General features: G+C 70.2%; 211 protein-coding genes, 15 pseudogenes and 1 riboswitch (1 of these 227 cut by a window edge). Of the genes and pseudogenes, 112 read left to right on the top strand and 114 right to left on the bottom strand.

Features of this window, described 5'->3' with window-relative positions:
- A pseudogene (locus tag G412_RS0114995) lies at window positions 1-295 on the top strand (IS5/IS1182 family transposase); the annotation flags it as partial.
- A gap of 116 nt (window positions 296-411) precedes the next feature.
- Here the strand turns inward: G412_RS0114995 and G412_RS0114990 are convergent.
- Together G412_RS0114990 and G412_RS38070 are read right to left on the bottom strand one after the other, a co-directional pair.
- On the bottom strand, window positions 412-594 hold the full coding sequence (locus G412_RS0114990) for a hypothetical protein (protein ID WP_028812800.1): 183 nt from the start codon (window positions 592-594) through the stop codon (window positions 412-414).
- A 100-nt stretch (window positions 595-694) separates the two neighbouring features.
- A pseudogene (locus G412_RS38070) lies at window positions 695-1,339 on the bottom strand (RHS repeat-associated core domain-containing protein); the annotation flags it as partial.
- 49 nt (window positions 1,340-1,388) lie between these two features.
- Between G412_RS38070 and G412_RS38065 the strand changes: the two are divergent.
- The 8 genes and pseudogenes from G412_RS38065 to G412_RS38055 all read left to right on the top strand — a co-directional run.
- Window positions 1,389-1,586 (top strand): annotated as a pseudogene (locus tag G412_RS38065) (DJ-1/PfpI family protein); the annotation flags it as partial.
- 43 nt (window positions 1,587-1,629) lie between these two features.
- Window positions 1,630-2,022 (top strand): type 1 glutamine amidotransferase family protein, encoded by a 393-nt coding sequence (locus tag G412_RS40895; RefSeq protein ID WP_244282977.1) that lies wholly within the window; start codon window positions 1,630-1,632, stop codon window positions 2,020-2,022.
- Between the two features lie 6 nt (window positions 2,023-2,028).
- Entirely contained in the window at window positions 2,029-2,487 is a 459-nt protein-coding gene (locus G412_RS40890) for a DJ-1/PfpI family protein (RefSeq protein ID WP_341860587.1), read from the top strand.
- Window positions 2,488-2,511: 24 nt separating this feature from the next.
- Window positions 2,512-3,048: a GNAT family N-acetyltransferase gene (locus G412_RS0114975; protein ID WP_028812798.1), complete on the top strand. Its 537-nt coding sequence runs from the start codon at window positions 2,512-2,514 to the stop codon at window positions 3,046-3,048.
- Window positions 3,049-3,121: 73 nt separating this feature from the next.
- Window positions 3,122-4,479, top strand: a pseudogene (locus tag G412_RS34530) (ABC transporter substrate-binding protein).
- A gap of 4 nt (window positions 4,480-4,483) precedes the next feature.
- Window positions 4,484-6,142, top strand: a pseudogene (locus G412_RS38060) (ABC transporter permease subunit); the annotation flags it as partial.
- Between the two features lie 70 nt (window positions 6,143-6,212).
- Window positions 6,213-7,511 carry an MFS transporter gene (locus G412_RS0114960; protein WP_028812796.1) on the top strand — a complete coding sequence of 433 codons (1,299 nt, stop codon included), beginning with the start codon at window positions 6,213-6,215 and terminating at the stop codon, window positions 7,509-7,511.
- Between the two features lie 111 nt (window positions 7,512-7,622).
- A riboswitch (cobalamin riboswitch) is annotated at window positions 7,623-7,847 on the top strand.
- 165 nt (window positions 7,848-8,012) lie between these two features.
- A pseudogene (locus tag G412_RS38055) lies at window positions 8,013-8,413 on the top strand (5-methyltetrahydropteroyltriglutamate--homocysteine S-methyltransferase); the annotation flags it as partial.
- A 50-nt stretch (window positions 8,414-8,463) separates the two neighbouring features.
- Here the strand turns inward: G412_RS38055 and G412_RS0114945 are convergent.
- Window positions 8,464-8,811: a hypothetical protein gene (locus tag G412_RS0114945; RefSeq protein ID WP_157839098.1), complete on the bottom strand. Its 348-nt coding sequence runs from the start codon at window positions 8,809-8,811 to the stop codon at window positions 8,464-8,466.
- A 575-nt stretch (window positions 8,812-9,386) separates the two neighbouring features.
- Between G412_RS0114945 and G412_RS41770 the strand changes: the two are divergent.
- Window positions 9,387-9,708: pseudogene (locus G412_RS41770) on the top strand (IS481 family transposase); the annotation flags it as partial.
- A 135-nt stretch (window positions 9,709-9,843) separates the two neighbouring features.
- Here the strand turns inward: G412_RS41770 and G412_RS0114940 are convergent.
- Entirely contained in the window at window positions 9,844-10,341 is a 498-nt protein-coding gene (locus G412_RS0114940; RefSeq protein ID WP_028812794.1) for a MarR family winged helix-turn-helix transcriptional regulator, read from the bottom strand.
- 104 nt (window positions 10,342-10,445) lie between these two features.
- Between G412_RS0114940 and G412_RS0114935 the strand changes: the two genes are divergently transcribed.
- Window positions 10,446-11,180, top strand: a complete 735-nt coding sequence (locus G412_RS0114935) for a dienelactone hydrolase family protein (RefSeq protein WP_028812793.1) — start codon at window positions 10,446-10,448, stop codon at window positions 11,178-11,180.
- Window positions 11,181-11,376: 196 nt separating this feature from the next.
- Here G412_RS0114935 and G412_RS41765 read toward each other — a convergent pair.
- A pseudogene (locus G412_RS41765) lies at window positions 11,377-11,478 on the bottom strand (transposase); the annotation flags it as partial.
- A 256-nt stretch (window positions 11,479-11,734) separates the two neighbouring features.
- Here G412_RS41765 and G412_RS41760 point away from each other — a divergent pair.
- Window positions 11,735-12,031, top strand: a complete 297-nt coding sequence (locus tag G412_RS41760) for a hypothetical protein (RefSeq protein WP_028812792.1) — start codon at window positions 11,735-11,737, stop codon at window positions 12,029-12,031.
- A gap of 76 nt (window positions 12,032-12,107) precedes the next feature.
- Here the strand turns inward: G412_RS41760 and G412_RS0114920 are convergent, their stop codons facing one another.
- A complete protein-coding gene (locus tag G412_RS0114920; RefSeq protein ID WP_051338353.1) occupies window positions 12,108-13,145 on the bottom strand; it encodes a M28 family peptidase in 1,038 nt (345 codons plus the stop codon).
- Between the two features lie 413 nt (window positions 13,146-13,558).
- Here G412_RS0114920 and G412_RS34525 point away from each other — a divergent pair, with 413 nt between their 5' ends.
- Entirely contained in the window at window positions 13,559-14,332 is a 774-nt protein-coding gene (locus G412_RS34525; RefSeq protein ID WP_078606975.1) for an SGNH/GDSL hydrolase family protein, read from the top strand.
- 85 nt (window positions 14,333-14,417) lie between these two features.
- Here G412_RS34525 and G412_RS37175 read toward each other — a convergent pair whose 3' ends face one another.
- Entirely contained in the window at window positions 14,418-15,014 is a 597-nt protein-coding gene (locus G412_RS37175) for a hypothetical protein (protein WP_157839097.1), read from the bottom strand.
- 266 nt (window positions 15,015-15,280) lie between these two features.
- Here G412_RS37175 and G412_RS34515 point away from each other — a divergent pair, with 266 nt between their 5' ends.
- The 4 genes from G412_RS34515 (at window position 15,281) to G412_RS41420 (ending at window position 19,732) form a co-directional block, all read left to right on the top strand.
- Window positions 15,281-16,183, top strand: a complete 903-nt coding sequence (locus G412_RS34515; RefSeq protein ID WP_051338352.1) for a YihY/virulence factor BrkB family protein — start codon at window positions 15,281-15,283, stop codon at window positions 16,181-16,183.
- Window positions 16,184-16,273: 90 nt separating this feature from the next.
- Window positions 16,274-18,226: a bifunctional phosphatase PAP2/diacylglycerol kinase family protein gene (locus G412_RS34510; RefSeq protein WP_244282975.1), complete on the top strand. Its 1,953-nt coding sequence runs from the start codon at window positions 16,274-16,276 to the stop codon at window positions 18,224-18,226.
- A 124-nt stretch (window positions 18,227-18,350) separates the two neighbouring features.
- Window positions 18,351-19,079 carry a phosphatase PAP2 family protein gene (locus G412_RS0114890; protein ID WP_051338367.1) on the top strand — a complete coding sequence of 243 codons (729 nt, stop codon included), beginning with the start codon at window positions 18,351-18,353 and terminating at the stop codon, window positions 19,077-19,079.
- A 521-nt stretch (window positions 19,080-19,600) separates the two neighbouring features.
- Entirely contained in the window at window positions 19,601-19,732 is a 132-nt protein-coding gene (locus G412_RS41420) for a hypothetical protein (protein WP_279626776.1), read from the top strand.
- Between the two features lie 346 nt (window positions 19,733-20,078).
- Here the strand turns inward: G412_RS41420 and G412_RS0114880 are convergent, their stop codons facing one another.
- From G412_RS0114880 to G412_RS0114865, 5 genes are all read right to left on the bottom strand, one after another.
- Window positions 20,079-20,819 (bottom strand): lasso peptide biosynthesis B2 protein, encoded by a 741-nt coding sequence (locus G412_RS0114880; RefSeq protein ID WP_028812787.1) that lies wholly within the window; start codon window positions 20,817-20,819, stop codon window positions 20,079-20,081.
- Window positions 20,816-22,666, bottom strand: a complete 1,851-nt coding sequence (locus tag G412_RS0114875; RefSeq protein ID WP_028812786.1) for an albusnodin/ikarugamycin family macrolactam cyclase — start codon at window positions 22,664-22,666, stop codon at window positions 20,816-20,818. Before G412_RS0114875 ends, G412_RS0114880 begins: the two co-directional genes overlap by 4 nt.
- A gap of 5 nt (window positions 22,667-22,671) precedes the next feature.
- Entirely contained in the window at window positions 22,672-22,893 is a 222-nt protein-coding gene (locus G412_RS41755; RefSeq protein ID WP_106964091.1) for a lasso RiPP family leader peptide-containing protein, read from the bottom strand.
- Window positions 22,894-23,212: 319 nt separating this feature from the next.
- Window positions 23,213-24,403, bottom strand: a complete 1,191-nt coding sequence (locus tag G412_RS0114870; RefSeq protein WP_028812785.1) for an ROK family transcriptional regulator — start codon at window positions 24,401-24,403, stop codon at window positions 23,213-23,215.
- Between the two features lie 89 nt (window positions 24,404-24,492).
- The gene (locus G412_RS0114865) at window positions 24,493-26,388 is read right to left on the bottom strand and encodes an ABC transporter ATP-binding protein (RefSeq protein ID WP_028812784.1); all 1,896 of its coding nucleotides are present in this window, start codon (window positions 26,386-26,388) and stop codon (window positions 24,493-24,495) included.
- Window positions 26,389-26,588: 200 nt separating this feature from the next.
- On the opposite strand from G412_RS0114865, the gene G412_RS0114860 reads away from it, so the two are divergent.
- A complete protein-coding gene (locus G412_RS0114860; protein ID WP_028812783.1) occupies window positions 26,589-27,890 on the top strand; it encodes a S1 family peptidase in 1,302 nt (433 codons plus the stop codon).
- Between the two features lie 245 nt (window positions 27,891-28,135).
- Here G412_RS0114860 and G412_RS0114855 read toward each other — a convergent pair whose 3' ends face one another.
- The 9 genes and pseudogenes from G412_RS0114855 to G412_RS40495 form a co-directional block, all read right to left on the bottom strand.
- Window positions 28,136-29,890 carry a S8 family peptidase gene (locus G412_RS0114855; protein ID WP_028812782.1) on the bottom strand — a complete coding sequence of 585 codons (1,755 nt, stop codon included), beginning with the start codon at window positions 29,888-29,890 and terminating at the stop codon, window positions 28,136-28,138.
- Window positions 29,891-30,053: 163 nt separating this feature from the next.
- Window positions 30,054-30,418 (bottom strand): annotated as a pseudogene (locus G412_RS40880) (hypothetical protein); the annotation flags it as partial.
- A gap of 831 nt (window positions 30,419-31,249) precedes the next feature.
- The gene (locus G412_RS0114845; RefSeq protein WP_028812781.1) at window positions 31,250-31,528 is read right to left on the bottom strand and encodes a hypothetical protein; all 279 of its coding nucleotides are present in this window, start codon (window positions 31,526-31,528) and stop codon (window positions 31,250-31,252) included.
- A gap of 353 nt (window positions 31,529-31,881) precedes the next feature.
- A pseudogene (locus G412_RS40875) lies at window positions 31,882-32,024 on the bottom strand (IS21-like element helper ATPase IstB); the annotation flags it as partial.
- 89 nt (window positions 32,025-32,113) lie between these two features.
- Window positions 32,114-32,986 (bottom strand): IS3 family transposase, encoded by an 873-nt coding sequence (locus G412_RS39105; RefSeq protein ID WP_028812780.1) that lies wholly within the window; start codon window positions 32,984-32,986, stop codon window positions 32,114-32,116.
- Window positions 32,983-33,276, bottom strand: coding sequence for a transposase (locus G412_RS0114835; RefSeq protein WP_106964090.1), 294 nt, complete (start codon window positions 33,274-33,276; stop codon window positions 32,983-32,985). Before G412_RS0114835 ends, G412_RS39105 begins: the two co-directional genes overlap by 4 nt.
- Window positions 33,277-33,997: 721 nt before the next feature.
- The gene (locus tag G412_RS0114830; RefSeq protein ID WP_037648788.1) at window positions 33,998-34,417 is read right to left on the bottom strand and encodes a nuclear transport factor 2 family protein; all 420 of its coding nucleotides are present in this window, start codon (window positions 34,415-34,417) and stop codon (window positions 33,998-34,000) included.
- 370 nt (window positions 34,418-34,787) lie between these two features.
- Window positions 34,788-34,922, bottom strand: a complete 135-nt coding sequence (locus G412_RS41415; RefSeq protein ID WP_279626775.1) for a hypothetical protein — start codon at window positions 34,920-34,922, stop codon at window positions 34,788-34,790.
- Between the two features lie 13 nt (window positions 34,923-34,935).
- Window positions 34,936-35,334: a helix-turn-helix domain-containing protein gene (locus G412_RS40495; RefSeq protein WP_208857874.1), complete on the bottom strand. Its 399-nt coding sequence runs from the start codon at window positions 35,332-35,334 to the stop codon at window positions 34,936-34,938.
- A gap of 299 nt (window positions 35,335-35,633) precedes the next feature.
- Between G412_RS40495 and G412_RS0114820 the strand changes: the two genes are divergently transcribed.
- Together G412_RS0114820 and G412_RS0114810 are read left to right on the top strand one after the other, a co-directional pair.
- A complete protein-coding gene (locus G412_RS0114820; protein WP_028812777.1) occupies window positions 35,634-36,149 on the top strand; it encodes a DinB family protein in 516 nt (171 codons plus the stop codon).
- 895 nt (window positions 36,150-37,044) lie between these two features.
- Window positions 37,045-37,668 (top strand): LysE family translocator, encoded by a 624-nt coding sequence (locus G412_RS0114810; RefSeq protein WP_244282970.1) that lies wholly within the window; start codon window positions 37,045-37,047, stop codon window positions 37,666-37,668.
- Between the two features lie 824 nt (window positions 37,669-38,492).
- On the opposite strand, the pseudogene G412_RS34485 reads toward G412_RS0114810, so the two are convergent.
- A pseudogene (locus G412_RS34485) lies at window positions 38,493-39,078 on the bottom strand (DUF2867 domain-containing protein).
- The gene (locus G412_RS34480; protein WP_244282969.1) at window positions 39,078-39,743 is read right to left on the bottom strand and encodes a TetR/AcrR family transcriptional regulator; all 666 of its coding nucleotides are present in this window, start codon (window positions 39,741-39,743) and stop codon (window positions 39,078-39,080) included. The pseudogene G412_RS34485 and the gene G412_RS34480 overlap by 1 nt, the downstream one beginning before the upstream one ends.
- 299 nt (window positions 39,744-40,042) lie before the next feature.
- Between G412_RS34480 and G412_RS0114790 the strand changes: the two genes are divergently transcribed.
- Window positions 40,043-40,423 carry an antibiotic biosynthesis monooxygenase family protein gene (locus tag G412_RS0114790; RefSeq protein WP_028812774.1) on the top strand — a complete coding sequence of 127 codons (381 nt, stop codon included), beginning with the start codon at window positions 40,043-40,045 and terminating at the stop codon, window positions 40,421-40,423.
- 645 nt (window positions 40,424-41,068) lie between these two features.
- The gene (locus G412_RS0114785) at window positions 41,069-41,704 is read left to right on the top strand and encodes a tryptophan 2,3-dioxygenase family protein (protein ID WP_028812773.1); all 636 of its coding nucleotides are present in this window, start codon (window positions 41,069-41,071) and stop codon (window positions 41,702-41,704) included.
- A 57-nt stretch (window positions 41,705-41,761) separates the two neighbouring features.
- Here G412_RS0114785 and G412_RS41410 read toward each other — a convergent pair whose 3' ends face one another.
- The 5 genes from G412_RS41410 to G412_RS34465 form a co-directional block, all read right to left on the bottom strand.
- The gene (locus tag G412_RS41410) at window positions 41,762-42,439 is read right to left on the bottom strand and encodes an ABC transporter substrate-binding protein (RefSeq protein ID WP_279626774.1); all 678 of its coding nucleotides are present in this window, start codon (window positions 42,437-42,439) and stop codon (window positions 41,762-41,764) included.
- A 13-nt stretch (window positions 42,440-42,452) separates the two neighbouring features.
- Window positions 42,453-42,962, bottom strand: coding sequence for an ABC transporter substrate-binding protein (locus G412_RS41405; protein WP_279626773.1), 510 nt, complete (start codon window positions 42,960-42,962; stop codon window positions 42,453-42,455).
- 173 nt (window positions 42,963-43,135) lie between these two features.
- On the bottom strand, window positions 43,136-44,353 hold the full coding sequence (locus tag G412_RS34470; RefSeq protein ID WP_051338350.1) for a cytochrome P450: 1,218 nt from the start codon (window positions 44,351-44,353) through the stop codon (window positions 43,136-43,138).
- Between the two features lie 32 nt (window positions 44,354-44,385).
- Window positions 44,386-47,694: a ferritin-like domain-containing protein gene (locus G412_RS0114770; protein WP_028812772.1), complete on the bottom strand. Its 3,309-nt coding sequence runs from the start codon at window positions 47,692-47,694 to the stop codon at window positions 44,386-44,388.
- Complete coding sequence (locus G412_RS34465) at window positions 47,694-49,223, bottom strand: flavin monoamine oxidase family protein (RefSeq protein WP_106964089.1); 1,530 nt, start codon at window positions 49,221-49,223, stop codon at window positions 47,694-47,696. The genes G412_RS0114770 and G412_RS34465 overlap by 1 nt, the downstream gene beginning before the upstream one ends.
- Before the next feature lie 299 nt (window positions 49,224-49,522).
- Here G412_RS34465 and G412_RS0114760 point away from each other — a divergent pair, with 299 nt between their 5' ends.
- Window positions 49,523-50,410 carry an NAD(P)-dependent oxidoreductase gene (locus G412_RS0114760; RefSeq protein ID WP_028812771.1) on the top strand — a complete coding sequence of 296 codons (888 nt, stop codon included), beginning with the start codon at window positions 49,523-49,525 and terminating at the stop codon, window positions 50,408-50,410.
- A 5-nt stretch (window positions 50,411-50,415) separates the two neighbouring features.
- On the opposite strand, the gene G412_RS0114755 is transcribed toward G412_RS0114760, so the two are convergent.
- The 3 genes from G412_RS0114755 to G412_RS0114745 all read right to left on the bottom strand — a co-directional run bounded on the left by G412_RS0114755 (window position 50,416) and on the right by G412_RS0114745 (window position 52,503).
- Entirely contained in the window at window positions 50,416-51,450 is a 1,035-nt protein-coding gene (locus G412_RS0114755) for a methyltransferase (RefSeq protein WP_028812770.1), read from the bottom strand.
- A gap of 98 nt (window positions 51,451-51,548) precedes the next feature.
- A complete protein-coding gene (locus G412_RS0114750) occupies window positions 51,549-51,872 on the bottom strand; it encodes a DMT family transporter (RefSeq protein ID WP_028812769.1) in 324 nt (107 codons plus the stop codon).
- Window positions 51,873-52,032: 160 nt separating this feature from the next.
- Entirely contained in the window at window positions 52,033-52,503 is a 471-nt protein-coding gene (locus G412_RS0114745) for a flavodoxin family protein (protein WP_028812768.1), read from the bottom strand.
- A 258-nt stretch (window positions 52,504-52,761) separates the two neighbouring features.
- On the opposite strand from G412_RS0114745, the gene G412_RS0114740 reads away from it, so the two are divergent.
- Entirely contained in the window at window positions 52,762-54,345 is a 1,584-nt protein-coding gene (locus G412_RS0114740) for a carbohydrate-binding protein (protein ID WP_028812767.1), read from the top strand.
- A 154-nt stretch (window positions 54,346-54,499) separates the two neighbouring features.
- Here G412_RS0114740 and G412_RS0114735 read toward each other — a convergent pair whose 3' ends face one another.
- Complete coding sequence (locus G412_RS0114735) at window positions 54,500-55,843, bottom strand: YncE family protein (RefSeq protein ID WP_244282968.1); 1,344 nt, start codon at window positions 55,841-55,843, stop codon at window positions 54,500-54,502.
- 159 nt (window positions 55,844-56,002) lie between these two features.
- On the opposite strand from G412_RS0114735, the gene G412_RS0114730 reads away from it, so the two are divergent.
- Entirely contained in the window at window positions 56,003-56,647 is a 645-nt protein-coding gene (locus tag G412_RS0114730; RefSeq protein WP_028812765.1) for a TetR/AcrR family transcriptional regulator, read from the top strand.
- Here the strand turns inward: G412_RS0114730 and G412_RS34460 are convergent.
- From G412_RS34460 to G412_RS0114700, 6 genes are all read right to left on the bottom strand, one after another.
- Entirely contained in the window at window positions 56,644-57,849 is a 1,206-nt protein-coding gene (locus tag G412_RS34460; RefSeq protein ID WP_051338349.1) for an MFS transporter, read from the bottom strand. The genes G412_RS0114730 and G412_RS34460 overlap by 4 nt on opposite strands.
- A complete protein-coding gene (locus G412_RS34455; RefSeq protein WP_051338348.1) occupies window positions 57,846-58,718 on the bottom strand; it encodes an inositol monophosphatase family protein in 873 nt (290 codons plus the stop codon). The genes G412_RS34460 and G412_RS34455 overlap by 4 nt, the downstream gene beginning before the upstream one ends.
- A complete protein-coding gene (locus G412_RS0114715) occupies window positions 58,715-59,149 on the bottom strand; it encodes an NUDIX hydrolase (protein WP_037648786.1) in 435 nt (144 codons plus the stop codon). The genes G412_RS34455 and G412_RS0114715 overlap by 4 nt, the downstream gene beginning before the upstream one ends.
- A 4-nt stretch (window positions 59,150-59,153) precedes the next feature.
- Window positions 59,154-61,370, bottom strand: coding sequence for a bifunctional SDR family oxidoreductase/aminotransferase class I/II-fold pyridoxal phosphate-dependent enzyme (locus tag G412_RS38020; RefSeq protein ID WP_167546463.1), 2,217 nt, complete (start codon window positions 61,368-61,370; stop codon window positions 59,154-59,156).
- Window positions 61,371-61,440: 70 nt separating this feature from the next.
- The gene (locus G412_RS0114705) at window positions 61,441-62,433 is read right to left on the bottom strand and encodes a Gfo/Idh/MocA family protein (RefSeq protein ID WP_028812762.1); all 993 of its coding nucleotides are present in this window, start codon (window positions 62,431-62,433) and stop codon (window positions 61,441-61,443) included.
- 68 nt (window positions 62,434-62,501) lie between these two features.
- Window positions 62,502-63,608: a glycosyltransferase family 4 protein gene (locus tag G412_RS0114700; RefSeq protein WP_028812761.1), complete on the bottom strand. Its 1,107-nt coding sequence runs from the start codon at window positions 63,606-63,608 to the stop codon at window positions 62,502-62,504.
- A gap of 502 nt (window positions 63,609-64,110) precedes the next feature.
- On the opposite strand from G412_RS0114700, the gene G412_RS0114695 reads away from it, so the two are divergent.
- Complete coding sequence (locus G412_RS0114695) at window positions 64,111-65,352, top strand: PP2C family protein-serine/threonine phosphatase (protein WP_028812760.1); 1,242 nt, start codon at window positions 64,111-64,113, stop codon at window positions 65,350-65,352.
- A 37-nt stretch (window positions 65,353-65,389) separates the two neighbouring features.
- Here the strand turns inward: G412_RS0114695 and G412_RS0114690 are convergent, their stop codons facing one another.
- Window positions 65,390-65,821, bottom strand: coding sequence for a VOC family protein (locus tag G412_RS0114690; protein ID WP_028812759.1), 432 nt, complete (start codon window positions 65,819-65,821; stop codon window positions 65,390-65,392).
- Window positions 65,822-66,028: 207 nt separating this feature from the next.
- Here G412_RS0114690 and G412_RS0114685 point away from each other — a divergent pair, with 207 nt between their 5' ends.
- The 3 genes from G412_RS0114685 to G412_RS0114675 all read left to right on the top strand — a co-directional run bounded on the left by G412_RS0114685 (window position 66,029) and on the right by G412_RS0114675 (window position 68,725).
- Complete coding sequence (locus G412_RS0114685; RefSeq protein ID WP_028812758.1) at window positions 66,029-66,430, top strand: ATP-binding protein; 402 nt, start codon at window positions 66,029-66,031, stop codon at window positions 66,428-66,430.
- Between the two features lie 215 nt (window positions 66,431-66,645).
- Complete coding sequence (locus tag G412_RS0114680) at window positions 66,646-67,605, top strand: EamA family transporter (protein ID WP_078606965.1); 960 nt, start codon at window positions 66,646-66,648, stop codon at window positions 67,603-67,605.
- Window positions 67,606-67,783: 178 nt separating this feature from the next.
- Window positions 67,784-68,725, top strand: a complete 942-nt coding sequence (locus G412_RS0114675) for a hypothetical protein (RefSeq protein WP_028812756.1) — start codon at window positions 67,784-67,786, stop codon at window positions 68,723-68,725.
- Here the strand turns inward: G412_RS0114675 and G412_RS40860 are convergent.
- The 7 genes from G412_RS40860 to G412_RS34450 form a co-directional block, all read right to left on the bottom strand.
- Entirely contained in the window at window positions 68,720-68,815 is a 96-nt protein-coding gene (locus G412_RS40860) for a helix-turn-helix domain-containing protein (protein WP_244282997.1), read from the bottom strand. The two genes, G412_RS0114675 and G412_RS40860, sit on opposite strands and share 6 nt — an antisense overlap.
- A gap of 161 nt (window positions 68,816-68,976) precedes the next feature.
- Window positions 68,977-69,138 carry a hypothetical protein gene (locus G412_RS40855; RefSeq protein ID WP_244282967.1) on the bottom strand — a complete coding sequence of 54 codons (162 nt, stop codon included), beginning with the start codon at window positions 69,136-69,138 and terminating at the stop codon, window positions 68,977-68,979.
- Window positions 69,139-69,286: 148 nt separating this feature from the next.
- The gene (locus tag G412_RS0114665; RefSeq protein WP_028812755.1) at window positions 69,287-70,903 is read right to left on the bottom strand and encodes a phospholipase D family protein; all 1,617 of its coding nucleotides are present in this window, start codon (window positions 70,901-70,903) and stop codon (window positions 69,287-69,289) included.
- Window positions 70,904-71,192: 289 nt separating this feature from the next.
- A complete protein-coding gene (locus tag G412_RS0114660) occupies window positions 71,193-71,639 on the bottom strand; it encodes a hypothetical protein (RefSeq protein ID WP_028812754.1) in 447 nt (148 codons plus the stop codon).
- Window positions 71,640-72,049: 410 nt separating this feature from the next.
- On the bottom strand, window positions 72,050-72,265 hold the full coding sequence (locus G412_RS0114655) for a hypothetical protein (RefSeq protein ID WP_028812753.1): 216 nt from the start codon (window positions 72,263-72,265) through the stop codon (window positions 72,050-72,052).
- A gap of 375 nt (window positions 72,266-72,640) precedes the next feature.
- Window positions 72,641-73,246, bottom strand: coding sequence for a flavodoxin family protein (locus G412_RS0114650; protein WP_028812752.1), 606 nt, complete (start codon window positions 73,244-73,246; stop codon window positions 72,641-72,643).
- Window positions 73,247-73,476: 230 nt separating this feature from the next.
- Complete coding sequence (locus tag G412_RS34450; protein ID WP_051338347.1) at window positions 73,477-74,289, bottom strand: hypothetical protein; 813 nt, start codon at window positions 74,287-74,289, stop codon at window positions 73,477-73,479.
- A gap of 243 nt (window positions 74,290-74,532) precedes the next feature.
- Between G412_RS34450 and guaD the strand changes: the two genes are divergently transcribed.
- The 4 genes from guaD to G412_RS0114625 all read left to right on the top strand — a co-directional run bounded on the left by guaD (window position 74,533) and on the right by G412_RS0114625 (window position 78,712).
- Entirely contained in the window at window positions 74,533-75,984 is a 1,452-nt protein-coding gene (gene guaD, locus G412_RS0114640; protein WP_341860586.1) for a guanine deaminase, read from the top strand.
- A gap of 125 nt (window positions 75,985-76,109) precedes the next feature.
- Window positions 76,110-77,213, top strand: a complete 1,104-nt coding sequence (locus tag G412_RS0114635) for a DNA glycosylase AlkZ-like family protein (RefSeq protein WP_208857873.1) — start codon at window positions 76,110-76,112, stop codon at window positions 77,211-77,213.
- A gap of 95 nt (window positions 77,214-77,308) precedes the next feature.
- Window positions 77,309-77,965, top strand: coding sequence for a lipoprotein (locus G412_RS0114630; protein WP_028812749.1), 657 nt, complete (start codon window positions 77,309-77,311; stop codon window positions 77,963-77,965).
- Between the two features lie 126 nt (window positions 77,966-78,091).
- The gene (locus G412_RS0114625) at window positions 78,092-78,712 is read left to right on the top strand and encodes an L-threonylcarbamoyladenylate synthase (protein ID WP_028812748.1); all 621 of its coding nucleotides are present in this window, start codon (window positions 78,092-78,094) and stop codon (window positions 78,710-78,712) included.
- Window positions 78,713-78,808: 96 nt separating this feature from the next.
- Here the strand turns inward: G412_RS0114625 and G412_RS0114620 are convergent, their stop codons facing one another.
- Window positions 78,809-79,012, bottom strand: coding sequence for a cold-shock protein (locus G412_RS0114620; RefSeq protein WP_028812747.1), 204 nt, complete (start codon window positions 79,010-79,012; stop codon window positions 78,809-78,811).
- A 305-nt stretch (window positions 79,013-79,317) separates the two neighbouring features.
- Window positions 79,318-79,629, bottom strand: coding sequence for a hypothetical protein (locus tag G412_RS0114615; RefSeq protein WP_028812746.1), 312 nt, complete (start codon window positions 79,627-79,629; stop codon window positions 79,318-79,320).
- A 167-nt stretch (window positions 79,630-79,796) separates the two neighbouring features.
- Here G412_RS0114615 and G412_RS0114610 point away from each other — a divergent pair, with 167 nt between their 5' ends.
- Window positions 79,797-80,663 carry a GNAT family N-acetyltransferase gene (locus tag G412_RS0114610; RefSeq protein WP_028812745.1) on the top strand — a complete coding sequence of 289 codons (867 nt, stop codon included), beginning with the start codon at window positions 79,797-79,799 and terminating at the stop codon, window positions 80,661-80,663.
- Window positions 80,664-80,742: 79 nt separating this feature from the next.
- Here the strand turns inward: G412_RS0114610 and G412_RS34445 are convergent, their stop codons facing one another.
- The gene (locus tag G412_RS34445; RefSeq protein ID WP_051338346.1) at window positions 80,743-81,588 is read right to left on the bottom strand and encodes a class I SAM-dependent methyltransferase; all 846 of its coding nucleotides are present in this window, start codon (window positions 81,586-81,588) and stop codon (window positions 80,743-80,745) included.
- 228 nt (window positions 81,589-81,816) lie between these two features.
- Here G412_RS34445 and G412_RS34440 point away from each other — a divergent pair, with 228 nt between their 5' ends.
- From G412_RS34440 to G412_RS37170, 3 genes and pseudogenes are all read left to right on the top strand, one after another.
- A complete protein-coding gene (locus G412_RS34440; protein ID WP_244282964.1) occupies window positions 81,817-83,451 on the top strand; it encodes a hypothetical protein in 1,635 nt (544 codons plus the stop codon).
- Window positions 83,452-83,523: 72 nt separating this feature from the next.
- Window positions 83,524-84,391: pseudogene (locus G412_RS34435) on the top strand (D-alanyl-D-alanine carboxypeptidase family protein).
- Window positions 84,392-84,514: 123 nt separating this feature from the next.
- Window positions 84,515-84,868: a hypothetical protein gene (locus tag G412_RS37170; RefSeq protein ID WP_157839096.1), complete on the top strand. Its 354-nt coding sequence runs from the start codon at window positions 84,515-84,517 to the stop codon at window positions 84,866-84,868.
- 13 nt (window positions 84,869-84,881) lie between these two features.
- On the opposite strand, the gene G412_RS0114580 is transcribed toward G412_RS37170, so the two are convergent.
- Window positions 84,882-85,388, bottom strand: a complete 507-nt coding sequence (locus G412_RS0114580; RefSeq protein ID WP_028812744.1) for a DinB family protein — start codon at window positions 85,386-85,388, stop codon at window positions 84,882-84,884.
- Window positions 85,389-85,438: 50 nt separating this feature from the next.
- A complete protein-coding gene (locus tag G412_RS0114575; RefSeq protein WP_028812743.1) occupies window positions 85,439-86,326 on the bottom strand; it encodes a LysR family transcriptional regulator in 888 nt (295 codons plus the stop codon).
- Window positions 86,327-86,467: 141 nt separating this feature from the next.
- Between G412_RS0114575 and G412_RS0114570 the strand changes: the two genes are divergently transcribed.
- Window positions 86,468-87,460: an aldo/keto reductase gene (locus tag G412_RS0114570; protein WP_028812742.1), complete on the top strand. Its 993-nt coding sequence runs from the start codon at window positions 86,468-86,470 to the stop codon at window positions 87,458-87,460.
- On the opposite strand, the gene G412_RS0114565 is transcribed toward G412_RS0114570, so the two are convergent.
- Window positions 87,457-88,269: an SDR family NAD(P)-dependent oxidoreductase gene (locus G412_RS0114565; RefSeq protein ID WP_028812741.1), complete on the bottom strand. Its 813-nt coding sequence runs from the start codon at window positions 88,267-88,269 to the stop codon at window positions 87,457-87,459. The two genes, G412_RS0114570 and G412_RS0114565, sit on opposite strands and share 4 nt — an antisense overlap.
- Before the next feature lie 128 nt (window positions 88,270-88,397).
- On the opposite strand from G412_RS0114565, the gene G412_RS39655 reads away from it, so the two are divergent.
- Complete coding sequence (locus tag G412_RS39655; RefSeq protein WP_157839095.1) at window positions 88,398-88,697, top strand: hypothetical protein; 300 nt, start codon at window positions 88,398-88,400, stop codon at window positions 88,695-88,697.
- On the opposite strand, the gene G412_RS34420 is transcribed toward G412_RS39655, so the two are convergent.
- Window positions 88,676-89,854, bottom strand: coding sequence for an MFS transporter (locus G412_RS34420; protein WP_037648784.1), 1,179 nt, complete (start codon window positions 89,852-89,854; stop codon window positions 88,676-88,678). The genes G412_RS39655 and G412_RS34420 overlap by 22 nt on opposite strands.
- Before the next feature lie 58 nt (window positions 89,855-89,912).
- Here G412_RS34420 and G412_RS0114550 point away from each other — a divergent pair, with 58 nt between their 5' ends.
- Both G412_RS0114550 and G412_RS0114545 read left to right on the top strand, forming a co-directional pair.
- Window positions 89,913-90,881, top strand: coding sequence for a winged helix-turn-helix domain-containing protein (locus tag G412_RS0114550; protein WP_028812740.1), 969 nt, complete (start codon window positions 89,913-89,915; stop codon window positions 90,879-90,881).
- Between the two features lie 120 nt (window positions 90,882-91,001).
- Window positions 91,002-91,742, top strand: a complete 741-nt coding sequence (locus G412_RS0114545; protein ID WP_051338343.1) for a carbonic anhydrase — start codon at window positions 91,002-91,004, stop codon at window positions 91,740-91,742.
- Between the two features lie 51 nt (window positions 91,743-91,793).
- Here G412_RS0114545 and G412_RS0114540 read toward each other — a convergent pair whose 3' ends face one another.
- Window positions 91,794-92,264, bottom strand: coding sequence for a GNAT family N-acetyltransferase (locus G412_RS0114540; RefSeq protein WP_028812738.1), 471 nt, complete (start codon window positions 92,262-92,264; stop codon window positions 91,794-91,796).
- 297 nt (window positions 92,265-92,561) lie between these two features.
- Here G412_RS0114540 and G412_RS0114535 point away from each other — a divergent pair, with 297 nt between their 5' ends.
- Entirely contained in the window at window positions 92,562-94,292 is a 1,731-nt protein-coding gene (locus tag G412_RS0114535; protein ID WP_028812737.1) for a lysyl oxidase family protein, read from the top strand.
- Between the two features lie 83 nt (window positions 94,293-94,375).
- Here the strand turns inward: G412_RS0114535 and G412_RS0114530 are convergent, their stop codons facing one another.
- Window positions 94,376-96,580, bottom strand: coding sequence for a SpoIIE family protein phosphatase (locus G412_RS0114530; protein WP_028812736.1), 2,205 nt, complete (start codon window positions 96,578-96,580; stop codon window positions 94,376-94,378).
- A gap of 151 nt (window positions 96,581-96,731) precedes the next feature.
- A complete protein-coding gene (locus G412_RS0114525; protein ID WP_028812735.1) occupies window positions 96,732-97,355 on the bottom strand; it encodes a LysE/ArgO family amino acid transporter in 624 nt (207 codons plus the stop codon).
- Between the two features lie 69 nt (window positions 97,356-97,424).
- Between G412_RS0114525 and G412_RS0114520 the strand changes: the two genes are divergently transcribed.
- Together G412_RS0114520 and G412_RS0114515 are read left to right on the top strand one after the other, a co-directional pair.
- Window positions 97,425-98,327, top strand: coding sequence for a LysR family transcriptional regulator ArgP (locus G412_RS0114520; protein ID WP_028812734.1), 903 nt, complete (start codon window positions 97,425-97,427; stop codon window positions 98,325-98,327).
- Window positions 98,328-98,512: 185 nt separating this feature from the next.
- Entirely contained in the window at window positions 98,513-99,361 is an 849-nt protein-coding gene (locus G412_RS0114515; protein ID WP_028812733.1) for an isocitrate lyase/PEP mutase family protein, read from the top strand.
- Between the two features lie 18 nt (window positions 99,362-99,379).
- Here the strand turns inward: G412_RS0114515 and G412_RS0114510 are convergent, their stop codons facing one another.
- Both G412_RS0114510 and G412_RS40160 read right to left on the bottom strand, forming a co-directional pair.
- The gene (locus tag G412_RS0114510; RefSeq protein WP_028812732.1) at window positions 99,380-100,246 is read right to left on the bottom strand and encodes a YhjD/YihY/BrkB family envelope integrity protein; all 867 of its coding nucleotides are present in this window, start codon (window positions 100,244-100,246) and stop codon (window positions 99,380-99,382) included.
- A 194-nt stretch (window positions 100,247-100,440) separates the two neighbouring features.
- The gene (locus tag G412_RS40160; RefSeq protein WP_167546462.1) at window positions 100,441-100,596 is read right to left on the bottom strand and encodes a DUF6131 family protein; all 156 of its coding nucleotides are present in this window, start codon (window positions 100,594-100,596) and stop codon (window positions 100,441-100,443) included.
- A gap of 198 nt (window positions 100,597-100,794) precedes the next feature.
- Here G412_RS40160 and G412_RS0114500 point away from each other — a divergent pair, with 198 nt between their 5' ends.
- Together G412_RS0114500 and G412_RS0114495 are read left to right on the top strand one after the other, a co-directional pair.
- Window positions 100,795-101,130 (top strand): ArsR/SmtB family transcription factor, encoded by a 336-nt coding sequence (locus G412_RS0114500; protein WP_028812731.1) that lies wholly within the window; start codon window positions 100,795-100,797, stop codon window positions 101,128-101,130.
- Entirely contained in the window at window positions 101,130-101,858 is a 729-nt protein-coding gene (locus tag G412_RS0114495) for a cation efflux transmembrane domain-containing protein (RefSeq protein ID WP_028812730.1), read from the top strand. The genes G412_RS0114500 and G412_RS0114495 overlap by 1 nt, the downstream gene beginning before the upstream one ends.
- Here G412_RS0114495 and G412_RS0114490 read toward each other — a convergent pair.
- A complete protein-coding gene (locus G412_RS0114490; RefSeq protein WP_028812729.1) occupies window positions 101,803-103,032 on the bottom strand; it encodes an MFS transporter in 1,230 nt (409 codons plus the stop codon). The two genes, G412_RS0114495 and G412_RS0114490, sit on opposite strands and share 56 nt — an antisense overlap.
- A 73-nt stretch (window positions 103,033-103,105) precedes the next feature.
- Between G412_RS0114490 and G412_RS0114485 the strand changes: the two genes are divergently transcribed.
- Together G412_RS0114485 and G412_RS0114480 are read left to right on the top strand one after the other, a co-directional pair.
- On the top strand, window positions 103,106-103,864 hold the full coding sequence (locus tag G412_RS0114485; RefSeq protein ID WP_028812728.1) for a DeoR/GlpR family DNA-binding transcription regulator: 759 nt from the start codon (window positions 103,106-103,108) through the stop codon (window positions 103,862-103,864).
- A gap of 101 nt (window positions 103,865-103,965) precedes the next feature.
- The gene (locus G412_RS0114480) at window positions 103,966-104,403 is read left to right on the top strand and encodes an Asp23/Gls24 family envelope stress response protein (RefSeq protein WP_028812727.1); all 438 of its coding nucleotides are present in this window, start codon (window positions 103,966-103,968) and stop codon (window positions 104,401-104,403) included.
- A 75-nt stretch (window positions 104,404-104,478) separates the two neighbouring features.
- Here the strand turns inward: G412_RS0114480 and G412_RS0114475 are convergent, their stop codons facing one another.
- Window positions 104,479-105,225 (bottom strand): class E sortase, encoded by a 747-nt coding sequence (locus tag G412_RS0114475; RefSeq protein WP_028812726.1) that lies wholly within the window; start codon window positions 105,223-105,225, stop codon window positions 104,479-104,481.
- A 152-nt stretch (window positions 105,226-105,377) separates the two neighbouring features.
- On the opposite strand from G412_RS0114475, the gene G412_RS34415 reads away from it, so the two are divergent.
- Window positions 105,378-105,668 (top strand): hypothetical protein, encoded by a 291-nt coding sequence (locus tag G412_RS34415; RefSeq protein WP_028812725.1) that lies wholly within the window; start codon window positions 105,378-105,380, stop codon window positions 105,666-105,668.
- A gap of 102 nt (window positions 105,669-105,770) precedes the next feature.
- Here the strand turns inward: G412_RS34415 and G412_RS0114460 are convergent, their stop codons facing one another.
- The 3 genes from G412_RS0114460 to G412_RS0114450 all read right to left on the bottom strand — a co-directional run bounded on the left by G412_RS0114460 (window position 105,771) and on the right by G412_RS0114450 (window position 107,773).
- Window positions 105,771-106,628 (bottom strand): GNAT family N-acetyltransferase, encoded by an 858-nt coding sequence (locus G412_RS0114460; protein ID WP_028812724.1) that lies wholly within the window; start codon window positions 106,626-106,628, stop codon window positions 105,771-105,773.
- A gap of 165 nt (window positions 106,629-106,793) precedes the next feature.
- Complete coding sequence (locus G412_RS0114455) at window positions 106,794-107,036, bottom strand: DUF6296 family protein (RefSeq protein WP_028812723.1); 243 nt, start codon at window positions 107,034-107,036, stop codon at window positions 106,794-106,796.
- Window positions 107,037-107,149: 113 nt separating this feature from the next.
- The gene (locus G412_RS0114450) at window positions 107,150-107,773 is read right to left on the bottom strand and encodes a histidine phosphatase family protein (RefSeq protein WP_028812722.1); all 624 of its coding nucleotides are present in this window, start codon (window positions 107,771-107,773) and stop codon (window positions 107,150-107,152) included.
- 161 nt (window positions 107,774-107,934) lie between these two features.
- Here G412_RS0114450 and G412_RS0114445 point away from each other — a divergent pair, with 161 nt between their 5' ends.
- Window positions 107,935-108,678: an SIR2 family NAD-dependent protein deacylase gene (locus tag G412_RS0114445; RefSeq protein ID WP_028812721.1), complete on the top strand. Its 744-nt coding sequence runs from the start codon at window positions 107,935-107,937 to the stop codon at window positions 108,676-108,678.
- A gap of 59 nt (window positions 108,679-108,737) precedes the next feature.
- Here the strand turns inward: G412_RS0114445 and G412_RS40155 are convergent, their stop codons facing one another.
- The gene (locus tag G412_RS40155; RefSeq protein ID WP_167546461.1) at window positions 108,738-108,899 is read right to left on the bottom strand and encodes a hypothetical protein; all 162 of its coding nucleotides are present in this window, start codon (window positions 108,897-108,899) and stop codon (window positions 108,738-108,740) included.
- 195 nt (window positions 108,900-109,094) lie between these two features.
- Window positions 109,095-109,751 (bottom strand): flavin reductase family protein, encoded by a 657-nt coding sequence (locus tag G412_RS0114440; protein WP_028812720.1) that lies wholly within the window; start codon window positions 109,749-109,751, stop codon window positions 109,095-109,097.
- A 66-nt stretch (window positions 109,752-109,817) separates the two neighbouring features.
- Here G412_RS0114440 and G412_RS0114435 point away from each other — a divergent pair, with 66 nt between their 5' ends.
- Together G412_RS0114435 and G412_RS34410 are read left to right on the top strand one after the other, a co-directional pair.
- Window positions 109,818-110,558, top strand: a complete 741-nt coding sequence (locus tag G412_RS0114435; RefSeq protein WP_028812719.1) for an ArsR/SmtB family transcription factor — start codon at window positions 109,818-109,820, stop codon at window positions 110,556-110,558.
- A 108-nt stretch (window positions 110,559-110,666) separates the two neighbouring features.
- Window positions 110,667-111,422 (top strand): aquaporin, encoded by a 756-nt coding sequence (locus tag G412_RS34410; protein WP_051338342.1) that lies wholly within the window; start codon window positions 110,667-110,669, stop codon window positions 111,420-111,422.
- A 26-nt stretch (window positions 111,423-111,448) separates the two neighbouring features.
- On the opposite strand, the gene G412_RS0114425 is transcribed toward G412_RS34410, so the two are convergent.
- Both G412_RS0114425 and G412_RS0114420 read right to left on the bottom strand, forming a co-directional pair.
- Window positions 111,449-112,336: an arginase family protein gene (locus tag G412_RS0114425; RefSeq protein ID WP_028812718.1), complete on the bottom strand. Its 888-nt coding sequence runs from the start codon at window positions 112,334-112,336 to the stop codon at window positions 111,449-111,451.
- A 67-nt stretch (window positions 112,337-112,403) separates the two neighbouring features.
- A complete protein-coding gene (locus tag G412_RS0114420) occupies window positions 112,404-113,789 on the bottom strand; it encodes an FAD-binding oxidoreductase (RefSeq protein ID WP_028812717.1) in 1,386 nt (461 codons plus the stop codon).
- Window positions 113,790-114,125: 336 nt separating this feature from the next.
- Between G412_RS0114420 and G412_RS0114415 the strand changes: the two genes are divergently transcribed.
- Complete coding sequence (locus tag G412_RS0114415) at window positions 114,126-114,890, top strand: 2OG-Fe dioxygenase family protein (protein ID WP_078606963.1); 765 nt, start codon at window positions 114,126-114,128, stop codon at window positions 114,888-114,890.
- Window positions 114,891-114,903: 13 nt separating this feature from the next.
- Here G412_RS0114415 and G412_RS0114410 read toward each other — a convergent pair whose 3' ends face one another.
- Complete coding sequence (locus G412_RS0114410) at window positions 114,904-116,061, bottom strand: carboxylate-amine ligase (RefSeq protein WP_051338341.1); 1,158 nt, start codon at window positions 116,059-116,061, stop codon at window positions 114,904-114,906.
- A 235-nt stretch (window positions 116,062-116,296) separates the two neighbouring features.
- The gene (locus G412_RS0114405; RefSeq protein WP_028812714.1) at window positions 116,297-116,488 is read right to left on the bottom strand and encodes a DUF6381 family protein; all 192 of its coding nucleotides are present in this window, start codon (window positions 116,486-116,488) and stop codon (window positions 116,297-116,299) included.
- Between the two features lie 141 nt (window positions 116,489-116,629).
- Between G412_RS0114405 and G412_RS0114400 the strand changes: the two genes are divergently transcribed.
- Together G412_RS0114400 and G412_RS34405 are read left to right on the top strand one after the other, a co-directional pair.
- A complete protein-coding gene (locus G412_RS0114400; protein ID WP_028812713.1) occupies window positions 116,630-117,133 on the top strand; it encodes a metallophosphoesterase family protein in 504 nt (167 codons plus the stop codon).
- Window positions 117,134-117,268: 135 nt separating this feature from the next.
- Entirely contained in the window at window positions 117,269-118,474 is a 1,206-nt protein-coding gene (locus G412_RS34405) for a sialidase family protein (protein WP_037648778.1), read from the top strand.
- A 14-nt stretch (window positions 118,475-118,488) separates the two neighbouring features.
- Here the strand turns inward: G412_RS34405 and G412_RS0114390 are convergent, their stop codons facing one another.
- Window positions 118,489-119,244 carry a ZIP family metal transporter gene (locus G412_RS0114390; protein ID WP_028812712.1) on the bottom strand — a complete coding sequence of 252 codons (756 nt, stop codon included), beginning with the start codon at window positions 119,242-119,244 and terminating at the stop codon, window positions 118,489-118,491.
- Window positions 119,245-119,322: 78 nt separating this feature from the next.
- Window positions 119,323-120,366, bottom strand: coding sequence for an alpha/beta fold hydrolase (locus G412_RS0114385; RefSeq protein ID WP_028812711.1), 1,044 nt, complete (start codon window positions 120,364-120,366; stop codon window positions 119,323-119,325).
- Between the two features lie 225 nt (window positions 120,367-120,591).
- Here G412_RS0114385 and G412_RS0114380 point away from each other — a divergent pair, with 225 nt between their 5' ends.
- The 3 genes from G412_RS0114380 (at window position 120,592) to G412_RS0114370 (ending at window position 124,258) form a co-directional block, all read left to right on the top strand.
- Window positions 120,592-121,068: an NUDIX hydrolase gene (locus G412_RS0114380; protein WP_028812710.1), complete on the top strand. Its 477-nt coding sequence runs from the start codon at window positions 120,592-120,594 to the stop codon at window positions 121,066-121,068.
- A 122-nt stretch (window positions 121,069-121,190) separates the two neighbouring features.
- Window positions 121,191-122,603 (top strand): S41 family peptidase, encoded by a 1,413-nt coding sequence (locus G412_RS0114375; RefSeq protein ID WP_037648846.1) that lies wholly within the window; start codon window positions 121,191-121,193, stop codon window positions 122,601-122,603.
- Between the two features lie 581 nt (window positions 122,604-123,184).
- The gene (locus G412_RS0114370; protein WP_028812708.1) at window positions 123,185-124,258 is read left to right on the top strand and encodes a fatty acid desaturase family protein; all 1,074 of its coding nucleotides are present in this window, start codon (window positions 123,185-123,187) and stop codon (window positions 124,256-124,258) included.
- 22 nt (window positions 124,259-124,280) lie between these two features.
- Here G412_RS0114370 and G412_RS0114365 read toward each other — a convergent pair whose 3' ends face one another.
- Both G412_RS0114365 and G412_RS0114360 read right to left on the bottom strand, forming a co-directional pair.
- Window positions 124,281-125,735, bottom strand: coding sequence for an FGGY-family carbohydrate kinase (locus G412_RS0114365; protein ID WP_028812707.1), 1,455 nt, complete (start codon window positions 125,733-125,735; stop codon window positions 124,281-124,283).
- Window positions 125,732-126,775, bottom strand: coding sequence for a 2-hydroxyacid dehydrogenase (locus G412_RS0114360; RefSeq protein ID WP_028812706.1), 1,044 nt, complete (start codon window positions 126,773-126,775; stop codon window positions 125,732-125,734). The genes G412_RS0114365 and G412_RS0114360 overlap by 4 nt, the downstream gene beginning before the upstream one ends.
- 162 nt (window positions 126,776-126,937) lie before the next feature.
- Here G412_RS0114360 and G412_RS0114355 point away from each other — a divergent pair, with 162 nt between their 5' ends.
- From G412_RS0114355 to G412_RS0114335, 5 genes are all read left to right on the top strand, one after another.
- Window positions 126,938-127,582, top strand: a complete 645-nt coding sequence (locus G412_RS0114355; RefSeq protein ID WP_028812705.1) for a histidine phosphatase family protein — start codon at window positions 126,938-126,940, stop codon at window positions 127,580-127,582.
- A complete protein-coding gene (locus tag G412_RS0114350) occupies window positions 127,579-128,352 on the top strand; it encodes a DeoR/GlpR family DNA-binding transcription regulator (protein ID WP_028812704.1) in 774 nt (257 codons plus the stop codon). Before G412_RS0114355 ends, G412_RS0114350 begins: the two co-directional genes overlap by 4 nt.
- A gap of 112 nt (window positions 128,353-128,464) precedes the next feature.
- Entirely contained in the window at window positions 128,465-129,796 is a 1,332-nt protein-coding gene (locus G412_RS0114345) for an MFS transporter (protein ID WP_028812703.1), read from the top strand.
- A gap of 48 nt (window positions 129,797-129,844) precedes the next feature.
- The gene (locus tag G412_RS0114340) at window positions 129,845-131,314 is read left to right on the top strand and encodes an FGGY-family carbohydrate kinase (protein ID WP_028812702.1); all 1,470 of its coding nucleotides are present in this window, start codon (window positions 129,845-129,847) and stop codon (window positions 131,312-131,314) included.
- Window positions 131,315-131,455: 141 nt separating this feature from the next.
- A complete protein-coding gene (locus G412_RS0114335) occupies window positions 131,456-131,656 on the top strand; it encodes an antitoxin (protein WP_028812701.1) in 201 nt (66 codons plus the stop codon).
- Between the two features lie 44 nt (window positions 131,657-131,700).
- On the opposite strand, the gene G412_RS0114330 is transcribed toward G412_RS0114335, so the two are convergent.
- A complete protein-coding gene (locus tag G412_RS0114330) occupies window positions 131,701-132,225 on the bottom strand; it encodes a DUF2165 domain-containing protein (RefSeq protein WP_028812700.1) in 525 nt (174 codons plus the stop codon).
- A gap of 170 nt (window positions 132,226-132,395) precedes the next feature.
- On the opposite strand from G412_RS0114330, the gene G412_RS0114325 reads away from it, so the two are divergent.
- From G412_RS0114325 to G412_RS0114285, 9 genes are all read left to right on the top strand, one after another.
- Window positions 132,396-133,298, top strand: a complete 903-nt coding sequence (locus G412_RS0114325; protein ID WP_028812699.1) for a phosphatidylinositol-specific phospholipase C — start codon at window positions 132,396-132,398, stop codon at window positions 133,296-133,298.
- A gap of 220 nt (window positions 133,299-133,518) precedes the next feature.
- Entirely contained in the window at window positions 133,519-134,241 is a 723-nt protein-coding gene (locus G412_RS0114320; RefSeq protein ID WP_078606962.1) for a DUF998 domain-containing protein, read from the top strand.
- Between the two features lie 28 nt (window positions 134,242-134,269).
- The gene (locus G412_RS0114315) at window positions 134,270-135,139 is read left to right on the top strand and encodes a DMT family transporter (RefSeq protein ID WP_028812697.1); all 870 of its coding nucleotides are present in this window, start codon (window positions 134,270-134,272) and stop codon (window positions 135,137-135,139) included.
- 187 nt (window positions 135,140-135,326) lie between these two features.
- Entirely contained in the window at window positions 135,327-136,472 is a 1,146-nt protein-coding gene (locus tag G412_RS0114310) for a hypothetical protein (protein ID WP_244282961.1), read from the top strand.
- A gap of 143 nt (window positions 136,473-136,615) precedes the next feature.
- The gene (locus tag G412_RS0114305) at window positions 136,616-138,241 is read left to right on the top strand and encodes an alkaline phosphatase D family protein (protein ID WP_425274476.1); all 1,626 of its coding nucleotides are present in this window, start codon (window positions 136,616-136,618) and stop codon (window positions 138,239-138,241) included.
- Window positions 138,242-138,345: 104 nt separating this feature from the next.
- Window positions 138,346-138,615: a hypothetical protein gene (locus G412_RS34400; protein ID WP_051338340.1), complete on the top strand. Its 270-nt coding sequence runs from the start codon at window positions 138,346-138,348 to the stop codon at window positions 138,613-138,615.
- Between the two features lie 20 nt (window positions 138,616-138,635).
- Window positions 138,636-138,884, top strand: a complete 249-nt coding sequence (locus tag G412_RS0114295) for a hypothetical protein (RefSeq protein WP_028812694.1) — start codon at window positions 138,636-138,638, stop codon at window positions 138,882-138,884.
- 157 nt (window positions 138,885-139,041) lie between these two features.
- Window positions 139,042-140,025: a glycosyltransferase family 2 protein gene (locus G412_RS34395; RefSeq protein WP_051338362.1), complete on the top strand. Its 984-nt coding sequence runs from the start codon at window positions 139,042-139,044 to the stop codon at window positions 140,023-140,025.
- A complete protein-coding gene (locus G412_RS0114285) occupies window positions 140,022-140,471 on the top strand; it encodes a GtrA family protein (protein ID WP_028812693.1) in 450 nt (149 codons plus the stop codon). The genes G412_RS34395 and G412_RS0114285 overlap by 4 nt, the downstream gene beginning before the upstream one ends.
- On the opposite strand, the gene G412_RS0114280 is transcribed toward G412_RS0114285, so the two are convergent.
- Window positions 140,446-141,957: a DUF6056 family protein gene (locus G412_RS0114280; RefSeq protein ID WP_028812692.1), complete on the bottom strand. Its 1,512-nt coding sequence runs from the start codon at window positions 141,955-141,957 to the stop codon at window positions 140,446-140,448. The two genes, G412_RS0114285 and G412_RS0114280, sit on opposite strands and share 26 nt — an antisense overlap.
- Before the next feature lie 311 nt (window positions 141,958-142,268).
- Here G412_RS0114280 and G412_RS0114275 point away from each other — a divergent pair, with 311 nt between their 5' ends.
- On the top strand, window positions 142,269-143,336 hold the full coding sequence (locus tag G412_RS0114275; protein WP_028812691.1) for a LacI family DNA-binding transcriptional regulator: 1,068 nt from the start codon (window positions 142,269-142,271) through the stop codon (window positions 143,334-143,336).
- Here G412_RS0114275 and G412_RS0114270 read toward each other — a convergent pair.
- Genes G412_RS0114270 through G412_RS34390 form a run of 3 tightly spaced genes read right to left on the bottom strand, consistent with a single transcriptional unit; the run spans window position 143,320 to window position 146,934 of the window.
- Window positions 143,320-144,030, bottom strand: a complete 711-nt coding sequence (locus G412_RS0114270) for a sulfite exporter TauE/SafE family protein (protein WP_028812690.1) — start codon at window positions 144,028-144,030, stop codon at window positions 143,320-143,322. The two genes, G412_RS0114275 and G412_RS0114270, sit on opposite strands and share 17 nt — an antisense overlap.
- The gene (locus G412_RS0114265; RefSeq protein WP_051338339.1) at window positions 144,027-145,445 is read right to left on the bottom strand and encodes an amidohydrolase family protein; all 1,419 of its coding nucleotides are present in this window, start codon (window positions 145,443-145,445) and stop codon (window positions 144,027-144,029) included. Before G412_RS0114265 ends, G412_RS0114270 begins: the two co-directional genes overlap by 4 nt.
- Before the next feature lie 25 nt (window positions 145,446-145,470).
- Complete coding sequence (locus G412_RS34390; protein WP_244282960.1) at window positions 145,471-146,934, bottom strand: uracil-xanthine permease family protein; 1,464 nt, start codon at window positions 146,932-146,934, stop codon at window positions 145,471-145,473.
- Between the two features lie 279 nt (window positions 146,935-147,213).
- Here G412_RS34390 and G412_RS0114255 point away from each other — a divergent pair, with 279 nt between their 5' ends.
- From G412_RS0114255 to G412_RS40150, 3 genes are all read left to right on the top strand, one after another.
- Window positions 147,214-147,630: an SRPBCC family protein gene (locus G412_RS0114255; protein ID WP_028812688.1), complete on the top strand. Its 417-nt coding sequence runs from the start codon at window positions 147,214-147,216 to the stop codon at window positions 147,628-147,630.
- A gap of 505 nt (window positions 147,631-148,135) precedes the next feature.
- The gene (locus tag G412_RS0114250; RefSeq protein WP_028812687.1) at window positions 148,136-148,462 is read left to right on the top strand and encodes a MerR family transcriptional regulator; all 327 of its coding nucleotides are present in this window, start codon (window positions 148,136-148,138) and stop codon (window positions 148,460-148,462) included.
- A gap of 150 nt (window positions 148,463-148,612) precedes the next feature.
- Window positions 148,613-148,756, top strand: coding sequence for a hypothetical protein (locus G412_RS40150; protein WP_167546460.1), 144 nt, complete (start codon window positions 148,613-148,615; stop codon window positions 148,754-148,756).
- Window positions 148,757-148,816: 60 nt separating this feature from the next.
- Here G412_RS40150 and G412_RS0114240 read toward each other — a convergent pair whose 3' ends face one another.
- Window positions 148,817-149,221, bottom strand: a complete 405-nt coding sequence (locus G412_RS0114240) for a YidB family protein (RefSeq protein WP_028812686.1) — start codon at window positions 149,219-149,221, stop codon at window positions 148,817-148,819.
- Window positions 149,222-149,426: 205 nt separating this feature from the next.
- Between G412_RS0114240 and G412_RS0114235 the strand changes: the two genes are divergently transcribed.
- On the top strand, window positions 149,427-150,314 hold the full coding sequence (locus G412_RS0114235) for a hypothetical protein (RefSeq protein WP_028812685.1): 888 nt from the start codon (window positions 149,427-149,429) through the stop codon (window positions 150,312-150,314).
- A 78-nt stretch (window positions 150,315-150,392) separates the two neighbouring features.
- Here the strand turns inward: G412_RS0114235 and G412_RS0114230 are convergent, their stop codons facing one another.
- The 8 genes from G412_RS0114230 to G412_RS0114190 all read right to left on the bottom strand — a co-directional run bounded on the left by G412_RS0114230 (window position 150,393) and on the right by G412_RS0114190 (window position 155,268).
- A complete protein-coding gene (locus tag G412_RS0114230; protein ID WP_028812684.1) occupies window positions 150,393-150,788 on the bottom strand; it encodes a hypothetical protein in 396 nt (131 codons plus the stop codon).
- Entirely contained in the window at window positions 150,785-151,057 is a 273-nt protein-coding gene (locus G412_RS0114225) for a ribbon-helix-helix protein, CopG family (protein WP_028812683.1), read from the bottom strand. Before G412_RS0114225 ends, G412_RS0114230 begins: the two co-directional genes overlap by 4 nt.
- Window positions 151,058-151,129: 72 nt before the next feature.
- Entirely contained in the window at window positions 151,130-151,531 is a 402-nt protein-coding gene (locus G412_RS0114220) for a DUF2267 domain-containing protein (protein WP_028812682.1), read from the bottom strand.
- Window positions 151,532-151,761: 230 nt separating this feature from the next.
- Window positions 151,762-152,157 (bottom strand): DUF2267 domain-containing protein, encoded by a 396-nt coding sequence (locus G412_RS0114215; protein WP_028812681.1) that lies wholly within the window; start codon window positions 152,155-152,157, stop codon window positions 151,762-151,764.
- Window positions 152,158-152,270: 113 nt separating this feature from the next.
- Complete coding sequence (locus G412_RS0114210) at window positions 152,271-152,696, bottom strand: Hsp20/alpha crystallin family protein (RefSeq protein ID WP_028812680.1); 426 nt, start codon at window positions 152,694-152,696, stop codon at window positions 152,271-152,273.
- A gap of 195 nt (window positions 152,697-152,891) precedes the next feature.
- A complete protein-coding gene (locus G412_RS0114200) occupies window positions 152,892-153,350 on the bottom strand; it encodes an SRPBCC family protein (RefSeq protein WP_028812679.1) in 459 nt (152 codons plus the stop codon).
- An 85-nt stretch (window positions 153,351-153,435) separates the two neighbouring features.
- A complete protein-coding gene (locus G412_RS34385) occupies window positions 153,436-154,668 on the bottom strand; it encodes an FUSC family protein (protein WP_037648769.1) in 1,233 nt (410 codons plus the stop codon).
- Window positions 154,669-154,764: 96 nt separating this feature from the next.
- Window positions 154,765-155,268 carry an allene oxide cyclase barrel-like domain-containing protein gene (locus G412_RS0114190; protein WP_028812678.1) on the bottom strand — a complete coding sequence of 168 codons (504 nt, stop codon included), beginning with the start codon at window positions 155,266-155,268 and terminating at the stop codon, window positions 154,765-154,767.
- Window positions 155,269-155,476: 208 nt separating this feature from the next.
- Between G412_RS0114190 and G412_RS40490 the strand changes: the two genes are divergently transcribed.
- From G412_RS40490 to G412_RS0114175, 5 genes are all read left to right on the top strand, one after another.
- Window positions 155,477-155,593 carry a LacI family DNA-binding transcriptional regulator gene (locus tag G412_RS40490; protein WP_208857870.1) on the top strand — a complete coding sequence of 39 codons (117 nt, stop codon included), beginning with the start codon at window positions 155,477-155,479 and terminating at the stop codon, window positions 155,591-155,593.
- Between the two features lie 24 nt (window positions 155,594-155,617).
- The gene (locus G412_RS40485; protein WP_208857869.1) at window positions 155,618-156,214 is read left to right on the top strand and encodes a substrate-binding domain-containing protein; all 597 of its coding nucleotides are present in this window, start codon (window positions 155,618-155,620) and stop codon (window positions 156,212-156,214) included.
- Window positions 156,109-156,525, top strand: coding sequence for a substrate-binding domain-containing protein (locus tag G412_RS40480; RefSeq protein WP_483027166.1), 417 nt, complete (start codon window positions 156,109-156,111; stop codon window positions 156,523-156,525). The genes G412_RS40485 and G412_RS40480 overlap by 106 nt, the downstream gene beginning before the upstream one ends.
- Before the next feature lie 97 nt (window positions 156,526-156,622).
- Window positions 156,623-157,417, top strand: a complete 795-nt coding sequence (locus G412_RS0114180; RefSeq protein WP_028812677.1) for a VOC family protein — start codon at window positions 156,623-156,625, stop codon at window positions 157,415-157,417.
- Between the two features lie 126 nt (window positions 157,418-157,543).
- Window positions 157,544-157,987 carry a protein-tyrosine phosphatase family protein gene (locus G412_RS0114175; protein ID WP_028812676.1) on the top strand — a complete coding sequence of 148 codons (444 nt, stop codon included), beginning with the start codon at window positions 157,544-157,546 and terminating at the stop codon, window positions 157,985-157,987.
- Window positions 157,988-158,030: 43 nt separating this feature from the next.
- Here the strand turns inward: G412_RS0114175 and G412_RS0114170 are convergent, their stop codons facing one another.
- A complete protein-coding gene (locus G412_RS0114170) occupies window positions 158,031-159,815 on the bottom strand; it encodes a PP2C family protein-serine/threonine phosphatase (RefSeq protein ID WP_028812675.1) in 1,785 nt (594 codons plus the stop codon).
- A gap of 311 nt (window positions 159,816-160,126) precedes the next feature.
- Between G412_RS0114170 and G412_RS0114165 the strand changes: the two genes are divergently transcribed.
- The 4 genes from G412_RS0114165 to G412_RS37165 all read left to right on the top strand — a co-directional run bounded on the left by G412_RS0114165 (window position 160,127) and on the right by G412_RS37165 (window position 163,406).
- Entirely contained in the window at window positions 160,127-160,546 is a 420-nt protein-coding gene (locus tag G412_RS0114165) for a hypothetical protein (protein WP_028812674.1), read from the top strand.
- Between the two features lie 38 nt (window positions 160,547-160,584).
- Window positions 160,585-160,950 carry an ANTAR domain-containing protein gene (locus G412_RS34375; RefSeq protein WP_244282959.1) on the top strand — a complete coding sequence of 122 codons (366 nt, stop codon included), beginning with the start codon at window positions 160,585-160,587 and terminating at the stop codon, window positions 160,948-160,950.
- A 333-nt stretch (window positions 160,951-161,283) separates the two neighbouring features.
- A complete protein-coding gene (locus G412_RS0114155) occupies window positions 161,284-162,348 on the top strand; it encodes a tetratricopeptide repeat protein (protein WP_028812673.1) in 1,065 nt (354 codons plus the stop codon).
- Window positions 162,345-163,406 (top strand): polyprenyl synthetase family protein, encoded by a 1,062-nt coding sequence (locus G412_RS37165; RefSeq protein WP_051338338.1) that lies wholly within the window; start codon window positions 162,345-162,347, stop codon window positions 163,404-163,406. Before G412_RS0114155 ends, G412_RS37165 begins: the two co-directional genes overlap by 4 nt.
- A 42-nt stretch (window positions 163,407-163,448) precedes the next feature.
- Here the strand turns inward: G412_RS37165 and G412_RS0114145 are convergent, their stop codons facing one another.
- The gene (locus G412_RS0114145; protein ID WP_028812672.1) at window positions 163,449-164,036 is read right to left on the bottom strand and encodes a TetR/AcrR family transcriptional regulator; all 588 of its coding nucleotides are present in this window, start codon (window positions 164,034-164,036) and stop codon (window positions 163,449-163,451) included.
- 90 nt (window positions 164,037-164,126) lie between these two features.
- Between G412_RS0114145 and G412_RS0114140 the strand changes: the two genes are divergently transcribed.
- The gene (locus tag G412_RS0114140) at window positions 164,127-164,546 is read left to right on the top strand and encodes a nuclear transport factor 2 family protein (protein ID WP_028812671.1); all 420 of its coding nucleotides are present in this window, start codon (window positions 164,127-164,129) and stop codon (window positions 164,544-164,546) included.
- Window positions 164,547-164,650: 104 nt separating this feature from the next.
- On the opposite strand, the gene G412_RS0114135 is transcribed toward G412_RS0114140, so the two are convergent.
- The 12 genes and pseudogenes from G412_RS0114135 to G412_RS0114080 all read right to left on the bottom strand — a co-directional run bounded on the left by G412_RS0114135 (window position 164,651) and on the right by G412_RS0114080 (window position 173,448).
- The gene (locus G412_RS0114135; RefSeq protein WP_028812670.1) at window positions 164,651-164,917 is read right to left on the bottom strand and encodes a DUF4235 domain-containing protein; all 267 of its coding nucleotides are present in this window, start codon (window positions 164,915-164,917) and stop codon (window positions 164,651-164,653) included.
- Window positions 164,917-165,357: a DUF3618 domain-containing protein gene (locus G412_RS0114130; protein WP_028812669.1), complete on the bottom strand. Its 441-nt coding sequence runs from the start codon at window positions 165,355-165,357 to the stop codon at window positions 164,917-164,919. Before G412_RS0114130 ends, G412_RS0114135 begins: the two co-directional genes overlap by 1 nt.
- Window positions 165,354-165,773, bottom strand: a complete 420-nt coding sequence (locus tag G412_RS0114125) for a phage holin family protein (protein WP_028812668.1) — start codon at window positions 165,771-165,773, stop codon at window positions 165,354-165,356. The genes G412_RS0114130 and G412_RS0114125 overlap by 4 nt, the downstream gene beginning before the upstream one ends.
- Before the next feature lie 199 nt (window positions 165,774-165,972).
- Complete coding sequence (locus G412_RS0114120) at window positions 165,973-166,590, bottom strand: phosphatase PAP2 family protein (RefSeq protein ID WP_244282958.1); 618 nt, start codon at window positions 166,588-166,590, stop codon at window positions 165,973-165,975.
- Window positions 166,587-167,672: a YihY/virulence factor BrkB family protein gene (locus G412_RS0114115; protein WP_028812666.1), complete on the bottom strand. Its 1,086-nt coding sequence runs from the start codon at window positions 167,670-167,672 to the stop codon at window positions 166,587-166,589. The genes G412_RS0114120 and G412_RS0114115 overlap by 4 nt, the downstream gene beginning before the upstream one ends.
- 212 nt (window positions 167,673-167,884) lie before the next feature.
- A pseudogene (locus G412_RS34370) lies at window positions 167,885-168,121 on the bottom strand (GNAT family N-acetyltransferase); the annotation flags it as partial.
- A gap of 93 nt (window positions 168,122-168,214) precedes the next feature.
- A complete protein-coding gene (locus tag G412_RS0114105) occupies window positions 168,215-168,700 on the bottom strand; it encodes a hypothetical protein (protein WP_051338337.1) in 486 nt (161 codons plus the stop codon).
- 93 nt (window positions 168,701-168,793) lie between these two features.
- Window positions 168,794-169,354 (bottom strand): telomere-protecting terminal protein Tpg, encoded by a 561-nt coding sequence (gene tpg, locus G412_RS0114100; protein ID WP_028812664.1) that lies wholly within the window; start codon window positions 169,352-169,354, stop codon window positions 168,794-168,796.
- 9 nt (window positions 169,355-169,363) lie between these two features.
- Window positions 169,364-171,511, bottom strand: a complete 2,148-nt coding sequence (tap, locus tag G412_RS0114095) for a telomere-associated protein Tap (protein WP_028812663.1) — start codon at window positions 171,509-171,511, stop codon at window positions 169,364-169,366.
- A 31-nt stretch (window positions 171,512-171,542) separates the two neighbouring features.
- Window positions 171,543-171,884: a hypothetical protein gene (locus G412_RS0114090; protein ID WP_244282957.1), complete on the bottom strand. Its 342-nt coding sequence runs from the start codon at window positions 171,882-171,884 to the stop codon at window positions 171,543-171,545.
- Between the two features lie 151 nt (window positions 171,885-172,035).
- The gene (locus G412_RS34365; protein ID WP_051338336.1) at window positions 172,036-172,926 is read right to left on the bottom strand and encodes a DUF6397 family protein; all 891 of its coding nucleotides are present in this window, start codon (window positions 172,924-172,926) and stop codon (window positions 172,036-172,038) included.
- Window positions 172,927-173,034: 108 nt separating this feature from the next.
- The gene (locus G412_RS0114080; RefSeq protein ID WP_028812661.1) at window positions 173,035-173,448 is read right to left on the bottom strand and encodes a roadblock/LC7 domain-containing protein; all 414 of its coding nucleotides are present in this window, start codon (window positions 173,446-173,448) and stop codon (window positions 173,035-173,037) included.
- 240 nt (window positions 173,449-173,688) lie between these two features.
- Here G412_RS0114080 and G412_RS0114075 point away from each other — a divergent pair, with 240 nt between their 5' ends.
- On the top strand, window positions 173,689-174,303 hold the full coding sequence (locus tag G412_RS0114075) for a class I SAM-dependent methyltransferase (protein ID WP_028812660.1): 615 nt from the start codon (window positions 173,689-173,691) through the stop codon (window positions 174,301-174,303).
- A 51-nt stretch (window positions 174,304-174,354) separates the two neighbouring features.
- On the opposite strand, the gene G412_RS0114070 is transcribed toward G412_RS0114075, so the two are convergent.
- Complete coding sequence (locus tag G412_RS0114070) at window positions 174,355-175,254, bottom strand: oxygenase MpaB family protein (RefSeq protein ID WP_028812659.1); 900 nt, start codon at window positions 175,252-175,254, stop codon at window positions 174,355-174,357.
- 158 nt (window positions 175,255-175,412) lie between these two features.
- Here G412_RS0114070 and G412_RS0114065 point away from each other — a divergent pair, with 158 nt between their 5' ends.
- From G412_RS0114065 to G412_RS0114055, 3 genes are all read left to right on the top strand, one after another.
- A complete protein-coding gene (locus tag G412_RS0114065) occupies window positions 175,413-175,664 on the top strand; it encodes a hypothetical protein (protein ID WP_244282991.1) in 252 nt (83 codons plus the stop codon).
- 84 nt (window positions 175,665-175,748) lie between these two features.
- Window positions 175,749-176,594: a hypothetical protein gene (locus G412_RS0114060; protein ID WP_028812657.1), complete on the top strand. Its 846-nt coding sequence runs from the start codon at window positions 175,749-175,751 to the stop codon at window positions 176,592-176,594.
- Window positions 176,595-176,796: 202 nt separating this feature from the next.
- Window positions 176,797-178,170: a tannase/feruloyl esterase family alpha/beta hydrolase gene (locus tag G412_RS0114055; protein ID WP_028812656.1), complete on the top strand. Its 1,374-nt coding sequence runs from the start codon at window positions 176,797-176,799 to the stop codon at window positions 178,168-178,170.
- 6 nt (window positions 178,171-178,176) lie between these two features.
- Here the strand turns inward: G412_RS0114055 and G412_RS0114050 are convergent, their stop codons facing one another.
- The gene (locus tag G412_RS0114050; protein WP_028812655.1) at window positions 178,177-178,719 is read right to left on the bottom strand and encodes an MOSC domain-containing protein; all 543 of its coding nucleotides are present in this window, start codon (window positions 178,717-178,719) and stop codon (window positions 178,177-178,179) included.
- Window positions 178,720-178,792: 73 nt separating this feature from the next.
- A complete protein-coding gene (locus tag G412_RS0114045; protein ID WP_028812654.1) occupies window positions 178,793-178,975 on the bottom strand; it encodes a hypothetical protein in 183 nt (60 codons plus the stop codon).
- 219 nt (window positions 178,976-179,194) lie between these two features.
- On the opposite strand from G412_RS0114045, the gene G412_RS0114040 reads away from it, so the two are divergent.
- From G412_RS0114040 to G412_RS0114030, 3 genes are read left to right on the top strand one after another with little or no spacing between them, the layout of a single operon-like run.
- Complete coding sequence (locus tag G412_RS0114040) at window positions 179,195-180,664, top strand: aldehyde dehydrogenase family protein (RefSeq protein WP_028812653.1); 1,470 nt, start codon at window positions 179,195-179,197, stop codon at window positions 180,662-180,664.
- On the top strand, window positions 180,652-182,256 hold the full coding sequence (locus G412_RS34360; protein WP_037648766.1) for an APC family permease: 1,605 nt from the start codon (window positions 180,652-180,654) through the stop codon (window positions 182,254-182,256). The genes G412_RS0114040 and G412_RS34360 overlap by 13 nt, the downstream gene beginning before the upstream one ends.
- 52 nt (window positions 182,257-182,308) lie before the next feature.
- Window positions 182,309-183,937 carry a GMC family oxidoreductase gene (locus tag G412_RS0114030; RefSeq protein ID WP_028812652.1) on the top strand — a complete coding sequence of 543 codons (1,629 nt, stop codon included), beginning with the start codon at window positions 182,309-182,311 and terminating at the stop codon, window positions 183,935-183,937.
- Between the two features lie 12 nt (window positions 183,938-183,949).
- On the opposite strand, the gene G412_RS0114025 is transcribed toward G412_RS0114030, so the two are convergent.
- Both G412_RS0114025 and G412_RS0114020 read right to left on the bottom strand, forming a co-directional pair.
- On the bottom strand, window positions 183,950-184,660 hold the full coding sequence (locus tag G412_RS0114025) for a hypothetical protein (protein ID WP_028812651.1): 711 nt from the start codon (window positions 184,658-184,660) through the stop codon (window positions 183,950-183,952).
- Complete coding sequence (locus tag G412_RS0114020) at window positions 184,660-185,190, bottom strand: SigE family RNA polymerase sigma factor (protein WP_028812650.1); 531 nt, start codon at window positions 185,188-185,190, stop codon at window positions 184,660-184,662. The genes G412_RS0114025 and G412_RS0114020 overlap by 1 nt, the downstream gene beginning before the upstream one ends.
- Window positions 185,191-185,377: 187 nt before the next feature.
- Between G412_RS0114020 and yicI the strand changes: the two genes are divergently transcribed.
- The 6 genes and pseudogenes from yicI to G412_RS0113995 form a co-directional block, all read left to right on the top strand.
- On the top strand, window positions 185,378-187,645 hold the full coding sequence (yicI, locus tag G412_RS0114015) for an alpha-xylosidase (RefSeq protein WP_028812649.1): 2,268 nt from the start codon (window positions 185,378-185,380) through the stop codon (window positions 187,643-187,645).
- A gap of 30 nt (window positions 187,646-187,675) precedes the next feature.
- Window positions 187,676-188,023, top strand: a complete 348-nt coding sequence (locus G412_RS38010; protein ID WP_078606959.1) for a hypothetical protein — start codon at window positions 187,676-187,678, stop codon at window positions 188,021-188,023.
- A 436-nt stretch (window positions 188,024-188,459) separates the two neighbouring features.
- Window positions 188,460-190,124 carry an extracellular solute-binding protein gene (locus G412_RS0114010; RefSeq protein WP_028812648.1) on the top strand — a complete coding sequence of 555 codons (1,665 nt, stop codon included), beginning with the start codon at window positions 188,460-188,462 and terminating at the stop codon, window positions 190,122-190,124.
- On the top strand, window positions 190,121-191,059 hold the full coding sequence (locus G412_RS34355) for an ABC transporter permease (protein ID WP_244282956.1): 939 nt from the start codon (window positions 190,121-190,123) through the stop codon (window positions 191,057-191,059). The genes G412_RS0114010 and G412_RS34355 overlap by 4 nt, the downstream gene beginning before the upstream one ends.
- The gene (locus G412_RS0114000; protein ID WP_028812647.1) at window positions 191,056-192,009 is read left to right on the top strand and encodes a carbohydrate ABC transporter permease; all 954 of its coding nucleotides are present in this window, start codon (window positions 191,056-191,058) and stop codon (window positions 192,007-192,009) included. Before G412_RS34355 ends, G412_RS0114000 begins: the two co-directional genes overlap by 4 nt.
- A 144-nt stretch (window positions 192,010-192,153) precedes the next feature.
- Window positions 192,154-192,369: pseudogene (locus G412_RS0113995) on the top strand (hypothetical protein); the annotation flags it as partial.
- A gap of 27 nt (window positions 192,370-192,396) precedes the next feature.
- Here the strand turns inward: G412_RS0113995 and G412_RS0113990 are convergent.
- Window positions 192,397-193,401, bottom strand: a complete 1,005-nt coding sequence (locus tag G412_RS0113990; RefSeq protein WP_028812645.1) for a LacI family DNA-binding transcriptional regulator — start codon at window positions 193,399-193,401, stop codon at window positions 192,397-192,399.
- A gap of 203 nt (window positions 193,402-193,604) precedes the next feature.
- Between G412_RS0113990 and G412_RS0113985 the strand changes: the two genes are divergently transcribed.
- A complete protein-coding gene (locus tag G412_RS0113985; protein WP_028812644.1) occupies window positions 193,605-195,503 on the top strand; it encodes a rhamnogalacturonan lyase in 1,899 nt (632 codons plus the stop codon).
- A gap of 36 nt (window positions 195,504-195,539) precedes the next feature.
- Complete coding sequence (locus G412_RS0113980) at window positions 195,540-196,328, top strand: pectate lyase (protein ID WP_028812643.1); 789 nt, start codon at window positions 195,540-195,542, stop codon at window positions 196,326-196,328.
- A gap of 64 nt (window positions 196,329-196,392) precedes the next feature.
- On the opposite strand, the gene G412_RS0113975 is transcribed toward G412_RS0113980, so the two are convergent.
- The 7 genes from G412_RS0113975 to G412_RS0113945 form a co-directional block, all read right to left on the bottom strand.
- Window positions 196,393-199,137, bottom strand: coding sequence for an exo-rhamnogalacturonan lyase family protein (locus tag G412_RS0113975; RefSeq protein WP_028812642.1), 2,745 nt, complete (start codon window positions 199,135-199,137; stop codon window positions 196,393-196,395).
- 56 nt (window positions 199,138-199,193) lie between these two features.
- The gene (locus tag G412_RS0113970) at window positions 199,194-199,760 is read right to left on the bottom strand and encodes a hypothetical protein (RefSeq protein ID WP_028812641.1); all 567 of its coding nucleotides are present in this window, start codon (window positions 199,758-199,760) and stop codon (window positions 199,194-199,196) included.
- Window positions 199,761-199,763: 3 nt separating this feature from the next.
- Window positions 199,764-200,645: a carbohydrate ABC transporter permease gene (locus tag G412_RS0113965; protein WP_037648763.1), complete on the bottom strand. Its 882-nt coding sequence runs from the start codon at window positions 200,643-200,645 to the stop codon at window positions 199,764-199,766.
- Window positions 200,642-201,652 carry a carbohydrate ABC transporter permease gene (locus G412_RS0113960; RefSeq protein WP_028812639.1) on the bottom strand — a complete coding sequence of 337 codons (1,011 nt, stop codon included), beginning with the start codon at window positions 201,650-201,652 and terminating at the stop codon, window positions 200,642-200,644. The genes G412_RS0113965 and G412_RS0113960 overlap by 4 nt, the downstream gene beginning before the upstream one ends.
- The gene (locus G412_RS0113955) at window positions 201,652-202,944 is read right to left on the bottom strand and encodes an ABC transporter substrate-binding protein (RefSeq protein WP_028812638.1); all 1,293 of its coding nucleotides are present in this window, start codon (window positions 202,942-202,944) and stop codon (window positions 201,652-201,654) included. The genes G412_RS0113960 and G412_RS0113955 overlap by 1 nt, the downstream gene beginning before the upstream one ends.
- Window positions 202,945-203,059: 115 nt before the next feature.
- Window positions 203,060-204,094, bottom strand: coding sequence for a rhamnogalacturonan acetylesterase (locus tag G412_RS0113950; protein ID WP_028812637.1), 1,035 nt, complete (start codon window positions 204,092-204,094; stop codon window positions 203,060-203,062).
- Window positions 204,094-205,134 carry a glycoside hydrolase family 43 protein gene (locus G412_RS0113945; RefSeq protein ID WP_051338359.1) on the bottom strand — a complete coding sequence of 347 codons (1,041 nt, stop codon included), beginning with the start codon at window positions 205,132-205,134 and terminating at the stop codon, window positions 204,094-204,096. The genes G412_RS0113950 and G412_RS0113945 overlap by 1 nt, the downstream gene beginning before the upstream one ends.
- Window positions 205,135-205,707: 573 nt before the next feature.
- On the opposite strand from G412_RS0113945, the pseudogene G412_RS34350 reads away from it, so the two are divergent.
- From G412_RS34350 to G412_RS0113895, 10 genes and pseudogenes are all read left to right on the top strand, one after another.
- Window positions 205,708-206,937: pseudogene (locus tag G412_RS34350) on the top strand (immunoglobulin-like domain-containing protein); the annotation flags it as partial.
- 136 nt (window positions 206,938-207,073) lie between these two features.
- A complete protein-coding gene (locus tag G412_RS0113935; RefSeq protein ID WP_028812635.1) occupies window positions 207,074-207,718 on the top strand; it encodes a GntR family transcriptional regulator in 645 nt (214 codons plus the stop codon).
- Window positions 207,715-208,626, top strand: a complete 912-nt coding sequence (locus G412_RS0113930; protein WP_028812634.1) for a dihydrodipicolinate synthase family protein — start codon at window positions 207,715-207,717, stop codon at window positions 208,624-208,626. Before G412_RS0113935 ends, G412_RS0113930 begins: the two co-directional genes overlap by 4 nt.
- Window positions 208,623-210,365, top strand: coding sequence for an L-arabinonate dehydratase (gene araD, locus G412_RS0113925; RefSeq protein ID WP_028812633.1), 1,743 nt, complete (start codon window positions 208,623-208,625; stop codon window positions 210,363-210,365). The genes G412_RS0113930 and araD overlap by 4 nt, the downstream gene beginning before the upstream one ends.
- 86 nt (window positions 210,366-210,451) lie before the next feature.
- Window positions 210,452-211,378 carry a carbohydrate ABC transporter permease gene (locus G412_RS0113920; RefSeq protein WP_037648761.1) on the top strand — a complete coding sequence of 309 codons (927 nt, stop codon included), beginning with the start codon at window positions 210,452-210,454 and terminating at the stop codon, window positions 211,376-211,378.
- Window positions 211,375-212,301 (top strand): carbohydrate ABC transporter permease, encoded by a 927-nt coding sequence (locus G412_RS0113915; protein WP_028812631.1) that lies wholly within the window; start codon window positions 211,375-211,377, stop codon window positions 212,299-212,301. The genes G412_RS0113920 and G412_RS0113915 overlap by 4 nt, the downstream gene beginning before the upstream one ends.
- Window positions 212,298-213,449 (top strand): Gfo/Idh/MocA family protein, encoded by a 1,152-nt coding sequence (locus G412_RS0113910; protein ID WP_028812630.1) that lies wholly within the window; start codon window positions 212,298-212,300, stop codon window positions 213,447-213,449. The genes G412_RS0113915 and G412_RS0113910 overlap by 4 nt, the downstream gene beginning before the upstream one ends.
- Window positions 213,446-214,294 (top strand): DUF6807 domain-containing protein, encoded by an 849-nt coding sequence (locus G412_RS0113905; protein WP_028812629.1) that lies wholly within the window; start codon window positions 213,446-213,448, stop codon window positions 214,292-214,294. Before G412_RS0113910 ends, G412_RS0113905 begins: the two co-directional genes overlap by 4 nt.
- Window positions 214,291-215,832 carry a glycoside hydrolase family 43 protein gene (locus G412_RS0113900; RefSeq protein WP_028812628.1) on the top strand — a complete coding sequence of 514 codons (1,542 nt, stop codon included), beginning with the start codon at window positions 214,291-214,293 and terminating at the stop codon, window positions 215,830-215,832. Before G412_RS0113905 ends, G412_RS0113900 begins: the two co-directional genes overlap by 4 nt.
- 82 nt (window positions 215,833-215,914) lie before the next feature.
- Window positions 215,915-216,539, top strand: the start of a protein-coding gene (locus G412_RS0113895; RefSeq protein ID WP_028812627.1) for an ABC transporter substrate-binding protein. 710 nt of this gene lie beyond the right edge of the window; the window shows 625 of its 1,335 coding nt (coding positions 1-625); it begins with the start codon at window positions 215,915-215,917; its stop codon lies beyond the right edge, outside the window.

Genomic DNA, 216,539 nt, shown 5'->3' with positions numbered 1-216,539 from the left:
CCGCCAGCACCTCGTCGAACATGCCGCCGCCCTCGGCATCGACATGGAAATCACCGCCCGCACCCCCGGGACCAGGGGTTTCACCCCCATCCCGAAGCGGTGGGCGGTCGAGCGGACCTACGGCTGGCTCATGCTCCACCGCCGCCTGGCCCGCGACTACGAACCCCCCCCACACCGCTCCGAAGCCATGATCCACCTCGCCATGACCGACCTCATGGCCCGCCGCCTCACCGGCGAGAACACCATCTCCTGGCGCGACCCGACACCAGCACATCAAAGCCGCATCCCAGGATGAAACAACAGGATGAAACGACCTCTTAGGGGTGTTCCAGTGCTCGTACAGGTCGACCGTGGCGTTTTTGGTAGCGTCGGGCGGGCTCGACCCTGCGGGAAGCAATCGGCCACCGGACTTCACCTGCTCTTCGTGCTGTGCAACGCCATGGCCCACATGGCGAGGGACACCGCCCCCAGGCCTCCGAGGATGAGAGGCAGCGTTTTGCCCGACCCCTCCGCCATGATGCCCTGAGCCAAAGCCAGAACGGTAACCACGGCAACGACAGACATGAAAAGATTCATCTTTGACTTGTTGCTCACCGGCCCATCCTTTCTCTATCTGCCCTGTCGGTATCGGTCGCTGCTGTGGTGACGCATCTAATCAGGCGCACCACAGCAGTGCCCATCTCATTGATGCGCGTCAGCCGTCAGCCATAACTGATGATGTCGGCATTGTTGTATCCGAGGAATCCCCCCACACGCAGCTGCCCACGACCGCTGCACCTGTGCCCCACGAGCCGAAAGTGCTGGCTGTTGCGATGATTCCGGTTTCCGCGGCGGCACCAATTCCGCCAACACATCGCACTGCTGCTCCCCAAATGTCATTGGTGTCGTCCAGGAAGTCCGCCACATCGCCGAAGCTGAGGAGTCCGGTGGGTCGATGCGGTTGACGGGGTCGCCTTCGGCGTCGAGGTAGGGGTTTTCCTTCTGGCCGGAGGGGTTCCGGGGAGTTGAAGCGGCCGATGTTGGCGTCGTAGTAACGGGCGCCGTAGTGGTAGAGGCCGGTGGGGTCCTGGTAGCCGCCGGCGAACCGGTAGGACTGGGCGACCGTTTCGGTGGACCGGGCCAGGATGCGGACTCCGCGGGGGCTGTAGGTGTAGGTGTTGACCTTGGTGCCGGTCTCGTCGGCGAGGCCGATCACGCTGCCGATGCCGTCGGTGAGGTAGTAGTAGGACTTGCCCCCGGTCGTCATGGAGTTCAGGGTGCCCCTGGGCTCCCGGTTGAATCCCATGTCCACACCGGCCGTGGTCTTGGCCGCCAGGCCGAGCGGCCCGTTGTGGAAAAAGCCGCGAGTCCGTGATCGCGCCGGCCTTTTCCTCCTTGGCATAGGCAGTGACGTCACCGTCGTGTCCGACGCCCCGTACGTCGTGGACGACCTACTGCTGACAAGTCAGGGCGTGTCCGCCGGCATCGACAGCGCTCTCTGGCTCGTAGGGCGCCTGCACGGCCGCGAGCACGCCCGCGCGGTGCGGCGTGAGGTCCAGTACGACCCGGCACCGCCCTACCTCGCGGACGAACCGCTCGCCCGCTGACCACTCCGACCGCCCCCCTCGACGACGAACACAGGAGCTCCGCGTGAACCGACGTACCCTGCTGCGCACCGCGACTGCCCTCGGCGCCGTGGGCCTAGCGACCGGCGTCTCCGCCGCCCCGGCCGCCGCCTCCACGGCAGCCGGAACCGCCTCGCCGTCCGGATCCGGCCGCCGCGCCCCCTTGCGCGCCCAGGTCGTGCTCTTCCAAGGCGTCGAGGAGCTCGACCTGGCCGCTCCCTATGAAGTGCTGTCCGCTTCCGGCTACTTCAGCGACCGCGACGTCGAGGTGCGCTACGTCGCCCTCGACGGTCCCCATACCGCCACCGCCGCCTTCGTCACCCGGCTGCGTGCCGACCGCCGCTGGGCTCCCGAGGAGGCGGACCTGCCCATCGTGCCCGGCGGCGGGTATGCCCGCCGAGAGGGCCCAGGGGTCTGAGCCGAGATCCGCCGGGGCGCCCTGCCCCGAGCCCTGGCCGCCGCCCGCCGATCGGGGCTGACCGTCGCCAGCCTGTGCACCGGCCTGCTGCTCCTCTCCGCCGCCGACCTCACCCGTGGGCGGCCCTGCACCACCCACCACAGGGTGCGGTCCGATTTCGTCGAGCAGGGCGGTGTGTTGAAGAAGGCCCGGGTCGTCAACGACGGCGACCTGGTCACCGCCGGCGGCGTAACCTCCGGCCTGGACCTCGCCCTGTGGCTGGTCCGCCGCGAACTGGGCGTCGACGCCGCGCTCGGCCTGGAGTCCATGCTGGAGTACGAGGTCGCGGCACCGTCTGGACCTCATAGCGGTTTCCCATACAGCGCGTGGCCGGTTCGACGCCCGGAAACGATCCGGCCTGCGTTCGCCGCGAGCCGCGGCCGGTGGGTGACGGAAGGTGCGCAGGAGCGCGACTTACCCCCCTAGGCCCCAGTTGCATATCCTGTGCACGTGCACAACTACCGCATCAGGACCGCAACCCCGGATGACCTCGACGAGGCGCGAGCGGTGATGCTCGACGCCGTCTACCGCGACTTCGGCACCGGCTACGTCCCCCGATGGCACGCCGACATCATCCATCCGGAACGCTTCTACCTCGCCCCTCCCCGGCATACGCTCCTGGTGGCCGTCGACGAACGGGACGGAACGGTCGCCGCCACGGCGGCACTGGACGCGCGCGGACCCGAGCACCCCCCGAACCCGCGCTGGATCGCGGAGCGTTTCCCCTCGGGTGAGACCGCCCAGCTTCGGCGGGTGTACGTACGGCCCGAGCACCGGCGGCGTGGCCTGGCCCGGCGGCTGGTGTCCGAGCTGGCGGCATTCGCGAGGGCGGACGGCGGCTACCAGTCGCTCTACCTGCACACCTACCCGTCGTCACCGGGGGCGGAGGCGCTGTGGCGGGCCCTGGGGAAGCTGGTGCTCGACGAGCGAACCGAGGAACCCGGTGGAGGCAAGGAGGCCCTTCACTTCGAGATCCCGATGGTTTAAATGGAAACGATTTCGCTTACTCTATCGGTTGACGCCTCTTGATCGGCACGACCGGAAGACGAGAACGCGAACCATGAGAAGACCCCGTCCTCGGTTCATAGTCGGCCTGCTGCTCACTCCGCTGCTCGCCGGCTGCTTCGCCTCCGGCGACGGCGGCTCTTCGTCCTCCGGCTCGTGCGGTCCCAGGGATGGTGCGCGGCTGCGCGTGGTGATGGCCTTCCTGCCCGCGGAGAAATTCTCCCCGTACGGGGAAGACGCCTGCCACCTGTCCCGGCTCGGTGTCTCCGAGGGTCTGACCCAGCTCAATGCCAACGGCACCGCGGCCCCGGCGCTCGCCCAGTCCTGGAACAGCGAGAATGGCGGCCGCAGTTGGCTGTTCACGCTGCGGGACGCGAAGTTCCAGGACGGCAGCGAGGTCACCCCGGATACTGTCGTCACCGCCCTCACCCGTGCCACGCAGGCCAAGCCGGAGCCGGTTGCCCTGTCGGGGGTGAAGCTGTCCGCCGAGGCGGTGGGCGACAACCAGGTGCGCGTCCGTACCGCGGCCCCCGGCCCCGTGCCGCCACTGCGGCTGTCCAATCCACGCCTGGCGGTGTACTCCCCGAAGGAGTACGCGAAACAGGGCACCGTGAACCCGGCCGGCACCGCTACCGGGCCGTTCGAGCTGAAGAAGATCACCGGACAGACGGCGGCCTCCCTTGACAAGGAAACGGTCCGCGAGAAACCGACCGCGCGCAACGTCGTACTGGACCTGAACACCAAGCCCGGCCCGTTCGCCGAGCCGAGGCTGCGGGCCGCCGCCCGCGAGGCCATCGACCCCTCCCTGCTCGCCAAGGACGTGTACGAGGGCTACGCCGCGCCCGGCCAGGACATCTACAGCCCCGCGCTGAACTGGGCCGCGGGCAAGCGCGTCGAGCCGAAGGGGCGGGCGAAGGCCACAGAGCCGAACGGCACGTCCGTCACGATTGCCACCTACAGCAGCCGACCCGGGCTGCCCGAAGTCGCCCAGGTGCTGCAGCAGCAGCTCGACAAGGCCGGGTTCAAGGTGAAGCTGGAGGTCCGTGACCTGGCACGCTTCGAAAGCGACGCGCCGGCAGTAAAATTCGACGCCACCGTCTATGCCCGCAACGTCCTGGCGGGCACCGGGGCCCCGTCTCCGTCCTCGCCAGCGACTACACCTGCGAGGGCGGCAACAACCAGTCCCAGCTGTGCGACAAGAAGGTCGACCAGGCCGTCGCCAAGCCTGCGTCCGTCGCCGACACCGGCCAGCGCCAGGACGCCGTCATGGCGGCCGAGGCCGCCGTCCCCGCCACGGACGTGGTGGTTCCGCTGGTGCACATGAAGACCGTCATGGGGATCGGCACGTCGGTCGAGGGCACGCTGATGGACCCGTACGAGCGTCTCGTCGTCGGCACGGGAACGCGGCGCTGACACGATGACCGGCCCTGTGAAAGGCGGTACCGCCGCCCTGCGCGCCGTCGTGCGGGGCGGCGGGCTCGCGCTGGTGTGGCGGGGCGCGCTCACCGCCGCCCTGGTGTGCGGAATCGGCCTGTTGCCATGGCTGTCGCGCACGGACCCCGCACTGACCGTGCTCAAAGCACGGTCGGCGGAGAGCGACCCCACCCCGGAGGCACTACGCACCGTACGAGACCAACTGGGTCTGGAAGACGGCCCGTTGCCGTTGCAAGGGCGATGGCTCGGCGGTTTGCTGCACGGGGACGCGGGCCGTTCGTGGGTCTCCGGCGGCGAGGTGCTTCCGTCCGTCGTCCAGGCCCTCGGCGCCTCCCTGTTGCTGATGGCCGGCGCCCTGGCGGTCGCCGTCGGCACGGCCGGCGCCGTGTGCGCCCGCACACTGTGGCTGGGCCCGCGACACCGGTTCGGCGAGCGGGGCCCGGGCGGCACCGGGTCGGCGGTGCCGGCCGCGGTGCCCGAGTTCTTCGTCGCCTCCGTACTCGCCTCGGTCATCGGAGTGCAGCTCGGCTGGCTGCCCGCCCTGGGGTGGTACGGGCCGCAGTGGACGGTGCTGCCTTCGCTGGCACTCGGCCTGCCCGCCGGAGCGGTCCTCGGGCGGATGCTGGACGATCTGCTGCCCGGCGCCTTCGCCGAGCCGTGGACGCTGGCCTCCGCCGCGCGCGGCATCCCGCCCAGGCCCGTGGCCCAGCGGGCGCTGCGGCGCTGCGTGCCCGGAGTGCTGACCAACCTAAGCCTGTTCGTGGTCGGCCTGACCGGCGGCGCCGTCGCCGTGGAACAGATCTACGACATCCCCGGCCTCGGCCGACTCACCCTGCGCGCCGCCCTCGCCCAGGACCTGCCCATCCTCCAGACTGGCACCCTCGCCCTGGTCCTGCTCGCCGCGATCGCCAGCGCTCTGGCCCGGCTCGCGGCCCGGCTGGTGATCGGACCCGCACTGCGTGACGGCGCCCTGCACTCCCTGCACCGGCCCACCCCACCCACTCCGCGCACGCTGCCCCTGCTGTACCGGGCGATGCTCGCCGCCGTCATCGGCCTCGGACTGCCGCGCGACCCGCTCGCCCTGGAGACCGGCTCCCGTCTCCAAGTCCCTTCCTTCACGCACCTGTTCGGCACCGACGCGCTCGGCCGCGACATCCTGGCCCGCATCGTGCACGGCGCGCTGAACACCCTCGGCATCGCCCTGGCGGTGAGCGCCGCCGTCGCGTGGTCACCGCCGGCCGCCCACATCTCCGCGCTGCTGCGGCAGGAGCGCGCCACCACTTATCTAACCGCCACCCGCGCGCTCGGCGCGGGAGAGTGGTACCTGCTCACCCGTGGACTGCTCCCGGCCGTCCTGCCGCCCGTGGCCCGCCACGCCCCGCTCCGGCTGCCCGGCATCGCGCTCGCCCTGGCCGCTCTCGGGTTCCTCGGCCTGGGCTCCCAGCGGCCGTTCCCCGAGTGGGGTCTGCTCCTCGCCGAGAACCAGCCGTACGCCGAACGCGCGCCGTGGGCGGTCCTCGCCCCGGCCACCGTCCTCGCCCTGCTCAGGGCGCTGGCGGTGACCGCAACAGGCGGGGTGCGCGTGCCCCGCCCGCGGTGGCCGCCGGGAGCACGCCCGCCAGCGCTTCAAGAACGTCCCGCCGAGACGGAGCAGGCGGTCCCCGCGCCGCCGCGCACGCCGTGCTCACTCACCCCCCGACTGACGGAACCCGATGACCGCTCTCTTCTCCCACGTCCTGCCCCGGCGGCCCGCCGGGACCCCGAAGTCTCCGCGCGAGCGGACCTGGAAGGTCCTGTCACCGCTCCTGAAGCTGCTGATCCTTACCCCACTCGCCTTCAACATCGGCTTCTACGCCGTTCTGCCGTTCCTCGCCGGGCACCTCGGCACCGCGATCGGCATGGCGGGCTGGATGGTCGGCTTCGTCCTCGGCCTGCGAACCTTCAGCCAACAGGGCCTGTTCGTGATCGGCGGCTGGCTCGTCGACCGCTACGGCGTACGCCCCATCGTTCTGTCCGGCTGCGCGCTGCGCGTCGCCGGCTTTGCCTGGCTCGGGTACGCGGAGCAGACCTGGGCGGTGATCGGCGCGGTCCTGCTGATCGGCTTCGCCGCGGCCCTGTTCTCCCCGGCCGTGGAGTCGGAGGCCGCCCGGCAGGCCGTGGCGTGGGAGGAAGAGGGCCACGGCCCGCGCACCCGGGTACTGGCGCTGTTCTTGGCGGCGGGCCAGGCCGGCGCCTTCGTCGGCCCCCTGCTCGGCGCCCTGCTGCTCGCCGTGGACTTCCGCACCGCCTGCCTCGCCGGAGCCGCCGTCTTCGTCCTCGTCCTCGCCGGCCACGCCCGGCTGATGCCGCAGCACACCCCCGGCCGGGTCCGCACCCGCGGCCGGGGCGGGCTCCGCGTGCTACTCCGCAACCGCCGCTTCCTCGCCCTGTGCTGCGCCTACGGCACCTACCTGCTCGCCTACAACCAGCTCTACCTCGCCCTGCCCGAGGAGGTGCAGCGCGCGACCGGCTCCCAGTCGGCGCTGTCCTGGCTGTTCGCCCTGGCCTCTCTCCTGGCCGTGTTCGCCCAACTCCCCGTCACCCGCTGGGCGGGTGACCGGCTCGACCTGCGCCGCTCCATGGCCATCGGACTGTTGCTCGTCGCCGCCGGATTCGCGGTCGTGGCCGCCGCCCGGCCCGCCGCCTGGACAGGCATCGCCGGGCTGCTGCCCGCCACCGGATACGTCGTCCTGCTCACGCTGGGCCAGATGCTGATCGTCCCGGCCGCACGCGCCTGGGTGCCCGACCTCGCCGAAGACGGCCGCCTCGGCCTCTACACCGGTGCCCTGTCCTCCGTCTCCGGCCTCATCGTCCTCCTCGGCAGCTCGGCCACCGGCTCCCTGCTCGACCTGGGCCTGCCGGCGCCCGTGGCGTGGCTCGTCCTCGCAGCACTGCCCTCCCTGGCCGTGGCCCTGCTCCCTCATCGCCCGGAAGGCGCCGGAGGCGGGGCAGACGTTGTACCGGCGCGCTGACAGCTCCTGCCCGGCGCCTGAAGTTCCGTGCGTCCCTTCTGCCGCAATCGGTGTCACCGTGCGGGCGGACGGCTGCCGGTCGTGGGTGACACTTTGCGGGGGGGGTGACGCGTACTCTGTCGGGCAGCTGGTTCGCCCCTGTCCGCCAGGCAGTCGGCGTCGTAAGGGGGAACCCGGTGGGAATCCGGGACTGCCCCGCAGCGGTGAGCGCGAACGACCGCCGTCATACGCACTGGGTCCGACGGCATGGGCCTGGGAGGCGACGGTCAGTAGGAGTTCTCATATGGTGAAGACGTGCCCGCGAGTCCGAAGACCTGCCAACTGCCCGCGCGTGAACCACTCGCGCGTGGACATCCCGGTGACCTCGTGGGCGGGTCGGCGTACATACCAGGCGGATGACCGCGCCTTGCCACGCGCCCTCGTACCGTCCGGTCCGTCACTCCTTCGCGCTCTCGTCCCGTCGCCGGGATCTCAGGGATTCATCTCGCGAAGGAGATCTCCGTGATAGCGAAGTCCGCAGCCGCGGCAGCACGGGCCACCGTGTGCGGCTACCCACGCCAGGGACAGAACCGGGAACTGAAGAAGGCGATCGAAGGCTACTGGAAGGGTCTCGTCACCGCCGAAGCCCTCCGCGCCACCGCCACCGACCTGCGCCGGACGAACTGACGGCAGCTCGCCGACGCCGGCATCGACGAGGTGCCAACCGGCGACTTCTCGTACTACGACCACTTCCTCGACAACACCGTCATGGTCGGCGCGATCCCCGAGCGCCACCGCGCGGCCGTCGAAGCCGACGCCTCGACGGCTACTTCGCCATGGCGCGCGGCACAGAGGACGTGGCGCCGCTGGAAATGACCAAGTGGTTCGGCACCAACTACCACTACCTGGTGCCTGAGCTGGGGGGGGTCGCCACCGACCGCTAGAAGGGGCGAGCTTTGGCCGGGGTAGATCGCTATCGGCCATTACAGGAAGGGGCTGTAAGCAGGGGGGTGCCGTCCAGGTACCAGCGGCCGTCTTCCTCGGTGACCAGCCAGGGAACGCAGACGGCCCCGTCGGTGCTCTTGCCCTTGAGGACCAGGAACTGCTTCTGGTTCTCTTCGTGGAGCGTCAGGTCCGTGTCGCTGCTTTCTGCCTCCTTGAGACGGCTCAGGACGCTCTTGGCGTAGTCGTCGGCCACGGTCTCCTTGTGGAACAGGTTCTGCAGCCGGTCGGCGTCCTGGCCCTGTACTGCCTGGACGACATCGCTGCGCAGGCCGTTTGCAGAAGCTGAGCCCTCGGGCGGCTCGTTGGCGATGGACACGCACACCACGGTCATCACGCGATGAACCCGGCGATGAGGGCAGCGGGCAGCAAGCGAGACTTCCAGGGCTTCCCCGTCATAGTGAGCATGTCATATCTCCTTATGGACGGAAGTAGCTATCACCGTAGGTGGAGACGCTCCGGTGGCGGCGTCCGGGCCGGTGCCTGCACTTCCCGCACGGTGTTACCACCTCAGTGCCTTGTTCCACAGCTTTGCAGGGCCCGTGGCGCAGACGACACCGGCCTGAGCCCTCTGTCTCCAAGGAAGCCGACTCGCACATGTGACGCAAAACAGCGGGCATGCAATTCTCCGCACGTGGCACGCCCGTGCGGCTCGTGGACCACGCCGCACAAGCGAGCGTCGTCGGGTGTACGAAGCACCCTGATGCCCCACGTGAAGCGGTAGTAAGGACCAGCATGATGCGAGCCGGCAGCAGCTCGGGGATGTCGGCCGGCTGGGCCGGAGGCGGGGGTGTCGTCGAACGTGATGAAGCGCTCGGGGATATCGGTGGTACGCCGACAGGTAGGGCAGCGATCCGGGCGGTGGCGGCTTCCCAGACAGGCTGACATCCGCCGGGGAAGCGGCCTGGGAGCAGAGGTGGGCGGCTCGGCCGCCAGGACGGCCGCGCCACCCGCAGCGGCATGGGATTCGACTACGTCTGTCCACTCCGCCGTGGACGACCACACCCGCCCGGCCTACAGGGAGATCCACGACGACGGGAAGGCCTCCACCTGCGCAGGGTTCCTGACGCGGGCCGCCGCGTTCTTCGCCCGCCACGGCATCAACCGGAAGCAGCGCGTCCTGACGCACAACGCCTGGGCCTACCGCAAAGGCCTGGCCTGGCAGCAGGCCCTGCATGGACTCGGCACGGTCTCACCTCGTAGGTGTCGTCGCCCTGTAGGTTTCCATGACCTGATTCACGATCAGCTCTCATGACCTGCGGCTTCATGCGCCATTCCAGCGCCGTGTCGGTGCGGTAATCGCGTGACGCGTGTCCTTTTCCTCGGCGAGCGGGTCTCCCACTACGCGGGGTCAGGAGGTCCGGGTGTGGTGGTCCAGCAGGCGAGTGAGCAACTGCAGGAACTCGTCGCGTTCGGCCGGACTCAGCGGCGCGAGCAGTTCGTCGTGGAGGTCGTCCAGGACCTTGTCAAGGACGCGTAGGTGGCGGCGGCCTTGGGTGGAGATCGTGATGACGTTGCGGCGCCGGTCATCGGGATCCGGCGCCCGCTCGACGAGGTCACGCTCGGCCAGTTCGTTGAGCACGCCGACCATGTCGCTGCGGTAGATGCCAGAGCGCCTACTCAGCTCTGCCTGGCTGCCCGGCCCGTACTCCTGCAGTGAGGCGAGCACGGCGTAGTGCCACTTGCGGGCGTCGGCCCGGGCCAATCCCTCGGTGATCAGCCGGTCCGACCGCATGGTCAGCTGTGACAACAGTCGGCTCGCCCGTCGACGCAGCCTGTCGGGCGTCTTGCACGCGCCGTCGTCGCGCATGTCCGCGGCTTCGGCTCTGGCCCTGGTCATGGTGCCCATCTTACTCATTGTGTTAGTCCCACTAACGATGTACGGTCACTCACGCCGAAATCGTTAGTGGCATAAACGTTACGTCGGTGAACTCCAAGGAAGGAAGATCCGCTATTCCCACCAAGATGTTGCAGATTCCCACCACGGACGGCCAGGCCGACGCCTTCGCCGCCTTCCCCGACCACGGCGAGCGGCTCCCAGGGGTGCTGATGTACGCGGATGCCTTCGGCATCCGGCCCGCGCTGCGGGAGTTGGCCCGGGAGCTGGCCGGGCACGGGTATTACGTGCTGGTCCCCAACTTCTTCTACCGGCACGGCCCGGCACCGCTGATCGAACTTCCCGAGCACATCGGAGAAGAGGTCCGGCCCGCGGTCCTCGCCCAACTGATGCCCTTGATCGAGGCGCACACGGCCGAACGTGTCCTGAGCGACGCCGACGCCTACCTCAGGTTCCTCACCACCCAGCCCGAGGTCGGCGCCGGACCGGTCGCGGTGACCGGCTATTGCATAGGCGGCCTCCTGGCGATGCGTACCGCTGCGGCCCACCCCGGCCAGGTGGCCGCCATCGCCGGATTCCACGGCCCCGTGGGCGCCGACGGACCCGACAGCCTGCACCGTCTCACCGCCGAAGTCCACCTCGGACACGCCGAAACGGACATGACGCCCGAGGCCCTCAGCGAGCTCAACCAGGCCTTGGATGTCGCAGGTGTCGACTACACCTCCGAGATCTACCCCGGCACCATCCACGGCTTCACCATGTCCGACACCGACGCCTTCAACCCCGCCGCGCTACAGCGCCACTGGGACCGCCTGCTGCCCCTCCTCAGCCGAACCCTCACCAACGGCTGAGGCTCCGGCCCGGAAACCAAACGGAGGTCACGGCTCCGCGGCCCGTAGCTCACACGCCGACCGCAACGCGGACGCGCGGCCGGGACCTGGTGGTCGTTGTCATGCGAAGCGGCTGACCAAGCCGGCGGCGCCCGACCTGATCAACGCCCTGGTGGCCGCCTCGTCCCTCCTGTCCTCGTCTAGGGCGTGTCAACGAGTCCAGGCTCGTCAGCGCCAGGTAGACGCACTTGAGCGCGGCGGCCTCATTGGGAAAGTGCCAGCGGGCGCGGACGGCCTTGCGTATCCGGGCGTTACCTGAAGTTCGACTACAACATCACGGTCTCCCCCGGCGGGCCCCTGCTCGGCCACACCCGGTGCCGGCTCGACTGGCTGTCGGCCACGCTCGACCGGTACCCGGGCCTGGTGATCGAGAACTGCGCGACGGGCGGTATGCGCATGGACGGCGCCTCGCTCGCCGTCACCCAGCTCCAGTCCACCAGCGACCAGCAGGACCCGCTGCGCTATCCCCCGATCGCGGCAGCCGCGCCCACGGCGGTACCGCCCGAGCAGGCGCCGTGTGGGCGTACTCGCAGCCTGGTTTCACCGACGAGGAGATCGCCTTCACCCTGGATGCGCAGGCGACGTACAAGTCACTGCGCCACGATCTTCCGCCAGCCGTGCCCTGCTCGCCGCTAGGCCTGCCGGGGTGGGCGGACGACTGGCTCGGGCTGGGGCTGCGGGCCGGGGGGACGACGTACGTCTCGGTGTGGCGCAGGGGCGGGGACCCCCAGCAGCGCCTTCCGGTGCCGCACCTGCGGGCAAGGACGTACGCGCCGAGATTGCGCACCTTTCGGCACCGGCGGGCACGGTGACCCGGCGGCCCGATTCCGCCGAGCTCAGCGGCGAACTGCCGGTGAGCCCGGCGTGCGTGCTGGTCCGCCTCACGGTTCAGGACAGAGCGCGCCATGACGCGGCGGACGCGGCCGTGGCGGCGGTCGCGACGGCGACCGCTGCCAGACGTCCGTAATCGAGGGTGTCCGGGGTGTCCGTCGGCCGGTGGTAGTGGGGGTTCCGGAAATTCGCCGTACTGGTGAGCATCAGGGCCGGAATCCCTGCGTTCCAGAAGGAGGCGTGGTCGCTGCGGTCGAGGTGGATCAGCGGGGGCGCCGCGAGGCCGGCGAGCGCGCCCAGCGGACCGTGCGGGCGCGGGTCGCGCAGGGTGATGGCGGGCAGCCGGGGCTCCGCGGCCTCCGCTGCCCGCCGCCACACAGCGGCGGCCGCCTCGGTGGAGCGCCGGTGGACCACGAGGGTGAAGTCACCCCGCTGGCCACCGGAGCGGACCCGGGCGGCCACACGGGGGAAGGCCGTTGCGAATCCGGCAGGCATGAGCTGGGTTCCCGGTCCGGTCGCGAAGTAACCGACGGACTCCAGGCAGATCATGCCCGCGACCTGCCCGGTTCGGCGCAGCTGCCGGGCGGCGAACCGGGAACCGATCATCCCCAGCTCCTCCATGTCGAAGAACAGGAGGGTGACGGCGGGCGGCCGCGGCAGCCCGCCGAGGAGCCGCGCGATCTCCAGCAGCGCGGCGACTCCGGAGGCGTTGTCGTCGGCGCCGGGGCTGCCGTCGACGGTGTCCAGATGGGCTCCGACGACCACGGTGGGACGGTCGGGGCCGTCGTCGGCTCCCGGCAGATGGGCCACGAGGTTCGCGCCGGTCAGCCGTGTGTGCAGGCGGAGTTGGAGCGCGATGGGCCGATCGTCCTGGCGGTCGGTGCCGCCCAGTCGCCACCGTACGTCGAACGGCTGCCGCTGGGTCCACCATCCCGCGGCGGCCAGTTCACGCGTCACATGGGCCTCGGCGCGCAGCATGGCTTCAGGGGCGCGGGTGCGGCTGCGCGGGCGGTCGGCGAGGAATTCGACGTCATGCCTCAGGCGTCGCGGGTCGGCCCGCCGGTTCAGTTCACGTACGAGCGCGAGCACCACCATTTCACCGCCTTCCCCCTCGTCGGTGCGGAGCAGCCTCCTGTCATCGATGATGGTGCATGTCCCGGACGTTCGCTCCTCGGGACCGGATCGACCCGGCACCGACTCGCTCGCAGCGGTCGAGGCTGCCGTTCCCACGCCTGTCGGTCATCCGTGGCCGTGGGCCGCTGCCATTGAAGTTTCCTGTGTGAGGTCGCTTCACCACGCCGCCGTCAGACGGCTCTGCTAAAGCACCGTGCTGATCCCCTGCAACCTATTCAGGAGCGGCGGCGACAAGAGGACGAAGCTTCACAACCCCACGGTGAGGATGGTCAGATGGCCTCAGCAACGACAATCCGACCAATCCGCCTGCGACTTCGAGCACTGCCACGAGCCGCAGGCGCTTTCTCGTCGCGGCCGCCGCGCTCAGCGGCGGCATCGGCCTGAATCTCCATCTTCCCTCCGCCGCTGCCGCGGTTTCCCGGCGTACCACCACCGACACAGCGGCGACCACCACCGTCTACATCGCCGGCGACTCCACCGCGCAGACGTACCGCTCGGGTTACCACCCCCAGGCGGGCTGGGGGCAGACGCTCCCCGGCTTCTTCACCCGGAACATCACGATCGCCAACCACGCCATCGGGGGGCGCAGTTCGCGGAGCTTCATCGAGCAGGGGCGGCTGGCCGCCATCCACCGGGCGATCCGGCCGGGCGACTACCTGTTCGTACAGTTCGGGCACAACGACGCCACCGTCAGCAACCCGGACCGCTACACCTCACCGGCGGACTACAAGGAGTACCTGCGCAACGACTACATCAGGGCCACCCGCGCACGCGGCGCGACACCCATCGTCGTCACACCCGTCTCGCGCCGCTCCTACAACGCGTCGACCGGCGAATTCAACGTCTCCTTCCCCGCGTACGTGAATGCCGCGCGCGCCGTCGCAGCCGAGGAGAGAGCCCCGTTGGTCGACCTGTCCGAGCTCAGCCGGGTGTTCCTGACGAGGCTCGGCGTGGAGGCGTCCAAGGGCGTCTTCCTGTGGCTGTCTCCGGGGCTGTACCCCAACTTCCCGGACGGGATCCAGGACAACACCCACTTCCAGCTGAAGGGCGCTACCGAGATGTCCCGCCTGGTCGCGCGGGCGGTGGCCGGGCTGGGTTTGCCGCTCTCCGGCGAGGTGACGTCGGCCCGTCACCGTTCATCCCGGTGACCGGGCAGGGGCGGGGCGGGCCGGGCCGGACCCTGGCTGCTCATTCCGCCGTGAGTGCCTGCTGGGCGACCAGCAGGGACCGCGCTCAGCTGTACGGGCCGGCGAATTCCCTCAACGTCGTCTCGTACCGGCCGCCGAAGTCCACCCGCGTGATGTCCCGGAAGCGGAATGTGGTGTCGTCGGCGTGCCATCGTGCGCCAGTGTCGACTTCGCGCAGTCGTACTGACCTGGGCCGCAGCCGCGTCACCGCGCCGATCCAGCAGGCGTCGGGCACCTGCCGTTCCGTGTGCACCGCGATGAGACCGAACTCGCCGCCCACGGTCTTCAGCAGCGCGGTCGACTCGTCCAGGGGAATCGCGGCGGGTACGCGTACCGGCCACTGCCCCCGCCGGCGCGGGGCTCTGATGGTCAGGCAGGTCTCGTCTCCCTGTCGGCGCACCTTGGTGATGTCGGCGGTACGGAGCGCCGACCAGCCGTCGAGCTGGATGTCCGAGCACCGCGCCATCAAGGTCCACTCGGCACTCGCGCCGATGACGAATCCCTCGATCCCCTCCACGCGGGGAATCGACCGGTGGACGCGCACCAGCCTTCCGGTGGTGACGGCCTTGTCGAGCCGGCGCAGGATGCCGTTGGCGACTGCGGTCTCCCGCTCTGTCTTCTTCACTTCGCGCGCCTTCGCCATCCTCGGATGATGCCTGGGCACGATCGGTCCGGTCACCTTGTTTTCCGCCCGGTCCGGGGCAGCGACGGCCGGCTGCCTGTCCTGGGCCGACACCGCCTCCAGGACCCGGGCCAGTCGGTGGCCGCGGCCGCCGATCCCGGATTCATCGCCGCGTCACGGCGTGCGGGCACCGTTGCCGGGCAGCAGGGAGGAGAGCCTGTCGGCAGCCGTACGGCGAGGAGGCGGCCGATGCGGGTGGCAGGAAGCGGGAACGGAGTGGTGGTCTCATGGCGGTCGGTGTCCCCGCAAGCGGTTCGGCGCGCGGTGGCGAACGCGGTGCGTACGCCAGAGCCCTGGTCCGTACGCCGGTCGCCCTGTGGGAGGACGACCTCACCGACTGGGCGGCCGCGTTGACGTACTACGCGGTCCTTGCGGTCTTCCCGGCCCTGCTGGTGATCGTCTTCGCCATCGCGCTGCTCGGCACGGGCTCGCCCGAGGATGTCATCGCGCAGTTCGGCGCCTTCGTACCGCACACGGCCCGCCCGGTGCTCGAACAGGCTCTGGGCAGCCGGCCGCAGGGGGCTTCGGGTCCCTGGCTGCTCGTCGTGCTCACCGGCGGCGCGGCGCTCTGGTCGTCCTGCAGCTATCTGGCCGTGTTCCGGCGCGCGCTGCACGCGATGTACGGCGTGGCGGACTGCCGTCCTGCGTGGCGGACGCTGCCCGCCATCCTGCTCAGGGCGGTGACCGTCCTGGCGCTGCTGGTGAGCGGGGTGCTGACGCTGACCGCCACCGGACGCGTCGCCCGGGCCATCGGCCGGGGGACGGGGACGGACCATCAGGCGGCGCTCATATGGGCGGGCTTGAAGTGGCCGCTGCTGTTCCTGGTGGTCGTCGCCCTGGTTCTGCTGCTCTTCCGGTCCGGGCCGCACGAGGCCCGTGGGCTGCGGCAGACGGTGGCCGGCGGGGCGCTGGCGGTGGTGCTGTGGCTGGTGGCCTCGGCGGGCTTCGCGTTCTACGCCTCGCACATCGCGACGTACAACCGTCTCTACGGTTCCCTGGCGGGCGTGGTCGCTTTTCTCGTCTGGCTGTGGGTGTCCCACGTCGTACTGCTGGGCGGAGCGCGGTTCAACGCCGAACTCTCCCGGAACGGACGGCCGAAGAGGCCCGATCCCTGCTCTCCCCCGGTGTGACGCGCGGTGATGCGGCGTGATGCGGCGTGATGCGGTGTAATGCGCCCCGTCCTCACGGTTCACCCGGCCGCGACTGGCAACACGTGGGGCATGACGACGGGTAGCGGCGCGGCCGCCGGACGGATCAGACCCCTGCTGCTGTTGGCACCCCTGTGGGCACTGATGGTGGGAGCGGGTCTGCTGATCACCGGCCCGGTCGGCACCCGGTGGCCCCTGTCGGAGGAGGGCGAAGTCAACGCCTGGTTCTCCGGGCATCGCACCGGACCGGCCACGGCGGTCTCCGAGTGGCTGACGCTCATCGCCTCCACCGAAAGCGTCATCGGCGTCACCCTTGTCTGCGTCGTCGCGCTGGTCGTACTGCCGCGTGTGCCGCGGTGGCGGGAGGCGGTGTTCCTCGGGGCGTCGGTCGCGGCGCAGTCGGCGCTCTTCCTGGTCATCACCCTGTGCGTGGAGCGGCCGCGCCCCGTCGTTCCCCCTCTCGATCCGGCCCCGCCGACCTCCAGCTTCCCCTCCGGCCATGTGGGAGCGTCGGTCGCGCTCTACGGCGGTCTGGCCACGCTCGCGGTCACCCGGCTGCGCGGCCCCTGGCGGTACGTCGCTGCGGCGGTGCTGCTGGTCGTTCCGCCGGCCGTGGCCGTCTCCCGCCTGTACCGGGGGATGCACCATCCGAGCGACGTGGCGGGCGGCCTGGTCAACGGCGCGTGCATCCTGATCGTCATCGGGTACGCGCTGCTGGCGCCGCGCGAGCGTCCCGCTCCGCCGCCCGCCGGCCGCGCGGGTGGTCCGCTGCCCCTCCCCCGGTCCGCCGGGGGCGCGGGCGGCGGCGTCCGGGGTGCCGGCCGCGTCGTCGTGGTGCGCCATCCTCTGGCGTGCGCGCAGAATTTGGCACAACAGGTACGCGACGTCCTGGTCCGGCACGGCTGCACCGATGTGCGGTGGACATCGACGACGGCCGAACGCCCCTGCGGCGACCTCGCCGCGTACACGGCGGCCGGGCGGGTCGACCTGGTCGTGGTGTGCGGAGGGGACGGCACCGTACGCGCCTGCGCGGACGAGTTGGCCGGCAGCGGCACTGCCTTGGCGGTCGTTCCGTGCGGTACGGGCAATCTGCTCGCGCGCAACCTCGGGTTGCCCGTGAAGCCCGCCGCGGCCCTGGACCGGGCGCTGAGCGGCGACCGCGTGCGTATCGATGTCGGGCGGGTGAGCGGCGACGGTCTCGCACCGACCCGCTTCACCGTCATGGCCGGTGCCGGATTCGACGCGGTGATGGTGCGGGACGCCTCACCACGGCTCAAGGCGTCCTTGGGCTGGCTCGCCTACGTCGTCTCAGCCGTACGTCATCTCGGCGATCCCCCCATGCGGCTGTCGATCGGTCTCGACACGGGCGACGCTGTGCCCCGCCGTGCGCGCATGGTCGTCATCGGCAACGTCGGCGCCCTCCAGGGAGGCGTGCCGCTCCTGCCGGACGCCCGGCCCGACAGCGGACGGCTTGAAGTGGTCCTGCTCAACCCCAGCGGCGCCGTGGGGTGGCTCGCGGCGGCGGCGCACCTGCTGCGCGGCATGATGCCCGGCCGTTCCCGGCGTCCGGCCGGGACAGGGACGAGGGGGATGAGGGGGATGAGGGGGATGACCGGAACGCCGGGGGCGATCGCGGCCGCCGGGCCTGCGCGACGGCTCATGGCACGCGGCGCCCTGGAGTACTTCAGCGCGGTCCGCGTCGACATCCGCTTTGCCGGGCCCCAGGCACGGGAGGTCGACGGCGACTGCGCCGTCGAGGGGACGCGACTGGTCGCGGAGGTGGAACCGGGCGCCCTGCTGGTCCAGTTGCCCCGGAGCCGGCGCCCCACCGCCGCCAACCCGTACCGGAGGACAGCCCCCGCACCCACCGCGACCCCGGAGCCCACAGCACCGGGCCTCCGCCGCGCCCAGTCACCCGCACCCGCTGACAGCGGGCAGGGCGACCGGCACGCCGGCCCTGCGGCGCCCGTACGTCCGGGGCGAGGCACACCGGTCTCGCCCGCGTCGCCCGGCCAAAAGCCCTGACGTCGTCTGAGAGGAGGCGCACCGCGCCATGGCACAACGATCCGGGCGCCGGCGCCTCGCCGGCCCGCGACGGCTCGTCGGCGCGCTGATCTCCCGTCACTGGGGGCCGGACGTCAAGCTCGGCATGCGGCTGACCGGCACCGCCGTCGGCACCGTGGTGGCGGCCGTGCCCGCGGCCCTGGCGCTGGTGTTCGTCGAGGCCCAGTGGGCGCCGTTGCGACGGTTCGACCACGGCGCGGCGGCATCACTGCACCAACAGGCTCTTGAGCACCCGGGCCTGGTACGCGCCCTCCGGTTTCTCACGGATGTCGTGTGGGGGCCGGTGACCATGCGCCTGCTGGTGGCCGTGCTCGTTGTGTGGCTCCTGAGCCGCCGCGCCTGGCGGCTGGCGGCCTGGGCCGCGGTCACGGCGCTGGCAGGTGCCGCGGCCGGTCTGCTGGCCAAGAACACCGTGGAACGTGCCCGCCCGCACCTTCCGGATCCGGTGGCGCACAGCCCCGGCTTCTCGTTCCCCTCCGGGCACGCGATGACGGCGACGACCTCCTGCGCCACTCTGCTGCTGGTCCTGCTTCCGCTGGTGCCCCGACGCCTACGCCCGGTGGCCTGGGCACTGGCGGTCGTCACCGTTGTGGGCGTCAGTGGTACGCGTGTGGCGCTGGGGGTTCACTGGGTCAGTGACGTGATCGGCGGCTGGTTCCTCGGTCTCGCCGTGGTCGCCTCGACAGCCCTCGCCTTCGAGACCTGGCGTTCGGACATCGGGCGTCCGCTCACGACGCCCGCACAGGGCCTGGAACCGGAGATCGCCGACGCGGACCGTCCCGCTTCACACGGTGGGCCAAGCCGGTCGCTGTGACCACGGCAGGGCGGGTCGTGATGTGACCACTTCATGAAGTCCGCCGGGCGGCGCGAGCAGCCCTCGCCTTCAGGTGTGAAACCCGGGCCAAGATTTTTTCCGGAGCCGGCCGCGCACCGCCGACCACCAATTCGCCCGTCAGGAACGAGTGTTACCGGAGGGCAGGAGCCGATCCGATGCCGTCGGAGCCGGACCGCGGTGCCCGGTGTGCGGATTGACGCCCGCGCCATGCGGGGGCGGACCCGGCGACGAGACGGAAGGCACGTGCGGGCCAAAGTGCGTTCCGGCGTGCGTGTCTCATTCGATTTCCGCTTCCGGCTTCGACGCCTGGAGCGCATTACCGACGAATTGAAGAACACTCGCCTCTCAAGTGCAATTCCCCTCTGCCCAATGGCCCGCAGGGCGACACGAAGCCGCATGCCGAGGGCTTGTCAGCCTGCGAAATGCGGCAGAAAATGTTGTCGCGGTGTTGCTTTTCGATCTACACTGCGCCGGCCCTCACTCCCGAAGGGAATTCCTCCGTGAACGTGAAAGCACGAATGACGATCCAGGGCAGCACGCACCTGAGCTGGGCACGCGTGATCCAGGTCATCGTCATCACCATCCTGGTCGTTCTCGCCCTGGTGAACGAAGGGGTCACGCCTCTGATCTGATCACTCACCGACCAGGTAGTTTCATGCTCTTGAGGGGTTGCCCGTTGCCGCGGGCGGCCCCTCACGTCTTTTTGTGCGCGTGTTGAGCATAGCGCTCCACGCACTCCAGGGAAACCCTCGCCCACGCATTAGCGTGAAACCGATCGGTAAGCAGGCCCGGAGCCTCCGGCGTCGGATAATTCGAAGCAAGCTTTCATATACCTCTTTCCGCCGGCCGCTCGTGGGAGCGCGCACACGATCGGCTTCCGCATAATATCCGCGGGCGCTGACACCGAATTTGAACAAAGAGCGGAACCAGGACGCCGGTGGCCCTTCATTCTGAAGAGCCGGGCGCGCCGCGGAGTTCTCAGAGCACCAGCACCCGTCGGAACGAGACGCGGTCGTCGGCCTCGTGACGCGTGACGGTCTCGCCGTCGATCTCCACCCAGGCGTGGAACCGGTACGGGTCGTCGGCACTGCCCAGACACCAGTCGGCCGTGAGCCCGGCGAGCGCGAGCCCGAGCACCGTGCCGAGCGAGTGCTCCAGGCAGGCGGCTCGCCCCGGATACCCGTCCGCGGCCCGGCGGACAACCGCGAGCATCGACTCGGCCTGGCGCATCGTGGCCGGACGCAGGCGCGACCGCGGCCTCTTCAGTACGTCCACGGCGTGCGCGGGAACGCGGAAGGGAAGCCGCAGCAGCAACAGCGCGAGGCACAGGCCGAGCCACCCGGACGCCCTGAGCCACCGGATGCCGTCACCCCGCGGCGCGCGGGCCGCCTGCCTCAACAACCTCTCCTCCCCCACGTCGGGTGTCGCTTCCGCGGCAGGGGTCCGGTCCTTACCGGCGGCCACGAGGCCGCGTTCGACCAGGTCGCCGGCCAGCTTTTCGGCGTCAAGCCGCACATGGTCGTACCGCACGCCGGGAAAGCGGTCGGCGACCGCCTGTACGCCTGTGTCGAAATCACCGGTACGGCGCCACTCCTCCCAGAGTTCGCGTGCGGTGCCGTTCATCGCGTACCACTGCCCGGACCGGGAGTTGAAGAGCACGGTGCCGCCGTGCGGTGCCTCGCCGGCGTGGACGTACTGGGGGATCCGGAACTCGGTCACGAGCTGCCTCCATACTGCGAGTCGCCTGGCCATGACGTGTTCCTCAGCCACAACTCCACGCCGAGGAAGCGGTTCAGGGCGGGGAAGGGGGCACGCAGCCCCATCAGGGCGCGGTCCAGTGAAGCCGCGACCGCGCGCGGGTCGATGACACCGAGGGAGGCCAGGCGGGACGTACCGATGATGTCCCGCAGCGTTCCGGCGGCGAGCCGGGCGCCCTGGTAGTCCTCGTCGGAGTAGTCGCCCTTCGTCCGCCGGGCCAGCACGGGCGCGGGGACGGCGCCCGCCAGTGCCGAGCCGAGCAGCGGTTTGAAGGCCGGTGGACCGCTGCGGCGGTGGGCGGGCAGCAGCAGGCAGGCCCGGACCACGTCGTTGTCGAGGAAGGGGGCCTGTGGCCAGAACCCGTAGGGGGCCGCCGCGCAGGCCAGTTGGCGCTGCGCCGAGGCCGACGTACGCAACTCGTGGAGGGTCGTGCGCAGGTCCGGCGGACCGTCGTCCGTGCGCCGTCCTCGCGCGCGTCGCTCGCAGACTCCCGTACGGGCCAGTTCGGCGAGCTCGCGGCGTGCGGAGGCGGTGAGCCAAGCCGCCTCGGGGCCCGGAAGGACCCACCAGCTCAGCGTGTCCAGCCAGTGCGGGTCGCGCTCCCCCGGTGATTCCAGCCGTTCGGCCGTCCGCCGCAGGGCGGTTGCCAGTGGAGTGCGCGCCAGTTGAGCGGCCCTGCCCGCGACGCGCAGGGGCGAGGTGTGGCGCGCTCGCGCCAGCGCGTGCCCGTCCCGGAGCAGTCTGCGCAGTCCGCCCGGACGCGCGAGAGACGCCAGGTAGGAGGGCGGCGGGCTGAGGAGTGCGTCGCCGCCCTCGCCGCCGAGGTGGAGGTCCGCACCGTGCTGGGCGATGCGTTCGAGGCGGAGCCGGGTACGGGCCGCGCCCACCGCCGCGGGGTTGGGCTCCCCGTCGCATTCCGCGTCGTACAGGCCCTGGTAGGGCAGCGTGTCGGCTGTCGTCCCCGTCACCACTTCCAGGCGGAGCCGTTCGTCGAGACGCGCGTAGCCGCGCGCGTACTCCAGGTCGTCGCAGGCCGTATCCGCCCGGTGATAGGTGAAGACCGGTAACGGGCCCGCCCGGTGGCGCAGCGACAGAAACGCCACAGAAGTGGAATCGAGTCCGCCACTGAAGTCCGCAGTGAGTGTCCGGGCCCGCGCGGCGCGCAGCCCCACCGACTCGTCGAGTGCCGCCCCGAGCGCTTCGGCCGCCGTCGCCGCTGATGCCTCGTTCTGGGCCTGGAGAGTCTCGTACTCCCACTGGACGGCCGCGCCGTCAGCGGTGATCCGCAGGGCATGCCCACCGCCCAGCCGCTCGACACCGGCCACCACGGACCGGCTCTCGGGCAGCAGGGGTACGCCGGGGCAGAAGATGCGCGCGGCCAGGACCTGCGGGTCCGGGCGGCAGCCGCCGCCGGCCGCCGCTGCTACGTCCGTAGCCCGCGAACCGATCCAGGTGCGGCCGGGGCGACGCCGGTAGTACAACGGGTACTGCCCGGCCAGGTCGGAGAAGGCCGTGAGGTCGCCGGGGCGTACGACGATGCAGAGGTAGCTGCCCGCCCACCGGGTCAGGGAGGCGAGCCGGTCCGTGGCGAGGGCCCGCTCGGCGTCCGCCGTGAACTGCCGCTCCCCGGCGAGACACTGCCCGACGGTGATGACAGTGCCGCCCGCGCACCGGAAACTGCGCAGTTCCCCTTCCCGCCAGTGACCGGTCACGTCCGTGAGGGGACCTGATGAGCCGGTGAGGAGCGGAAAGCAGCCCGTGAAGTCCGGGTGGAGCCGCCTGCCGGTGCTGTGATCGGGTGCGGTCACGTCCCTCACCAGTAGTAATGGGAGTTGGCGTCGGCGGTGCCACTGCTGGAGCTTCCGAGAGTCACCTCCCGTACATGACCGAGATCGACCACGACCGGAGGGGCGTAAGAGTCGTCGCGGTCGAGATCCGCCGCGGCGAGTGGTTGCGGTTGCTGAGCACCAGTATCGGAAACAGAGGGCCGGAGCCGGGCCGCCGACCGTTGGGCGTATTTTCTCAGCAAGGTCATATATCCACCTGATGTTGACGCAAAAGGCGCATGCAATTGCATGAACGAACACGTTCGGCCAGAGTCTGCTATTCGACTTTAGCCGCAAACCGGGTTTCCGAACCCCTGGCGTGCGGCCACCATGGCAGGCGTGAGCGGCCGTTGTCCACGTGCGACGACAGGTGCCCGTCCGGCGGAGGACCGCATCGCGGTGACTCGTGTTCTTTCCCGGCAACGCACCTGGTTGCCAATTCGCAGAGCCGGAAGCCGACTGTGCGGGCGCGGAGTTCAGCTCGTCAATGTGCGCCGCACGAGACGGGCGCCGAGCTTCGATCGCGGCTCACTCCTTGTCGACGTCCGTCCTCCGCAAGGACGTCAGACCGAGCACCAGTGCCCCTTGCGCCTCGGACAGTGGATTCATCGAACTCAGTTTGAGGGCGAATTCGCTGTGGGGACCCACCGCACCCCGCAGCCCGAAGCGCACCAGGGACTCCCGGCAGGGCTCCAGGACCAGATTCTGCGCGGCGGCGAGCTGCCCGCCGAGGACGATCAGGTCCGGGTTCAAGAGGTTGCAGACCAGCGCGAGAGCCTGCCCGAGCACGCGTCCGGCGTCCCGCACCACCCGCTCGCACACCGCGTCACCCGACTGTGCCCGTTCGATCAGGGAGGCGAGGGAGTACGGCACGTCGGCCACGCTCCCGGCCAGCGCCTCGCGGGCCTGACGGACGAGCGCGTCGGCACCGATGATCGTCTCCAGGCAGCCACGCCCGCCGCAGCGGCAGACCATGCCGTCCGGATCGAGCACGAGATGGCCGATCTCACCGGCCATTCCGTGCCCGCGAATGGGGTTGCTGCTGATGACGAGGCCGGCGCCGATGCCGGTGGAGCCCTTGACGTAGACGACGATCTCGCAGTGGCCGTCCGTGCCGTACGTCTGCTCCGCCAGCGCACCGAGGTTGGCGTCGTTGTCGAGCGCACCGTGGACGCGCAGCCACTTCCCCAGGTCGTCCGACGGAGCGTCTCCTTCGCTCCACGGGGGCAGCACGGGCGTACGGAACGTGCCGGTCCGGGGGTCGACCATCCTCGGGACCGCGACACCGAGGGACACGACGTCCTCCAGTTCGCGGCCGGTCTTGGCGACCGCCTCCCGAACGGCCTGCTTCAGGGAGGGCATGATCTCGCCCAGCCCCCGGTTCGCACCGCTGCCCACGTGCTCCCAGTGCGTCTCGGTGACGGGACGGTCGACCCGCCGGGCCACGACGGTCGCCTGGTTGAAGCCGAGGTGGACGCCGACCGCGACATTGCGCGTCGGGGCGAGGCAGACTCTCGTCCCGCGCCCGGGCTCCGAGACGAAGACCCTGGCCGCCTGTAACTCCCGGACGATGTTCGAAACGGTGGACTGAGCGAGTCCGGTGCGCCGGGCCAGATCAGCCTGACTGTCGCTCTTGATCATGACGGAGAGGAGGACGTGCTTCGAGTTGATCGCTTTGGTGCCCCGGGCCGCGCTCAGGCGATCACGTAACTGAAGCATCGGACCCCCCGCAATTCACCGATTCAGTCTTCCGACATTAGCATGGTGATCTTCAAATTGAACGAGGGGTGTTTACAAATGAATAGGAGTCAATAATTCCGTCTCGGCTGTGCTTCTTCCTTGTCCGGGCGTTCGAACTGGGTGCGGTGCAACTCCTCGTAGCGGCCACCCGCCGCCAGCAGCTCGGTGTGCGTCCCGCGTTCGACGACCCGGCCTTCCTCGACGACCAGGATCAGGTCGGCGGCCCGTACGGTCGACAGGCGGTGGGCGATCACCACGGCGGTACGTCCCTCGAGCGCCTCGGCCAGTGCCTCCTGCACGGCTGCCTCCGACGTGGAGTCGAGGTGCGCGGTCGCCTCGTCGAGGATGACGACGCGCTGGCGCGCCAGCAGCAGGCGGGCGATGGTCAGGCGCTGCCGCTCGCCGCCGGAGAGCCGGTAGCCGCGTTCCCCCACGACGGTGTCCAGGCCGTCGGGCAGTGAGGCCACGAGACCCTCCAGGCGGGAGCGGCGCAGGGCGTCCCAGATATCGTCGTCGGTGGCGTCGGGCCTGGCGAGGAGCAGGTTGGCGCGTACGGACTCGTGGAAGAGGTGCCCGTCCTGGGTGACCATGCCGAGGGTCTCGCGGATCGAGTCGGCGGCCAGGTCCCGTACGTCGACGCCGTTGAGCCGTACGGACCCTGAGTCGGCGTCGTACAGTCGCGGCAGGAGCTGCGCGATCGTGGACTTGCCGGCGCCGGAGGAACCGACGAGGGCGACCATGTGGCCGGGTTCGGCGCGGAACGAGACGTCGTGCAGGACCTGGGTGCCGCCACGCGAGTCGAGGGCCGCCACATCCTCCAGGGAGGCGAGGGAGACCTTGTCCGCGGACGGGTAGCCGAAGGAAACCCGGTCGAACTCCACGGACACCGGCCCGTCCGGTACCCGCCGGGCGTCCGGCTTCTCGGCGATCAGCGGGCGCAGGTCGAGGATTTCGAAGACGCGCTCGAAGCTCACGAGGGCGCTCATCACCTCGACCCGTGCGCCGGCGAGTGCGGTGAGCGGGGCGTAGAGCCGGGTGAGGAGCAGGGCGAGAGCGACGACGGCTCCGGGGTCGAGGCTGCCGCGCAGGGCGTAGAAGCCGCCGAGTCCGTAGACCAGGGCCAGCGCCAGTGCGGACACCAGGGTGAGCGCGGTGATGAAGGTGGACTGCGCCATGGCGGTACGGATGCCGATGTCGCGCACTCTGCGTGCGCGGGCGGCGAATTCGGCGGACTCGTCGGCCGGGCGGCCGAAGAGCTTGACGAGGGTCGCGCCGGGGGCGGAGAAGCGTTCGGTCATCTGGGTGCCCATGGCGGCGTTGTGGTGGGCGGCCTCGCGCTGGAGCGTCGCCATGCGCGTGCCCATCCGGCGGGCGGGCACGACGAACACCGGCAGCAGGACGAGGGCGAGCAGGGTGATCTGCCACGAGATGCTGAGCATGACGGCGAGCGTCAGCAGCAGGGTGACGAGGTTGGACACGACGCCGGAGAGCGTGTTGCTGAAGGCGCGCTGGGCACCGATGACGTCGTTGTTGAGGCGGCTGACGAGCGCACCGGTCCGGGTGCGGGTGAAGAAGGCGACCGGCATCCGCTGGACGTGATCGAAGACCGCCGTGCGGAGGTCGAGGATCAGCCCCTCCCCGAGGGTGGCCGACAGTCGGCGGGTCAGCAGCCCCAGCCCCGCTTCGGCGACGGCGATGACCGCGATGAGCAGGGCGAGCCAGGTGACCGTTCCCTCTTCGCGTCCCCGGACGATCGCGTCGACGACACGTCCGGCGAGCACCGGCGTGGCCACCGCGAGGAGGGCGGTCACCACACTGAGCAGCAGGAAGCGGTACAGCTGCCGGTGGTGCGGCCGGGCGAACCGGGCGATGCGGAGCAGGGTGGTCCGGGAGACGGGCCTGCGGTCCTGACTGGCGTTGATGGCGTTGTGCATCGATGTCCAAGCGGTGACTTCCATGTCCATGGGCGTGACGCTAAGACCTCAATCCGACTTGAGGTCAACCTGCCCTGACTGACGGCTCTAGTACTTGGGCCGTGGCGGGTCGTCAGCTCGAATGTGCGCACGCGGTGAGAACAACACCCACCTCATGCGTATCAAGAGGCGGACGCGTCCCCCGGCTGCCCATCGGCAACCGGCTCCGTACCCCTACAGGAGGCGGCGAGTTGAGTCACAGGCGAATAACCAAGCGAAGGGCCGTTCTGGCGGGAGCGGGGGCGGTCGGCATTGCCGCGGCCGCCGTCCTGCTTCCGCAGGCCTACGCCGGGCAGGACGGGGCCAGGTCCGACGCGCCGGCCCCCCGGCAGATGAGCGCGGCCTCCGCGGCGGAGCTGCTCCAGCAGCTCGGCAAGCAGCTCGGTGAGTCCTACGGCGGCGCGTACTACGACGCCGGCAAGCAGCAGCTCGTCGTGAATGTCGTAGGCGACAACAACGAGATCGACGTACGGGTCAAGAAGGCCGGCGCGGTACCGAGGAGCGTCGACAACAGCGCGAGCGAGCTGAGCGCGGCCAAGAGCACACTGTCCCGCAAGGCCACCGTTGCGGGCACGTCGTGGGCCATCGACCCGAGAAACAACCAGGTCCTCGTCACGGCCGACCGCACCGTCACCGGTGAACGGTGGGACAGGCTCGAAGCGGCGGTGAAGGACCTCGGCCCCGGTATGGCCCGGATCCAGAAGTCCGGGGGCGAGTTCAAGACGTTCCTCGAAGGCGGCGACGCCATCTTCGGCGGCGGCGCGCGCTGCTCACTCGGCTTCAACGTGACCACGCAGGACGGCAGTCCGGGCTTCCTGACCGCCGGACACTGCGGTGTGGCGGCCGAGCAGTGGTCGGAGGCAGCCGGCGGCGGGCCGATCGGCACCGTTCAGGAAGCGGTGTTCCCCGGCGCGGGCGACTTCGCGCTCGTGACGTACGACGACCCCGCCACCGAGGCTCCGAGCGAGGTCGACACCGGCGACGGGCGGACGGTGGCGATCGCCCGGGCCGCCGGCGCCGCGGTGGGCCAGGACGTCATCCGGATGGGCAGTACGACGGGGCTCAGCGACGGCCAGGTCACCGGCCTCGACGCCACGGTGAACTACCCGGAGGGCACGGTGACGGGCCTGATCCAGACCAACGTGTGCGCCGAGCCCGGCGACAGCGGCGGCGCGCTCTTCACAGCCGACGGCAGCGCGATCGGGCTCACGTCGGGCGGCAGCGGGGACTGTACGGCGGGAGGCGAGACGTTCTTCCAGCCGGTCACCACGGCGCTCGAGGCGGTCGGCGCCCGGATCGGTGACGGCGCGGGCGGCGCGGGCGGCGGTGCCGGCAGTGCCGGTGCCGAGGACGGCGGCGCGGAGGCGAACGCCGGGGTGGAGGGTGGCGCGAACGGCGCCGACGGACCCGACGAGGTCGGGGGCGACGAGTTCGGGGGCGACGACGCACAGGGCGATGCGGTCGGGGGCGACGACGGCGCCCTGCACAACTGAGGCGATCCGCCCTTCGCCAGGACCTCGACCGCGTACGCCCGTGTGCGGCGAGAGAAGAGTAAGCCGCGGTCGAGCACGGGCAGGCGCGACGGCCGGGGGACGCCGCGGCGGACAGCCCGGCGCCCCCCGGCTGGGGCGTCATTCGACAGGCAGCGTCATCTCGCTGATGTTCATCGTGGAAGCGCGGGCCGTTGCGCGCCCCGGGCATGCGGGGCGCGCAACGGTGCGGTGTATGGGTGGTGGACTCAGAAGGTCAGGTTCCAGGCGTCGATCCTGCCCGTGTCCTGGGACGCGATGTCGCGGACACGGAGCTTCCACGTGCCGTTGGCGGCTTCCGAGGAGGCGTTGACCGTGTACGTCTTGGCCACGTTGTCCGTGCCATCGCTGTTGGCGAAGTCCTCCAGGAGGTACACCGTCCCGTCCGGCGCGACGAGGGAGACGACGAGATCACCGCGGTAGGAGTGCTTGATGTCCACGCCCACCTTGAGGGTGGCCGGCGCGTTGCCGGTCACGCCCGATACGGTGAGGGGGCTGTCGACGGTCGCGTTGTCCGCGATCGTGAGGTCCGCGGTGTTCTCGAAGTACGAGCCCGGCGTGGGGGGCGTGCTGCCGACGGCCTGGAGCGCGTCGGTCTGTCCCTCGCCGAAGAAGCCGTTCTTGGTGGCCGTACCCGTGCACCGGCTGTCCGACGGGCAGGCGGTGTCGGTCGCCTGGACACCCAGCTTGGAGCGAAGGTCGGCCGGGGTGGCGGTCGGGTTGACGCTCGCCAGGAGCGCGGCGACACCCGCGACGTGCGGGGAGGCCATCGACGTACCGTTCATGTTGCCGTACTTGCCGCCCGGCAGGGTGGAGTAGACGCCTGACGTACCGTCACCGCCCGGAGCGGCGATGTCGATGACGCCGTTGCCGAAGTTGGAGTACGACGCCTTCACGTTGCCCTTGCCCATCGCGGCGACGGTCACGACGCCCGGCAGCTCGGTCGGGATGTCGAGGCAGGCGTTGGTGATCGTCCGAGTGACGGGTGTGGAGTCGTTCGGGCTCTCGGTGTCGACCGTCTTGTTCGCCAGGTCGAGGTTGGAGTTGCCCGCCGCGGCGACCTGGAGCGAACCCTTGCGCTCCGCGTACTCCTGGGCGCGCTTGACGCCCTCGATGATGGCCGCCTGATCGGCGTTGTCCGGGCAGTTGAACTGCCAGGGGTCGGTGTAGTAGCTGTTGTTGGTGACCTTGAAGCCGTGGTCACCGGCCCACATGAAGCCGCAGATCGTGTTCTCGGCGAAGAACAGGCTGCTGCCCGGCTCGGCGATGCGGACCGAGGAGACCTTGACCCCCGGCGCCACCCCGACGACGCCCTTGCTGTTCTTGGCGGCCGCGATGGTGCCGGCGACGTGCGTGCCGTGCGTACCGACATCACGCCAGGCTCCGGCGCGGGTGTCCGCCTTGCCGTAGGCGCACGAGACGGAGTCGGCGGCGTTGAAGTTCGGGGCGATGTCCTGGTGCTGGTCGTCCACGCCCGTGTCGAGCACACCGACCTTGACCGACGCCGAGCCGGTCGTCACGGCCCAGGCCTGGTCCGCCTTGATCTGGGTCATGTCCCAGCGGGTCAGGCTCTCCGTGAGCGTGGTGGACGACTGGGACGGGTTCGCCGGCAGCGCGGGGTTGTACGCGTCGGCCGGAACGTCCGAGGTCCGCGTCGCGCCGACCTGCTGCACTCCGGCGACGCCCCGCATGGCCGAGGCGAACCCGGACGAGGCCGAGTGCGCGACGACCACACCGATCGCGTCGTACGAGGCGAAGACCGAGCCGCCGTTGGAGGCGATTGCCGTCCGTACGGCGGTGGTGTCTCCGGGGGTGGTGATCACCAGATGGGCGCGGGTACCGGCGGCCCAGGCGGCGGCGGAGGCCTGCGGCTCGGCGGCGACGGCCGCGGCGGGAGCCGCGAGGGCCAGAGCGGCTCCGAGGGCGACGGCGGCGACCGCGGGGGCCTGGAGCCGGCTGAATATGTGACGTCTCAATGCGTCCTCCGAGTCCCGGCACGCCGATGGGGCCGCCGGGGACGAAACGTGTAGGGGGTTGACGCAAGATGTCAGACAGCCCGGCCGCGGAGTAAGAGGGGAATCCCTTGCAGTGCGCGGGACGCGAGGCGAGGGTACCGGCGGGTGGGCCTCAAGTGGCCACAGCCCGCGGCCAGTCGGTTCCTCGGAGAAGCCGCTTCGCGCCGTGAACGTATCGGCGCGGAAGAGAGAGTTCCCGGTTCATCTCGGCTCGGCGAGGAAGCGACCGACCACCCTTAGCTCGTCGGAGGTGAAACGGCCGCGTCGCGCGGCGTCGGTGCCGCGGTCGAGGGGTGAGAAGTAGTCGCGGGCCACCCCCTCCTGGCCGCCTCGGCGTAGTGCAGGTGCACCACCCGGCGGCCGTCGGCCGCACTGACACGTCGGGCTGAGCTGCTTGTGCGATCTGCCCAGCGTCATGGGCCCGTCGTCGTCGCGACCTCCGTCGAGCACCGCGATCAGCGCCTGCACGTCGGTGAGACACCCGCGGCCAAGGCCATTGTGGAGGGGCGCTGGACGCCACGTTCTGGCCGGGCTGGGCTGGGCGTGGGGTGAGGACGTACGGGCTGTTGCGCAGCGCGCTGACGATGCGGACGGCATCGTGGTCGGCGTGCGGCTTCCGGCCGTATCTGGCCAGCGGCGCGAGAATCCGCTCAGCTCATCCCACCGCTACGATCGCGGTTGGCCCCCTTTTCGACCGGTAACCGAGGGCCGGCTTGGCTCACCGTCGGCCGCGCGTATCGTCCACACAGCGCCGCTTCAACTCGGCCCCGCCTGCCGTAGTGGGGGCGCCCCCCTCAGCCACTCGCCGTCGGGACGGTGCGGGCGACGGCCTGGTAGCCGCGGGGGCCGAACAGGTGGTCCCGAAAATGAGGTGGAGCTCGCTGGCGAGCACACAGGGCCATTCATAGCCGGAGTGGTTACCAGTCTCTGTTCGCGGTGCGCGAGCACCTGCTTGAAGCCCTGCAGAGAACCGGCGCCGACCGTACGACGTACGAGAAGGAGACGGCATGCACGTCATGCCCGACCGCCCGCCTGCCTGCCTGCCCCACTCTGCTGACCGACCCCGATTGCTCCATCCGGGCAGCCTCGCGTACCTCGGCAACGGGCTCTTCTCGCTTCGGCTGACAGAACCGGCCGTCGGTGTCCGCGATTCCAGGGTAGTGATCGGAGATGGCCCTGCCCCAGGCGGAGGAGTCGGGAGTCCCCTTGGGCACGCCGCGGACAGGGACGCGCCACCCCTCCTGACCTCCCACGGAGGGCCGGCGCCTGCTCGACGCCGGCCCTCATGCTGACGTTGAGCTGGGCCGCTTACCCGACGTTCCGGTGGAGGTCCCGCACGTCAGCACCGCTGGCAGTCAGGGTGCCGTCCTGCTGCTCATAGTGGGAGAGAGCGAGCCCCAGCCCGAAAAAAGTGGGCGCCCACTCACCGACGAAGAGGCCCCAACGGTCGGCTCGGGCCAGGCCGGTACCAGGCTCCATCTTGAGCGACCCGGCCCACACAGCGACGGTGAGGCCGATGGAGGCCAGTGCGGCGGTGTAGGCGTGCTCGCTTCGCATGCCCATGTCGTGCAGCTTCTTGATGACCATGGCGTGCTCCGTTCAGTGGCGTGGTTCGACAGACCCCCCCGAACGTTCCGATCTACCGTTACACGAGAAATGCTGGGCCGCCGCTTGGCGCGTAAGCCGGCCAAAAAGCCGACGGCGGCCGCATCCGCTACCCTGTGCGGAGCAGCGAGACTGGTCGTACGTCCGCCGCGGTCAGGCAAACACCAGTTCGTCTCCCCAGAGGGCCGGAACCGCGCCGATCTGTGCTCCCGCGAACCGCGGTTGGTCACCGTGTCTCCTTGGTCGAGGGAATGCCACAACCTACGCGGCGGCACCGACATCGGCGGTATCTCAGCGCTTCACCGGGGGCTGCCGAGAGGCGTACGCGGTAACGGTCAGGCGGCCGTGGCGGGCTGCTCAGCTCGTGCGCTGGCGAGACGGTAGGAGTCGTGTCTGTCTGGTGGATGAGACGGTCGACGATTGCCGCGCAAAGCCAAGGATCCGTACCCGTCTTGCTCCAGCCGCCGAAGGACTCGCTCATCGGATGCGATGGCGCGCCTCGAAGTACCCGTGCCACCGTGTGCAAGTGAGCTTGTTCCGCTTTGACGGACACCCTTGTTGTGGTGGTCAGGCTGCGAGTGCGGTCTCGTATTCGGCGGGACTGCGGTAGCCGAGGCTGCTGTGCAGACGGTGCAAGTTGTACCAGCTCTCGATGAAGTCGAAAATCGCAGTGCGGGCGGCGGCCCGGCTGGGCCAGGCGGCTGTGCTCAGCAGCTCGCGCTTGATCGTGGCGAAGAACGACTCGGCGAGCGCGTTGTCCCAGCACTGCCCGGTGCGACCGACCGACAGCCGAATGCCGAACTCGTCGGCCAAGGACGCGAATTGCTGGCTGGGGTACTGGCAACCGCGATCCGAATGGAAGATCACCGGACGGTTGGGTCGACGCTGCCGACAGGCAGCCGTCAGCGCATCGGCGACCAACTCGGTCCGCAGATGATCGGCCGTCGCCCAGCCGACTACGCGCCGCGAGGCGATGTCGATGACGGTAGCGAGATAGAGCCAGCCCTCCTCGGTCGGAATATAGGTGATGTCACCGCACCAGCGGGCATCGAGCCCGGCCGGGTCGGGATGGAAGTCCCGGACGATGAGGTCGGGCCGCAAGGAGACCCGCGGATCGGAGATCGTGGTCAAGTGCCGCCGTCGGCGATGCCGGCCCTGCAGCCCGGCCGCCCGCATCAGCCGCGCGACACGACGGCGGCCGCACCCGGCGCCTTCCCGCTTGAGCACGGCATGGACGCGAGGGGCTCCGTAGGTGCCGCGCGATCTCGAATGGACCTCGGCGATCTGCTCGGTCAGCTCGGCGTCACGGACCGCGCGAGGATTAGGGGTGCCGGTGCGGCGGGCGTAGAAGGCGGTGCGGGAGACCTTCAGCAGCTCACACGCCCGTTTGACGTTGTGCCCGCCCTGCTTCTCCGCCTCGATGAACGGGTGCACCGTCACCGGGTCTCCTTCGCGAAGAAAGCCGTGGCCCGCTTGAGGATGTCGACGTCTTCCGGCAGACGGCGGTTCTCCCGCCGTAGCGCGGCCAGCTCCTCGCGCTCGCCGCTGGTCAGGCCGTCGCGTTCGCCCGCGTCGACCTCAGCCTGCTTCACCCAGTCCCGCACCGCGGTCTCCGTCAGGTCGAAGTCCTTAGCGATCTGACCGACCGACCGGTCACCGCGCCGACACAGCTCCACGATCTCGGCCTTGAACTCCGGCGTGAACGAACGGCGAGGGCGAGGCTTCTTCATCCCCATGCTCTCCATGATGGACATCCTCCCGGGGCAGAACCCCTGATCTCGAATGTCCGTCAAAGCGGATCAAGCCCACAAGCTCGGCACCGAGATCTCCCGGCCATTACGCGCCCGGCGCCTCCCGGCGGCGCCGAGCACGCACTGGCCGAGCGCCAGCGATCCACAGCGCTCCTCCCGAGCTGGTCTTGATTGCGACCAAACGCGACCCGACCACCACAACGGAGTTTTCGATGTCCAATCCCCCCGGCTGGGAGTTCGACGCCAAGAGCCCCTGCCTGGTGCGGTAGGCGTCAGGGCCAGTGGCCACGGAGTCTGCGATTGCTGTACGTCCTGTCCGCATCCCGCGCTGTCCGCGTGCCGGCAGGACGGCCACGAGGCCCTGGGCCGCCCTCTGCGCGCGGGGGCACATATTTCCTCCGCGACCAGCGAGCGACGTAGATGCGATCCGTCGGCTGTACCGGCGTGTTGACCGGCGAAGACGGGCGGCACTTCAGCTTGCCGCTGACATGCCTACTGCGCCGGTTGAACTCGCCGGCTTCCGCTGCCGCAGCCACTTCGCGTGGGTGGGGGCGCAGATCCATGCGGTGGATTCAACGGAAGCACCCCCGGCATCACGTGGAAGCAACCTCGCCGGTGAAGTTCGGCGCAGACCTTTGACGGCCGTTGCAGGCGGTGCCTGACCGGCGTATGTCAGCATCAGCGGTAACCAGCCACGTTGTCAGGGAGTGCACGCCGCCGCGATGGACACACTGTTCTCGTACAGGTGGTGCCGGGTGATCCGGCCGCCCTCAACGGTCAGGCGCAGCGCGAAGGGGCCGGCAAAGGACTTGCCCGTCGCGCGGACGGTCCCCGAGATGTGACCCATCAGGACGGCGTCCGCGCCGTCGACGAGGAATGTGTCGACGGACGCGCGGGCGTCCTCGGGCACGGTGTGCTCGCTCAACTCCATGAGCTGGGCGGCGCATTCGACGGCGGTGGACCGGGATCGTATCCAGGGGACTACGGGGTTCTCGGCGAGCAGCCAGTCGACGTCGTCGGCGAAGAGCGCGGTGAGCCCCTCGGTGTCGCCGGCGAGGCGGAGGTCGAGGAACTTCTGGACGGTGGCGCGGGTGGCGTCCGCGGTCGTGGTAGGCGTCATGGGCACCAGCCTCCCGGAGCACTGAGGGAGCGTCGATTACGTCAGAGGTAATGGGCTCTCCCGCGATTGGTCGTGAGGCGTGTTGGCCTGGAGGCTCGGCTGGTGGGCGGTTCAACAGGTCATCGGGCGGACGGCGCGATTTCGGTGCTTGTCCGGCGCTGGGTGGTGCGCCTAGCGGCGCGGTCGGAAACCACGCCGACGATCGCTGCGTGGGTTTGGCCGTAGGTGTCACGTCGCCCGGTGTATCGCTGGAGCGGACGCCACTCGCGGTACTCGGCGTGGGGCGTGCTCGACGCAGATCCGGCGGGAGGGCTGGCGGCGTTTGTACTTGCGCGCAGCCGTACTTCTCGGCAGTGATGCGGTGTCGGCGTCAAGACTCCTTGGTTGCGGGGCGGGCCGAGACCTGGCTGGGGAACTCGTTCGCGAGGCCCCGGTAGCCGTCGTCGACGTCGGCCCTGACGTGCGGGTGCATGCGGAACTGCTCGGCGATGCTCTCTGTGCGCACCCCGCAGGTCTGGTCAGGCATCCAAGCCCGGACGCACCGCTCCGGACCACATGGGCCGGCCCTGCCCATCGCTGATAGTGATCGTCTTGACCGAATTCTGCTTGCGCTTGCCCGACACGAACGCACGTCGGCCGGGCCGGTGTGCTTTTGAGCGCATTACCTGGGTCTCCATCCCGTCGATCCGAAGGGTCACCCCCTCGGCCTCGGCATAGGCGAACCCGCCCTCCAATGTGCGCAGCCGCAGCCCGGCCCCCTGCGGCACCGCGAACCCGCGGGCTGCGAGTAGCGGCCTCACCTCTGCCACCGCCCGGCCGATTGTCGACTTGCCCACCTGGTAGATGACGCCCAGTGCCTCATAGGTGAGCCCGGTCCGCAGGTGCACCAGCGTGGCCAGCAGCCGGTCGGTGAACACCAGCTCGTACTTCGGCCCGGCCCCCGCCTCACGTGGGCACGAGCTCTGACGCCGCTCATGACGTTCGGACTCGCAGCGGACCTCCCAGTGCGCAGCGAGCTCCGTAACCAGCTCGCCCAGGAGCCACTCCGGACACCGCAGAACGCGCAATGTGCCACCACCGCACGGACCTGATGTGTCATCACAACCCGGATAACTCGCACGCCCCGGTGTCCCCGACCGCGACGGAGATCATCAATCGCGGACGAGCCCGTAAAACCAGGTGTCCCCCCAACCGGCCCCCGGTAGCGTGCGCCGACATGACATCGGAACTGGAACGGCCCCCGCTGCAAGCGGACGAACGCACCGCGCTCATCGGCTGGCTGGACCTGCAGCGAAAGATCCTGCGCTGGAAATGTGAGGGACTGAGCAACGAGGATGCGCACCGCTCGGTCATCCCGACCTCACCGGCCATGACGATGGCCGGTCTCATCACCCATATGCGCTGGACCGAGCACACGTGGCTGGAGGTGCTGTTCCTCGGCGGCGACGAGAAGCAGAACCCGTCGTTCGACGAGTCGAGCGAGGACGCCGACTGGCACACCGGCGGCCGCCCCCTCGCCGAGCTCCTCGCGGAGTACGAGGCTCAGTGCGCCCGCAGCAACGAGATCGTCGCCGCGGCCTCCCTGGACGACGTCGGCCGGCACCCCGACTTCCGTTCCGGCAGCGCCAACCTCCGCTGGATGTTGATCCACCTCGTCGAGGAGACGGGGCGGCACGCGGGACACGCGGACATCGTCCGGGAGTTGCTCGACGGCGCGAAGGGCTATTACTAGCGCGGCTCCGCGTAGCGGGCCCCTTGTCTCAGGGGCCACGCCAACACGCCTCACTACCCATCGCGGGAGAGCCCGTAAGGGCGGGACTTCCGGGGACGGAACGTCCCTCTGTGCGGTGGTGGGCGTGAATCACCGCACAGCCTCCGGCGTGCTCGCTCTCTCCTCACCGGCTGCTACATCGGCACCAAGGTCACGGAAGGCGGCGGTGCCGACGAGCCCGATGTAAAGGCCAGGTCCGCGTCGGCCGCTGTCGACGCGCTGACCGTCAAGGGGCGGGCACCGAAGACCGGTTACGAGTGCGGCGGGGTTCGGCAGCCCCTGGGCCGAGGGGGACTCCAGCGGCTACCCACGTGCGATGACATCCTCTAGCGGGACCTGAATGACGTGACGCGCAATAACGGCGGTGGCGACGGTGATTGCAAGTTCACCTCGGAGACGCTCGCCCCGGATCCGCACCCGGGAAACGTCACCTCCCCGCGCGGCCGCAGCCAGGTCCACATCGACCGCGTCGTGGCCCTCGGGACGGTCTTGCAGGCCCCGGCCGGGTGCTGGTGAGCCCGGCACGTCGTGGGGTCGACGCCAGCATGCTCCGATCAAGCCGACCCGCCCAGCGGGGTGATGCCCCGCAGTCGATCCCGGCCCTGAAACGTATCCGCGTTCGACGTCCGGCCGGTGGGCATCCCGACGCGTCCTGACCACCTGTGTGGTGAAAGGCGTACAGCTCACACCAAAATCGCCAATACCTGCGGCGACGGCAGATCTGGGACCAGCAGGCCAACCGTGAGCCACACTGCAATTCCTGCCCGATTTCGGGCAGGAAAGTAGATGTTCTGCGACTTCAGCCCTATGGTGATGCTTCATGATCGCTATAGATGCATTGTGGACTTTCACTCTGATGGTGGGACTTCTCACCCTCACTCCTGGGCTGGACACCACGCTCGTCCTGCGCACTGCCGCGCTCGGGCACCGCCGTCGCGCCTGGGGAGTGATCCTCGGCATCCAGAGCGGCACACTGGTCTGGGGCGTACTCACTTCGCTCGGTGTGACCGCACTGCTGACCGCGTCTCACCTCGCGTACGAGACACTCCGCTGGGCCGGGGCCGCGTACCTGGTGTGGATGGGTGGCAGGCTGCTGTGGACCACGCGGCGCCGTTCGGTGGCCGAGTGCTCGAAGGCGGCCGAGTCCGGGGCCGAAGCCAAGACCGACACAGATGCCGGCGACACCCTGCTCGGCGGCTGGCGTCAAGGGATCGCGACCAATCTACTCAACCCGAAGATGGGCGCCTTCTATGTCGCGGTGCTCCCACAGTTCATCCCCGCCGATGCCTCACACCTCGTTGCGGGTGTGCTCCTGGCCGGTATACACATCCTCCTGGCCGTCATCTGGGCCTGCGCACTGGTCACCATCGCCCACGCGCTCCGAGACCGCCTGCAACGGCCCTCGGTACGCCGCTACCTCGACCGCATCACTGGTACGGTCATCGCCGCCTTCGGCCTCAGGCTCGCGCTCGGGGAGTGAGGCATCGGCCGGCGAGTACCGTGGAGTGGCTTGGTAAGTGAGGGTGGGAATCGTGTCGGGGTACAGGTGAACGTGCCCAGTTCCTGAGGCGTTGAGGACTGAGAGACTCCCTGCCTGCGGGTCCGTCCGCTTGTCCTTTCGGACGTGTGCCGTGCGCACGATCTCGTCGTACTTCGCGGACGGGATCAGCGGCGTTGCCTCGGTTGCTGAGCTCTGTGCGCGTCGCGCAGCAGATCGGGCGCCACTCGGCGGTGCACCGCGGACAGCGGCGACCAGACGCGTGCCGCTATCGGCCGGTCGTAGCGGAGGATCGTGGCCAACGACACCTGCTCGTCTTCGACTTGGACGACGAGGTGGCCGGTCAGCATCCAGGAGTGCGCTTCGAGCCCTGATTCCTCTGTCGCAGCGGTCAGCGATCCTCCAGTCGGCCACGTGGTCCGGTGATGCCCGGTGCTTCAGACGCAGGCCAAGAAGTACCCACCAGATGAACTGGCCTTGGAGGCCCGCGACGTCTTCGAGCGCCGCGCGGGCCCACTGCTCCGGTGAGCTGTGTGAGGCGTCATTCGCAGTGAGCGTGAAGACGTCGATGTAGTCGTGATCGGCCGGGCTGAGAGCGCGGATCGCCTGTGGAATGGTGTGCCGTTGGCGGACCGTCAGCACATGGTCGTTGCTGTTCGCGCTCTCTCGGTGGACGGGACGGTTGGTTCCTGGTTCCACCTTCATCTCCTTGAATTGGCTCGGGAACTTGCCTCGTGCGCGTCCGAGTAGCGGCTTCTTCATCGGCTGGCAGGGGACGGTCCAGGTCTTGCTGTAGTGCCCGCACGTCAGGTCGGCGTGCCGGCCCGCCACCCCCGTCCGATCATGCGCATCAGCGCCGGGTACACGATCAGGTACCGGAACGGCACGATCGCGGCCATGTAGATCCCTGCCGAGCAGGCCGTTCGGTTTCACGAGCACAGCCATCTGGCCGTGGTAGCGTCCGGCTTCATCCGGGACCCAGCCGATGTGCATCACGGTGTGCACGGTCTTGTTGGCGCTCTCGGCAGTCCACTCGGTGCCCGTCAGGTAGACCGAAGTGAACGGCAGCGATTGGAGATCCGGTCCGCACGGACCCTCGCGCAGATCTTCCGGCAACCGGGTACGCAGCGTCGGCACCCGGGAGCCGACGCCGGAGCCGGCCTTGTCCCAGCCGAACAGCTTCCCGAGGTGCCAGCGGACCGCGAAGAGGACACGGGCGACACCGGAGAACAGGTTCGGGCCGTCGTCCTTCGCGAACCACTCCACCAGCAGCGGAAGGTCGTCGGGGCCGCCCGGAGTCGGCAGGATCCAGACGTCCTCGACGCGGAAGTCCGGGGCGATCTCGTGGATGCGCCACTGACGGGACGTGTGCGCGGTCTTCGGGATTCTCATCAGTGGTCCTCCTTCCGGCCGGGGGCAGCGGGGTCGAGTCCGAGTACGCCGGCAACGGCGCGTTCGGCGAGCAGCTCGTCATGCGGGGCCTGACCGGCCAGGGCGACGACGGTTCCTTCGAGGGCGCCGACGAAGGCGAGCGCGAGAGTACGGGTCGGAGGGCCGGACGGGATCGTTCCCGCCGCGCGGCCGGCGTCGATGAGCTGGACGCAGTGGGCGACGAGCTCGTCGTAACTCCGCTCCACCTCGCGCCCGACCGGATGGGCTTGCCCGGTGAACTCCAGCCGCAGCGCGATCGCCATGCGGGCGAAGTCACGTCGGCAGAAGACGGCGTGTCCGCGCGCCATGGCCAGCAGCGCCGCGACGGGCTCCGACTCCTGGCTGACGAGGCGGCCCACCTCCTGCTGCCAGGTGTCGAGGATCCACTGGAGGGCGGCCAGGGTCAGGTCCTGCTTGCCCTTGAACTGGTGGTAGAGGGCGCCACGGGGTGTACCCGGCGTCGCCGGCCACCTGCTCCAGCACGAGGTTGCCGTAGCCGTACCGGGACAGGCCCCGGGCGGCGGACTCCAGCAGGGCGCTGCGGGTCTGCGCGCTGCGTTCGGCTTGGCTGGAACGGGGCCGACTGGCCGAGTCCCGCCCGGCTGACCGGTCCTGCTTTCGTACATGCATGTATGTATGTTGCGGATGCCGGGGGCGACCGAACGCCGGATCCGGGCCTCGGCCTTCCCGAGGGACAAGTCGCTGCGGGCCTTTGGCTTCGACGCGAACCCCAGCATCGGCCCCGCCCGCTCGCCCCGCCCGAGTCCAGCCGAACAGGCCAGCCGACCTGGGGCCCGAGGCCAAGACAGGTGTCTGGCGGCCGAGAACGCCAGCTCAGACAGCTTTGGTCAAGAGCCGGATCCCTTATGTATCCCGTTCAGCAAAGTCACCGGATCGTTGGGCGCACCCTGCCTACAGTGGCGCCATGAGCAATCACTCCGAAGCGCCTGTCACGCCCGTCGAGGCCCATGAACCCCCGTACTACGTAGCTGTCTTCACTGCGGTGCGAACCCAGGAGCAGAGCGGCTACAGCGAGACCGCCGCACGCATGGAAGACCTGGTGAAGGACGTGCCTGGATTCCTGGGGATGGACCAAGCGCATACTCCTGGTGGGCTGTCCATCACCGTCGGGTACTTCCGCGACGCCGACGCCCTCACGGAGTGGCGGGGCAGCGCTGAGCACCGTGCGGCGCAAAAGCGCGGGCAAGTCGAGTGGTACGAGAGCTACACGCTGCATGTGGCGAAAGTGGAGCGGAGCCACGGGTTCATGCGAGCGGAGGTCCCGCAGAGCCCGACAGCAAGCTGACCAATCGAAACCACCTCAGCGACCGTCCCGTCACAAGCTCGTGTCGAACGGGTCGGCGCGTGCCCCTCGCGAGCGCAATCCAGCGGGAGACCAGGGGGAATGATGGGCAATCACGGGCACCACGAGCAGGAAGTGCCTCGGACTGGAGCCGCCCGCCCCTCGGAGGAGCGGGCCTGTTCGCCACCTGCGGGGTGTTCCCGTCCGACAACGGCGACGTCGCGGTGGCGCTGCCGACAGGGAATCCCCCTCACACACCCTGCGAGCCGCCGCCCCTGGGTCGCCCGCCACGACCTGACGGGCCGTGAGCTTACGACGTACTACCGCCAGTGGTGTCGACCCCCTGAGGCCGTGGTGCGATGCCCAGGCGGCAGCCGACCGAGCCAGTCGGGAAACGGCTCAGGGTTCGCATCCCGAGTTACTCCCGAACGCACGTCGAAACGACCTCCACAGACACTGATGCAACCTGTCCGCGGCCATCGGTCCGGTCGTTTACGCCGGATGGTGCACGAAGCCTGCGGCTACGGCCGTGTCAGCAGGCGTGGTCGCTTGCCGTCTTCATGATCGACCGGTGACAGCCTGGCAGCGCTGCGGTCTTCGGCGTTGCCGGCAAGGTTCGCAGCGACTGGCCACACAGGGAAGGCGCCGATGGAGAGTCCCTATGACTGCTACCTGCGGCTGCCGGACGTTCTGGCCCTGCAGCGCCCACGAACCGCCGAGAAATACTCTGCACAGTGGGCCGACGAACACTTCTTCATCATCGTGCACCAGTCGGCCGAGGTACTGGCCAGTCAGGCTTTGGTGGATCTGCGAGCACTGCGGCAGGTGGCGCCGGATGATGCGCACCGCACTCTCGCGTATGTTCGCCGCGTGGCCGCCGTCATCGGGTTGCTCGAGCAGCACCTCGCGCTCCTTGAGCATCTGCCACCTGAAAGCTTCGCCGGCTTCCGGCCACTTCTCGACGATGCAAGTGCTGGACAGTCCAGCCAGTTTGCCGAGCTGTTTGCCGCGATCACCGAGTGCACGCGGGCAGCTGCCCCTGCCGGCATCGAGGACACAGGTTCACTTACGAACGTTACGGGTGGGGGCGAGCTGGCTCAGGCATGGTGGCGGCTTCGTTCCGCGGTTTCTCTGTGGCGTACCCGGCACCTGCTACTCGTCGAGTGGATGATCGGTGACCAGCCTGGTACCGGCGGGACGTCCGGACTGGCGTACCTCCGATCGCGCATCGACCTCCCGCCCCATCACACGGCGGAATCCACCGACGATCACGGCCGGGGCTAGCCTCGGGCCTCAGCGTTCGCTCCTCAGTGGGATCGACCCTTGGGGGCGTTGGCCCTATCAATACGCCGGCACCAGATCAGCAGTGACCGGAACATGCGGGGTGCGGGAGTTGGCGACCACGGCGAGGCGTGGCCCGTGGGCGGTGGGGTGCCATTGGCCTCCGGCGAGGGGCATCAGGGCGATGTTCGGTGTGGGGCCGGTGGTGAAGTCCACGGTTCCGACGATGGTTTCGATGCGGGTCTGCTGGAGGGTGTGTGCGATGGCGGCCCGGTCGGTGGGGTCGGATGTGGTTGTCAGCGTGTGGTGGGCGACCTCCACCAGGGCGTGGGCCAGGCCCAGCGGTTGCAGCCACGGCTTGCCGGTGGTCTGTTCGTAGGCGTCAGCGAGTTGTGCGCAGCTAGTGCCGTCGAGGCTGGAGCGGTGAGGGTGTGCGGGTGTCCAGTACACGAGCGTGGCCACCCGCGTGTCGGCCAGTTCGTCGTGGACCTGCCGCGACTGTGCGACTTCCGTGTGGGGGTAGGTCAGCCAGCGCGAGCAGGTGATCAGGCGGGGACGCAGACCCGATTCGCGGGCTTGGCGGTGGAAGAGTGCCAGGTCGGTGGCGGTGGCGGCGCTGGTGACGACGTCGACGCCGTCTTCGCGCATGCGGTTCAGGTGAGGGGTGAAGTCGGTGGCCGGTTCCGCGTAGGCGCCCGGGTCGATCACATGGTGCCCGCGCTGGGAGGCGGCCGCCACGAAGCCGATGTGTTCATCGCGCAGCAGCTTGCCCTGCAGGCCGTCGTTCCACAGGCTTCCGACGGTGGGTTGTGCGGGCAGTTGTTCCCACAGGGGCGAAGGCGTTTGCGATGTCGTCCAGGCCCCAGGCGAAATGGTAGGTCCAGCGGAAGGAGCCCAAGGCGTCCCCGCAGCGCGCATAGCCGTACGCCTGCCAGGGACAGGTCGTCGACACACACGGCACACCCAGTTGTTCACAGGTGTCGGTGACGGCGGGCAGTACCTGGGTGCCGGCCATGGTGAGCACGATGGCCGCCTGCTCGTCCTGTGCCAGTTCCCTCACGGCCTGCCGGGCGCCCTGTGCCTCCGAGCGGCTGTCACGCACAGCTACTCGCACGCGGAAAGGGCGGCCGCCGTTACGGAAGCCCGTCGGGTGGGGTGCCAGTTTCCGCAGTACGAACGACAGGGGCTCCCCCAGGGGGGCGAGCCGTCCCGTCAATGGCGCCACTACACCGATGCACACCGTTGCCGCCGCGTCGTCCATGCCAGCCAACCCACCTTCTCTCATGACCCGGCGATCCCCGATGGCGCTTTCTTTTCCACACCGGTCCGCCGACTACAGGACGTATCGCCTGCGACGGGTTCTGGTAACCCATAGTGAGGCAACCGAGGTACGGTACGGCCCGTCGCGGGCTCGCCGATGTCCGTCACCGCGGATCACGTCCCAGTCCCCGTCCCCGTCCCCGTCCGCACCATCATCCGATCCGGTCCGTGGAACACCAGGTCATCCCCGTAGCGCACCGGCTCGTTGGACAAGGCAAGTCGGGGCAGCCGGTGCAGGAGTTCCGTGAGAGCGGTCTCTGCCTCCACACGGGCCAGTGGAGCGCCCACGCAGTAATGGCTGCCGAAGCCGAAGCCGCTGTGACGTAGTGCGTCTCGGGTGAGGTCCAGGCGGTCGGGGTCCGGGAAACGCTCGGGGTCGCGGTTGGCCGAGCCCAGTACGAGGACGACGCGGCTGCCGCCGGGGATCGTGCGTCCTCCCACCCGTGTGTCCTCTGCGGCCCACCGGGTGATCATCTGCACCGGTGAGTCGTAACGGACCAGCTCCTCCAAGGCGTTCACCATCAGTGCCGGCCGAGCGCGCAGCGTCGCGAACTGGCCGGGGTGGGCGAACAGGGCAAGCAGGCCCTTGCTCAGCAGATGCGTGGTGGTCTCGTGCCCCGCGGTCAGGAGGTGGATGCAGGTGCCGACCAGTGTGTCGTCGTCGGCCGACGTCGCCTCGCTGTGTTCCAGCATGGCCCCGATGAGATCTGTACGGGCCGGCCGTGCCCTGCGCCGTGCCAGCTCCGCGCGGAAGTAGGCGTCGAGCTCGCGGGCCGCCACCTCCGCCACAGCGAAACCGTCGGCCCTGCGGGCGACGCGTGAGCCGGTAGCCTGCTGGAGGTCCAGCGCGCGTGCGCGGAACCACGTACGCTCCTCCTGCCGCACGCCCAGCAGTTCGCTGATGACAAGCAGCGGGAACGGCGCGGCCAGACGGTCGACCAGATCGGCCTCACCCTCCTCGCCGAGCGCGGTGACGAGTGACGCCGCCAGCCGCCGGATGCGCGGACGCAGCCCCTCCACGATGCGCGGGGTGAGACTTCTGGCCACCAGCGTGCGTACTCGGGTGTGTCGCGGTGGATCCATGAAGACCATCCAGTTGGCCGTGGTACGCCTCAGATGCGGGCAGTCGGGAGGGATTCGGACCGGCTGCGGTCCGCGTACGTAGCGTCGGTCGGCAAGGATGCGCACCACGTCGCTGTGCCGGAAGACGTACCAGGAGCCGTTCGCGCCGAGGTGTACCGGGTCGCTCTCACGGTAACGGCGGTAGTAGGAGTACGGGTCCATGAGGGGGACATCCGCCGTACGGAACGGCCCCGGTGTCCGTGTGGTCATGGTGCTGCACCTCGCATCCGCGCATCCGCGCATCACGTACTGTCCGCGCGCTGGAAGAAGTCGGCGTAGAACGCCATGAGGTCGCCGACCTGCCGGGGCACGGAAGCGCACCTGCGTGCCGCCGTCGCGAGATGCGCGAAACGCAGTGCGAGGGAGCGGCGCGCCACATCGGGGCGCGGGCAGGCGGCGGGCACCACGTCCAGCTCGAACGTCGGCCCCGCTGTTCTGCCGCGCCGCCCCGAGTCCATGGTGACGAGCAGCTCCGCGAGCGGGCGCATCATGCCGGTCATCACGTCGATGGAGGCGTTCATGAGCTTCGAGCGCCGCAGGCTGGCGTCCGGGCTCTCGCCGAAATGCTGTGCCATCAGCTGGAGCATCAGGTGGTACGAGCGGTTGAACAGGGCTGCTACGGTCCGGGCCTCGGGGTCGGTGATGGCGGTCCTCGCCCCGTCGCCCGCCTTCAGCGTCGGGTTACGCAGCACCGGGTAAGCGGGGCTCCATGGCACGTGCCGCCCGTACGGGCCGGGCACGCGCTCGGTGGCCAGTAGCTCGCCGATCCGCAGGAACGTCTCGAAGTGCGACATCTCCGAGGAGGCGTCGGCGGCCGGCCCTCCAGCCGTGGCCGGCCCTCCAGCCCTGGCCGACCCTCCAGCCCTGGCCGGTCCGCCTTCGCCCTGCTCGGTGATGAGGTCGACGGCGAACAGGGCGCTCGACAGGTCGTCGACCTCCAGCTGATAGTCCGGATGGTTCCGGTTGACCGACTCCCGCAGGAAAAGATGGTGTTCACCGCCGCCGCGCCCCTTCTCCACCAGAAACAGGTCCGGGACGCGCTGCAGCCCTTCGCGCACCCCCGCGTACAGTTCGCTGACCGATCCCCAGGTGAAGCCCGCTGCCCGCTCCCGGGTGGGACGGGAGCCCCGCCGGATCTCCGGGGTGAGTGCCGCCGGCTGCTCCAGGGCGACGTAACGCTGCACGCTGCCGGCACTCAGCGGCTCCAGCGCGAAGTCCAGCGGGACCGGCAGCTTCTGGTTGAGCGTGGCGAAGTCGATCGCCGGGATGTGGAACGGCTCCCCCATCGCCATGATGATGTTGTTGACCAGCAGGAAGTGGATCATCTCCTCGCGGGCCACGGTCAGCAGGCTGCCACGCATCCCGTCATGCAGCGTCGCCCCGCCCCCGCCGCAGGCCAGTTCGAGCTGCGCCGACGTCCACTGGCCCCGGCGCACGTACGTGAGCCCTGCCCCATGCGTCGGTACGGAGAAGGCCGCGTACAGGTACTGGAGCGCCACCGACAGCTCCAGCGCGGCCGCCTGCTTCAGCGCGGCCCACAGCTCGCCGCGCGTGGTGATCGCAGGCCGCGCCGCCGGCGGGCCCGGTGCGGTCACCGGTGGCCGGACGCGTGCCTGGATGTTGCGCAGATACGCCAGCAGCAGCCGGGCCTTGGGGTCGGACAGATCGCGGGTCGGCGGCATGTAGTACGTCTTCGGCTTGTTCGCCGGATCGCACATCTGCCAGATCAGCTCGGCGTAGGTCTCCACCTTGCAGCGGTCAGCGAGGCTGAAGACCTCCGAGCGCATGAAGGAGGAGATGTGCTCGTAATAGGCGAAGACCTCCCGGTGCACGAGTTCGAAGTCGACCTCGCCGCGTGGCACATCGTCCAGATACCAGTCATCGGGCAGGACCCGCACGGCGAGAGAGGCGGCCCCCGCCCAGTAGCCGAGCGCGTCCTCGTCGTCGTACGCCTTCCAGGCCGAGCCCGGCGCGCGCGGATCGGCGGGAGGCACGTCGGCCGGGTCGGCGCAGAGCAGGACGCGGCAGGTGCCCGCGCGCTCACCGCGCAGGGTGAGGAGCCCGTGCCCGTGCTCGTCGGTCTCCACCACGCATTCGGGGGCCCATGTCTCCCCGCGCATACCGAGGATCACCGCGTCACCGCAGCGCGCCGCGGGCCCGCCCGCCGTGCTGTCGCCGGGCAGGGCACGGGGGTTGAAGTACTGCCGTACGTACACCTTCCCGGCGCTCGCAGGCCGGCCGCGCACGTAGACACGCAGCGGCACCTCCACGGCGTGGTCACGTCCGTGCGTCCGGTCGCGGTGATGCAGAACCAGCAGCGCCTCATCCGTCTGGATGTTGGTCTCCCGCTCGGTCAGCAGCGTCTCCCGGCTGCCCGAGGCGCCGACGCCGGTCAGATACAGCGCGTGCTCCCCGGCCTCCTGCCAGCCGGGTTCGGCGGGCACGGTGACCATCCCGCACGTCGCGTCGGCGGGGTAGGCGTTCGACGGCACCCTGGCGACCAGACGGTCACGACCGACCGTACGCAGCTCCAGCTCGCCGGCGTCCAGCGGTGGCCCGAGCCGGTGCAGCGGGCCGGGCCCCGGTTGCGGTGCCCGGGAGGCGTAAGCCACGGCGGAGACCATGTTGAACACGGCACGTCCGCGCGCCACTTCCACCGTGAGGTGGTGCAGCGGGGCGCCGGGGAGTGGGACGAGCAGCCGTCCGGCCGGGTAGGTGCGCAGCTCGTGGGCGTGCCAGGGGGCGACCGTCCCCCGGACCCGCCACTGGCTGGGCGCGTCGGGAACCCGTGGCGAGGCCATGCCGTCCAGAGCGAGCTGCACCAGGATGCCGTCCGCTCCGGACTGCAACGCGGCGTGCAGGGCGCTCACGGCGGGCGATCGGTCCGCCTCCGGCAGCCAGTCCAGGGAGCCTCGCTCCACCACGAACTGGTGGACCGCGCAGTAGCGCAGCTGCGGGGCCAGAACATGGTCTCCGACATCCCGGATGTGGTGGAAGTCGACCCAGCGTGGCGGATGGAGGCCGCTGACAGCGCCGGTGAACAGATAACCGCCGTCGTGCGAGCGGCCGCGCCGGCCAAGGCCGAACCGCCCGACCATCAGCGCCGCCGTCCAGCGGGAGGCCGGGTCGAGGTCGAGGACCCGCGCGCGGTTGACGGTGGTGCGCAGGTACGGGTTGTAGTGACCCCAGACGTCGACACTGCTGCCGATCACCGGATCGGTGGGGGCGCCGCCGTGACCGGCCTGACCGTCCGACAGCTCGGCGCGGATGATCCGGGTGTCCAGCCGGAAGTGCCCGTTGCCGTTGAAGTTCCAGCCTGTTGCGGTGCTGAACTCCCCTTCTGCCTCGGGCTGTCCGTCGCGGCCGAAGCGCGGTCCGCGCGGGTGCAGGAAGTCGTGGTACTCGGCAGCGGGCCGGTCACTGGGCAAGGGGCCGTCGTCGGTCAGCGCCCGGTTGGCGGCGAGGTCGATCAGCCCGCAGCGCGGACCGGTCGGCAGCCCGGTCGTCGCGGTTCCGGCGAAGTGCAGCCGCGGCAGGTCGAAAACGCTCATCACGGGGCTCCCGCAGTGTCGTGGCGGCCGGATGCGGGCTGCGCCAGGCGGTGCGGCCCGAAGCGGGTGAGATCGTCCGCGGCCTGCAGGGCCGATGCGATCGCACCCTCGATCCACGCGGGGGCCGCTGAGCAGTGCTCGCCCGCGAAGAACAGACGGTTTCTCACCGGCCGGGCCGCACGCTTGCGTTCGCTCTCGCACTCGTCGGGGCTTTTGCCCCAGCGCGTGGCGCACCCGACGCTCCACGGCGAGCCGTTCCCCCAGGCCATGCTCACGGCCCCCAGCACCATGCCGGGCCGCAGCAGTTCGGGGTGGACCGCACTGAGTTCAGCCAGGACGACGTGGTGCCGGCGGCGCCTCGGCAGCCGGCCGAGCCGGGTGGCCTCCGCGCCGATCGTATAGCTGGCCAGCAGCGTGGCCCCGCGCTCCGGGGCACCGTCGACGGGCGGATAGTAGGTCTGATGTATACGCCCGCCGGTGGACGAGGCCCCGCCCTGGATGCCGTACGCCTGCCAGAACGGCTCACGGCAGTGGAAGGCCACCTTGGTGGCCGGGCAGTATTCCACGTCGTCCAGCACCGCCAGCTTGTCGGCGTCCAGGCCGCTCAGGCGTATCCGCGACAGCGAAGGAAAGGGCAGGGCGCAGACGGCGAAGTCGGCGTGTCGCACTGTCGTCCGGTTCTTCGCGCGCACCCAGACTCGAACGTCGTGCTGCCGCACCTGGATGCCCACGATCAAGTGACCGCGGTGCACCGGGCCCGCGAGCCGTTCCGCCAGCCTGTGCGGGAGCCGGTCCATGCCGCCGTGAAGCCGCAGCAGCGCCGGGCTGGTCTCGGCGAGGATGTCGTCCAGGAAGCTGTTGAGCCGTGGGCTGAGCCCCACGCGCAGGCCCGGGTGGGCGGAGAAAAGCGAATGCAGACTGACCCGGTCCCCGGCCGCGCCGCGCAGGTGCGGCATCAGATCGACGCACGCGACGAGGTCGAGGAGCTGGCCGCGCAGATCCTCGCGAAGCGCCGCGCGCAGGTCGGGCGGGGCAATGGCGTCGATGATGGCCGTCAGCCACGCGGCGAAGACCATGACCTCGTGGGTGGGGCACAGTCCGGGCCGGTGGATTTCCAGTTCGCGCCGGAAGTCCTCGCACAGCGGCCGGGCGGCGTCGCGGATCCGCACGAGCCCGGCGGCGGTCCGCAAGTACGCGTTCTCCTCCGACAGCAGCGTCGCGAAGGGGCGGAGATCCCCCTCAAGCCCCAGTAACCGGACGTACTCCAGCGTGAGTTGATGGTCGGCGGGGATGCGCATGGCGCCCAGTTCCGCACTCGGCCCATCCGGTCCGGTGCCGAAACGGTGCGTGTACACACGGCCGCCGATGCGTGTGCTGCCCTCGAGTACCTCTACCCGGTGGCCACTGCGCTCCAGCTCGTGCGCCGCGACGAGACCTGCCATTCCGGCTCCGAGCACGAGGACGCGAGCACCGCCGGGCCGTGTTTCATCGAGTCGAAGGGTGTGCCTTGCGTGTGGAATCTCGGCCATCGCATCTCCGCCTCCGGTGATTCACGCACCGTCGTACGAGATCGCGGCCGGCTCTCCAAGTCCCCCTCCTGCCATGGCCCGTTCCGCGATCTCGATCAGCCTTGATGCTGCCCGTCATGGACGGCCTGAAGTCTTAAATCCACCCTTCGGGTGATAACTTCGGCGATAGGGCATCCAATGACACATTGCCCCCCTTACGCTTGAGAGTTCAGACGCCTGACCAGCAAAGCCTGACCAGCAGAAAACGGCCGGCGGATCACAGTCGGCAGATCACAGACACTCGTGAGGCAGGGGGAATTATGGGTGCCAAGGTGACGGTCCTGGGTCTTGGGCCGATGGGCGCCGCGCTGGCAGGCGCGTTCCTGGCGGCCGGCCACCGGACGACCGTCTGGAACCGCACGTCCGGGAAGGGCGGCGCCCTGGCCGGAGAGGGTGCCACAGAGGTGGCGTCGGCCGCCGAGGCCGTCGCCGCGAGCCCGCTGGTCGTGGTCTGTCTGGCGACGTACGAAGCCGTCCACGAGGTCCTTGACCCTCTGGCCGGCGAACTTGCCGACCGTACGGTCGTCAACCTCACCTCGGGGTCGCCGGTGCACGCACGGGAGACGGCCGACTGGGCGCAGCGGCACGGCGCCGAGTACCTCGACGGCGTGATCATGACTACTCCCTCCGGCATCGGCAAACCGGACTACCTGCAGCTCTACAGCGGCTCGCGAGCCGCCTTCGACGGCAGCCGCGGGACACTCCGCGCCCTGGGCGACCCCATGATCCTGGGCACCGACGCCGCGATGGCCTCCGTGTACGACACCGCGCTGCTGGGGCTGATGTGGGGCACGCTGACCGGCTGGCTGCACGGAGTGGCACTCATGGGCGCCGACGGGCCCGGCGGCAACGTAACGGCGACGGCATTCACGGATGTGGCCAACCGGTGGATGAAGACGGTCGGCGCCTTCATGAGTACCTACGCCCCACACGTCGACCGCGGGGACTATCCGGGTGGCGAGTTCACTCTTCACCTGCACCACAGGACGATGAACATCCTTGCCCACGCGAGCGAACTGCGTGGGGTGGTGTCCGGCCTCCCCGAACTCTTCACGGAACTGACCGGACGGGCCATCACGGCCGGACACGGCAACGACAGCTACGCACGCCTGGTCGAGTTCATCCGCAAGGACGGCAACCCCACATGAGGCCGTCACTTCGTGGCGATCACCATTGACTCCGGCCCCGCCAGGTACTGCACCCGGCTCTCGCGGAACCCGGCGTCCGCCAGCCACTCGCGGCAGTCCGCGCCGGTGTACTCGAAGCCGCCGGGCGTCTCCAGGAGCATGGTGAGGCTCATGAGCAGGCCGGGCACGTTTTCCCGGCGCTCATCATCGATGAGCGTCTCGTAGATGACCACGATGCCGCCCTCCGGCAGTGCTTCGTGCGCCTTGCGCAGCAGTGTCTTCGCCCTGGGCAGGGCCCAGTTGCTGAGGATGTGCCCGAAAACCAGCACATCGGCCTGCGGTAGCGGCTCGGCGAAGAAGTCACCGGCGCGGAACGCGAGCCGGTCGCCGAGCCCGGACTCCTCGTGTCGGCGCTGGAAGCTGGGACGGACGGCGGCCAGGTCGAAGCCAGTGCCGCGCAGATGGGGATGGCGCTCGAGCAGGTGTGTCAGCACGGTGCCCTCGGCGCAGCCGATATCGGCGACGGTGCGGTAGGGAGACCAGTCGATCGCCTCGGCCAGGGCATGTGCGGAGCGCATGGAAAGGCCGGTCATGGCCTGCTGGAACGCGTCGAGGCGGTCGGGGTCGTCGTAGAGGGTCGCGTAAATGCCCTCTTCGCCGGTCCTGATCTCGTTCTGCGGGTCTCCGGTGCGCAGGCCCTCGTCGAGCCTCCCCCAGAGCTCGTACATCCTGGCGTCGCTCATCTCCAGGAGACCGCCCAGGTAGGCGGACTTGCCGCGGACGAGGTACTGGGCGGTGGCGGGAGTGTTCGCGTACGCGCCGTTGGTGCGCTCCAGGACGCCCAGAGCGACGAGGGTGTCGAAGAAGTCACGGGCGGAGCGGGGGTGCAGCCTCAGCCGGGCGCGCAGTTCCTCGCCGCGCAACGGGCCTGCGGCGAGTTCGGTGAAGAGGCCGAGGCTTGCGGCAACGAGGAGGACCTTCGACGCCATGAAACCAGTGGCGATCTGCAGCAGACGGTCGATTGCCGGTACGTGTTGCGGGCCGGGAGACGTGTCACTCATGGATTCCTCGCAGGACGCTCGCGTGCCAGTTCCGGACAGTGCTGAACCATTTACCTTTGAGCTGCTCAGGCGCGTTCACCCCGGCCCTTCGGGCGCGGTTAATGGGCACCGCCCATCTCCAGCGCCATCACGCCCCCCGCCACCAGTACCAGGCCCCCGATCTGCACTCCCGTCAGCCCGTCCCCGAAGAGCACCGCGCCGGCCAGTGCCACCAGCGCCACACCCACGGCCGCCCAGATTCCGTAGGCGATCCCGATCGGCATGCCTTGCTTGAGCACCAGTGACAGCAGCACGAACGCCGTCACGTACCCCACCACCACCACGACGGTCGGCACGACTTTGGAGAAGCCCTCCGACAGGCGCAGCGACACCGTCCCCGTCACCTCCGCCAGGATCGCTCCGGCCAGCAGTACCCACTTCATGGTCCGCGCCTCCTTCATCGGACGAGAACCCGAACGTTCCCTCCCGACAGTGTGGGTGCGCCCGTGGCCACAACGCCCGCCCCAGCGCGGCCGATCACCCAAAGAGATGAGTGGGCGGCGGAAGAGCGAGGGCCCGGGCAAGTAGACGTTGGACAACCGATCAGGACACCGGCCCTCTCTCGTCCCGCAGTCGCTCGGCGAACGCCCGCGCGGCGGCCAGATCCTCCATGTTCGGCCGCTGCTTGTTGATACCGCCGACGAGCTTGAAGGGTGCCCAGGTGTCGAACGCCCGGCACGAGAAGCTCCCGGCCACCTCGAAGCCCTTGCCTTCGAGGAGCTGCACCAGCGGGCGGGTAAAAGGCGCCAGCGGGATCTCGGGGAGCCCACTGGTGGCGAACACGAACGCCCGGCCCCGCCCGGTGGGAAGTGCCTTGACGAAGTCGGTCAGGCGGGGGGCGAGCCTGCTGTAGAAAACGCCCGAGCCGAAGCCCACGAGGTCGGCGCCGGCCAGCTCCTCCGGGTCGGCCTCCTCTGGTACGACGACCTTCGCGCCCAGTAGCGGGGCCATGGTGTCGGCGACACGACGCGTATTGCCGTGCGACACGGAGGCGCACACGATGACGGCCTTCATTGTCACGATCCCTTCTCTCGCTTCCGTAATAAGGACGGCGCCGGCGACGCCGGATGTGACACCACGCCAGTGTGACGGCAGCCACACCCGCCCCGCGGAAAGCGCTGAAGGGTAAGCGCCTTCTGGATTACTTCCGTACGCACGTCTATTGACGTGCGCATGCCCCACTTCTAGCGTAGCAAGCGCTTTCTATCTCGTGTGGAGAGCCGCACTGCCATGCCTGCGCGCAGGCGACCACGGAGAAGAACGGAACCCCCCATGAAACCGAGATCCCCACTGTCCTTACTGGCATGCGCCGCCCTGGCGGCCGGCGCGGTCGTGGCTGTGCCCGGTGGCACGGCCGCCGCTGCCCCGGCCCGCTACGAGGCCGAGAGTTCCCCAGCAGTCTGTACCGGCACCGTCGACTCCGACTGGGCGGGATACTCCGGCAGCGGATTCTGCAACGGCAACAACGCGGTCGGCGCGTACGCGCAGTTCACCGTGAACGCTCCCGCCTCGGGCACGGCGACGCTGAAGGTCCGCTTCGCCACCGGAACCACCACCGCGCGGCCCGCGGATGTCACGGTGAACGGCTCGGCGGCCCCGTCGGCGTCGTTCGAGAGCACCGGCGCGTGGGCGACGTGGGCGACGAAGACGCTCACGGTGCCGGTGAGGCCGGGCAGCAACACCATCCGGCTCAGCCCCACGACCTCCGCCGGCCTGCCCAACATCGACTACCTCGATGTCGAGGTGGGCGCCACCACGCCGCCCCCGTCGGGCACCGCGCTGTACGTGGCGCCGAACGGCAGCGACAGCGCGGCCGGTACGCAGTCGGCCCCGACGACATTCACCTCGGCGATCAGCCGTATCACTCCCGGCGGGACGATCTACCTGCGCGGCGGGACGTACCGCTACGCGCAGACGGTCACGATCCCGCAGGGCAACAACGGCACATCGAGTGCCCGCACGAAGCTGTACTCCTACCCGGGTGAGACTCCCGTACTGAACTTCTCCAGCATGACCGAGGCCCCGGCGAACCGCGGGCTTGCCGTGAACGGCTCGCTCTGGCACGTCAGGGGCATCGTCGTCGAGCGCGCCGGTGACAACGGCATCTTCGTCGGCGGCAGCAACAACATCTTCGAGCGCACGGTCACGCGCTTCAACCGCGATACGGGGCTTCAGCTCTCGCGGATGGCCTCCAGCACCCCCCGCGACCAGTGGCCCGCCAACAACCTCGTCCTGAGCGCGGAGTCGCACGACAACGCCGACTCCGACGGCGAGGACGCAGACGGCTTCGCCGCCAAGCTCACCGTCGGCTCCGGCAACGTCTTCCGCTACGCCGTGGCCCACAACAACATCGACGACGGCTGGGACCTCTACACCAAGACGGACACGGGACCCATCGGCCCGGTGACCATCGAGGACTCCCTCGCCTACGACAACGGCACCCTCTCCGACGGCACCGTGAACTCCAACGGTGACCGCAACGGCTACAAGCTCGGCGGCGAGGACATCGCGGTCAACCACGTCATCCGGCGCAGCATCGCCTACGACAACGGCAAGCACGGATTCACGTACAACAGGAACCCCGGCACGATGTCGATGTCGGACAACATCAGCATCGACAACGCCCAGCGCAACTACTCGTTCGACGCCGGGACCTCGGTGTTCCGGAACAACACCTCGTGCCGCAGCGGCAGCGGGACGAATGACAAGGTCGTCGGGAACGCCGACAGCTCGAACCAGTTCTGGTCCGGCTCGAACGGCTCCCGGTGCTCCTCCTACACCGGCGCCCTGAACTGGTCCTTCGCTGCGGACGGCCGCCTCGCCGTAACCTTCGGCGGCAAGCCCGTAACGCCGTAACCAGCCCTGTCGCCCGGCGTGTCACCGCGGCTTTGCCGCCCGGCCCGCCGGGACGCCGGCCCGTCCGGTTCGTCCGTATGGGCCGGATGGGCCGGCCGGCGGTCACAGCGGCGACCAGCCGGCGAGTACGTCGCCCTGCTCGCCCCCGCGTTGTTCAGGACGCGGGGAGCGGGCTGGTCCAGCCGACCGGTACGTGGGCCAGGCGGACGCGCTGTGGGTGGTCGCCGACGGGCACCGAGACGGTTTTCCGGCCCGTGGCGAAGTCGATGGCGGTGACCCGGTCGGCGCCGCTTTCGGAGATCACACACGACTTGCCGTCGCCGCTGACGGTGGCCCAGTAGGGCTTGGACGCGGTGACCAGAGGGCCTTCCCGCAGGGTGGTGCGGTCGACGACGGTGGCGTAGTCGTCCATGGTTCCGGCGACGCAGAGTTTGTCGCCTTTCGGACTCATCGACATGCCGTGGTGGCGGGAGTCGTTGACCCAGGTGGTGCGGTCCTCGCTGGTGTCCGGGTTCTTGGGCAGTTCCTTGAGCCGGGTGATCTTGTCCCTGGCGACGTCGTATTCGAGGAAGCCGTTGAAGAAGGAGACCTGGAAGTAGAGCCTGGATTCGTCGGGGGTGAAGGCGACGGGCCGTACCGCGTCAGAGAGGTCCTTGCGGCCGAAAGCGTCGAGGCGTTTCCTCATGTCGATGATTCTGACCTGTTTGAAGGTGGCCGCGTCGACGATGGTGATCTTTCGGTCTCCCTTGGTCCAGTCCATGGCGGGGTCGTCGGTGTCCGTGGTGACGTCACCGATGGACATGTTCCACAGGTACTTCCCGCCGTCGGTGTAGACGTTCTCGTGCGGCTTGTCGCCGGTCTTGAACGAGCCCGCTTCCTTGCCCGTGTTGATGTCGAGGACATGCACGGTGTTCGTAAGGGAAGCGGAGACGGCCACCCGTTTCCCGTCGGGGGACACGGCCATGTGGTCGGAACGGAAGCCCGAGACGGGGAACCGCCAGTTCATTTTGCCGGTGGTCACGTCGATGGAGACGACATCGGAGAAGCTGGGACGGGAGGCGACCAGAGCGGTCCCGTCGGGGGTGGAGTACATGTCGTCGACGAGCTGGTCGTGCCCCTCCCCCGGACCGTTCCTGATCGCGAGGAAGGCGATCAGCTTGACCGGGTTGAGGTAGATCTCGCGCAGCCGCTCCTGCTTGTCCGGCACCACGTTGATCCGGCCGAGCTTCGCGAACGTACCACTGCTCTTGATCACGTCAGCGGTGCCGTCCCAGTTGTTGCCGGCGAACATCACCTCCTGCAGCTCCGTCCGCCCGCCGCCGGCGTCGCGCGGCGGTGAGGCGACGGCTGAGGCGCCCGTGACTCCGGCGCCGGCGAGCACGCCCACAGCGATCGTCAACGGCAGCCAGCGCCCGCGGCGTCGGCGCCGCGCCGCGGTGGGTGCGTCAGTGGGTGCGTCAACGGCGGGTAATGTCGGGTTCTTTCTGCGTACGGCCATGGATTCCTCCGCTTTGCGGCTCTGCGACGAAGGCGTCCCGGCCGCGCGATGTGAAAACGCTGCGCTTCAGATCTGGCTACTTGAAAGTAACGAGGGGCGCACCGTTCTTCAACCCCGTGGACGGGAGAAGATGTCCGGCACACGAGCGGAGGGGAAATCGTGGAGGAGCGGCTCAGGCAGTCAACCGGTCGTTACGCGGGCAAGTCGGCCGCCGAACGGCACGCCGAGCGGCGCGAGAGGTTTCTTGAGGCCGCGCTGGACCTTTTCGGCGGCGGGCCGGGCTACCGGTCGACGACCGTTGCCGCGCTGTGCGAAGCGGCCGGGCTTTCCACGCGGCAGTTCTACGAAGAGTTCCGCACTCTTGAGGACGTGCTCGCCGCTCTGCACCTGCACGTCAACGACGTGGCGGAGGCCGCGGTCATCAACGCCCTTGCCCGGACGGAGGACTTGCCGTTCGCCGACCGCTACGGGGCTGTCTTTCGTGCGTACGCGGCCAGTGTCACTACGGACCCGCGGCGCATACGGATCGCCTTCACCGAGATCGTGGGCGTCAGCCCGCGCATGGACGAGCAGCGGCTGGCCCGCCGCGCCAAGTGGATCGACCTGCTGTGTGCCGAGGCGGCAGCCGCCGTCGTGCGCGGTGAGGCCGCTGATCGTGATTACCGCATCGCTGCGGTCGCCTTCATCGGCAGCGTGAACGGTCTTCTGCACGACTGGGCCATGGGGTGGGTGGACGCCTCTTCGGACGAGGTGGTCGAGGAACTCGTCCGGTTGTTGCTGGCTTTGCTGCGCCCCGCGTGTTAATCGGCTGGTGTTGAGGCGTTGTCCGCCGGGACCTGGAGGCGGCGCAGGCGAGGAGCGAGGGCGGCGGCGCCGATCCCCGCCACCACGACGACGGACAGGGCCACTTGGAAAGTGGTGACCCCCACCAGGCCTCCCACCAGTAACGGCGCCGCCAGGAAACCCAGGCGTGAGACGAGGGACACCGTGGCGATCCCGGCGCCGGGGCGAACTCCGGGAAGCCGGCCGACCATGCTGAAAGCCACCGGGAACATCGGGCTCGCACCGAGGCCGGCCAGAGCGAATCCGATGATCGTCGCGAGCGGCGAGGCCACGAGGAGACCGACCCCGAAGGCGAGCGCGACGAGCAGTCCTCCGCCCGTCACCACCGCTGACGGGCCGAGGCGTTCGACCAGCCGGTCGCCGACGAGGCGGCCCGCGGTCATGAAGACCGAGAAGGCCACGAAGGCCAGGCCGGCCGTTCCGGGGCCCGCCCCGAGGTCGGAGAGATACACGGCGCTCCAGGACTGCGGTACGTCTTCGATCTGGGCGGCGAACACGACCATCAGGCCCAGTAACAGGAGTGCGGGCGCGGGCCGCCGGATCCCGCCTCGGCGCTTCGTGCCCGTCGCGACAGCGCCCGCCCGCTCCTCGTCATCGATCAGTCGCTGTCGTACGACGAGCGCCACCGCTCCCAGGGCCGCACCGGTCGCGAGGAAGTGGACGGCCGGGGGCACGCGCAGGGCCGCAGCCGCCGTACCCACCAGTCCGCCCGCCACCGCCCCGACGCTCCATGAGGCGTGGAAGCCGTTGAGCAGGGGCCGCCCGGACCGCTGCTCCACCAGGACGCCCTGGGCGTTCATCGAGACGTCCATCGCGGCGTCGGCAGCTCCCAGGACGACCAGCGCGAGGCACAGGGTCCACCACGTGGGGGCCAGGGCGGGCAGTACGAGTCCGGCGCACAGGGCGGCGGTGGCGGCCAGGAGTACGCGTCGGCTCCCGATCCGGTCGACGAGGGTCCCGGCGGTCAGGGTGAAGAGGAGGCCACCCACGCCCAGGCCGGTCAGGGCCACGCCCAGCATCGTGGCGTTGATCGCCAGGCCGTCCTGGACCGAGGGGATGCGGGGTGCCCAGTTGGCGAACAGTGCCCCGTTGGTGAAGAAGAGGGCAAGGACCGCGACGCGGGTACGGGTGAGGTCCGTCGTGGTTTTCGCCGACAGGTTCACAGGAGCTCCCCCGGTGGGTCGGCAGGGGCGCTGCGTTCGCCGCCCATCGCGGCGCGGGCCTGCGCGTGCAGGCTGCGCGACGCTGCCGCGACGATGCTGGCGGAGGTTGAGGTGACCGGCCTGCCCGCGTAATCGGTGAGTGTCCCGCCGGCCTCCTGGACGATGAGCGCGCCTGCCGCGTAGTCCCACATCTCCCCGTCGACCTCGGCGAAGACGTCCGCGGATCCTTCCGCCACCTGGCAGAGCGCGGCCGCGCCGCATCCGGTGATCCGGATGTCCAGGACCGATCCCCACAGCCCGTCGAGGATGCGGCGGGCTGTGTCCTTCCACGGCGGAGGGGAGGTCGAGCAGATGGCCAGGGACTGGGCGAGGTGCGGTGCGGGCCGCACCTGGAGGCGGTGCCCGTCGCGGTGTGCGCCGCCGCCGCGGGTGGCGGTGTACAGGGCGTCCGTGGCCGGGGCGTGGAACACTCCGGTCAGCACCGTTCCACGGTAGGCGTAGGCGATACTGACGCCCCAGTCCGGGCGGCCGCGCAGGAAGTTGTGGGTGCCGTCGAGCGGGTCGACGATCCACGTGTGGTCCGACTCGGGTCCGGTTGACCCGGACTCCTCCGCGACGATCCGGTGTCCGGGCAGGGCTGTTCGGATCGTGTCGACGATGTACCGGTCCGCCTCGGTGTCCGCCGCGCTGCTGCGTTGGCCGGGGCTCTTGGTGACGGGCCGGATATCGCCGTCCGTGAAGAGGTGGAGCAGCCGGGCGCCGGCCGTCCTGGCCAGGTCGACTGCGAGGGCGAGTGATACGTCTGCGCCGATGGGGCCGGGTCCGGTACGGCGTGGGCGCCGTGGGGCGGCGGCGCGGGGCCTGTTCATGGCAGGCCTCCGGTGTCGAGGTCGCGGAAGAATTCGCGCAGTACCTCGTGGTCCTCGTACCCCAGCGTCAGTCCCCACAGAGACGGCCGGGAGTGCAGCTCGACGGCTTGGCCCTCTGTGAGTCTGATCTGTCCGACATCCACGTCCCTGCGGATCCAGAAGGTGTGCTCGAAGCCGTACGTCCGCTGTCGTGAGAACAGGTGCTTCACGTCGCTCGGGGCCACCAACAGCTGCATTTCCTCCTGTAATTCGCGGATGACGCAGTCCCTCGGTTCCTCGCCGGGCTCGAGGTGTCCGCCGGGGATGCACCAGGTGCCGGGGAAGGCGATGAGCGGGTTGTTGTCGCGCAGTTGCAGGAGCACTTCTCCGGCGGGGGTGAGGATGATGATCTGTGCCCCGACGGTGCCGTGTGACCACTGCTGTCCCTCCATCGAATCAGGCCTCCGTCTTCCGCAGGGCGTCGAGGACGTCCTCGACATCGCGGTCGTTCATGGTGGGGAAGAGCGGGAGCGAGAGGATCCGCTGGGACAGTGAGGTGGCCACGGGGAGGTCCCGGTACGCGTGCGGGAGGGAGTCCCGGTAGAACGGCTGGAGGTGCATGCCGCGGAAGTGGACGCCGGTGCCGATGCCTTCGGAGCGAAGGTGGTCCAGCAGCCGGTCCCGTTCGGTTTCGGGGGTGCCTTCCGCCAGAGCGACGATGAACAGGTGCCGTGCGTGCCGGTCGTCCGGCCGTACCGTCTCCAGTGGCGTGAGACGTTCGAGGCCGGACAGACCCGCTGAGTAGAGCGCGCAGAGGTGTTGGCGGCGGTCGATGTAGGCGTCGAGTTTGGGCAGTTGGTGCAGTCCGAGGGCTGCTTGGACGTCCGTCATGTTGTATTTGAAGCCCGGCAGGTGTAATTGCCAGTGCGGTGAGCCCGTGGCGCTGTTCCTCTTCCACGCGTCGCTGGAGATGCCGTGGAGGGTCAGCATCCGTGCGGTGCGGGCGAGTTCGTCGTCGTCCAGTACGAGCATGCCTCCCTCGGCGGTCGTCATGTTCTTCGTCGGGTAGAAGCTGAACGCGGTCGGGTTGCCGCGCGAGCCGATGCGGGTGCCCCGGTGGGTGGCGCCGATCGCATGGGCGGCGTCCTCGACGACGGCCAGGCCGTGCCGGGCCGCGATGCTCTCGATGGCCTCCATGTCGCAGGCCTGCCCCGCCATGTGCACCGGCATGATCACCTTGGTACGTGGCGTTATGGCCCTCTCGATCAGCGTCGCGTCGATGTTCAGAGTTGCGGGTTCGACGTCGACGAACACCGGGCGTGCGCCCAGGTGCCAGATCACGTTGGCTGTGGAGGGCCAGGAGATGGGGGTGGTGATGACCTCGTCTCCCGTGGTGACGCCGATCGCGGCGAGTGCGACGTGGAGGGCGCCGGTGCAGCTGTTGGTGGCGATGGCGTGCCGGCTTCCGACGTACTCGGCCACCATCGACTCGAACCTGGCTGTTTTCGGGCCGGTGGTGAGCCAGCCCGACCGCAGGGTGTCGAGCACCTCCGCTTCCTCCTCGGGGCCGATGTCGGCCTTCGCCAGAGGCAGGAAGTCGCGGCGGACCGGTTCGCCCCCGTGCGCGGCCGGCCTCTTGGCCTGTTCCAGCAGTGTCCGCACGGTGCTGGCGTTCTCGACTTCCTCGGGGGTGAGCCGGCGGGCGACAGCCGAGTCCCGGATCTCGCGTATGCCGTCCGCCGGTTTGCGGTGCGGGGCGATCCCGGTGTCGCGGCCGAGCGCCGAGGGGTCGGCCGCGTAGTCGCGCGCGTCGAGGCCTTTCGCGGTCGTCGCCAGGTCCGCTTCCGGTACGGCGGCCACGACCTCCTCGGCGACGTCGCGGACCGACGCGTTGACGCTGACGAGGTTGTAGACGGCCGATGTCTTCGGCAAGCGCTCCGCGTCCGTCACCAGGCGGACGTAGGCGTCCGCCGCGTCCGCGACATGCAGGAGCGGCAGGCGCTGTTGTCCGTCCCCGTCGACGCCGACCTTCTTGTGCAGCACGGCGGAGGCGGTCATGGCGTTGACCATCAGGTCGTACCGCATGCGGGGCGAGATGCCGAAGAGTGTGCCCATGCGTAACGACACCGTGGTGAAGCCGGGACCGGACTCGGCGGCCACGGCCCGTTCGGCGGCGACCTTCGAGCGTGCGTAGGCGGTGAGGGGGCGGACCTCGGCGTCCTCCCGCAGTGACCGTTCGTCGCTGGCGCCGTAGACGCTGCAGGACGAGGCGAAGAGGAATGCCCTGGCTCCGGCCTCCTTCGCGATCCGGGCGAAGTGGACCGTGGCGTCCACGTTGATGGACTCGGTCCACGACTCGTCGATGTCCCCCGCCGGGTCGTTGCTCAGCGCCGCGAGGCAGATCGCCGTGTCGATTCCCCGCGCCACGTCGGACGACAAGTTCCGTACGTCCTGCACCACCACCCGCAGACGGGGATGGTCTTCACTCTCCTCCAGGGTCTGCCTGCCGAAGTAGAAGGTGTCCACGGCGGTGACGTAGTGCCCTGCCGCGAGCAGTTTCGGTACGAGTACGGAGCCGAGGTAGCCGCCGGCTCCGGTCACCACGACACGCCGGCGAAGGCTGTGCGCGTGTGCTGTCGTCATGCCTGGGGCCGAGCCCCACGATGCGGCCATGGAGTGCTCCTGACGGTTGGGTTGCCGGTGCCGGACGCGCGGGGCCTCGACGGTCCGCTCGCGCGGGGAACTACGGACGGGCCCTGAGGGGAGTGCCCCCGCGGGCGGCCGAGTCGGCGATGAGTTCGCACAGGTGCAGGTCGAGAATCGCGTCCTCGGGAGGGTTCGATACGGTCTCCTGCCCCCTGACGGCGCCCACGAAGGCTCGGGCCTGCTCGTGGAACGCGGTGTTGTTCTCGAAGGTGTGGGATCGCGGGGCGCCCTGCCGGGGGTAGTGCAGCAGATGTCCGGGGTCGTCATCGCCCGGCATCATGTCGAGGCTCCCCGCCGAGCCGAGGATGCGTACACTCCAGGCCGAAAGGGCGGCGGGTTTGACGTAGCCGGCCGTCGCGGTGCAGAGCACGTCACCGGCGAAGGTGAGGGTGGCGACGCAGGTCTCGTGCTCCACAGCGCCGGGGTGGGTGTGGACCTTGCGGTTGCTCACGGCGGCCACCGTCAGCGGCATGCCGAACAGCCAGCGCAGCGGGTTGAGGAAGGCATAGCTCAGGTGGGTGACGATCATTCCTCCGCTGCCGGCCTGGTCGTAGTACCAGGAAGCCGGATCCTGATCGACCAGAGCGGTGCTCTGGATGCAGAGCACCTCGCCGATGGCGCCCTCCCCCACCAGCGCGGCGGCCCTGCGCCACACCTCCTTGTACCGTGCCTCGTACCCGGCCTCCACGACCAGTCGGCGTTCGGCGGCGAGGCGTCGTACCTGCCGCGCGGTGGGGAGGTCCGCGGCGAGGCAACCGCCCACCAGTACGTGCAGGCCGTTTTCCAGGGCCCACCGCACCACGTCGTCCTGGACCCGGTGCGGTGCCTCTACGAGTACGGCGTCAGGAGCGGTCGCCATCAGCTCCTGGTAGCGACCGGAACTGAACCCGGCATCGAATCTCGCGGCGAACATCCTCGCGCGCTCCGGGCGGCGCGAGGCGACGCCGCAGATCTCGACCCCCTCGACGTCGGCGAGGGCCTGCGTACGGACGGCGGCCATCCGTCCGGCGCCCACCACAGCCACCCGCATACTCACTCTCCCCGCCAGGGGCGAAGCCGGCCACCGTGCCTCTGGCCGGCGGTGGGGGTGACGGGCCGTCACGTCGACGGCCCGTCACCGGCCAGTCGTTTGTAGAGATCGCGGGATCTGTCGTAGTTCAGGCTCTGGTCGAAGTCCCGGACGACGGCGGCGCGCGCGGCGGTGGAGATTCGTGCCGCCAGCCTCGGTTCCGCGAGGAGCCTGATGACACACTCCGCCGCCGCGGCGGCGTCTCCGGGGGTGGCCAGCAGCCCCGTCTCCTCATCCCGGACGATCTCGCCCAGACCGCCGGTGTTGGCCGCGACGAGAGGCGCTCCGCACGCCATCGCCTCGATGGCGACCAGCCCGAAGGGTTCGAGGCGCGAGGGCATGAGGACCACCGACGCCCTCCGGTACAGGGCGCGTACCGTGTCCAAGGCCGAGAACGGGTGCCAGGTGACCCGGTCATGGAGGTCCAGGTCCCGCAGCCGCCGGCGCACGGGGGCTTCCAGCTCGCCCACGCCCATGATTTCGAAACGGACCCCGGGCCGGGCCGCCCGTACGGCGGCGAAGATCTCGGGCAGCAGGTCGAAGCCCTTCTGCTCGTAGAAGCGGCCGATGTACGCGACGGTCTCGGGCTCGCGCACCGAGCGGTCGGCCGGCGGGCGGAAGAAGTCGGCATCCGTACCGTGGTGAATCACGTGCGTTTTCCCGGCGGTGAAGGGAAAACGCGTGGTGAGGTCCTTGGCCACCGAGGCGCTCACCGCGACCACCGCGTCGGCGTGCGCCAGGGCGGAGAACTCCATCTCCCGCGAGAACGCGCACGGGACATCGTCGAATTCGCCGATGTCCCACGTCAGGGGCAGGTGGCAGGTATAAACCAACGGCACCCCCTTCTTCCACAGCTCCTGCGAGACGACGATTCCGGGCCAGTCATGGCACACAACGACGTCGTAGCGGCGCCCGCCCGACCGGCGCGCCAGTTCCCCTGAGGCATACGTCCGCAGCTCGTCCCCGTCGAAGGCGGGCAGGTGCACGGATCTCGTCCTCAGCGGTGACGGGCCGAGGTAGAAGAGGTCGACATCGTCCCCCTGGTCCCGCTGATGGGTGATCAGGGCCTCCATATACGTCCCGAGGCCACCTGTGGTCTCGGGCGGGTATTCGTTGGAGAAGTGCGCGACGAGCATGTGTACCTACCCCGCGGTGGTCACGGTGTCCGGTGCGTACGGCCCCCCGGCGGCGGGCCGCCGCACCAGGCAAACACCTGTTCGCCCCACCGTCAACGCCGCCCCGGTGGGAGATGGCCGGAACGCAACGGGTCGGCGTACGAGGCGAACCGGGCGGACTGCTTCGACGAGGAGGCACCGCGCGGTGCGGGTCCTCGTACGGGGTCCTGGCGACTGGCGAGATTCCACCACCAGGATCCGCTGCCGGCGGAGGACCTCCGCCGGAGGGCGCCTGGGACCGGGGCGACGCCAGGCAGGGCGGGCCGGTCTCGGCTTCCGGTCCGGGACCGTCTGACCGTCTGCACCGTTCGGGGGATTGGGCCCGCGTAAGTGCCTTTTGGCGCGGACCGCCAGGTGTCGGCGGGTGACGATCGGGTGATGCGAGCTCTGGTGTGGCGCGATGACCGAAGGCGCCTCGCCAAGGCGAAGGCCGCGCAGACCGCCCTCCCCCTGGGGAGCGGCCATGGTGGACGGTGAACGGCGGGCGGGCCGGGGCATGGTGGACCGGTCCGAGGGGTTCGGTGAGCGGCTGCTGGGTGTGCTGCTGGACCGGGCGCACGAGATGCCACCGCAGTTGATCGCTCCGCTGATCGCGGAAGAGGTGGCCGGGATCGGCGGCCGCGATGTTTCGATCCTTCTGCAGGACTACGCGCAGGAGCTTCTGGTGCCGCTGCCGGGCAGGAGGCTCCTGGTGGGCGAACCCGAGGTGATCGGTGATTCGTCGGCCGGCGCGGCTTTTCTGCGCGCGACAACGGTCCAGGAGCGGAGGGCCGACGGGGTGCGGATGTACCTGCCGTTGCTGGACGGCAGCGACGAGGTAGGGGTCATGGCCCTCACCCTGGACACCGTCGATGACGACGACCTGCGGCTGCTGCGCAGACTCGCCGGTCTGGTCGCCGACATGCTGGTGACCAAGCACGCCTACACCGACCGGTTCTTCCAGGCCCGGCGCCGCGAACCGATGAACGTCGCCGCGGAGATGCAGTGGTCCCTGCTGCCCCCGCTGACGATGTCCGTACCGCAGGTCGCCGTGTCGGGGGCCGTCGAGCCCGCGTACAGCATCGCCGGCGACAGCTTCGACTACGCCCTCAACGACAACATCCGCCACGCGGCCGTCATCGACGCGATGGGCCACGGCCTGAACGCGGCCACCATGGCGACCGTGGCGGTGGGCGCGTACCGGCATGCCAGACGCTCGGACATCGACCTGTCGGACATTTATACGTTCATGGACCGGGCCATCGCCGAGCAGTTCGGGCTCGACCACTTCGTCACGGCGCAGATGATGGACCTGGACATCACGACCGGCGTTCTGCAGTGGGTCAACGCCGGTCATCCGTCACCGCTGCTGATCCGCGACCGGCAGGTCGACCGGACGCTGGACAGCCCGACCACCCTGCCCGTCGGCTTCGGCGGGCAACGCCCTCCGATCAGCGAGTACCAGCTCCAGCGCGGTGACCGGGTGCTGTGCTACACCGACGGCGTCATCGAGGAGCGCGACGCCGACGGAGAACCGTTCGGCGAGGAACGGCTCATCCGTTGCGTCAACAGGGTCGAGCACTCGAACCAGGGAGTACGGTCCAGGGCGCTCTGGCTGTCCCGCGCGCTGAAGCAGGCACGCGGCGGCCACACCAGCGACGACGCGACCCTCTTCCTCATCGAGTGGCACGGGAACACCGCCGACCACCTCGCCGTCCTGGAATGACCGGAAGGAGCAGCCGTGCACCCGTGCCTGTTAGCGATCAGCGTTCCGACAGCTCCGACGGGGCCTCCTGGACAACCCAGCCGTTGCCGTCCGGGTCTTCGAAGGACATGAACGCGTTCCAGGTCTCACCCTTGCCGTCCTCCCAGCCCGTCGCGCCGACATGGCGGACCGGGGAGACGTCCACGCCTCGGTCCAGCAACTCCCGGCGGGCCGCCTCGATGTCCGTGACACAGATCTGAAGGCCCTGCAGAGTGCCGGGCACCATCGTCTTCATGCCGGGAGCCTCGGGCATCCCTTCCAGCATCGCGATCGAACACCGCGAGCCGGGCGGGGTGAGCTGGATGATGCGCATTCCGGGAGCGACCTCGTCGTCGAGATCGACCTTGAAGCCGACCTTGTCGGCGTAGAACTCCTTGGCCCGGTCCAGGTCGGTGACCGGGACCGGGACGACTTCGAGTGTCCAGTTCATGGAGAGTCTCCTTGAAAACATCAGGGGTTCTGGCGGTCCACCGTATTTGCCGGGCCCCGGAAACAGGAGGAGGACGGCACGGTTGCCGCGGAGATCTCCGGTGAGCTGTACGACCATGCCGTCAGATGCACGAAGCTGTAGTGGCCTTGGCCGAGGAGGGTAGACGCTCTGGAGCCACTGTTGAATGAGAACTTCAGGGAGCGTGCCATGACTGTCAAGGCGACCGGCTGGGCCCGCACCTTTCCGGCGGGGCAGGGCGTGCGTACGGGCCGGGAGTGGACGCGTCGTCAGCTGAGTTCCCTCCCCTGGGCCGCTGAGGCGCCCGACACTGTGGACGAGATCGTACTGGCGGTCTCCGAGCTCCTCACCAACGCGCACTTGCACGCGCACAGCGACGCCCAGCTCGTGCTGACCTGGGACAACACCTGCCTTCACGTGAGCGTCCACGACGAGGCCGCCGCCATGCCCGCGCCCAGGGAGGCGGACGCGGGTGCCGTTTCGGGGCGAGGTGTCAACATCGTGCGGTCTCTCGCCGACAGTTGGCACACCCATGCGCAGCAGCACGGAAAAACCGTCACCGCCTGCTTCAAGCCCCACCTTCAGCCATAGCCGGGGCAATGAGTGGCGACTCCGCGGCGGCGGTCCCGGACACCGGCTCCCCGTCGAAGAGCGGTGTCGCGTGTGCAGCCGGTGTGCTGATCGTCGGCTCGGTGTGGAGGTAAGGCAGGTCTGCACCTCAACACACGTGCCCAGTACGGCAATCACTGCCCGACTTCGGGCAGGATTGTTGGTTTTGCCGTACGGGCTCCCTAAGATCACGCCTCATGTCCCCGCGAAAAGCACCCACAGATACCACAGCCCCCGTTGTCGGCATACCGCCGCAACCGCGCACGGCCCCCCAAGTCTCCGGCACGGTGTGGGCAGCCCTCGCGATCGTCTACGTGCTCTGGGGTTCCACGTACCTGGGCATCCGGATCGTCGTGGAGTCGATGCCGCCGTTCCTTTCGGCGGGCGCCAGGTTCATCGTGGCCGGGCTGCTTCTGACCGCGCTGGTGGCCTGGCGCCAGGGCCTGGTGGCCCTGCGTGTCACCCGCCGCCGGCTGGCTTCCGCAGCCACGGTCGGTCTCCTCCTGCTCGTCGGGGGCAACGGCCTGGTCGTCCTCGCGGAGACGTCGGTGCCGTCCGGCCTCGCCGCACTCCTGGTGGCGGCGGTGCCCATGTGGGTGGTGCTGCTCCGCGCGGGTTCGGGCGACCGGCCGCCGCTGTGGACGTTCGCGGGCGTACTGCTGGGCCTGGCCGGCCTGGTCGTGCTGACGGTGCCCGGCCTGAGCGGCGAGGTGAAGCTCGCCGGTGTTCTGACGGTGATGGCCGGGACCGTGCTGTGGTCACTCGGCTCGTTCGCCTCCTCGAAGATCCCGATGCCGGCCAACCCGTTCGCCACCAGCGCGTACGAAATGCTCGCGGGCGGCCTGGGCTGCCTCGTGCTGGCTCTGGTCCGCGGCGAACACGACGGCTTTGACCTGGCCGAGATCACCACCCGTTCATGGATCGCCCTTGCCTATCTCATCGTCTTCGGCTCTCTGGTCGCCTTCACCGCGTACGCCTGGCTGCTGCACACGGCCCCGCTGTCCCTGGTGTCGACCTACGCGTACGTGAACCCGGTGGTGGCGGTGGTACTCGGCGCGCTTATTCTCAACGAGCGCCTGACCTGGCCGATCACCTTGGGAGGCGCGATCGTGGTGGCCGGAGTCTGCGTCATCGTCAGCACGGAACGCAGGGATTGAGCCGCGACCCACGAGCCGTGAGGGCGAGATGCCCTGCCCGCACCCGGTACGGCCCCGGTGGTCACGTCAAGTCGGGGCGACCGATGCCGGTCTCGTGCGGTCGGCCTACCGTCGGTGACCTCACCTCCTCACCACCCGGCGCGGCGACACGGCCTACGTCAAGAACCTGGGAGAGCACATGTTGTTCCGTTCCACGACCGAGGCCGACCGCGACCGCGTCGTCGCCGTGAAGGTCGACGAACCCATCAGCTGGATTCCCGCTGACCGTTACCTCGTCGAACTCGGCCAGGGGATGTACCGGCCGGAGTGGACCTGGATCGCCGAGGACGACGACCGGGTCGTGGCCCGTGCCCTGTGGTGGGGACAGTCGGGCAGCGAGCACCCGGTCGCCCTGGACTGCCTGCACGTCGACGCCTCGGTCGCCGATCGTGCGGCGGTCGGGGCCGAGCTGCTCACCGCGGGTCTGACAGCCTTCGCCGGGCAGGGCGCGCGCAAACTGCCGCTGTACAACCTGACCCTGCCGAACGGCTGGCGCGAGGACCCGGCCGTCGCGGCCGCCCTGGCCTGGCGGCATGATGCCGCGCTGGCAGCCGGGCTCACCGACGAGGTGGAACGGCTGCGCCTGGAGTGGACACCCGACGTCGGCGTCCCGGCCTCGCGCGGCCGGCTCACCTTCACCGAAGCCTCGGACGAGGAGTTCCTGCACGTGTTCCAGCGCATCGCTGTGGGCAGCCTGGACGGCGAGACCCGCAGGAACCTGGCCGCCAAGGGAGCCGAGGCGACCGCCAGGGACGAGCTGGACTTCTACCTCGACTGCCCGGGCAAGCGCGAGTGGTGGCGCCTGGCCCGTACGCCCGAAGGGGAGACCGTCGGGCCGGCGATCCCGTCGGCGACACCGTACAACCCCAACGTCGGCTACCTCGGCGTCGTGCCCGAACTGCGCGGGCGAGGTTACGTCGACGACCTGCTCGCCGAGATCACCCGTGTGCACGCGGAGGCGGGCGCCGAGCTGATCACCGCCACCACGGACACGGGCAACGCGCCGATGGCCGCGGCCTTCGCCCGAGCCGGTTACCGGACCGCCCAGATCCGGATGATCTACTCGGCGCCGGAGTCATGAGACCGGGAGCGCGGCGAGTTCGGTGCGGGAGCTGACGCCGAGTTCGGGGAAGGCGCGGTAGAGGTGGTGCCCGACCGTGCGGGGGCTCAGGAAGAGCTGCGTGGCGATCTCGCGGTTGGTCGCCCCGGTGGCGGCCAGCCCCGTACGACCTCACGCTCCTGCGGGTTCAGCCGGCTGAGCCGTCCGTCCGCGGGGCCACTCACGCCAGTGCTCTCGCCCGCGGCCCGCAGTTCCGCCCGGGCCCGTCCGGCTCAGGGCCGGGCGCCGAGCTTCTCAAAAACCTCCAGCGCATCACGGAGGTGATCACGAGCATCGATCTTGCGCGGAAGGCGGCGCAGCCATTCCCCGTCGAGCAGCCCGGTGCGAGCGCGTTCGAAGTCGCCGCAGCCGCCATGGAGGTGCAGGGCCGTCACGAAGTGCTACCAGGGCCGCGGCTGCCGGCCGGTCGAGGCTTTCGACGAGCAGCCGGGGAAGTCCCTTCACCACGGCGCCGCGGGCTCGCCCCTGCGACTGTCGCCCCGTCTGGTCGCGCTTGACTCAAGCCGCCCATTATCGCTGGCCTCAGTACGTGTTGTGGCGGCGCAGCAGGAAGGGCCGGCCGTCGGGGTCGACGAAAAGGCGGTACAGAGGCGTCGAGAGCGCCTTCGCCGGTTGCGAGAGGTCCGGTGGGCGGTAGGTGCGGAGGCGGCCGGGAGGCCGGGGCCCGGCCCGGCCGCTGTCGTGCCAGGAATCCAGCGCGGCGGCGCTCGCCGCGAAAGCGTCGAAGGCGCTCACCGGATCGCAGAGGACGTCCGGCGCGTCAGCCGCTTCGGGGGCCTCCCTGTCCAGGTGCTCGCGCGAAAGCTCCAGTCGCAGGTTCCTGGCGAAACCGCGCGCACCGTCCCCGAGCCCTGCGGGGTCGCGCGGCTCACGGGGGTCGGTGCTGGCGTCCAGGACGGCGCAGTCGAGTTCCGAGTCGTGGGTCCAGGAGCGGAGGTTGATGTTGTCGGACCCCACCGAGGCCCATACGTCGTCGATCACGCACACCTTGGCGTGCACGTAGACCGGTGTCCCGGCATGGTTCTCCAGCCCGTACACCGCGACGCGCCCCTCACCCCCGCGTCGCAGTTTTTCCAGGGCCGTGATCCGGCCGACCAGGTTCATCGGCAGTGTGATCCGGCCGTCCTGTTCGGGGAAGGAGGGGATGACCGCGACAAGGCGCAGGCGCGGGTTGGCGGCCAGCGCCTCGGCGAAGAACTTCACCACGTGCGGAGACCACAGGTACTGATCCTCCAGGTAGATGAGCGCACGGGCCCGCCGCAGCGCCTTGAGGTAGCCACGCGCGATGCTGCGCTCCCCGTTGGGGGCGAAGTCGTAGCCACGCAGCAGACGGTTCGGGTAGGTGCGCAGGACTTGGACGGTGTGCGTGCCGCAGGGCCGGGGGTCGGGCAGTTGGGGCGGCAGGGGGTCCGCGTGGGTGTCCTCCCGGTGTGCGCGCTCTCGCAGTCGGGTGAGGGGGCTGCGGCTGAGAGGGGCCGGGTCGTCCCAGCGTTCGCGGAAGCAGGCTTCGATGTCGCCGACGGCGGGCCCGCGCAGGGCGAGCTGGATGTCGTGCCACGGTGGGTGCGGTCCGTACGCGGCGGAGATGGGCTGTGGCTGCGGGTCGCCGTGGTGGGCGGCGTCGTCGTTCCGGTTGCGGCACAGGTCGGTGCCGCCGACGTACGCGACGTCGAGCTCGGGGCGGCCGGGATGGCGGAGTACCACCAGCTTCTGGTGGTGCGAACCTCCTGGACGCACCCGCATGTCGAGCAGGCACTCGCCGCCCGCCGCTTCGATCTCCTCGCCGAGGTGGCGGTTCTCGGTCTCGCTGAACTGGAAGCGGTCCAGGTGGGAGCGCCAGACCAGTCCTTTGACGATCACACCGCGCTGCGCGGCCTCGCCCAGGACGGTGCCGATTTCGGTGCCGTGACCCGCGAGCCGCTCGTCGGGATCACCGCGCCAGTCGGTGAACAGAAACAGGTCACCGGCGCGCTGGGCGCGGATCGCGGCGAGGAGTTCTCCGAAGTACGTCGCACCGTGGACCAGGGGCCGCACGTGGTTGTCGTCCGACCAGGCCGCTCGGTCCGGGCGGCGGCTGTCCAGGCGGGTCGCGGGGTTGCCGCGTTCGCCGGATGTCAGCAGCCAGTCGGTGAGTCCCACGGCATGGCCCTCCGCCCGTTCGATCCCGTCCGTACGGCTACCCGGTTCGCGCCCGCTCATCCGGAGCGGACCACGCCGGGCGGTGTCGGCCGCTCACGGGCGCCGTACCTGCGGTGAGGCAGGCGTGTGTCACGCCACCGTGGGGCGGCCACCCCGTGGGCGGCCACGCTGCGTAGCGGCCTGACTCCGGGTGAGCGTCTCCGCGGTGCGGGTGAGGGAGGCGCGGGCTGCGACCAGGTGGATATCCGCCCGACGGCGTCGCCTTCACCTCCCGGTCACCCGCCGGACGTCACTCCCCCGCCGAGGTTGCCGAGGACCCGGAGCGCAGCGCGAGGGCGCACCATAGGGCCGCCACTGTCAGTGCGGCCGCGGCCATCGCACCCAGCACCGGCGCCTCCGGCCGCCAGCCCAGGGAGAGCCGGGTGCCCAGGGCGGTCAGCAGGGCCGCGGTCCGCCCCGGTGCGTAGACCGGCACCCTGGCGGCCACGGCCCGCAGCGTGGCCGCCGCCGCCAGGCCGGTCGCGGTCCAGGCGACGAGATACGGCCAGACCGCACCCGGCGCGGCGGACGGCAGCCCGTACTCCGCCGGGCCGATACGGAACAGGGCACTGACCCAGCCCACGCCCACCGCACAGGCGGTGATGCCCGCCGCCCACGCGGCGTGGCGCCACAGCGGACCGGGCCGCACCGTCTCTTCGGATTCGTCAGGGCTGGAGGAGTCGAGAAGTTCGTTCACTCCCCCAAGGACGCGGAACGACGGCCACACGTTGCCCGAACGTTCCGGGGGCCGGCCGTCGCCGGGACCGCGCCCATGGCGGCCTCCCCCTCCCCCTGCCTGCCCTCCTGCCGAAACCACCCGATGGTCAGGGCACTGCCGGAGGCGTGGCCGGTTCTTCCTCGACGGGTGGCAGGCCCGCATGCACCCTGGCCGCCTGCCGGCGCAATGAAGTGACGGTGGCGGACACGGCGTCCGCCACGTCCTCCACGGTCTGGTCCCCAGCCGGCTGTTCAGCCTGCGGATTCTCGTTGCCACGCTCTTGGTCGCCGTTCACATCTGGGCGCTTGCCCCGTCCGGTCACCAGTATTCGCGGCGGGAAAAATCTTTTGAGTACCCCCCATGCCCATCAGTAGTCATCCGAATTTCCGTCACGGCCCCGCTTCCTGGCGCTGTCCCAGGCGTCGACACAGCGCGAAACCGGCGATTGCGACCAGAAGGTACGTGAGAATGAGCAGGAGCGCGTCCGGTGTCAGCTGGGCTACGGACCAGCCCGCATGGCGCCGGTCGCCTTCCAGAACGATCCGGTTGACGGTCAGGAAGGTCAGGTGCGTGCCGATGGCCGCCCACAGCGGAGCTCGGCCCACCGCCGTCCGCGCCGCGACGTACCGGCGCCGAGGACGAGCGCCGCCGCTGCCGCCGTCACGCCCACGCCAGTGAGGAAGGCGCGCAGGCTCGTGGCGGCGCTGCCACCACCGCCTGGGTGCGAGCGCACCCAGGGTCGGCGAGGCCGGATTTGACGGACAGCACGGGTCGCAGCCCGGTCGGGGTGGTTCGTCGTCGACGACGACCAGTACGGTAACCGGCGGCTCCGGGAGGGGGGTTGGCTTGTTGTGCGGACGCGCCTACTCAACACCCACCGATCCGATAGGTACACCGCCCCCCTTGCCGCTCTCGGAATGGCCGGTTCAGCGGCCAAGGCTACGTCCCGCAGCCACCATCGGCGGACACGAGATGGCCCTTCAGGCCGGCGGTGCCTGCAAGGGGTGCGCGGCGAGGGCTTCGGCGGTGGTGTGCAGGTTGGCGGCCATGGCACGGGCGGTTTTGTGGGCCCAGTCGTGGCCGCGCTCGTCGTCGAGGTAGTCCGGGCCGGCACCGGGGCCGAGGTGCCAGTACGTCCAGGCCTGGCCCGGAATCGTGTATCCGATGTCACCGAGTGCTCCGCCGATTTCACTGATGACGTGGTGGGCGCCGTCCTCGTTTCCGGTCACCACGACGCCGGCGACCCGGTTGTACGCCACCGGCCGGTCCTGGTCGTCCGTCTCCGAGAGCATGGCGTCCATGCGCTCCAGCACCCGCTGCGCGACCGACGAGGGCCGGCCGAGCCAGGTCGGGGAGGCGATGATGAGGATCTCGGAGTTCAGCAGCTGCGCATGTACCTGTGGCCAGTCGTCACCGGTGCCCATGTCCGACTTCACTCCAGGCCGCAGATTAAGGTCCACGGCCCGCACAGACTCCACGCTCACCCCCCGCGACACCAGTTCCGCGGTGACCACCTCGGCCAGCGCCTCGGTGTTCGACGGCTGCGGAGAGGGCTTGAGGGTGCAGTTGATGACTAGAGCTCGCATGCATGGTCAACTGCCCGGCGCCCCCGCTGATACACCGGCGGACGACTCACAATCCACCCGGCCGCCCAGGCCTTCCGCGGCACGGTCACCGTTGCTGCCAGGAACGGTTCTAGAACGGGGAGCATACGGATGGTCCTGCACGTCGTCGGGCAGTCCGCCTGTGACGGGGACCGGCAACCATTCGTGGTAGCCCGCCAGACGCATCCACACGTCGGCGGCCAACCGCACGGTCATGCCGGTGCCGGATGGCTGCCATGCCTCCCTGTCTGCGGATGCTGCGGAACCAGGCTGATGTCGGGGGCGAGTTCGGGGGCGGGGTGGGGCAGGAGCGGTCCGGCCAAGGCCACTGTCTTCGGCATCGGCCCGGACGGGAGCAGCGCGTCGAGCGCGCGGCCGAACGTGTCTGCGACGAGGCCGTCGGGGACGGCCACGGGCGTGCCCGCCGAGGCCGCCAGCAGGTGGGCCAGCGCCGCCCCGGCCGCCGCCGCACACCGTGCGCTCCAGTGCCCGGACTCCTCGAACGGCGGCGTGTCCCGCAGCTCCTGCGCCAGCGTCTTCCAGGAGACCGTCTCGGGAGCGGGGCCGACGGCGGGGAGGCGGCGTACGGCGCCCGGGTCGAGCCGCACCGCTTGCCAGAGGGAGCAGTCGTCGATGCGGGTCGCCACCGCCCGCCCGCATTGCTCGCATGCCAAGTTCGGGCCGTCGCTGCCGTCCAGCCCACAGCAGTAGCCGCCACATCGCTCCGGGATCAGGACGGTGCCGCGGATCTCGCCCGGCGCGACGACGATCGCTCGCCGCCCGAAGGACAGGGCGCGGACCGGCGCGAACACGCCACGGGCTTCCGCCTCGTCCACTCCGACCTCGCTCCACAGCCGCCATGGCGGCCCGGAAGGCTCCGGGTCCACGGCGTACGTCCCCGGTTCCATGAGCACGGGGAGCAGTACCCCGTTTCCCCACTTCTGGCGGGCATGGACGGGAAGCGCTACTTGCGCCACCGGGGCCGTCAGGACGGCGCCGCACCCCGCACACCCGAACACCACCATGCACCCTCCCCCGCGTCTGAACACTCGGATTGTCCCGGCTCGGTGATCGCCGCCCAACAGCTTTAATCCGGTCGTACAGTCCGAGCGGGGCCGTGCCCCCTGGGGCGGGGCATCCGGGTGAGACACCGCCGGTGGGTGGGAGTCCTGCGACGGTGGAGCGTCGTATCCGAGGAAGCTCGGACCGTGAGCGATGAGAATGTGACACCCCCCTCTGGGCCCGGTCGTCGAAGTGTGCTCGTCGGTATGGGCGCTGCCGCCCTTCCGGCCATGGCTGTTTCCTCCGCGCCTGCGGCTCATGCCGACGGCGGGGCGGGCGGGTCGGGCGGGGCGGTTCATGCGCCGCCCCGTGATGCCGGGCGGCATCGGGCACGTCCGAGGGTGGTGTTCGGCCACGTGCTGCATTTCTTCAAAGACCCGGGTGACCCGCCCGACCCCACGGCATGGGAACTGTTCGAGGATGGAGCGCTCGCCATCGGCGAGGACGGCAGGGTCACCTACGCCGGCCCGGCCGGCGACCTGCCTGAAGAGCTGCGCAGTGGTGCGGAGACGATCGACCACCGTGGGCGGCTGATCGTGCCGGGGTTCGTCGACACGCACATCCACGCGGCGCAGGTCGATGTGATCGCGTCCTACGGCAAGCAACTGCTGGAGTGGCTGGAGACGTACGTCTTCCCGGCGGAGGCCAAGTTCGACCGGGCGGCGCACGCCCGGGCGCTGGCGGGATTCTTCCTCGACCGGCTGCTGGCCGCCGGCACTACGACGGCGACCGTGTTCCCCACCATCCATCCCGCCTCGGTCGACGCGTTCTTCGAGCAGTCCAGGCAGCGAGGGCTGCGCATGCTGTGCGGCAAGGTGCTGATGGACCGGGAGCCGTACGCACCGCCCTACCTTCGCGACCGCAGCGTCGCCGAAGCCGAGCAACAGACCCGTGAGCTGATCGGCCGCTGGCACGGCAAGGACCGCCTCGGCTACAGCATCACCCCCCGTTTCGCCCCGACGTCGACCGAGGCGATGCTGGCCATGACGGGCCGACTGCTGCGAGAACACCCCGACTTGTGGCTGCAGACCCACGCGGCGGAGAACAAGGACGAAGTCGCGCTGGTGAAGAAGCTGTTCGGCGGCCGCTCGTACATCGACGTGTACGAGCGTTACGGCCTGCTGACCAAACGCTCCCTGTTCGCCCACTGCATCCACATCGACTCCACCGACCGTGCCCGTCTCGCCGCGGCCGGCTCGTCGGTGGCCTTCTGTCCCACCTCCAACCTGTTCCTCGGAAGCGGCCTGTTCGACCTCCACGCCGCGCGCCGGAGCAAGGTGAGCGTCGGGCTGGGCACCGACGTCGGAGCCGGTACGAGCTACTCCCTGCTGACCACCCTCAACGAGGCGTACAAGGTCGCCGCCCTGCGCGGGAAGACCCTCTCGGCGTACCGCGGCTTCTACCTGGCCACACTCGGCGGCGCTCAGGCACTCGACCTCGACGACGTCATCGGCAACTTCCGGCCCGGAAAAGAAGCCGACTTCACCGTCCTGGACTTCGCTGCCACTGCAACCCTCGCCCGCCGCACGGAGGTCGCCAAGGACTTCACCGAACGGCTCTTCGCCCTGATGATCCTCGGCGACGAACGCGCTGTCGCCGCCACCTACGCTCAAGGGCATCTCGTCCATGACCGCGACAGCGGCCCCGCGTTGACGTGACTTCCGGTGATGTGGTTGCCATGACGTGACCGTAGCGCGCACCTCTGACAGTCGCGGCTGAGCCGGAGGAGCCGGCCGCTGCGGCTGTGTGTACGGTACGGACAGCTCGGGCGAAGGGTGCGGTTGTGAGCAGCACACACCGGAACGAAGCGAGCCGGAACGAAGTAAGCCGGGAACAGGTGCTGGCCTATCGGGTGGCAGCGCACGGGTTCGACCGCTCCTCCCCCGCACCCGGCGTGCTCGCCATGGGGGTGCAGGACACTCCGACCGGATCGGCCCGGCAGGCGCTGGCCGCGCGGGGCGCGTCCCCTGACGGCCTCGAACTCGTCTGGTCGTTCCGCGGTGCGCCGCACCTTCACCGGCGTGCGGACCTGCCGGCGCTCGCCGCCGCCCTCTGGCCGGTGGACGACGCCGACGCGACGGCGCGGATCAACACCGCGGTGATCAAGGAGGGAGCGCGACTCGGTGTCGAGGCCTTTCGGGTCACCGCCGAAGCGTTCCGGGAGGTGGTGACCGCGCCGATGGCAAAGGGCGAGGTCAGTACCGCGGTCAGTGCGTCCGTACCGGAGTCGCTGACGTACTGGTGTGTGCCGTGCGGTGCGCAGCACATCTCCGGGCTGCTCTTCCAGCAGGCCGGGGTCTTCGGGGGAATCGGTGTCCGTCCGGAAGGGGGCAAGACCGTCCTGGCTCCGCTGCGCGAGAAATTTCCCGTGCCGGTCGCGGCGTCCGGGACCACCGAGCTGGTCCGCGCCTATCTGCGCTTCCTCGGCCCTGCTACGCCCGTCGAGGTGGCAAAGTACCTCGGCACCAAGCCGACCGTGGTCAAGAGTGTGTGGCCGGACGACCTGGCCGAGGTGCGGCTGGAAGGCAAGAAGGCCTGGCTGCCCGCCTCCGAGCTGGACGCACTGCTGTCGGCGAAGAGCCGGGGACTTGTGCGGCTGCTTCCGCCGGGCGATCCGTTCCTGCAGGCACGCGACCGGGGACTGGTCGTGCCCGACAGGAGCAGGGAGAAGGCGATCTGGCGCGCGATCGGCGGTCCGGGCGCGCTGCTGGTCGGCTCGGAGATCGCCGGTACCTGGCGTGCCAAGGCCGCCGGTCGCAAGCTCGACCTGACGGTCACGCCCTTCGCACCGCTGCCCTCCGCGGTGCGCAGGAAAATGGACGCCGAGGCCGCCGCCGTGGCCTCGGCGCGCGGCGCGTCCGAGGCCCGGCTGCACATCGCCCAGTAACATTTCCTCGGCTTGCCGGTGCAGGGGGGCAGGACTCGGCATCCGTGGCCGCACGCACGCTGCGGCGATCAATCACACTCAGGGGTGGGGACTTCATGGCGCAGGACTTGGGACGGGGCATCGTCCCGGCGGTGGCAGTGGCGGTACTGATGCTGGCCGGCTGCTCGTCGGCCCCGGACGGCGGAACGGGCGTACGGGACAAGTCGGCCCAGGGGCCGAGCGAGAGCGCGCAAGGCCGGGCGAAGGTCGAGACCGCCGCCAAGGGTGCGACCGTCGGCGGCGCCGGTACGCCGTGCGCCCTGCCGGTCTCCTTCAGCACCGCGGCCGACTGGACAGCGGAGAAGGTGACCGCCGGCGACGACCCCGCGTTCGGCTCGCTCGCCAAGCAGGGCACCGTCGAGCTCGTCTGCGAAATCGACGCCAAGCCCGCCGGGAACATCGGTTACTTGCGTGTCTGGACCGGCGACGACACGGGCACGCCGCGCGAGGTGCTCGAAGGTTTCATGGCGGACGAGAAGAAGGCCGGGACGGTCCGCTATCGCGAAACCAAGGCCGGTGAACTCCCCGCCACCGAGGTCACGTACACCGTCACCAGCGAGCTCCTGGACGGGCCGAAGAAGGAGCGGGCACTCGCCGTAAGCACCTCGCGCGGCGCGGTGGTGCTGCACCTGGGCGGGATGGATACGCAGGAGCATGAGCAGATGCTCCCGGCTTACGAGCTGGCGAAGACGACCATGGCAGCCAGAGGCTGACGACCATCCAGGCCCGCCGTTGCCGACCGCTATGAGGCCACCGCGCGTTCGCCCGGGCCAAGGGAGGGCTCGGCGGGCCGTCCTCATCGCATCGGCGCCGGTGGCCTGATCGCGTAGGCTCGGCGGATGGCGAAGTATTTCGACGTGCACCCCGAGAATCCTCAGCGGCGCACCATCAGCAACGTGGCTGACAGCATCCGTTCCGGCGCACTCGTCGCGTACCCGACGGATTCCTGTTACGCACTGGGATGCCAGCTCGGCAATCGTGACGGCCTCAGCCGGATCCGTTCGATCCGGAACCTCGACGATCGTCACCATTTCACCCTCGTGTGCCAGGACTTCGCACAGCTCGGTCAGTTCGTGCACGTCGACAATGACGTGTTCCGCGCGATCAAGGCAGCGACGCCCGGCAGCTACACCTTCATCCTCCCCGCGACGAAGGAGGTGCCCCGCCAGTTGCTCCACCCGAAGAAGAAGACCGTCGGCGTACGGATTCCCGATCACGTCGTCGCTCAGGCGCTGCTCGCCGACCTCGGTGAGCCGCTGCTCTCCAGCACTCTGCTCCTGCCCGACGAGGACGAGCCACTGACGCAGGGCTGGGAAATCAAGGAACGGCTCGACCACGCGGTCGACGCCGTGGTCGACTCGGGCGACTGCGGCACCGAGCCGACCACAGTCATCGACTTCTCCAGCGGCGAAGCCGAGGTCGTGCGCCGGGGGGCAGGCGACACCGCGCGGTTCGAGTAGTCGAAGTCGTACGCGGCACCCTCGGACTCGGAGAGGGATGTACGAAGCCCCCCGCAGCGCGATCGCTCCGGGGGGCCTGGTGTGCCCGGCATCAGATCAGGCGACCGTGATGTTCTCCGCCTGCGGGCCCTTCTGGCCCTGCGTGACGTCGAAGGTGACGGTCTGGCCTTCCTGGAGCTCGCGGAAGCCGGAGGAGTTGATGTTGGAGTAGTGCGCGAAGACGTCCGGGCCGCCGCCGTCCTGGGAGATGAAGCCGAAGCCCTTTTCGGAGTTGAACCACTTGACGGTTCCGCTGGCCATGCTGGTGCCTTTCAGTCGATATCGGATCCGCACCGCGCGGACCCGGAGGTGATCGCCCTGGTCCTTTGGCACTGCACAGCAAAGCGCCCACGCCATAGCGCGGGCAGGTACTGCGAACCACGACATCTACTGGCGACGCTACACGGCGAAGCCGCCGGCCACCAGAGAGCAACGCCAATGAGAGTGATGGCTACGCCGGGGCGCGGGCAGGTTGATGCGGCCTGAGGGGGAGGTGGAGGAGCTGGGGGCTGGGGCTCGGCTCGTCCATTCGGGTCGGCGCGAAGCTACGTGTCGATGCCGGTGACCTACGTGTCGATGCCGGTGACCGCTGTCGGCCCCAGCGGCGCCTCGTCCTCAGTGAGGCCCGCCTCCCGCAGGGCCGCGGCGGCCACCTGCTTCGCGTGCAGTTCCGCGCTGTGACTGTCGTCAGCGTCCACCTCCAGGCGGATGCTGAACGTGCCGTTGTCATTGACGGTGAGAATGTCCAGGTCTTCGGACTGGCCCAGTTGTGTGTGCTGCGGGTCGGCCGGGCGCAGGTGCTTCACCAGCGCGGCTCGTGCGCTCTCGGGCACTTCGCGCAGGAACGTGCCCGGAATGGAGATGAGGTAGGTGGTCATGCGGACTCCTCAGCCTGGACGTGTACGGCGTCGCCCACCGGTACTTCCGGACCCACGCCTCGCGGCGACCTGCGGGATGGATCTGTCAACATTCGTTACGACTACCCCAAGACGGGCTTGAATCCCCGCTCCGCCGTGTCAGCGCGCCCCGTGATGGGATGTGCCTCATGAGCGAGCCATCCTTGCGCGACCGTATCGAGCAGTACTACGCCACCGTGCCGCTGGTGTTCGCGGACGCGGAGGAGTTCGGCTCCTTGCGCCTGTTCGTACGAAAGGAGGCGGGCGCCCCGTACTACGGCGGTCCCAGCCATGCCCGCCCCGCCTCGGCAGGCCCCGTGACCGTCACCGCCGCCGACATCGCCAGGGTTCGCGCCCGGCAGCGCGAGCTGGGCGTGCCGGAGGCCTTCGAGTGGCTCGCCGAGGTGACACCGTCGCTGCGCGCCCGTCTTGAGGCAGTCGGCGACCCGGTGGCGGAACGCCCCCTCATGGCCCTTGACGCCCACTGTCCGTTGCCCCGGCCGTCCCTGCCCGCCGGCGTCACGCTCCGGGCCCTGGACGCCGACGACCCCGCCCTGCCCGCCGTACTCGCCATCCCTCACCTGGCCTTCGCCGCCGAGGGCACGGCCGTGGGCACGGCGGGCGGCACTGAGCTGGCGGCGGTGGCCGAGAGGCTCAGTGCGGACGGCACGGTGGCAACGACCCGCCCCTCCCTGCTGGCCGGACACAAGACGCTCGTCGCTGCGTTCGCCCAGGACGGCACTCCGCTCGCCTCGGGCCACTACCACCCGGCGAACGGCACCACCGAGATAGGCGGCATCGGTACCCTTCCCACCGCCCGTCGCCAGGGTCTCGGCGCTGCCGTCATGGTGGCGTTGGCCGCCCACGCCCGTGAGAGCGGGGTGCACACCGTCTTCCTCGCCTACGCGCAGGAGGCCGTCGCCCGTATGTACGCCCGTCTGGGCTTCCGCCGGGCCGGCGTCACCCTGCTGATCGCCAACCAGCCGGCCCGTGGTCAGCGGGTGCGGCATCCGTGACGTGCCTGCGGGTGGTGGAGAGCAGCGTCGCCCGGGGCGAGGCGCGGGCACGCCACCACCGTCTTCGACGGAGGCTTGATCACTGCTCGACCGTGGGCATTTCGGCCTCCACGGCCGGGGCGGGCGACCGGTCGGGCACGGGGTGGGTGACCCGGAGCTTGGACTGGCCGTGCGGCAGCCGCTCCCAGTCGTCCATGAAGCGGGCGACGAGGCCGTGCTTCGCGGCCAGCCGGATCAGGGTCTGGGTACGGTAGTAGAAGTCTTCGCCGAGCACCTGGTGTTCGGCTCCCTCCGTACGGTCGAAGGTGAAGTCGAAGAACCCGCCGGGTGCCAGCACCCGTCCGACGTGCGCGAGACATTCGTCGATGACCTCCACCGGGGAGTGCGAGAAGACGCTGTGGGCGTGCACCACCGTGAACCAGGCGTCGGGCAGGAAGTCCAGCTTCAGGTCCTGGACGGGGGTGAGATACGGGAGTCTGTCCTGCAGCCCGTACCCGACCAGGGTCTTCTTGGCCTCGATGAGGATGTCGGGCGAGATGTCGATCCCGTAGTAGTGGCCAGGCTCCAGGTACTGGATGAACCGCCATCCGGCGCGCAGATTGCCGCAGCCGATCTCCAGCATCCGGTCCTGCGGCTTCAGCCCATGCCCCATCAGATAGTCGTACTGCATCTGCCCGATGGCCAGCCAGCGGTCGCGCGAGGGTCCGCCGCCGACCGCCGCTTCCGGGCTTCGCGCCGTGTCGGACGCCATCACCGCCCGGTAGTACGCGACATGGTTCCCGCGGTGCCGCAGGCGCAGCCAGCTGTCCCGTCCCGCCCGGCGCAGGTAGGGCAGTACGCGCCGCGGATGCCGCAGCGCGTACTGCACCTTGTGGCCGAGTCGTGAACGGTTCGCCGACAGGCGCGAAGCGGGTGACTGATGCATGACGGCCTCCGTGCCATCGATGGGCTTGCCCTTTTTGTCGGATGCTAACCACGGGAACCCGGATACACCGCCCAAATACGCCGCCTCACTCCTTCGGGGGAACCGTTCCGCTGAGTGCGTCCCTCCGCGTGGTAGGCCGCCGCGACCGCCCCCAGCGTGGAGGGGACAGGCAGGCCGGGGAGCCGTCATCCCCGGCCGTATCCCCGAGCGAGGCAGGGCAGGCCGGCCATGCAGGAAACACGCTTCGTCGCCGGCCCGCCGGACCGTGTGCCGCGCGAGGCGCGCGAGCGCCGCTCCCCCGCCGCGGCGGCCGCGCGTCCGCTGCCCCTCCTGGCGGCCGTCGCCACGGCCTTCGCCCTCGCCCACCTCGCCGTGGTCGCCCCCGGTCTCGGTCTCGGCTGGGACGAGACCGTGTACGTCAGTCAGGTGAGCCCGCAGGCGCCGGCGGCCTTCTTCAGCGCACCCCGGGCGCGGGGCATCACGTACCTCGTCGCTCCGGTCACGTCGCTGACCACCTCGGTCCCGGCGCTGCGCGTGTACATGGCTGTGCTGGCCGGCTGCGGCCTGTTCCTCGCGCTGTGGGTGTGGCGCCGGCTGCTGCCCGCTCCCGTGCTCGCGGTCGCCGGGGCCCTGTTCGCGAGCCTGTGGGTCACGATGTTCTACGCCTCGCAGGCGATGCCCAACCTCTGGGTCGCGTACGGCGCCCTCGCGGCGGTGGGGTGCTTCCTGCGGGCCGCGCGGGACCCCGGCGACCACCGGGCGCTGATCGGCATGGGCGCCGGTGTGGCGTTCGCCGCGCTGATGCGTCCGTCCGACGCGGTGTGGCTGGCCCTGCCGCTCGTCGCGGCGGCCCTGGTTGCCCCGCGTACGCGTCGCAGGGGCCTGCTGGTCGCCGTGACGGGCGCGGGCGTCGCTCTCGGCTGCGCCGAGTGGGTGGTGGAGGCGTACCTCCACTACGGCGGTCTCGCCGCCCGGCTGCGGCGGGCCAGCGAGATCCAGGGCCACTTGGGCTGGTACTTCGCCGTCGACGACCACGTGCGGGCCCTGGGCGGCCGTGCGCTGTGCCGGCCCTGCGACGTGCCCTGGCGGCACCCGGCGTCCGGTCTCTGGTTCTTCGCGCTGCCTCTGCTGGTGGCGGGCGGTGTGCGGGCCGCCGTCCGCGCCCGGTACCGCGCGCCGATCGTGCTGGCCACGGTGGTGGGGGTGGCCCTGGCGGCGCCCTATCTGTTCACCGTCGGGTACGCGGCGCCGCGTTTCCTGCTGCCCGCGTACGCCCTGCTGGCCCTGCCCGTGGCGCAGTGCCTGGTCCGGGCGTGCGCGCCGCGGGCGCGGTGGCGGCGTATCACGGCGGGGCTCGTCGCCGTGGCCGTCGTCGTCCACCTGGCGATTCAGTACGTCCTGGTCGACGGGGTCGCGAACCGGGTACGGCGTGACACCGCGGACCTCACCCGGATCGCCGCCGAACTGCGGGCGCTGGGCGTACGTCCGCCGTGTGTGATCAGCGGTGACGAGGCGGTCCGGGTCGCGTTCCGGACCGGTTGCGCCTCCCGCCAGCCCGGCGGCCACGACGGAAGCATCACGCCACAGGCCCTCGCCGCCACGGCGCGCCACCGGCCCGTCGCGGTCCTGGTCTCGTACGGGGGACGCCCCCCTGCGTACGCCCGCCAGTGGCGCATGCACCCGCTTCCCAACCTGGGCCGCCGGACAGGTTTCGGCGCCTACGTGGCGGGGGCCGGGCCGTTGGATGAGGAGCGGCGCTCGGGTGTCGTTACCGACGGATCGCCGCCGGCCGCGGCGGCCGTCGCGCTGAGGAGCCGGCGTGCGGGACACATCCATTGCGCGGTCCGGCCGTTGTACGAGTGACCGGCATTCTCACTTGGCCGCCCCCAAGGGGCGTTTGGAGTACCCGAATTGAAAACTGACATCGAGGCCGTCCTGCGCGTGACAGGAGTCGCCGTCACCGCAGGAGCCGTCCTGACGGCCGGGCCGCTTTCCGCTCCGGCACAGGCGGACACGCTCAAGGCGCCCACGATCGTCGCCAAGGGCGGCTTCCTGATGAACAACGGCACGGGGAAGACCCTCTTCACCAAGGCCGCGGACAGGCGTCTTCCCACGGGCTCCAGCCACCAAGATCATGACGGCGCGGGTGGTGCTGGCGGAGAAGAACCTCAACCTGGACGCCAAGGTCACGATCCAGAAGGCGTACAGCGACTACATCGTCTCGAACACCGCGTCGTCGGCCCGCCTGATCGTCGGCGACAAGGTCACCGTCCGCCAGCTGCTGTACGGGCTCATGCTCCCCTCCGGCTGCGACGCGGCGTACGCACTGGCCGACAAGTTCGGCAGCGGGTCCACGCGAGCCAAGCGCGTGAAGTCGTTCATCGGGAAGATGAACTCGACCGCCAGGAGCCTGGGTTTGAAGAACACGCACTTCGATTCGTTCGACGGCATCGGAATCACCTCGAACTACTCGACACCGCGCGACCTGACGAAGCTCGCCGGCAACGCGATGAGGTACCCCACCTTCCGTACGGTCGTGAAGACGAAGTCGACTAAGCAGAAGGTCACGACGAAGAACAACGGCTACCGCTACATGTCCTGGACCAACACCAACACCCTGCTCGGCAGTTACTCCGGCGCGATCGGCGTCAAGACCGGCTCGGGCCCGGAGGCCAAGTACTGCTTGGTCTTTGCCGCGACCCGGAGCGGCAGGACAGTCATCGGCACGGTCCTCGCCTCCTCCTCGGAGGTCCAGCGGGCGACGGACGCGAAGAAACTGATGGACTACGGCTTCAAGAAGTAACCGGACGTTCAGGGGAGACTCCGGTCGGTGACCGTGGGAGGAGCGCGGGCGGCGGAGGCGAGGTTCCGGAGAGGCTGCGTACCCTTGGAACAGGACGTCCTGCACCGTTCGGGGAGGTTCGTCATGGCCCGTGGTCACCGCTTTCACCTCGATCAGGACGGGCACTCGATCAGCGTCCAGGTCGGACGGCATTCCGACGGCATCGAGGTCCTGGTGGACGGCAAGGTCGTCGCCTACCGGCGGGGCCGCCCCAAAGGCGCAACGGTCCTGACCGCCGAGCTGCCCGAGGATCCGCCCCGGCCGTTCCGCATCATCGTCGAAGACATGGGTGGCGAGCTTTTCTGTGCGATGGAGGCCTCCGGTTCGCGCTTCCTCATGCCGCAGGTGCCCTTGTGGCATCCGGCGCAGGAACCGCCGCCGCGCACCGGCCGCTCCCGCCCCCTGAGGCGCCTGCGGAGGTTGCTGCGACGCCTGTGAACACCGGCCGCCGCTACTCTCCGACGGCCCCGTCGATCCGCTCGCGCAGCAGGTCGGCGTGGCCGTTGTGCCGGGCGTACTCCTCGATCATGTGAGTGACGATGTAGCGGAGGGTGTACACCTCATCGCGCCGGCGAACGATGGCGTCGAGTGACTCGGCGGATTCCACGATCGCGCGGGATCGCGCGCACGCCGCGTGCCAGATCCGGAACGCCTCGTCGGGATCGGCCGAGTCGGTGGCGAACTCGGCGAACGTGCCGTTCACCTTCCCCGGCCAGTAGCCCGCGACGTCCTCGCCGTTCCACACGACCTGGAACCACATCCGCTCGACCTCGGCCACATGCCGGACGAGTCCGAGCAGGGACAGGCCGGACGGCGGTATCGCCTTCTCCCTCAGCCGGCTGGTGGTCAGTCCGGCGCACTTCATGGCCAGGGTCTCGCGCTGGTACTGCAGAAAGCCGGTCAGCGAGGCGCGTTCGCCGGCTGTCCGCGAGGGTTCGGTCCGCTGGTGATCACTCATGCGGGCATCCTGCCAGTGACCGGCGCCGGCCGAGGTGTGGAGCCGGGCCGTCAGGAAGCGGCTGGTCCCAGCAGGCCGAGGAGGCCGCGGGCCGTTGGGCTCGTGGACTCCTCCAGGGGTAGCGCGGTCACACTGCTGTACGTCAGGCGCCCTGCACCGGCCAGCGGGACGGCGCTCAGGCCTTCCGCCTCCGGTTTGCGCGCGAAATGCTGGGGGACGAGCGCGACGCCCAGCGACTCACGGACCAGCTCCAGCAGGCTGTGGACATCACTGACCTCCAGTGCGACCTGTCGGCCGATCCCGGCGGCGGCGAACGCCGCGTCGCCGACTCTGCGTGGCCCCCAGTCGGAGTGGAAGTCGATGAACGGCTCGTCGCGCAGGTCGTGCAAGGAGACCTCGTCCGCCCCGCCCAGCGCGTGTTCCGGGTGGCACAGCAGCAGCATCGGCTCGTCCGTGAGCGGCAGCATCCGTACGGTCCGGGGCGTGTCCCCGCAGTCGATGGCGAACGCCAGGTCGAGCCGGCCGCTGCCGACCTCTTCGACGAGCTGCGCTGAAGCCGCCTGACGCAGCCGGATCTCCACCCGCGGGTGCTGCTGATGGAAGCGCGCGAGCAGTCCCGGAACGTACACGCCCGCGATGCACTGCTCGGTGCCCACGGTGAGCGTGCCGCGCAGAAGCCCCTGGACCGCGGCAACGGCGTCCTTGGCGGCGCGGGCGGCCGCGAGAGTACGCCGCGCCTCGGCCAGCAGCGCGCGCCCCGCCTCGGTCAGGCCGACCGACCGGGTGGTGCGGGCGAACAGCGCCGTGCCCAGCTCCCGCTCCAGCTCGCGCACGGACGCCGACAGCCCGGACTGCGACACCATCAGTCGCTGCGCGGCGCGGGTGAAGTGGCACTCCTCGGCCACCGCGACGAAGTACTCCAGGTGTCTCAGCTCCATGATTCAGAAGCATAGCTTCTCAAATCATTCGGATTCTTCTGTTGGACGGGATGACGGCGGCCCGGCAGTCTGGGTACGCGGCGCCGCTCCGCGCAGCGCCCCGCTCCCCCGCCGACCCGCACTTCCCCAGAGGAGAGCCACGTGTACTCCGCCCACCCCGGCCGGTACGACACCATGCCGTACCGCCGTGTCGGCCGCAGCGGTCTGAAGCTGCCCGCGCTGTCGCTCGGCCTGTGGCACAACTTCGGCAGCGACCGCGGCCTCGACACCCAGCGCGCAATCCTGAGGTGCGCCTTCGACCTGGGGGTCACCCACTTCGACCTCGCCAACAACTACGGCCCGCCGCCCGGGGAGGCCGAGACCGTCTTCGGGCGCGTCTTCGCGGAGGACTTCGCGCCGTACCGGGACGAGATCGTCGTCTCCACGAAGGCCGGGTACCTGATGTGGCCGGGCCCGTACGGGGAGTGGGGTTCGCGGAAGTACCTGCTCGCGTCCCTCGACCAGAGCCTGCGCCGGATGAGGCTGGGCCATGTCGACATCTTCTACTCGCACCGCTACGACCCCGGCACCCCGCTCGAAGAGACCATGGGGGCGCTGCACACCGCAGTCCAGCAGGGCAAGGCGCTGTACGCGGGCATCTCCAACTACCCCGCCGAGGAGACGCGGAGGGCCGCCACGATCCTGCGCGAGCTCGGCACCCCCCTGCTGATCCACCAGCCCCGGTACTCGATGCTGGACCGCGCCGCGGAGGACGGACTGCTGGACACCCTGCGGGAGGTGGGAAGCGGCGCCATCGCCTACTCGCCGCTCGCGCAGGGGCTGCTCACGGACCGCTACCTGGACGGTGTTCCCGAAGGCTCCCGCGCCGCCGGTACGAGCCCGTTCCTGACCGCGGACGCGGTGACGGACGCGCTGGTGTCGCGCCTGCGGTCGCTGAACGAACTCGCGGTCGAACGAGGCCAGTCACTGGCTCAGCTCGCGCTGGCCTGGGCGCTGCGCGACGACACGGTGGCCTCGGCGGTCGTCGGAGCGAGCAGCGTCCGCCAGCTTCGCGGCAGCGTCGAGGCCATGGCCCGGCTGGAGTTCAGCGACGCCGAACTCCGGCGCGTCGAGGCGATCCTCGGCAAGGACTAGCGGATGAGGGCGTGGGTCAGCGTCATCAGGCGTTTCCGGGCGTCGGCGTCGTACGCCTGCTCGTGGGCCCGGGTGTCGGTGAACTGGTCGAAATAGCGGCCGGTGACGCCAGCGAGGTCCGGGTCGATGAGCAGGCGTACGGTCGGCCGTACGCCCTCGTCGATGCTCGTGACCGGCGCGAGGCCGTACTCGCGGACCCCGTTGGTGTCCATGAGGTGGGCCGGATGGAGGGTGTTGACCGTGATGCCCGTACCGTCGAGTTCGGCGGCCAGCTCGAAAGTCGCCATGATCATCGCGAGTTTGCTGCGGCAGTAGGCGCGCAGGCCCTCGTAGCCCCGCTCCAGCATGAGGTTGTCGAAGTCGATGGCCTCCTGGCCGACCGAGGCGACATTCACCACGCGTGCGGGCGCCGAGGCGGTGAGCAGCGGGAGCAGGTCTCGGGTGAGCGCGTAGGGGGCGAGGTGGTTCACGGCGAACCGCAGCTCGTGGCCCTGGCGGCTCAGCTCCCGCCGAAGCGGCTCGGCGCCGCCGCCCGCGACGGCGTTGTTGACCAGCGCGTCGAGCCGGGGCTCGGCGGCGCGGATCCGGGCGGCCATGGCGTGCACCTGGTCCAGGTCCGCCAGATCGGCGAGGTAGGTGCGGACGGTGGTGTCAGGAGCGGCGGCCCGTACGTCGGCCGCGACGGAATCGAGGCGGCTGCGGTCACGTCCGTGCAGCAGGAGGGTGCCGCCCCGTGCGGCCAGGTCGAGTGCGATGCCACGGCCCAGGCCCTGGGTCGCGCCGGTGATCAAGGTTGTGAGTTGCTTCATGCCGGTCATGGTGGTGTACGGCGCGGCGCAGCGGACAGGGTGTGGTGAACCTGGTGTCGCCACCACCACCCAGGTCGTTCGCTCAGGGCTATCCTGGGCACAGGGACCCTTCGCCGTTGGAGCAGTCGATGCGCGACCACAGTCCCGAGCGGGACAAGCGGCGGCGCCCCGTGGCCGGCCCTCCCCCGCCGCAGGCCCGACGCCGTGCGTTGAGACTCAGACGCCTGCTGGCGGCGGTCCATATGCCGCTGTATCTGGCCCTCGCCGTGCTGTTCGGCGTATGGGCCTGGCGGTCGCAAGGGGGCTCCGCCCCCAGTCCCTGGGCGCTGGGGGCCATCTCGCTGCTCTTCGCCGTTCTGGCTTTGCTGGCACTTGTCGATGTCGCGGTCATCAGGGAGCACCACCGTCACCGGAGCACGCGCCGCTGACCGGGCGGAGCGAGCCCCGGTGCGAGGACGAGAGTGACCGCGAGGGAAGCCGCTGCCATCACAGCGATCCCTGCCGACGGCGAGGTGTACTGGGCGACAGCGCCGGCCAGGGTGGCGCCTGCTCCCTGCATGGTGAGCATCCCGGAGGAATGCAATCCGAGGGCGTGCCCGCTCAGTTCGTGCGGAGTCAGGACCAGCAGACGCTCCTGGAACAACAGGCTCGCCGAGTAACCGGTGGTGGCGAGCACGACCGCCGCCATCGCGGGAATCAGTGCCGGGCGCAGGGCGAAGACCAGGTAGGGGGCGGCGAGCAGGAGACTCAGCGGGACGCCGAGGCGTTGCCGCCACTGTGGGGGAACGTATCTGCCGACGAGGATGTCGCCGGCCAGCATGCCCAGTGCGCCGCACGCGAAGAGGAGTCCGGCGTGCTGGGGAGCGTACGGGACGTACAGGGACTCGCATCCGACGATCAGCCCATGGGGCACCCAGAGAGCCAGGTACACGCGGCGTCGTGGCCCGGAGGACCACAACAGGGCGTTGTTCCGCCAGGTCCGGGTGATCGACGGCCGGCCGTCGCCGCGCGCAGGGCGGCGGCTCAGTCCGAAGCGGGCCACGGCCGCGGCCGCCAGGTACAGGGCGGCTCCGGTGAGCAGCGTGCCGCGCGGCGACAGCGCGGTGACAAGTACGCCGCCGACGGCGAACCCGCAGAGCTGCGTCGCGCCGGTGGCCATGTTGAGCGCGGAGCGGCCCAGCAGGTATCCGTCTTTCGCCAGAATCTCGTTGAGCAGCCCGTAGCGCACTCCGCCGCCGAGGGCGGATACGGCCCCCAGGCCAAGGACGATGGCGAAGAGCGCCGCCACGGGCAGGCCGGGGATCGCCTGGACGGCGGTGCCGAGGCCGAAGAACAGGGACAGGCCGGTCAGCGCCGCGCGTGGCGGCAGCCGGTCGGCTGCCGCGAGCAGCGTCGCGGCCCCGGTCACCTGGGCGAGGGAGGGGCCGAACATGGCGAGGGCGGACAGAAGCGGTGAGCCGGTCGCCGTGTAGATCAGCGTGCCCAGGGCCAGTCCGCTCACGGTCTGGGCCGCCACCTGCGCGGCGGACGTCAGGAACAGCGGCGTGAACTCCCGGACCCGGCAGAGGTCGCGATAGGTGCGCATGGCCGGAGTCTGCGAGGGGCCGCGGAAACGGCGTTAATGTTTCGCGGGGAGGCGAATCATGGGCTGGTGGCACGTCAGCGCGGACACGCTCGCGGGAAGCCGCTTCGTCCTCTCGCCCCTGGCCGAGGTCACCGCGAGCCTGAAGGCCCTGGAGCGGGGTACGGTCGCGCATCCGGGCGAGCGCGCCTGGATGGATGCCCACCTGCCCGCGTACCGAAGGCGGACGGCGGACGACCCAGTCGCTGCACTGCTCGTGCGAGCCGGTCTGGGGCGCTCCTGGAACGCCACCTTCCTCACCCCTACGCCGACCGGCACGGGCGAGCAGACCTTCGGGGACGAGCTGGAGCGGATACGCCGTACGCCGGCTGGGACGGCACGTACGGACCTGGAGGTGTCGCTGGGCGGACCGCTTCCCGCGCAGTTGCGGCGCTCCGATCTTCCCGAGAGGGCGGCCGGTCTCCTGGAGTGGGTGTGGACGCGTACGGTGGCGCCGTACTGGCCGCGCCGCCGGCGCGTCATCGAGGCGGACGTCGTCGCGCGTACGGCGCAGTTGTGCCGGGGCGGCTGGGCCTGCGCGCTGGACGACATGCGCGCGGGTATGCGCTGGCTCGGGGAGAGCCGCCTGCAGATCACCGCACACGATCATCCGCCGCGTGAGATGTCCGGAGCGCGGTTGATGTTTGTGCCCGTCACTCCCCGCCAGAGCTGGGTCTCGTGGGAATCGGACCGCTGCGCCGTTGTCTACCCGTGCTCGGGTTCCCTGGCTGACGTGGGCCGCACTCAGGCACCCGAGCCGCTGCGCGCCCTGCTGGGGCAGGCGCGGGCGGCCGTCCTCGTCCTTCTCGACAGTCCGAAGAGCACGACTCAACTGGTGGCCCTGACCGGTCAGGGACTGGGATCGGTGGGGCGGCACCTGAAAGTCCTGCTCGACGCTCGTCTCGTCCAGCGGCGACGTGCCGGACGTTCAGTCCTCTACTACCGCACGGCCGCCGGTGAGGTTCTGGTGAAGGTCCAAGGGGACGTATGACGGCCGCGCGCCGAAGGCGGCGTGCACTGCCATCTGCCATCTGCCATGAATTGCTCAAGAGCACGCCAACAGCGCACCATCACGAATCTAAGGCCTGAACTTCACCGCTACGTTTCCCCAGTGACATCGAATCGCATCGCATCGTCCGTACCGATAAGCACGGGGCGCCGCGCATTACTGCGGGCCACTGTCGCGGCAACTGCCGCTGCTGGAGCGGGAATCGCGCTGGGCGCCTCGTCGGCCACGGCCGCGTCGTCGGCCGCGACGACGAGCACACCGCGCGGTCCCGACGAGGCGCTGCGCGAGTTGGCCGCCGGCAACCGCCGGTGGCGGACATTCCAGCAGCGACATCCTCACGAGACACCATTCGTGCGCCAGTCGCTCGTGTCGGGCCAGAAGCCCTTCGCCGTCGTTCTGGCATGCGTCGATTCCCGCGTGCCGCCGGAACTGGTCTTCGACCAGGGGCTCGGCGACCTCATGACGGTGCGGTCGGCGGGCACGGTCCTGGATGAAGCCGTACTGGGCAGCGTCGCCTACGGCGCCCTGGAACTGGGCATACCCCTGATCATGGTCCTCGGGCACGAGTCGTGCGGCGCGGTCTCCGCCGCTGTCCGCGCAGAGCAGACCGGGGATCAACTCCCCGCGCACATACAGTACTTGGCTGATCAAATACGTCCGGCCATAGACCATGTCCAGCACGGTGACGCCCGTATCGACTCGACGATCACCCGGAACGTGGGCATGGTCCGCAAGCGGCTCGCAGCCGAGCGGGATCTGGCGGACCGGGTCGCCGCGGGAAAGCTCGCCATCGTCGGGGCGCGTTACGAACTCCACTCGCAACGTGTGCATGCCATCACCTGACCCCGTCCCCACGTCCCGGCGTGGGGCGATCCGGGGGCCTGCAAGGGCGTCCTAGTCCAGTGCCAGCTCTCCCACCCTCTGGTCCCCGCTCATCTCCCCGGTGGGCACGAAGCCCAGCCGCAGGTAGAAGCGCTCGGGTCCTTCCTCGCCCGGGTGCCAGCTGGTGGTGAGGCGCGTGCCTCCGCGGCGGCGGATTTCGGCGGCCACGGACTCGACCGCGAAGCGGCCGTAGCCGCGGCCCTGTTCGCCGGCCGCGATGTTGAGGCGCCAGAGGCCCGAGCGGATGTCGGTGCCCTTGCCGTCGCCGGCGAAGTCGATGTCGAAGAAGGCCATGAGGAATCCCACGAGCCGGTCACCGTCGAGGATGAGGCGGGGCCAGGCCGTGCGCGGGTGCACGTACGCCTCGGCGAGGGACTTCACGACCGGCGAGACCAGGTGTTCCTGGTCGGGGCGGACCCTCAGGCCGATCGCGGCGTCGATGTTGTCGGCAGTGATCTTCTCCAGCCGGAGTGCGGTTGTCATACGGAAACCGTAATCCGGTCGGTCCAGTGATTTTTTCGCGCCGCCGCGCTCTACCACAACAGACGAGCCCATGCCCCAAGAACAGCGCTACGACGGCTCGATCCGGAGTCCATGACCTGTTTTCGGACAACGATCCGCGACTCGCGTGCCCCCAGACAACCCATGCTGCCCTCCACCAACTCTCACAGGCCGGAGACAGTTTCGCGATCAGAGCCCTTCGCGCCTCGTCGGCCCGACCGGATCCTTGCGCCGGCTGTCCCTCCACGGTCCCAGCAGGTACTCGGAGAACGAGGAACGATGACCAGATTCCAGCAAGCCCGTCCATGGCGTGCGGTGATCGCTGCCGCTGCGGCGATCACCGTGACCGCCGGTGTCGTCGCCGCCGCACCCGACGCCCAGACGCAGGCCCAGCCCACGCCGAAGCTCAGCCTGATCGCCGCCTCGACGTCGGTGACGCTCGACTCGTGGAAGGAAGAACCCGGCGTCTACCTGGACCTCGGTACGTACGTCACCGCCGAGAACGGGCCTCTCGAACTCAAGGTGACCCGCAAGTCGTACAAGGACCCGGTCGTGGCCACTCAGGTCATCCGTGAGGGGACGAGGACCCGGACCAGAACCCTTCCCCAGGGCTTGGTGAAGGACTTCGCGGGGCTGCCGGACTTCGCCAAGGTCACCATCACCGACGCCAGTGGCAGGAAGGTGATGGACAAGCTTGAGGCCTTCTGTCCGAACAACGCCTCCGGACGGGTACGTCCCGACGCCCCGGCCAAGTCGAAGTACCCCGAGAGCTGCCCCATCAACCCGTTCACGCTCGGTTCGGTGTGGGGCGTCGAGAACGGCTGGGCGTCCAACACGTACGCGGGCTACTACTCCGCCCCGGTCGCCCTGCCCGCCGGGAAATACACCGCCAAGGTGTCGGTGACCAAGCGCTACCGCGACCTGTTCGGCATGGAGAACAAGCCTCGGACGATCAAGGTGACCGTACGCGAGCGCAGTTACGACGACGAGCGGCCGGGCGCGGGATCGGCGGCCGCCATGCGCCACGGGTCACAGGGGTCGCAGGGGTCGCACGGGTCGCACGCGGCCGGGCATTCCGGTCACGGCGCGATGCGCGCGCCCGCGCCGGCCGCCGCGACGAGCGGGGCGGGTCCGTCGTACAACGTGGGCCACGGACCCCACACTCCCGCGCCGCCGGCCCTTCCCTGGTCGCTCAAGAAGGCAGCTCTCCGGGCGGCGCCGGTGGGCGACGCGGCCGGGCAGACGGACGGCTCGCGGAAGGCTCCCGCGGTGAAGCCCGCCGCGAAGCGGCCGGCCGGCACGCCGAGCGTGCCCGACGTGCCGAAGCCCGACCTCCGTTCGCTGCCGGCCTACGGCATCACCATCAGCAAGGGGCAGGGCGACACGTCGCGCAAGGACTACCTGGCCTTCAGCGCCAATGTGTGGAACGCGGGTCCCGCGCAGCTGGTCGTCGACGGGTTCCGTACTCCCGGCAAGGAGCTGATGGACGCCTATCAGTACTTCTACGACACCGACGGGAAGCAGGTCGGCTACACGCCGACCGGCACCATGGAGTGGGACCCGCGTCCGGGTCACGAGCACTGGCACTTCACCGACTTCGCCAGCTACCGGCTGCTCAAGGCCGACAAGAAGGAGTCGGTGCGCAGCGGCAAGGAGGCCTTCTGCCTGGCCAACACCGATGCCGTCGACTACACCGTCAAGAACGCCAACTGGCATCCGGGCAACACCGACCTGTCCACCGCGTGCGGGCAGGAGAACTCGATCTCTGTCCGTGAGGTGCTGGACGTCGGCTCCGGCGACACGTACACCCAGGACCTTCCCGGCCAGTCCTTCGACATCAGCGATCTGCCGAACGGCACCTACTACATCCAGGTGCTGGCCAACCCGGAGAAGCGGCTGAAGGAGACCAGCCTGAACAACAACAGCGCTCTGCGCAAGGTCGTCCTGGGCGGCCGGGCGGGCGCCCGTACGGTGACCGTGCCCGCGCACGACCTGGTCGACGCCAACTGACGTTCCCTTGTCGTGGCCGCCGTCGTACCGGCCCCGAAGGGCGGGTACGACGGCGTGGCCGAAGGTACGTGGAAGCAGGGTCACTACGGTGCCAGGCGCAGCAGGAACAGCGCGGTGTCGTCCGTACGGTCGGCCGTCGGCAGTGCGCGCCGCATGAGCGCGTCGGCGAGAGCGTCGAGGTTGTGGTCGCCGCCGCTGAGCGCGTCGGCGAGGTCCGCGGTCGCGTCCTCGATGTCGGTGCCCGGCCGTTCCACCAGGCCGTCGGTGAACAGCGCGAGGACCGCGCCGGGCGGCAGGTCGATCTCGATCGCCTCGTACGCAGCCGAGGGGTCGATGCCGAGCAGCAGGCCGGGTGGCATGGCGACACTCTCCGCGCGTCCGCCGGGGTGCCGCAGGAGCGGCGGGAGGTGGCCGGCGGTCGCCAGGCATGCCCGGCGGCGGGCGAGGTCGATCCGGACGTACAGGCAACTCGTGAACAGGCCTGGATTGAGGTCCGTCAGCAGGCGGTTGGTACGGGCGAGGACATCGTCGGGGGCCGCTCCGGCGATGGCGTGGGCGCGGACGGCGGTACGGACCTGTCCCATCAGGGCGGCGGCGGTGACGCTGTGCCCCTGGACGTCTCCCATGACGGCGCCGGCCGTGGTGTCGTCCAGGCGTACCAGGTCGTAGAAGTCGCCTCCGATGTCCATGCCGCGGGTCGCCGGCAGATAGCGGGCCGTCGCCTGCAGGCCGGTCAGCGCCGGCAGTTCCTGGGGCAGCAGGCTGGCCTGCAGGCTGCGCGCGAGTCCGCTCTTGGTGTCGTACAGGTGTGCGCGGTCCAGCGCCTGCGCGGCAAGACCGCCGAACGCGGTCAGAAGTGCCCGCTGGTCGTGCCCGAAGACGTGGGGCCGGTCGTAGGCCAGTACGCAGCAGCCGATGGGGCGGCCGGCGGCGACGAGGGGCAGGAACGCCCAGGCGTGGTTGCCGTCGTCGGCCAGGGCGCGGGGAAAAACGTCGTGGAGTTCGCGGCGGGAGGCGAAGAAGGCCGGTTCGGCCGTGGTCACCGCGCGGCCGCTGGGGTGGTCGGGCGACAGGGGTACGCCGTCGAACCGCTCCATCTGCCGGGCCCCGTAGCCGTGATGGCCCCGCAGGCGCAGCTTGCCCGACTGTACGGCGAACAGGGCGACCGCGTGCGCGCCGAAGCTGGGCGCGATCTGGTCGACCACCAGCTTGATCACGTCGGGCACGCTGAGCGCTTCGGTGAGCGCGGCCGCCAGATGCGCCAGTTGGTACAGCACGCCTGCCCCGGTCGGCGCTGCTCCTGTTGCCGGGGCGACGGCGGAGTCCGGCAGTGGCCGGAGCGCGGCTCCGGCGCCGGCTCCCGCTCTCGCCTCGCCGACGCCTCCGATTTCGGCACCCGTACCCGCCCCGCCAGCCGCCCCGGCTTCGCCCAGGCGGGAACGGGCGATACGCACGCTGATCCCCCGGGCGTCGGGGTAGAACTCGAAGGACAGCCACAGGTCATCGGGGCGCCGGGCGGTGAACGACGTGGGGCGGCGGCTCATCACGGCCGACCGGTAGCGGTCTTCGAACACGGGGTCGTCGAGCCACGGCAGGACTTCCCACGGCCGTGTTCCCAGCAGCACGGGGACTGTGCTGCCGACCAGCTCCGCCCCGGTGGGCGTGATGAAGGTGATCCGGCCGTCGAGGTCGAGCGCACAGCAGCCCTCCGGAAGCCGCTCGGTGAAGTCCACCGCCGCCAGGGACTCGGCCTGCGTGACCATACGGCGCCGCGGCACCGGGACGATTCTCGGTTCGGGCGTGGGCAGGATCGGATGGCCGCTCTCCTGCGCCCGGCGCAGAGCCGCGCCGACATATCCGGAGGCCTTCTCGATCGCCCGCTGCCGCTCCCGCTCGATCACCAGCGGGTGGGAACCCGGCCACAGCAACACCAGCCCGCCCCAGGTCCGCTGCGCACTGACCGCCGGCGCGGCCGCGAGGGCGAACGAGTACGGCAGTGCGAGGCCGATCCGCGGGTAACGGCGGGCGAGCTCCCCCTCGGCACCGACCCACACCAGGCGGCCCTCCCGGACCGCCTCCGCCAAGGGCCCCGAGGCGGAGATGCCCACCCTGGCCCAGGGCATCGCGAGGCTGGACGGCACTCCGGCGAGCACCACGGCGGACAGGACCTGCCCGCTCGACGTCAGGACGTAGATCCCGCCGCCGTACGCGTCGGACTCGCGCAGCACCCGGGAAAGCAGTCGGTCCAGTACCTCCGGCTTTCCGGTCTCCTCCTCCGGCGCAACCATGAGCTACCGGCTTCTCGCACAACTCGCCTCAAGGGACATCACCTCTGGACGTTACGCCCATAACGGCTGAGATCGCACCCGCAAGGAGCCGTGCCGGTGCCGGACGAGGTGCGGCCTCAAGGCCCTCACTGCCAGCCACCCGTCCCGCCTCTCAGGCTCCGGCGACCAGCAGCCCTCCCATGGTGACCATGGTGGCGGCGACCAGGCCGTCCAGTACCCGCCAGGCCGCGGGCCGCGCCAACAGGCCGCTGAGCAGCCGGGCCCCGTAGCCGAGGGTCGTGAACCAGGTCAGGCTGGCGAGTACGGCGCCGAGTCCGAAGGCCCAGCGCAGCGTGCCGTGGTCGGCGGCGACGGAGCCGATCAGCAGGACCGTGTCCAGGTAGACATGCGGGTTGAGCCAGGTCATCGCCAGGCAGGTGAGCACGGCCTTCCGGGCGGAACCGGCCGTGGCGCCCTGCGCCGTGAGGGCCGCGCCGGGGGCGGGCCACAGCACACGCCGGGCGGCGAGGACGCCGTAGCAGATCAGGAACCCGCCGCCGGCCAGGCCGACCACGGTCAGGGCGGCGGGCCACGCGGTGACCACGGCTCCCACTCCCGAGACGCCGAGCGCGATGAGGAGCGCGTCGGACAGGGCGCAGATGGCCACCACCGCGAGGACGGCGTGCCGCCGGGCCCCCTGGCGCAGAACAAAGGCGTTCTGCGCGCCAATGGCGACGATGAGGGAGAGTCCGGTGCCGAAGCCGACGAGTGCCGCCGTGATGATTCCGTGGGTCATGCGGACGACGGTATGAACCATTCCGCCATCAGTACAGCTAAAGGTTCTAACGTACCCTTAGCCTTTGTGATGGATGAGCTTCCCCTGGACCTGGTGCGTACGCTGCTCGCGGCAGTGGACGAGGGCACCTTCGACGCGGCCGCGGCCGCCCTGCATGTGACCCCGTCGGCGGTCAGCCAGCGGATCAAGGCGCTGGAGCAGCGCACCGGCCGGGTGCTGCTGATGCGTACGAAGCCGGTGCGCCCGACGGAATCCGGGCAAGTCGTGGTGCGGTTCGCGCGTCAGCTTGCCCGGCTGGAGCTGGACGCGCGGGCGGACCTGGGCATCGCCGACGCGCGGGGCCCGGCGCGGCTGCCCATCGCGGTCAACGCCGACTCCCTCGCGACCTGGTTCCTCCCGGCGCTCAATCGCGTGCCGCAGGATCCGCCGGTGTGTTTCGAGCTGCACCGCGAGGACGAGGCCCACACCACGGCCCTGTTGCGCGAGGGGCAGGTGATGGCGGCGGTCACGTCGTCGCCCGACCCTGTGGCGGGCTGCACGGTACGCCGCCTCGGCCTCGCCCGGTATCTGCCGGTGGCCGGCGGCGCCTTCGCCGCGCGCCACCTGACCGGGCCGCTGGAGCGCGACCTGCGTGACGCCCCGGTGATCGTCTTCGACCGCCGCGACGACCTCCAGGACGCCTTCGTACGCTCCCTCACGAACGACGGGACAGGCGCGGGCCGGGTGCGCCACTACGTGCCGACGTCGGAGGGGTTCTGCGACGCGGTGGCCGCCGGGCTCGGCTGGGGACTGGTACCGGAACCGCAGGCGCAGCCGCTGTTGCGCGCGGGTGTGTTCACTCTGCTCACGCCCGGCCGGCCCGTGGACGTTCCGCTGTTCTGGCAGCAGTGGAAGCTGGACTCGCCCGCTCTGGCAGCCGTGGCGGACGCGGTGGCCGCCACGGCCGCCGAGGCCCTGCGCCCTTCTGCGTGAGCCGGCCGGGCCTGCGGGGCGCGGGCTGCGCGCCGCGGGCTGCGGCGGAGAGGAAAACGCTCCCGATCGCGGGACGGAGCCTTTGGGGTGATCTGTCGCAACCGGCGCGGACACCCCGCGTTGATCAGCCCGCGTGATCAATTCGCCCGTCCGGGGGCCTCCCCGCAACCGTCAGGAGTCAGCCCATGCTGTACGGCAAAGCCTTGCGCGACGAGATCGCCTGCTCGGGGACAACACCTCTCATCGGCGTGTACGACATGTACTCCGCCTCGCTCGCGGCCGCGCATTACGACGGGCTCTTCGTGTCCGGATTCGGCTTCGCCGCCTCGTACTACGGGCTTCCCGACATCGGGTTCATCGCCTGGCCCGACATGGTCGCCTTCGCCGAACGCCTGCGGGGCGCGTTCCCGCGGCACCACCTGCTCGTGGACATCGACGACGGCTACGTGGACCCGGAGCTGGCGTGCCACGTGGTGCGGCGGCTGGAGCGGTCGGGCATCTCGGGAGTGGTCCTGGAGGACCAGAAACGCCCGCGCCGCTGCGGCCATACCGAAGGCAAGCAGGTCCTGCCGCTGGAGGAGTACCTCGCGAAGCTGAACCAGGTACTCGCGAGCCGGACCGACCTGCTGGTCGTCGCGCGGACCGATGCCACCGACGACGAGGAGATCCTGCACCGCGCGAGCGCCCTGGCGGCGACCGACGCGGACGTGGTGCTGGTCGACGGGGTGCGCAGTGTCGAGGCGATCCGCCGGATCCGTGGAGTCATCGGGAACAAGCCGCTGCTGTTCAACCAGATCGCCGGGGGCAAGTCCCCACGGTTGTCGCTCTCGGAGCTCGCCGCGCTGGGGGTCGATGTGGCGATCTACAGCACGCCGTGCCTCTTCGCGGCGCACCGCGCGATGGAAGAGGCCATGACCGAACTCAAGTCCACGGACGGACGCCTGTCCGCCGTCGACGGCGTCGGCGCCCGTGCCGGTGTCGGCGAGGTCACCGCGATGCTGACGGAGAACCTCCGCCGCCACACCACGCACTGACCCACGAAACGCCCGTTACTAGTACGGCTGCCTCGGGCTCAGGTTCAGCCTCCGCCGTACCTGCCACTCGTGGACGAGCCGCCCGGCCAGCGCCCCGCCGTACACCACGAATCCCACTCCGACCAGCCAGGACTGCAGGACGAGCACAGTCCCGAAGGGGCCGAACGTCACCGCGTTCGACGCGATCAGTGGCGAGAAGACGTACTGCGAGAAGATCCGGAGCCCGAGCAGCCCCACAGCCGTCAGGGCAGCCGCGGGGGCCAGTGCGCGCCAGCGGATCCGGCCGCAGAGCAGCAGCCGCTGCGAGGCCCAGAAGAAGAGGAACAAGCCGACGACATCGCCCCCGGCGACAAGCATGGTCACGACGGCGGGCGCCCCTTCGGGAGCGGGAGTCTTGACGAAGAGGAGGAGGGCGGCGACCAGCATGGCCAGCCAGACGACGTGGCGCCACATCGTGTGCCATCGCGCCGTCGGCAGGTCCCAGACGCGTTCGTACCCGGTCTGCACGGCGGATCCGAAGGTCACGCCGAACGCGGCCAGTGCGGCCAGGCCGAATGCCGTGGTCCGCTGCAGTGCCTGCCCCGGCCGGCCGAACAGCTCCTCGATCTCCGCCTGCGACACCTCGGACACCCCGAGGCCTGTCACCAGCCAACGGGCGAAGCCCTGCCCGCTCGGCAGATCGGCCGCGGCGACGACGATCAGGAGGGGCACCAGCGTGAGGAAACTGAGCGCCGCGAAGCCCATGGCGCGGTGCATGAGCTCCACCTCGCGCCCGCGTTGCCAGGTGAGTCCGACGACCGAGTCCCCCAGCCGTCGCTGCAGTCGGTCGAACGGATGTCCGTGCTGCGGGCGACCATCTTGCGGCGCACCGGATTTCAGGGGCATGTCCCGTGGGGTACCCGCAAGCGCTCGCGCCCCCTCGGGCGTGCCTCCGAACGGGTGCCCCGAGGTTCGGCCTCCGCTGCGGGACTTTCATCGAGCAGCACCGCACATGAAAGACCGGTGGCATGAGCAACCCTCGGTCGTGCCACCGGTCTTTCTTTCGTACGGCGAACCCCCAGCAGTGCGGGGCCCGGCGCTCACCAGTAGTGCCGTCGACCACCCACCGCGCGCCCCAACGATCCCAGGATCCAGAGGACGGCCCCGATGGCGACCAGAATGATTCCGATGGTCCACAGGATGGCGATGTCGGCCACGAAACCGATGATGAGCAGAATGATTCCGAGGACGATCATGTGGTCCTCCGATCTTGCGGGAACGATTCTTCTATCCAGCCTGTCCCCACTCCCCCTCGGGCCAAACCAGCAGAATCCGCTCATACCGGCCGGTGCCCGCGGCAGCAGCGCTACGGCTTCCACCAGGCGGCCGTGGCATCGCGCGAAGTCTAGGATTCACGCTTCTCTGAATTCAGGTTCTCGTGTACCGTCCTGGCCGTGCTGACTCTCGCGTACGACATCGAGGTGCTTGCCCGGTTCGGCCGCGCGCTCGCCGATCCGATCCGCTGCCGGATCCTGCTCGCCCTGCGCGAGGCCCCGGCCCATCCCGCCGCTCTCGCCGACGCTCTGGAAATTTCGCGCACCAGGCTGTCGAACCACCTTGCCTGTCTGCGGGACTGCGGTCTGGTCGTGGCCGTGCCCGTCGGCCGCCGGACACGCTACGAGCTGGCGGACGAACGGCTGAGGCATGCGCTGGACGACCTGCGAAGCGCCGTGCTGGCGGTCGAGGCGGACCGTACCTGCCCGGACACGGAAGACAAGGGTTGCTGCTGATGACCGCCGGGATACCCGTGGGCACCGATCCGTCCGCCCCCACCGCCCCCGCCGCCCGTGAAGTACTGACTCGCCGAATACGGCTGCTGGTCGCGGCGACCATCACGTACAACGTCATCGAGGCCGTCGTCGCGATCACCGCGGGCACGATCGCCTCCTCCACCGCGCTGGTCGGCTTCGGCCTGGACTCCGTCATCGAGGTGTCCTCCGCCGCCGCGGTGGCCTGGCAGTTCTCCGCCCGCGACCACGCCGTCCGCGAGGCCCGCGAGAAGACGACCCTGCGGATCATCGCGCTCTCGTTCTTCGCGCTCGCCGCGTACGTCGGTGTTGACGCCGTCCGCGCTCTGGGCGGCACCGGCGGGGCGGACCGCTCGATTGCCGGCATCGTGCTGGCGGCCCTCTCCCTGGCCGTGATGCCGTTCCTCTCCGTCGCCCAGCGCAAGGCCGGGCAGCGGCTGGGTTCGGCCTCGGCGGTCGCCGATTCCAGGCAGACCCTGCTGTGCACCTACCTGTCCGCCGTCCTCCTGGTGGGCCTGGTCCTCAACGCCACGCTCGGGTGGTCGTGGGCCGACCCGATCGCCGCTCTCGTCATCGCCGTCATCGCGGTCAGGGAGGGAGTCGACGCCTGGCGCGGCGAGGGCTGCTGCGCCACCCCCGCGACCACGGCGGTCCTCAACAACGAGGCGCAGGTGTGCGGTTGCCGTCCCGGTGGCGGCTGCTGCGGCTGACCCCCTGGGAGGAGGGCCGCAGGATGCCGGCCGTACAGGCGGCGATGACGCAGAAGGCCACGGGGAGGAAGAACGTGAGGTTGAGCGGGGCCCAGTGGGTGAGCGGTCCGATGACGGCGGGCCCGGCGAGCATGCCGACGTAGCCGAGGCCGGCGACACGGGAAACGTTGACTCCTGAGGCGTCCGGGTCGGCGTGACCGGCGGCGCTGAAGAGCTGCGGGATGCAGCCGGACAGCCCGGCCCCGAACATGGTCCAGCCGATCAGCGCCAGGGGAATCCACGGGGACAGCGCCGCCATGGTCAGGCCGAGCGCGGCAAGGGAGGCGCCGTACCTCACGACGGCCACCGCTCCGAAGCGCGCGGCCACCCGGTCGGCAAGCAGACGTCCGACGGTCATGGCGGTGGCGAAGGCCCCGTAGGCGAGGGCGGCCGTCGCGGCGGGCGCGTCCAGGACGTCCCGCAGATGGAGCACGCTCCAGTCGTTGGCCACGCCTTCGCAGAGCATCAGCATGAGTGCGAGAGCGGCCAGTACCCAGATGCGCCGGGGCGTCCTGCGAGCCGCCTTCGCCCCGGCGGTGGGGGTTTCCGCGGCCGGGGCCTCCGCTGTGCGGGCAGGCTCGGGTCGCAGCAGCGCGGGGGCGGCCACCAGGGCCGCGACGAGGCCGAAGAGCGCCACCGCGGCGAGGGTTACCGCCGGACTCACCCCCCAGCTGAGCGTGCGGGCGCCGACAAGAGCGGCCAGTACACCCCCGACGGAGAAGGTGGCGTGGAACGCGGACATGACGGGCCGCTGGTAACCGCGCTCCACCTGAACGGCGTGGGCGTTCATGCTGACGTCCAGGCAGCCGTTGCCGAAGCCGAGCACCAGCAGCGCCGCCCCCAGCGTCCAACTGCTCGTGGCCAGACCGGGCAGGACCACGGCGGCACCGCACAGTGCCGCGCTCACCGGAACGGCGGTGCGGGCGCCGTAGCGGTCGGTGAGCGGGCCGACGATCTGCATGCCGGCGAAGGCTCCCGCGCCGAGCAGCAGCAGGAGCCAGCCGAGCACGGCATGGCTTGTCCCGGCACGTTGCTCGATGGCGGGGATGTGGACGATCCACATTCCCATGAGGAAGCCGTTCAAGGTGAAGTACGCGAAGGTGGCCAGCCGACCGGACCGCAGAGATCTCTCCATGCGTATGAACATAACGAACAACTAGTCTGTTCGAAAGGTTGCATTGGAAACGTGATCAATGTTCAATGCGAGCATGGGGAGCACAGACCGATGGAGGCAGATCACCGATGCCGTGCGCGAGGCGGGCCGCATGGGTGTCGCGGAGCTGGCCGAACTCACCGGCGCTTCGGAGATGACCATCCGCCGCGACCTGGAGGTTCTGGCCGGCCAGGGCGTTCTTGAGCGCTACCGCGGAGGAGCGAGGAGCCTGCTGCTGTACGGCGACGAACCCCCGTTCGCACTGCGTGCGCGGGAGGGGCTGGAGAGCAAGCAGCGCATCGCCGCCGAGGTCGCCGCGCTGATCGCCGACGGCGAGTCCGTCGTCCTGGACAGCGGCACCACCTGCCTGGAAGTGGCTCACGCCCTGGAGCACCGGCGCCTGACCGTGATGCCGCTGTCCCTCCACGGAGTCAACGCGCTGGCCGGGGCGCCCCAGTTGACGCTGCTGGTGCCCGGCGGGCGACCACGACCGGGTGAGCTGGCGCTGACCGGCCCGCTGACCACGGCGTCGCTGGCCGCCGTACGATTCGACACCGCCGTGATCGGCTGCTGCGGACTGAGCCCCGCGGACGGCCTGACGGCGTACGACCTGGACGATGCCGCCGTCAAGCGCGCCGCGATCGCTTCGGCCCGCCGCGTCATCGCCGTCGCGGAGTCCGCCAAGCTCTCCCGCACCGCCCTCGCCTTCGTGGCCCCCCTTTCCGCCCTCCACGTCGTCGTCACGGACGAGGCCGCCCCGGACGACGCGACGGGAGCGCTGGCCGCGGGAGGCGTGACCGTACGGAAGGTGTGAGACCGGGGGCCTGCCCTGCCGTCCCTGAGCATCGCGGGCCATACAGGCCTAACGTGGAAGAACGGTGGCAAGCTCCTCTCCTTGGAAAGGAACGACCGGCTATGACCGATACCGGAACCCAGAACGTCAGTGGGAAGCACGGCGACCCCGGCAGCCGGGGACGGACCACCATCGCCGACAGCGCGGTCGAGAAGATCGTCGGAATGGCGGCCCGCGATGTGGCCGGCGTCCATGCGATGGGCAGCGGAATCTCGCGGGCCTTCGGAGCGGCGCGAGAGCGCGTGCCGGGCGCGGCCAAGTCCGTTTCGACCGGCGTCAAAGTCGAAGTGGGCGAGAAGCAGACGGCGGTCGACCTGGAAATCGTCGTCGACTACGGCGTCTCGATCACGGATGTCGCCGGCGCGGTGCGAGAGAACGTGATCTCCGCGGTCGAGTGGATGACGGGCCTGGAGGTCGTCGAGGTCAACATCGCGGTCAGCGACGTGAAGCTTCCGGAGGAGGAAGAAGAAGAGGAGGAAGAGCAGCCACGGCTCCGCTAGCCGGCCTGTCGGCTAGCCGTACGTGGCGCTCTGCTCCTGTCCGGCGATTGAGTTCACTTGTCGCTCGGCGCCAGCTCACTTGTCGCTCGGCGCCGCCCGCGACGAGGTCAGTACGCCGATCTTGTCGATGCGGTGCTCCGGGTTGCCCTTCTCATCGCGCCAGAAGTTGCCGGCAGCGTCGTCCTCCGGCGTCGCGCAGGTGGAGAGCGTGATCATTGCCTTGGTGGGCCGCTTGCCCGGCGAGCCCGGGACCGCGGCCCGCTGCTCAGCCAGTGACCGCTCCGAGCGGAACGACGTCATCCTGGAGTCGGTGATTTTGTACTCGTGGACCTTGCCGCCCGCCGTGACGAACACGGAGTCGCCCTCGTCGACGGACGGGAGTTCGCGCAAGGGGCCGCCGGCCGAGAGGCGGTGTGCCGTGACGAGGTAGTTGCCGACTTCGCCGGGCCCGACACCGCCTTCATCGCCGTACGGGCTGGCGGCCACACCACGGTCCTGGATCCGCGTGCCGGCCCAGTCGTCGGTCGTCCCCTCGTACGGGACGACGCGCAGGTTGACGACGCCGATGGACGGAATGGCCAGCAACGCCGTCTGCTTCCGTGTGCTGCTCTCGGGCGCAGCCGACTCGGCATTGGACGAGGAGGGCGCCGGCCCGGCGATCGTCGCCGCTGCCGCCGAGGCGGTGTCCGGCGAGAGCACCGCGACCGTAGCTGCTGCGGGTTTGTCCGCCGCGCCGCCATCGCCATCGGCACCGGTGCAACCCACCAGCGCGACGATGAGAGTGCCTGCGAGGGCGACGGGGACGGGGCGGGGAGTGAACATGGCATTCCGGATCGCGGAGGGGAACGTCGGACAACTCCTGTGGAAAGGGCGCCCAGCTTTCCCACCAGAACAATCAGAGCCGATCAGGTGTTCCCGCCCCGAACGCCGTCGCCACATCACCCTCCCGCAGACAACGGCACTGGCGTTCGATAATGTCCGGCCAGCTACCGTGCGAGGAGATCACCGATGAGCGCGACACTACCGGCGCACGTTCCTTCGCGCTGTGGGCCGACCCGTACCGGCAACGCCGGATCGCCACCGTCGTCACCACAGCCGCTTCCGGCGGCGTCGCCACCTACCAAGTCCTGGGCGAGCAGGGCGAGATCATCGGCACCCTCACACGCGAGAGAGCGTCGTCCGGGCGGCGGCGACGGCGCACGCGGGCCCCGGCGGATCATCTGGCGTACCGGGAAGGAGACGCCGCTGGAGTTCCGGTCCGGTGACGACGAAGTGCGCGTGCACGTGGACTGGGTCGACTGGCGGCTTGCCGCCGCAGTGCTGCTGCTGGTCCGCAGCTTCGGGCACTCCTGCTGGGACACGGTGAATCAGTAGAGGACAGAGGGGAGATACGCCCCGGCGGGCTCGTTGTAGAGGCCGATGGTCATGACGCTCATCAGCTGTTGCACCTTGAGGCCGTTTCCCAGACACCACTGGAGCAGCGCGCTGTTGGACGCGGGGACGAGAATGCCGGGGCCGCCGAAGGCGGGTGCCGCGGCGATGAGAGCCCTGATGTCTTCGGTGCTCTCGCCGACCGCGTGCGCGAAGAAGGACAGGTCCGTGGCGTAGCCCGTGATACGCCCGCCGTGTTCGGTCACGCGGGCTGTGCCCATTTTGAGCGCGTCGGTGAGTTCACCGCCGCGGTCGGTCCCATGAACCTTGCGGCACACCCGGTTGCAGGCCGCCACATCCGCGTCCGTCGCGGGCCGCACCTCGTACCCCGGTACGGTCTTTGCGATCGGCGGCCCCTGCAGGCAGGCCACGGTTTCACGGAACTCGAACCCCAGGCCGGCGTAGAGGGCGAACGACCGGGAGTGGTACCCGCTCTGCAGCAGCCGGACGCCGGGCACACGCCGCTCGGCGGCCCGCTGCATGACGTCCTGCATCAGCCGGCGCCCCACGCCGCCGTTCTGGGCGGCGGGGTCCACGGTGACGGGCCCGACGCCGACGACGGGCGAGCGCTCGTCGAGGTAGTTGCTGCCGACGATCCGGCCGTCGATTTCGGCGACGACACTGTAGAAGCCGGGGTGGTTCAGCAGCATCGCCATCATCCCGCCGGCCTCGTCCGCGCCAGGGGTGTCCGACGGGAACCCGTGCTGTCGGGCGATTCCGGAGAAGGCCTCGAAGCAGATCCTGCCGGACTCCGCGGCGTCTTCGGGCCGTCCGGAGCGCAGTACGAGATCCACGATCCGATGCACCTCCCGTGTCCGTTCCGTATCGCTGGAGCCCTTTCCGGCGGGATGTCCGCTGAAGGCTCTCCTTCCATCAAACGTGCGCGCCGCGCCCGCGGCAAACCGGTCCCGACCGCCCTGCCGGTGTGTCTCGGACGCGGCGTATGCCCCTCCAAGCGTCTAAGTGGGACGCACCTGGACCGCCACCGCTGGGTCCTGGTGCCCGCCGCTGGCGAGCATCCGCACCTCGTCCCGGTCGCTGATCTCGGCCAGGACGATGCCGGTGTCGTCCGCGTACACCGGATGACCACCGGGCCCGGTCCGATCCGTACGGTGCACTTCCACGACATCCGCAGCGTCCGGAACGGCTGCGGATGTGCCTGGATGTACGAAAACCAATTCGTAGCGATCGAACCTGCCCATGTCGTCGCCTCCTCGATGAGAAGCCACCAGCCCCGCCCGTATGTCCATAATCACGCATTAAGAGCCCGAGGGGTCCATTTCGCTGTTGTCGTTCAGATGTGAAGTGTTGTCCTTCAGATGTGAAGTTCGGGCGGGAAGCCGGTCCAGCGCAGTTCCGCGGGCAGGTGCCGCATGTCGTTGTAGCAGAGCACGGAGGACGGCCTGCCCGGCGCGTACCTGATCACCGTCAGAGCGGCGTTGCAGTGGTTGAGGCCCATCCAGCGCCACTCGGGCGCGTCGTGGGCGGCTCGTACCAGCCATCCGATGAGGAAGTTGTGGGTCACGACCAGTTCGTGGCGAGGCTGACGGCCCTGCGCCGGTCCCGTGAACTTCGCGAGCGCTTCCCTGGCGAGCGCCGGACCACGCTCGCACTCATCTGCCGGAAACCGCGCGAGGAAGCCCAGCAGGGAATCGGCCGAATCCGGCGGCAGCTCCTGCTTCCGCGGCAGGTAGGGGAGGTAATCCCCGGCAGCCTCCGACTGACGCAGTGGTACGCCGTCGAGCTGTTCGCCGATGAGCCGTGCCGTCTGCGCCGCCCGGGGCAGGGGACCGTGATGGATCTCGGACAGGGGCGTAGCGCGGAGCCGTTCACCGAGCAGAACGGCTTGGCGGCACCCGTGTTCGGTCAGAGACGTCTCGTCCGGTGACGCCTCCCCGTGCCGGGCGAGATACAGGTACCGAGTGGCCGTGTGCGTCATGTCCGAGGTCCCCCGAGAATGTCCGTGACTGTGGTCTTGCGCATTGAGGATCTCGCGCATCGAGCCGATGGACGCAGGGGCTTTCTTTTCGGTTCCCGCTGCGCCCCGGCCACGCGACAATCGCGTCGACGCCGCCGTGTCCGCCGCCTACGCTCACCCGTATGAGCAGCAACGGCACGGTACGACGGCCGCTGGTCGCCGTCCTCAGCGGAGCGGGGATCTCCACCGACTCCGGCATCCCCGACTACCGTGGGCCGAACGGCCTGTGGCGGCGTGACCCGCAGGCCGAGAAGCTCGTCACGTACGACTTCTACATGGCCGACCCCGAGGTCCGGCGCCGCGCCTGGCGCATGCGCCTCGACAGTCCCGCCCGGCGTGCCCGGCCGAACGACGCCCACCGGGCGATCACCGAGCTGGAACGCTCCGGGGTTCCGGTCCGGGTCCTCACCCAGAACGTCGACGGACTGCACCAGCTCGCGGGGCTGCCTGCCCGCAAGGTGCTGGAACTGCACGGGAGCGCCCGGTCGACGGTGTGCACCGGTTGCCACGCCCGGTCTCCGATGGAGGACGCGCTGGCGCGGGTGGCAGCGGGTGAGGAGGACCCGCCGTGCCTCGTGTGCGGGGGCACCCTCAAGTCGGCCACGGTGATGTTCGGACAGCGGCTCGACCCGGCGGTGATGGGTGAGGCTGTGGCGATCGCCAAGGCGAGCGACGTGTTCGTGGCCGTCGGCACCAGCCTCAAGGTGCAGCCGGCCGCGTCGCTCGCGGGGATCGCCGCGGAGTACGGCGCGCGGCTCGTCGTCGTCAACGCCGAGCCGACGCCGTACGACGAACTGGCCGACGACGTCGTACGCGAGCCGATCGGGACGGCCCTGCCCGCTCTGCTGAAGCGCTTGGCGGCCTGAGCCCGAGGGCGGGACCTCTGCGTACGGCTGGGAACGGCGCCATTTGTGGACGTTTCGTCCTACCAGCGCGACGCCCTCGCGCGCACAGCGCTGAAGTCCATCGCCTGCTCGACCTCCCGAAGCGTCTCCTCGGCGGCCTGGCGTACCTCGGCAGGTACATCGCCCCGCTCCTCTACGAGGCCTGCATAGATCGGTGCCTCGGCACGGTTTGCGGAACTCACGTCGAGAGGTGCCCTTCAAGTCGGTACGTGCGGTTCTCTGGCGGCAGCCAGAACGGAGGACGAGTGTAGGTGGTCCATGGAGCACCGGAGCAGGCCGCCCCCGTTGCCCGTACTCCGCGCCCGCAGCCTACGGCGTGGCCTCCACGTGACTCATGGCAGGTGCCCACGTCGCAGGCTGCTGGCCACCGCCAAGGGTCACCGAGCGCCGGCGCCGGCCCTCGCCGTCTCCGAGCGGAAGCCGTGACCGACTTCGGGGGCAAGGCCGTGATAGTGACGGAAGTTGTAGATGAGAGGGCTCCACACAGCGGGGTCGATGTGCTGGGTCCCCGGCACCACGATGCGCTCATCGGCATGCACGCGCAGGACTTCGCACTCGACGGTGAAGAACAGCCCCGCGCCGCCGGCCGTCATCGCTGTCACGGCCGCCTCCAACTGCAAGGGGCATTCGGCGACTCGGGCCGGCCGCACCTCCTGCGAGTCCTGCGGCCGGAGCCCGGCGGCGGAGAATTTGTCGCTCTCGTACCGGTACACCTCGCGCTTGCTCATCGGGACCGGGTCGGCACCGGTGAGCGGCGCCAGGCGTTCCACCGACTCCCACAGGTCGGGCGAGGGCAGGTTGATCACCAGTTCCGGCCGTACGGAGAGATTCCGGACCGTCTGGCTTTCGCTGCCCAGGCCGAGGACAACGTGCTGCCCCAGCGCCCAGGCCGACGAAATAGGCGCCAGATTGCAGGTGCCGTCCTCGTTCTCCGAAGTCACAAGAACCACAGGCGTTCCGAAGTAGAGAATGCTCGGCCGGACCACCAGGTGTCCGTCGGCGGCGGTGTGTTGTTCGTGCTGGTCGGTCTTCATGGCCCGGAACGCTAGACGCCTGACACTTTGATGCCGGCCGAACTGACGAAGGGCGAGAATGAGCCGGTGACCAGCCACGACTCGTACGCCGACAGCCCGGATCTCGCCTCCTTGGCAGCCCTTTTCGCGGACCGTACCCGCGCCGCCTTCTGCCTCGCGCTGCTCGACGGCCGGGCCTGGACGGCTACGGAACTGGCCCGCCTCGCCGGCGTCGCTCCGTCCACCGCGACAGGTCATCTGCACCAACTGGTCGCCGGCGGAGTGCTGACGGAGGAACGCAGTGGCCGCCACCGTTACGTTCGCCTCGCGGGCCCGGACACCGCCGAGATGATCGAAGGGCTCGCGGCCCACGCACCGCAGCGCCCGACTCCGGTCCGCTCGCTGACGGACGCCCGTCGTCGCCGCGCCCTGGCCCACGCCCGTACCTGCTACGACCACTTGGCGGGCGCCCTGGGAGTGGCGATCACTGACGCCATGACCGCGCAGGCGCTCCTCGCCTGGGACTACGGCCCCGCGCTCACCGAGTCCGGCGCGTCGTGGCTGCGCGGCCTCGGGGTCGCCGACGACCACTGCGGCACTTCCCGCCGCCCCCACGTCCGTACGTGTCTCGACTGGACCGAACGCCGCGCCCACTTGGCCGGGGCGGTGGGTGCCGCCCTCTTCCGCCATGCGCTGGAGGCCTCCTGGCTCGTACGGCAGGGAAGTACGCGCATCATCACGCTGACGGACGAGGGCCGCGACGCGCTGCGTCGTCACCTTTCGCTGCGGGACGAGGTGCTGCTCGCGGGGGCCGACACGGCGAGCTGAGCTGATCGCCGGCACGTGGGCGTCCAGCCTTCGGACACCACTCCCGATCATTCCAAGATGCGGAATATATTTTCCACTCCACTGCGCGTCCGGGGGAGGAACCACATCATGGGCATCGACAAGGCACTGTCACGCCGAGCGGCCGCCGAACTGGTGGGGACCGCGGCTCTGGTCACCGTGATCGTCGGTTCCGGAATCCGGGCCGCCGGCCTCAGCCAGGACGCCGGAGTCCAGCTCCTGGCCAACGCGGCGGTCTCGGCGGTCGGTCTTGGCCTGCTGATCGTCCTGCTCAGCCCGGTCTCCGGAGCTCACCTCAACCCGGTGGTCACGCTCTTCGCATGGTGGTCCCAACGGCGCGGCCTGGCCCGCTTCAGCGGCCGCGAAGTCGCCCTCTACCTCGCCGCGCAGCTCGCCGGGGCCGTCACGGGTGGCCTGCTGGCCGAGGCGATGTTCGGCCGGGCACCCGGTGTCTGGTCCACCCAGGTGCGATCGGCCGGTCATGTGCTGCTCGGCGAAACGGTCGCCACAGCCGGACTTGTACTGGTGGTGTACGGACTGGACCGCATAGGCCGCGCACAGCTCGCCCCGGTCGCGGTGGCCTCGTACATCGGCGCGGCAATCTGGTTCACGTCCTCCGGATCCTTCGCGAACCCCGCGGCAACGGTCGGAAGGGCGTTCACCGACTCCCTCACCGGCATCGCCCCCGCGTCGCTTCCGGGCTTCCTCACCGCCCAGCTCCTCGGCGGCCTCCTCGGCGTCGGCCTGGCGACGATCCTTTATGGGCCACCCGCGAACTGCCCCTCGTCCGACGGTCTGTTGCTGGGCGACCGGGTGCGGGGCCGGTCGCTCTCCCGTGGTGCGTAAGGCGCCGGGGACGCCTCACCATCGAGTCATGCCGCGCGGGCCGACAGTCCGCGGCGCAGGCACTCGGTGAGACGGGCCGCGATCGTCCCGTCGTGGTCCAGTCGGGGGTTGAAAATCGTGACGTCGAGCCCTCGTGCCCGTTCGTCGCCGAGCGCCGCCCGCAGCACGCTCTCCAGTTCCACCCAAGTCAGCCCGCCGGGCAGGCGGTAGTCGACGGCCGGCATGACCGCGTCGTCCAGTACGTCCACGTCGAGGTGGACCCAGTAGCCGCCGCTCCCACCGCCGGTGAGCAGGTCGAGCGCCCGGCGCGCCGCCGCTTCGGCGCCCGCCGCGCGCACCCTGGGGAGGTCGATCGCGTGCAGCCGTGGCGGCAACGGCTGCATCCCCGCCTCGGCGGACTGTGCGGAGTCACGGAAGGCGAACGCCACGACGTCCTCGTCCCGTACGAGCGGCCCGCGGCCCTCAAGGTCGGTGAGCGGCCGGGGTCCGCGCCCCGTGGCCAGGGCGAGTTCCATCGAGGCGGCCTCGCCGGCCGGTTCCGCCGACGGCTGGTAGAAGTCGGTGTGGCCGTCGAGGAACAGCAGCCCGTAGCGCCCGCGGCGTCGCAGGGCGAGGAGATTGCCGAGCAGAATGCTGCAATCACCGCCGAGGACCACGGGGAAGCAGCCACGGCCGAGGACGCCGCCGACCCTGTCGGCCAGTTGTACGGAGTACCGAGCGATCCCGGCCGGATTGAGGATCCCGGTGTCGCCGTCCCGCCTCGGGTCGTACACCGGCGCTTCGACCCTGCCCGCCCATACCGCCCCGAGGTGCCTCAGCAGGCCGGTGTCGAGCAGGGCGGCCGACGCGTCCTGCACGCCGGACGGCCGCAGCCCGAGTACGGACGGCGCCTCGACGACGGCTGGTTGCCGCACTTGCGCGTCCTTCCGTCCTGAAGCCGTCCTGAAGCCGTTCTGAAGCGTCCCGAAAGCGTCCCGAAGGTCAGAGCTGCTCCGCCGGCTCGATGTTCTGGTTGACGTGGAAGAAGTTGTGCGGATCGTACGTACGCTTGACTCCCGCCAGCTTGTCGTAGTGGTGGCGGTAGGTGGCCCTGACCCGGTCCTGCCTCTCGCCGACGCCTATGAAGTTGACGTAACCGCCGCCCATGGAATGCGGGTGCAACTCCTCCCAGTAGTCGACACACCACTGCCTGAGTGCCTCGGCGTTGGCGGGATCGGGGTCGACGCCGGCGATGACGCCGGACCATACGGCGTCCCGGTAACTCCACGCGGTGTCGTCCGGGCCGACACGGCTCGCGGCCCCGTCGACCGGGTAGAGGTGCATGATCGACAGGTCGGTGGGGAGGTTCTCGGTGTACTTGACGTGTACGTCGATGGCTTCGTCCGTGATCCGGTCGAAGAAGTTCCCGCGCCAGTACCACTGCAGCCCGGTGGGGAGCAGTGCGTCGAACATGCTCTGCAGGGCCGGGTAGGGCATCGGTGCCGTGAAGTGGAAAGCCGGCGCGCCCGGTTCGTTCACGGCTGCGAGGGTCTCGTCGAGGCGGGTCGGGTCGCCCGTCCAGCACCAGACGACTCCGCACATCTTGTGGCCGTGGATCTCTTCCGGGAAGGGCGGGCCGGGTGGAACGGTGAGCGTCGCGAAGAACCCGTTCAGATCCTCGGGCGCCTGCGGCAGGAAGTCGCGGTACCACCGCAGCGCCTCGCGCATGCTGTCGACCGGCCATACGGTGATGCCGACGCCCACGGTGTCCACCGGGTGCAGCCGGAAGCTGAACGACGTGACGATGCCGAAGTTCCCGCCGCCGCCGCGCAGGCCCCAGAAGAGGTCCGGGTTCTCCGTCTCGCTGGCGGTGACGAAGCTGCCGTCGGCCAGCACCACGTCCGCCGCGAGCAGGTTGTCCGCCGTGAGTCCGTACTTGCGGGTGAGATGGCCGTGACCGCCACCGAGGGTGAGGCCGCCGACGCCCGTCGTGGACATGATGCCGGAGGGGGTGGCCAGGCCGAAGCCGTGAGCGGCGTGGTCGAGGTCGCCGAGTTGGCTGCCGCCGCCGACCCGCGCGGCTTTCGCGGTGGGGTCGACGTGGGCCCAGCGCATGGGTGACAGGTCGATGGTGACGCCGTCTTCCACCAGGCCCAGGCCGGGGCCGCTGTGGCCGCCGCCCCGGACGGCGACTTCGAGCCCGTTGTCGCGGATGAAATCGACCGCGGCCATGACGTCCGCCGCGTCCGCGCACCGCACCATGGCGGCGGGGCGCCGGTCGATCATGGCGTTGTAGATTTTGCGGCTCTGGTGGTACTCCGGGTCCTGCGGGCCGATGACCGGGCCGCGCAGCGCGGTCCGCATCGCTTCCAGAGTTTTCCCGTCCATGACCCTCTCCTTGCCGAGACGCGGAACCGCTTCCTCACCTGGCCTCTCCCCTGTCGGGCCCGCCGGTGAGCGGTCGTGCGCCGGCGCCCCGGCACCCCCGTTCAGCCACGTCACAGGCACAACGCACGCCCGGACGGCTGACACCTCCAGCATCCCGCCGTGCGGGGAGCCCCGCAATCCCGCCGCGAGGTGCGCGGGTCCATGGAGTGCGGGCGACCGCTTCCGTCGCCACATCCGCGGGCGCTGCGGCCGGGATGCGGCCCGCCGCCGTGCGCCCGACCATGGAAGCCGGAGCGCCGCAGGGCGCCACACCGCTGAACTGGACGGACGTTGTCAATGGACGACCTGGACTACGGCACCACCGCCGACGCCGCCCCCGACCCGGTCCGCACCGCCTCGGTCGAGGCCGCCCGACGGGCCCTGGCCTCGACCGGAGTGCACCTGATGCCGCCGGACGCCCTGACAGCGTGCACCGGAACCGACCGGCAGGCATGGGACCGCTTCTGCGCCCACTGGGACGACCTGTCGCCCGACACCTACGCGGCGGAGGGCGGCACCTGCCGGCTGCGCCGCTTCGGGCACTTCTCCCTCCCCGCGGCCAGGGGGGAACCGTCCCTCCTGCCGCACGTCCCGTTCGTACAGCCGAAGGACACCAATCCGCTCTATGTCCAGGTGGACCGCCACTTCGACCCGCTGACCGAAGCCTTTGTGGCCGACCCCGTTCTGCTGTCCCTGCTCAGGCTGCTGGGGGATCTCGCGGGCGGCCTGGAGCAGCCGGCGGAGTGGAGCGTGATGGTCCATCCCTTCCGTGTCATCGCCTCGGCCGACGGGCAGGGGAAGCCCACGCCCGAGGGGCTGCACCGGGACGGCGTCACCCTCGTCTCCTCGCTCCTGATCGCCCGGCGGAACGCCGGCGGCGGCGAGAGCTCGGTGTTCGACCCGGACGGGAAGCAGGTGCTGGCGACGACGCTCAGCGAGCCGGGAACCCTGCTCCTCGGTGACGACCGCCGCACCCTGCACCAGGTCTCACCGCTCCGCCCGCTCGACCCCGGCCGGCTCGCGTACCGCGACGTACTGGTGACGACGCTCACGGCCCGCTGAGCGCCGGGCGCGCTCAGCCAGGAGGGTCCCACCTGCCTGCGGCGGTCGCCGTGATGAGGCTGTCCACGACGCCGCCGGGCCCCGCGCCCGTGGCCGCTGCGGCACGCTGGTGGCGCGCGCCGCAGCCGCGTGCCGTCAGGCGCCGCAGGAACGCCGTCACCTCGCCCATGTCCCCGGACTCCTCCAGAGCGGGACGCACGTACGCGACGAGACGCTCGGCCTGCACCGGAGCGGGCAGGACCTGTCCGCTCAGCGCGTCGACACCCGCGCCGGACCAGCCGTCGCGTGCCGCGCGCCAGTACGCGGCGCGCAGGAGTTCGCTGGACGTACGGGGGCCCGGGTCGCCGCGTACGGCCTTCGCCTGCGCCGTCACCACGAGCGCCCGGATCAGCGACGTGAGTGCCACCGTGTTGTCGATGTCCGGCTGGACATCCATGGTGCGGATCTCCAGCGTCGGCAGCCGCGGGTTGAGCCGGACGTCCCAGAACGGCAGGCCGGCCTCCAGCATGGCCTCCGACGCCGCCATCGCCTCGGCGAGCCGCTGGTGCTCTTCGAGCGATGCGGCGTACGGCGGTGGTCCCAGGCACGGGAACGCGCTCCTCATCACGGCACGCCAGCTCGCGTACCCGGTGTCGCGGCCCTGGTGGAAGGGCGAGTTGGCGCTCATGGCCAGGAGGAGCGGCAGCCATGGCCTGAGGTGGTTGGTGACCAGTACGCCCACCTCCCGGTCGGGCAGGTGCACATGGACGTGGAGGGCGGAGAGGGCGAAGTCGTCGAGCATGGCGCGGTATTGGTCCGCCCCCGCGCGGTATCTCGGGTGGTCGCCGATGTCGGCCGGCACTCCGCCTCGCATGACCGGTGTACCGGACGCGCACAGGCGCAGCCCCTCCTCGCGTGCGGCTGTCACGGCCGCGGCGCGCACCCGGTTCAGTTCCGTGCGCAGTTCCTCGGGCGCCGTGCACGGGGGTGTCTTGCCCTCGATCTGGTACTGGGTGAATTCGCCCGAGACCAGTTCGCCCACGAGCGCGGAGGCCCGCGGGAGGACCCTCGCGCTCGCCGGCTCCAGCTGACGCGTCCGGGGGTGGATGAGGAAGTACTCCTCCTCGACACCCACCGTGGGCACGTGAGCGCCGGTCGCCGGGCTGCTGGATCCCTGGTCGTGAGTGTTCACGGCATCAGCATCACGGGGTTCCGCGGTTCTGTCGCCTCGCACGCCACCGCCATACAGGCGAAGCCGCCGGGTCGCTCGCCGTACAGGTTGATGACCCTCGCCCCTGCGGCTCCGCGCGGAGCGAACGCCCGTGCCCGCCCGGCGGGGCGGGCGGCCCGGCAAGTGACCGGCCGGTGGCCTCGCGCGCGCCTGGGGCGCGGGGGCAGCCACCGGCCGGTGCCGTACGCAGGGGCGATTACTGCGGGGGGTAGATGTCCCCGCTGCCCATGCTGCTTGCCTGCTCGCTCTGTTCCCTGAGGCGGCGGGCTTTGTCCTTGAGCCGCTCGCGCTGCTCCGGGTCAGCGGCACGTTCCGCGGCCTGGTCCGCCTCCTGCGCCAACTGGCGCAACTCCTGGGCGCGACCGCCGGACTCACCTGCAACGCTCATGATCACTCCTCGGGTGACAGGACAGAGCGGGCGGAACCAGCGAAACAGCGCCGACCCGTCCGCGCATTTCGAACGGTCACTCACCGCTATCCCCGCAGGCCGGAGCATCGGGCGAGGAGACTTCCGCGTACGGTGGTGTGCGTGCGCCTGCTGCTGACGTCCGACACGCATCTGCCCAAACGCGCCAGGGAACTGCCCGCCGAGCTCCTCGCGCAGGCGCGGGAAGCCGATGCCGTCATCCATGCCGGCGACTGGGTGGACGTGGCCGCGCTGGACCTGCTCGAAGCGCACTCACGGCGCGTTATCGGGGTGTATGGCAACAACGACGGTCCGGATGTGCGGGCGCGGCTGCCCGAGGTGGCCCGGGCGGAGCTCGGTGGGGTGCGCTTCGGCGTCGTACACGAGACGGGAGCCGCTCAGGGGCGGGAGCGCAGGTGCGCGGAGCGGTTCCCGGATCTGGATGTGCTGGTGTTCGGCCACAGTCACATTCCGTGGGACACCACGGCGCCGGGCGGTCTGCGACTGCTGAATCCGGGGTCGCCGACGGACCGGCGGCGACAGCCCTACTGCACGTACATGACCGCCGTCGCGCAGGACGGACGGCTGAGCGAAGTCCGCCTGCACCGCCTGCCGCCCCGCCGCTGACGTCCGGCGGGGCCGTCCGGCCCGTCCGGCGGTCTTCGCAGGCGTGGCGTTCGCAGGCGTGGCGTTCGCGGGTGCGGGCGCTTTCTGTCGTTATGGTCCATCCGGACAGCGAACGCCGCACCGGACGAGGACCCGATGAGACTTCGTGCCACGGCCAGCCGGCGACTGGCCTTTCTGCTGACCCTGGCCGCCGGGCTGACGGTGACACAGGCGCCCACCCCCGCGGCGTACGACCGTGCGAAATACGAGCAGGCCGCGCCGTGCCCGGCCTCCGTGCCCTACCGGTCGGGTGATTCCGGGTACAACACCTTCCGCATCCCGGCCGCCCTCCAGGTACCCGGCGGCGCGCTGCTCGCGTTCGCCGAGGGGCGGCGGAATTCCTCCGCGGACGACGGTGACATCGACCTGGTCCTACGGCGCTCCCTCGACGGCGGATGCACCTGGCAGCCGCTGCAGTTGGTCGCGGACGCCGGGAAGGACACGGTGGGCAACCCGGTGCCGATGGTCGACCCCCGCAGCGGAGACGTCGTCCTGGTGACGTGCCGGACCATCGGCGGCGCCACGAAGCGGCAGGTGACGTCGGGGAAGGTCGCCGCCTCGGTCCGACGTGTGTACGTCCAGCGCAGTGCCGACGGCGGCAGCACGTGGTCGCCGCAGCGGGACATCACCGGATCGGTGAAGCCCTCCGATTGGCGTTGGTACGCCGTCGGTCCCGGCCACGGGGCCGCCCTGCGGCACGCACGCCACCGGGGCCGGCTGCTCGTGCCCGCGAACCACAGTTCGGGCGCGACCGGGCGCAGCGGCGCGCACTCCCTCTACAGCGACGACGGTGGGCACACCTGGCACGTCGGGTACGTGAGCGGGTCGGTCAGTGGCCCTCTCGCGCTCAACGAGAGCACGCTGGCCGAACTTCCGGGCGGTACGGTCTACATCAACGCGCGTGACCATGACCGGACCGCCGAGGGGACCCGCGCGGACGCCTACAGCGCCGACGGCGGTCTGACCCTGTCGGTGCCGTTCCGGCCGCAGCCCGGCCTGACGGGTCCGACGGTGCAGGGCAGCGTGCTTCAGGTCTCCGGCCGGCCGGGGAGGAGTCCGCTGCTGTACTCCGGTCCGTCGGACCCGGACAAGCGGCTTCGGATGCAGGTGCGTGCCAGCGGCGACGGCGGGCGGTCGTGGGTGCCGGTCTGGTCGGTGTCGCAAGCTCCGGCCGGCTACTCGGATTTGGTGCAGACGGGCCCGGCGACGGTCGGCCTGCTGTACGAGACGGGGGCGCGGGCCACCCACGAGATCATCCGCTTCACCCCTCTGCCCCCGGACACGCTGACCCCCGAGTGGTGAAAGGGTCGCGCGGCTCAGGCGTGTGACAGCGCGAAGGAGACCAGGAAGCCGCTGACCGTGATCAGGCCGATCGCGAGGTGGGCGTCCTCGAACGCCTCCGGGATCATCGTGTCGGCGATCATCGCGAGGATGGCGCCGGCCGCCACCGCCGTCACCGCGGCCACCACCGAGGTCGGCAACCCGCCGACGACGGCGTACCCGAGCACCGCGGAAGCCGCGCTCGCGGCGGCGATCGCCCCCCAGATACCGAAAACGTACTTCTTGCCGCGGCCGGCCCGCCGCATGCCGACGGAACTCGAAAGGCCCTCGGGGACGTTACTGATGAACACCGCCACCACCGTCACCGTGCTGACCGCCCCGCCGTCGACGAGGCTGACGCCGATCACCGCCGATTCCGGCACACCGTCCAGCAGGGCCCCGAGCGCCAACGCCAGCCCGGACCCGGCCTGCTGAGCCTCCGACGGCTGGGGCTTCCGGTGTCCGGAACGCTTGCGGTGGCGGGCACCGCGGCGGGCCAGCCACATGTTGCCCGCCGTGTAGGCCACCGCCCCGCCCACGGTGCCGACCGCTGCCGGAGCCAGCCCGGCCTGGTCGTACGCCTCCTCGACGAGTTCGAAGGAGACCGCCGACAGAAGTACCCCGGCGCCGAACGCCATCACCGACGCCACCGCCCACTGCGGGATGCGCACCGCGTATCCCAGCACGGCCCCGAGCAGCAGGGCCGACCCGGCCACCAGCCCCCACATCCCCGCCAGCACCACTTGTTCCATTGCACCCATGTACCCCGGAACCCCACAGGAACAGCCCGCATGTGGCGCCGCGCACACCAACGGGCTCGCCGGGGCCCGTCAGGTGGCGCTGCGTTCGCTCGCGTCCCGCAGGCCTCGTTCGACGGCGCGGTGGTGGGCGTCGTCCGGGCGGCCGCCCCGCGTTCCCGGCCGTCCCGCGCGTAACAGTTCCCGCCATCGCTCGGCGTTCCAGTCCGCCGGGCTCGTGCTCTCGATGAAGTCCTCGACGAGGGCGAGGAAGCGTACGGGCTCGGTGTGGAACGGGAAATGGCCCACCCCGGCGAAGATCTCCAGGCGGCTGCCCGGCATCGCGTCGTGCGCGCGGTGCGCGTGCCGCTCGGGGACGACGCTGTCGCGATCGCCCCAGACGAGCAGGGTGGGCATCCCCTCGGCCAGGTAGCAGCGGTCGAGCATCGTGACGACCTGGCCCCGCCAGTCGACGACCGCCCGCAGCGTCCGGATGAACGCGCTGCGCGACGTTGCGTCGGGCAACGCGTCCACGAGGCTGAGCAGTTCGGTCGCGTCCTGGCCGAGATCCGTGTCGAGCAGCCTCATCAGCCCGGCGAAGGCGCGCGTCTGCCACCGCATGCCGGGGAGCGTGAGGGCCGAGAGCATCAGGTCGGCGCCGGGCAGGGAGACCGCACGCAGTACGGGGTTGACCTCCGCTCCCACTCCCCCGGTGCTGACCAGCACGAGGCGTTCGGTCCGTTCGGGGAACTGGTACGCGAACTGCATGGCCACGCCGCCGCCGAACGAGTGGCCGATCAGCGTGGCCCGTTCGATGCCCAGCGCCCCCAGGAGGTCGCGGATTCCGTTCGCGTAGGCGGCCACCGAATAGTCGGCGCGCGGCTTGTCCGACATGCCGTGGCCGAGCAGGTCGGGGGCGATCACCGTGTAGCGGCGGGCCAGGCCGGGCATGAGGCCGGCCCAGGTGGCGGAGGAGTCGCCGATGCCGTGGATGAGTACGACGGCCGGCCCTTCGCCCGCGATCCGGTACGCACGCCGGTAGCCGTGCACGACGCGGTAGTGCGGCTCGGCGTCCCCGTCCCCCACGGGGCGCAGCCTGCTCTCGCCCGCCGGGCGTCGGCCGGGGTGGTCGGCCACGGGCATACCTCCCGAGTCGGGCGTCCGGCCGGCTCCCGGAAGGGAAGCGGCCGGGCGGCGTATCCGTTCGTTCGTCCGAGCGTAGGCCTGCCGCCGCACCGGGGGTTTCCGGCGCGTTTCGCGCGGGATACGCCACCGGATACCGCACTTGCGCGGCTGCGAACACCGTCGCGACACGGCCTCCCTCGATGGCGCCCGGCCTTCCCGCCGCGCAGACTTGACGGCATGTCGGGCAAGCGAAGCGCGGGTCTCCTCCTGTTCCGGACGTCGCAGGACGGGGCGGAGGTGCTCATCGGTCATATGGGCGGGCCGTTCTGGGCCGGCCGTGACACCGCGTCCTGGTCGATCCCCAAGGGTGAGTACGAGCCGGACGAGACGCCCGAGGCGGCCGCCCGCCGGGAGTTCACGGAGGAGCTCGGTCTGCCGGTGCCCGACGGAGAGCTCATTCCCCTCGGTGAGTCCCGCCAGTCGAGCGGCAAGATCGTCACGGTCTGGGCGCTGGAGGCCGATCTGGACCCCGCCCTGGCCGATTTCGGGACGTTCACCATGGAGTGGCCGAGGGGCTCCGGTATGCAGCAGGAGTTCCCGGAGATCGACGAGGTCGTGTGGTGCACGCCGGAGAGCGCCCACGACCGGCTCGTCAAGGGCCAGCGCGTCTTCCTCGACCGGCTCGCCCGGCACGTGGAAGCCCGGCGGGGGTAATCCCCACCCCCGACTGACCGGCAGGCGGGATGTCCGGGGCCGGGCCGCGGTGGCCATCCTGAGGGGGCGAGACGGGACCACGAGCGGAGCCCGGACCCACCGCCTTACGGGGAGACGTGATCATGCAGTTCAGGAATCCATCGGGTCATGCGGCCAAAGTGGTCGCGGCGGCGGCGCTGCTGGCCGTCACCGGCGGCATGGCCCTTCCCGCCGCCCCTGCCGGCGCCGTGTCCCGGTCACCGGACGGAGTGTGGCGCGTGGACGGATACGGCACGGTGCTCTCGGTCGAACGGGGGCGGCTCCAGGAGTACCAGACCACTTCCGTGAGCTGCCTGAAGGGCGAATCCGCCGAGCGCTCGGGCGGGGGCAGCACGTCGCCCCGCTACCTCACCGGCGAAGGGGACGCCTTCACCGTACGGTCCGGACCGCGCCGCGACCGGGCGTCGCTGCACGTGGACGGCTCGCCCAACCACCGTGGCCTGCGGCGCGTTCCGGCGCTGCCCGCCTCCTGTGCGCGGGAGATGCCCGGCGGCCCGGTGGCGGCCTTCGACGTGCTCTGGCAGACCTTCGAGGAGCACTACCCGTTCTTCGCCGCCAAGGGGATCGACTGGGACGCCGTCCGGGACCGTCACCGGCCCCGGATCCACGCCGGGACCACGGACGCCGAACTGTTCGCCGTCTTCGAGGAGATGCTGGCGCCGCTGCACGACGCGCATGTCGCCCTCCTCGCCGGTGACACCGGCACTTTCGCCCGGAGCCGGCCCGGCACCGTCATCCCCGGCCGGACGCTGGAGGACCGGATCAAGGCGTACATCCAGGAGCGTGACCTGGACGGCCGTCCGCTGCGGGAGTTCGGACAGGGCCGGATCGGATACGCCGATCTGCCGGGCGGCCAGGGGTACCTCCGCCTCTCCGCGTTCGGCGGCTACACGAAGGCCAACACCTTCGCCGCCAACAGCGCGGAGCTGGACCTGGCCCTGGACGCGATCCTCACGCCCGCGCGCACGGCGCGGATGAAGGGCCTGATCATCGATCTGCGGATCAACGGCGGCGGGTCCGACAGCCTGGGGCTGCGACTCGCCGCGCGTCTCACCGACCGCCCCCACTTCGCCTACGCCAAACGAGCCCGTAACGACCCGGCGGATCCGGCCCGCTTCACACGCCCGCAGCCCCTGTACGTGCACCCCGCGGCGGGCAGGCCCCGGTATCCGGGGCCGGTCACGGTGCTGACCGGTGGCACGACGTTCAGTGCGGGCGAGACCTTCACGCAGGCCCTGATCGAGCGTCCCGGACGGACGATACGGATCGGGGAGTCCACCCAGGGTGTTTTCTCCGACACGCTGGAGCGACGGCTTCCGGGAGGCTGGACGGTGCTGCTGCCCAACGAGGAGTTCCTCACCCGGTCCGGGCACACCTTCGACGGCCCCGGCATCCCGCCGCATCTGAGGGAGCCGGTGTTCACGGACGAGGAATTCGCCCACCACCGCGACTCGGCCTTCGACCGGGCGGTGGAGGTGCTGCGCGCCCCTCGCTGAAAGGCGGCGCGCCGGCGCCCGCGCGAAGCGGTCGGCAGTGATTCGTACCACAGGTCCGAAAGCCTGCGAGGGCACCCGTGGCGCGCCTCCGCCGGGCTCGGTTCCCGAAGCCGTACGGGCCCGCGGAACGCGCCCCCGGCGTGGTCAGGGGCGTGTGCCCCGGCGCTCACGCCGGCAGGACCGCCCTCGGACGGGCCGCTGCGCGGCGAGGCCGGGGAGCCCGGGGAGGGCGGGAAAGGCCGGTGGGACCGGGGCGCCGATCGCAGGTGGTTTACCGTTGGCAAGGGAAGAGCGGTCGCCTACGCCGCCGACAGCCGCGTCGCCCGTATCCACGAGGCCGAAGACGGTCCCCCTCAGCCCCACCGCACCGGCCGACAGATTCCAGCCTCCCCTTCCTCTCATCGGCGCCCCCGGCCGATGGCGCGGCGCGAAATCCGCGTATGCGCGGCGCTGCGAGCCTCCACCGCGCGCCTGCGAACCCATCCGGCCGGCCGGCGACGCCGCCGAGCGTCACCCGGCCAGGCCCGGTCCCCCGAACCCCCCGTACGCCCGCCCTGCCTCCACCAGAAGGACTCGTCACCATGCCAGTGCAGACTTCGGTACGACCCCCGCCCCCGTCCTCGCCCCCGCAGCAGCCCGGCAGTGACTTCGCGAGACTTTCCAAGAAGATCACCGCCGCCGGGCTGATGGGGCGCCGCCCCGGCTATTACACGGCCCGTATCGCGGCAGTGGCGGCCCTCTACGCCGGCGGCTGGGTCGCCTTCGTGCTCGTCGGCGACAGCTGGTGGACGCTGGCGGTCGCCGGTTTCCTCGCCCTGGTCTTCGGCCAGGTCGCGCTGGTGACGCACGACGCGGCCCACCGTCAGGTGTTCCGGCTGCGCAAGGCCAGCGAACGCTCGGGCCGCGTTCTGGGCAACCTCGGCATCGGCATGGGGTACGGATGGTGGCAGGACAAGCACACCCGCCACCACGCCAATCCCAACCACGCGGAGCTCGACCCTGACGTCCTGCCCGACGTACTCGTGTGGTCCCAGGACCAGGCGCGCGTGGCCAAAGGCCTTCCCCGGCTGCTCGGCCGCTCGCAGGCGTTCCTGTTCTTCCCGCTGCTCACCCTGGAAGGCTTCAGCCTTCATGTGGCGGGCGTACGGGCGCTGGCCGACCGCACGCTCAAGAACCGCACGCTCGAAGGCACGCTGCTCCTCGGTCACTTCGCGGTCTACCTGACCGCGCTGTTCCTGGTGCTGCCGCCCGGCATGGCGATCGCGTTCCTGTTCGTCCACCAGTGCCTGTTCGGCGTCTACCTGGGGTCCATCTTCGCCCCGAACCACAAGGGCATGCCGATCCTGACCGGCGACGACCGGCCCGACTTCCTGCGCCGCCAGGTGCTCACGTCACGCAATGTGCGCGGCGGCTGGTTCACCGACCTCATGCTCGGCGGGCTGAATTACCAGATCGAGCACCACCTGTTCCCCAGCATGCCGTCCCCGCACCTGCGGCGGGCCCGGGTCATCGTCCGGGACTACTGCCGGGACCTCGGCATCAGCTACCTGGAGACCAGCCTGATCACCTCGTACAAGCAGGCGCTCACCAGCCTCCACCGGGCGGGAGCCCCGATCCGCGAGGCCCGCGCGTCCGCGGCCCTGTCCAAGGCGTAGTACGACCGCGCGGGGCCGCGGGTCAGTGCGCCTCGCCCCACCGCGCGCGGGCCGCGTCGAGTGCGGCGCGGTAGGCGGCGTAGCCGTCCTCGTACACCACGCGTGACTCCTGTCGCGGCTCCACGGTGCGGAACAGTTGCGGCTTCGTCTCCGGTCCTTCGCCGAGGAAGCGCCGCGCGACACGGACCGCGCCGAGTGCGCCCACCTCGTTCTCCACCGGGATACGGACCGGGCGCCCCAGTATGTCGGCGAAGAGCTGCGCCCACGGGCCGGAGCGGGTGCCGCCGCCGCACGCGGCGAGGGTGCCGGTGAGGCCGGCGGCCTCCAGGCAGTGCCGGGCGGCGTAACCGATGGCCTCGCACATGGCGCGTACCGCGTCGGCGCGGGTGTGGGCGAGCGTGAGCCCGTCGAGGCGGCCACGGGCGGCAGGGTCGACGAACGGGGCGCGCTCCCCCGCGTCGGAGAGGAAGGGCAGCGCGGTGACGCCGTTCGCGCCCGGCGGGCTCCGGTCGAGCAGGCCGTCGAGGTCGGCCGTGGTCGTGCCGGTGAGGGCGAGGAACCATTCGAGGGCGGCGGTACCGACCATCGCGGGCATCGCGCGCAGCCAGCGGTCGGGGTCCGGGGTGCACAGCCACATGCCGGCCGGTTCGGAGGAGCCGTCTGTCCTGGCGCGGTCGGTGAGGACCTGACAGGCGAGCGTGGTGCCGACGATCAGCAGTCCGTCGCCCACGTCGCGTACGCCGCTGCCTATGGCGCAGGCCGGCAGGTCGTACGGACCCGCGGTGAGCGGCAGTCCCACGGGCAGCCCCAGCAGTCCGGCGCCGTGGGCGTCGAGGGCCAGGACGGTGCCGGGCGGGGCCGGCGCGGGCAGCAGGTGTGCCTGGTCCTCGATGCCGCAGGCGGCGAGCGCGGCGTGCGCGTACGTACGGCTGACCGGGTCGAGGAAGGGCAGGGTGGCGTCGGAGGCGTCCACACTGACCCGGCCGGTGAGGCGCTGGGCGACGGCGTCGACGCAGTAGCCGGCGGTGACCGCGCGTCGCAGGGTCTGCGGCTCGTGCTCCCGCAGATGGGCGAGGAGCGGGGCGTGGCATCCGGGGAACATGCCGGAGCCGGTGTGCTCGTACACCTCCTGGACCGTGCCGTCCGCCAGCCAGCGCGCGACGAGGTCCGAGGCGCGGCCGTCCATCCAGGAGATGGCGGGGCGTACCGCGTGGCCTTCCGCGTCGCGCAGCCACAGGCCGTCGCCCTGTCCGGTGAGGGCGAGCGCGGTGGGCGGTCCGGCCAGTGCGGCGGTGGTTTCCCGTACGACCTCGGCGACCGTACGGACGACGTCGTCGAGGTCCTGTTCGACGCGTCCGCCGGACAGCCGCATGATGCTGCTGCGGCGCGTGGCCGAGGCCAGCGGGGTCCCCTCGCGGTCGAAGGCGACGGCTTTGGTGACGGAGGTGCCGATGTCGACGCCGATGATGACGCTCATGGGCGCGCGGCCTCCTGAACCTCGGGGTTGGCCGGGTGGGCGAGCTTCTCGCCGCGTACGAAGCGGCCCGCCTCGGCGGCGGTGATGGCGGCGGCGCGGTGCGCGGTCTGCCGCGTGGCGCCGGCCAGGTGGGGGGCGGTGACGACGTTGGGGGCGTCGTGCAGCGGCCAGTCGGCGGGCGGGGGTTCGATGTCGTACACGTCGAGGGCGAGGGCGCCGAGGCGGCCGCTCCTGAGCAGGCCGGGCAGCGGGGCGTAGTCGAGGAGCCCGCCGCGGGCGGAGTTGACCAGGACCGCGCCCCTGGGGAGGAGTTCCAGCTTGGCCGCGTCGATGAGGTGGTGGGTCTCGGGGGTGAGGCGGGCGTGCAGGCTCACGACGCTGCTGCGGCGCAGGAGTTCGTCGAGTTCCACCGGTTCCACGCCCTGCGCGCGGGCGGCCGCCGGGTCGGTGTAGGGGTCGGCGACCAGGACGTGGGAGCCGAAAGCGCGCAGGACGCGGGCGACGATGCGGCCGATGGCGCCGTAACCGACGAGCCCGACGGTGGCGCCGTCGAGTTCGATGCCGCCCTCTTCGTACGCGTAGAAGTCGCCGCGCCACTTTCCGCGCTTGAGCTCGGCGTCGGCGGTGGTGATGCGCCGCATGGCAGTGAGCATCAGGCCGATGGCGAACTCGGCGGCGGCGGGGGCGTTGCGGCCGGGCGCGAAGGAGACGGCGACGCCGTGGCGGGTGGCGGCGGCGAGGTCGACGTTGACCGGGCCGCCGCGGGAGACGGCGACCATGCGCAGGTCCGGGCAGGCGGTGAAGACCTTCTCCGTGAAGGGCGCCATCTGGGTCACGCAGATCGCGGCGCCGTCGAGCGCCTCGATGAGCTCTTCCTCCGTACCGCTCGCCTCGTGGACGTCGCCGACCGGGCCGAAGGGCTCGTGGGGCCAGGGGAGGGTGAGTCCGGTGATCTCCTGGTCGGTGCCCAGCTCCTCGCGCAGTGCGGCACGGAGGAGGTCGGGGCGGACGAAATGATCACCTGCGGCGAGGATGCGCATGGAGCGGTGCCCTTCTTGGGGTCGCGGTGGCGATGCGCGTCAGCGTTGCCGCAGCGCCACTAACACTGGCGCTGATAGATTTAACATCATTGTTTTGAAGAATCAATGCACTGCCGGCGCGCTCTCGGTACGCGCCGCCACCTCACCGGGGAGAGATCACCGATGGCATCACGCCTGTTGCTCGTGCGGCACGGAGAGACCGAATGGCACGCGGAGAACCGGTACGCCGGCATCTCCGACGTCGCGCTGACCGCGAAGGGGCTGCGGCAGGCGCAGGAGCTCGGGACCTGGGCGAAGCACCGCGGCGTCGACGCCGTGGCCTGCTCGCCGGTCAGCCGCGCCCGGCTGACCGCCCGGCCCGCCGCCGAGGTCCTCGGTGTGGAGCCGGAGATCGTCGAGGGGCTGCGCGAAGTGGACTTCGGCTGGGGAGAGGGCCGCACCATCGCGGAGATGGCCGCCGAGGACCCCGAGGCCGTACGGCGCTTCCTGGAGGACGCCGAGCTCGGCGCCTTCGCCGGCTCGGAGCCGCCGTCCGACGCCGCGGCCCGCGCCTCGACCGCGCTGCGGGGCCTGGCGCGCAAGCACCCGGGCGGCACGGTCCTGGTGGTGGCGCACAACACCCTGCTGCGCATGGCGCTGTGCGCGATGCTCTCCATCCCGGTCGGCCGCTACCGCCTGGTGTTCCCCCGGCTGGACAACGCGGCCGTGACCGAGATCGAGGTGTCGGACGCCGGCACCGCCCTGCGCTCGCTCAACGTCCCCACCTGGGCACCTCTGCACGGCGGTACGCGAAACTTGGGCACATGACGACGACCGGCGCGGAAGCCCGCAGGCAGATCATCACCGAGCACGTCCTGAAGCACGGGACGGCGAGCGGCGCCGAGCTCGCGGAGCTCACCCGCGTGAGCCTGATGACGGTGCACCGGGACCTGGACGAACTGGCCAGGCGTGGGGTGCTGCGCCGGTTCCGGGGCGGGGTCTCCGCGCTGCCTTCGACGGTCTTCGAGTCAAATCTCGACTACCGGCTCGGCGTCAACACGGCCGAGAAGGAGGCCATCGCGAAGGCCGCGGCCGATCTGGTCGAGCCGGGCATGTCGGTGATGCTGGACGACTCCACGACCGCGCTCGCGCTGGCCCGGCTGCTGGTGGACCAGGCCCCGCTGACGGTGGTGACCAACGCCCGGCGGGTCATCGACCTGTTTGCCGGCCATGAGGACATACGCCTCATCTCGCTCGGCGGGGAGTACTCGCACACCCATGACTCCTTCCTGGGCGTTCCCTGCCTGGAGGCGATCGAGGCCCTGTCGCTGGACATGGTGCTGGTCTCCACCTCCGCGATGGACGCCCGGATGACGTACCACCAGGAGCAGGACGTGGTGCTGGTCAAGCGGGCGATGCTGGCCTCCGGCACGCGCAAGGTGCTGCTGATGGACCGTACGAAGCTGGCCAGGACCGCGCTGCACCGGCTGGCGCCCGTCGAGGACTTCGACCACCTGGTGGTGGACGACGGGGTGGGCGGCGAGCTGCTGACCGCCCTCCAGGAGCGCACGGATGTCCGAGTCGCGGTCACGCACTGACAACGAGCCTTCTTAAACTCTTGCGTGTTAATTTCACAGAGGTCATGATGCATTCCCGGTCGCGGCTGTGATGTCCGCGGGCCCATGGCACCTCAATGTGGAGGCACGAGCAATGAGCAGCACCGCCGCACCCGCCGCGCGCACGGGAGAGACCGTCTGGGATCGCATCGGGATCCCCCGGCCTCTTCTCTTCGGCTTCATCGGCGTCCTGATCTTCATGATCGGCGACGGTGTCGAGTCCGGTTTCATCGCGCCGTTCATCGAGGGCAACGGCGCGGGCAGCGAGGTCCGCGCGAGCTATGTGATCACGGCGTACGGCGTCACGGTCATGCTCGCCTCCTGGCTGTCGGGCGCCCTGTCCGAACTGTGGGGCCCCCGGCGCGTGATGCAGCTCGGCCTCGCCATCTGGATCGTCTTCGACATCCTCTTCCTGACCCTCGGCGCGGCCCAGGACAACTACACCCTGATGCTGGTCTTCTACGGCCTGCGCGGCTTCGGCTACCCGCTCTTCGCCTTCTCGTTCCTGGTGTGGGTCACCGCCACCGCCCCGGTGGCCCGGCTCGGCGCGGCCGTCGGCTGGTTCTACTTCGCCTTCACCGGCGGTCTGCCCACCCTCGGCTCACTCACCGCGTCCGTCACCAATCCGCTCTTCGGGAAGTTCGGCACCCTCTGGGTCGCGCTCGCCCTGATCGCGCTCGGCGGCGCCTTCTGCCTCCTCGGCGTACGCGAACGGACCGGGTACTCCCGGCTCGCGCCGCCCGGAGTCAAGCCGGTCCAGTCGCTGACCCGCAGCCTGTCCATCGCCTGGACCAACCCCAAGGTCGCCGTCGGCTGCGTGGTGCGCATCATCAACACCGCCCCGCAGTTCGGCCTGTGGGTGATCCTCCCGGCGTTCTTCACCGGCGAGATGGGCTTCAGCGACGGCGACTGGCTGCGGCTGCTGTCGATCATGTTCGCCACCAACATCTTCTTCAACCTGCTCTTCGGGCTGGTCAGCGACCGGATCGGCTGGCGCACCACCATCGGCTGGTTCGGAGCGGTGGGCTGCGCGGTGAGCGTCCTCGCCCTGTACTTCGTACCGAAGCTGATGACCGACAACTACTGGGTCGCCGTCGGCGTCGGCATGGTCTACGGCGCCACGCTCGCCGGTTTCGTCCCGATCTCCGCGCTGATGCCGTCGCTGGCCCCCGAGAACAAGGGCGGCGCGATGGCGCTGCTCAACCTCGGCGCGGGCGGCGCGGCCTTCGTGGGACCGGCGATCGTCTCGCTCTTCCTCGGGCCGCTGGGCCGCGACGGCGTCGTACTGATCTTCGCCGGTCTGTACGTCGTCGCCGCGGTGCTCACGCTCTTCCTGCGGCTGCCGAGGGCGTCGGAGGAGGCCATCGAGCAGGGCAAGTCCCTCCAGGAGGCGGCCGTACCGGTCGCCGCCCGTGCCACCACCTGATCCGTACACACCGCTGTACGCGCGTACCCGAAAGGACCCGCCCCGCCCATGAGCAGCACCGCCGACGCATCCCGCTCCCCCGTCCCCGTCGTGGCCGGTATCGATGTGGCCACCGCCGCGGTGAGAGTGGTGTGCGCCGATGCCCGCGGGCAGGTCCTCGCCGAGGGGCGGGCGCCGCTCCCCCAGCCGGTACGCGGCGCGGGCGGCCACAGCGAGCAGGATGCCCGCACCTGGTGGCCCGCGGCCGCCGCCGCGCTGCGGCAGGCCACCGGCGCGCTGCCCGGCGGCGGCCGGGAGGTGGTGGCGGTCGCCGTCAGTGCCACCTCCGGGACCCTGGTCCTGGCGGGCCCGGACGGCGAGCCGGCCGGGCCCGCCCTGATGTACGACGACCGGCGGGCCGCCGGCCTCAACGCCAAGGCGCAGGGTCTGGGCGCCGGGCGGTGGCGGGCGCTGGGTCTGACGGTCGGCCCGACGGCCGCGCTCGGGAAGCTGGTCTGGTACGCGAACCGGGCCGGCTCCGGCCAACAGGTCCTGCACACACCGGACTTGCTGGGTCACAAACTGACCGGGCACCCGGTTGCCGCCGACTGGAGCCACGCGCTGAAGACCGGCTACGACCCGCGCGCGGGCGAGTGGGCCACCGAGGTCTTCGACGCCTTCGGTGTCCACACCGGCCTCCTGCCCCGCGTCCAGCCGCCCGGCACCGAGGCCGGTACGGTCTCGGCCGGGGCGGCGGCCGAGACCGGTCTGCCCGTCGGCTGCCGGGTCCGGCTCGGCATGACGGACGGGTGCGCGGGCCAGATCGCCACGGGCGCCGTGGAGCCGGGCCAGTTCGTCGGCGTACTGGGGACGACGTACGTGCTCAAGGGCGTCACCCGCGACCTGGTCACCGACCCGGCCGGCGCCCTCTACAGCCATCGCCACCCGGACGGCTGGTGGCTGCCCGGCGGCGCCTCGAACACCGGTGGCGAGGCGCTTGCCGCCGTGGACCCGGCACGGTTGCCCGGCCTCGACGCGGCGGCGGACGCCCGTGGTCCTGCCTCGTGCCTGAACTACCCGCTGCGCCGCGAGGGCGAGCGGTTCCCGTTCGTCTCCGGCGACGCGCGCGGCTTCCTGGCCGGTACGCCGCAGGACGAGGCCGACGGGCACCGGGCCGCGCTGGAGGGCGTCGCCTTCCTGGAGCGCCTGGCCCTGGAGCGCGTCCAGGCGCTGGGCGTCGAGGTGCGGGGTCCCCTGCACGCGGCGGGCGGCGGCAGCCGCAGCGGCCTGTGGACGCGGATCCGCGCCACGGTCCTGGGCAGGCCGCTGCGCGTCGCCGAACGGGCCGAGACCGCGTTCGGAGCGGCCCTGCTCGCCGCCGCGGGTACGCTCCATCCGGACCTGACGGCCGCCGCGGCGGCCATGACGGCGGCGGGGCGCCTGGTCGAGCCGGTGGAGCGGGAGCGGGCGGCGCTGGACGAGTCGTACGGGAAATTCGTCGCGGAACTGCGCGCGCGGGGCTGGCTTGACGCCGGCTGAGGGGCGGCCGAAGGACCGCCCCTCGCCGTTTCGCGTCGCGGCGGCGAGCTCCGCGCCGAAGTCGTCAGGGCTCGCGGATGCGGACAGCGGGAGGTGCGGGGACCCTGTAGGGGTGGGGGCGACAAGCTAGGAGGCTAGCCCATGTCCATGATGGACAAGCTCAAGCAGATGATGAAGGGCCATGAGTCCCAGGCCGGGAAGGGCGTCGACAAGGCGGGCGACGCCGTCGACGACCGGACCCGGGGCAAGTACAGCGGCCACGTGGACACGGCCCAGGAAAAGCTGAGGGGCCAGCTCGGCAAGGACCAGGACCCGGGTCAGGACCGGCCGCCCCAGCCCTGACCCGATCAGCGGTTCGGTGAGGGCGGGACATCGCTGTCCCGCCCTCACCGCGTGCTGTCGCCGGCCGGCAGGTGTACGACGACGAGGGTCAGGCCTGCGACGAGGAAGTTCCTGGTGGCGGCGTCCAGGCCGTTCCAGTCGGCGGACTGCCACATCGCGAACCACTCCCCTCCGACAGCGATGAATCCGGCGCCGAAGAGCAGCAGCACCATCAGGAGACCGTGGGTGGCCAGGCGCCTCGCCCGGCCGAACTCACCGCTTCGCAGCCCCATCGCCCACTGGACCGTCGCCACGATCAGCACGAGCGCGGCCACGGTTTCCCACCCGATGATGGCGATGTACGCGATGTCCTGCACCCTCGCCGAGTCGATGGACCGCCACATGAGGTCCTCGTCCTTGAAGGTGGTGTCCATCGCGAGGACGTGCCGTACGAACTCCTGGTTCGTGCCGAAGTCGGTGATGTTGCCGAAGGCGACGAGCGCCATGTAGAGCGCGACCGTGCCGACGAGCGCAGTGGCCGCGGCGGCAAGGGGCCGCGCGGGGCGCGCGCCCGCGTTCCTGACTGTCATATACACCTCGGCATTGGGTTGTTGAGATGGCCGTGCGTCCGAGTGTCCCGGATGCACGGCTGGGGCGATGTCCCCGGTCTGGCCAATTATGACCTGTCCACGTCATACTCCGAGGGCCGGCCGGGGCGGCCGGCGATCGCCGGCCGACCGAGGGGACCGGGCACATGGGCATGGACCGGCGCGGCTTTCTCACGGGAGCGGCGGTGGTCTCCGCGACCGCTCTGCTCGGATCCCCCAGAGCCGCTGCCGCGGCGCCGCGGACCCTGTCCGTACAGGACTGGATGGCGGGCCTCGACGACTCCACGCCCGTTCAGCGGCTGACCCTCCCCGGCACCCACGACTCGGGCGCGCGGGTCGGCGGCCCTTGGGTGGCGTGCCAGAACACGTCCGTCGCCGAGCAGCTGCTCAGCGGCATCCGCTTCCTGGACGTACGGTGCCGGGCCGTCGGTGACTCCTTCGCCATCCACCACGGCGCGTACTACCAGAACCTGATGTTCGGTGATGTGCTCATCGCCTGCCAGGACTTCCTGCGGGCCCGCCCCTCCGAGACGGTCCTGATGCGCGTCAAGCAGGAGTACTCGCAGGCGGCCGACGCCGAGTTCCGCCGGATCTTCGACCTCTACCTGGACGGAAAGGGCTGGCGACCGCTCTTCCGTATCGACGCGGGCCTGCCGACGCTGGGACAGGCGCGCGGCAAGGTCGTCCTGCTGGCCGACAACGGCGGGCTGCCCGGCGTACGGTACGGCGACTCGGCGCTCTTCGACATCCAGGACGACTACATGGCCGAGCCGGGCGCCAAGTACCCGCAGATCGAAGTCCAGTTCCGCGAAGCCGCCCAGCGGCTCGGCAAGCTGTTCCTCAACTACGTCAGTACGTCGGCGCTGCTGCCGCCCCGCTGGAACTCGGACCGGCTCAACCCCCGCGTGCACAGCTTCCTCGACGGGGCGGAGGCGGCCGGCTGGACGGGACTCGGCGTGGTCCCGATGGACTTCCCCAACACCCGCTCAGGACTGGTGGAGTCCCTGATCCGGCACAACGCCGGCCAGGCCGTCGCACGCCCGGGGACGAAGTAGCCTGCGGTCTCCGTCAGCGGTCACCGCTCCGCCCGGCTGCCCGGAACCCTCACCCCATACGGGTGAGACACGCCACCAGGTCCTGGACTACCCGCGCGTGGCCCACTAGACCAGCGACGATGACCATGCCTCTTCCCCCTGGCGGCACGGCGGCCACGTTCACCGACCCGAGCGCCCCGCCGACACGCGTCCCCAGGACCGCCCGGTTCGGAGCGTCACGATGTACCTGACTCGCAATGCGCTCGGACAGGCAGAAAAGTCTGGACAGCGCGGCCGGTCCGGCGTCCCGGCGGGCGGACGGCGGACCCTGACGGTTGGTGCGCTGGCCGGGGCGGCACTGCTGTACAACGGCTGGCTGCTGGAGCTGTCGTTGCCGACCGGCCTGGACTACCGGCATGCGTACGTGAGCGAGCTCTTCGCAGCCGACCAGCCGTTCAGGGTGCTGTTCGGCGGGATAGAGATCGCGTGCGCCGTACTGCTGATGACGGGTGCTCTGCTGGCGCGCGATCTGCTGCCCGGCGCCGCGGCCCGTGCCGGCTGGTGGGCGCTGTTCGGATTCGGCGCCTCCTCCCTGGCCGACGTCCTGCTGCCCATGGGCTGCGCCCCCTCCCTGGAGCCGGCTTGTGAAGCCGTGCACCCCTGGCACACCGTCACGAGCGGGCTGGTCCATTTCTTCCTCTTCGCCTGCATGGTCCTGTTCTGCCTGGCAGCGGCATCCGAACCGTCCCGCGCACCGGTGATCCGCCGCTGGGGCCCACGTCTGCTCGCCGGTGCGCTCTTGTCCGCCGTGATCACCATCGGCCCGCTCGTCGGCCATCCCGGCTGGCACGGTCTTCCCCAGCGGGCCCACGTGTTCCTGGTGGGACTGTGGTTCGCCCTCCTGGCCCGTGAACTCATCGCATCCGGCGCCCCGGAGAGCCGGCCGGCCGGCCGCACCCCTTGAGTTTCCGGCGAAGCGGAGGAAGCGCCGCGTGGCATCCGTACTCTCCGTACTGTTCGCCGTCCTGGCAGCGGTGGGCAACGCCACCGGCACGGTGCTGCAGCGGATCGCCGCCCAGCGCGTACCGCCGGGTGACGCCTTCAGTGTCCGGCTGATCCCCCACTTGGTGCACAGCGCGGCGTGGCTCGGCGGGATCGCCGTCATCCTCGTCGCCGCGGCGTGCCAGGCGCTGGCGCTGACCCTGGGGTCGATGTCGCTCGTTCAGCCCATTCTGGTCAGCGAACTGCCGTTCACGCTCCTGATCGCCTGCATGGTCTCCCGGCGCCGACTTCCCGCGGCCGGCTGGACGGCGGCGGCGATGATCGCCGCGGGCCTCGGCCTGGCACTGGCCGCGGCATCTCCGTACGAACGCCACTCCTATGTCCCACCGGGCGTGTGGGCACTGACCCTGCTGACGACGGGCGGCGTCATGACGCTGTGCGTGCTGGCCGCCCTGCCGCGGCCACGGGGCATGGCACGCGCGGCCCTGTTCAGTTCGTCCTCCGCGATCGGCTACGCCCTGACGGCCACGTTGATGAAGTTCTCCACCACTACGTTCGAACAGCACGGTTTCGGCGCCTTCTTGGCCTGCTGGCAGACCTACGGCTTCGTGGCGGCGGGCGCGTGCTCACTCTTCCTGCTCGCCAACGCCATGGAATCCGGGCCCCTGGTGGCCTCCCAGCCCGCCCTCACGCTGGGAGAGGCACTGGTCAGCGTGGCACTCGGCATGCTGGTGTACGGCGACCAGGTACGCACCGGGTGGTGGCTGGTTCCGGAGGGCATCGGCGCGGTGATGGTCACCTGGGGCGTGCTGCTGCTGCCCAGGGTCAAGACGGAGGACCAGGACACACCCGCGACCTGACTGTTCCGGCGGCCCCACGGGATACGGCCGGACGTCAGCCGAATTCCGCCCAATAGCCCCTCTTCTGCCCTGCCCGGATGGCGCAATTGGCCGGAATGCCCCTTTGATAGACCAAAGCGTGCGTCTAGGTGGCGCACGACAACCGAACGGTGTGTGCCACCGGAAGTACGGCGAACGGAGCCGCGCCATGACAACCGACCCGACAATGCCCTCTACGCCCAACGGCGACCGCTCGAAGCCGCCCGACGGCTCAGCGGCCGCGTACGAGGCCGCTGCCTACGCGGCCGCCGCGAGCGAGTCCACCGGCAGAGCAGCACCCGCGAGCGAAGCCGCCGCGCGTGCGACCCCCGCGAACGCGACGGCCGCCGGCGCCGCCCCGGCCGCCTGGCCGCAGGGTGCCGCCCCCGACTCCAGCGACGAGCCCATACGGACTCTGCTGTGGACGGCGGCCACGTGCCGGCCGCTGGAGGAAGTCGCCGCACTCGTGAGCCTGCTCAAGCGGACAGGCGAAGTCCCCAGCCCCGGCGACGAAGCACTGCGCGCCGCCGCCGTGGCCCGTCCCCTGGACGAGGTCCGGCAGTTGGTCGCCATGCTCGCCGAGCACCCGCACGAGGTCGACGAGGCCGACACGACGCTGCGCGCCGCGGCCGTGGGCAGGCCGATCGAGGACGTGGCACAACTGGTGAGCATCCTCGGGCACGAGGACGGCGACGCCCAGCGGCCGCCCGCCGGTGAGGCGGCCGTCGCACACAAGAAGCGAGTGGCGCCCGAGCGCGGGACGACGCCGGGCGTGGGCGGCCGCAGCACCGACGGCAAGCCGGCCGCCGCCCCCGAGCGGCCGAGTGGGCGCCCTGCGTGGCCCACCCTCGACCCGCGGGGCGTCATCCCGGCGGTCGGCGACACGCTCGCCACCGGGCACGGCGGCGACACCGCCTCGCCGGCCCTTCGTTCCGTACTGCGATGGCCCGCGGCCGTTCTCCTCTTCGCCTGCGGCGTCATCCACCTGCCGACGGACTTCGCGCATCTGCGCTCCGGTGGATACGCGGACGCGCTGTCCATCGCCGTCACTGTGCTCTGTCTCGTGTTCGGTGTGTGGCTGGCCGTACGCGACACCATGCGCGTCTGGGCGGCAAGTGCCGCGACCGCCATCGGTATCGTCGCCCTGCACGCGTTGGCGAGCGTCGGCACGGTGGACCTGCTGGAGAGCAGTCTGGGCGAGTCCCTCGCGTGGGCGGACGCCGCAGCGGTGTCCTGTGCCGCGATCGGCGCGGTCCTCGCCGGTTCGGCCCTGTTGCGCCGCCAGAAGGAACCCGACGCGACGAACAGCGCCTGACCGACCGGCAGGCAGGCCGGATCACCACAGAGGGCGGCCGTATCCCGGCCGCCCTCCACCACGGTCGCGGTGCGGCAGGCTGTTCCCGTACCACTCGTATGCGGCGATCAAGAAGGCCCCGAAACGGGCATATGACGCCGCATATGAATAGTCATCAGCCTGAGCTGCGCGCCGCCGTCGTGCGGCGCCCGGGACGCCGTCATTTCCTCACCTTCACCGCAGCCGCGGCCGCGCTCGCCTTCGCCACCGATCTGCCGGCCGCCGGCGCGGCGAGCGTCCCCGAGCTGGACCCGAGGAAGATCACAGAGAACCCGTTCACGCTGGGCGTCGCTTCCGGGGACCCGCTGCCGGACAGCGTGCTGCTGTGGACCCGGCTCGCTCCCCGCCCGCTCGAACCCGACAGCGGCCTGCCGGAGAAGCGGGTGGTGGTCACCTGGGAACTGGCCCACGACGAGATGTTCCTCCGGATCGTCAGAATCGGGACGGCCACGGCGCACCCCGAGTTCGACCACACCGTGCATGTCGAAGTCACCGGCCTCGATCCGGACCGTCAGTACTACTACCGGTTCCGCGCGGGGGCATGGGCCGGCCCGACCGGCCGTACCCGCACCGCGCCCGCGGCCGGCACGGCGAAGTCGCGGCTGAAGCTGGCCGCCGTGGCCTGCCAGGCGTACCACCACGGCTACTACACCCCGTACAAGCACCTGGCCGGTGAGGATCTGGACCTTGTCGTGCACCTCGGTGACTATCTCTACGAGTACGCCGTCAACAGCGCCGGCGGCTCCCGGAACTACACCGACCGCCGGCTGCCCGCCCACTTCGACCGCGAGGCGATGACGCTCGCGGACTACCGGCTGCGGTACGCCCTGTACAAGTCCGACCCGGATCTCATCGCCGCGCACGCAGCCCACCCGTTCGTCGTCACGTGGGACGACCACGAGACCGAGAACAACTACGCGGGCGATACGTCCGAGAACAACGTCCCGCCCGAGGAGTTCCTGCTCCGGCGGGCCGGCGCCTACCGCGCGTACTGGGAGAACCAGCCCCTGCGCGCCCCCCAGCAGCCCCGTGGCCCCGACATGCGGCTCTACCGGCGCCTGCGGTTCGGGCAGCTCGCCCAGTTCGACATCCTCGACACCCGCCAGTACCGCTCGAAGCCGGCGTACGGGGGCGACTGGCACAAGCCCGGCCCGGAGTCCGAGGCACCGTCAGGCACCATGACCGGCGAGACGCAGGAGCGCTGGCTGCTCGACGGGTGGAAGAGCTCCGGCGCGACCTGGAACGTCGTACCGCAGCAGGTCAACTTCGCGCAGCGGCGCGACGTACCGACCGCCGACTTCAAGCTGTCGATGGACGCCTGGGACGGCTATCCCGCCGCGCGAAAGCGGTTCCTCGACGGAGCAGAGGCGGCGGGTGTCGAGAACCTGCTGGTGCTGGACGGTGACGCCCACGTCGGTTACGGCTTCGACCTGAAGAAGGACTTCGACGACCCGGCCTCGCGCACGGTCGGCACCGAGATCTCCACCACCTCGGTCTCCAGCGGCAGGGACGGCGAGGACAAGCTCCCCAACTGGGACGACCTCATTCGGGCGAACCCGCACCTGAAGTTCTACAACGGCCGGCGCGGATACACGGTCATCACCCTGGGCACGGACCGGGCCCGCGCCGACTTCAAGACCGTCTCAGGGGTCACCGAGCCCGGCGGGACGCTCACCACAGCCGCTTCGTTCGTCACCGAAGCCGGCAAACCGGGCCTTGCGCCGGCCTGAAACGGCTCTGCCGGCAGTTATCACCCACGCCGCGGGGGTACCCCTAATCAGCGACGACCCGCAGGCCGTAAGGGCTGTGGGCACTCAGGAACGAGGTGTGCGCAATGAGTGAGAAGGAATCGCGAAAGCCGGACCGCGAGCCCCGGCCGCGCACAGAGAAGGGCCCCGGCGCCCACTCCGGCGCGGAGCGCCAGGCCCAGGAACGGGTCGTGCCCGGAACCGCGAGCGCCCGCGAGGGCTACTCGGAAAAGGGCGGAACAGCGGCCGGTGAAAGCCTCGCCGGTGTGGAATCGTCCGGCGAGGAGCGCGGAGCGCAGCGCTCCCGCAAGGGCGATGTGACCGACACGCCCGCCCGCCGCAAGCGCCACAGGTGACCCCGGAAAAGGCGGCCGACGTGATCACTGAGGAGCATGTCCGGGATCTTCTGCGCTCGCGCGCGGACGATCCGACGCTGGTCGTCGTCCAGGGCCGGGCCCAAGTGGTCCCGGCGGCCGAGCTGGACAGCGACGACTACCGCGGCGCCATCGAGGTGGTCTCGGCCGAGGATCTCGGCCGGCGCATCGGCGCCCGGTCACCGTCCGACCAGGACATCACCACTCTGGCGCGGACGCTGGACGCCGCGGTCGCGGAACTGGGCGCCTGACCAACGCCCGGACTCCGGCTTTCACTCCCCCCGGCCGCTGTAATCCCGGACCGCCGTCACCCGTGTGGAGTGCCTGGGACGGCCTTCGGGCCGCCCCCGCGTTCCACTGGAGGCGGTAGCGCACGTACCGGGAAACAGCGCATGGGGTGAAATGACCATGGTCCAGATATCGATCGTCGTGCCGTGCTACAACGAGAGCGAGGTGATCGAGGCTTTTCATGACGCCGTGATCACCGCTCTCGAACCGCTCGGGACGACGTTCGAGATCTGCTACGTCGACGACGGCAGCAGCGACGAGACCATAGCGATACTCAAGGACCTCGCCGCAGCGGACAGGCGGGTGCGTTACACCTCCTTCAGCCGGAACTTCGGCAAGGAATCCGCGATGCTCGCCGGCATGCGCATGTCGCGTGGCGCCGCGGTCGTCCTCATGGACGCCGATCTCCAGCACCCTCCCGAGTTCATCCCCCGCATGCTGGAGCTGCACCAGCACGGGTACGACCAGGTCATCGCCCAGCGCGACCGTACGCACGAGGGAGCGTTGCGGACGGCGCTGTGCCGCGCGTACTACCGCCTCGTACGCCGCTGCATGAACGTCGAGATCGTGAACGGGGCGGGCGATTTCCGGCTCTTGTCGCGACGGGCCATCGACGCCCTCCTGTCGCTTCCGGAGAACAACCGCTTCTCCAAGGGCCTCTTCTCCTGGATCGGCTTCGACACGGTCAGCTTCACGTACGAGAACGTCGAGCGCGCCGCCGGGCAGTCCAAGTGGAGCGGCCGCCATCTGCTGAACTACGGCATCGACGGCCTCATCTCCTTCAACAGCCGCCCGCTGCGCCTCGCCATCCACACGGGTCTGTGGCTCTTCCTGTCCGCGCTCGTGTACGCGCTCTGGATCATCGCGAACGTCGTACTGGACGGGGTCGACACGCCCGGTTACGCGACGCTGATCACCGCTGTCGTCGCGCTCAGCGGAATTCAGCTCGCCACTCTGGGCGTCATCGGCGAGTACGTGGGGCGGATCTACGACGAGTCGAAACGCCGGCCGCACTATGTGGTCCGCGAGACGAACGAGTCCGCAGCCGTGCTCGACTCCGGCCTCTCGCTGGAGCCCGCCGGACAGGCGCGGCCGGAGGCATGAAAGCCCGGGCCCTGCGCCAGTTCGCCGTCTTCGCCGCGATCGGCTTCGTCAACACAGCCGTCTACTACGCGGTGTACGCCTCGCTGAACATCTGGCTGCCGTATCTGGTCGCCCATGGTGTGGGCTGGGCGGTGAGCATCGTCGGATCGTTCCTGCTCAACTCGTACGTCACTCTTCGTACGAAGCCGACCTGGCGTGCCTTCGTCCGCTATCCCCTGTCGGCCGTGGCCAACGTCGTGGGCAGCGGGATCCTGCTGTACGTCGCCGTGAGCCGGCTCGGCATGCCCGAGAACCTCTCCGCGCTCGCCGCCGGTGTCCTCGTCACACCGCTGTCGTTCCTGCTCGCCCGGTGGGCCATCACCTCCGGGGCGGCTGCCACCCGAGCCTCCGGGGAGCAGCCGCAGGGGCCCGAGCCGCAGGTCACGGAAGCCGAGTCGAGTAAGTGACCCTCTCCAGGTGGTAGTAGTCGGCGACGCATCCGGCCGGCCAGACGTTGCGCCCCTTGCCGCCGAACGGCTCCAGCGTCCCGGCGACCGAGAGCGGTGTGTACGGGAGGACCTTCGCACCTTTCGCGGCCTGTGCGCGCAGGTACTGGTCCTGACGGTCCCATTTCTGAGCCCGTACGCGCATGTCGTGGCCCAGGTGGTAGAGCGGGGCGGCCAGTCCGAGTACGGCCGCGGCACACACCGCCGCGGCGACCGCCGTCGCCACGCCGGTCCGCCGCTCGCGCTTGCGCACCGCGCGTCCCAGGAAGGCACCGGCGCCGGCGAGGACCACGACGTACAGCAGAAGGTAGTCGTTCCAGGTGCGCTGGGCGGTCACCACACGTGCGCCGAAGACGGGATAGGTGATGACGGTGCAGAGGTAGCCCGAGAGGAGGAAGGTGAGGGCGCCGAAGAATGTCCACAGGAGCGGCCGGCTGGGCAGCAGGACCGGTGAAGCCCCTTCCCGGCTGCGCACCAGCAGCCCCAGCAGCACTCCGGCCGCGACCGCTCCCACGTACTGCCAGGTCGTGAAGACGGTCTCCAGGATGCGTACGTACCCGCGCAGTGACGCGATCAGCGACTCGGGGGCCAGCATGGAGGTGGTTTCGAGGCCGAACCGGTCGCGTCGCCTGCGCCCTCCGGGGGAGGTCATCAGGACGATCGTGCCGATGCCGATTCCGGCCATGCCGACCAGGGCCCAGCAGCGGGCGACGGTAAGGGCCCGCTCGGTGAAGATCCAGCGGCCGAGCAGGACGACAGCCGAGAGGACCACCAGGCAGACGACCGACGCTTCCTCGGACAGCGTGCCCATGAAGACACCGGAGACGAGCACGACGGCCAGGGCGGCGATCATGCCCCGGCGGCCGCGTGCCACCAGGAGCGGGAGGGCCGCCGCGCAGGCCAGCACGGGAGCCAGGGTGTGCGAGACGGAGGCGGCGGGCCAGTAGAACGTCTTGTACGTATTGGGGGTGGCGAAGAGGAAAACCGCTGTGATCATGGACGCCACGAGCAGCGGGACCCCACGGGGGGCTGTGCGGCCGGCCCTGCGCAGCAGCAGGACGGTCAGGGCCCACAGCACCACCAGCATGATCACGCCACTGACCAGAGCGAACCACTGATGGCCGGCGACCGGGAACTGGGCGTACATCCCGACGAGCAGGCCATTGCCGATCCGGCCGTTGTCGGTGGCGTAGAACTTCTCGACCATGCCCCAGACACCGAGGTCACGGACCTTGGGCAGGAAGCACCACTCGTCCGCGCTGGGGCGGACGTGACGGCCCAGCCACGCCCCCGCCGTGAGCAGCCCGAGCGGCAGCAGGCACAGGCCCGTCGTCCAGACGGCCGTCCACGACCGGAAGAGGCCCAGGCCCTTTCCGCTTCCCCGGCCGGGTCCGCCTCCGCCCGGTACCGGTTCGCGCGGGATGGCGACACCCGGTGCAGCCGTCACAAGGTCTCCTCTTCACCGCCGGATTGCGCAGCGGAACCTGTCCACCGCTCGGAATCGTGACCGGCGACGGTGCGTCCGGAGGGAAGCCCACGCCGCCGCGCGCCCGTTTGCCGCCCAATGGAGCAACCCACGGCGCACGACCCATGGGGTCGGCCTGACGGTGGCGGGTCCCGGTGCTCCTGGCCCGGCTCACGGAATTCGGCCTTCCCCTGACAATCCGGCGTACGCGTGTGCGGCGGGGGGCCGGTCGGCGAAGATGTGGCTGTCACCTGTTACTCACCCGTCAGAACGAGCGAGGAGCGTCCGCGCAGATGCCCACTTCCGGTTCCGGTGCACGGCCGCCGACGATCGCCGATGTCGCGAAGGCCGCTTCGGTGTCGCGGACGACCGTCTCGCACGCCCTGAACGGGCTCGGCAAGGTCGACCCCCGGACCCGTGAACGCATCAAGAAGGTCGCCGCCGAGCTCGGTTACCGGCCGAACCTGCGGGCCCAGCGGCTGCGGCGGGGGCAGGCGAAGGCCATCGCGCTCGCCTCGTCGATGCCCTTCGCGGTGGCCGGCGGGCCGTCCCGGCTCGGCTTCTACATGGAGGTCGCCGCGGCGGCCGCCGAGCGGGCGCTCGTGCACGGCTACGCGCTCGTTCTCGTACCGCCCGTCCAGTCGGCCTCGGCGCTGTACTCCCTCGACATCGATGGAGCCATCGTCGTGGAACCCGACGAGAGCGACATCGCGGTGGCGCAGTTGCGGGAGCGCCACCTGCCGTACGTGGCGCTCGGGCGGCCCGTGTCGCCCGCGGACGACGCCCCGTACGTCGATCTGCACGGCGGCCTCGTCGTCGAGTTGCTCCTGGCGCACCTCCAGGAGCAGGGGGCGCGCAGTCCCGCTCTGATCATCGGGGCCGGTGCCCGCCATTCCGCGGTGGACGCCCGCGCCGCGTTCGAGCGCGCCGCCGCCGAGCACGGCTGGGCACCGCTGGTCGCGACGGCCCCCGAGGAGGGCGGCGAGCAGGCCGGTTACGACCGCTGCGCCGCCCTGCTGGCCGAACACCCGCAGACGGACGCGGTCTGCGCGCTCGTGGACGCTTTCGCGGTGGGCGCCGTACGGGCGATCCGCGACAGCGGCCGCAGCATCCCGGACGACGTCATGGTCGTCACCCGGTACGACGGCCTGCGGGCCCGGACCTGCGAGCCGCCGCTGACCGCCGTCGACCTGCATCTGGACCGGGCCGCCGCCGACGCGGTGGAGCTGCTGCTCGGCCGGCTGAGCGGCGCGCCGGACCTTGCGCACGCGGGGCTCGCCATGGACACGGCGGTCGCGACGGTCCCCGAGCCGCGCGTGATCCCCCGCGCCTCCTCGCTGCGCGTCACGGCGCCAGCATGAGCACCGCCCCGGAGACGAGGGCGAAGGCCAGCACGAACAGCCGCATCCTGCGGGCGTCGAGGCGGTGGTGCACCAGGCGGCTCAGCCAGGCCCCCGCCGCCAGCGCGGGCAACAGCAGCACCACCCACCCCAGTTGGGCCGGGCTGCCCTGCCCGGTGGCGAACAGCAGCGCCAGCGAGGCGACTTCACCCACGAGGAAACACACCGCCACCGTGGAGCGCAGCTCCGCCGGCGGGCGGTGCTGGTAGACCAGCGCGAGGGGAGGCCCGCCGACCCCGGTCGCGGTCTCCGTGAGTCCGGTGACGGCCCCCGCGGCGACGTACGCGCCGCGCCCGGGCGTGAACGCCGGAGCGGCGAGGCTCACCACCGCCGCCAGCACGGTCGCCGCCCCGACGAACAGGCCGAGACTGCGGTCCGGGATGACCCACAGCAGCATGAGCCCGCCGGGCGTGGCGGCCAGCCGCGCAGCGGTGATCCAGCCCGCTCCCCGCAGATCCAGGGAGTCCCGTTCGCGCCAGGCGACGTACAGGTTGAGCGGGATCATCGACGCGAGTACGAAAACCGGGACCAGACTAGGATCGAGGAGTCCGGCCACCGGTGCGACGATCAGCGCGAAGCCCAGTCCGCTGCTTCCCTGGACGAACGCCGCGACGGCCACCGTCACCGCGAGGATCGCCATCGTCTCCGTACTCACTGCGCCGTGCTCCACTCCGCCGGCGCGTGCCGTGCCTCTGTGGACGTGGGGTGGACGCGGGTCACGGGCGCGCGCAGCAACACGTCCCGGCTCAGTTCGGCGGCCCGCCGCACCAGCGCCGGGCCGTCCCAGTCGAGCGGCCAGCCGCGCCACAGACGCAGCCTGCCGCCAACGAAGACGGCGGTGATCTGGTCGCGGTTGCCGCGCCGTACGAGCTCCCACGGCAGGTCCCACGACAGCCGCATCTCCGGGCCGCTCACGTCGACGAGCAGGAAGTCGGCGACGGCTCCCTCGGCTATCCGGCCGGTACGGGCGCCGAGCCCGACGGCGTCGGCGCCTCCCCCGGCGGCGTGTTCCAGCCAGGTCCAGCCGGCGCCGCAGGAGGAGTCCCCGGTCGCCAGGCCGTACGCGAGGCGCTGCGCGAACTCGGCGGCCTCGGCCAGGCGGAACGCGTCACCACGGGTGCCGTCGGTACCCAGCCCGAAGCGGATCCCGCGTTCGGCCATGGTGGTCGCCGGGGCCACCGCGTTGCCCTTCCAGGCGCTGGCGACGGGGTTGTAACTCACCGCGGCTCCCGAGTCGGCGAGCAGGGTCACTTCACGCGGGGTGAGCAAGGTGGCGTGGGCGGCCAGCAACTGCGGGCCGAGGGCGCCCACTTCGTGGAGGTACTCCAGTGGGCGCAGCCCGTGCTGGACGAGGGAGCGTTCCACGGCGGCGAGATGCTCGTTGACGTGGATCTGGACGACGGCTCCCGCCGCCGCGGCCAGCCGGGCGGTGTCGCGCAGGGTGCGTGCGGTAGCGGCTTCCGGGACGGAGACGGCGAGGGACGGATGGATCAGCTCCTCGGTGCAGTAGCGGACGAGGTGCTTCTCGGCACTGACCAGGGTGGTCGAGGTGTCGGCGTCACTGTCGGCGTCGTTGCACACGAGGCCGAGTACGCACCGGATCCCCACGTCCCGGGCGGCCGCGGCCACCAGTTCCACGTCCACCGGGGCCCGGGTGCCCGCTTCGGCGACGGTGGTGAATCCGCCGCGCAGCGATTCGAGGGCGGCGAGCTTCGCCGCGACGTACACGGCCTCCTCGTCGAGCGCGCCTTCGAGGGGCACCCACAGCCGGCGGAAGATTTCCGACGGTTCACCGAAGGCCAGGGCCGCACCGAAGGTCTGGGTGAGGTGGTGGTGGGCGTCGACGAATCCGGGCATCAGGATGTGTCCGCGCAGCCGTACGGGCGTCAGGTGCGGGTAGGTCCGCCCCAGTCGTTCGGCCGGTCCGACCGCGAGGAAGGTGCCGCCGGTGACGACGACCGCGTAGTGGTCCATCGGTCCGTCGGGTGTCAGCACCACGTCGGGCGCCAGGAGCAGCGCGTCGCCGTCGGCGCGCAGCTGGTCGGGGGTCAGGTCGGGCTGGTCGGTCATCGGGCTCTTTCCGGTACGGGTGGGGTCAGTGATGCTGGGCGGGGGCGGGTTCGCCGGCTCCGGGCTCGGCCTCGCCCTGGGCCTGGGGCTGGGGCTGGGCCGGGACGGCGGCGGCGGGCGGCGGCTTGCGCGTGAGCCGCGGCCTGACGTGGTGGAAGAGGATGTTGAGTACGGCGGCGACGAACGCCCCGACGGCGACGCCACTTTCGAGCAGGATCCGGACGCCGGGCGGGAAGCCGCCGTACACGCCGGGGATGAGGATGGGCAGCAGGCCCAGGGCGATGGCGACGGCGCAGATGAAGGTGTTGGTGTGCCGGTCGAGGTCGGCGCGCCCCAGCATCTGCACGCCGAGCACCGTGATCACGGCGAAGACGACCATGGCGGTGCCGCCGACGACGGCTGACGGGACGATGCTGATCGCGCGGGTGATGGGCGCGAGGAAGCCGATGGCGATGAGTACGACGCCGGCTGCCGCTGTGACGTACCGGCTGCGTACGCCCGTGACGCGGACGATGCCGATGTTCTCGCCGCTGGTCACCATCAGCGGCAGGCCGAAGAAGCCACCGAAGAGGGACGTGAGGGCGTCGCCGCGGATGGTCTTGGGGACGTCCGCGCGCTTGTCGATCTCCTTGCCGACGGCTTCCGCGTTGATGACGGTCTGTCCGGTGGCCTCCGCCATGGAGGCGAGGCTGTAGAGCATCAGCGGCAGGGCGGCGAGCAGGTTGAACTGGGGCGAGCCGAAGGGCAGGAGCTGCGGCATGCTCAGGAGTCCGCCCCCCGCCGCCGGGCCGGCGTCCACCGCGCCGAGTGCGAAGGCCAGGACCGTACCCGCGATCAGGCCGAGCATGACGGCGAGTTGCCGCAGCATTCCGGTGAACAGCCAGTAGAAGGCGACGGTGAAGCCGATCGTCGCCAGGCCGAGCAGGAGGTTGGTGGTGTCGGCGAAGCCGGGCTGTCCGGGGCGGCCGGTGACCAGCAGCGCGCCGACCTTCACCAGGTTGACACCGACGATGACGATCATCGTGCCGATGACGAGGGCGGGGAAGAACGCGAGCAGCCTTGAGAAGACGGGCAGCACGACGAAGTAGAAGGCGGCGGTGATGATCACCGCGCCGGTCGCGGTGGGGAGCCCGTGCTGTTCGGCGATGGCCAGGAAGAGGATGAGCGGGGCGCCGCCAGGCAGCATGACGAACGGCAGCTTGGGGCCGAACTTCCATGGCCCGAGCGACTGGATCAGGCTTCCGATCCCGGAGAGCAGGAAGGCCGCCGAGAGCAGGTTGACGGTCAGGCCGGGGTCGAGGCGCAGGGTCGCGCTCATCAGGAAGATCGCCGAGATGGGGGTCGCGGCCATGACGAGGACGTGCTGGATGCCGAAGAGCAGGATCCTGCCGATCGGCCGGGATTCGTCCACGGGGTGGATCGGTTCGGGACGGGTCGACTCGGGGTGGGTCGACTCGGGGTGAAGGGACGCGGGGCGGGGACTGGGCACGTTCGAGCTCCGTTCGGCTCGCTCCGGTTTCGACCGTGATCCGGCCCTGGACGGGGGCCAAATCGATTCGGCCAAATCGATTTGGCCGTCAGTATGTGAGGGCCTGGAGGGCGCGTCAAGGCATCGCGCACGCCCACTTCGGAGCGCGGTCGGCCCCGGAGACCTGCAACCGAGCCGGCCGCCTCCGGCGAATGGGTGGTTGTACGGCCGCACGGCTTCACGTCCGGCAGGCCGGGCATGCGTTCGTCGAACGGTTTCGAGCCGAGGAATGGTGTGGTGATGACCGAATACGAGCGTTCACGCACAATGCCCGCACTGCCGGAGCACGTCTTCGACCAGGCGGCCAATGTCGACCAGTTGGACCAGTGGCTGCCGGAAGCGCTGCATGTACGCCCCGAGGAACTGCCCGCCGTCACCGTCCACGAGGACCGCACCGACGAGGACACCTCGGCACTCCTGCGCGCACAGAAGGACCAGATGCGGCTGGAGTGGGGCACCAGGGACTCGGGAAGCTACACCGGGTGGCTCCAGGTGGCCGGGATGGGCAGCGGGGCCACGGAAGTGACGGTGCATCTCTCCTTCTTCGACGAGGACCACGACCCGGGCGAAGAGGCAGTGAACGCCGCCCTCGACCACAGTCTCCAGCGCCTGGAGGAACAGGTACGGCTGCGCGTCGACGGCGGCGGTGCCGGCTGAGCCCTTCCGCGACACACCTGAATATCTGTCCTGGCGGCGATAGACATACGGGCCCCGTGTGAGTAGGGTTCCTGACGTAGCCGAAGAAGTCAGCGATACGCGGCAGAGACGAACTGGCGCGAGCAGTACACGGCACGGCGACGGAGTGGTGAGGCCAGGAAACTGCAGGAAGGTCTCACGGCTGGTTGCCGGGCCGGGCGGCCCCCAGGGGCGCCGAGCAGAACCGCAGGAACAAGCAGTACCCGTACCAAGAAGAAACGAGAGAGGAGCAGACGCCATCAGGATCGCCCGAGCGAGGGTCCAGTTCGCTCGGGTACCGCAGGCCCCGGATTGGAAGGTGGTCCCCGGTCACGCATTCACGATCCCCGCATTTCCGGCCTCCCAGGCGGATAAGCGGAAACAGAAAGCCGGCGCAGCCCAGAGCCGGTAGATGGTGTTGAAACCCCTCGGGGCCCCGGTGCCGTACGGCATCGGGGCCCCTCGACGCGTCCCAGAAGAGGTGCAAATGACGCCAGAAACCCACCCGCACACCACCACCGACCGGCTCGACGACGACGACTACCCGGCCTACACCATGGGCCGCGCCGCCGAGATGATCGGCGCCACGCCCGGATTCCTGCGGGCCATCGGCGAAGCCCGGCTCATCACGCCCCTGCGGTCCGACGGCGGCCACCGCCGCTACTCCCGTTACCAGTTGCGCATCGCGGCCCGCGCACGCGAGCTCGTGGACGCCGGAACGCCGATCGAAGCCGCCTGCCGCATCGTCATCCTGGAAGACCAGCTCGAAGAAGCTCTGCGTCTCAACGAGGAACTGCGCAAGCCCACTGGGTGAGACCGTCCCGGTAGACCGATTGCCGCCTCAACCACTGGGAGGGGCCTGTCGGATCGCAGGAAAGGTGCCGAGCGCCGAAAATGGCGTATGAACGGCCGCGCGCTTCGACGGCTACCAGGTAAAAAACTCCCAGCAGTGAGGACCAGACCGATGAGCGAGCAGTCCCCTTCCCAGGCAGAGGGCGAGCGCGAAGGCGAGACGCACGAGGACCTGCGGCAGACGACCCCTTCCCAGGCGGAGGGGGAACGGGACGACAACGACGAGAAGAAGTCGGAGGAACTCGGTCCGCAGTAGCCGCCTCGGGCCCGCCTCGCGACGACGGAGTCCGGCGAGTCCGGACCCCGTGAGCACATGTCAGGGGGTGTGCGACCTGATGAGGTCTTCCATCGACGTGTCGTGCGGGAGCTGGCCTCCCGGTGTCAGTTTGTCCACCGCCTGCGGCAAAACCTGAGCGAGCTGGTCGGCAGCCTCGTCCGGTGACAGCCCCGCTCGCTGGGCCACTTCCTGGAGTGTGTCGGGCGGCAGCGCCTCCGCGAGTTGCGCTCCGTCGATCGGCTCGTTGGCGCCGGCTCCGACCCATGAGTGAGCCTGATGACCGAGGCCTCCCTCACCGAGCGCCGCCAGCAGCCCGTCCAGCGGGTTGCCGCTCCCAGCCGTACTGCCGCCCAGGGAGTCCAGCAGCGAGCCGAGGAGGTTCGCCTTTCCGTCGCCTTCTCCCAGCATTCCTCCGAGCAGACGCCCCAGATCCTCTCCCGCCACGGTCAACCCCTTCCTGGTCGATAAGCCGGTAAGTCAGTGACCACCCGTGTACCCACACGGCCTGGCGCTACCCGGAAAGTCACCCGTATACCGGCGTGCGATACGCCGATCGCTGACCGCCGTATCACCGCATCCCGCCTGCCGGGACGGATGATGGAGGCTGCTGAGAAGATGCCGGACTGGAGAGCCGTGGACCTGGAGAGCCGTGGACCTGGAGAGCATCACCGACGAGCTGTACGGGCTGGCTCCGGCCGACTTCACCGCGGCCAGGAATGAGCGCGCAGCGGCGGCCCGTACAGCGGGCGACCGCGAGTTGGCCGGGCGGATTCAGGCGCTGCGGCGCCCGACTCTGTCGGCCTGGGCGAGCAATCTGCTCGTACGTCGGCAGCCCGAGCAGGTCCAGCCGCTGATCAGCCTCGGGGAAGGCATGCGCCGGGCCCACCGTGATCTCGACGGCGAGCAGCTGCGCGAACTCGGCCGGCGGCAGCACGACCTGGTCGGCGCGCTGGCCCGGCAGGCCAAGCAACTGGCTGCCGATGCCGGACACCCGGTCAGCGAGGACGTACAGCGTGAGGTCGAGAGCACGCTGCACGCCGTCCTGGCCGACCCCGACGCCGCGCGGGAGTGGGCTTCGGGCCGCCTCACCAAACCGCTCAGCCCGCCGGTCGGGTTCACCGCTGCCACCACGCCGACCGCCGTGCCGCCCAACTCGTCCCGCCCCGCCCGCTCCAACGGTCCCCGCCTCGCCACCTCTGCTGCCGAGGCCAAAAAGAAGGAGCGGGAGGAGGAGAAGGAGAGGGCGCGCAAGGAACAGCGTGCTGCTCGGATCGCGCGGGCCGAGAAGGACGCCACGACAGCCGAGCAGCAGGCACGGGACGCCGAGGAGGAACTCGCGCGGGCTGAGACCCGGTTGCGGGAGGCGGAGAACGAGGTCACGGCGCTGGCCGAGCAGTTGAAGGAGGCCAAGGAGCGGCAGAAAGCTGACCGGGGAGCGGTCGCGACGGCGCGGGACCGTGCCCGGGAAGCCGGCGCCGCGGCCCGCGAAGCCCGCAGGCGTGCCGAGGACGCGGCCGCGCACGCCGACGGCCGGTGACCGACGGCCGGTAACAGACGGCCGCGGCCGTTCGGCTACGGCAGATCGGTCACGGGGCAGGGCGGCTACCCAGGTCGGTTACGGCAGTTCGACCGTCTCGATGCCGGGGTTCATCTTGTGCAGCTCGCCCGGCCGGTCGGTGATGACCGGCCAGCCCGGGCGCCGCAGCGCCAAGTGACCCACGTGAGCGGTGGCGAGGTCGACCTGGGCCATGGTGGCGAGTTCGGCGACCGCCAGGGCGGCCGGGCGGTCGAGGCCGTGGAACTCGAAAACCGGTGCGGCCAGCGCCAGGTCGACCTGCTCCCGCCGCCGGGGCGAGATGTCGTGGCCGATCAGGCCGGCGGCGAGAGCCGTGGTGGGGACGTAGAGGACCTGGATCTGTTCGACCGACACGACTACCCGCGCCACCATGAAAGGGCGGCCGAGGGCGAGTTGCCGTATCGCGCCGGCATCGAGGATGTACCCGCCGATCACGCGGCCGCGCCCCCTGCGTCGTCTCCCCGCCGGTCGGAGGCCCGCGCCCACTCCACGGCCTCGGCCCACTCTTCGGTACTCGTCCGCTCGACCTCCGCGGCCCAGCCTTCGATGATGCGCTGGGCGCGCTCTTCGCGACCGAGGCGCTCCTCGACCGCCTCGGTCACGTACGCCGACACGGACTCGATGCGCTTCTCCTTGGCGAGCCTCTTCAGCGCGGCGGCGCTCTCCGCCGGGATCGTGATCGTCACGCGTTCCTTGTCCGTCATACGGTCAGCGTACGACCGTATGCGTCGGCGCGGCAGGGGGACCGCTCACCCCGCCCTACGGCCGGTCCCGGCTCAGGCGGCCGCCGGTGCCAGTTCGGCGCGGCCGAAGAGAAGGGCGTACCCCCTCGGCAGGACCGCGGTGATGCGCCGTGTGAGGTCTTCGCCCGCGCAGTCCGCCAGGACGCCGAGCACGGAACTCACTCCCCAGCGCGCGGCGGGGGGCGTGAGTCCCCCGAGTCTCGCGGCGACGGTCTCGACGAACTCCGGTGCGGTCAGGGGCCTGGCGGCCGGCTTCTGGCGGGCGAGGATGACGGCCGCCTCCACAGGCAGCAGGCGCACCAGTTCGCGGCGCTCGTCACCAGTGGTATGCGTGCCCAGCACAGCCAGTACGGTGCGCAGGACGCGCTCCGCCTCGGCGTCGGTGGCGTACTGCCCTGAGGCGCGTACCTGCTGTACGAGTTCGTTCCACCGCATCACTGTGGCTACCTGCCTCTCTGCTGTTTTCTGCCTAGTGCCCACGGACTAGTGCCCACGGAATTGAGTGGTATCCGGAGGCTGCCCGGATGTGTCCGCAGGGTAATCGTCTGGTGACTGTGTGGTGACTGAGTAGTGTCCGAATTCAGCATGCCTCCTCTTCGGGGCGGCGGCACCTTATGCGGGAGCCCGCCCCGCCGCCGCCCCGACTCGGCCGAACGCCCCACAGCTCACGTCGCCTGGGGGCGGCCGAAGAGGAGGTCGTAACCGGGCGGGAGCTGGAGCAGGACGCGGCGCATCAGTTCGTCGTCGGCCGCATCGGCGACGACGCTGAGGACGGCACTGACGTCCCACTTCGCGGTCTCTTCGGTGGCGCCCTCGATCCACGCCGCTGTCGCCCGTACGAACCGCTGCGGTCCGAGCGGCTCAGCGGCCGGCAGCGGGTTGAGCAGCAGGAGCGCACACGTTTCCGGGAGCCGGGCGGCCAGCTCCGACCGCTCGGAGCCCACGACATGCGCGCCCAGGAGGGCGATCACCACGCGAGTCGCCCGCTCGGCTTCCTGCCGTGAGGAGTACTGGCCCCGTTCCTGGACGGCGGCCAGGAACGCGTCCCACTTCATCACCATGCCGCCAGGCCCTTCCTCGTACGTGCTCGCATCTGTTCCGCTCGCGCCCCGCCCGTGGGGGCGAAGGGGGGGCGGGACCCGGAGCGCGACCCGCGGTCCGGGTCCCGCCGGAGTCAGCCGCTGATCTCCTTCTGGGCGCCTCCCCCGGTGATGGAGATCTTGCGTGGCTTGGCCTGCTCCGCGACCGGGATCGTCAGGCGGAGCACTCCTGCCTCGTACGACGCGTCGATGCGCTCGGTGTCCAGCGTCTCCCCCAGGAACATCTGACGGCTGAAGGAACCCGTCGGCCGTTCGGCGATCAGGACTTCCGCGCCTTCGCCGGCGTCGGAGCGGCGCTCGGCCTTTACGGTCAGCACGTTCCGCTCGACGTCCAGGTCGATCGACTCGGGGTCCACACCGGGCAGATCCAGTTCGACGACGAACGTGTCGCCCTGCCGGAAGGCGTCCATCGGCATGGCCGCCGGCCTCGCGGTGGTGCCCATCAGCTGCTGGGTGAGCCGGTCGAGTTCACGGAAGGGGTCGGTACGCATGAGCATCATTGGTCACTCCTTTCCCGGATACGGGATGCACATGGCGACAACACCTATATAGCTCGCAGCAGCAAACTTGACAAGCCCCCGCTCAATCCCGAATGCCGTAAAGCTCGTCCTGAAGTCCGGCGGCGCCGCAGGCAGCGTCGACGGTCCTGACGCCGGGGGCGGACGTCAGGACCGTCGAGGCGCGCACGGCCGCGGTCATCCAGGCTTGATGCGGCCGCGCCACGACCCGGATTCGCCGCCGCGATGCTCGATGAACTCCTTGAATCGCCGCATGTCACCCTTGACGCGCCGGTCGATCATGCCGGTCATGTCGGCGGTCTTCTCCGCCGCGCCGCTCGTTTCGACGTCCATCACGAGCTCCACCCGTGTGTGCGTGTCGTCGAGCCGCTGGAACCGGACCATGCCCTTCTGGTTCGTGTCACCACCGGTGGTACGCCAGGTGATCCGCTCGTCGGGGAGCTGGTCGACGATCTCGGTGTCGAACTCCCGCCGCACTCCCCCGATCTTCGTGGTCCAGTGGTTGTGGCGGTCGTCGATCTGCCTGACCTCCTCCACCCCCTCCATGAAGTTCGGGAACTCCTCGAACTGCGTCCACTGGTTGTAGGCGGTACGGACGGGGACCTCGACCTCTACCGTCTCCTTCACCGTGCTCATCTGCGCCTCCTCCTGGGTGACGCGCGGCAGCGTGCCTGCCGCGCGGATCTTGGCACGTGGCATCGGGTACCCGATCATCGCGCCCCTAGTCGGGGGATTCGTGGGGCAGATCCCGCGACCGGCCGACGCGCAGCCGGCGCCGGAGTTTGGCCACCAGCGGGTACTTCTCCCGCTGCTCACGGGACTGCCGGTCCAGCTCCTCCACCAGCCGCATGGAACGTTTCTCCACGTCCAGTTCGTCCAGGATCCGGTCGACCTCGGCCAGCAGCGCTCCGTGCAACTGCCACTGGCGCGGATGCTCCCGTACGCCGTCGAGGAGCAGGTGCGCCACGATCTCGCGGCTGTCGCGGCTGGCGGCGAGCTCCCTGACCAGCCGCTCCTCCGCCTCCTCCGCGTTGACGCTGACCTGCGTGGTGATCAGCACGGCGAAGCTCTCGACCGCACGGGCCATATGGATGAACAGCTCCCGCAGGGCGGTGGCGATCTCCGTGGAGAAGAGCGGTTCGTCCGTCCGTGCCTTTGCGAGATCGGTAAGGGTCCGGCATGCCGTACGGAGCACCACGGCGCAGATTTCCAGGGTGTCCAGGCCGGTGCGCAGTACGACCCGGAAGAGCAGTCCCTCCTTGACGCGGGGGTTCAGCCGGAGGCTGTCCTCCGCCTGCCGCAGGGACGCGTCCACCTCCACGATGTCGTGGTCGAGGCGACGCGCCTCGTGCAGCGCCTCGGCCGCCTCCGCCACCGAGGTGTGACCGCGCACTTCGTCCCCGAGACTCAGCAGCAGATCCCGCATACGGCGCGCGAGCCCCTCGATGGCCGCACTCGCGGGCTGCACCCAGACCGGCGGCGCGAACAGCACGTTGAACAGCAGTCCGACGACCGCCCCGATCAGTGTCTCCAGCACCCGGTCCCAGGCCGTCGCGGCCACCCGGGTCACGCCGAGCACCAGCATGGCGCTGATCGCTACCTCGGGTACGAACTCACCGGCCCGCACGAAGCGTCCGAGCACCAGCGAGGCGAGGATGATCAGTCCCAGGCTCCACCAGGTCAGGCCCACCAGGGAACTGAAGCCGATGGCGATGACCACCCCCGCCACCACCGCGTTCACCCGGCGCATGCTGGTGGTGAGAGTCGCGTACAGGGTGACCTGTACGACGAGCAGCGCGGTCAGCGGCGCGGTCAGCGGCGCCGGTTCACTGCTCAGCATCAGGGCGACGACGTAGGAGATGACTGCGGCAACGGTGGACCTGACGGTCTGTACGACCACGGGTTCCTTGTGCCGCCGGACGAGGTTCAGCAGAGGGTCGGTAACTTCAGGCACCCTTAGCTTGTTCCCCCTCTTCCCTCACACAGGCACCATCCGCTGTCTATCACCCGTGCGCTCGTCCCCAGCGGGGGGCGGCCGGCCGACGGGTGCTCAGTCGTCGAGCTTGACGCGCAGCTTGGCGTAGTCGCCGTGGAAGACGGCCTCGACCTGTCCCTCCGCGTCCTCGTACTTGCCGGTGCCGCCGGTGATCGCCGCGTCGCCGCCGTACGTGCCGGAACGGCGGTGATCGATGGTGCCGCTCAGGGTGATGCTGCCGTCGTCGGTGCGCAGCACACTCTGGCACTGCGCGACGACACTGTGAGGGGTCACCTCGACAGCGCTGCAGTGGGCAGTGGCGTCACCGATCTTCTTGCCGGGCTTGCCCTTCTTGACGTCGTACAGGTACGCGTACGAGGTCCAGTCGCTGCCCTTGTGCAGCACACGCGGCATGGTGTCCGAGTGCTTGTGCGCCAGCCAGTTGAGCACCTTGGCCTTGGACTCGGCCTTGGGCACGGGGGCGGCCTGGGCGGTGAACGCGAGGGCGCCCGTGACGGTCATCGCCATGGCGGCGGTGGTCACAGCGGCGGAAAGCTGTCGGGCACGGAAGTGGAGCATGGAACCTCCAGTGGATGAGAGTGGGGTCGCCCGGCTCCGTGGAGACGCCGGGCGACAGCGCGAGCCCACTCCAACGCCCGCCGGCGGCTTCGGGTGACTGCCACGAGCGAGGATCACCCGCCTGGTTGCGCGCTGTCACCTCTTCAGCCCTCAGACGGCAATGCCAGCAGACCGGGGCCGCACGTCAGGGCCACCGACGATCTCCGAGGTGGCCGCCGAGGCCGGTGTCGGCAGGGCGACCGCGGCCCGGACGCTCGGCGGGTACGGATACGTCAGCCCCGAGTTGAAGGAACGCGTCCTCACGGCGGCCGAGAAGCTCGGGTAGCGCGCGAACGCGCTGGCGCGCAGCGTGTCGACCGGTGTCAGTCACACCCCCGGAGTCTTCGTCGCGAACATCGCCAACCCGTTCTTCGCCGGTGTGGTGCGCGGCATCTGCGACAGCTCGCGGGCCCGGGGCTTCGACACCATCGTGTTGAGTACGTACGCGAACCTCGACGAGGAGGTCGCTGCGACCAACGTGCTCATCGACAAGCGGGTCGACGGCGTCATCATCGCCTCCGCCGCTGTCGGGGGCGGCGAAGTGGCCCATATCCGGACGGCGTTGGACCGGGGCATCCCCGTCGTGCTTGTCGACCGGGCGATCGGGGCACTCGATCTCGACGCCGTCGTCATCAACAACCGGGACGCGGCGCGCGAGGCGGTGGAGGTGCTCATCGCGACCGGGCACCGCCGCATCGGATTCGTACGGGGGCCGCCCGTGACGAAGGTGCCCCGGACCCGGCGTGAGCTGCTCGCCGCGGCGTCGCGCAATCTGTGGACCGACGGGGAACTGTTGCGCGGATACCTCGACGCGCTCGACGACGCGCACATCCCCTTCGACCCGGAGCTGGTGATGGTCGGGCCGAAGACCGAGGAACGGCGACCGAGGAGGTCGTCCGCATGCTGACCCTCCCGCGGCGCATCACCGCGCTGTTCTGTACGGAGACCGACGCGGTGACGGGAGCCCTGCGCGCCGTCCGGCAGGAGAAGCTGTCCTACCCGCGCGACCTGTCCCTGATCGGCTTCGACGACAGCGCCCGGGCGGCGGTCATGGACCCGCCGCTGACGATGATCGAGCAGCCCGTGCACCAACTCGGCGCGAAGGCGGCCGAGGTGCTCCTCGATGCGCTGGAAGGCGCCGAACTGCGACGCGAGACGCACACGCTGCACACCCGCCTCATCCTGCGCACTTCGGTCGCACCGCCACAGCCTTCCTGAGGACAGCGGCGTCGCGACGCGTCGCGGCGGGCGGGGCGGCGGATGACTGGATACCGTAACAAACCGGACCAATCATCGAGCAGGAGAGAGCGAAACGATGGCCGCACAACCAGAGGGCGTTCCGTGCTGGGCCGACGCGATGTTCACCGATGTGGAGGGTGCCAAGGCTTTCTACGGCGACGTGCTGGGCTGGACCTTCGGCGAGGGCTCTTCGGAGTACGGCAACTACACGCAGGCGTACTCCGACGGCAAGGCGGTGGCCGCCGTCGTCCCGCCGATGCCCGGCCAGGAGACCCCGTCGGCCTGGTGTCTGTACTTCGCGTCGCCGGATGTCGCCGCCACCGCCCGGAAGATCACCGACAACGGCGGTGAGGTGCTGATGGAGCCGATGCAGGTCGGCGACTTCGGTTCCATGCTGATCGCGAAGGACCCCGGCGGCGCCACGTTCGGCGTGTGGCAGGCGGGCCGGCACGAAGGCTTCGAGAAGCGCGGCGAGCCGGGCGCGTACGCCTGGGCCGAGGTCTTCACGCGCGCCCCCGAGAAGTCGGACGCCTTCTTTCCCGCCGTCTTCCCGTACACCGTGCAGCGGATGGAGGACGACGCGGTCGACTTCAAGGTGTTCAACGTCGGGGACGACACCGTCCTGGGGCGGATGACGATGACGGACGAGTTCCCGCCGGAGATCCCGCCGTACATCCAGGTGTACTTCACTGTCGAGGACTGCGACGCGGCGGTGTCGAGGGCGACCGAGCGCGGCGGCGAGCTGCAGTTCGGGCCGATGGACAGCCCGTTCGGGCGGTTCGCGGCACTGACCGACCCGCAGGGCGCGGCGTTCGCCGTCATCGACATGCGGACGACGAAGGGCGAGATGCCGAAGATGACGCCTGCCTGACGCATCGCACCGTGCGGCCCGCCCGCTGCGTACCGCCTCCCGGCCCACCGGTTCAGTGGGATACGACGGCCCGCCGCCCGGCCATGCTCCGCTGGTTCCTTCTGCCGCCGCCCATAGGGTGGGCGCATGAGCGATGAGTGGTGCTCGGCCGGCGCCGGAGTCATGAGGTTGCCCTCCGGCCTGCTGGTGCGCGGCCGGGGCCTGCGTCATCCGCTGCCCGCAGGGGTGACGCCGTCCTTCGCCGTCTACCTGCTGGGCAAGGAACCGCCGCCGGTGGCGTGGGAGGCCCGATGGCTGCGCTGGCCGGATTTCCGGCTTCCGCGGGATCGCCGTCAGGCCCGGAACGTGCTGCGGGAAGCGCTGGAGCGGGCGGCCGGCGAGCGCGTGGAGATTGCCTGTGGTGGCGGTCGCGGGCGTACGGGTACGGCGCTGGCGTGCATGGCCGTCCTGGACGGGGTCCCGGCGGACGAGGCCGTGGCGTACACCCGTCGGCACTACCACCCGCGCGCCGTGGAGACTCCCTGGCAGAAACACTTCGTGCTGCGCTTCGGTGACGACGACGACACGTAACCCCGTGTGTCGCCTCACGGGCGCGAGGTGGGCTCCCGCGCGCTCAGTCGACCTGGATGGCAAGGAGACAGGCGTCGTCGTCGTGGGCCGTGCGCGTGTAATCGGCGATGATCCGGTCGAGCGTCGCACGGGCCGGAAGCCCCGCGTTTCCCGACAGGCTCCGGCTGAGGTTGTTGATGCCCACGGTGATGTCCTCGCCCCGGCGCTCGACCACACCGTCGGTGTAGAGGAGCAGCAGGTCGCCGCTGCGCAGCGGGACCGGCGCGGTCTCGTACGCGTACCCGGGCATCAGGCCGAGGAGCGGGCCGAGATGGTCGGAGGGGAGAAGGGACACTTCCTTGCCGCGCCGCAGCAGTGGGGGCGGATGGCCCGCGCACGCCCAGCGCAGGACACGGTCGTGGTCGATATGCCCGGTGATCATGGTCGCTGTCAGCGCGGAGGGGTCACTGCACACCAGCTCGTTCAGCCACGTCGTCATCTCGCCGGCCGGCGCGCCCGTCTGGGCGAGGCCGGCGAGGGCGTGGCGCTGCTGGGCCATCCGGGCGACGGCGTCCAGCCCGTGGCCGACGGCGTCTCCGATGGCGACCAGTACCCGCCCGTCCGGCAGGCGCCTGCACTTGTACCAGTCGCCGCCCACGGCCGCGTCGGGCTCGGCCGGCAGATAGGCGGCGGCCACCGTCAGCCCCAGCTCGGCGAGCTCCGCGGAGTGCGTGGGCAGGAGCGCCTCGCGCAGGACGGAGGCGATGCGCCGTTCCGCCTCGGCCTGCTGGCGCAGCCCCTCCGTCTCGCGCCGGCTCTCCGCCAGACGGCGGCGGCCGCGCATCTGGGGCGTCAGGTCGCGTGCGACCAGGTGCACGGCCCACGGGCGTCCGTCGGTTCCCGCGACGGGCCTGCCGAGCAGGTCGAGGGTGCGTACCTCACCGAAGACACGGAAGCGGATACGTGTCCAGGAGGGCTCCTCACCGGCGAGGACGGCGGTGATCAGCTCGGCGAGCGCCGGCACCTCGCCGGGCAGGACCGCGTCGCAGAGCTCCGTGAGGGACCACGGCATGCCCGGGTCGGTACGGAAGATGCGGTGCAGCCCCTCCGACCAGTTGACGGCGCCGGAGAGAAGGTCCCAGTGGCCCCATCCCAATGAGGCGATGTGCTGAGCGTCGAGGGTCAGGCTCTCGGCCTGGCTGCGGGCGGGGAGCCAGGTGGTCAGCAGTTGGCCGCCGCAGGAGGCGGCGTAGTACAGGAGCGGGGCGCGATGCAGTCGGCCGTGCCGCTCCTCCGTGTAGTCCACGGTCAGCCCGTTGAGGGCGCGGCCGGACTTGAACACCGACGTCAGCGCCGCCAGCAGTCCGCTCGTCGCGGCTCCGGGGCGGGCCTCCAGGAACCGCTGCCCCACCTGGGTGTCCGGCGGTTCGAGCCATTCCGAAGAGCGGACGTGGTTGCCGGCCCGGATGACGAAGTCCGTGATCTCACCGGTCTCGTCCTGGACAGGGGCCAGGAGCGCCGCCGAGACGGGGATGGCCGCCATGCTGGAGCACAGGCAGGCCCACGGGTCGTGACCGGTCACGCCGTTCGGGCCGTTCGGGCCGCCACCGCCGGTTTCTCGCTGCCCGGCCGGGAGGTCGTCCGCCGGTTCGGCTCTTCCTGAGGTGAAGGTCTCCAGGGACTGACCGCTCATGGGCGAGGCGTCACCGAGGGCGGTCGCGAGCGGCAGGCGCGTTTGCGCCTTGCGGCGTACGTCCGCGCGCAACGCGGCGACCTCACGCTCGATGAGCGACTTCAGGCCCTCCACGTCGTGGGGCAGGTCCGGCAGGCCCGGCAGTGAGAAGCTCACCGGATCGTCGCCGCCCTGCCGTAGAGGACACTCACGGTGATGACCTCCCGGCGTCGCGCGTCAAGATCCGTCCACCTCGATCGTAGGTTCCGCCCCGGCCGCACGCGAGCGCTCACCGCCGGGCTGCCGTAGCCGGATGGTGGTGGCGAAGGTCCCTGCCGGACGGGACTTTAGTCCCGTGTTGGGCGCTTTCAGGGCGGAAACACCCAAATCAGGAAGCCGAGGACCCGCTCCCCGCGCCGGGCGGTCCGCCACCGCCGCCACAGCCGCCGCAGCCGCCACCGCCGCGGGAGCGACATGGAAGGAAGAGAATGCGCTGGATCGCGCTGGCCAAAGCCCAACTGAAGCGAGCGACCGACGGGTTGGTCCCACCCCGGACCGCCTCGCCCGACCCGGCCTCGGACGCGTTGCTCGTACGGGCGCCCACCGGCGGGGAGTGCTGGACCTGCGTCGAGCGACGGCAGATCAGCTGGCGGATCACTGGGTGCCTGGGATATCCGTGCAGCGTCCTGCTGGAGCGCAGGACGGAAGAGGGGGAGTGGTCCGAGGCCGCGGTACTGGCCTCACAGGTGGATCCGCGCGCGCTGCGGGCGTCCGTGGTGGTGCCGGAGCTGCCTGAGGGACCGTACCGCGTACGCATCACCTCCCCCGAGCTGCCGCACGGCGCCTGCAGTCCGCCTCTGACGATCAGCCGCAACGGCACCGTCCGTCTCCCCGCGACCACAGGGTGAAGGAAACAGTCACGAGTGCCGGATGGAACGTGGTCGCCGTGGGGGCCGACCCGGCTGAGCGGACGGCGAATCCGGACGTGACGGGGGAACTGCGCGGCGCGCCGCCGCACGCACACCGCCTGGAGGCGGAGACGCAGGCGCAGATGCGGGCGGAGATCACGCAACTGCGTCAGGCGTTGTCCAGCCGTACGGTCATCGGCCAGGCACAGGGCATGCTGATGGCGTTGGCCGCCTGCTCCGCCGATGAGGCCTGGGACGTACTGGTGGAGGTGTCCCAGCGCACCAACATCAAACTGCGGGAGGTGGCGGCGGCTCTGGTCGCCGCCGCCGGTGGCAACGAGCTCCCCGCGTCCGTCCGGGTACCGCTGCGGCAGTCGGTCAGACGGGTACGCAACGCCGGCTGATCCCGGTCGGCCTCGGGTGGACCGGCTTAGGCGGCCGGTCCACCCGCGTCGCCGGCCGAGCGCGCTCAAGAGCCCGGTAGTCCGTGCCGCGAATAGAGCCGCCGCCGCGCCCCGGTCACCGGATGTCGCGCCGGATAAAACACATCGGGCGCGAGCAACCCTGCGCGGGCGGCAGTCGTCTTGATCCACAGCAGGACGGTCGGCCCCTGGTGGTCGGCACCCTCCCGGCCCACCAAGCGCCCGGGTTCGGAACCAGGTGGCTATACACCGTACGTATACACGCAGTGCATAGCCGCGCACCACCGCTGCCCCGGCCACGCACGAAAGGCACCCATGCACAGCAAGGCATTCGCGCCGGAGTACCAAGGCGCCCTCACCGCGCTGTCGGTGAACTCCTCCCTGACGGACGTACTGGAAAAGGGCACCCAGAACCTGAGAGCGGCCGAAGCCTCCGGTTCGCAGCAGGAGGTGGCACGGTCCGGGCTCGCCGTCGCCGAGGCGCACCGCCGGCTGGGCAACGTCGAGGAAGCCGACCGGGCGTGGAAGGCCAGTTACCGCGCCGCCCGTGCGGCCGGTGACCTCGGGGCCATGGCGTGGGCGTTGTGGAGCGGCGGGACGCTCGCCCGGCAGCGGGGCGCGCTCGCGCTGGCGTTCCGGTTGCTGGGCCTCGCCGCCGACATGGGCGAACGGGGCGGGGACGTCGTGGCCCGCGGCTACTCCCTCGCCGGTCTGGCGGAGACCGGACGCATACAGGGGGACTACGAGGCGGTCGCCGTACTGCACGAGCAACTGCTCGCCGAGGCACGCAAACGTGGCGAGGCCCGCCACACCGTATGGGCGCTGGAGGGCATCGCGCAGATACACCGCAACACCGGCTCGTACGACACGGCGCTGGCGATGTTCGAGGAGGCGGCCCAGATCGCCGGGAAGGCGGAGGACCGGCGGGGCAGGGCATGGGCCCTGCGCGGCATGGCCGACATCCTTTCCCTGCGCGACGACGACCCGGACCGCGCTCTGGCCCTGCTCGCGGAGGCGGAAGTGACCTGCCGCGAGATGAAGTTGTCCAGCGCCCTCGCCTACAACCACAAGATGCGCGCCAACGTGTTCTACCGAGCCCGCCGTTACGAGGAAGCCCGCCAAGTGTACGAGCAGGCTCTCGCGGAGTTCCGTGCCATGAGCGAGCCGCGCGGCGAGGCCCTGGCACGGCTCGGGCTGGTCAAGGCGCGCGCCCGGCTCGGCCGGGACCAGGACGAGACCGCCGCCGAGTTGAGCGAGTTGCGCCGTACGCTCGACCGGATCGGCCTGCGCCACGCCCGGGACATGGTCGACAAGGCCCATGCCGAACTCGGCGTACTCCCCCTTGCCACCGTGGCGGACGAGGAAGACGGCCGACGATGACGCTGCCGGTAACAGACCTGGCCACCGCGCCGCAGATCCTCGCCCGCTGCCGCGACCTCGTACGGCCCGCCCTCACGCAGGCGGTGCGGCGCCTTCATCCGTGGCCTGCCGAGATGGCCGCCTTCTCGCTCGGCTGGAGCGAGGTGGGCGGCAGGCCCGTGCCCGGCCCCCGCGCCGGCTCGCACGGCAAGGGGGTACGCCAGGCTCTCACCGTGCTGTGCGCCGAGGCAGCGGGCGGATCCGCCGAGGACGCGGTCGTCGGTGCGGTCGCCGTGGAACTGATCCACACGTTCTCGCTCCTGCACGACGACATCATGGACGGCGACGAGACCCGCCGGCAGCGCGCGAGCGTGTGGAAGGCGTACGGCACGGGCCCCGCGGTGCTGGCGGGAGACGCGCTGTTCGCCCTGGCCGTGGAGACGCTGGCCGACTGCGGCACCGTATACAGCGGGGCGGCGGTGCGGCACTTGGCGGGGACGCTGAACGACCTGGTGCGCGGTCAGGCCGAAGACCTGCTCTTCGAGGCCCGGCCCTGGACGGGCCCGGAGGCCGTGTCCCCGCAGGAGTACCGGTCCATGGCCCGCCACAAGACCGGCGCGCTCCTCGGCTGCGCCGCGGGCCTGGGCGCCGTACTGGCCGGGGCACCGGCCGCCACGGTCGACGCCCTCGCGCGGGCGGGCCGGCAACTCGGGGTGGCCTTCCAGGCGGTGGACGACCTGCTGGGCATCTGGGGCGATCCGCAGGTCACAGGGAAGCCGGTGCACAGCGATCTGCGCCGGCTGAAGAAGACGTACCCCGTCCTCGCGGCCGTGTCCGCGGACGGCCCGGCCGCCCGGCGCCTGGTCGCGCTCCTCACCTCGGGCAATCCTCTCGACGACACCGCCGCCCGCCGGGCCGCCGAGCTCATCGAGGAAGCCGGCGGGCGCTCCGCCACGCTGGCCGAAGCGCGGGACCATCTGGAGAGGGCCCGCGACAGCCTGGGGAGCGTCCCGTTGGCCCCGGCGGCGGTCGGCGACATCCTCACGCTTCTGCCGTTCCTCGTCGACCGAAGAATGTGACGGATCAAGGGCTCGCGGGCGCGAGCCGGCCGTGACCGTGGGTCAGCCGCGGCCGGGGGCGCTGCTGCTGGAGCTTGCCGAGTCCAGTTCCAGCAGCTTGCGCGCCGTCTCGCGGGCATGGTCCGCCGCGGCACTGTCGTCGCTGACGGCGGCTGTGGTGATCGCGCCCTCCACCAGCAGAAGGAGCGACTGCGCCAGCCAGGCCGAGTGGCCCGCCTCGCTCACCAGGCGCGCCAGGTAGTCCTTCAGGGCCTCGACGTGGTCGCGGGCGGCGATCGCGACCGGTTCGGATGTAGCGCCCAGTTCCCCGAAGGAGTTGACGAAGGCGCAGCCCCGGAATCCCGGTTCCCGGAACCACGACCCCAGCCACTCGAAGACGGCCAGGATCCGGTCCTCGCCCGAAGGCTGATCCTCGACGTGGCCGGCCAGTGACGCGCGCCATCGCACGTCGCGCCGGCGCAGGTAGGCCTCCACCAGGTGGTCCTTGGAGGGGAAGAGCTGATAGAGGCGCTTGAGGGACGCGCCGGAAGCGTCGCGGATCTCCGCCATGCCGACCGCCTGCAGGCCGCGCCCGTAGAAGAGCGTCTCGGCGGCGTCGAGGATGCGGGTCTCCTGTGCCGCGGCTTCCATGCCGACCTCCCCTTGCGTGAGAATCACCGTTCTCTTACGCTACCGCGAAGAGGGGAGAATGCCCATTCTCCCCTGGGGAAGGGGAGAACCGTGACCGACAAGAGGCCGCCGTTGCCGCCGTTCACCGCCGGGACCGCCCGTGAGAAAGTCCAGGCTGCGGAGGACGCGTGGAACAGCCGGGACCCCGAGCGTGTGGCCCTCGCCTATACCGAGGACTCCGAGTGGCGCAACCGCGACACGTTCCTGCGCGGTCGCGCGCAGATCGTGGAGTTCCTGCGCGACAAGTGGCGGCGCGAGCTGGACTACCGCCTGCGCAAGGAGTTGTGGGCCTTTACGGACCACCGGATAGCCGTCCGCTTCGAGTACGAGTGGCACGACGAAGCGGACCGGTGGTTCCGCAGCTACGGCAACGAGAACTGGGAGTTCGACGACAACGGCCTGATGCGACGCCGTTACGCGAGCATCAACGACCTCGCCATCTCGGCGGACGAGCGGCGCATAGCGATCTGACGGCTATAGGGCGCTGACGGCCGGTAGGGCGCTGACGGCCAGTAGGGCTCTGACGGCCCGCGAACGCCCGGTCAACGCACGGTCAGCGCCCGGTCAGCGCCCGGTCAGCCGGGCCAGGTTCCGGTCAGGCGGTGTACGGCGGTGGCGCCGCCGCGGTCGACCGCCGCCTTGACCGCCGCGAAGATGGCGCCCTGTACGGCCGCGGCGATCACGATCTCCCGCCATCCGCGCTCCTCGTCGGTGGCGTCCGGGGCGTCCTCGTCGTGACCGATGACCTTCCACACCTGCTTGAACAGCGCGCCGGCCAGGGCGCCGCTCACGGCGCCCAGCACCAGGCCGACCGGTTTGTAGGCAACCTTGGACGCTTTCATCAGCACCTCCCGCCGCGCCGTGTGGCGACGACGACGACAGCGATCGCCGCCGCCAGACCGGCGAACACGAGCAGATTGCGGTTGGTGTGCGCGTCGCCCCTGCCGCCGGGCCGGCCTTCGCCCATGCCGGACGCCGCGTCCTTGTTGTGCCTCTTTCGTCCCAGACCGTGAGCGGTCTGCGTCAGTTGGTCGCCGGCCGAGGCGACCTTTTCCCGTACCGGCTCAGGCGTCTTGTCGTGCGCGGTGTGGAGGGCGTGTGCCGCCTTGTCCTGCACCATGCCCTTGACCCTGGCCGCCTTCTGCTGTGCCTGCGCTTTTACGTCGGCCTTGGCGGCCAGCGCTTCGACCGTCCGGCCGAGCTCCTCGCGGGTCCTGGCCACCTGGGCCCGCAGTTCGTCGGGGGTGGGCGAGGAACCGTCGCCCTTTGCCTTGTCCGTCATCGCCGTGCCCTCTCCTTGATCTCCGCCACGTCGGCCTTGACGCTGTGGATGGCCTGCTGGGGGGCGGCCGGCGTGGCGCGGCTGACCTGCTTCTTGCCCACGAGGGCGAGCACCGCCGCCACAACGAGCAGCGCGCCTGTGACGACCAGCGCGGAGAGCCACAACGGCCAGACCAGGTCCAGGGCCACGATCGCGGTGGCCGCGGCGGCCTGCAGAGCGAGGATGCCCACCACGCCGGCTCCGCCGAGCAGACCGCCGCCGAGCCCGAACCGTTTACCCTTCTGCTGCATCTCGGCCTGTGCCAGGCGCAGCTCCTGCCGCATCAGCTGGGAAATCTGCTCCGAGGCCTGCTTGACAAGGTCGCCCACCGACTCCTCGGTGTCCCTGTGGGGCGGTTGGCCCACTGACGTGCTCATCGTCGTGACCTGCCTTTCCTTGCTGCGTCTTGCTGCGTCTTGCTGCATCTCGCTGCATCTCGGTCTGCGCCAGGCGCGGCGGTGTGGACGGCCTGCCCGCTGGTGGCTGTCCTCTCAAGTCGTAGCCGTTACCGCGGATGCCCGCCAGCCGACACCCCACGCGTCGCGGACGAACCGATCCGCCCCCGCCCTCGACTCCCTACGTCAGGAGGCGCAACAGCAGGCGCGGTGCGTGATGCACCAGCAGGGCACTGCCCACACCAATGGCGGCGCCGGCCGCGACATCACTGGGGTAATGCGCTCCGGCATGGACACGCTCCACGGCCACCATCGCGGCGGGAACCGCGGCTGCCGCCCCCACCCACGGTGAGGTGAGGGAGACCGCGACGCTGAAGCCCACGGCGGCAGCGGTGTGCCCGGAGGGGAAGGACGAAGTGTCCGGCCGGTCCTCGACATCGTCGTGCGGGATCATGTCCGTGGGGGGTCTGCGCCGCTCGTACAACTGCTTGCACAGCGCGTTCGCGATCAGCTGGGCGCAGAGCATGCCGGCCACTCCCCCGGCTGCGGCCCTGCGTTGCGTGGCACCTCCCACGGCGGCCATCGTGATGGCGGCGCCCCACCAGAGTTTGGTTCTCTCGGCCGCCGATTCCACGGCCGGCAGCATCTTCCGGGCCCACGGCGAGTCCCAGGAGGCGGCCCGGCGGGTGAGCTGCCGGTCGAGGCGGCGTACGTCATGGAGGAGGCGCGTCACGGCCTCCTTCGGCCGCGCGGTGTCGAACCCGTCGACGCCCCGGCCCAGGTGCTCCAGCACAGTCACTCGCTGCCCATCTGCTTACGGTCCTGGTCACTCCACTTGCGGGTGTCACGCGGCTCGACGTAGGGCTCCTCGTCGCTGGGATGGCCGCCGACGATGGCGCGTTCACGGGTCATCTCCGCGTCGAACTCCAGCCCCAGCAGGATCGCCAGGTTCGTGATCCACAGCCACACCAGGAAAATGATCACTCCGGCGAGGGTTCCGTACGTCTTGTTGTACGAGCCGAAGTTCGCCACGTACAGCGCGAAGCCCGCCGAGGCGATCATCCAGATCACCAGGGCCAGGAAGCTGCCGGGGGTGACCCACTTGAAGCCGCGGCCCCTGGCGTTCGGCGACGCCCAGTACAGAAGCGCGATCATGATGGTGACCAGCACCACCAGAACCGGCCACTTCGCGATCGACCAGACGTTCAGGGCGGTGTCGCCGATCCCCAGCGTCGTACCCAACTGCTTGGCGAGGCCGCCGGAGAACACCACGATCAGCGCGCTGACGCACGCCAGGATCATCAGCACCAGCGTCAGGACCAGCCGCAACGGCGTGATCTTCCAGACCGGCCGGCCCTCGGGGATGTCGTAGACGGCGTTGGATGTGCGGATGAACGCGGCCACGTAGCCGGACGCCGACCACAGGGCACCCAGAAGGCCGACGATCGCCAGGATCGATCCCGTACCGCTGCCACTGGCCTGCAGTTGCTCGACCGCACCGGTGATGATGTCGCGGGCGGAGCCGGGCGTCAGCTTCGCGATGTTGTCCAGGATGGCCTTGGTCGCCGACGCACCCGCGATGCCCAGGATCGACACCAGCACCAGCAGCGCGGGGAACAGCGCCAGTACCCCGTAGTACGTCAGTGCCGCGGCCCGGTCGGTCAGCTCGTCGTCCTTGAACTCCGCCGTCGTGCGCTTGAGCACCGCCCCCCAGGACTTCTTGCCCAGCTGGGTGGGCGAGCCGGGAGCGTCCCGTTCCACCTGGGGGTCCGGTCCCGCACGGCTGCCGGACTCCGCGTCCGCCCCGGCAGCCGCCGGACGTTGCTCGCGCCCGTGCTCGTCGTCTTCGTCTCCGTGTTCCTGCCGCCACTTCGATGCCATGACCTACGAGTAACCGCAAAGTCCGGCTTATGCACGTGCAGCCGGACTTTGAATCATGGCGATGTCGCTGGAACTCTGCGCCATTGGAGTGCATTGCCGCACTTCTGCCGACGGCCAGGGCGCCGACGCTGTCAGCGATACACCCGCGTGTACGCCCCTGAGGCACCGCCCGTCGTACAGGATCCCCCACGAGCGCTCGCCCGGCCGGGCGGTCAACCCGCTGTTCTGACGTGCAGGTGCCCCTCGGCCGGGAAAGCCGGCGGACAGGCGGGCAGCACCCTGACGAACTCGTATCCGGTCTTGGCCGCGACGCGACACGAAGCGGGGTTGTCCACCTGATGGAGCAGTTCCAGCCGCTGGAGACCATCGGCGGCGAAGGTCTCGAAGGCCCAGGTCGTGAGGGCCTCCAGAGCCCGGCGGGCCACTCCGCGGCCGCGGGCATGGAGTGCGTGGATTCGACTCGGGGAGCAAAGGTCATTGATGTCCCCGTGAGGCAGTCGCATACGGTTGTTCGCCGGCCTGCCGTGACGGCGCCGCGTCGTCTACCTGCCGAATGCTCCGGCGCTGTAGAGGTAGAGAGCGACAACACCTGCCACGCAGACCAGGACCACCCAGGAGCTGAAGCTCGTGTGTCGACCCCGGCGTCTCAACCGCCCTGCGCGGCCGGACCGGCCGGGCCGGGTGGAGCCTCTGGAGCGGTCGGTGCCTGAGGACGGGGCGGGAGCTTGTGGGGTCGCGTCGACCGCTGCCTCGGCGAGCAGGCGGCGGCAGGTCGTGGCGAGCTCGCCCGTACCGGCGGCGAGCGGGACGATCGCCTCCGAACGCGCCGGGGCCGTAGTACCGCCGTCGAGGATGCGGCCGGCGCGGACGAGGATCTCGCCCCGGCCACCCGCGGGAGCGAGACTGATCCAGCGCTGCACGTGCTCACCCCGGATGACGACACCACCGGCCCGGTCCCGGTACACGGTGTGCTCCCGCCACAGCACTTCGGCCAACTCGCTGGCCGTGTCTCTCAGTTGCCCACTCATGCGTCCCCCTTCGCCGTAAGGCATTCGATCAAGCAACGCACTCTAGCGGCAGGTACACACCAACTTGCCGCGGGGGGGGGGCCGGTGGAGCGCTCAGCGGTAGTCGAGTTCGATGTAGTCGATGTCGGTCAGCTCCACGTGGAGGCCGGGCGCCCGGCGCCCGCGGTCCTTGAAGTACTCCTCCTGGAGGCCTTCGGCGGCGATGCGCTGCAGTTGCTGTTCGGTCGCGCCCGCGGCCTGGGCGTCGAAGAGGCGGCTCGCGTAGGCGGGCGGCAAGTGCTGCGTGATGAGCCGCAGCCGGCCGTCGTCCGTCGTCCCCGGCGCCGCGGTGAATCCGAACCGCGCGCGGGTCTCGATCACGATGCCCGTGGTACTGGCCGCCTGCTGCTTGGCGCGCTCGCGGACCTTCGGCTGCCAGCTCTTGCCCACCTCGGCGACCAGGCGCGCGGCGAGATCCTTGCGCGGCCGCTTGAACTGCCCCTTGAGGTAGCGCTCGACCGTGCGCTGGGTGGTGCCCAGTCGCTCGGCCACGGCCTTGGTGGAGCCCTTTTCGCTCTTCACCAGGAACCGCATCTGCGCCTGCGCGGACTTCGGCAGGGGCCGGGTGAACGTGTTCGCCTCGGCCTTTTCGAGGCTGTCGCCCAGGATGCCCATCACTGACCCCTATTCTCCGTCGGCCGACGCGTCGCCGCCCTTGATGTGCCGGGCGGGGTTGTGGCCTTGATCGAGCATCTGCACGGCCCACATCATCGGCCGGCTGCCCTCGCACTTGACCATCCCCGGTGAGACACCGAGGCGGAACCCGCCGGGAAGCGGCTTGTCGTCGGGCGTGCGGGGCAGGAAGTCCAGCGGCGAGGGGCCGTCGGACAGATACACGGCGCAGTCGGAGAGGACCGCGATCGGGAACAGTCCGACGCCTGCGAGCTTGAGCATCTTGCGGTGCATGTTGATGCGGGCGGCGGAGATCACGGCGGCGCGGATGTCCGGGCGCCAGGTCGGACGTTCCAGGGCGGGCCAGCGTTCGCCGGGGCGGTATCCGGCGCCCTGCGGGCGCTCGCGGAGCTTGCCGATGCCGCCCTTGACCGTGGCCTTGATGGCGGACAGGACGGCGGCCTGCCCGGCGTCGGCCTTCTTGTGCTGATCCATCGCCTCGAGGAAGTCCGCCTCGCGCATCCCGGAGACGACGCCGAGCTGCTCCATGGTGGCCATGTACGCGTCGCGCAGCCGCGTGTACCAGGCGTCCAGGTACGCGGCGTGCTCCCGGCGGACGTACGCCTCGGCCGGCTGCACCTGGTGCCCGAGCTCCACGGCGTAGGCGACGGTCGGCGTCGCGTACCAGGCCGGGCCGGCCGGCCGTACGCCGTGCGGGGTGAACGGGTTCGGAAGGCGCGGGTCGATCTCGATGTGGGACAGGTCGACGAGCCAGCTGCCGGGCAGCTTCGCGTCGAACGCCGGGCTGTGGACGTACGTCGCGGGGCCAAGGCCGACGTTCAGCCGGTTCGCGGCGGCGGCGAACGCCATGTTCACGTCGATGCCGACCGCGTACGGCTTCGCGCACTCCTCATCGGTGAGCAGCTCGGGGTCGCGAATCCACTCGTACGCCTCTTCGTCGAGGACCTCGGCGGGAGTGCGCCGGTGACCGCGCGGGTACAGGGCGGCGACGACGGGGTGTTCGTCCGGGGCTTCCGGTGGCGCGGGGTCCACCGGGCCGGTGAGGGAACCGGGGTTCGGGCCGGACGACCATGCGCCGGTCATCTCGTCCTTGACCGCTCGGGTGGGCGGGCGCAGCGCGGTCATCAGCTCCAGGCCGGAGACCGCACAGGAACCGCGCGGCGTGATGACCTTCGTGGCGTACGCGCCCAGCACCTGGGCGAGTTCCGCCGCGGGAAAGTCCGCCGCGTCGCCCCAGGCGCGGGCGTCGAGAGCGCCCCAGGGCACGATCGCGAACTGAACGCACTGGCGCCGGCCCGCATGTGCGGGACGGTAGACCCTGGCCCACGGGCCGAAGCCGCGCTTGGTGGTCTTCCAGTTCGCTTTCGCGATCTGCTTGTTGACCTTGTGGTCCTCGGGAAGGCGCAGGCCTCGCCGGTCCTCCAGGACGGCCGGGAGGCCGAGCCGCTCGGCGGCGGCGGCCGTGATGACGACCAGCGGGTCGGCGTCCTTGCCGTTGCGGTTCAGCCGGGGCGCCCCCAGGTGCGCCTCGGTGAGGGCCCAGTCGACCAGGGCGGGAACGGTCGTGGCCGGGCAGTCGAGCACCAGGCCGCCGACGCAGTACGCCGACCCGTCACCGTCCAGCACCGCGAGCGGGCCGTTGGCGAAGCGCGGATCGACCGCTGCCGCGGCGGGAGCGGGCTCTCTCGTCGCGGGAGGCCTCTTCACGGGAGGCCTCTTCGCGGGTGGGCGGCGCGACATCGACGGGCTGCGGACCGGCTGCGCGGTGCGGGGCTCCGGCGGTGCGGGGGTGGTCGGCGGTTTGGGCGGGGCGGGAACGGTCTGTGGTTCCGGCGGGGTGGGGACGGTCTGTGGTTCCCGCGCCGCGTACGGGGTTTGCGGTTCGGGGGCGGCTGCCAGCTGGGTGGCGATGCCTTCCAGCAGCTTGGCGTAGGCGGCTCGGGTGGCGCCCTGTGGTTCGCTGCGGCCCGCTTCCCATCCGGCCACGGTGGTCCGGGTGACGTCCAGTGCGGCGGCGATCTCGCTCTGGGTGAGGCCGTAATCCGTGCGCAGCCGGGCGCGCTCGGCGGGCTCGGGCAGGTGAGTGCGGCGCGGCCCGGCCTTCAGGAGGGCGTCGACGGGGTCGGGCTTGCTCGCCATGCGGCGCTCGCTCCTTCGGTGTCGGTCGTTGTCAGTCGTTGTCAGTCGCGGATGGGCCGTGCGGGGCGGCGTCCAGGAACTCGCGCAAGTGCCGGCCGGTGAGGATGCGGGCGGGATTGCGGCCCGGAGGCAGCGGAAGCCGGTGACCCAGGGCCCACTGGAAGCGGGAGGCGGGGGCGAGGTCGAAGGCGTACTTACCGCCTGCGGTGAGATCCGGCTCAGAGCCGACGATCCGGAAGGCGCCGACGCACACCCCGCCGTCGACGAAAGCCAGCAGGAAGTCGCCGTGCTTCCCGACCGTCTGCGTGGAAAAGCGCCACCACCGGGCCGCGCCTTCCGCGACGGTCTGGCCATTGCGAAGCGACTGCCTCACGTCCACCGCGAGCATCCGTCCCCGTCCCCATCCAATGCTTCGTTCCCCACAACGATTCGATCTTAGCTCAGAGCAATGCCTTTTATCGGCCGATAAAAAGTGGTGTCGATGGTGAGCTGTCGACTCCAGAATCCGGAATCCCCTGGGGGTGTCACGACGGTGCCGGATCGCCGGGGGCCTTCCTGCGGCGCAGCCAGGCGCGCAGCCCGCGGGGCGTTTCGGGGAGAGGGGGCGGCAGAGACCGGCTGGTCTCCGGGCGCGGTGCCGTGCGGTGCTCGCGCGCCTCGTCCAGGAGCAGCGCCAGGCTCACCCGCTGCCAGAGGATCTCGTCCGGATCGTCGGCCAGCAGCAGGCGGTCCATGGCCTCGCGCGTGGGGGGCGATTCGCCGTGGCGCCCCACGAGTGCCGGCCGGAGCTTGTTGAGGTACGCGCGCTCGTAGGGGTCGTCGACGACCTCCGCGAGCTGGACGGGGTCGAGGACGGAGCTGGTGATAGCCGCCTGCTCCCAAGGGTCTTCGGTCTGCCGCGTCAGCAGAGCCAGGCGTCGGCTCCGCCAGTTGCGGGCGCGGCGGTCCTCCCCCGCGTCGAGTACGGCGCGCATCTTCTGCGGGGACCTGCCGGTGAGCAGGCCGGGCTCGCGGGTGGCCAACTCCGCCAGTTCTTCGGCCAGATACAGCCAGACCACGGCCCGGTAGCGGTTCAAGTAAAATTTGACGGGCGTCATGTATCCGGCGCGGGCGAGCTTGCCGAACCGGACGGGGCTGATGTCCATCAGCTGCGCGCCCTCGGTGGTGCCTACCGTCCGCACCCGCTCACTCAGCGTCTCCTGTTGCGGGTCCGCCGCCTGGAGCCGGTCGAGCTCCTCGCGGGCGACCCGGCGGTGGCTGCCATCGGCGTCGACCGTGGTGCGGATGTGGCCCAGCAGAACGGCAAGGTCGAACTCGCTTCGTTTCAGGCCGAGCTCCTGGGCGGCCCTGGCTGCGGACAGCGGCTTGCCGGCCTGTGCCGCGACGGCGGTGAGGTGTGCTTCTTGTACGGCCATGGTCTTCTCCCCGTGAGATCTGAATACTCTCGGTGACGACCGTAGCCTGAATGGCGCGCTGCCCGCCCGGCCTGTGGACAACTTTCGGGCCGGGCGAGTACGCGCAGGTCAGATGTCGGTTCCCGCAGCGGTTCCCGGCTGCCTCGCCGCCACGCCGAGGTGCTCGCCGACACGGTTGACGAGCAGTGCCATCTCGTAGGCGATGTGACCGATGTCGGCCTCGGCGGCGCTCAGCACGCACAGACAACTGCCGTCGCCGGCCGCGGTGACGAAGAGAACCCCTTCGTCGAACTCGACCATCGTCTGGCGGACCTTTCCGAGCCGGAAATGCCGGCCCGATCCCTTGGCGAGGCTGTGCAGTCCCGACGACACGGCCGCCAGGTGCTCGGCGTCCTCCCGCGCCAGCTCCGTACTCGCTCCAGTCACCAGGCCGTCGTTGGACAGCACCAGTGCGTGCCGCACGTGCTCGACCCGGTCGGTCAGGTCGTCCAGAAGCCAGTCGAGTCCTTTGTCCAGCGCCATGTTGCGGCCTCCCCGTTGATTTGTTCCCCGTTGCCCTGATCGATGACAAGCCTTCCCCACTGACGCCGTCGCGGCAACCACGTGTTTCCGCCGGTGCTGGAGGGACCCCCGATGCTCCGCCGGTGAGTTGGGCACGTACGACGCCAACGCAGACAGCCGCGCAGTGCGGTGCGCGGTGCGCGGTGGCGAGGCTTCGCGGACCTTGCCTGAGCTTCCGGGAACCTGGGGGACGATGTGCGTATGGCCGATGACCACACACACGATGACCCCACGCACGTTCAGGCGTTCTTCACGGCCCGCGCCGCGGACTGGGACACCCGTTTCCCGGACGACGGACCGGCCTACGCCGCCGCGGTGGCCGACCTCGGGCTGCGGCCCGGTGACGCCGTACTCGACGCTGGCTGCGGCACAGGGCGCGCCCTGCCGTTCCTCCGTGACGCCGTGGGCCCCGGCGGCTCGGTGCTGGGAGCCGACATCACGCCGGCGATGCTGGAGGCCGCCGTGCTGGCGGGACGCCACCGCGCCGCGCAGCTGCTGATCGCCGATGTCGCCCGGCTGCCGGTACGGACGGGTGCCCTGGACGCCGTCTTCGCAGCCGGCCTGATCTCGCATCTCCCCCGGCCCGCGGAAAATCTGCGCGAGCTGGCCAGGACCGTGCGGCCCGGTGGCCTGCTGGCGTTGTTCCACCCCATCGGCCGTGCGGCCCTCGCGGCTCGCCAGGGCCGGCAGATCACCCCGGACGACCTGCGGGCCGAGCCCCGACTCCGGCCGCTGCTCGCGGGTTCCGCGTGGCGGATGACGTCGTACACCGACGAGAACGACCGGTTCCTGGCGCTCGCCGTTCGCCAGGACTGAGCCAGGAACCGGTCGTGCCGGGCCGGCCGGTCCGGCCGCGCCGCCGGGGAGTCACTCGGCGGCGGCCGAGCGCCCGGTGTGCGGAACCGGGCAGCCTCCCGTCCCCGGCGTCGGGAACGTCCCCAGGTTCGCGACCGTGTAGCCGCCGGGGTAACCCTTGATCTCGCGGTTCTGCCGGGCGTAGTGCGGCTTGCCGCGCGGCGGCAGCAGTCGCACGGCGCGGGCACGCAACCGGAGGGCGCCCCTGACCACCGCGCGGGCAGCGGGCGCCGGAGGGTCGTAGCGGAAGGCGCGCAGGAGCGCGTCGTCGAGGAGAGCGAGGCTGGCGCCGCGCATCAGCGGCGCGAGAGGGCGTGGATACCAGGACGCCATGAGCGCGAGCGTCGCGTCCGAGACCTTGCGCGCCCCCTCGTCCCAGCCGAAGTGCTCCGTCTCGTACGTGTCGAGGCAGCGCTCGAACCCCTCGAAGGAGAGCGGAATGTCCTTGATGCCCATGTGCTTGCCGAGCATGCGGTAGTAGGCGGCGGAGGCCCGCAGTTCGTGGTCGGACAGCCGTCGCCATCCGTACGAGTCGATCCAGCGCTTCGGCATGACGACAAACGTGCACAGCACATAGCGCATGTCTTCGTTGCTGATGTCGTAGCTGCGGTGCATCTGGTTGATACGGCGGATGGCGGTGCGGCCGTCCTCCGTGTCGAAGCCGTGCTCCACGACGGTGTCCAGGAGCAGCGCGGTGTCGTCGTAGCGCTTCTGGGAACGGTCGGTCAGCTCTGCCGTCACGGCGAGGAGGCGGCCGATGCCGGGCACGGCGTACGTGCGGTAAAGGGCCAGCTCCAGAGCACGTGTGTAGTCCCACGGGAACTCGTACGTCGCGGTGAGCCGGTAGATCGTCAGGAAGTCCTTCTCCGGATCGAGCCGCTGGATCTCCTTCAGCCGGTCGTAACGCTTCAACGCACCGTCCCCCTTCTGTCACCGGGGGTCCAACTCTACGTTGGAGGAGCACACTTGAAGTGCCGGCGATCCAACCAGTCAGGGGGAAGGCGGTCCGCGTGTTCGACAACGTACGGAACAGATTCGGGAAGCTCTTCGGACCGCGTCCCGGTGGCGCGGTGCGGGCGCAGGCCGCGGCGCAGCCGGGAACGCGTCAGCACAACATCTTCGAGGCGGCCGCGGCCTACGTGTCCGCCTGCGCGGAGGACGACGAGCCGCGTATCGAGGAGGCGTCCGGCTGGGTCTCTCCGGAGGCGCTCTCCTTCGGGGTCAACGAACTGGCCTGCCGGGCGGTCATCGCGCTCGCGCGGGAGCGCGGCGAGTCACCGCACAGCGTGGCCCGTACGCTCCTCGGGCTCCCGGCTGCCTGACGCGGGTTCTTTCGCCGGTGGACCTCGACGAGGGGGTTACTCACTGGTTAGGGTGCGCCGACGACCGATCCGAAGGAGCGTGCCGTGACCGGACCGGACACCGACACCGACACCGACACCGCCGAGAGTGCTGAGGACGCCGAGGACGCGCTGTTCGTGCTGACCGCGGTGCTGCTGACGCCCGCGCAGTTCCCGAGCGTGCTCGGCGACGACTATCCGCAGGCCTGTGCGGCGCTCGGTCTGGAGCCGTACGCCGACGGGTACGGCCTGGTCCTGGGCCAGGACGGCACGGGTGCGCGGTGGACCGTAGTGATCGACGACGTGTCGCTGGTGGCGGTCGCCATCGCCTCCTGGGACTGCGGTATGGAGTACGACCTGTCGCCGGACGAGCGCACGGTCGTCGCCGGCCTGCCCGGCTGGCCGCTGTCGCTCGCGGTGGCCGCTCCCGGTCTGCCGCACCCGCACGACCCCGTCCCCGGCAACGGACCTGACGGGCAGCGTGAGCCGTCCCCTCTCGCACCGCCCGACACGGACGAATGGGGTCCCGCCCAGCGGCGGCTCGGCGCCGACGAGATCGCGCTCCAGTGGGCGGCCTGGCGCGAGCAGATCGACGACGAGGAGACGTTCGTCGCCCCCGGTGACCATCCGCACGCCGGCCATGCGCACTCCGGTGTGCGGCGTGTGATCGAAGAGCTGCACGGCTACGTGAACGCCCCGCCACCGCCGGGGCGGGTGCGTTCGACGTTCGCGTCCGGCGAGGCACGCACGCTGCGGGCCGACGGTCCCGGCTGGTCCGTGGTCGCCAGGACCGACGACATCGCTTTTGTGCTGCTGGACGACGAGCCGGGTGAGGTTCTGCCGGTCGGCCGGGGCCCCGAATTGCCCGGTCTGCTGGAGGCGCTCGACAAGATCGCTGTACGGCCCGCCTGACAGCCGCCGCCCCCACCGGTCAGCAGGCAGTCCCCCGGATCGACGAGAAGCGCTGCCACCGACGTGTCGGGGTCCGGGACGTGGACGGCCCCCATGTCCGGGTCCTGCGCCGTGTGGGCCGGGCCCATGGCCGGGCGGGGTGAGGGGACAGGACGATGTGGCGCTGCGCCCCGTCTTCCCGCAGTGAACCCGGAGGCTTCCCATGCGCCCGTCCAGAGGCGTCCCGCTCGTCGCCGCACTTCTCATGGCGCTGACCACCATCGGCTCCGCGGGCGCCGAGGCCCGTGCCCCCGAGGCCGGGCCTTGCGCTCGGCAGCACCGGCCCGCCGTGCCGGGGGCGGTACATCAACGCGTGGCCTGTCTGCCCGACTTGACCACCGCGGGGCTGGCGGGCACCGCGTACACCGACATGGCCGACCAGGTGGGGCTGTCCGCGAAGGGTACGAAGAACCCCTCCGGTGTGCCGGGCGCACAGATCGACGGCTACTTCCCCGACGATTCGCGCTTCAACACCACTCACGGGTGGCGGCACGACGCTCAGTTCGTCATCCGGATGCCCGCTCGCTGGAACGGCGGTCTGGTCGTCACGGGTGCGCCCGGTACCCGCAGGCAGTACGCGACCGATGCCCTCATCTCCGACCACGTGCTGGCTCAGGGGTACGCGTACGCGGCGACCGACAAGGGGAACAGCGGCCCCGACTTCTACCGGGACGGCAGAAGGCCCGGTGACGCGGTGGCGGAGTGGAACCGGCGTACCACGGAACTGACACGCGCGGCACGCAGGACCGTCGCGCAGTGGTACGGGCACGCGCCCCGGCGTACCTATATGACGGGCATCTCCAACGGCGGCTATCTGACGCGCTGGCAGTTGGAGAACCATCCCGCGCTCTACGACGGCGGGGTGGACTGGGAGGGCGCCCTGTGGACCGCCGAGGGCGGTGGCCTCCTCGGCTCCCTGCCGGTCACGGTGGCCCGCAGCCTCGGCCGGGCCACGGACGATGATCTCCTGAAGGCCGGTTTCGCGCCGGGTTCGCAGTTCCTGTGGCCGTACCACGAGAAGGCGTACTGGGGCCTGACGCAGAAGATCTACCGCGCGGAGTTCGACCCGTCGTACGACCCGGCCTGTCCGGGGCCCTCGGCCGGTGCGACGCTGCCGGAGATCCTCGCGCCCTGTGCGTCGGACGCGGAGTACGGCTACGCCGCGCGCCCGGAGTCCGTACACCGCGCGGTCGGGCGGGTCGCGCTGACGGGACGGATCGGCAAGCCGCTGATCACGCTGCACGGTGACCTGGACACGCTGCTGCCGATCGCCACGGACTCCGACGTGTACGAGCGGATGGTGACCGAGCGGGGCCGCTCCCGGCTGCACCGCTACTACACCGTCGAGGGCGGCACGCATGTCGACTCGCTCTACGACACGTATCCGGAGCGGTTGCGGCCGGTCCTGCCCTGTTACCGCTCCGCGTTCACGGCGCTCGTGGCGTGGGTGGCGGACGGCAGCGCTCCGCCCGCGGACCGGACGGTCGGCAGGCCCGCGGGCGGTGCGGATGTGGTCAACTCCTGCGCGCTGAGCTGAGCGGGCTCAGACGCGGTCCAGGGGGCGGTGCGGTTCCGCCGGCAGGACGGCCTCGATCCGGTCGCCGGGCCGTACCGTACCGCCCACCTTGACGACGCTCATGACCCCGGCCTTGCGCACGATGTTGCCCTCCGCGTCGCGGCCTACGACCTGCTTCAGGAGACCGTCCTGGAAGGCATCGATCTGCAGGCACGGGTTGCGCAGGCCGGTGACCTCGACGACCGCTTCCGCACCGATGTGCAGCAGGGTGCCTTCGGGGAGTCCGAGCAGGTCGATTCCGCTGGTGGTGATGTTCTCGCCGAGCTGGCCGGGCTCGACCGTGAAGCCCTCCTGGAGCAGCTCGCCGAACAGCTCCTCGTGTATGAGGTGGACCTGGCGCAGATTCGGCTGGGTGGGGTCCTGCGCGACGCGGGAACGGTGCTTGACCGTCGTCCCCGCGTGCACGTCGCCTTCCACGCCGAGCCCTGCCAGCAGCGTGATGCTGTCGCGGTTGGGCTTGGTGAACGAGTACTCGCCGTTGCTGCTGACCGCCGTTACGGTGCCGCCCATGTACGGAACTCCCCTCGACCGCGCTGGTACTTGATCCTTCCAGGACCCTATCCCGGCACGGTTCCGGGCCCGGTCAGCGGCCGATCTCCTTGCGTGTGACCCGGCGCAGCCTGCGGCGCTGCGAGTTGTCCAGCAGCAGGTACGCCGCGACGGGCACACCGATCATGACGAGCAGGGCGGGCCAGAACCCGACCAGCCAGATCAGGGCGATGCCCACCACCACACCACCGGTGGCCACCTTCGCGCTCTTCGACATCTCCGACGCCTCCTTCGCGGCTGTTGCCGCTTTCATGCTCCGGTAACGTGCGCGCCCGCGCCACAGTTCCGCCGGATGACGGCTCCCGCACTGCGAAGACCGCCGGGCGTCCTTAGTCTTTGTTCACGGTCTTTGTTCACGGAAGAGCCCTGCTCACGGAAAAGTCTTTGTTCACGGAAGTGCGTGTTCGCGGAGCGTTCCGAACCCGGAGGAGCCCCCATGCCCGAGCTGTTCATCGGTGGCACATGGACCGCCGCCGCCGACGGGCAGGTCCGCGAGATCCGCTGCCCCGCCGACGGCACCCTGGTGGCGACCGTCGACGAAGCAGGCCCGAAGGACGTCTCGGCGGCGATCGCCGCGGCCCGTGACGCCTTCGACCGCGGCCCCTGGCCGACGGCCCCGGCCGACGAGCGCGGGCAGCTGCTGCTGCGCGTCGCCGACCTGCTGGAACGCGACAAGGACGCGTTCGCGCGAGCCGAATCCCTGGACACCGGGAAGCGGCTCGTCGAGAGCGAGTACGACATGGACGACATCGCCCACTGTTTCCGCTACTTCGGCAACCTGACGGCCTCCGGCGGCTCCGACCGGATCGTCGACACCGGCAACACGGACGTGGACAGCAGAGTCGTGCACGAACCGGTCGGCGTCTGCGCGCTGATCACCCCATGGAACTATCCGCTGCTGCAGACCGCCTGGAAAGTCGCTCCGGCGATCGGGGCGGGCAACACGTTCGTGCTCAAGCCCAGCGAGCTGACCCCCCACACCGCCATCATGCTGATGAAGCTGCTGGCCGAGGCCGGGCTGCCCGACGGAGTCGCCAACCTCGTCCTGGGCGCCGGACCGACCGCGGGTGCGCCCCTGAGCGAGGACCCGCGCGTCGACATGGTGTCGTTCACCGGCGGGCTCGTCACCGGACGCCGCATCATGGCCGCCGCCGCGCCGACGGTGAAGAAGATCGCCCTGGAGCTGGGCGGCAAGAACCCGAACATCGTCTTCGCCGACGCGGACTTCGAGGCCGCCGTCGACTACGCCCTGATGGCCATCTTCCTGCACTCCGGACAGGTCTGTTCGGCCGGGGCGCGGCTGCTGGTCCAGGACGACCTGCACGACGCGTTCGTCGACGAATTGGTGCGGCGCGCGCGGGCGATCCCGCTCGGTGGCCCCTTCGACGAGAACGCCCGCAGCGGACCGCTGATCTCCGCGGCGCACCGCGACAAGGTCGAGGCCTACGTGACGGCAGGGCTTGCCGAGGGCGCGGTACTGCGCTGCGGCGGCGCCCGGCCCGACGACCCGGCCCTTCAGGACGGCTTCTACTACCTGCCGACCGTGCTGGACGACTGCACTGCCGGGATGTCGGTGGTACGGGACGAGTCGTTCGGCCCGGTACTCACCGTCGAACGGTTCCGCGACGAGGCCGAGGCCGTCGCGCTCGCCAACGGCACCTTCTACGGGCTGACCGGCGCGGTCTGGACCGGGGATGTGGCGCGGGGGCAGCGGGTGGCGTCACGGGTGCGGGCCGGGACCGTATGGATCAATGACTTCCACCCGTACGTCCCCCAGGCCGAATGGGGCGGAATGAAGCAGTCCGGCTTCGGCCGCGAGCTCGGCCCCGCCGGTCTGGCCGAGTACCAGGAGGCCAAGCACATCTGGCGCAATCTCGCGCCGAGTCCGCTGAGGTGGTTCGAGTGAGTACGGACACCAGCGGAAGGGGACCGGAGGACTCCGGACCGCAAGCCCCTGCCCGGACCCAGACCCAGCACGACGACGACGCCCTGGGCGAGCTCGGCTACCGCCCGGAACTCAAGCGCACCCTCGGCAACTTCCACACCTTCGCCGCCGGGGTCAGTTACATCTCGATCCTCACCGGCACCTTCCAGCTCTTCTACTTCGGCGTGACCTTCGGCGGTCCCGCCTACTGGTGGTCCTGGCCGATGGTCTTCGCCGGGCAGCTTATGGTGGCCCTGTGCTTCTGCGAGCTCGCCGCCCGCTATCCGGTCGCGGGCTCGGTCTACAACTGGGCCAAGACCATGGGCGGCCCGCACATCGGCTGGCTCGGCGGCTGGATGATGATGACGGCCACCATGGTCACGCTCTCCGCCGTGGCACTCGCGTACCAGATCACGCTGCCGCAGATCGACGACTGGTTCCAGTTCGTCGGTGACGGCAGCGGCAGGACCGACGCGGCCGCCAACGCCGTACTCCTCGGCTCGGTGCTCGTCCTCTTCTCCACCCTGGTCAACGCGTTCGGCGTCAAGCTCATGGCCCGGATCAACTCCGCCGGGGTGTTCATCGAGCTGATCGCCGCCGTCGCCTTGATCATCTTCCTCGCGGCGCACATCACCCGCGGACCCAGCAGCGTCCTGACGCAGACGTACGGACTCGGCAGCGGCCAGAACCTGGGCTATTTCGGCGCCTTTCTGACCGCCTCGCTGGCTTCCGCGTATGTCATGTACGGCTTCGACACGGCGTCGTCACTCGGCGAGGAGTCCCACAACCCGGGCCGCAACGCACCCCACGCCATCCTGCGGGCCCTCGTCGCGTCCTTCCTCATCGGCGGGTTCATCCTGCTCTTCGCCCTGATGGCCGTACCCGACCTGGCGGCGAAGGAGCTGTCCACGGGCGGTCTGCAGTACGTCGTACTGGAGACCCTCGGCTCGACCATCGGCGAGATCTTCCTCTGGGCGGTGGTCGTCGCGATCACGGTCTGCGTGCTGGCCGTGCATGCCGCCGGTATCCGGCTGATGTTCGCCATGGCACGGGACAACAACCTGCCGGCGGGTTCACGGCTCGCCAGGGTCAGTCCCCGGTTCCAGACGCCCGTGGTGCCCGCCGTCCTGATCGGCTTCGTGGCGGTCGTCATCCTGGTGATCAACATCAACCAGCCACAGATCTTCTCGGTGATCACCAGCATCGCGATCATCATGATCTACGTGGCTTACCTCATGGTCACCGTACCCATGCTGCTCAAGCGGCTGCGCGGCGGATGGCGGCCCGCGGAAGGCAACTTCTCGCTCGGCCGGTTCGGCCTGCCGGTCAACGTCCTTGCCGTGCTGTGGGGCACCGCCATGTCGGTCAACCTCGCCTGGCCGCGCGCGGAGGTGTACAACGCGACGGGGCCGCAGCACTGGTACCTGCGGTGGGGAGCGTTCCTCTTCATCGGGATCGTCGCGCTCGGCGGCTTCGCCTACTACTGGTTCGTACAGCGGCACAAGACGGGCGTGCTCGACGAGCACCGCTTCGAGGCCGCGGACACCACCGCGCCACCGTCGGCCGCCCCCTGACCGCCGATCCGCCGATTAGCCGATCCGCCGATCCACTGATCCTGGAGACGCAATGCCCTCAGCAAGCCCCCTGCCCGAGTACGACTATGTCGTCGTCGGAGGCGGTACCGCAGGCGCCGTCGTCGCCGCGCGGCTGACCGAGGACCCGGACGTGACCGTCTGCGTCGTGGAGGCCGGGCCTTCGGACGTCGGCGACGACAACATCCTGCGGCTCGACCGGTGGATGGCCCTGCTGGATTCCGGTTACGACTGGGACTACCCGGTGGAACCTCAGGAGAACGGCAACAGCTTCATGCGGCACGCCCGCGCCAAGGTGCTCGGCGGCTGTTCCTCGCACAACTCCTGCATCGCTTTCTGGGCACCGGCCGAGGACCTCGACGAGTGGGGCGCGCTGGGCTGTACGGGCTGGAGTGCCGCGGAGTGCTTCCCCCTCTACCAGCGCCTGGAGACCAACGACGCGCCCGGTGACCACCACGGCCGCTCGGGCCCTGTGACCATCCGTACCGTTGCGCCGAAGGACCCGTGTGGCGCGGCTCTGCTCGAAGCCTGTGTGGCAGCCGGCATTCCCATCATGCCGTTCAACACCGGTAAGACCGTGGTGCGCGGCGCCCACTGGTTCCAGATCAACTCCCGCCCGGACGGGACCCGTTCGTCCGCCTCGGTCTCGTACCTCCACCCGGTCCTCGGGAAGCGGCCGAACCTGGAGGTACGTACGGGGCTGCAGGCCAGGCGCCTCCTGTTCGACGACGGCGACGGCGACGGCAACGGTGACGGCGACGGTCGCGGTCACACCGGCCGGCGGTGCACGGGCGTGGAGTACCTGCAGCCCGACACCATTCACACCGGGGCGGTCGGGGCCCGCCGTGAGGTGATCGTGGCCTGCGGCGCCATCGACTCACCGAAGCTGCTGATGCTCTCCGGTATCGGGCCCGCCGAGCACCTGCGGGACTGCGGCGTCGACGTACGGGTGGACTCCCCCGGCGTCGGCTCCCATCTCCAGGACCACCCGGAGGGCGTGATCATGTGGGAGGCGAAGCAGCCCATGGTCACCTCCTCCACCCAGTGGTGGGAGATCGGCATCTTCGTGGACACCGAACCGGGCCTGGATCGGCCGGACTTGATGTTCCATTACGGCTCGGTGCCGTTCGACCTGAACACCTACCGGCGCGGCTATCCGACGACGGACAACGCCTTCTGCCTGACGCCGAACGTCACCCGGGCGCGCTCGCAGGGGACGGTCCGGCTGCGCAGCCGCGACTACCGGGACAAGCCGAAGGTCGACCCGCGCTACTTCACCCACGAGCACGACATCCGCGTGATGACGTACGGGCTGCGGCTCGCCCGCGAGATCACCGCCCAGGCGCCGATGGCGGACTGGACGGGTACCGAGCTCGCGCCCGGCCCGGACGCCGCGACCGACGAGGAGCTGTTCGCGTACATCCGCGAGACGCACAACACCGTATACCACCCGGCGGGCACCGTACGGATGGGCGCGGCGGACGACGCCGGCTCGCCGCTCGACCCGCAGTTGCGGGTCAAGGGCGTCAGGGGGCTGCGGGTGGCGGACGCGTCCGTGATGCCGTTCCTGACGACGGCCAACCCGTGCATCACCACGATGATGATCGGCGAGAAGTGCGCCGACATGATCAAGGCGGCCAGGGGGTCCTCCCTCGCGGGCTGATTCCCCCATGGGTCACCCGTAGGCGTCCGTGCTGGTGAAATCGCCGTGCAGCGTGGCCTTTTCGCCGTTCGTCCGCGCTGTCGCGGACGCGCTGAACGTATCGCCTCCCGCGTCCCGGCCGCCCTCCGCGTGGTTGTACTGCCCGGCGAAGACATGCTGTCCGGCGGGGACCGTACGGCCGGCCTTGAGTGACCAGCGGAAGACAAGGGCGCCGTTCTCCTCGCGTACGGAGACGGTGAAGTCGCCGGCCGGCAGAGAGCGCCAACTACCGGTGTCGGCGACTCCGCCTGTCTGGGTGACGCTCAGTTCGACCGTGAGCGCGGTGAGGGGCTGTCGCGTCTTCACCCTTACGTTGCTCTGTGCCCAGTAGCGATTGCTGTGCGGGTCCACCAAGCCGTCGGCCCGCAGGTAGGCGTCCTCGGCCCGGTCGGCGCCGGTCGCCGGCGGGGCCGGGGTCCGGGCCGGGGGCGGTGGGGCGACGGAGTGCGTGGGCCTCTCGTCCCGCGTCGCGGAAGCCACCGCGTAGCCGCCGGCCACCAGCAGCCCCGTCACGGCGGCCGTCGCGCCCGTGATGCGGAGCCAGGACGCCGAGGCCCCGGCGTGGCGGTCCGGCGGGCCGGGCCGGCGCGGTGTCATGGCGCGCTCCACCCTGGCGAGCATGCGCGCGCGGTCGGGCCGGTGCGCCTCGGCCGCTTCGCGCAGTTGCCGGCGGAGCTCGTCCATCAGTACCTCTCTCCCACGAGTTCCGCGGCGGTATCGCTGCCCAGCAGCTTCTCCAGTTGCGCCACGCCCCTCGACGTCTGGCTCTTCACCGTACCGACCGAGATGCCGAGAGCCAGCGCCGTGTCCCGCTCGGAGAGGTCGAAGGCGTGGCGGAGCACCACGCAGGCGCGTTTGCGGAACGGCAGTGTGCGCAGCGCCTGCTGGACGTCGACGACCGCCGGTATGTCCGGGCCGTCCGTGTACTCGACGCGATGCGGCCAGCAGAGCGCGACCCGGCGGCGTTCCCGTACGGCGCTGCGGATCCGGCTGCGCGCGAGGTTGGCGACGACACCCCGTGCGTACGCCGCGGGGTGATCGGCGGCACGTACCCGGTCCCAGCGGTGCCAGAGCGCGACCAGCGCGTCGGCCGCCAGGTCGTCGGCCGCGTCGGCGTCCCCCGTCAGGAGGTGAGCGAGGCGGGCGAGTCCGGCGTGGTGCCGCTCGAAGAAGTCATGGAACTCCACGGCGGCATCCGGCGCACCTGCGTCCACGGGTGTCCTCCCCTGCCCTGCGGTAAGTGTTCGCTGGCGAGTACGTATTTGTTTGGTGCCCTGTTTAATTGTGCGCCGGTTTCTCTGGTCCGGAGACGCGGCGTCACGTAATTTGTTCGTCGCACGACCAAAATGGTGCCGGAGAACGGCAGCTGTCCTGCCTCGCCTGATCCCACAAGGAACCACTGTGAAGTTCACCGACGGCTTCTGGCTCATGCGCGAAGGCGTGCACGCCTCATACGCCACCGAAGTCCGCGATCTGCATGTCAGTCCCGACCACGTCACCGCGTACGCCGCCGTCAGACGCGTCGAGCACCGCGGCGCCACGCTCAACACCCCGCTCATCACGGTCGAGTGCTTCTCGCCGGCCGAGGGTGTCATCGGCGTACGCGCCACCCATCACGCGGGGAAGGCCCACCGCGGGCCCGACTTCGAGCTGCCCGGCGCGGACGCGGGCACCGCCGCCACCACCCGGCGGGACGGCACGGTCACCGAGCTGACGAGCGGGCCGCTGACTCTGCGGCTCGACACGGCGCGGCCATGGGGGCCGGTTTTCCTCGACGGGCAGGGGCGCAGGCTCACCGGCGTCGAGACCAAAGGCACCGCGTTCGCGACGACACCGGACGGCGGGCACCACATGGTCGCCCAACTCGCCCTGGGGGTGGGCGAGAACATCTACGGCCTCGGGGAGCGTTTCACCCCGTACCTGAGGAACGGCCAGAGCCTCGATCTCTGGCAGGCCGACGGCGGAACGAGCAGCGAACAGGCGTACAAGAACGTCCCGTTCTACCTGTCCTCACGCGGTTACGGCGTCTTCGTCAACCATCCCGGCAAGGTCTCCTTCGAGGTCGGCTCGGAGTCGGTCGGGCAGGTGCAGTTCAGCGTCGAGGACCAGTCGCTGGAGTACTACGTCGTCGCGGGGCCCACACCCAAGGACGTTCTCTCCCGCTACACCGCCCTGACCGGCCGGCCCGCGCTGCCGCCCGCCTGGTCGTTCGGGCTGTGGCTGACCACTTCCTTCTGCACGGCGTACGACGAGGAGACGGTCACGTCGTTCGTGGACGGCATGGCGGAGCGGGACATCCCGCTGTCCGTCTTCCACTTCGACTGCTTCTGGATGCGCGAATACCAGTGGTCGGACTTCCAGTGGGACCCCGAGGTCTTCCCGGATCCGGACGGCATGCTGGCCCGGCTCAAGGAGCGGGGACTGCGGATCAGCATGTGGATCAACCCGTACATCGCGCAGAAATCCACACTGTTCGCGGAGGGGGCCGAGGCCGGCTATCTGGTGCGGCGGGCCAACGGCGACATCTGGCAGTGGGACCTGTGGCAACCCGGCATGGCGCTGGTCGACTTCACCAACCCGGCCGCCCGCGAGTGGTACGCGGGCAAGTTGCGGGCGCTGCTCGACCAGGGCGTGGACTGCTTCAAGACGGACTTCGGCGAGCGCGTGCCGACAGATGTGGTGTGGAAAGACGGCTCCGACCCCGAGCGGATGCACAACTACTACACACACCTCTACAACCGGACGGTCTTCGAACTCCTGGAGAAGGAGCGCGGCGGCGGCGAAGCGGTGCTCTTCGCGCGCTCGGCGACCGCGGGCGGGCAGCAGTTCCCGGTGCACTGGGGCGGCGACTGCTTCGCCTCCTTCAACGCGATGGCCGAGTCGCTGCGCGGCGGTCTGTCGCTCAGCCTGTCCGGCTTCGGCTTCTGGAGCCACGACATCGGCGGCTTCGAGGGAACGCCCGACCCGGACGTCTTCAAGCGCTGGCTCGCCTTCGGGCTGCTGTCCTCGCACAGCAGGCTGCATGGGAATGTGTCGTACCGGGTGCCGTGGGCGTTCGGCGAGGAAGCGGTGGATGTAGCGCGGCGGTTCACGCTGCTCAAGCACCGGCTGATGCCGTATCTGTACGGGGCGGCTGTTGAGGCGCATCGGACGGGCGTGCCCGTGATGCGGCCGATGCTGCTGGAGTTTCCGGACGATCCGGCGTGCCGGCCGCTGGACCGGCAGTACATGCTCGGGCCGGATCTGCTGGTCGCGCCGGTCTTCAGCGCGGACGGATCGGTCGAGTACTACGTTCCGTCCGGTACGTGGACGCATCTGCTGACCGGTGAGACGGTCACCGGTCCGGTGTGGCGGCAGGAGACGTACGGCTTCGACAGCCTGCCGCTCTTCGTGCGGCCGGGGGCGGTGCTGCCGCTGGGCGCGGACGACCAGCGGCCGGACGGGGACTGGCTGGAGGGGCTGACCCTGCGGCTGTACGCCCCGCCGGCCTCGCTGGAGTGCGTGGTGACGGTGCCGGACCAGACGGGTGCGGATGCGGCGGCGTTCCGGATCGTGCGCGAGGGTGACCGCGTGCGGGCCACGGCGCAGGGGTCGGCACGGCCGTTCCGGGTGGAGTGGGGCGACTCGGCAGCGGAGGGCTCGGGCGAGGTGACGCTGCGGGTGGGGTGAGGCGGCTGGTGGGGTGAGGCGGGCGCGGGGGTGACGGCGGGCGCCGGCGTCACGGCGGGCGCGGGCGTCACGGCGGGCGCGGGCGTCACGGCGGGCGCGGGCGTCACGGCGGGCGCGGGCGTCACGGCGGGCGCCTGCGGCGCCTTTCCCCCACCGCCCGTTCCCGTGACCGGGACTCCACCCCGGTCCCCGCTCCTCGAACGCCCGAGGAGCTGGACGGTGCCGCGCCATCCAGCCCGTCGGGCGCCAGGCCGCGAAGTTGATCTCGGTCAGGCGGATCGGGCCGCGCAGTTCCGCCCGGATCTCCTGGAGCCCGGACACCTCGATCGCGGCGCGCAGTACCTCGTACGCGTACGGGCCGCCGGGCGCCGCCGCTGAGACCGTCACCGAGACCTCCGCCGCACCAGCGCCGAAGCCGCAGCCCCGGAAGACGAGTTCGCCGGTACAGCTCCCGGCCACCGGGGCCACCGCGTCACCCGACACCTTCGACCGATCCGCGCTTCGCGGGAACGGCGGCTGGTGTGCGGTCACGTCTGCGGTCAGGTCTGCGGTCACGTGCGGTTCTCTTGCGAGGGAGGAGCGGGTTATTCGAAGCGCTTCGATGCTCTTGTTCGTGGAGCTTGTGTGTCAATACGCGTACAAGCAATGCCCAATGTTGCCTTCAACCCTTGTGCGCTCCCGAGCGTTCACTTAACCTCGCAGCAACATCGAAGCGCTTCGACGGTTCTGGCGATACGCCAGTTTCACTTCAGCCACTGCAGCCGACCGGCGGCCTTCCGCCGGGTGTCCTGGCGCGCCATGAAGGGTTGACGCAATGACGCCGAACTCCCCCTCCACCCCGAGCCGCAGAAGCTTCCTCGCCTCCACGGCGGTCGCCGCGGCAGCGGTGGCAGGCGGCTTTCCGCTGCTCGCCGCCTGCGGCGGGCCCGCGCAGGGCGGCAAGGAAGGTGCGACCGGGGGCAAGGCGCTCAAAGCCATCCTCCCGAAGTACGTACCAACGAACCTGTCCGACCCGGACATACCGGGCGTCAACGGCTCCAGCGCCGGCTACACCAAGCTGCCCGACCCCTTGGCGACCTCGGTCAAGGGGACGCCCGGCAAGGGCGGCACCTTCAAGGCCATGACCCCCATCTGGGGAACCGTGCCCAAGAAGGACAACGCCTACTACACCGCCGTGAACAAGGCCCTTGGCGCCACTGTCCGGTTCGACCCGCAGGACGGCAACACCTACCAGGAGAAGATCGGCGCCGTACTCGCGGGGTCCGACATCGCGGACATCGTCACGATCCCCGGCTGGAACATGCAGGGCCAGATCCGCAACGCGGTCGTCAGCAAGTTCGCCGACCTGGGGCCGTATCTCTCCGGCGACAAGGTCGAGAAGTACCCGAACCTCGCCAACATCCCCACCGGGGCCTGGCAGATGTCCGTCTTCGGCGGCAAGCTGCGCGGACTGCCGATGCCCTCGCCGGTCATCGGCAACGCGATCTTCTATCGGAAGGACCTCCTCGACGGGCTCGGTGCGACGCTGCCCACCAGCGCCGATGAACTGCTCGCCTTCGGCAGGGAGTACACCGACGCCAGGAGGAAACGGTGGGCCTTCGACGATCTGTGGGTCTGTATCCAGAAGATGTTCGGCCTCCTGCCCGACGCCCCCCACTACTGGCAGCTCGACGGCGACAAGCTTGTGCACAAGATTGAGACCGCCGAGTACCGGGAAGCCCTCGCCTTCGCCCGCAAGCTGCACGACGCGAGGGTGGTCCACCCCGACGCAGAGGCCAACAAGGACGCCGACGCCAAGATCCGGTTCACCGGCGGCGGCACGCTGATGTACAACGACGGCACCGGTAGCTGGCACGGCCTGGCCTCGGAACAGGCCAAGGCCAACCCCGAGTTCGACATGCGCGCGCTGGACCTCTTCAGCGCCGACGGCGGCAAGCCGGTCCTCTACCAGGACCCGCCGGCCGGGGTTTTCTCCTTCATCAACAAGGACCTGCCGAAGGAGCGGATCGAGGAGCTGCTGGCCCTGGTCGACTACATCGCGGCCCCGTACGGCACCAAGGAGTTCCAGCTCATCAACTTCGGCGTCGAAGGCACCCACTACACCACGAAGGACGGGGTCCCGGTCCGCACCGACCGTGGCATCCAGGAGGCCCAGCCCGCCACGTACCTGTTCTTCGCCTCCCCGCCGCACGTCATCGCGTACCCCGACTTCCCCGAGGTGGTGAAGGAGTACGCGGGCTGGATGGCCCGGCAGGCCCCCCACGTCAGGAAACCGCTCTTCTTCGGCATGCAGATCGTCGAGCCGCAGCGCTACGCCTCCCTCTACACGCCCTTCGACGACCTGCAGAAGGACATCCGGCGCGGCCGGAAGAAGGTCAGCGACATCGAGGAGGCCGTGAACACGTGGAAGAAGAGCGGCGGCGACGAACTGCGCAAGTGGTACGCCGACATCCTGGAGAAGCAGGGCTCCGGCAGGTGAAGGATCTGGAACTCGCCCGTGGCATCACCCGCCGCCAGAGGTTCCTGCGGGACCGGACGCTGCTCCTGATGACCTTGCCGGCCGTCGTGCTGCTGCTTGTCTTCAACTACGTGCCGCTGCTGGGCAACGTGGTCGCGTTCCAGGAGTACGACCCGTACGGCGCGGGCATCACCGGCAGCCCGTTCGTGGGGACGTACAACTTCGAACGGCTCTTCCTGGACAACCGGTTCTGGGAAGTACTGGTGAACACCCTGGTGATCTTCTTCACCCAGCTCGTGCTCTTCTTCCCCCTCCCCATCGCGCTCGCCCTGCTGCTCAACAGCGTGCTCAACGACCGGGTCAGAGCCTGGGTGCAGGGCATCATCTACCTCCCCCACTTCTTCTCCTGGGTACTGGTCGTCACCGTCTTCCAGCAGATGCTGGGTGGCGCCGGACTCATCGCGCAGCAGTTGCGCGAGCGGGGCATCGGGGGTTTCGACCTGATGACCGATCCTGGGTTCTTCAAGTTCCTGCTCACCGCCCAGTCGGTGTGGAAGGACGCCGGGTGGGGAGTGATCGTATTCCTGGCGGCACTCGCCGCCGTCAACAGTGAGCTGTACGAGGCGGCGGCCGTGGACGGGGCCGGGCGCTGGCGCCGCATGTGGCACGTGACGCTGCCCGCGCTGCGGCCGGTGATCGCCCTGCTGCTGGTGCTGCGCGTCGGCAGCGCCCTCAACCTCGACTTCGAGCAGATCCTGCTCCAGCGTGATCAGGTCGGGCCCGGTGCGGCGGAGGTACTGGACACGTACATCTGGTGGACGGGCGTCAGGACCGGTGACTTCGGCTACGCGACCGCCGCCGGAATCTTCAAGGGTGTGTTCAGCGTGCTCATGGTGCTGCTGGCCAACAAGGTCGCCCACATGCTGGGTGAGCAGGGGGTGTACTCGAAACGATGACCGCCGTACTCATGGATCCGCAGGGCGTGCGGGAAACCCCGCTGCAGCGAATAGACCGCACCGGCCGGCGCCCGGTGTGGGAGGAGGAGCCGACGAGGATCGGGCAGGGTCTGAAGGGTGTGTCGCTCGTCGCGATCTGCCTGGTCGTGCTCGGGCCGCTGTGGGTCGTCCTCGTCACCAGCCTGTCGGACAAGAAGACCATCACGGAGGCCGGCGGTCTCGTCGTCTGGCCCGGCACCATCACCTTCGAGGCGTACGAGGCCCTGCTGAGCGGTGGCGCGGTGACCCGCGCGGCGCTGGTCAGCGTCGGGCTCACCGTGGTCGGCACCCTCTTCAGCATGGCCGTGTCCGTACTGTGCGCGTACGGTCTGTCCAGAGGCAATTCCTTCGGTCACCGGCCGCTGCTGATGCTGCTGATGGTCACCATGTTCTTCGGCGCGGGGCTCATCCCGACGTATCTGCTGGTCACCGGAATCGGGCTCCAGGACAGCTACTGGTCGATGATCCTGCCGAGCGCGATCAGCGTCTTCAACATCCTGGTGCTGCGCGCCTTCTTCATGGGCACTGCTCCCGAGCTGATCGAGAGCGCCCGCATCGACGGCGCCGGGGAGTGGCGCATCCTGCTCACGATCGTCATGCCGCTGTCCCGCGCGGTCGTCGCGGTGATCTCCCTCTTCTACGCCGTCGGCTACTGGAGCCAGTGGTTCAACGCCATGCTCTACATCCAGGACAGCGACAAGTACCCGCTCCAGATGATCCTGCGTCAGCTCGTGCTGCAGCACCAGGTACCGCCGGGCGCCATGGGTCAGGCGGTCAGCAGCGGGGCACTCAGCAGTCTGGCCGTACAGATGGCCGTGATGATCCTGGCGCTGATCCCCGTCGCCGTGATGTCGCCGTTCGTCCAGAAGCACTTCCGAAAGGGCATGCTGATCGGCGCCGTCAAGGGCTGACCGCCAGCCCCACAGACTCCCGTCGGATCCGCATCCCCGGTCCTCGCCGACCGCGGCGCCGACGACGAGCGCGCCCTCGCCGCGAGGGCGCGGCATCCCCCCACCCATGGAAGGGACACCATGGCACGACGCACCCTGCGTCCCGGCGGCCGGCGGGCCAACGAGGTCTTCTCGTTCCTGCGTACGTCGGACTCCTCGGCCGGCACGGTGAACATCCTGCCCGTCCTGCGCTGGATCAAGGACGTCAAGGGCTGGTGGGGCAACGAGACCATCGGTGACGTGCAGTTCGGTTACGAGATCACCTCGGTCTCCGGTGGCCTCGACTTCAGGACGAACGCGTTCTCCGTCAAGAGCGGCTGACCGGCGGTACCTGAGCCGGGTCCCCGGTCACGGCCGGGGGCCCGTGCTTTCGCGCACGGTGAGCTCGGGCGCCAGCAGCACGACCTCGTCGGAGCCGCGTCCCTCGATCTTGGCAACGACCTGCTCGACCGCGTACCGTCCCAGCTCCTGGGCGGGGACGGCGACGGCGGTGAGCGGCACCGAGGCGTGCGCGGCCACCTGGTCGGGACAGATGGCCATCACCGATACGTCCTCGGGCACGGCCCGGCGCTGCTGGCGCAGCAGCGCCAGCAGCGGATCGGTGGCCGCCTCGTTCTGTACGACGAAGGCCGTGGTGCCGGGGCGTTCCTCCTGGACCCGGGCGAGGGTCGCGGCGACAGCGGCGTAACTGCCCTCGCAGGGGCGGTGGAGCAGCCGCACACCGAGTTCCCTGCCGCGCTCGCGCAGGCCGGCGAGCGTGCGCTCGGCGAAGCCGGTGTGCCTTTCGTAGACCGCCGGCGCCTCGCCGATGACGGCGATGTCGCGGTGACCGAGCCCGGCCAGATGTTCCACGCACAGGGCGCCCGCCGCGGCGAAGTCGAGGTCCACACAGCTCACCCGTGAGGGGTCGGCGGGCAGTCCGATGAGCACGGCGGGGCGGCCGGTCTCGCGCAGCAGCGGCAGCCGGTCGTCGTGCAGTTCGACGTCCATCAGGATCATCGCGTCGGCCAGTGCGCTGCCCTCGATCCTGCGCACGGTGGCCGGGCCTTCCTCGCCGGTGAGCAGCAGTACGTCGTATCCATGGGCGCGTGCGGTGGTCGCCACCGAGATGGCGATCTCCATCATCACCGGCACGTACATGTCGGTGCGCAGTGGCACCATGAGCGCGAGGATGTTGGACTTGCTGCTGGCGAGCGCGCGGGCGCCCGCGTTGGGGTGGTAGCCGAGCTGGTCGATGCTGCGCTCCACCCGTTCCCTGGTGGAGGCGGAGATGGACCGCTTGCCGCTGAGGACGTAACTCACCGTGCTGGCGGAGACTCCGGCATGCTGAGCGACATCGGCGAGGGTGACCATTCTGCTCTCCAAGGCTGGCAAGGTGAAGCGCTTCGACAGTGTGGGGCTTCGAGCGTAATCCCAGGGCTGTCACATGTCCATAGGCTCGTCGAAGCGCTTCGACGGCACAGTACCGGATTACCGACGCGGCTGGGGGCGGCAACCTTTCCGTAACCCTGCGGCAACTGGAATGCGGCGCTTCCCCCCACCCGCAGGAGCAGTCCATGACACCACCAGCAGGACACCAGCGCAGCCCCCGGCGCAGACCCCCCACCCGCACCCGCGTATCCGTCAGCGCGCTCCTGGCCGCAGTGCTCTCGGCGGCCGGCCTGGTCTCGCTGTCCTCGACGGAGGCGGGCGCCGCCGGGCCCGCCCGCCAGGTCGAGGCACTCGACCGGGGAGTGGTCAGCGTTCACAACGGCAGTGGCAATCTGGTCAGCTGGCGCTGGCTGGGCACCGACCCGGACAACGTCTCGTTCAACGTCTACCGCGCCGGTACGAAGGTCAACTCCACACCGGTGACGGGCTCGACGAACTACTTCCACGCCGGAGCCCCCAACTCCGCCGACTACACGGTGCGCGCGGTCGTGAACGGCGTGGAGCAGGGTGACTCCGTACATGCCGTGCAGTTCCGTGCCGGCTACAAGGACGTACGGATCTCCCCGCCGCCCGGAGGCCGGACGCCGGACGGGGTGGCGTACACCTACGAGGCCAACGACACGAGCGTCGGCGACCTCGACGGGGACGGCGCGCTCGACTTCGTGCTCAAGTGGCAGCCGACCAACGCCAAGGACAACTCGCAGTCCGGCTACACCGGCAACACCATCGTCGACGGCGTCAAGCTGGACGGCACCCGGCTGTGGCGGATCGACCTCGGCCGCAACATCCGATCGGGCGCGCACTACACACAGTTCCAGGTGTACGACTACGACGGCGACGGCAAGGCCGAAGTGGCCATGAAGACCGCCGACGGGACCGTCGACGGCCGCGGCACGACGATCGGCTCCGCGAGCGCGGACCATCGCAACAGCGGCGGCTACATCCTCTCCGGGCCCGAGTACCTGACCATGTTCAACGGCCAGACCGGTGCGGCGATGGGTACGGTCGGCTATGTCCCGGCCCGTGGGACGGTCTCGTCCTGGGGCGACTCGTACGGGAACCGGGTGGACCGTTTCCTCGCGGGGACGGCGTACCTGGACGGCACCCGGCCGTCGCTGATCATGGCGCGCGGCTACTACACGCGGTCCGTGATCGCGGCCTGGGACTGGCGGGGCGGGCGGTTCACGCGGCGCTGGACCTTCGACTCCAGCGCGTCGACCAACGCGGGCAGGGGCTACGACGGGCAGGGCAACCACAGCCTGTCCATCGCGGACGTGGACGCCGACGGCAAGGACGAGGTCGTCTACGGGGCGATGACCGTCGACGACAACGGGAACGGCCTGTGGACGACGAAGCTCGGCCATGGCGACGCCGGGCATGTCGGCGATCTGAACCCGTCCCGCGCCGGGCTGGAGTACTTCAAGGTGTCCGAGGACAGCTCCAAGCCCAGCTCCTGGATGGCCGACGCCCGTACCGGACAGGTCCTGTGGCAGACCGCGTCGGGCGGCGACAACGGCCGTGGTGTCTCCGCCGACGTCTACGCGGGGTCGGCCGGCGCCGAGTCCTGGTCGGCGTCGGACACCACACTGCGGTCCGCCACCGGCGGCTCGCTCGGCCGCGAGCCGTCCAGCATCAACTTCGTCAACTGGTGGGACGGCGACACCACCCGCGAGCTCCTCGACGGCACCCGTATCGACAAGTACGGCACGGGCGGTGAGACGCGGCTGCTGACGGGCTCTTCGGTCTCGTCCAACAACGGCAGCAAGGCCACCCCCGCACTCTCCGGCGACATCATCGGCGACTGGCGCGAGGAGGTGGTCTGGCGTACGGCGGACAACACGGCGCTGCGGATCTACTCCACCCCGCACCGGACCAGCACGCGGATCACCACGCTGCTGCACGACCCGATGTACCGCACCGGCCTGGCCTGGCAGAACACGGCGTACAACCAGCCCCCGCACACCAGCTTCTTCATCGGCGGCGGCATGCCCACAGCGCCGCGGCCGTCCGTCTACACCCCGTGATGCCCCATCAGATTCCGCTCGGAGAGGAAACCCCCCATGAATTCCCAGCACAAGAAGAGGTCCATAGGACGTGTGAGCGCCGTGGCGCTGACCGTCGGCGTCCTGGGCATCACCACCCTGGCGCCCACCGCCTCCGCCGCGACCTGGCCGACACCCAACGGCAGCCAGGCGGTGCCCAAGACCATCCCCGTCTCCGGCGTCAGGGACGGCGGCCTCAAGAAGTACTACGGATCCGGTGAGCTGGCCGGCGACGGCCAGGAGGAGGGCCAGGACCCGATCTTCGAGCTCGCCGACGGGGCGACGCTGAAGAACGTCATCATCGGCGCGCCCGGCGCGGACGGCATCCACTGCAAGGGCAGCTGCACGCTGCAGAACGTCTGGTGGGAGGACGTCGGCGAGGACGCCGCCACCTTCAGGGGCGGGAACTCCGCCGTCTACACGGTGTACGGCGGCGGCGCGAAGAAGGCCGCGGACAAGGTCTTCCAGCACAACGGCGGTGGCAAGCTGGTCGTCTCGAAGTTCGCCGTCCAGGACTTCAAGACCCTCTACCGCTCGTGCGGCAACTGCTCGACCCAGTACAAGCGCACCTCGATCTTCGACAACATCGAGGTGACCTACCCGGGCTCGCGCCTCGTCGGCATCAACACCAACTACGGCGACACCGCGGCGCTGCGCAACATCACGATAGTCGGCGACAGTGGCAGGAAGATCGTGCCGTGCCAGAAGTACATCGGGAACAACACGGGAGCCGAGCCGAAGGAGAACGGGTCGGGCCCGGACGGCACCCACTGCAACTACACGTCCTCGAACATCGTCTACAGGTGACGGACCAGAAGAACTGAGAGGGCGGCGGAATCGGCCGGCAGCCGATTCCGCCGCCCTTCCGCGTTTACGGCATCCGGTCCCCCACCAGAGCCAGGTTCTCGATCGCGGCGAGTCCGTACAGCGCGGTGTCGTTGGTGTAGACCCAGTTCGCCTCGCTGCCCGGCACGAGCGTGACGGGCCCGCTCACCTTCTCCGTTCTCCAGGGCGACGACTCCTTGTAGCCGTCGCTGTTGTAGAACTTCTCCCACGCCCGCTTGGCCAGCTTCGCATCGCCCGTCTGGACGGCCGCGTACGCGTCGAGGCGCGAGTGTCCCTGGAAGAGGATGAGCGAGCCGAAGTGGGTGCCGTAGCGGGCCGCCTGTTCGGCCTTGGTGGCGTTGAAGTAGCGGCAGTAGTCCAGATACGCCGCCTTGAACTCCGGCATGTCGATCAGATCGATCAGCTCGGCGCACAGTTCGTTCAGCCCGAAGACCGCCGACAGATGTGACACGCCGACCTTGGCCGCCTTCGCGACGGCGAACCGGCCCGTGTCCAGGTCGTACAGGCCGCTTCCCTGTACGAAGCCGTTGGGCTGGGCGGGGATGGTCTCCATGGTGGACAGCACGCGGGCTTTGGCCTTGTCGGCCTTGGGGCCGCCGCGCTCCCATTCCGTGAGCCACGCCGATACGAGTCCGCTCCAGTCGGTGCCGAAACCGATGGACAGGGCGTGCCGGTCGGGCGTGTACGGCTCGGTGCGGATCTTGCGGATCGGGTCGAGGGCGAGGAAGGTCTCGTCGGAGTCGACGTTGGCGTGCATGAGGTCGCCGGTGCGTTCGTCGGCGGTGAGGAAGTAGTAGAAGCGCCGGTAGGTGGTGTTGGCGATGCGCTGCTGCTTGGCGCTGTCGGCGTAGTGCTGGATGCCGTGCCGGGTGCCCAGGCCCGCCCAGGTGCCGAGGTGGTAGACGTCGACCTCGCCGGTGTGGCGGGTCATGGCCTCGGCGAAGCGGAAGATGTCGGCGCGGCCGGAGCGCAGGTAGGCGTACCAGAGCCAGAGGTCGGGCGAGAGCTCGGAGTTGTCCCAGGCGTAGCCGCCGACGTCGTAGCGCCACTGGTGGCGGGCCGGGTCGTAGCTGTGCATGATGTCGCCGTAGTCCCAGAAGCCGTACCAGCGCCGCATCTCGACCTGGTCCTGGTAGTAGGTGAAGAGGAAGTCCAGGTGGTCCTCGATCTTCGCCTTGGCGGGCACGGAGCGGTCGGGCTCGGAGAAGAGGCCGCCGAAGACCTTGGCCTTGACGAGCTGCCTGGGCGGGGCGGCGAGCTGGGGCGGGGTGCGGACGGCCGTCACTTCCTCCGCCAGGGTTCCGGCGTCCGGCGTGGACTCGTGGGCCCAGAAGAGGAGTTCGCTGGTACGGGCGATGCCGTACGGGGTGCCGAAGCCGGGCTCGTAGTCCTCGTAGGTGATGTTGAGGCCTTCGAGCTGTTCGGCGTACGTGTCCTGCCCCAGGCCGTCGTGGTAGAAGCGCAGGTCCATGGGCGGGGCCTCCGGCGACCAGAGCCAGAGCGTGACCTCGGCCTCGTCGGTGTGAGCGCCGCGGATGTCGAGTCCGGCGGGGTGCTTCTCCCAGAAGTCGCGCAGCCCGAAGGAGAGTCCGCCGCTCGCCCCGCCGACGTATCCGAAGCCTGATGCCCGGCGTCCGCCGCCGGCCGGGATCCAGCCGTGGCCCTTCTTGGTGCGCTTGCGCAGGGTGAAGCCGTCGGCGGAGAGCTGGCTGAGGGTGTAGTCGCCCCAGGTGGGGATGAGGTGGAGGCGGCTGGTGACGCGCTGGTCCCAGGTGGCCGGGTCGGGCAGCTTCCTGCCCTCGAACTGTGCGGCCTGGACAGCGGCTCCCGGGTCGCGGCGCAGGCCCGTGACGCCCTTGACGGCTTCGCGCAGCAGGCCCGTGCCGTCGCCGCCGATGCGGATGTGCCGGTCGTACGCCTCGTCGCGCATCGGCACGGTGAAGCGGACGCCGAGGCCGCGGATGAAGTCGCCGCTCGCCTTGCCGGGCTCCTGGGCGCCGTCGTACGTGATGGTGTGCACCATGCGGAACGACTCGGCGCCCGCGTAGAAGTACAGCCGGACGGAGAAGGGCAGCCAGGCGCGGTTGCCGCGGCGGTGTTTGCCGTCGATGCGGACGACGGCACGGACCGGCCCGTCCTGTTCCACCTCGGCCTCGGCTATCGCGCTCTCGAAGCGTTCGTACTTCGCGTTTCCCTGGTCGCCGTCCTCCATCTCGCCCTGGCGCAGGAGGACGAGACGGCCGTTCTTCGCGATCTCGGTGGCGCCGCGGGTGACGGACCTGACGAGCGCGGAACCGCTCTTGCCGATCTTCGCGGTGATGACGCCCGTGGAGACGTCGATGGTCCCGCCGCTGCTGGAGACGGTGACTTTACGGGCGGGCGCGGCCGGGGCCCCGGCGCTGAGGGTGAAGGAGGCGGCGGTCGTCTCGGAGCCGATGGCGTGCGCGGTCCACTTCAGCGAGCCGTCGGGCCAGTGGGCCAGCGGCCAGGACTGGACGGGTACGGCCTTGCCGTCGGCGGTGGTCAGGGCGAACGTCTGGTCCTTGTCGTACGCGCCCTTCGGCCAGGGCACACCGAGAGTGGAACCGGGCGCGGCTCCGAGACCCGCTTCCTCCAGCCAGCTCAGGGTCACCGGGTCCGCGTCGGCGGTTTCGGCTCTTCGAGGTGCGGCGGCCCGGGCGTTCGTGGCGCCGAGCGCCGAGCTGAACTGGGCGGCGGCGCCGGCCGCCGCTGCCGCCTTGAGGAGGGACCTGCGGGGGATCGGAGACATCGTTGTGCCCTTCCGGTTGCGTAAGGCGATGTGGGTGAGAGAGAAGAGGGCGGGGCTCAGCGGGAGACGTACCGCTGCTCCACGGCGATTGCCGCCGCCGTGACCGCGCCGAGCACGGGAACCGCCAGCGGCGCCGCGAACCAGGCGGAGGCGGCGACGACCGCGAAGCCGCAGACGATCAGCAGCGATCCGGCGGGGTCGAGGACCGTACGCCGTCCCGCCGCCCCCAGCAGGACGCGCCAGGACGCGCCGGGCTCCCAGCCGGCGGCCGCCCGCAGCCCCGCGACCGCGCAGCCGGTGAACGCGAGGATGCCCACCGCGGCGACAAGGGCGCCGCCGGGGAGGCCGGCCCGTACAGCCGCGAGGTCCAGCCACAGCAGCCAGGCGGCCGCCCATCCGGCCAGGCCGACGGCCCAGCCCCGGCGGGCGGCCGCACGGAAGTCGGCGGCGAACTCCCGCCACCCGGCGGTCTCCTGGCCGGACAGGTGGCGCCGCAGGTGCCGGGAGCCGGCGGCGAGCGCGGCGGGTCCGGTCACCAGCGGAAGCGAGCAGAGCGCGATCCACACGCCGGTGAGCAGACACTCGGCGAAGACCCCGAAACGCTCGTGGAAGCGGGTCGCCATCGCTCAGCCCTTCAGCCCGGACGTGGCCATGCCGTCGATGAGGTAGCGCTGGAAGGCGAGGAAGAACGCCAGGACGGGGAGCAGCGCCACCAGCGACATGGCGATCATGCCGCCGTAGTCGGCGACGGCGTCCTGGTCGACGAACATCTTCAGCCCCAGCGAGACGGTGTAGTTGTCCGGCTCGTTGAGATAGAGCAGCGGGCCCATGAAGTCGTTCCAGGCGTTGATGAAGGTGAAGATCGCGCTGGTGATCAGGGCGGGGCGGCACAGCGGGAGGACGATCGACCAGTAGATCCGCAGGTGTCCGCAGCCGTCCAGCCGTGCCGCTTCGTCCAGTTCCTTCGGCAGGTTTCGCATGAACTGGACCATCAGGAAGACGAAGAAGGCGTCGACGGCGAGGTACTTGCCGAGCAGCAGCGGGACCATCGTGTTGATGAGTTCCAGCTTCTGGAACAGCACATACTGCGGAATCATGAGTACGTGGTACGGCAGCAGCAGCGTGCCGATCATCAGGGCGAAGAGAAGGTTGCGCCCCGCGAATCTGATCCTGGAGAAGGCGTAGGCCGCCAGCGAGCAGGAGATCAGCACTCCGCCGACCGAACCCACGGCGAGCACCGTGGAGTTGATGAAGAAGGTGGAGATGGGGATGCCCGCGATGCCTTCGGTGAGCCGCGTGTAGTTGGCCACGATCGGGTCGGTCGGCAGCAGTTGGAGACTGCCGATGATCTCGTTGCCGGGCTTGAACGAGCCGCCGAGCACCCAGATCACCGGGTAGAGCACGACGGCGAGCACCGCCAGTGCGCCCAGGTGCCAGCCGAGCGATCCGGCACGCCTGCGCGGGCTTTGTGAGGTGGGGGTGGGGCCTGTGTGGAGAGTCAGAGTCACCGGGCGTTCTCCTCGTAGTGCACCCAGCGCTTCTGCGACCAGAACAGCACCGCCGTCACCAGGCCGACCGCTATCAGCAGCATCCAGGCCATGGCGGAGGCGAAGCCCATCCGGCTGTTCTCGAAGCCCTGCTGGTAGAGGTAACAGGTGTAGACGAGCGTGGCGTCGGCGGGACCGCAGGGGTTGCCCTGGCCGCCGAGGATGTACGCCGAGCCGAAGATCTGGAAGGAGTGGATGGTTTCCAGCAGGACGTTGAAGAAGAGCACCGGCGAGATCATCGGCAGTGTGATGTTCCAGAACCGGCGCCAGGGCCCGGCGCCGTCCATCTCGGCCGCTTCGTACAGCTCGCGCGGCACCTGTTTCAGCCCGGCCAGGAAGATCACCATGGGTGCGCCGAACTGCCAGACGGTGAGCGCGACCAGGGCGTACAGGATCATGTCGGGGTCGCCGACCCAGCCTCCGGCGTTCATGCCGAAGAGCTGCTGCGTACGGTCGACCACGGCGTCGTCGGTGAAGATCGCCCGCCACACGACGGCGATGGAGACGCTGGCGCCGATCAGCGACGGGGCGTAGAACGCCGCCCGGTAGAAGGCCTGGCCCCGGCGGCTCTGGGCGAGCAGGAGGGCGACGCCGAGTGCGGCGGCGAGTTTCAGCGGCGTACCGATGACGACGTACTTGAGCGTGACTTCGACCGACTTCTGCCAGCGGGGGTCGGCGAACATGTCACTGAAGTTCTTGAGGCCGACCCACTCGGGTGCGTCGAAGAGGTTGTAGTCGGTGAAGGCGAAGTAGAGCGAGGCGGCCATGGGGCCTGCCGTGAGCAGCAGGAAGCCGGCGATCCAGGGCGACATGAAGAGGTAGCCGGCCAGGTTCTCGCGGCGGCTGCCGCTGCGCCGCCCTTCGGCGGGGCGGTGCGCGCCGTGCCCGCGAACGGGCGGGGGCTCGGCGCGGGCGGTCGGCGGCGGTGGGGCGTGTGCGGGTCCGGTGTGCGTCACTGTCGGCCCCATCAGGCGTTCGCGGTGAAGGCCGTCTTCGCCTCCGTGAAGAACTTGTCGACCGCCTCGCCCGGTGACGCCTTTGACAGACTCATCTCGGTGGCGAGGCGCAGGAAGGCGCTCTCGATGACGTCGGCACCGGCGGGGTGCGGGGTGATGGGCTCAAGGACGCCCGTCTCGGCGATCTTCGTCTCGTACGCCGAGATCTGCTTGCTCACCTTGTCGGTGGGCTCGAAGGCCTCGAACTGCCCGGTGGTGGAGAGGACTCCGCGGTCGTAACCCATGATCCGGCCGACCTCCGGGTCGTGGACCATGAAGTTGATGAAGGTGGCGACCTCCTTCGGGTGCTTGGTACGGGCCGTGCCGCTGAGCATCAGCGAGCCGAGGTACTGGCCGGTCTTCTTGCCGTCGGTCGTCGGGATGGGCGCGATGCCGTACGAGCTCTTCCCCTCGGCGGCGTACCGGACGGTGAAGTTGTCCCAGGTGAACTCGCCGGCCGAGAGGGCGCCGGCGGTCGCGGCCTTGGGCTTGATCTGCTCGGCCTTCTTGGGGTCGGTGTAGATGCCGGAGCGGATGCGCTTCATCGCCTCGGTCCACTCGGCTTCGAGGTCGCTCTCCGCGAAGCCGAGGCCGTTCTCGGTAAAGAACGCCTTGCCCTGCTGGCGCAGTTTGAGGTCGTAGTAGTACATGATCGAGTGCGGTCCCGCGTCGCCGGGGACGCCGGTCTTGCTTTTGATCTTCTCCAGACCGGCGTACCACTCGTCCCAGGTCCAGCCGAACTGCGGTGTGACGCCGGCCTTGTCGTAGACCTTCTCGTCGATGATGTAACCCATCGAGTTCGAGCCGACCGGCAGGCCGAGCAGGTTGCCGTCGATCTCGGCGAACTTCTCCAGCCCTGCGCGGAAGTTGTCGGTGCTGAGGTTGCCCGCCTGGACCTGGGGGTTCAGATCGAGGAGCACATTGCGGGCCTCGTACTTGCGCAGGAAGGTCACCGCGTTCTGGATGACGTCCGGCGGGTTGCCGCCCGCCGCCTGGGTGTTGAACTTCTTCCAGAAGTCGACGTAGGGCTGGAAATCCGTCTTGACCTTGATCTTCGGGTGCTTCTTCTCGAAGAGCGCGATCGTCTGGTTGATCTTCTTGGCGCGGTCGTCGGCGCCCCACCAGGCGTACCTGATGGTGACGGGGCCGCCACCGTTCGAACCGCTTCCGCTCCCGCAGCCTGCCGCTGTCAGTCCGACGGTCGCCAGTGAGGCTCCGGCCGCCTTGAGGAAGGTACGCCTCTCAACATGCCTGGACGTGCGCATGGTTCACCTCTTTGGTCTGACGGTTGAATCGTTTTAAGAAAGCACTTGCCGGGGCAATGTACGAGTGCCCACAGGGTCCGTCAACGGTTTGGACGCGGCAGCGGCCCTCGTCCGGTCAGCGAATCAGGCGCTGAGCGAGCAGTTCGCCGTTCACAAGAGCGGCGTACTCAGTCGCGCCGCGCACGGAGGTGTGGGTATTGTCCCGCTTCTCGTCGTACAGATACAGCGCCTTGGAGGACTGCGGACCGAGCTCTTCCACGCGCCGCTTGGTGAGCGCCGTGAGGTCGATCAGCGGTACGTCGGCGTCCGCCGCCAGGGCGCGGATCTCGCCGGGGAGATCGACGCCGAGGCCGTTGACGAGCAGCGCTGTGCCGTTGTTGAGCGTGCCGTCGAGGTTGAACCAGCGGCGCACGACCGGCGTGACGAGCACGGGCCGGCCACCCTTCGCGCGTACCGCGTCGACCATGCGGGCGAGGTTGGCACGGTAGGTGGCGGCGGGGGTCTGCTTGTCGTTGTGGGCGAGCTGGACCAGGACGAGGTCGCCTCGGCGCACGCGGGCGAGGGCGGCCGGGAAGAGCGCGGGGTTGTCGAGTACGGACTGAGAACTCTCCCCCGAGTCGGCGTAATTGGCGACGGCAAGGCCGCGCCCGAGGAACTGGGGCAGTTGCTGCCCCCAGCCCGCGTACGGCGCGCCCGGCTGGTCGCAGACGGTCGAGTCGCCGACCAGGACGATCTTGCGGGCGCCCGGCGCGGGGGTGACGCGCAGCCCGGCGAGCTTCGGCGACGTACCACCGACGACGAGATCGAGACCGGAGCTGCCGGCCGGTCCCGTGGGCTCGCCCTCGGGTTCGCGTACGTCGACGGTGAAGGTACGGCGTATCCGCTGTCCGGGGGCGGTGGGCGTCTCGGGGAGCAGGGCGCGGCGCGTCTCGGCCGTGACGGAGGTGCTGCCCGCCTCCGCGGCGCCGAGCGTGACGGTGACGTGGTACGTGCCGGGGGCGACGTCGACATGGCAGGCGGCGGGGGTGCACGGCTGCCCGCCGGGGAGGGGTGCGGCGGGGTGGGCGGGCGCGGCGGCGTGGGCGGGTGCGGCGGCGAGCGCCGCGACGGTGGTCAGCGCGAGCACGCCCGCGACGCCCGTTCGGCGCATCAGGAACGCCCCCCGCCGAGGAGCCGGACCGGGCCGTCAGGGACGGGCACGCCGAAGTCCGGGCTGCCGTCGGCCTTCCAGCGCAGACGCTGGATGCGGGTGTGGCGGTTGGGGTCGTGCAGCGGGTCGCCGGTGATCTCCTTGTACTGGCGGGCGTGGTAGACGATGACGTCTGTGCGCCCGTCCTCGGCGACGGTGAAGGAGTTGTGGCCGGGGCCGTACTGGGCGGTCGTGTCGTTGCTGGTGAAGACCGGCACCGGGGACTTCTTCCAGGTGCCGGGGGCGAGCAGGTCGGCGTTCTCGTCGGCGGTGAGCAGGCCGAGGCAGTAGTTGGCGTCGGTCGCGCTCGCGGAGTACGTCATGAAGAGGCGGCCGTTGCGCCGGATGACCGAAGGCCCCTCGTTGACTTTGAACCCGATGCGCTCCCAGGCGTACTCCGGTGTGGTGAGGCGGACTTGGGGCCCGGTGAGGGTCCAGGGGTTCGCCATCCGGGACAGGAAGACGCCGGTGTTGTTGTCCATTCCGGGTTCGTGCTGCGCCCAGGCGAGATAGCGGTGGGACTGGTGGGTGAAGGTCGTGGCGTCGAGGGAGAAGGTGTCCCAGGCGGTGGTGAGCCGGCCCTTCTCGGTCCAGGTGCCGCGGAAGGGGTCGGGGCTTTTGTTCTCCAGCACCCAGATGCGTATTTTCCAGACGTCGTCGGCGGGCGCGGAGGCGAAGTAGATGTACCAGGCGCCGTCGATGTGGTGGATCTCGGGCGCCCAGATGTGTGCGGCCATGTCACCGGAGGTGTGCCTGCGCCAGATGACGGCCTCTTGGGCCGTCGCCAGGCCGGCGAGGGTACGGGAACGGCGCAGGATGATCCGGTCGTACTCGGGTGCGGTGGCGGTGAAGTAGTACTGCCGGTCGGTGTGGCGGTGGATGTGGGGGTCGGCACGCTGCCGGACGAGGGGGTTGGTGGGGGCGGCGGTTCCTCCGGCGGCGTGGGCGGAGGTGGTTGTGGCGGCGGCGACCGCGCCGAGGGCGAGAGCGCCTCTCAGCATGGTCCTGCGGGTGGGTGTCTGACGGTCACTCACTGTGGCCTCCTTGCGGCGGGGTTCGATACTTCGAACGTCGTACGAGACTCTGTGCAGCCGAGACGGTAATGGCGGTCCGGCGTGGGCACCAGACCCTGGGGTGGGTGGGGCTGGAGAATTTGGCGTCCGAGATTCCGAACGCCGCTCTTCATTTCGAACGAGTTTCGTCCAGGGTCTTGCCGGGGCGTTGGGGGTGGGGTTAGCGTCCGGCACAGTCCGGGGGCGGTGGGGGTGGCGGCGGCGTTCCCTGCGGGGCTTTTCCCCTACCCGCCCCTTCCCGAACTGGGGCTCCGCCCCAGACCCGGTCCTCAAACGCCGGACGGGCTGGGGGTGTTCGGTTACGGGTGCCAGATCCAGCACCCGGCACCGAGGCCTTCAGGAGGGGGACGGCAACCGACACTAGCCAACCGTCACCCACCCCGAGAGGACTCCCCCTTGCAACGCCCCCGCATCCGCACCCTGTTGCCACTGCTGGCCCTGATCTTCGGCCTCGCCGCCGCACCCGCCGGGCCCGCACACGCCGCCGGGCCGGCCGCCGGCGACGACAGCGCGGCCACCGTCGCCGCCGCCCGCGACCTCACCGTCCACAATCTCGGCGACGTACGCGGAAACCTCACCCTCCCCACCACCGGCACCCACCGCACCACCGTCCGCTGGGCCTCCGCCGATCCCGCAGTCGTCGACACGACCGGTCTCGTGCACCGGCCGAAGCACGGCAAGGGAACCCGCTACGTGCGGCTCACGGCGACCGTGACCCGTGGTGAGGCCCATACCCAACGCGCGTTCACGGCGACCGTTCCGGAGCTGCCGAAGCAGCGGAAGTACACCGGTTACGCCTTCAGCTACTTCACCGGCGAGGGAACCGCCGACGGCGAGCAGGTCCGCATGGCCCTCAGCCGCGGCAACGACCCGCTCCACTGGCAGGACCTGAACGGCGGCAAGCCGGTGCTCACCTCCACCCTCGGCACCAAGGGGCTGCGCGACCCCTTCATCATCCGCTCCCCCGAGGGCGACAAGTTCTACCAACTGGCCACCGACCTGCGGATGTACGGCGGCAGCGGCGGTAGCTGGGACCAGGTGCAGCGCACCGGAAGCAAGTCCGTCATGGTGTGGGAGTCCACCGACCTCGTCCACTGGACCAACCAGCGCCTGGTGAAGGTCGCACCCGACACGGCGGGCAACACCTGGGCCCCGGAGGCCTACTACGACGACAAGCTCGGCGCGTACGTCGTCTTCTGGGCGTCCAAGGTCTACGCCGCCGACGACCCCGCGCACACCGGCACCACGTACAACAAGATGCTGTACGCCACCACGCGCGACTTCCACACCTTCAGCGAGCCCCGGGTCTGGAACGACCCCGGCTACTCGGTCATCGACTCGACCGTGATCCGGCACGACGGCAGCTACCACCGCTTCACGAAGGACGAGCGGGACAACTCCTCGTCGACACCGTGCTCCAAGTTCATCACCGCCGAGAAGTCGGACGACCTGCGCTCCACGGAGTACGGCTTCGTCGCCGACTGCATCGGCAAGGGTTCCATCGCACGCGGTGAGGGCCCGACCGTATTCAAGTCCAACACTGAGGAGAAGTGGTACCTGTTCATCGACGAGTTCGGCGGCCGGGGTTACATCCCCTTCGAGACCACCGACCTCGACTCGGGCCGGTGGGCGATGTCGGAGAACTTCGCGCTCCCGGCGAGCCCCAGGCACGGCACGGTGCTGCCGGTGACCGGGGCCGAGTACGACCGGCTGCTGGGCGCCTACACGCCCTGACGCCAACTCGGCTCTCCGGGCTGGAAGTTCTTCTGCTCGAAGCATTGACGAAACATGGGAGCGGACCTAGCTTTCATCGCGTCGTACTTCGTACGTCATATATGAGACGCGATACGCGAGATATGTGAGCCCCATGGTTTTCGCTCCGAGTCCGATCCCCTCCCGCACGCAGTACGTGCTGGAGGGGATCAAACACGCCATCCTCACCGGCGGTCTCAGCCCCGGCCAGGCCCTGGTCGAGACCGAACTGGCCGCCCAGTTCGGCGTGTCCAAGACTCCGGTGCGCGAGGCGCTCAAGACTCTGGCCGGGACCGGGCTCGTCGTGATGAACCAGTACAAGGGCGTCACGGTGCGGACGGTCGACGCCACCATGGCCCGTGAGGTGTACGACGTACGGCTGCTGCTCGAACCCGAGGCGCTGCGCCGCACCATCACTGCGCGGGCGTCCCTGGAGGCCGCCCGCGAGGCCCTCGCGCGGGCCGAGGAGGCGACCGACCAGGCCGAACGCTCCCTGGCGAACCGGGAGTTCCACCGCGCGCTGTACCTGCCGTGCGGCAATCCGCTGCTCGCCAGAATGCTGGACGAGGTGCGGGACCAGGCGGCCCTGGTCTCCACCGTGGCCTGGGCCGCCGTGCCGTCCTGGCAGCGCGAGGCCGGTGAGCACCTGGAGATTCTGCGGCTCGCGCTCGACGGCGACGCGCAGGGCGCCGCCCGCGCCCTGCACGCCCACATCGCCGACTTCGTACAGCGCGCCTTCCCGGAAGGGGAACCCGCATGACCAGCACCGACTTCTCCGGCCTGCGGAGCGCGCTCGCCGATGTCGTGGCCATTCCGGTGACGCCGTTCGCCGCCGACGGCTCCCTCGACATCGCCGCCCACCGCTGCCTGCTCCGCCGGCTGCTGGACGGCGGCGTACGGACACTGACGCCGAACGGAAACACCGGTGAGTTCTACGCCCTCACCCCTGATGAGCGGAACGCGGTCACCGAGCTGACCATCGACGAGGCGGCAGGCCGCGCCACCGTCGTCGTCGGCGTCGGGCACGACGTGCCGACCGCCGTCGCCGCCGCCGAGCACGCCCGTGACGCCGGCGCCCACATGCTGATGGTGCATCAGCCGGTGCACCCGTACGTCTCGCAGGACGGCTGGGCCGACTACCACCGCGCCATCGCCGAGGCCGTCCCCGGTCTCGGGATCGTCCCGTACGTCCGCAACCCGCTGCTGAGCGGGGAGAGCCTGGCGGCGCTGGCAGAGGCCTGCCCCAACGTCATCGGTGTGAAGTACGCCGTGCCGGACGCGGCGCGCTTCGCCGCCTTCGCACGGGACGCGGGTCTGGACCGGTTCGTCTGGGTCGCCGGGCTCGCCGAGCTGTACGCCCCCGCGTACTTCGCGGTCGGGGCGACCGGCTTCACCTCGGGTCTGGTCAACGTCGCACCGTCCGTGTCACTGGGGATGCTCGACGCGCTGCGCGCCGGGGACTATCCCGCCGCGATGAAGACCTGGGAGCAGATCCGCACCTTCGAGGAGCTGCGGGCGGCGCGCCAGTCCGCCGACAACGTCACGGTCGTGAAGGAGGCCCTGGCCTCCCTCGGCCTGTGCCGGCGGGACGTACGCGCACCGAGCCGGGTACTGCCCGAGGACCGGCGCGGCCCGATCGCGGAGCTGATAGCCGGGTGGTCCGCGTGAGTGACCCCAGGAGTGACGGCGCGAGGGGTCCGGAAAGCCTGCGCAGCCATCAGTGGTACGGGACCGGGGGCCTGCGGTCGTTCAGTCACCGCGCCAGGACCCGCCAGCTCGGCTACCTCCCCGAGGAGCACCTGGGCAAGCCGGTCATCGCGGTCCTCAACACGTGGTCGGACATCAACCCCTGCCACGTTCACCTCAGGGACCGGGCGCAGGCGGTGAAGCGCGGGGTGTGGCAGGCCGGGGGTTTCCCGCTGGAATTCCCGGTCTCCACCCTCTCGGAGACCTTTCAGAAGCCGACGCCCATGCTCTACCGGAACATGCTGGCCATGGAGACGGAGGAGCTGCTGCGCTCCTACCCCGTCGACGGCGCGGTGCTGCTCGGCGGCTGCGACAAGTCGACGCCCGCGCTGCTGATGGGCGCCGCGTCGGTCGATCTGCCCGCCGTGTTCGTGCCGGCCGGGCCGATGCTGCCGGGACACTGGCGCAATGAGGTGCTCGGCTCGGGCACGGACATGTGGAAGTACTGGGACGACCGGCGGGCGGGGCTGATCGGCGACGCCGAACTCGCCGAGCTGGAGAACGGACTCGCCCGCTCCCCCGGCACCTGCATGACCATGGGGACGGCTTCGACCCTGACCGCCGCGGCCGAGGCGCTCGGTGTCACGATGCCGGGCGCGTCTTCCGTCCCGGCCGTGGATTCCGGGCACGACCGGATGGCCGCGGCCTCGGGCCGGCGGATCGTCGCGCTCGTACACCGCGATCTGAGGCTTTCGCGGATCCTGACGCGGGCCGCGTACGAGGACGCGGTCGCCACCGTGCTGGCGCTGGGCGGTTCGACGAACGCCGTGATTCATCTGATCGCGATGGCCGGGCGCTCCCAGGTGCGGCTCACGCTCGACGACTTCGACCGGATCGCCCGTACGGTGCCGGTCCTGGCCAATCTGCGGCCGGGCGGCCAGTACCTGATGGAGGACTTCCACTTCGCGGGCGGGCTTCCGGCGTTCCTGGCGCAGTTGTCCGGCGTACTGCATCTGGACCGGGCCACCGTGGCGCACGACTCGCTGCGCGAGCAGCTCGCCGGTGCCCGGGTGCACAACCGGGAAGTGATCAGGCCGCGTTCCAACCCGCTCGCGGACGAGGGCGGGGTCGCGGTCCTGCGGGGCAACCTGTGCCCGGACGGTGCGGTGATCAAGCACATCGCCGCCGAGCCGCATCTGCTGCGGCACACCGGGCCCGCCGTCGTCTTCGACGACTACCGGACCATGCAGCGCACCATCAACGACCCCTCGCTCGGCATCACCGCCGACACGGTGCTCGTCCTGCGCAACGCGGGCCCCAAGGGCGGCCCCGGTATGCCCGAGTACGGGATGCTGCCGATCCCCGACCACCTGCTCAAGGAGGGGGTCCGCGACATGGTGCGGATCTCCGACGCCCGGATGAGCGGCACGAGTTACGGCACGTGTGTGCTGCATGTCGCGCCGGAGTCGTACGTCGGCGGGCCGCTCGCCCTCGTACGTACCGGAGACGCCATCACCCTCGACGTGCCGGCCCGGTCGCTGCGCCTGGAGGTGAGCGACGAGGAGCTGGCACGCCGCCGGGCCGCGTGGACTCCACCGCCCGCGAAGTACGAGCGGGGCTACGGCGCGCTGTACAGCGAGCAGATCACGCAGGCCGACACCGGGTGCGACTTCGCGTTCCTGTCGCGGCCGGGCGAAGTGCCCGACCCCTACGCGGGCTGACCCTCCGTACCCCTCTCCATTTGGCCGACATCTCGAACACCATCCGGAAAGCGCTTCACCCCCGCACCGAGAACGGAGAAGCAGTCATGGCCTCAGCCGTGGCCAGAGTGCCCAGGGCGCCGGGTCGCCGCGCGGGAGCACCACCCCGCCGTCTCCCCTATCTGCTCATCGCCCCCGCCGGCCTGCTGATGCTGGGTTTCATCGCCTATCCGGTCATCAGCGTCTTCTACTACAGCCTGCAGGACTACAACGTCACCAAGCCGTGGCGCAACGGCTTCGCGGGCTTCGACAACTTCATCCGGATCTTCACCGACGATCCGCAGTTCTGGACGACGCTCGGCTTCAGCGCCCGCTGGGTCGTCGTGCAGGTGAGCCTGCAGCTTGCTCTCGGCCTCGTCCTCGCGCTGCTGGTCAACCAGACGTTCGTCGGCCGGGGCATCGCCCGAGCGATGGTCTTCTCCCCCTGGGCCGTTTCCGGGGTGCTGACCACCACTATCTGGATGCTGCTCTACAACCCGTCCACCGGCGTCAGCCGCTACCTGGCGGACGCGGGGATCGGTTCGTACGGCACCTCGGTGCTCTCCGACACCGGCACCGTCTTCTGGGCGGCGGTCGTTGCCGAACTCTGGCGCGGTGTCCCGTTCTTCGCGATCCTCATCCTCGCCGATCTCCAGTCCATCCCGAAGGAGCTGTACGAGGCGGCCTCGGTCGACGGGGCGGGCCGGGCACGGCAGTTCTTCCACATCACCCTGCCGCACCTGAGGGACGCGATCGTCCTGGCCACGCTGCTGCGCGGGGTCTGGGAGTTCAACAACGTCGACCTGCTCTACACCCTGACCGGCGGCGGGCCGGCCGGCGTGACTACCACACTGCCGCTCTACGTCGCCAACACCGGCATCGAGGGCCACGACTTCGGTTACGCGTCGGCGCTGACCACGGTCGCCTTCGTGATCCTCCTCTTCTGCTCGATCCTCTACCTGCGTCTGAGCAAGTTCGGAGGCGACTCCAAGTGACCGCAGCACTCGCGGAAAAGGGCTCCTCCCCCGCGTCACCGTCCGCCGTCGCCCACGCCCCCGCGCCGCCGGGCCGGCGCGTGCGCGGGCGCGCGTCCCGGCGCGAGCGGGCCTTCGACGACGTACCGCGCTGGCAGATCTATCTGCCGCTCGCCCTCTACCTGCTCTTCACGCTCGTCCCGTTCTACTGGATGCTGCTCTTCGCGCTGCGGCCCGCCGGATCCACGGCGCTGCTTCCCTGGCCACTGACCTTCGAGCACTTCGAGAAGGTCTGGAACGAGCGCAGCTTCGGGATGTTCTTCCAGAACAGCATGATCGTCGGAGTCGCCACGCTGGTGATGACGACCGGGATCGCGCTGGCGGGCGGCTACGCCCTCGCTCGGTTCGAGTTCCGGATCAAGAACGGCTTCATGCTGGCGCTGCTGTGCTCGCAGTTCATTCCGGGCGCGCTGATGCTCGTACCGCTCTTCGAGATCTTCAAGAACCTCCAGATGATCAATTCGCTGGGCAGCGTGATCATCGCGGAGACGGTCTTCCAGCTGCCGCTGTCCATCATCCTCATCAGCGGTTTCATCAAGAATGTGCCGGTCTCCCTGGAGGAGGCCGCCTGGGTGGACGGCTGTTCGCGCTTCCGTGCGTTCTGCGCCGTGGTGCTGCCGCTGTTGCGGCCGGGTCTGATCGCTGTCGGCTCCTTCGCCTTCGTGCACAGCTGGAACCACTTCCTGTTCGCCCTGATGTTCCTCAGCGAGCAGGACAAGCAGACGATCCCGGTCGGCCTCAACACCCTGATCGGCGCGGACAGCGTGGACCTGGGAGCGCTGGCCGCGGGCGGTGTCATCGCCGCCGTACCGGTCGTGATCGTGTTCGCCTTCATCCAGAAGTGGCTGATCACCGGCTTCAGCGCGGGGGCGGTGAAGGGATGAGCCTGCCCGTCGTACTGGCTGGGGCGCGCGGTCACGGCCGCTCCCATCTGGTCAACGTCCGCCGTCTCGAACAGCTGGGTCTCGCCCGGCTCGCGGGGATATGCGAGCTCAAGCCGCTGACCGCCGACGAGCTGGAAGGTTTCGGCGAACCCGAGCAGTCCGCGGACTTCGGGGCGCTGCTGGATTCCACCGGCGCCCGGATCGCGATCGTCTGTACGCCCATCCACACCCACACCGACCTGGCGCTCGCGGCGGCGGAGCGCGGTGTGCACCTGCTGCTGGAGAAGCCGCCCGCGCCGTCGTACGCCGAGTTCGAGAGGATGACGCAAGGCGTACGGTCGGCCGGCACCGTCTGCCAGGTCGGCTTCCAGTCCCTGGGCTCGCACGCCGTCCCCGCGATCCGCGAACTGATCGCCGAAGGGGCGATCGGCCGGCTGCTGGGCGTCGGCGCCGCCGGGGCCTGGGTGCGGGACACCGCGTACTTCACCCGCGCCCCGTGGTCGGGCCGCCGCCGTATCGGCGCCGTGGACGTGGTGGACGGGGCGCTGACCAATCCGCTGGCGCACGCGGTCGCCACGGCCCTTGCCGTGAGCGGGAGTTCACAAGCGGACGATGTCGCCGGCATCGAGTCGGAGCTGCTGCGCGCCCATGACATCGAGTCCGACGACACTTCCTGTGTACGGATCACGACGACGACCGGGCTTCCGGTCACCGCCGCCGCGACGCTGTGCGCCGAGCGGTCCGGTGAACCGTATGTCGTCGCCCACGGCCAGCTCGGCCGGATCACCTTCTGGTACCGGCAGGACCGGGTGCTGGTGCAGCGCGCCGGGCACGGCCCCCAGGAGGTCCTGTACGGCAGGACGGATCTGCTGGAGAACCTGGTCCGCCATCTCGCCGGGGATGTCCCGCTTCTGGTGCCTCCGGAGCTCACCGGCGCTTTCATGCGGGTCGTCGAAGCGATTCGGCTCGCTCCCGACCCGGCCCCGCTGCCGGCGTCCGCCTGGCGCACCGCGCCCGGCGAGTCGTCGGCTCCGCGCCGGATCGTGACCGGTGTGGACGAGGTGGTCGCCGCGAGCGCCGAGACCCTGACCCTCTTCTCCGAACTGGACGTCCCCTGGATGCCCGTCACCGAGGTGAGCACACCGTGAACTCCACGCTGGTCCTGCGCTGTTCGGGACGTGCCGTCGGCCGCTACGTCTTCACTCCCGTGCTGGCCGCCCGGCTCTCGGAGCGCCCGTACCTGCATCCCGTCTCGACGCTCGGCGGAGTGCCGGTCACCGAGGAGATGCCCGACGACCACGTCCATCATCTGGGGGCGGGGATCGCCGTGCCCGATGTGGCGGGCGCCAACTTCTGGGGCGGGCGGACCTACGTACGCGGCCAGGGGTCCGTGGAGCTCGACAACCACGGTGTCCAGGTGCACCAGGGGTGGAAGCTGCGCGACCCGGACGGTTTCGTGGAGGAGCTGAGCTGGCGGGCCGGCCCGGACGGTACGGACGAGCTGCTGCGCGAGCACCGCACGGTCGCGGCCACCGAGCTGGACGACGTGGCGTGGGCGCTGGACTTCACGTTCTCGCTCACCAACACCTCGGGCGGCGACCTGTCCATCGGCAGCCCGGCCACCAACGGCCGGGCGGGCGCCGGGTACGGCGGCTTCTTCTGGCGGGCGCCCAAGCAGGCAGCGGCGCCGCTGGCGTTCACCGCTGCCGGGGAGGGCGAGGCCGCCGTGCACGGGCGGACCGCCGACTGGCTGGCTCTGGCAGGCGACGGCTGGACGCTGGTCTTCGCCGGGGCGACCGCGCGGACCCGGCGCGACCCGTGGTTCGTACGGACCGGTGAGTATCCGGGAGTGGGTTCGGCGCTCGCCTGGGCACAGCGGCTGCCGGTCCCCGCCGGGGAGACGGTCGTACGCCGCCTGGTCACGGTCGTGGCCGACGGCGCCTTGGACCACGCGGCCGCGGCGGCGTACGTCCGTAAGGCGGTGGGCGCGTGAGCCGGGCGTGGACCGCCGACCAGGGGGACGGCACGTACCGCAATCCGGTGCTCGCCGGTGACTGGTCCGACCCGGATGTGGTGCGGGTCGGCGAGGACTACTACCTCACCGCGTCCAGCTTCGGCCGGGTGCCGGGTCTGCCGCTGCTGCACTCACGTGATCTCGTGAACTGGTCGCTGATCGGGCACGCCCTGGAACGGTTGGACCCCGCCGGCGAGTCCGGCGGGCCACGCCACGACTGCGGGGTGTGGGCGCCGTCCCTGCGGTACAGCGGCGGCCGGTTCTGGATTTTCTACGGGGACCCTGACCGGGGCATCCACCAGATCAGTGCGCGCGACATCCGCGGGCCGTGGACCGAGCCGCATCTGCTGAAGGCGGGAAAGGGACTGATCGACCCGTGCCCGCTGTGGGACGAGGAGAGCGGCGAGGCGTACCTCGTGCACGCGTGGGCGAAGTCCCGCTCGGGGGTGAAGAACCGGCTGACCGGCCACCGGATGAGCCCGGACGGGCGCACTCTGCTCGACGAGGGGAAGGTGATCGTCGACGGGGATCTGATCCCCGGCTGGTTCACCCTCGAAGGCCCGAAGCTGTACCGCCACGACGGCTGGTTCTGGATCTTCGCACCGGCCGGAGGCGTCGAGACCGGCTGGCAGGGGGCGCTGCGGTCGCGCGAGTTCTTCGGGCCGTACGAGGAGAGAGTCGTCCTGCGGCAGGGGCGCACCGGCGTCAACGGTCCGCACCAGGGCGGCTGGGTGCGCACGCAGACCGGGCAGGACTGGTTCCTGCACTTCCAGGCGCGCGGGGCGTACGGGCGCGTGGTACACCTCCAGCCGATGCGCTGGACCCGCGAAACCGGCGGGGGGTGGCCGGTGATCGGCGACGCGGGTGAACCCGTGTCCGTACACCGGAAGCCGGATCTGCCGCCGCAGCCCGTCACGGCTCCGGTCTGCGACGACAGCTTCCCCGGCGGGCGCTACGGGCGGCAGTGGCAGTGGGCGGCCGAACCCCGTGCCGGATGGACCGTGCCGCACTCCGGCGACGGGCTGCTGACGACGTGTGTACGGACGGCCGACGCGCACGACCTGCGCAGGGTGGCGAACGTGCTGGTGCAGCGGTTCCCGGCACCGGAGTTCACCGCGACGGTCGACCTGACGCTCGGCAGCCGGGCAGTGGGGGCGAAGGCCGGGTTCGCGGTGCTGGGCGACGCCTTCTCCTGGATCGGCCTGGAGCGGGACGCCGACGGCGGCCTGCGGCTCGTGCACCGGTACGCCGAGACGGTGGCCGACAGCGAACGGGACGCGGAGTACAGCCGGCCCGTGCCCGACGGAGGGCGGGCACGGCTGCGGATCGAGGTCTCGGCCAGGGCGCGCTGCCGGTTCTCGGCCGACACGGGCGACGGGCCACGCCCCTCGGGGGAGGTCTTCGCCGCCGTGCCGTGGCGCTGGGTCGGGGCGCAGCTCGCGCTGTTCGCCACGGCGCCGCCCGGAGCCGGGCCCGCCGGCACAGCCCTCTTCAGCGACTTCCGTATCAACGCCTGACCGGCACCGGCGCCCGGCACGACACGCAACACCCGACGAGGAGCGAGACGCGATGACGCACACCGAGAGAGAAGAGCAGCCCATGAGAACTTCCACCAGGCGCAAGGGGCGGGCCGCCGCCGCGGTCGCCATGGCGACCGTGCTGGCGCTGACCGCCGCGGCCTGCGGCGACGACGGCAGCGGCAGCACGGGTGACGAGGGGTCGGGCAAGGGCGAGATCACCTTCTGGGACAACAACGGCGGACCCCGCACCGCCGTCTGGAAGGAGATCATCAAGGACTTCGAGGCGGCGAACAAGGACATCAAGGTCAAGTACGTCCCGATCCCGATCACCGATGTGCAGTCGAAGTACGACACGGCGATCGCCGGCGGCGGGCTGCCGGACGTGGGGGGCGTGGGCACCGCGTATCTCTCCGGCATCGTCGCGCAGGACGCGCTGGAGCCGGTCGGGGACCGGATCAAGGACTCGTCGCTGAACGGCAAGCTGGTCGAGTCGATGGTGGAGGGCGTCAGGACCGCCGGCGGGCGCGGCGACGAGATGTACTCCGTACCGACGTCCGCGAACAACGGCACGCTCTGGTACCGGACCGATCTGTTCAAGGCCGCGGGGCTGGGCGCGCCGACCACCTGGGACGCGTTCTACACGGCGGCCGGGAAGCTGACCGACGCGGACAAGAACGCCTTCGGGTACACGATTCGCGGCGGGG

It is taken from the genome of Streptomyces flavidovirens DSM 40150 (assembly GCF_000429085.1).
GTDB lineage: Bacteria > Actinomycetota > Actinomycetes > Streptomycetales > Streptomycetaceae > Streptomyces > Streptomyces flavidovirens.
Note: the sequence above shows the minus strand (reverse complement) of the source record. Positions and strands in the feature narration are given on the sequence as shown.

Coding starts and splice junctions, on each gene's coding strand:
- G412_RS0114050 (WP_028812655.1), bottom strand. CDS start 178,719: ATGGGCGGCACCGTAACGGCGGTCAGCAGCAACGGCGAGTACTCGTTC.
- G412_RS0114380 (WP_028812710.1), top strand. CDS start 120,592: ATGTCGGGCAAGCGAAGCGCGGGTCTCCTCCTGTTCCGGACGTCGCAG.
- G412_RS0114550 (WP_028812740.1), top strand. CDS start 89,913: ATGGGCTGGTGGCACGTCAGCGCGGACACGCTCGCGGGAAGCCGCTTC.
- G412_RS40160 (WP_167546462.1), bottom strand. CDS start 100,596: ATGATCGTCCTCGGAATCATTCTGCTCATCATCGGTTTCGTGGCCGAC.
- G412_RS0114265 (WP_051338339.1), bottom strand. CDS start 145,445: ATGACCGACCAGCCCGACCTGACCCCCGACCAGCTGCGCGCCGACGGC.
- G412_RS0114940 (WP_028812794.1), bottom strand. CDS start 10,341: ATGGGCACCATGACCAGGGCCAGAGCCGAAGCCGCGGACATGCGCGAC.
- G412_RS0114535 (WP_028812737.1), top strand. CDS start 92,562: ATGACCAGATTCCAGCAAGCCCGTCCATGGCGTGCGGTGATCGCTGCC.
- G412_RS0114055 (WP_028812656.1), top strand. CDS start 176,797: ATGCGCCCGTCCAGAGGCGTCCCGCTCGTCGCCGCACTTCTCATGGCG.
- G412_RS0114440 (WP_028812720.1), bottom strand. CDS start 109,751: ATGAAGACCGACCAGCACGAACAACACACCGCCGCCGACGGACACCTG.
- G412_RS0114480 (WP_028812727.1), top strand. CDS start 103,966: ATGACCGATACCGGAACCCAGAACGTCAGTGGGAAGCACGGCGACCCC.
- G412_RS0114180 (WP_028812677.1), top strand. CDS start 156,623: ATGGCCGCACAACCAGAGGGCGTTCCGTGCTGGGCCGACGCGATGTTC.
- G412_RS0114690 (WP_028812759.1), bottom strand. CDS start 65,821: ATGAACTGGACACTCGAAGTCGTCCCGGTCCCGGTCACCGACCTGGAC.
- G412_RS38020 (WP_167546463.1), bottom strand. CDS start 61,370: ATGGCCGCATCGTGGGGCTCGGCCCCAGGCATGACGACAGCACACGCG.
- tpg (WP_028812664.1), bottom strand. CDS start 169,354: ATGGGCATCCTGGGCGACAGCCTCGAAAAGGCCGAGGCGAACACGTTC.
- G412_RS40150 (WP_167546460.1), top strand. CDS start 148,613: ATGAGCGAGCAGTCCCCTTCCCAGGCAGAGGGCGAGCGCGAAGGCGAG.
- G412_RS0113930 (WP_028812634.1), top strand. CDS start 207,715: ATGACCAGCACCGACTTCTCCGGCCTGCGGAGCGCGCTCGCCGATGTC.
- G412_RS34450 (WP_051338347.1), bottom strand. CDS start 74,289: ATGGTGGTGTTCGGGTGTGCGGGGTGCGGCGCCGTCCTGACGGCCCCG.
- G412_RS0114370 (WP_028812708.1), top strand. CDS start 123,185: ATGCCAGTGCAGACTTCGGTACGACCCCCGCCCCCGTCCTCGCCCCCG.
- G412_RS0114285 (WP_028812693.1), top strand. CDS start 140,022: ATGAAAGCCCGGGCCCTGCGCCAGTTCGCCGTCTTCGCCGCGATCGGC.
- G412_RS0114770 (WP_028812772.1), bottom strand. CDS start 47,694: ATGAGCGTTTTCGACCTGCCGCGGCTGCACTTCGCCGGAACCGCGACG.
- G412_RS0114835 (WP_106964090.1), bottom strand. CDS start 33,276: ATGAAGAAGCCTCGCCCTCGCCGTTCGTTCACGCCGGAGTTCAAGGCC.
- G412_RS34440 (WP_244282964.1), top strand. CDS start 81,817: ATGCAGGAAACACGCTTCGTCGCCGGCCCGCCGGACCGTGTGCCGCGC.
- G412_RS0114830 (WP_037648788.1), bottom strand. CDS start 34,417: ATGACGCCTACCACGACCGCGGACGCCACCCGCGCCACCGTCCAGAAG.
- G412_RS0114305 (WP_425274476.1), top strand. CDS start 136,616: ATGAATAGTCATCAGCCTGAGCTGCGCGCCGCCGTCGTGCGGCGCCCG.
- G412_RS0114355 (WP_028812705.1), top strand. CDS start 126,938: ATGGCATCACGCCTGTTGCTCGTGCGGCACGGAGAGACCGAATGGCAC.
- G412_RS34455 (WP_051338348.1), bottom strand. CDS start 58,718: ATGAACAGGCCCCGCGCCGCCGCCCCACGGCGCCCACGCCGTACCGGA.
- G412_RS0113920 (WP_037648761.1), top strand. CDS start 210,452: ATGGCCTCAGCCGTGGCCAGAGTGCCCAGGGCGCCGGGTCGCCGCGCG.
- G412_RS0114420 (WP_028812717.1), bottom strand. CDS start 113,789: ATGGACGGGAAAACTCTGGAAGCGATGCGGACCGCGCTGCGCGGCCCG.
- G412_RS0114705 (WP_028812762.1), bottom strand. CDS start 62,433: ATGCGGGTGGCTGTGGTGGGCGCCGGACGGATGGCCGCCGTCCGTACG.
- G412_RS0114715 (WP_037648786.1), bottom strand. CDS start 59,149: ATGGAGGGACAGCAGTGGTCACACGGCACCGTCGGGGCACAGATCATC.
- G412_RS0114135 (WP_028812670.1), bottom strand. CDS start 164,917: ATGAAAGCGTCCAAGGTTGCCTACAAACCGGTCGGCCTGGTGCTGGGC.
- G412_RS0114610 (WP_028812745.1), top strand. CDS start 79,797: ATGAGCGAGCCATCCTTGCGCGACCGTATCGAGCAGTACTACGCCACC.
- G412_RS0113980 (WP_028812643.1), top strand. CDS start 195,540: ATGAATTCCCAGCACAAGAAGAGGTCCATAGGACGTGTGAGCGCCGTG.
- G412_RS34480 (WP_244282969.1), bottom strand. CDS start 39,743: ATGTACGAAAGCAGGACCGGTCAGCCGGGCGGGACTCGGCCAGTCGGC.
- G412_RS34365 (WP_051338336.1), bottom strand. CDS start 172,926: ATGGCCGTACAAGAAGCACACCTCACCGCCGTCGCGGCACAGGCCGGC.
- G412_RS34400 (WP_051338340.1), top strand. CDS start 138,346: ATGAGTGAGAAGGAATCGCGAAAGCCGGACCGCGAGCCCCGGCCGCGC.
- G412_RS0114025 (WP_028812651.1), bottom strand. CDS start 184,660: ATGGACGAGCTCCGCCGGCAACTGCGCGAAGCGGCCGAGGCGCACCGG.
- G412_RS0114105 (WP_051338337.1), bottom strand. CDS start 168,700: ATGAGTGGGCAACTGAGAGACACGGCCAGCGAGTTGGCCGAAGTGCTG.
- G412_RS0114075 (WP_028812660.1), top strand. CDS start 173,689: ATGGCCGATGACCACACACACGATGACCCCACGCACGTTCAGGCGTTC.
- G412_RS0114165 (WP_028812674.1), top strand. CDS start 160,127: ATGCGCTGGATCGCGCTGGCCAAAGCCCAACTGAAGCGAGCGACCGAC.
- G412_RS39655 (WP_157839095.1), top strand. CDS start 88,398: ATGCGCGACCACAGTCCCGAGCGGGACAAGCGGCGGCGCCCCGTGGCC.
- G412_RS34420 (WP_037648784.1), bottom strand. CDS start 89,854: ATGCGCACCTATCGCGACCTCTGCCGGGTCCGGGAGTTCACGCCGCTG.
- G412_RS0114650 (WP_028812752.1), bottom strand. CDS start 73,246: ATGCGAGCTCTAGTCATCAACTGCACCCTCAAGCCCTCTCCGCAGCCG.
- G412_RS34510 (WP_244282975.1), top strand. CDS start 16,274: ATGACGACGGGTAGCGGCGCGGCCGCCGGACGGATCAGACCCCTGCTG.
- G412_RS0114960 (WP_028812796.1), top strand. CDS start 6,213: ATGACCGCTCTCTTCTCCCACGTCCTGCCCCGGCGGCCCGCCGGGACC.
- G412_RS0114350 (WP_028812704.1), top strand. CDS start 127,579: ATGACGACGACCGGCGCGGAAGCCCGCAGGCAGATCATCACCGAGCAC.
- G412_RS34410 (WP_051338342.1), top strand. CDS start 110,667: ATGGGCATCGACAAGGCACTGTCACGCCGAGCGGCCGCCGAACTGGTG.
- G412_RS34465 (WP_106964089.1), bottom strand. CDS start 49,223: ATGGCCGAGATTCCACACGCAAGGCACACCCTTCGACTCGATGAAACA.
- G412_RS0114455 (WP_028812723.1), bottom strand. CDS start 107,036: ATGGGCAGGTTCGATCGCTACGAATTGGTTTTCGTACATCCAGGCACA.
- G412_RS0114325 (WP_028812699.1), top strand. CDS start 132,396: ATGGACCGGCGCGGCTTTCTCACGGGAGCGGCGGTGGTCTCCGCGACC.
- G412_RS41755 (WP_106964091.1), bottom strand. CDS start 22,893: ATGACCTTGCTGAGAAAATACGCCCAACGGTCGGCGGCCCGGCTCCGG.
- G412_RS0114510 (WP_028812732.1), bottom strand. CDS start 100,246: ATGCCCCTGAAATCCGGTGCGCCGCAAGATGGTCGCCCGCAGCACGGA.
- G412_RS0114125 (WP_028812668.1), bottom strand. CDS start 165,773: ATGAGCACGTCAGTGGGCCAACCGCCCCACAGGGACACCGAGGAGTCG.
- G412_RS34405 (WP_037648778.1), top strand. CDS start 117,269: ATGAGACTTCGTGCCACGGCCAGCCGGCGACTGGCCTTTCTGCTGACC.
- G412_RS0114445 (WP_028812721.1), top strand. CDS start 107,935: ATGAGCAGCAACGGCACGGTACGACGGCCGCTGGTCGCCGTCCTCAGC.
- G412_RS0114790 (WP_028812774.1), top strand. CDS start 40,043: ATGAGCAATCACTCCGAAGCGCCTGTCACGCCCGTCGAGGCCCATGAA.
- G412_RS0114680 (WP_078606965.1), top strand. CDS start 66,646: ATGTCCCCGCGAAAAGCACCCACAGATACCACAGCCCCCGTTGTCGGC.
- G412_RS0114785 (WP_028812773.1), top strand. CDS start 41,069: ATGGAGAGTCCCTATGACTGCTACCTGCGGCTGCCGGACGTTCTGGCC.
- G412_RS0114490 (WP_028812729.1), bottom strand. CDS start 103,032: ATGGAGAGATCTCTGCGGTCCGGTCGGCTGGCCACCTTCGCGTACTTC.
- G412_RS0114365 (WP_028812707.1), bottom strand. CDS start 125,735: ATGAGCGTCATCATCGGCGTCGACATCGGCACCTCCGTCACCAAAGCC.
- G412_RS0113945 (WP_051338359.1), bottom strand. CDS start 205,134: ATGCTGAGAGGCGCTCTCGCCCTCGGCGCGGTCGCCGCCGCCACAACC.
- G412_RS0114515 (WP_028812733.1), top strand. CDS start 98,513: ATGCTGTACGGCAAAGCCTTGCGCGACGAGATCGCCTGCTCGGGGACA.
- G412_RS0114810 (WP_244282970.1), top strand. CDS start 37,045: ATGGTGGGACTTCTCACCCTCACTCCTGGGCTGGACACCACGCTCGTC.
- G412_RS0114495 (WP_028812730.1), top strand. CDS start 101,130: ATGACCGCCGGGATACCCGTGGGCACCGATCCGTCCGCCCCCACCGCC.
- G412_RS0114865 (WP_028812784.1), bottom strand. CDS start 26,388: ATGGACATGGAAGTCACCGCTTGGACATCGATGCACAACGCCATCAAC.
- G412_RS41405 (WP_279626773.1), bottom strand. CDS start 42,962: ATGGACGACGCGGCGGCAACGGTGTGCATCGGTGTAGTGGCGCCATTG.
- G412_RS0114890 (WP_051338367.1), top strand. CDS start 18,351: ATGCGGCTGACCGGCACCGCCGTCGGCACCGTGGTGGCGGCCGTGCCC.
- G412_RS0114675 (WP_028812756.1), top strand. CDS start 67,784: ATGTTGTTCCGTTCCACGACCGAGGCCGACCGCGACCGCGTCGTCGCC.
- G412_RS0114215 (WP_028812681.1), bottom strand. CDS start 152,157: ATGGTGATGAAGTGGGACGCGTTCCTGGCCGCCGTCCAGGAACGGGGC.
- G412_RS0114735 (WP_244282968.1), bottom strand. CDS start 55,843: ATGGCCGTACGCAGAAAGAACCCGACATTACCCGCCGTTGACGCACCC.
- G412_RS0114405 (WP_028812714.1), bottom strand. CDS start 116,488: ATGAGCGTTGCAGGTGAGTCCGGCGGTCGCGCCCAGGAGTTGCGCCAG.
- G412_RS0114320 (WP_078606962.1), top strand. CDS start 133,519: ATGTACCTGACTCGCAATGCGCTCGGACAGGCAGAAAAGTCTGGACAG.
- G412_RS37170 (WP_157839096.1), top strand. CDS start 84,515: ATGGCCCGTGGTCACCGCTTTCACCTCGATCAGGACGGGCACTCGATC.
- G412_RS34445 (WP_051338346.1), bottom strand. CDS start 81,588: ATGCATCAGTCACCCGCTTCGCGCCTGTCGGCGAACCGTTCACGACTC.
- G412_RS0114485 (WP_028812728.1), top strand. CDS start 103,106: ATGGGGAGCACAGACCGATGGAGGCAGATCACCGATGCCGTGCGCGAG.
- G412_RS0113955 (WP_028812638.1), bottom strand. CDS start 202,944: ATGCGCACGTCCAGGCATGTTGAGAGGCGTACCTTCCTCAAGGCGGCC.
- G412_RS0114155 (WP_028812673.1), top strand. CDS start 161,284: ATGCACAGCAAGGCATTCGCGCCGGAGTACCAAGGCGCCCTCACCGCG.
- G412_RS0114250 (WP_028812687.1), top strand. CDS start 148,136: ATGACGCCAGAAACCCACCCGCACACCACCACCGACCGGCTCGACGAC.
- G412_RS0113990 (WP_028812645.1), bottom strand. CDS start 193,401: ATGGTCACCCTCGCCGATGTCGCTCAGCATGCCGGAGTCTCCGCCAGC.
- G412_RS0114340 (WP_028812702.1), top strand. CDS start 129,845: ATGAGCAGCACCGCCGACGCATCCCGCTCCCCCGTCCCCGTCGTGGCC.
- G412_RS0114450 (WP_028812722.1), bottom strand. CDS start 107,773: ATGACGCACACGGCCACTCGGTACCTGTATCTCGCCCGGCACGGGGAG.
- G412_RS0114870 (WP_028812785.1), bottom strand. CDS start 24,403: ATGCTTCAGTTACGTGATCGCCTGAGCGCGGCCCGGGGCACCAAAGCG.
- G412_RS0114750 (WP_028812769.1), bottom strand. CDS start 51,872: ATGAAGTGGGTACTGCTGGCCGGAGCGATCCTGGCGGAGGTGACGGGG.
- G412_RS0114755 (WP_028812770.1), bottom strand. CDS start 51,450: ATGAGTGACACGTCTCCCGGCCCGCAACACGTACCGGCAATCGACCGT.
- G412_RS34415 (WP_028812725.1), top strand. CDS start 105,378: ATGTCCGGCCAGCTACCGTGCGAGGAGATCACCGATGAGCGCGACACT.
- G412_RS0114255 (WP_028812688.1), top strand. CDS start 147,214: ATGACCGAATACGAGCGTTCACGCACAATGCCCGCACTGCCGGAGCAC.
- G412_RS0114620 (WP_028812747.1), bottom strand. CDS start 79,012: ATGGCCAGCGGAACCGTCAAGTGGTTCAACTCCGAAAAGGGCTTCGGC.
- G412_RS0114475 (WP_028812726.1), bottom strand. CDS start 105,225: ATGTTCACTCCCCGCCCCGTCCCCGTCGCCCTCGCAGGCACTCTCATC.
- G412_RS0114360 (WP_028812706.1), bottom strand. CDS start 126,775: ATGCGCATCCTCGCCGCAGGTGATCATTTCGTCCGCCCCGACCTCCTC.
- G412_RS0114115 (WP_028812666.1), bottom strand. CDS start 167,672: ATGGCATCGAAGTGGCGGCAGGAACACGGAGACGAAGACGACGAGCAC.
- G412_RS0113935 (WP_028812635.1), top strand. CDS start 207,074: ATGGTTTTCGCTCCGAGTCCGATCCCCTCCCGCACGCAGTACGTGCTG.
- guaD (WP_341860586.1), top strand. CDS start 74,533: ATGGGCGCTGCCGCCCTTCCGGCCATGGCTGTTTCCTCCGCGCCTGCG.
- G412_RS0114190 (WP_028812678.1), bottom strand. CDS start 155,268: ATGCTCCACTTCCGTGCCCGACAGCTTTCCGCCGCTGTGACCACCGCC.
- G412_RS0113985 (WP_028812644.1), top strand. CDS start 193,605: ATGACACCACCAGCAGGACACCAGCGCAGCCCCCGGCGCAGACCCCCC.
- G412_RS0114685 (WP_028812758.1), top strand. CDS start 66,029: ATGACTGTCAAGGCGACCGGCTGGGCCCGCACCTTTCCGGCGGGGCAG.
- G412_RS0114210 (WP_028812680.1), bottom strand. CDS start 152,696: ATGATGCTCATGCGTACCGACCCCTTCCGTGAACTCGACCGGCTCACC.
- G412_RS0114700 (WP_028812761.1), bottom strand. CDS start 63,608: ATGCTCGTCGCGCACTTCTCCAACGAATACCCGCCCGAGACCACAGGT.
- G412_RS0114375 (WP_037648846.1), top strand. CDS start 121,191: ATGCAGTTCAGGAATCCATCGGGTCATGCGGCCAAAGTGGTCGCGGCG.
- G412_RS0114390 (WP_028812712.1), bottom strand. CDS start 119,244: ATGGAACAAGTGGTGCTGGCGGGGATGTGGGGGCTGGTGGCCGGGTCG.
- G412_RS0114630 (WP_028812749.1), top strand. CDS start 77,309: ATGGCGCAGGACTTGGGACGGGGCATCGTCCCGGCGGTGGCAGTGGCG.
- G412_RS0114145 (WP_028812672.1), bottom strand. CDS start 164,036: ATGGAAGCCGCGGCACAGGAGACCCGCATCCTCGACGCCGCCGAGACG.
- G412_RS0114345 (WP_028812703.1), top strand. CDS start 128,465: ATGAGCAGCACCGCCGCACCCGCCGCGCGCACGGGAGAGACCGTCTGG.
- G412_RS0114625 (WP_028812748.1), top strand. CDS start 78,092: ATGGCGAAGTATTTCGACGTGCACCCCGAGAATCCTCAGCGGCGCACC.
- G412_RS0114335 (WP_028812701.1), top strand. CDS start 131,456: ATGTCCATGATGGACAAGCTCAAGCAGATGATGAAGGGCCATGAGTCC.
- G412_RS0114330 (WP_028812700.1), bottom strand. CDS start 132,225: ATGACAGTCAGGAACGCGGGCGCGCGCCCCGCGCGGCCCCTTGCCGCC.
- G412_RS0114695 (WP_028812760.1), top strand. CDS start 64,111: ATGGTGGACGGTGAACGGCGGGCGGGCCGGGGCATGGTGGACCGGTCC.
- G412_RS0114030 (WP_028812652.1), top strand. CDS start 182,309: ATGCCCTCAGCAAGCCCCCTGCCCGAGTACGACTATGTCGTCGTCGGA.
- G412_RS37165 (WP_051338338.1), top strand. CDS start 162,345: ATGACGCTGCCGGTAACAGACCTGGCCACCGCGCCGCAGATCCTCGCC.
- G412_RS0114530 (WP_028812736.1), bottom strand. CDS start 96,580: ATGGTTGCGCCGGAGGAGGAGACCGGAAAGCCGGAGGTACTGGACCGA.
- G412_RS0114310 (WP_244282961.1), top strand. CDS start 135,327: ATGACAACCGACCCGACAATGCCCTCTACGCCCAACGGCGACCGCTCG.
- G412_RS37175 (WP_157839097.1), bottom strand. CDS start 15,014: ATGGCGAAGGCGCGCGAAGTGAAGAAGACAGAGCGGGAGACCGCAGTC.
- G412_RS0114615 (WP_028812746.1), bottom strand. CDS start 79,629: ATGACCACCTACCTCATCTCCATTCCGGGCACGTTCCTGCGCGAAGTG.
- G412_RS34395 (WP_051338362.1), top strand. CDS start 139,042: ATGGTCCAGATATCGATCGTCGTGCCGTGCTACAACGAGAGCGAGGTG.
- G412_RS0114575 (WP_028812743.1), bottom strand. CDS start 86,326: ATGGAGCTGAGACACCTGGAGTACTTCGTCGCGGTGGCCGAGGAGTGC.
- G412_RS0114760 (WP_028812771.1), top strand. CDS start 49,523: ATGGGTGCCAAGGTGACGGTCCTGGGTCTTGGGCCGATGGGCGCCGCG.
- G412_RS0114520 (WP_028812734.1), top strand. CDS start 97,425: ATGGATGAGCTTCCCCTGGACCTGGTGCGTACGCTGCTCGCGGCAGTG.
- G412_RS0114740 (WP_028812767.1), top strand. CDS start 52,762: ATGAAACCGAGATCCCCACTGTCCTTACTGGCATGCGCCGCCCTGGCG.
- G412_RS0114820 (WP_028812777.1), top strand. CDS start 35,634: ATGACATCGGAACTGGAACGGCCCCCGCTGCAAGCGGACGAACGCACC.
- G412_RS0114920 (WP_051338353.1), bottom strand. CDS start 13,145: ATGGTGGTGCTCGCGCTCGTACGTGAACTGAACCGGCGGGCCGACCCG.
- G412_RS0113910 (WP_028812630.1), top strand. CDS start 212,298: ATGAGCCTGCCCGTCGTACTGGCTGGGGCGCGCGGTCACGGCCGCTCC.
- G412_RS0114745 (WP_028812768.1), bottom strand. CDS start 52,503: ATGAAGGCCGTCATCGTGTGCGCCTCCGTGTCGCACGGCAATACGCGT.
- G412_RS0114220 (WP_028812682.1), bottom strand. CDS start 151,531: ATGCGGTGGAACGAACTCGTACAGCAGGTACGCGCCTCAGGGCAGTAC.
- G412_RS0114225 (WP_028812683.1), bottom strand. CDS start 151,057: ATGACGGACAAGGAACGCGTGACGATCACGATCCCGGCGGAGAGCGCC.
- G412_RS0114010 (WP_028812648.1), top strand. CDS start 188,460: ATGACGCCGAACTCCCCCTCCACCCCGAGCCGCAGAAGCTTCCTCGCC.
- G412_RS0114540 (WP_028812738.1), bottom strand. CDS start 92,264: ATGACAACCGCACTCCGGCTGGAGAAGATCACTGCCGACAACATCGAC.
- G412_RS0114415 (WP_078606963.1), top strand. CDS start 114,126: ATGGACGACCTGGACTACGGCACCACCGCCGACGCCGCCCCCGACCCG.
- G412_RS0114565 (WP_028812741.1), bottom strand. CDS start 88,269: ATGAAGCAACTCACAACCTTGATCACCGGCGCGACCCAGGGCCTGGGC.
- G412_RS0114000 (WP_028812647.1), top strand. CDS start 191,056: ATGACCGCCGTACTCATGGATCCGCAGGGCGTGCGGGAAACCCCGCTG.
- G412_RS0113950 (WP_028812637.1), bottom strand. CDS start 204,094: ATGCGCCGAACGGGCGTCGCGGGCGTGCTCGCGCTGACCACCGTCGCG.
- G412_RS0114080 (WP_028812661.1), bottom strand. CDS start 173,448: ATGGCGCTGGACAAAGGACTCGACTGGCTTCTGGACGACCTGACCGAC.
- G412_RS34470 (WP_051338350.1), bottom strand. CDS start 44,353: ATGACCACACGGACACCGGGGCCGTTCCGTACGGCGGATGTCCCCCTC.
- G412_RS34515 (WP_051338352.1), top strand. CDS start 15,281: ATGGCGGTCGGTGTCCCCGCAAGCGGTTCGGCGCGCGGTGGCGAACGC.
- G412_RS0113975 (WP_028812642.1), bottom strand. CDS start 199,137: ATGTCTCCGATCCCCCGCAGGTCCCTCCTCAAGGCGGCAGCGGCGGCC.
- G412_RS0113970 (WP_028812641.1), bottom strand. CDS start 199,760: ATGGCGACCCGCTTCCACGAGCGTTTCGGGGTCTTCGCCGAGTGTCTG.
- G412_RS0114580 (WP_028812744.1), bottom strand. CDS start 85,388: ATGAGTGATCACCAGCGGACCGAACCCTCGCGGACAGCCGGCGAACGC.
- G412_RS0114525 (WP_028812735.1), bottom strand. CDS start 97,355: ATGACCCACGGAATCATCACGGCGGCACTCGTCGGCTTCGGCACCGGA.
- tap (WP_028812663.1), bottom strand. CDS start 171,511: ATGGCGAGCAAGCCCGACCCCGTCGACGCCCTCCTGAAGGCCGGGCCG.
- G412_RS0114845 (WP_028812781.1), bottom strand. CDS start 31,528: ATGGTCATCAAGAAGCTGCACGACATGGGCATGCGAAGCGAGCACGCC.
- G412_RS0114200 (WP_028812679.1), bottom strand. CDS start 153,350: ATGAGCACGGTGAAGGAGACGGTAGAGGTCGAGGTCCCCGTCCGTACC.
- G412_RS0114275 (WP_028812691.1), top strand. CDS start 142,269: ATGCCCACTTCCGGTTCCGGTGCACGGCCGCCGACGATCGCCGATGTC.
- G412_RS0114040 (WP_028812653.1), top strand. CDS start 179,195: ATGCCCGAGCTGTTCATCGGTGGCACATGGACCGCCGCCGCCGACGGG.
- G412_RS0114130 (WP_028812669.1), bottom strand. CDS start 165,357: ATGACGGACAAGGCAAAGGGCGACGGTTCCTCGCCCACCCCCGACGAA.
- G412_RS0113960 (WP_028812639.1), bottom strand. CDS start 201,652: ATGGGGCCGACAGTGACGCACACCGGACCCGCACACGCCCCACCGCCG.
- G412_RS0114175 (WP_028812676.1), top strand. CDS start 157,544: ATGAGCGATGAGTGGTGCTCGGCCGGCGCCGGAGTCATGAGGTTGCCC.
- G412_RS0114045 (WP_028812654.1), bottom strand. CDS start 178,975: ATGTCGAAGAGCGCGAAGGTGGCCACCGGTGGTGTGGTGGTGGGCATC.